The 221,980-nt window shown below is 65.6% G+C and carries 217 protein-coding genes and 1 pseudogene (1 of these 218 cut by a window edge); 103 read left to right on the forward strand and 115 right to left on the reverse strand.

Annotation, left to right across the window (positions count from 1 at the left end):
• The 9 genes from AC1RLU_RS00005 to AC1RLU_RS00045 form a co-directional block, all read right to left on the reverse strand.
• A partial coding sequence (locus AC1RLU_RS00005) for a sugar phosphate isomerase/epimerase and 4-hydroxyphenylpyruvate domain-containing protein (RefSeq protein WP_492793369.1) occupies positions 1-1,286 on the reverse strand: 1,286 nt, incomplete at its 3' end.
• Positions 1,287-1,347: 61 nt separating this feature from the next.
• Positions 1,348-2,334 carry an aldo/keto reductase gene (locus AC1RLU_RS00010; RefSeq protein WP_492793370.1) on the reverse strand — a complete coding sequence of 329 codons (987 nt, stop codon included), beginning with the start codon at positions 2,332-2,334 and terminating at the stop codon, positions 1,348-1,350.
• Positions 2,335-2,350: 16 nt separating this feature from the next.
• A complete protein-coding gene (locus AC1RLU_RS00015) occupies positions 2,351-3,892 on the reverse strand; it encodes an acyl CoA:acetate/3-ketoacid CoA transferase (protein WP_492793371.1) in 1,542 nt (513 codons plus the stop codon).
• Positions 3,892-4,359, reverse strand: coding sequence for a MaoC family dehydratase (locus AC1RLU_RS00020; RefSeq protein WP_492793372.1), 468 nt, complete (start codon positions 4,357-4,359; stop codon positions 3,892-3,894). The genes AC1RLU_RS00015 and AC1RLU_RS00020 overlap by 1 nt, the downstream gene beginning before the upstream one ends.
• 54 nt (positions 4,360-4,413) lie before the next feature.
• Positions 4,414-5,184 (reverse strand): amino acid ABC transporter ATP-binding protein, encoded by a 771-nt coding sequence (locus AC1RLU_RS00025; protein WP_162766152.1) that lies wholly within the window; start codon positions 5,182-5,184, stop codon positions 4,414-4,416.
• 51 nt (positions 5,185-5,235) lie between these two features.
• A complete protein-coding gene (locus AC1RLU_RS00030; RefSeq protein ID WP_492793373.1) occupies positions 5,236-6,081 on the reverse strand; it encodes a transporter substrate-binding domain-containing protein in 846 nt (281 codons plus the stop codon).
• 36 nt (positions 6,082-6,117) lie between these two features.
• Positions 6,118-6,768, reverse strand: coding sequence for an amino acid ABC transporter permease (locus tag AC1RLU_RS00035; protein ID WP_061971527.1), 651 nt, complete (start codon positions 6,766-6,768; stop codon positions 6,118-6,120).
• Between the two features lie 7 nt (positions 6,769-6,775).
• The gene (locus AC1RLU_RS00040; protein ID WP_061971528.1) at positions 6,776-7,444 is read right to left on the reverse strand and encodes an amino acid ABC transporter permease; all 669 of its coding nucleotides are present in this window, start codon (positions 7,442-7,444) and stop codon (positions 6,776-6,778) included.
• A gap of 42 nt (positions 7,445-7,486) precedes the next feature.
• Positions 7,487-8,242, reverse strand: coding sequence for a shikimate dehydrogenase family protein (locus tag AC1RLU_RS00045; protein ID WP_492794298.1), 756 nt, complete (start codon positions 8,240-8,242; stop codon positions 7,487-7,489).
• Between the two features lie 191 nt (positions 8,243-8,433).
• Between AC1RLU_RS00045 and AC1RLU_RS00050 the strand changes: the two genes are divergently transcribed.
• Positions 8,434-9,207 carry an IclR family transcriptional regulator gene (locus AC1RLU_RS00050; RefSeq protein ID WP_061971531.1) on the forward strand — a complete coding sequence of 258 codons (774 nt, stop codon included), beginning with the start codon at positions 8,434-8,436 and terminating at the stop codon, positions 9,205-9,207.
• A gap of 28 nt (positions 9,208-9,235) precedes the next feature.
• A complete protein-coding gene (locus tag AC1RLU_RS00055; protein ID WP_492793374.1) occupies positions 9,236-9,982 on the forward strand; it encodes an IclR family transcriptional regulator in 747 nt (248 codons plus the stop codon).
• Between the two features lie 55 nt (positions 9,983-10,037).
• Here the strand turns inward: AC1RLU_RS00055 and AC1RLU_RS00060 are convergent, their stop codons facing one another.
• From AC1RLU_RS00060 to pcaD, 6 genes are all read right to left on the reverse strand, one after another.
• Positions 10,038-10,205, reverse strand: coding sequence for a CoA-transferase (locus AC1RLU_RS00060; protein ID WP_492793375.1), 168 nt, complete (start codon positions 10,203-10,205; stop codon positions 10,038-10,040).
• 41 nt (positions 10,206-10,246) lie between these two features.
• Complete coding sequence (gene pcaF, locus AC1RLU_RS00065; protein WP_142113752.1) at positions 10,247-11,455, reverse strand: 3-oxoadipyl-CoA thiolase; 1,209 nt, start codon at positions 11,453-11,455, stop codon at positions 10,247-10,249.
• A 56-nt stretch (positions 11,456-11,511) separates the two neighbouring features.
• Entirely contained in the window at positions 11,512-12,138 is a 627-nt protein-coding gene (pcaG, locus tag AC1RLU_RS00070) for a protocatechuate 3,4-dioxygenase subunit alpha (RefSeq protein WP_142113750.1), read from the reverse strand.
• The gene (gene pcaH / locus AC1RLU_RS00075) at positions 12,138-12,881 is read right to left on the reverse strand and encodes a protocatechuate 3,4-dioxygenase subunit beta (RefSeq protein ID WP_142113748.1); all 744 of its coding nucleotides are present in this window, start codon (positions 12,879-12,881) and stop codon (positions 12,138-12,140) included. The genes pcaG and pcaH overlap by 1 nt, the downstream gene beginning before the upstream one ends.
• Positions 12,882-13,012: 131 nt before the next feature.
• Positions 13,013-13,405: a 4-carboxymuconolactone decarboxylase gene (gene pcaC, locus AC1RLU_RS00080; protein ID WP_142113746.1), complete on the reverse strand. Its 393-nt coding sequence runs from the start codon at positions 13,403-13,405 to the stop codon at positions 13,013-13,015.
• A complete protein-coding gene (pcaD, locus tag AC1RLU_RS00085; protein ID WP_492793376.1) occupies positions 13,398-14,192 on the reverse strand; it encodes a 3-oxoadipate enol-lactonase in 795 nt (264 codons plus the stop codon). Before pcaD ends, pcaC begins: the two co-directional genes overlap by 8 nt.
• 98 nt (positions 14,193-14,290) lie before the next feature.
• On the opposite strand from pcaD, the gene pcaQ reads away from it, so the two are divergent.
• On the forward strand, positions 14,291-15,322 hold the full coding sequence (gene pcaQ / locus AC1RLU_RS00090) for a pca operon transcription factor PcaQ (protein WP_492793377.1): 1,032 nt from the start codon (positions 14,291-14,293) through the stop codon (positions 15,320-15,322).
• A 50-nt stretch (positions 15,323-15,372) separates the two neighbouring features.
• Here the strand turns inward: pcaQ and AC1RLU_RS00095 are convergent, their stop codons facing one another.
• The 5 genes from AC1RLU_RS00095 to AC1RLU_RS00115 all read right to left on the reverse strand — a co-directional run bounded on the left by AC1RLU_RS00095 (position 15,373) and on the right by AC1RLU_RS00115 (position 20,694).
• Positions 15,373-16,137, reverse strand: a complete 765-nt coding sequence (locus AC1RLU_RS00095) for an SDR family NAD(P)-dependent oxidoreductase (protein WP_492793378.1) — start codon at positions 16,135-16,137, stop codon at positions 15,373-15,375.
• 10 nt (positions 16,138-16,147) lie between these two features.
• Positions 16,148-17,236: an ABC transporter permease gene (locus AC1RLU_RS00100; RefSeq protein WP_492793379.1), complete on the reverse strand. Its 1,089-nt coding sequence runs from the start codon at positions 17,234-17,236 to the stop codon at positions 16,148-16,150.
• Positions 17,233-18,039: an ABC transporter ATP-binding protein gene (locus tag AC1RLU_RS00105; RefSeq protein ID WP_082617615.1), complete on the reverse strand. Its 807-nt coding sequence runs from the start codon at positions 18,037-18,039 to the stop codon at positions 17,233-17,235. The genes AC1RLU_RS00100 and AC1RLU_RS00105 overlap by 4 nt, the downstream gene beginning before the upstream one ends.
• Before the next feature lie 76 nt (positions 18,040-18,115).
• On the reverse strand, positions 18,116-19,123 hold the full coding sequence (locus AC1RLU_RS00110) for an ABC transporter substrate-binding protein (RefSeq protein WP_170843358.1): 1,008 nt from the start codon (positions 19,121-19,123) through the stop codon (positions 18,116-18,118).
• A gap of 143 nt (positions 19,124-19,266) precedes the next feature.
• Positions 19,267-20,694 (reverse strand): FAD-dependent oxidoreductase, encoded by a 1,428-nt coding sequence (locus AC1RLU_RS00115; protein ID WP_492793380.1) that lies wholly within the window; start codon positions 20,692-20,694, stop codon positions 19,267-19,269.
• Positions 20,695-20,855: 161 nt separating this feature from the next.
• On the opposite strand from AC1RLU_RS00115, the gene AC1RLU_RS00120 reads away from it, so the two are divergent.
• The gene (locus AC1RLU_RS00120) at positions 20,856-21,824 is read left to right on the forward strand and encodes a LysR family transcriptional regulator (protein ID WP_492793381.1); all 969 of its coding nucleotides are present in this window, start codon (positions 20,856-20,858) and stop codon (positions 21,822-21,824) included.
• Here AC1RLU_RS00120 and AC1RLU_RS00125 read toward each other — a convergent pair.
• From AC1RLU_RS00125 to AC1RLU_RS00150, 6 genes are all read right to left on the reverse strand, one after another.
• The gene (locus tag AC1RLU_RS00125; RefSeq protein ID WP_492793382.1) at positions 21,764-22,462 is read right to left on the reverse strand and encodes a hypothetical protein; all 699 of its coding nucleotides are present in this window, start codon (positions 22,460-22,462) and stop codon (positions 21,764-21,766) included. The genes AC1RLU_RS00120 and AC1RLU_RS00125 overlap by 61 nt on opposite strands.
• A 2-nt stretch (positions 22,463-22,464) precedes the next feature.
• Entirely contained in the window at positions 22,465-23,493 is a 1,029-nt protein-coding gene (locus AC1RLU_RS00130) for a Gfo/Idh/MocA family protein (protein WP_492793383.1), read from the reverse strand.
• Between the two features lie 46 nt (positions 23,494-23,539).
• Positions 23,540-24,229, reverse strand: coding sequence for a hypothetical protein (locus tag AC1RLU_RS00135; RefSeq protein ID WP_492793384.1), 690 nt, complete (start codon positions 24,227-24,229; stop codon positions 23,540-23,542).
• A gap of 26 nt (positions 24,230-24,255) precedes the next feature.
• Complete coding sequence (locus tag AC1RLU_RS00140) at positions 24,256-25,134, reverse strand: intradiol ring-cleavage dioxygenase (RefSeq protein ID WP_142113734.1); 879 nt, start codon at positions 25,132-25,134, stop codon at positions 24,256-24,258.
• Positions 25,135-25,216: 82 nt separating this feature from the next.
• Entirely contained in the window at positions 25,217-26,284 is a 1,068-nt protein-coding gene (locus tag AC1RLU_RS00145) for a maleylacetate reductase (protein ID WP_492793385.1), read from the reverse strand.
• 16 nt (positions 26,285-26,300) lie between these two features.
• A complete protein-coding gene (locus AC1RLU_RS00150; RefSeq protein ID WP_492793386.1) occupies positions 26,301-26,924 on the reverse strand; it encodes a nuclear transport factor 2 family protein in 624 nt (207 codons plus the stop codon).
• Positions 26,925-27,102: 178 nt separating this feature from the next.
• Between AC1RLU_RS00150 and AC1RLU_RS00155 the strand changes: the two genes are divergently transcribed.
• A complete protein-coding gene (locus AC1RLU_RS00155) occupies positions 27,103-27,873 on the forward strand; it encodes an IclR family transcriptional regulator (RefSeq protein ID WP_091856702.1) in 771 nt (256 codons plus the stop codon).
• Between the two features lie 26 nt (positions 27,874-27,899).
• On the opposite strand, the gene AC1RLU_RS00160 is transcribed toward AC1RLU_RS00155, so the two are convergent.
• Entirely contained in the window at positions 27,900-28,700 is an 801-nt protein-coding gene (locus tag AC1RLU_RS00160; protein ID WP_492793387.1) for a shikimate dehydrogenase family protein, read from the reverse strand.
• Positions 28,701-28,813: 113 nt separating this feature from the next.
• Between AC1RLU_RS00160 and AC1RLU_RS00165 the strand changes: the two genes are divergently transcribed.
• A complete protein-coding gene (locus AC1RLU_RS00165) occupies positions 28,814-29,614 on the forward strand; it encodes a sugar phosphate isomerase/epimerase family protein (protein ID WP_492793388.1) in 801 nt (266 codons plus the stop codon).
• Positions 29,615-29,675: 61 nt separating this feature from the next.
• Here AC1RLU_RS00165 and AC1RLU_RS00170 read toward each other — a convergent pair whose 3' ends face one another.
• The 6 genes from AC1RLU_RS00170 to AC1RLU_RS00195 all read right to left on the reverse strand — a co-directional run bounded on the left by AC1RLU_RS00170 (position 29,676) and on the right by AC1RLU_RS00195 (position 36,572).
• Positions 29,676-30,539, reverse strand: coding sequence for a sugar phosphate isomerase/epimerase family protein (locus AC1RLU_RS00170; RefSeq protein ID WP_492793389.1), 864 nt, complete (start codon positions 30,537-30,539; stop codon positions 29,676-29,678).
• A 75-nt stretch (positions 30,540-30,614) separates the two neighbouring features.
• On the reverse strand, positions 30,615-31,679 hold the full coding sequence (locus AC1RLU_RS00175; protein ID WP_492793390.1) for an ABC transporter substrate-binding protein: 1,065 nt from the start codon (positions 31,677-31,679) through the stop codon (positions 30,615-30,617).
• Between the two features lie 53 nt (positions 31,680-31,732).
• The gene (locus AC1RLU_RS00180) at positions 31,733-32,449 is read right to left on the reverse strand and encodes a hypothetical protein (RefSeq protein ID WP_492793391.1); all 717 of its coding nucleotides are present in this window, start codon (positions 32,447-32,449) and stop codon (positions 31,733-31,735) included.
• Between the two features lie 31 nt (positions 32,450-32,480).
• A complete protein-coding gene (locus AC1RLU_RS00185) occupies positions 32,481-33,551 on the reverse strand; it encodes an ABC transporter ATP-binding protein (protein ID WP_492793392.1) in 1,071 nt (356 codons plus the stop codon).
• Positions 33,552-33,567: 16 nt separating this feature from the next.
• A complete protein-coding gene (locus AC1RLU_RS00190) occupies positions 33,568-35,181 on the reverse strand; it encodes an ABC transporter permease (RefSeq protein WP_492793393.1) in 1,614 nt (537 codons plus the stop codon).
• A 125-nt stretch (positions 35,182-35,306) separates the two neighbouring features.
• Positions 35,307-36,572: a Gfo/Idh/MocA family protein gene (locus AC1RLU_RS00195; RefSeq protein ID WP_139163507.1), complete on the reverse strand. Its 1,266-nt coding sequence runs from the start codon at positions 36,570-36,572 to the stop codon at positions 35,307-35,309.
• A 144-nt stretch (positions 36,573-36,716) separates the two neighbouring features.
• Between AC1RLU_RS00195 and AC1RLU_RS00200 the strand changes: the two genes are divergently transcribed.
• Complete coding sequence (locus tag AC1RLU_RS00200; protein ID WP_492793394.1) at positions 36,717-37,469, forward strand: hypothetical protein; 753 nt, start codon at positions 36,717-36,719, stop codon at positions 37,467-37,469.
• 61 nt (positions 37,470-37,530) lie between these two features.
• On the opposite strand, the gene AC1RLU_RS00205 is transcribed toward AC1RLU_RS00200, so the two are convergent.
• From AC1RLU_RS00205 to AC1RLU_RS00225, 5 genes are read right to left on the reverse strand one after another with little or no spacing between them, the layout of a single operon-like run.
• Positions 37,531-38,265, reverse strand: coding sequence for an SDR family NAD(P)-dependent oxidoreductase (locus AC1RLU_RS00205; RefSeq protein ID WP_492793395.1), 735 nt, complete (start codon positions 38,263-38,265; stop codon positions 37,531-37,533).
• Entirely contained in the window at positions 38,262-39,989 is a 1,728-nt protein-coding gene (locus tag AC1RLU_RS00210) for an FAD-dependent oxidoreductase (RefSeq protein WP_492793396.1), read from the reverse strand. The genes AC1RLU_RS00205 and AC1RLU_RS00210 overlap by 4 nt, the downstream gene beginning before the upstream one ends.
• A 40-nt stretch (positions 39,990-40,029) precedes the next feature.
• Positions 40,030-40,860 (reverse strand): sugar phosphate isomerase/epimerase family protein, encoded by an 831-nt coding sequence (locus tag AC1RLU_RS00215; protein ID WP_492793397.1) that lies wholly within the window; start codon positions 40,858-40,860, stop codon positions 40,030-40,032.
• The gene (locus tag AC1RLU_RS00220; RefSeq protein ID WP_492793398.1) at positions 40,857-41,762 is read right to left on the reverse strand and encodes an NAD-dependent epimerase/dehydratase family protein; all 906 of its coding nucleotides are present in this window, start codon (positions 41,760-41,762) and stop codon (positions 40,857-40,859) included. The genes AC1RLU_RS00215 and AC1RLU_RS00220 overlap by 4 nt, the downstream gene beginning before the upstream one ends.
• Before the next feature lie 12 nt (positions 41,763-41,774).
• Positions 41,775-42,389, reverse strand: coding sequence for an NIPSNAP family protein (locus tag AC1RLU_RS00225; protein WP_091856713.1), 615 nt, complete (start codon positions 42,387-42,389; stop codon positions 41,775-41,777).
• A gap of 234 nt (positions 42,390-42,623) precedes the next feature.
• Here AC1RLU_RS00225 and AC1RLU_RS00230 point away from each other — a divergent pair, with 234 nt between their 5' ends.
• From AC1RLU_RS00230 to AC1RLU_RS00245, 4 genes are read left to right on the forward strand one after another with little or no spacing between them, the layout of a single operon-like run.
• Complete coding sequence (locus tag AC1RLU_RS00230) at positions 42,624-44,312, forward strand: FAD-dependent oxidoreductase (protein ID WP_492793399.1); 1,689 nt, start codon at positions 42,624-42,626, stop codon at positions 44,310-44,312.
• 45 nt (positions 44,313-44,357) lie between these two features.
• The gene (locus AC1RLU_RS00235; RefSeq protein WP_492793400.1) at positions 44,358-45,143 is read left to right on the forward strand and encodes an enoyl-CoA hydratase-related protein; all 786 of its coding nucleotides are present in this window, start codon (positions 44,358-44,360) and stop codon (positions 45,141-45,143) included.
• A gap of 15 nt (positions 45,144-45,158) precedes the next feature.
• Positions 45,159-45,959: a shikimate dehydrogenase family protein gene (locus tag AC1RLU_RS00240; RefSeq protein WP_492793401.1), complete on the forward strand. Its 801-nt coding sequence runs from the start codon at positions 45,159-45,161 to the stop codon at positions 45,957-45,959.
• A gap of 23 nt (positions 45,960-45,982) precedes the next feature.
• Positions 45,983-46,819 (forward strand): shikimate dehydrogenase, encoded by an 837-nt coding sequence (locus AC1RLU_RS00245; protein ID WP_492793402.1) that lies wholly within the window; start codon positions 45,983-45,985, stop codon positions 46,817-46,819.
• Between the two features lie 42 nt (positions 46,820-46,861).
• Here AC1RLU_RS00245 and AC1RLU_RS00250 read toward each other — a convergent pair whose 3' ends face one another.
• Positions 46,862-47,704, reverse strand: coding sequence for an IclR family transcriptional regulator (locus tag AC1RLU_RS00250; protein ID WP_142113701.1), 843 nt, complete (start codon positions 47,702-47,704; stop codon positions 46,862-46,864).
• Between the two features lie 259 nt (positions 47,705-47,963).
• Between AC1RLU_RS00250 and AC1RLU_RS00255 the strand changes: the two genes are divergently transcribed.
• From AC1RLU_RS00255 to AC1RLU_RS00300, 10 genes are all read left to right on the forward strand, one after another.
• The gene (locus AC1RLU_RS00255) at positions 47,964-49,238 is read left to right on the forward strand and encodes an ABC transporter substrate-binding protein (RefSeq protein WP_091856717.1); all 1,275 of its coding nucleotides are present in this window, start codon (positions 47,964-47,966) and stop codon (positions 49,236-49,238) included.
• A gap of 172 nt (positions 49,239-49,410) precedes the next feature.
• Positions 49,411-50,280: a branched-chain amino acid ABC transporter permease gene (locus tag AC1RLU_RS00260; protein WP_061970388.1), complete on the forward strand. Its 870-nt coding sequence runs from the start codon at positions 49,411-49,413 to the stop codon at positions 50,278-50,280.
• Entirely contained in the window at positions 50,277-52,796 is a 2,520-nt protein-coding gene (locus AC1RLU_RS00265; RefSeq protein WP_091856719.1) for a branched-chain amino acid ABC transporter ATP-binding protein/permease, read from the forward strand. The genes AC1RLU_RS00260 and AC1RLU_RS00265 overlap by 4 nt, the downstream gene beginning before the upstream one ends.
• Positions 52,797-52,803: 7 nt before the next feature.
• Positions 52,804-53,631: a shikimate dehydrogenase family protein gene (locus tag AC1RLU_RS00270; protein ID WP_492793403.1), complete on the forward strand. Its 828-nt coding sequence runs from the start codon at positions 52,804-52,806 to the stop codon at positions 53,629-53,631.
• 43 nt (positions 53,632-53,674) lie between these two features.
• On the forward strand, positions 53,675-54,286 hold the full coding sequence (locus tag AC1RLU_RS00275; protein WP_492793404.1) for an EthD family reductase: 612 nt from the start codon (positions 53,675-53,677) through the stop codon (positions 54,284-54,286).
• Positions 54,287-54,335: 49 nt separating this feature from the next.
• Positions 54,336-55,124, forward strand: coding sequence for an SDR family NAD(P)-dependent oxidoreductase (locus tag AC1RLU_RS00280; RefSeq protein WP_061970394.1), 789 nt, complete (start codon positions 54,336-54,338; stop codon positions 55,122-55,124).
• 133 nt (positions 55,125-55,257) lie between these two features.
• Complete coding sequence (locus AC1RLU_RS00285; protein WP_492793405.1) at positions 55,258-56,325, forward strand: Gfo/Idh/MocA family protein; 1,068 nt, start codon at positions 55,258-55,260, stop codon at positions 56,323-56,325.
• Positions 56,326-56,357: 32 nt separating this feature from the next.
• Entirely contained in the window at positions 56,358-57,866 is a 1,509-nt protein-coding gene (locus AC1RLU_RS00290) for an acyl CoA:acetate/3-ketoacid CoA transferase (RefSeq protein WP_492793406.1), read from the forward strand.
• A 30-nt stretch (positions 57,867-57,896) separates the two neighbouring features.
• A complete protein-coding gene (locus AC1RLU_RS00295) occupies positions 57,897-59,153 on the forward strand; it encodes a CaiB/BaiF CoA transferase family protein (RefSeq protein ID WP_492793407.1) in 1,257 nt (418 codons plus the stop codon).
• The gene (locus tag AC1RLU_RS00300; protein ID WP_061970399.1) at positions 59,150-59,587 is read left to right on the forward strand and encodes a MaoC family dehydratase; all 438 of its coding nucleotides are present in this window, start codon (positions 59,150-59,152) and stop codon (positions 59,585-59,587) included. Before AC1RLU_RS00295 ends, AC1RLU_RS00300 begins: the two co-directional genes overlap by 4 nt.
• Before the next feature lie 41 nt (positions 59,588-59,628).
• Here AC1RLU_RS00300 and AC1RLU_RS00305 read toward each other — a convergent pair whose 3' ends face one another.
• Genes AC1RLU_RS00305 through AC1RLU_RS00325 form a run of 5 tightly spaced genes read right to left on the reverse strand, consistent with a single transcriptional unit; the run spans position 59,629 to position 64,011 of the window.
• Entirely contained in the window at positions 59,629-60,597 is a 969-nt protein-coding gene (locus tag AC1RLU_RS00305) for an NAD-dependent epimerase/dehydratase family protein (protein WP_492793408.1), read from the reverse strand.
• Entirely contained in the window at positions 60,594-61,517 is a 924-nt protein-coding gene (locus tag AC1RLU_RS00310; RefSeq protein WP_492793409.1) for a DMT family transporter, read from the reverse strand. Before AC1RLU_RS00310 ends, AC1RLU_RS00305 begins: the two co-directional genes overlap by 4 nt.
• Positions 61,514-62,464 carry an NAD(P)-dependent oxidoreductase gene (locus AC1RLU_RS00315; protein ID WP_492793410.1) on the reverse strand — a complete coding sequence of 317 codons (951 nt, stop codon included), beginning with the start codon at positions 62,462-62,464 and terminating at the stop codon, positions 61,514-61,516. Before AC1RLU_RS00315 ends, AC1RLU_RS00310 begins: the two co-directional genes overlap by 4 nt.
• Positions 62,436-63,224 (reverse strand): SDR family oxidoreductase, encoded by a 789-nt coding sequence (locus AC1RLU_RS00320; RefSeq protein ID WP_492793411.1) that lies wholly within the window; start codon positions 63,222-63,224, stop codon positions 62,436-62,438. The genes AC1RLU_RS00315 and AC1RLU_RS00320 overlap by 29 nt, the downstream gene beginning before the upstream one ends.
• Positions 63,225-63,234: 10 nt before the next feature.
• Positions 63,235-64,011 (reverse strand): 2-keto-4-pentenoate hydratase, encoded by a 777-nt coding sequence (locus tag AC1RLU_RS00325; protein WP_492793412.1) that lies wholly within the window; start codon positions 64,009-64,011, stop codon positions 63,235-63,237.
• Between the two features lie 355 nt (positions 64,012-64,366).
• On the opposite strand from AC1RLU_RS00325, the gene cuyA reads away from it, so the two are divergent.
• A complete protein-coding gene (cuyA, locus tag AC1RLU_RS00330) occupies positions 64,367-65,371 on the forward strand; it encodes a D-cysteate sulfo-lyase (protein ID WP_492793413.1) in 1,005 nt (334 codons plus the stop codon).
• Positions 65,364-66,080 carry a cysteate racemase gene (gene cuyB, locus AC1RLU_RS00335; protein ID WP_492793414.1) on the forward strand — a complete coding sequence of 239 codons (717 nt, stop codon included), beginning with the start codon at positions 65,364-65,366 and terminating at the stop codon, positions 66,078-66,080. Before cuyA ends, cuyB begins: the two co-directional genes overlap by 8 nt.
• A 13-nt stretch (positions 66,081-66,093) precedes the next feature.
• Here the strand turns inward: cuyB and AC1RLU_RS00340 are convergent, their stop codons facing one another.
• Entirely contained in the window at positions 66,094-67,008 is a 915-nt protein-coding gene (locus tag AC1RLU_RS00340) for a LysR family transcriptional regulator (protein ID WP_492793415.1), read from the reverse strand.
• Positions 67,009-67,391: 383 nt separating this feature from the next.
• Between AC1RLU_RS00340 and AC1RLU_RS00345 the strand changes: the two genes are divergently transcribed.
• The 16 genes from AC1RLU_RS00345 to ureG all read left to right on the forward strand — a co-directional run bounded on the left by AC1RLU_RS00345 (position 67,392) and on the right by ureG (position 81,286).
• A complete protein-coding gene (locus AC1RLU_RS00345) occupies positions 67,392-67,895 on the forward strand; it encodes a hypothetical protein (RefSeq protein ID WP_492793416.1) in 504 nt (167 codons plus the stop codon).
• Between the two features lie 20 nt (positions 67,896-67,915).
• On the forward strand, positions 67,916-68,548 hold the full coding sequence (locus tag AC1RLU_RS00350) for a L,D-transpeptidase (RefSeq protein ID WP_492794299.1): 633 nt from the start codon (positions 67,916-67,918) through the stop codon (positions 68,546-68,548).
• A 41-nt stretch (positions 68,549-68,589) separates the two neighbouring features.
• On the forward strand, positions 68,590-69,615 hold the full coding sequence (locus tag AC1RLU_RS00355) for an amino acid ABC transporter substrate-binding protein (RefSeq protein ID WP_492793417.1): 1,026 nt from the start codon (positions 68,590-68,592) through the stop codon (positions 69,613-69,615).
• Positions 69,616-70,088: 473 nt separating this feature from the next.
• On the forward strand, positions 70,089-71,390 hold the full coding sequence (urtA, locus tag AC1RLU_RS00360; RefSeq protein WP_061970413.1) for an urea ABC transporter substrate-binding protein: 1,302 nt from the start codon (positions 70,089-70,091) through the stop codon (positions 71,388-71,390).
• Positions 71,391-71,498: 108 nt separating this feature from the next.
• Positions 71,499-73,100 carry an urea ABC transporter permease subunit UrtB gene (urtB, locus tag AC1RLU_RS00365; protein ID WP_492793418.1) on the forward strand — a complete coding sequence of 534 codons (1,602 nt, stop codon included), beginning with the start codon at positions 71,499-71,501 and terminating at the stop codon, positions 73,098-73,100.
• Complete coding sequence (gene urtC / locus AC1RLU_RS00370) at positions 73,097-74,236, forward strand: urea ABC transporter permease subunit UrtC (protein WP_492793419.1); 1,140 nt, start codon at positions 73,097-73,099, stop codon at positions 74,234-74,236. The genes urtB and urtC overlap by 4 nt, the downstream gene beginning before the upstream one ends.
• 5 nt (positions 74,237-74,241) lie before the next feature.
• Positions 74,242-75,006, forward strand: coding sequence for an urea ABC transporter ATP-binding protein UrtD (gene urtD, locus AC1RLU_RS00375; protein ID WP_492793420.1), 765 nt, complete (start codon positions 74,242-74,244; stop codon positions 75,004-75,006).
• A 2-nt stretch (positions 75,007-75,008) separates the two neighbouring features.
• Positions 75,009-75,704 carry an urea ABC transporter ATP-binding subunit UrtE gene (gene urtE, locus AC1RLU_RS00380; RefSeq protein ID WP_061970421.1) on the forward strand — a complete coding sequence of 232 codons (696 nt, stop codon included), beginning with the start codon at positions 75,009-75,011 and terminating at the stop codon, positions 75,702-75,704.
• Positions 75,705-75,751: 47 nt separating this feature from the next.
• Complete coding sequence (locus tag AC1RLU_RS00385) at positions 75,752-76,588, forward strand: urease accessory protein UreD (protein WP_492793421.1); 837 nt, start codon at positions 75,752-75,754, stop codon at positions 76,586-76,588.
• A 9-nt stretch (positions 76,589-76,597) separates the two neighbouring features.
• The gene (locus tag AC1RLU_RS00390) at positions 76,598-76,900 is read left to right on the forward strand and encodes an urease subunit gamma (protein WP_047579581.1); all 303 of its coding nucleotides are present in this window, start codon (positions 76,598-76,600) and stop codon (positions 76,898-76,900) included.
• Between the two features lie 21 nt (positions 76,901-76,921).
• The gene (locus AC1RLU_RS00395) at positions 76,922-77,503 is read left to right on the forward strand and encodes a HupE/UreJ family protein (protein WP_492793422.1); all 582 of its coding nucleotides are present in this window, start codon (positions 76,922-76,924) and stop codon (positions 77,501-77,503) included.
• Positions 77,504-77,507: 4 nt separating this feature from the next.
• Positions 77,508-77,813, forward strand: a complete 306-nt coding sequence (locus AC1RLU_RS00400) for an urease subunit beta (RefSeq protein ID WP_492793423.1) — start codon at positions 77,508-77,510, stop codon at positions 77,811-77,813.
• Positions 77,813-79,525: an urease subunit alpha gene (gene ureC / locus AC1RLU_RS00405; protein ID WP_492793424.1), complete on the forward strand. Its 1,713-nt coding sequence runs from the start codon at positions 77,813-77,815 to the stop codon at positions 79,523-79,525. Before AC1RLU_RS00400 ends, ureC begins: the two co-directional genes overlap by 1 nt.
• A 9-nt stretch (positions 79,526-79,534) precedes the next feature.
• Positions 79,535-80,002: an urease accessory protein UreE gene (locus tag AC1RLU_RS00410; RefSeq protein WP_492793425.1), complete on the forward strand. Its 468-nt coding sequence runs from the start codon at positions 79,535-79,537 to the stop codon at positions 80,000-80,002.
• Positions 79,953-80,657, forward strand: coding sequence for an urease accessory protein UreF (locus AC1RLU_RS00415; protein ID WP_492793426.1), 705 nt, complete (start codon positions 79,953-79,955; stop codon positions 80,655-80,657). Before AC1RLU_RS00410 ends, AC1RLU_RS00415 begins: the two co-directional genes overlap by 50 nt.
• Entirely contained in the window at positions 80,654-81,286 is a 633-nt protein-coding gene (ureG, locus tag AC1RLU_RS00420) for an urease accessory protein UreG (protein ID WP_492793427.1), read from the forward strand. The genes AC1RLU_RS00415 and ureG overlap by 4 nt, the downstream gene beginning before the upstream one ends.
• A gap of 18 nt (positions 81,287-81,304) precedes the next feature.
• Here ureG and trhA read toward each other — a convergent pair whose 3' ends face one another.
• Positions 81,305-81,973 carry a PAQR family membrane homeostasis protein TrhA gene (gene trhA, locus AC1RLU_RS00425; protein ID WP_061970434.1) on the reverse strand — a complete coding sequence of 223 codons (669 nt, stop codon included), beginning with the start codon at positions 81,971-81,973 and terminating at the stop codon, positions 81,305-81,307.
• Positions 81,974-82,276: 303 nt separating this feature from the next.
• Between trhA and AC1RLU_RS00430 the strand changes: the two genes are divergently transcribed.
• The 4 genes from AC1RLU_RS00430 (at position 82,277) to lhpH (ending at position 87,184) form a co-directional block, all read left to right on the forward strand.
• Entirely contained in the window at positions 82,277-83,776 is a 1,500-nt protein-coding gene (locus AC1RLU_RS00430; protein WP_492793428.1) for a M81 family metallopeptidase, read from the forward strand.
• Positions 83,777-83,799: 23 nt separating this feature from the next.
• Positions 83,800-84,960, forward strand: coding sequence for a M20 aminoacylase family protein (locus AC1RLU_RS00435; RefSeq protein WP_492793429.1), 1,161 nt, complete (start codon positions 83,800-83,802; stop codon positions 84,958-84,960).
• A gap of 11 nt (positions 84,961-84,971) precedes the next feature.
• A complete protein-coding gene (locus AC1RLU_RS00440; RefSeq protein ID WP_492793430.1) occupies positions 84,972-86,108 on the forward strand; it encodes a M20/M25/M40 family metallo-hydrolase in 1,137 nt (378 codons plus the stop codon).
• Between the two features lie 68 nt (positions 86,109-86,176).
• Positions 86,177-87,184: a trans-3-hydroxy-L-proline dehydratase gene (gene lhpH / locus AC1RLU_RS00445; protein ID WP_492793431.1), complete on the forward strand. Its 1,008-nt coding sequence runs from the start codon at positions 86,177-86,179 to the stop codon at positions 87,182-87,184.
• 71 nt (positions 87,185-87,255) lie between these two features.
• On the opposite strand, the gene AC1RLU_RS00450 is transcribed toward lhpH, so the two are convergent.
• Positions 87,256-88,146 carry a LysR family transcriptional regulator gene (locus tag AC1RLU_RS00450; RefSeq protein WP_061970442.1) on the reverse strand — a complete coding sequence of 297 codons (891 nt, stop codon included), beginning with the start codon at positions 88,144-88,146 and terminating at the stop codon, positions 87,256-87,258.
• A 127-nt stretch (positions 88,147-88,273) separates the two neighbouring features.
• Between AC1RLU_RS00450 and AC1RLU_RS00455 the strand changes: the two genes are divergently transcribed.
• The 5 genes from AC1RLU_RS00455 to AC1RLU_RS00475 all read left to right on the forward strand — a co-directional run bounded on the left by AC1RLU_RS00455 (position 88,274) and on the right by AC1RLU_RS00475 (position 93,169).
• A complete protein-coding gene (locus tag AC1RLU_RS00455; RefSeq protein WP_492793432.1) occupies positions 88,274-89,275 on the forward strand; it encodes a hydroxyacid dehydrogenase in 1,002 nt (333 codons plus the stop codon).
• 47 nt (positions 89,276-89,322) lie between these two features.
• The gene (locus AC1RLU_RS00460; protein WP_492793433.1) at positions 89,323-90,291 is read left to right on the forward strand and encodes a Bug family tripartite tricarboxylate transporter substrate binding protein; all 969 of its coding nucleotides are present in this window, start codon (positions 89,323-89,325) and stop codon (positions 90,289-90,291) included.
• Between the two features lie 127 nt (positions 90,292-90,418).
• On the forward strand, positions 90,419-90,874 hold the full coding sequence (locus AC1RLU_RS00465) for a tripartite tricarboxylate transporter TctB family protein (protein ID WP_492793434.1): 456 nt from the start codon (positions 90,419-90,421) through the stop codon (positions 90,872-90,874).
• A 2-nt stretch (positions 90,875-90,876) separates the two neighbouring features.
• Complete coding sequence (locus AC1RLU_RS00470; RefSeq protein WP_492793435.1) at positions 90,877-92,394, forward strand: tripartite tricarboxylate transporter permease; 1,518 nt, start codon at positions 90,877-90,879, stop codon at positions 92,392-92,394.
• A gap of 100 nt (positions 92,395-92,494) precedes the next feature.
• Complete coding sequence (locus AC1RLU_RS00475) at positions 92,495-93,169, forward strand: RraA family protein (protein ID WP_492793436.1); 675 nt, start codon at positions 92,495-92,497, stop codon at positions 93,167-93,169.
• 22 nt (positions 93,170-93,191) lie between these two features.
• Here the strand turns inward: AC1RLU_RS00475 and AC1RLU_RS00480 are convergent, their stop codons facing one another.
• Genes AC1RLU_RS00480 through AC1RLU_RS00490 form a run of 3 tightly spaced genes read right to left on the reverse strand, consistent with a single transcriptional unit; the run spans position 93,192 to position 96,931 of the window.
• A complete protein-coding gene (locus AC1RLU_RS00480) occupies positions 93,192-94,412 on the reverse strand; it encodes a c-type cytochrome (protein ID WP_492793437.1) in 1,221 nt (406 codons plus the stop codon).
• Positions 94,409-96,172 (reverse strand): GMC family oxidoreductase, encoded by a 1,764-nt coding sequence (locus tag AC1RLU_RS00485; protein ID WP_492793438.1) that lies wholly within the window; start codon positions 96,170-96,172, stop codon positions 94,409-94,411. The genes AC1RLU_RS00480 and AC1RLU_RS00485 overlap by 4 nt, the downstream gene beginning before the upstream one ends.
• A gap of 3 nt (positions 96,173-96,175) precedes the next feature.
• Positions 96,176-96,931 carry a gluconate 2-dehydrogenase subunit 3 family protein gene (locus AC1RLU_RS00490; RefSeq protein ID WP_492793439.1) on the reverse strand — a complete coding sequence of 252 codons (756 nt, stop codon included), beginning with the start codon at positions 96,929-96,931 and terminating at the stop codon, positions 96,176-96,178.
• Between the two features lie 319 nt (positions 96,932-97,250).
• Here AC1RLU_RS00490 and AC1RLU_RS00495 point away from each other — a divergent pair, with 319 nt between their 5' ends.
• Positions 97,251-97,553 (forward strand): hypothetical protein, encoded by a 303-nt coding sequence (locus tag AC1RLU_RS00495; protein ID WP_492793440.1) that lies wholly within the window; start codon positions 97,251-97,253, stop codon positions 97,551-97,553.
• Positions 97,554-97,602: 49 nt separating this feature from the next.
• Here AC1RLU_RS00495 and AC1RLU_RS00500 read toward each other — a convergent pair whose 3' ends face one another.
• From AC1RLU_RS00500 to AC1RLU_RS00540, 9 genes are all read right to left on the reverse strand, one after another.
• The gene (locus tag AC1RLU_RS00500; RefSeq protein WP_492793441.1) at positions 97,603-99,087 is read right to left on the reverse strand and encodes a mannitol dehydrogenase family protein; all 1,485 of its coding nucleotides are present in this window, start codon (positions 99,085-99,087) and stop codon (positions 97,603-97,605) included.
• Positions 99,088-99,090: 3 nt separating this feature from the next.
• Positions 99,091-99,831, reverse strand: coding sequence for a glycerophosphodiester phosphodiesterase family protein (locus tag AC1RLU_RS00505; RefSeq protein ID WP_492793442.1), 741 nt, complete (start codon positions 99,829-99,831; stop codon positions 99,091-99,093).
• Between the two features lie 40 nt (positions 99,832-99,871).
• Complete coding sequence (gene ugpE / locus AC1RLU_RS00510) at positions 99,872-100,762, reverse strand: sn-glycerol-3-phosphate ABC transporter permease UgpE (protein ID WP_492793443.1); 891 nt, start codon at positions 100,760-100,762, stop codon at positions 99,872-99,874.
• 4 nt (positions 100,763-100,766) lie between these two features.
• On the reverse strand, positions 100,767-101,771 hold the full coding sequence (locus AC1RLU_RS00515; RefSeq protein WP_061970461.1) for an ABC transporter permease subunit: 1,005 nt from the start codon (positions 101,769-101,771) through the stop codon (positions 100,767-100,769).
• Positions 101,755-103,068 carry an extracellular solute-binding protein gene (locus AC1RLU_RS00520; RefSeq protein ID WP_492793444.1) on the reverse strand — a complete coding sequence of 438 codons (1,314 nt, stop codon included), beginning with the start codon at positions 103,066-103,068 and terminating at the stop codon, positions 101,755-101,757. The genes AC1RLU_RS00515 and AC1RLU_RS00520 overlap by 17 nt, the downstream gene beginning before the upstream one ends.
• A 159-nt stretch (positions 103,069-103,227) precedes the next feature.
• Entirely contained in the window at positions 103,228-104,175 is a 948-nt protein-coding gene (locus AC1RLU_RS00525; protein ID WP_492793445.1) for a sugar-binding transcriptional regulator, read from the reverse strand.
• 8 nt (positions 104,176-104,183) lie between these two features.
• A complete protein-coding gene (locus tag AC1RLU_RS00530; protein WP_492793446.1) occupies positions 104,184-104,861 on the reverse strand; it encodes an HAD family hydrolase in 678 nt (225 codons plus the stop codon).
• Positions 104,862-104,934: 73 nt separating this feature from the next.
• Positions 104,935-106,395: a xylulokinase gene (gene xylB, locus AC1RLU_RS00535; protein ID WP_492793447.1), complete on the reverse strand. Its 1,461-nt coding sequence runs from the start codon at positions 106,393-106,395 to the stop codon at positions 104,935-104,937.
• A gap of 22 nt (positions 106,396-106,417) precedes the next feature.
• Positions 106,418-107,458 (reverse strand): zinc-dependent alcohol dehydrogenase, encoded by a 1,041-nt coding sequence (locus AC1RLU_RS00540; protein ID WP_492793448.1) that lies wholly within the window; start codon positions 107,456-107,458, stop codon positions 106,418-106,420.
• Between the two features lie 194 nt (positions 107,459-107,652).
• Between AC1RLU_RS00540 and AC1RLU_RS00545 the strand changes: the two genes are divergently transcribed.
• Positions 107,653-108,603 carry a sugar-binding transcriptional regulator gene (locus tag AC1RLU_RS00545; RefSeq protein WP_492793449.1) on the forward strand — a complete coding sequence of 317 codons (951 nt, stop codon included), beginning with the start codon at positions 107,653-107,655 and terminating at the stop codon, positions 108,601-108,603.
• Positions 108,604-108,613: 10 nt separating this feature from the next.
• Here the strand turns inward: AC1RLU_RS00545 and AC1RLU_RS00550 are convergent, their stop codons facing one another.
• The 15 genes from AC1RLU_RS00550 to AC1RLU_RS00620 all read right to left on the reverse strand — a co-directional run bounded on the left by AC1RLU_RS00550 (position 108,614) and on the right by AC1RLU_RS00620 (position 125,269).
• On the reverse strand, positions 108,614-109,405 hold the full coding sequence (locus AC1RLU_RS00550) for an inositol monophosphatase family protein (RefSeq protein ID WP_492793450.1): 792 nt from the start codon (positions 109,403-109,405) through the stop codon (positions 108,614-108,616).
• Positions 109,402-110,244: a phosphodiesterase gene (locus AC1RLU_RS00555; protein WP_492793451.1), complete on the reverse strand. Its 843-nt coding sequence runs from the start codon at positions 110,242-110,244 to the stop codon at positions 109,402-109,404. The genes AC1RLU_RS00550 and AC1RLU_RS00555 overlap by 4 nt, the downstream gene beginning before the upstream one ends.
• Before the next feature lie 216 nt (positions 110,245-110,460).
• Positions 110,461-111,729, reverse strand: coding sequence for an ABC transporter substrate-binding protein (locus AC1RLU_RS00560; RefSeq protein WP_091856764.1), 1,269 nt, complete (start codon positions 111,727-111,729; stop codon positions 110,461-110,463).
• A gap of 90 nt (positions 111,730-111,819) precedes the next feature.
• Positions 111,820-112,695: a carbohydrate ABC transporter permease gene (locus AC1RLU_RS00565; RefSeq protein ID WP_492793452.1), complete on the reverse strand. Its 876-nt coding sequence runs from the start codon at positions 112,693-112,695 to the stop codon at positions 111,820-111,822.
• Positions 112,695-113,618, reverse strand: coding sequence for a carbohydrate ABC transporter permease (locus AC1RLU_RS00570; protein ID WP_492793453.1), 924 nt, complete (start codon positions 113,616-113,618; stop codon positions 112,695-112,697). The genes AC1RLU_RS00565 and AC1RLU_RS00570 overlap by 1 nt, the downstream gene beginning before the upstream one ends.
• Positions 113,615-114,808: an ABC transporter ATP-binding protein gene (locus AC1RLU_RS00575; protein ID WP_492793454.1), complete on the reverse strand. Its 1,194-nt coding sequence runs from the start codon at positions 114,806-114,808 to the stop codon at positions 113,615-113,617. The genes AC1RLU_RS00570 and AC1RLU_RS00575 overlap by 4 nt, the downstream gene beginning before the upstream one ends.
• 95 nt (positions 114,809-114,903) lie before the next feature.
• Positions 114,904-115,725, reverse strand: a complete 822-nt coding sequence (locus AC1RLU_RS00580) for a metallophosphoesterase family protein (RefSeq protein WP_142113601.1) — start codon at positions 115,723-115,725, stop codon at positions 114,904-114,906.
• Between the two features lie 154 nt (positions 115,726-115,879).
• On the reverse strand, positions 115,880-116,608 hold the full coding sequence (locus tag AC1RLU_RS00585) for an SDR family oxidoreductase (protein ID WP_091856769.1): 729 nt from the start codon (positions 116,606-116,608) through the stop codon (positions 115,880-115,882).
• Positions 116,605-118,260, reverse strand: a complete 1,656-nt coding sequence (locus tag AC1RLU_RS00590; RefSeq protein WP_492793455.1) for an FGGY-family carbohydrate kinase — start codon at positions 118,258-118,260, stop codon at positions 116,605-116,607. Before AC1RLU_RS00590 ends, AC1RLU_RS00585 begins: the two co-directional genes overlap by 4 nt.
• Before the next feature lies 1 nt (position 118,261).
• A complete protein-coding gene (locus tag AC1RLU_RS00595) occupies positions 118,262-119,701 on the reverse strand; it encodes an FAD-dependent oxidoreductase (RefSeq protein WP_492793456.1) in 1,440 nt (479 codons plus the stop codon).
• A gap of 74 nt (positions 119,702-119,775) precedes the next feature.
• Positions 119,776-121,071 (reverse strand): ABC transporter substrate-binding protein, encoded by a 1,296-nt coding sequence (locus tag AC1RLU_RS00600; RefSeq protein WP_492793457.1) that lies wholly within the window; start codon positions 121,069-121,071, stop codon positions 119,776-119,778.
• Between the two features lie 24 nt (positions 121,072-121,095).
• Complete coding sequence (locus AC1RLU_RS00605; protein WP_061970489.1) at positions 121,096-121,929, reverse strand: carbohydrate ABC transporter permease; 834 nt, start codon at positions 121,927-121,929, stop codon at positions 121,096-121,098.
• On the reverse strand, positions 121,919-122,794 hold the full coding sequence (locus tag AC1RLU_RS00610; RefSeq protein WP_492793458.1) for a carbohydrate ABC transporter permease: 876 nt from the start codon (positions 122,792-122,794) through the stop codon (positions 121,919-121,921). Before AC1RLU_RS00610 ends, AC1RLU_RS00605 begins: the two co-directional genes overlap by 11 nt.
• Before the next feature lie 79 nt (positions 122,795-122,873).
• Positions 122,874-123,968, reverse strand: a complete 1,095-nt coding sequence (locus AC1RLU_RS00615; protein ID WP_492793459.1) for a LacI family DNA-binding transcriptional regulator — start codon at positions 123,966-123,968, stop codon at positions 122,874-122,876.
• A gap of 116 nt (positions 123,969-124,084) precedes the next feature.
• A complete protein-coding gene (locus tag AC1RLU_RS00620; protein WP_492793460.1) occupies positions 124,085-125,269 on the reverse strand; it encodes a hypothetical protein in 1,185 nt (394 codons plus the stop codon).
• A gap of 340 nt (positions 125,270-125,609) precedes the next feature.
• Here AC1RLU_RS00620 and AC1RLU_RS00625 point away from each other — a divergent pair, with 340 nt between their 5' ends.
• Positions 125,610-126,788: a tetratricopeptide repeat protein gene (locus tag AC1RLU_RS00625; RefSeq protein ID WP_492793461.1), complete on the forward strand. Its 1,179-nt coding sequence runs from the start codon at positions 125,610-125,612 to the stop codon at positions 126,786-126,788.
• A gap of 36 nt (positions 126,789-126,824) precedes the next feature.
• Here the strand turns inward: AC1RLU_RS00625 and AC1RLU_RS00630 are convergent, their stop codons facing one another.
• A complete protein-coding gene (locus AC1RLU_RS00630) occupies positions 126,825-128,018 on the reverse strand; it encodes an amidohydrolase family protein (RefSeq protein ID WP_492793462.1) in 1,194 nt (397 codons plus the stop codon).
• 163 nt (positions 128,019-128,181) lie between these two features.
• Complete coding sequence (locus AC1RLU_RS00635) at positions 128,182-129,072, reverse strand: MurR/RpiR family transcriptional regulator (protein WP_061970496.1); 891 nt, start codon at positions 129,070-129,072, stop codon at positions 128,182-128,184.
• 239 nt (positions 129,073-129,311) lie between these two features.
• Here AC1RLU_RS00635 and AC1RLU_RS00640 point away from each other — a divergent pair, with 239 nt between their 5' ends.
• The 9 genes from AC1RLU_RS00640 to AC1RLU_RS00680 all read left to right on the forward strand — a co-directional run bounded on the left by AC1RLU_RS00640 (position 129,312) and on the right by AC1RLU_RS00680 (position 139,015).
• The gene (locus tag AC1RLU_RS00640; RefSeq protein ID WP_492793463.1) at positions 129,312-130,637 is read left to right on the forward strand and encodes an aspartate aminotransferase family protein; all 1,326 of its coding nucleotides are present in this window, start codon (positions 129,312-129,314) and stop codon (positions 130,635-130,637) included.
• 8 nt (positions 130,638-130,645) lie between these two features.
• Positions 130,646-132,028, forward strand: a complete 1,383-nt coding sequence (locus AC1RLU_RS00645) for a M81 family metallopeptidase (protein WP_492793464.1) — start codon at positions 130,646-130,648, stop codon at positions 132,026-132,028.
• 43 nt (positions 132,029-132,071) lie between these two features.
• Positions 132,072-133,652 carry an ABC transporter substrate-binding protein gene (locus AC1RLU_RS00650; protein WP_492793465.1) on the forward strand — a complete coding sequence of 527 codons (1,581 nt, stop codon included), beginning with the start codon at positions 132,072-132,074 and terminating at the stop codon, positions 133,650-133,652.
• A gap of 64 nt (positions 133,653-133,716) precedes the next feature.
• Positions 133,717-134,661 carry an ABC transporter permease gene (locus AC1RLU_RS00655; protein ID WP_492793466.1) on the forward strand — a complete coding sequence of 315 codons (945 nt, stop codon included), beginning with the start codon at positions 133,717-133,719 and terminating at the stop codon, positions 134,659-134,661.
• A complete protein-coding gene (locus AC1RLU_RS00660) occupies positions 134,658-135,530 on the forward strand; it encodes an ABC transporter permease (RefSeq protein ID WP_492793467.1) in 873 nt (290 codons plus the stop codon). Before AC1RLU_RS00655 ends, AC1RLU_RS00660 begins: the two co-directional genes overlap by 4 nt.
• Complete coding sequence (locus AC1RLU_RS00665) at positions 135,530-137,203, forward strand: ABC transporter ATP-binding protein (protein WP_492793468.1); 1,674 nt, start codon at positions 135,530-135,532, stop codon at positions 137,201-137,203. The genes AC1RLU_RS00660 and AC1RLU_RS00665 overlap by 1 nt, the downstream gene beginning before the upstream one ends.
• Positions 137,200-138,063 (forward strand): carbon-nitrogen hydrolase family protein, encoded by an 864-nt coding sequence (locus AC1RLU_RS00670; RefSeq protein ID WP_492793469.1) that lies wholly within the window; start codon positions 137,200-137,202, stop codon positions 138,061-138,063. Before AC1RLU_RS00665 ends, AC1RLU_RS00670 begins: the two co-directional genes overlap by 4 nt.
• A 17-nt stretch (positions 138,064-138,080) precedes the next feature.
• Entirely contained in the window at positions 138,081-138,626 is a 546-nt protein-coding gene (locus tag AC1RLU_RS00675) for a carboxymuconolactone decarboxylase family protein (RefSeq protein ID WP_061970507.1), read from the forward strand.
• An 86-nt stretch (positions 138,627-138,712) separates the two neighbouring features.
• Positions 138,713-139,015: an alkylphosphonate utilization protein gene (locus tag AC1RLU_RS00680; protein WP_061970508.1), complete on the forward strand. Its 303-nt coding sequence runs from the start codon at positions 138,713-138,715 to the stop codon at positions 139,013-139,015.
• A gap of 16 nt (positions 139,016-139,031) precedes the next feature.
• On the opposite strand, the gene AC1RLU_RS00685 is transcribed toward AC1RLU_RS00680, so the two are convergent.
• Positions 139,032-139,436, reverse strand: a complete 405-nt coding sequence (locus AC1RLU_RS00685) for an AtzH-like domain-containing protein (protein WP_492793470.1) — start codon at positions 139,434-139,436, stop codon at positions 139,032-139,034.
• Positions 139,433-140,611, reverse strand: a complete 1,179-nt coding sequence (locus AC1RLU_RS00690; RefSeq protein ID WP_492793471.1) for an amidase — start codon at positions 140,609-140,611, stop codon at positions 139,433-139,435. Before AC1RLU_RS00690 ends, AC1RLU_RS00685 begins: the two co-directional genes overlap by 4 nt.
• A gap of 212 nt (positions 140,612-140,823) precedes the next feature.
• On the opposite strand from AC1RLU_RS00690, the gene AC1RLU_RS00695 reads away from it, so the two are divergent.
• On the forward strand, positions 140,824-141,522 hold the full coding sequence (locus AC1RLU_RS00695; protein WP_492793472.1) for an RNA polymerase sigma factor: 699 nt from the start codon (positions 140,824-140,826) through the stop codon (positions 141,520-141,522).
• A gap of 32 nt (positions 141,523-141,554) precedes the next feature.
• Here the strand turns inward: AC1RLU_RS00695 and AC1RLU_RS00700 are convergent, their stop codons facing one another.
• Positions 141,555-142,115, reverse strand: a complete 561-nt coding sequence (locus AC1RLU_RS00700; RefSeq protein WP_492793473.1) for a phosphatase domain-containing protein — start codon at positions 142,113-142,115, stop codon at positions 141,555-141,557.
• 266 nt (positions 142,116-142,381) lie between these two features.
• Here AC1RLU_RS00700 and pip point away from each other — a divergent pair, with 266 nt between their 5' ends.
• The 10 genes and pseudogenes from pip (at position 142,382) to AC1RLU_RS00750 (ending at position 153,079) form a co-directional block, all read left to right on the forward strand.
• A complete protein-coding gene (gene pip / locus AC1RLU_RS00705; RefSeq protein ID WP_492793474.1) occupies positions 142,382-143,359 on the forward strand; it encodes a prolyl aminopeptidase in 978 nt (325 codons plus the stop codon).
• 10 nt (positions 143,360-143,369) lie between these two features.
• On the forward strand, positions 143,370-145,184 hold the full coding sequence (locus AC1RLU_RS00710; RefSeq protein ID WP_492793475.1) for a S9 family peptidase: 1,815 nt from the start codon (positions 143,370-143,372) through the stop codon (positions 145,182-145,184).
• A gap of 29 nt (positions 145,185-145,213) precedes the next feature.
• Positions 145,214-146,641 (forward strand): M20 family metallopeptidase, encoded by a 1,428-nt coding sequence (locus AC1RLU_RS00715; RefSeq protein WP_492793476.1) that lies wholly within the window; start codon positions 145,214-145,216, stop codon positions 146,639-146,641.
• Between the two features lie 84 nt (positions 146,642-146,725).
• Positions 146,726-148,360 carry an ABC transporter substrate-binding protein gene (locus AC1RLU_RS00720; RefSeq protein ID WP_492793477.1) on the forward strand — a complete coding sequence of 545 codons (1,635 nt, stop codon included), beginning with the start codon at positions 146,726-146,728 and terminating at the stop codon, positions 148,358-148,360.
• A 10-nt stretch (positions 148,361-148,370) separates the two neighbouring features.
• The gene (locus tag AC1RLU_RS00725; protein WP_492793478.1) at positions 148,371-149,441 is read left to right on the forward strand and encodes an ABC transporter permease; all 1,071 of its coding nucleotides are present in this window, start codon (positions 148,371-148,373) and stop codon (positions 149,439-149,441) included.
• Between the two features lie 9 nt (positions 149,442-149,450).
• Positions 149,451-150,377, forward strand: coding sequence for an ABC transporter permease (locus AC1RLU_RS00730; protein WP_492793479.1), 927 nt, complete (start codon positions 149,451-149,453; stop codon positions 150,375-150,377).
• A gap of 70 nt (positions 150,378-150,447) precedes the next feature.
• Positions 150,448-150,906: pseudogene (locus AC1RLU_RS00735) on the forward strand (ATP-binding cassette domain-containing protein); the annotation flags it as partial.
• A gap of 162 nt (positions 150,907-151,068) precedes the next feature.
• Positions 151,069-151,236, forward strand: a complete 168-nt coding sequence (locus tag AC1RLU_RS00740) for an ABC transporter ATP-binding protein (protein WP_492794300.1) — start codon at positions 151,069-151,071, stop codon at positions 151,234-151,236.
• Complete coding sequence (locus AC1RLU_RS00745; RefSeq protein WP_492793480.1) at positions 151,233-152,027, forward strand: ABC transporter ATP-binding protein; 795 nt, start codon at positions 151,233-151,235, stop codon at positions 152,025-152,027. The genes AC1RLU_RS00740 and AC1RLU_RS00745 overlap by 4 nt, the downstream gene beginning before the upstream one ends.
• A gap of 23 nt (positions 152,028-152,050) precedes the next feature.
• A complete protein-coding gene (locus tag AC1RLU_RS00750; protein ID WP_492793481.1) occupies positions 152,051-153,079 on the forward strand; it encodes a serine hydrolase domain-containing protein in 1,029 nt (342 codons plus the stop codon).
• Positions 153,080-153,120: 41 nt separating this feature from the next.
• On the opposite strand, the gene AC1RLU_RS00755 is transcribed toward AC1RLU_RS00750, so the two are convergent.
• Both AC1RLU_RS00755 and argH read right to left on the reverse strand, forming a co-directional pair.
• Entirely contained in the window at positions 153,121-156,129 is a 3,009-nt protein-coding gene (locus AC1RLU_RS00755; RefSeq protein WP_492793482.1) for an aminotransferase class III-fold pyridoxal phosphate-dependent enzyme, read from the reverse strand.
• Between the two features lie 256 nt (positions 156,130-156,385).
• The gene (argH, locus tag AC1RLU_RS00760; protein ID WP_492793483.1) at positions 156,386-157,804 is read right to left on the reverse strand and encodes an argininosuccinate lyase; all 1,419 of its coding nucleotides are present in this window, start codon (positions 157,802-157,804) and stop codon (positions 156,386-156,388) included.
• A gap of 152 nt (positions 157,805-157,956) precedes the next feature.
• On the opposite strand from argH, the gene AC1RLU_RS00765 reads away from it, so the two are divergent.
• Genes AC1RLU_RS00765 through AC1RLU_RS00775 form a run of 3 tightly spaced genes read left to right on the forward strand, consistent with a single transcriptional unit; the run spans position 157,957 to position 160,658 of the window.
• Entirely contained in the window at positions 157,957-159,072 is a 1,116-nt protein-coding gene (locus AC1RLU_RS00765; RefSeq protein ID WP_492793484.1) for an aminotransferase class I/II-fold pyridoxal phosphate-dependent enzyme, read from the forward strand.
• Between the two features lie 10 nt (positions 159,073-159,082).
• A complete protein-coding gene (locus AC1RLU_RS00770) occupies positions 159,083-159,700 on the forward strand; it encodes a helix-turn-helix transcriptional regulator (RefSeq protein ID WP_492793485.1) in 618 nt (205 codons plus the stop codon).
• Positions 159,693-160,658 carry an ornithine cyclodeaminase family protein gene (locus tag AC1RLU_RS00775; RefSeq protein ID WP_492793486.1) on the forward strand — a complete coding sequence of 322 codons (966 nt, stop codon included), beginning with the start codon at positions 159,693-159,695 and terminating at the stop codon, positions 160,656-160,658. Before AC1RLU_RS00770 ends, AC1RLU_RS00775 begins: the two co-directional genes overlap by 8 nt.
• A gap of 21 nt (positions 160,659-160,679) precedes the next feature.
• Here the strand turns inward: AC1RLU_RS00775 and AC1RLU_RS00780 are convergent, their stop codons facing one another.
• Positions 160,680-161,789 carry an aminotransferase class I/II-fold pyridoxal phosphate-dependent enzyme gene (locus AC1RLU_RS00780; RefSeq protein ID WP_492793487.1) on the reverse strand — a complete coding sequence of 370 codons (1,110 nt, stop codon included), beginning with the start codon at positions 161,787-161,789 and terminating at the stop codon, positions 160,680-160,682.
• 278 nt (positions 161,790-162,067) lie between these two features.
• On the opposite strand from AC1RLU_RS00780, the gene AC1RLU_RS00785 reads away from it, so the two are divergent.
• Positions 162,068-162,346 (forward strand): hypothetical protein, encoded by a 279-nt coding sequence (locus AC1RLU_RS00785; RefSeq protein WP_139163509.1) that lies wholly within the window; start codon positions 162,068-162,070, stop codon positions 162,344-162,346.
• A 92-nt stretch (positions 162,347-162,438) separates the two neighbouring features.
• Here AC1RLU_RS00785 and AC1RLU_RS00790 read toward each other — a convergent pair whose 3' ends face one another.
• Positions 162,439-163,860, reverse strand: a complete 1,422-nt coding sequence (locus AC1RLU_RS00790) for an amidohydrolase (RefSeq protein WP_492793488.1) — start codon at positions 163,858-163,860, stop codon at positions 162,439-162,441.
• Positions 163,861-164,203: 343 nt separating this feature from the next.
• Between AC1RLU_RS00790 and AC1RLU_RS00795 the strand changes: the two genes are divergently transcribed.
• Both AC1RLU_RS00795 and AC1RLU_RS00800 read left to right on the forward strand, forming a co-directional pair.
• Positions 164,204-164,896 (forward strand): invasion associated locus B family protein, encoded by a 693-nt coding sequence (locus tag AC1RLU_RS00795; RefSeq protein ID WP_091856800.1) that lies wholly within the window; start codon positions 164,204-164,206, stop codon positions 164,894-164,896.
• Positions 164,897-165,056: 160 nt separating this feature from the next.
• Positions 165,057-167,456 (forward strand): thiamine pyrophosphate-binding protein, encoded by a 2,400-nt coding sequence (locus AC1RLU_RS00800; protein ID WP_492793489.1) that lies wholly within the window; start codon positions 165,057-165,059, stop codon positions 167,454-167,456.
• A 187-nt stretch (positions 167,457-167,643) separates the two neighbouring features.
• Here AC1RLU_RS00800 and AC1RLU_RS00805 read toward each other — a convergent pair whose 3' ends face one another.
• Positions 167,644-167,949 (reverse strand): hypothetical protein, encoded by a 306-nt coding sequence (locus AC1RLU_RS00805; RefSeq protein ID WP_061970542.1) that lies wholly within the window; start codon positions 167,947-167,949, stop codon positions 167,644-167,646.
• A gap of 89 nt (positions 167,950-168,038) precedes the next feature.
• Complete coding sequence (locus AC1RLU_RS00810) at positions 168,039-169,127, reverse strand: hypothetical protein (RefSeq protein WP_492793490.1); 1,089 nt, start codon at positions 169,125-169,127, stop codon at positions 168,039-168,041.
• Positions 169,128-169,606: 479 nt separating this feature from the next.
• Here AC1RLU_RS00810 and AC1RLU_RS00815 point away from each other — a divergent pair, with 479 nt between their 5' ends.
• Together AC1RLU_RS00815 and AC1RLU_RS00820 are read left to right on the forward strand one after the other, a co-directional pair.
• On the forward strand, positions 169,607-170,641 hold the full coding sequence (locus tag AC1RLU_RS00815; RefSeq protein WP_061970545.1) for an aspartate-semialdehyde dehydrogenase: 1,035 nt from the start codon (positions 169,607-169,609) through the stop codon (positions 170,639-170,641).
• Positions 170,642-170,820: 179 nt separating this feature from the next.
• The gene (locus AC1RLU_RS00820; protein ID WP_061970546.1) at positions 170,821-171,720 is read left to right on the forward strand and encodes a DMT family transporter; all 900 of its coding nucleotides are present in this window, start codon (positions 170,821-170,823) and stop codon (positions 171,718-171,720) included.
• A gap of 4 nt (positions 171,721-171,724) precedes the next feature.
• On the opposite strand, the gene AC1RLU_RS00825 is transcribed toward AC1RLU_RS00820, so the two are convergent.
• Positions 171,725-172,393: a TetR/AcrR family transcriptional regulator gene (locus AC1RLU_RS00825; protein WP_492793491.1), complete on the reverse strand. Its 669-nt coding sequence runs from the start codon at positions 172,391-172,393 to the stop codon at positions 171,725-171,727.
• Between the two features lie 144 nt (positions 172,394-172,537).
• Between AC1RLU_RS00825 and AC1RLU_RS00830 the strand changes: the two genes are divergently transcribed.
• From AC1RLU_RS00830 to bfr, 5 genes are all read left to right on the forward strand, one after another.
• Positions 172,538-173,737 (forward strand): HlyD family secretion protein, encoded by a 1,200-nt coding sequence (locus tag AC1RLU_RS00830; protein WP_492793492.1) that lies wholly within the window; start codon positions 172,538-172,540, stop codon positions 173,735-173,737.
• 202 nt (positions 173,738-173,939) lie between these two features.
• Positions 173,940-175,529, forward strand: coding sequence for a DHA2 family efflux MFS transporter permease subunit (locus tag AC1RLU_RS00835; protein ID WP_492793493.1), 1,590 nt, complete (start codon positions 173,940-173,942; stop codon positions 175,527-175,529).
• Positions 175,530-175,758: 229 nt separating this feature from the next.
• Positions 175,759-176,292: an iron response transcriptional regulator IrrA gene (gene irrA / locus AC1RLU_RS00840; protein ID WP_091856807.1), complete on the forward strand. Its 534-nt coding sequence runs from the start codon at positions 175,759-175,761 to the stop codon at positions 176,290-176,292.
• Positions 176,289-176,576, forward strand: coding sequence for a (2Fe-2S)-binding protein (locus tag AC1RLU_RS00845; RefSeq protein WP_061970554.1), 288 nt, complete (start codon positions 176,289-176,291; stop codon positions 176,574-176,576). Before irrA ends, AC1RLU_RS00845 begins: the two co-directional genes overlap by 4 nt.
• Before the next feature lie 118 nt (positions 176,577-176,694).
• The gene (bfr, locus tag AC1RLU_RS00850) at positions 176,695-177,189 is read left to right on the forward strand and encodes a bacterioferritin (RefSeq protein WP_492793494.1); all 495 of its coding nucleotides are present in this window, start codon (positions 176,695-176,697) and stop codon (positions 177,187-177,189) included.
• 112 nt (positions 177,190-177,301) lie between these two features.
• Here bfr and AC1RLU_RS00855 read toward each other — a convergent pair whose 3' ends face one another.
• Positions 177,302-177,973, reverse strand: coding sequence for a cold-shock protein (locus AC1RLU_RS00855; RefSeq protein ID WP_061970559.1), 672 nt, complete (start codon positions 177,971-177,973; stop codon positions 177,302-177,304).
• A 327-nt stretch (positions 177,974-178,300) separates the two neighbouring features.
• Here AC1RLU_RS00855 and AC1RLU_RS00860 point away from each other — a divergent pair, with 327 nt between their 5' ends.
• Entirely contained in the window at positions 178,301-178,915 is a 615-nt protein-coding gene (locus AC1RLU_RS00860; protein WP_091856808.1) for a GNAT family N-acetyltransferase, read from the forward strand.
• Positions 178,916-179,059: 144 nt separating this feature from the next.
• On the opposite strand, the gene AC1RLU_RS00865 is transcribed toward AC1RLU_RS00860, so the two are convergent.
• The 6 genes from AC1RLU_RS00865 to tsaD all read right to left on the reverse strand — a co-directional run bounded on the left by AC1RLU_RS00865 (position 179,060) and on the right by tsaD (position 184,993).
• Positions 179,060-179,779 (reverse strand): AprI/Inh family metalloprotease inhibitor, encoded by a 720-nt coding sequence (locus AC1RLU_RS00865; protein ID WP_492793495.1) that lies wholly within the window; start codon positions 179,777-179,779, stop codon positions 179,060-179,062.
• Positions 179,780-179,999: 220 nt separating this feature from the next.
• Positions 180,000-181,952 (reverse strand): acetate--CoA ligase, encoded by a 1,953-nt coding sequence (gene acs, locus AC1RLU_RS00870; protein WP_061970564.1) that lies wholly within the window; start codon positions 181,950-181,952, stop codon positions 180,000-180,002.
• Positions 181,953-182,200: 248 nt separating this feature from the next.
• Positions 182,201-182,608, reverse strand: coding sequence for an EVE domain-containing protein (locus AC1RLU_RS00875; protein WP_061970566.1), 408 nt, complete (start codon positions 182,606-182,608; stop codon positions 182,201-182,203).
• Positions 182,608-182,934: a hypothetical protein gene (locus AC1RLU_RS00880; protein WP_061970568.1), complete on the reverse strand. Its 327-nt coding sequence runs from the start codon at positions 182,932-182,934 to the stop codon at positions 182,608-182,610. Before AC1RLU_RS00880 ends, AC1RLU_RS00875 begins: the two co-directional genes overlap by 1 nt.
• Before the next feature lie 11 nt (positions 182,935-182,945).
• On the reverse strand, positions 182,946-183,941 hold the full coding sequence (locus tag AC1RLU_RS00885; protein ID WP_492793496.1) for an NAD(P)H-dependent glycerol-3-phosphate dehydrogenase: 996 nt from the start codon (positions 183,939-183,941) through the stop codon (positions 182,946-182,948).
• Entirely contained in the window at positions 183,938-184,993 is a 1,056-nt protein-coding gene (gene tsaD / locus AC1RLU_RS00890; protein ID WP_061970571.1) for a tRNA (adenosine(37)-N6)-threonylcarbamoyltransferase complex transferase subunit TsaD, read from the reverse strand. Before tsaD ends, AC1RLU_RS00885 begins: the two co-directional genes overlap by 4 nt.
• 271 nt (positions 184,994-185,264) lie before the next feature.
• Here tsaD and AC1RLU_RS00895 point away from each other — a divergent pair, with 271 nt between their 5' ends.
• From AC1RLU_RS00895 to rpoH, 4 genes are all read left to right on the forward strand, one after another.
• Complete coding sequence (locus tag AC1RLU_RS00895; protein WP_492793497.1) at positions 185,265-187,118, forward strand: uroporphyrinogen-III synthase; 1,854 nt, start codon at positions 185,265-185,267, stop codon at positions 187,116-187,118.
• A gap of 18 nt (positions 187,119-187,136) precedes the next feature.
• Entirely contained in the window at positions 187,137-188,828 is a 1,692-nt protein-coding gene (locus AC1RLU_RS00900; protein ID WP_492793498.1) for a heme biosynthesis protein HemY, read from the forward strand.
• 46 nt (positions 188,829-188,874) lie between these two features.
• Positions 188,875-189,903, forward strand: a complete 1,029-nt coding sequence (locus AC1RLU_RS00905) for an RluA family pseudouridine synthase (RefSeq protein WP_492793499.1) — start codon at positions 188,875-188,877, stop codon at positions 189,901-189,903.
• Positions 189,904-190,121: 218 nt separating this feature from the next.
• Positions 190,122-191,018 carry an RNA polymerase sigma factor RpoH gene (gene rpoH, locus AC1RLU_RS00910; protein ID WP_061970578.1) on the forward strand — a complete coding sequence of 299 codons (897 nt, stop codon included), beginning with the start codon at positions 190,122-190,124 and terminating at the stop codon, positions 191,016-191,018.
• A gap of 53 nt (positions 191,019-191,071) precedes the next feature.
• Here the strand turns inward: rpoH and AC1RLU_RS00915 are convergent, their stop codons facing one another.
• On the reverse strand, positions 191,072-192,112 hold the full coding sequence (locus AC1RLU_RS00915; RefSeq protein WP_492793500.1) for a DUF2125 domain-containing protein: 1,041 nt from the start codon (positions 192,110-192,112) through the stop codon (positions 191,072-191,074).
• A gap of 224 nt (positions 192,113-192,336) precedes the next feature.
• On the opposite strand from AC1RLU_RS00915, the gene AC1RLU_RS00920 reads away from it, so the two are divergent.
• Positions 192,337-192,906 carry a gamma-glutamylcyclotransferase gene (locus tag AC1RLU_RS00920; protein WP_061970581.1) on the forward strand — a complete coding sequence of 190 codons (570 nt, stop codon included), beginning with the start codon at positions 192,337-192,339 and terminating at the stop codon, positions 192,904-192,906.
• A gap of 27 nt (positions 192,907-192,933) precedes the next feature.
• Here the strand turns inward: AC1RLU_RS00920 and AC1RLU_RS00925 are convergent, their stop codons facing one another.
• The 5 genes from AC1RLU_RS00925 to ftsE form a co-directional block, all read right to left on the reverse strand.
• Entirely contained in the window at positions 192,934-193,332 is a 399-nt protein-coding gene (locus AC1RLU_RS00925) for a hypothetical protein (RefSeq protein WP_091856816.1), read from the reverse strand.
• A 106-nt stretch (positions 193,333-193,438) separates the two neighbouring features.
• Positions 193,439-194,200, reverse strand: coding sequence for a lysophospholipid acyltransferase family protein (locus AC1RLU_RS00930; protein WP_142113503.1), 762 nt, complete (start codon positions 194,198-194,200; stop codon positions 193,439-193,441).
• Positions 194,201-194,257: 57 nt separating this feature from the next.
• Positions 194,258-194,995, reverse strand: coding sequence for a YdcF family protein (locus tag AC1RLU_RS00935; RefSeq protein WP_082617646.1), 738 nt, complete (start codon positions 194,993-194,995; stop codon positions 194,258-194,260).
• Between the two features lie 169 nt (positions 194,996-195,164).
• The gene (locus AC1RLU_RS00940) at positions 195,165-196,127 is read right to left on the reverse strand and encodes a cell division protein FtsX (RefSeq protein ID WP_492793501.1); all 963 of its coding nucleotides are present in this window, start codon (positions 196,125-196,127) and stop codon (positions 195,165-195,167) included.
• Entirely contained in the window at positions 196,114-196,737 is a 624-nt protein-coding gene (gene ftsE, locus AC1RLU_RS00945) for a cell division ATP-binding protein FtsE (protein WP_082617647.1), read from the reverse strand. Before ftsE ends, AC1RLU_RS00940 begins: the two co-directional genes overlap by 14 nt.
• Positions 196,738-196,970: 233 nt before the next feature.
• Between ftsE and AC1RLU_RS00950 the strand changes: the two genes are divergently transcribed.
• The 3 genes from AC1RLU_RS00950 to AC1RLU_RS00960 all read left to right on the forward strand — a co-directional run bounded on the left by AC1RLU_RS00950 (position 196,971) and on the right by AC1RLU_RS00960 (position 198,847).
• Positions 196,971-197,771 carry a zinc-ribbon domain-containing protein gene (locus AC1RLU_RS00950; protein ID WP_492793502.1) on the forward strand — a complete coding sequence of 267 codons (801 nt, stop codon included), beginning with the start codon at positions 196,971-196,973 and terminating at the stop codon, positions 197,769-197,771.
• Between the two features lie 134 nt (positions 197,772-197,905).
• The gene (hpt, locus tag AC1RLU_RS00955) at positions 197,906-198,463 is read left to right on the forward strand and encodes a hypoxanthine phosphoribosyltransferase (protein ID WP_061970588.1); all 558 of its coding nucleotides are present in this window, start codon (positions 197,906-197,908) and stop codon (positions 198,461-198,463) included.
• A gap of 9 nt (positions 198,464-198,472) precedes the next feature.
• On the forward strand, positions 198,473-198,847 hold the full coding sequence (locus tag AC1RLU_RS00960; RefSeq protein ID WP_142113496.1) for a response regulator: 375 nt from the start codon (positions 198,473-198,475) through the stop codon (positions 198,845-198,847).
• Positions 198,848-198,856: 9 nt separating this feature from the next.
• On the opposite strand, the gene AC1RLU_RS00965 is transcribed toward AC1RLU_RS00960, so the two are convergent.
• The 3 genes from AC1RLU_RS00965 to AC1RLU_RS00975 all read right to left on the reverse strand — a co-directional run bounded on the left by AC1RLU_RS00965 (position 198,857) and on the right by AC1RLU_RS00975 (position 200,714).
• Entirely contained in the window at positions 198,857-199,366 is a 510-nt protein-coding gene (locus AC1RLU_RS00965) for a TspO/MBR family protein (protein WP_492793503.1), read from the reverse strand.
• Between the two features lie 158 nt (positions 199,367-199,524).
• A complete protein-coding gene (locus AC1RLU_RS00970; protein ID WP_492793504.1) occupies positions 199,525-200,115 on the reverse strand; it encodes a glycoside hydrolase family 19 protein in 591 nt (196 codons plus the stop codon).
• A 77-nt stretch (positions 200,116-200,192) separates the two neighbouring features.
• Positions 200,193-200,714 carry a cysteine dioxygenase gene (locus AC1RLU_RS00975; protein WP_091856820.1) on the reverse strand — a complete coding sequence of 174 codons (522 nt, stop codon included), beginning with the start codon at positions 200,712-200,714 and terminating at the stop codon, positions 200,193-200,195.
• A gap of 177 nt (positions 200,715-200,891) precedes the next feature.
• On the opposite strand from AC1RLU_RS00975, the gene AC1RLU_RS00980 reads away from it, so the two are divergent.
• On the forward strand, positions 200,892-201,368 hold the full coding sequence (locus AC1RLU_RS00980; RefSeq protein ID WP_492793505.1) for an Lrp/AsnC family transcriptional regulator: 477 nt from the start codon (positions 200,892-200,894) through the stop codon (positions 201,366-201,368).
• A 135-nt stretch (positions 201,369-201,503) separates the two neighbouring features.
• Here AC1RLU_RS00980 and AC1RLU_RS00985 read toward each other — a convergent pair whose 3' ends face one another.
• The gene (locus AC1RLU_RS00985) at positions 201,504-203,123 is read right to left on the reverse strand and encodes a peptide chain release factor 3 (protein WP_492793506.1); all 1,620 of its coding nucleotides are present in this window, start codon (positions 203,121-203,123) and stop codon (positions 201,504-201,506) included.
• 195 nt (positions 203,124-203,318) lie between these two features.
• On the opposite strand from AC1RLU_RS00985, the gene AC1RLU_RS00990 reads away from it, so the two are divergent.
• Positions 203,319-204,680: an APC family permease gene (locus AC1RLU_RS00990; protein ID WP_492793507.1), complete on the forward strand. Its 1,362-nt coding sequence runs from the start codon at positions 203,319-203,321 to the stop codon at positions 204,678-204,680.
• 24 nt (positions 204,681-204,704) lie between these two features.
• Positions 204,705-205,553, forward strand: a complete 849-nt coding sequence (locus AC1RLU_RS00995) for a class I SAM-dependent methyltransferase (RefSeq protein WP_492793508.1) — start codon at positions 204,705-204,707, stop codon at positions 205,551-205,553.
• Positions 205,554-205,577: 24 nt separating this feature from the next.
• On the opposite strand, the gene AC1RLU_RS01000 is transcribed toward AC1RLU_RS00995, so the two are convergent.
• The 3 genes from AC1RLU_RS01000 to AC1RLU_RS01010 all read right to left on the reverse strand — a co-directional run bounded on the left by AC1RLU_RS01000 (position 205,578) and on the right by AC1RLU_RS01010 (position 208,220).
• Positions 205,578-206,339, reverse strand: coding sequence for an ABC transporter permease (locus AC1RLU_RS01000; RefSeq protein WP_492794302.1), 762 nt, complete (start codon positions 206,337-206,339; stop codon positions 205,578-205,580).
• An 8-nt stretch (positions 206,340-206,347) separates the two neighbouring features.
• Positions 206,348-207,286 (reverse strand): ABC transporter ATP-binding protein, encoded by a 939-nt coding sequence (locus AC1RLU_RS01005; RefSeq protein ID WP_492793509.1) that lies wholly within the window; start codon positions 207,284-207,286, stop codon positions 206,348-206,350.
• Between the two features lie 298 nt (positions 207,287-207,584).
• Positions 207,585-208,220, reverse strand: coding sequence for a hypothetical protein (locus AC1RLU_RS01010; RefSeq protein WP_492793510.1), 636 nt, complete (start codon positions 208,218-208,220; stop codon positions 207,585-207,587).
• A gap of 207 nt (positions 208,221-208,427) precedes the next feature.
• Here AC1RLU_RS01010 and AC1RLU_RS01015 point away from each other — a divergent pair, with 207 nt between their 5' ends.
• Genes AC1RLU_RS01015 through AC1RLU_RS01030 form a run of 4 tightly spaced genes read left to right on the forward strand, consistent with a single transcriptional unit; the run spans position 208,428 to position 211,381 of the window.
• Complete coding sequence (locus AC1RLU_RS01015) at positions 208,428-208,796, forward strand: DMT family transporter (RefSeq protein WP_492794303.1); 369 nt, start codon at positions 208,428-208,430, stop codon at positions 208,794-208,796.
• An 8-nt stretch (positions 208,797-208,804) separates the two neighbouring features.
• The gene (locus tag AC1RLU_RS01020) at positions 208,805-208,927 is read left to right on the forward strand and encodes a hypothetical protein (RefSeq protein ID WP_492793511.1); all 123 of its coding nucleotides are present in this window, start codon (positions 208,805-208,807) and stop codon (positions 208,925-208,927) included.
• A gap of 4 nt (positions 208,928-208,931) precedes the next feature.
• Entirely contained in the window at positions 208,932-209,936 is a 1,005-nt protein-coding gene (locus AC1RLU_RS01025; protein ID WP_492793512.1) for an NAD-dependent epimerase/dehydratase family protein, read from the forward strand.
• Positions 209,933-211,381: an aspartate aminotransferase family protein gene (locus tag AC1RLU_RS01030; RefSeq protein WP_492793513.1), complete on the forward strand. Its 1,449-nt coding sequence runs from the start codon at positions 209,933-209,935 to the stop codon at positions 211,379-211,381. The genes AC1RLU_RS01025 and AC1RLU_RS01030 overlap by 4 nt, the downstream gene beginning before the upstream one ends.
• An 87-nt stretch (positions 211,382-211,468) precedes the next feature.
• Here AC1RLU_RS01030 and AC1RLU_RS01035 read toward each other — a convergent pair whose 3' ends face one another.
• The 6 genes from AC1RLU_RS01035 to AC1RLU_RS01060 form a co-directional block, all read right to left on the reverse strand.
• Positions 211,469-211,768, reverse strand: coding sequence for a hypothetical protein (locus tag AC1RLU_RS01035; protein WP_061970601.1), 300 nt, complete (start codon positions 211,766-211,768; stop codon positions 211,469-211,471).
• A 126-nt stretch (positions 211,769-211,894) separates the two neighbouring features.
• Positions 211,895-212,509 (reverse strand): TlpA family protein disulfide reductase, encoded by a 615-nt coding sequence (locus AC1RLU_RS01040; RefSeq protein ID WP_492793514.1) that lies wholly within the window; start codon positions 212,507-212,509, stop codon positions 211,895-211,897.
• 92 nt (positions 212,510-212,601) lie between these two features.
• A complete protein-coding gene (locus tag AC1RLU_RS01045; protein ID WP_492793515.1) occupies positions 212,602-213,912 on the reverse strand; it encodes an FAD-binding oxidoreductase in 1,311 nt (436 codons plus the stop codon).
• Entirely contained in the window at positions 213,909-214,799 is an 891-nt protein-coding gene (locus AC1RLU_RS01050; RefSeq protein WP_061970606.1) for a UbiA family prenyltransferase, read from the reverse strand. Before AC1RLU_RS01050 ends, AC1RLU_RS01045 begins: the two co-directional genes overlap by 4 nt.
• 219 nt (positions 214,800-215,018) lie before the next feature.
• On the reverse strand, positions 215,019-215,903 hold the full coding sequence (locus tag AC1RLU_RS01055; RefSeq protein ID WP_492793516.1) for a tellurite resistance TerB family protein: 885 nt from the start codon (positions 215,901-215,903) through the stop codon (positions 215,019-215,021).
• A 92-nt stretch (positions 215,904-215,995) separates the two neighbouring features.
• Complete coding sequence (locus AC1RLU_RS01060) at positions 215,996-216,466, reverse strand: Lrp/AsnC family transcriptional regulator (protein WP_492793517.1); 471 nt, start codon at positions 216,464-216,466, stop codon at positions 215,996-215,998.
• Between the two features lie 132 nt (positions 216,467-216,598).
• On the opposite strand from AC1RLU_RS01060, the gene hppD reads away from it, so the two are divergent.
• The gene (gene hppD, locus AC1RLU_RS01065; protein ID WP_492793518.1) at positions 216,599-217,732 is read left to right on the forward strand and encodes a 4-hydroxyphenylpyruvate dioxygenase; all 1,134 of its coding nucleotides are present in this window, start codon (positions 216,599-216,601) and stop codon (positions 217,730-217,732) included.
• A gap of 39 nt (positions 217,733-217,771) precedes the next feature.
• Here the strand turns inward: hppD and AC1RLU_RS01070 are convergent, their stop codons facing one another.
• From AC1RLU_RS01070 to AC1RLU_RS01080, 3 genes are all read right to left on the reverse strand, one after another.
• A complete protein-coding gene (locus tag AC1RLU_RS01070; RefSeq protein ID WP_492793519.1) occupies positions 217,772-218,566 on the reverse strand; it encodes an AprI/Inh family metalloprotease inhibitor in 795 nt (264 codons plus the stop codon).
• Positions 218,551-219,525 (reverse strand): 2-hydroxyacid dehydrogenase, encoded by a 975-nt coding sequence (locus tag AC1RLU_RS01075; RefSeq protein ID WP_113586569.1) that lies wholly within the window; start codon positions 219,523-219,525, stop codon positions 218,551-218,553. Before AC1RLU_RS01075 ends, AC1RLU_RS01070 begins: the two co-directional genes overlap by 16 nt.
• 146 nt (positions 219,526-219,671) lie before the next feature.
• Positions 219,672-220,448: a FadR/GntR family transcriptional regulator gene (locus tag AC1RLU_RS01080; RefSeq protein WP_061970616.1), complete on the reverse strand. Its 777-nt coding sequence runs from the start codon at positions 220,446-220,448 to the stop codon at positions 219,672-219,674.
• Between the two features lie 238 nt (positions 220,449-220,686).
• Between AC1RLU_RS01080 and AC1RLU_RS01085 the strand changes: the two genes are divergently transcribed.
• Positions 220,687-221,739, forward strand: coding sequence for an ABC transporter ATP-binding protein (locus AC1RLU_RS01085; RefSeq protein WP_061970618.1), 1,053 nt, complete (start codon positions 220,687-220,689; stop codon positions 221,737-221,739).
• 228 nt (positions 221,740-221,967) lie between these two features.
• On the forward strand, positions 221,968-221,980 hold the start of the coding sequence (locus AC1RLU_RS01090; RefSeq protein ID WP_492793520.1) for an ABC transporter substrate-binding protein. Its footprint extends 1,292 nt past the window's final position; the window shows 13 of its 1,305 coding nt (coding positions 1-13); the start codon lies at positions 221,968-221,970; its stop codon lies off the right edge, out of view.

Below are 221,980 nucleotides of genomic sequence, written 5' to 3' on the forward strand. Positions count from 1 at the left end.
TCCGAGGCCTCGCCCGTCGCTTCGAAATCGACCTCGGCCCAGCGTCCGAGCGCCGAGGCCTGGTCGAGGAAATAGACGAGGCTGCCGCCGAGGCCGCGCACGGCGGGGATGTCGAGCTCGTCCGGCCCGATCGCACCGGCATGGGGCACGTCGAGCAGGGCCTTGGCGCGGGCGATCGCGGCCTGCGCATCCGGCACGCGCAGGGCCAGCGCACAGACCGAGGTACCGTGCGTGATCTGGTAGCTATGGGCGAAGCCGTCGGCCTCGCTGTTCAGGACGATGCGGATATCGCCCTGGCGCCAGAGATCGACATCCTTGGAGCGGTGCGCACCTGAACGCGCGAATCCGAGCGCGCGCAGCAGCTTCTCGAAACCGGGCCGCTCGGCTTCCGACACCGTGAACTCGATGAACTCGACCGCCTCGACCGGGGCGGGCGGCGGCATCGGCACCGCGCCGGGCACCGGCGTGGCCGTCTGCCGCGCGGTCTCGTCGAGCAGCCAGATCAGCGAGCGATGGCCGTCGAGCGCGACGGAACGCGCGGAACCGGCGCGGAAGCGATCGTTGAAGATCTCCAGCGAGAGCACGCCGTCATAGCCGGTCGCGGTCAGCGCCCGCATGAAGCCGGAGAGATCGAGATCGCCCTGGCCGGGCAGGCAGCGCCAGTGTCGGCTCCAGGAGAGCGGGTCCATCTGCAGCAGCGGCGCATCGGCCATCTGCACCATCTCGATCTTGTCGCGCGGGATCGTGCCGATCGCCGCAAGATCGAGGCCGCGCGCCAGGATGTGGAAGGAATCGAGGATGATCCCGACCTCCGGCCGGTTGGCGCGGCGCACGATCTCCCAGGCGTCGCGATAGTCGAAGACATGCCGCCCCCAGGCCAGCGCCTCGTAGCCGACGCGAAGGCCGCGCCGGCCCGCGCGCTCACCGAGCTCGGCGAAATCGGCGGCGAGCCGGTCGATACCCGGAAGCGCCTCCGGCGAGACGCTGGAGCAGACGAAGAGCAGGTCCGTTCCCAGTTCGTGCAAGAGGTCGAACTTGCGCTCGGCCCGGTCGAAGACGCGTTGGCGGCGCCCCTCCGGCATGCCCTCGAAATCGCGGAAGGGCTGGCAGGTCACGATGGTCAGGCCGAGATCGGCGCAGATGCGCCGGACCTCGGTCGGAGAGCCGGGGAAGGCGATCAGGTCGTTCTCGAAAATCTCCACCGCCGTGAAACCAGCGGCGGCGATGGCCTCCAGCTTCTCCTGAAGCGTGCCCGAAACGCAGACGGTGGCGATCGACGGTAACATGGTTGTCCTTCCCGAACTGGCACATCGTTGCCCGCAGCAGTTCCGGGCAGGGCTATCGCTTTCACACGAAGGCGGAGACCTGATGCGGCGCGTAAGGCTCCTCCAGTGAGGCGATTTCATCATCTGGAAGTTTGAGCTGAAGCGCTGCGAGGGCATCATCGAGCTGCGCCATCTTGGTCGCACCGACCAGAGGTGCAGACACACCCTCCTTCTGCAGCAGCCAGGCGAGAGCCACCTGAGCGCGTGGTGCGCCAAGACGCTCTGCGACTTCCCCAACGCGTTGGACTACCAAACGGTCGCCATCCTTGGCCTTGTCGTAGAAGCCCTTACCCACTTCGTCCGTCGCGGCGCGCGCGGTTGCCGGCTCGTCCTGCCAGGGACGCGTCAGACGGCCTCGCGCCAAGGGGGACCAAGGCACGACACCAACTCCCTCGGACCGGCATAGCGGCAGCATCTCACGCTCCTCCTCGCGGTAGAGAAGGTTGAGATGGTTCTGCATGGAGACGAAAGGCGCCCAGCCATGCTGGCGCTGGAGGCCGAGCGCCTTCATGAATTGCCAAGCGTGCATGGAAGACGCTCCTAGATAACGGGCCTTGCCGGCCCGAACCACGTCGCTCAGTGCCTCAAGCGTCTCCTCGATGGGCGTTTCATAGTCCCAGCGGTGAATTTGATAGAGATCGATGTAGTCGGTACCCAGACGCCTAAGGCTGGCATCGATCTCTGCGAAGATCGCCTTTCGCGATAGGCCATGACCGTTCGCGTCGGGACGCATAGGGCCATAGACCTTGGTGGCGATTACCACGGCTTCTCGTGTGGTGAAGTCGCGGATGGCGCGGCCGAGAACCTCCTCGCTAGCGCCATCGGAGTAGACATTCGCGGTGTCGAAGAAGTTGATGCCGGCTTCCAGTGCCTTGCGAATGAAGGGGCGCCCTTCATCCTCGTTCATCACCCAACTATGGTTGCCGCGCGTCGGATCTCCATAGCTCATGCAGCCTAGCGCGATACGCGAGACCTTCAAGCCGGTCCTGCCTAGATTCCGATATTCCATACTATCCTCGCGCGGCTCAGAGGCCGGATAATTCCGAGAAAATTGCGCTATCCATGACCTGAGGATCGCGCGGGATGAGGGGCATGAAATCCATCCGTTCGAGGATGTCGCGGCGGATGTCGACGCCAGGCGCGACTTCGCTCAAAACGAGGCCCTCATTCTCCAGATTGAACACTGCCCGCTCGGTTACGAACACCGCCTTATGGCCGCGCTTGAGCGCCTGCTTGCCTGAATATGTAATCTGCTCGACCTTGCTGACGAGCTTTCGCACCGAGCCGTGCTGCGCAATTGCGAGCTTGCCGCCGCCGACCTCCAATCTGCTGCCCTTGGTGTCGAAGGTGCCGCAGAACACGACCTTCTTGGCATTCTGAGCGATGTCCATGAAGCCGCCGGGCCCGACAGTCAGCCCGCCGAGCTTCGAGACGTTGACGTCGCCGGCCTCATCCAACTCGCCAAAGCCGAGGAATGCGGTGTCGAGACCGCCGCCGGCGTAGAAATCGAACTGGGACGGCCCGTCGATCATGGCCGAGGCGCTGCGGGCAAAGCCGAAGAGCAGGCCAACCAGCAGCGCGCCGCCATAAGTCCCGTGCTCGATGGTCTGGTAATAGCGCCCGACTTCGCCGCGCTCGGCGACCATCTTGGCAACACCCTCGCCGATGCCAACGCCGAAATTGATCACGTCGCCTTCGGTCAGCTCTTGATAGGCGCGGCGCGCGATCAGAGAGCGGATGTTGAGCGGCTCGGGCGGATCGAGCGGCGTCGGGCCGCGGCGCTCGCCGGAGATGAGCGGGTCGTAAGGCAGGTCGTAGCTCATGCGCTGGTCGGGATCGACCACGACGGCATCGACGATGGCTCCGGGGACTCGGACCGAGCGCGCCGGAAGCGAATTTACATCGACCGCCGTACGAACCTGCGCGATGACGATGCCGCCGGAATTATGGGCCGCGAGAGCCGCGGCATAGACATCCACATTCGCCGCTTCCTGATCCAGACTGATATTGCCGGCTGCGTCGCCGAAGGAACCGCGGATGATCGCGACGTTGATCGGGAAGGATTTGTACCAAAGCAGTTCCTGTCCGCCGAGGTTGACGACTTCGACCAGGTCCTCTTTCGCAGAGGCATTCATCTTTCCGCCCTGGTGGCGCGGGTCGACAAAGGTGCCAAGACCGACATGGGTGAACAGGCCCGGCCGCTGCCCGCCGATCTCGCGATACAGCTGCATCACGCAGCCGCTCGGCAGGACATAGGCCTCTATCTTCTCGTCGCGCGCCATCTCCTGCATCTTCGGCGACCAGACCCAATGGCCGCCGATGACGCGCTTCACCAGCCCCTCATGGGCGAAGTGGTTCATGCCCTCGGTCTTCTTGTCGCCGATCCCGAGTGCGTGCAGCACGGTGAGGTTGCGCGGGTAGCCGGTCGAGAGGAAACGGCGCGAGACGGCGCGGAAAGTATGCGTCGCCTCCATCAGGCCGCCACCGCCCCCGATCAACGCGACGGTATCGCTGTCCTTGATCAGCGCGACGGCCTGGTCGGCCGTCATGAACTTGTCGCGGGCCATCAGATGGCCTCCGCCGGCGCTGCGTCCGGCTTGCGTGGCACCATCAGCCGGTGCTCGCCTTCCTGAACCACCTCGCCATGCTGGTTGAGGAGCTCGATGGCGATGGTCAGGATGCCCATATCGCTGCGGCTCCTGGGGATACGCATATCCGCGATCCTGAACTTGACCTGCAATGTGTCGCCGATCCGGATCGGCCGCTTGAAGTTCCAAGTCCAGCCGAGGGCGATGCCGTCATGGAAGAAGCCTGACTGCACCTTCATGCCATCGGTCAGGGACAGCCCCATCAACCCGTGCGCGATGCGGCCCCCGAAAACTGTCGATTGGGCATAAATCTCGTCCATATGGATCGGGGAGAAGTCACCGGCGACGCCGGCGTAAGCCAGAACATGCCCTTCGGTTACGGTGACGCGCGGAGTCAGCCGCTCGTCGCCAATCTGAATTTCTTCGTAGAATTTGCCCGGAAGCATGATGGCTTGATCCTTTGGATTTCATTCCGAGGCGGGTGCTTTGCCGCCACCTGCTCAGTGCAGGAGCTGCCCGAGGAAGGCCTGGGTGCGCGGGTTTTGCGGGTTGGCGAAGAAGGGCTCCGGCTTGCCGATCTCGATGATCTCGCCGCGGTCCATGAAGATCACGCGATCCGCGACCTTCCGGGCAAAGCCCATTTCGTGTGTCACACACAGCATGGTCATGCCCTCGTCGGCGAGGCTGACCATCGTGTCGAGCACCTCCTTGACCATTTCGGGGTCCAAGGCTGACGTCGGCTCGTCGAAGAGCATGAGCTTCGGCGTCATGCACAAGGCCCGCGCGATGGCCACACGCTGTTGCTGACCGCCGGATAGCTGGGCTGGGTATTTCTCGGCCTGATCACCAATGCGAACGCGCGTGAGAAAGCGCATCGCGAGCTCCTGGGCGTCCTTCTTCGACGTCCCACGAACCTTCATCGGCGCCAGCATGCAGTTCTCTTTCACCGTGAGGTGCGGAAAGAGATTGAACTGCTGAAAGACCATGCCGACCTCGGCGCGGACGGCGTCGATGTTCTTCTGCCCCGCACCAAGGTCGTAACCATCGACGACGAGCCGGCCTTCCTGGTAGCGCTCAAGGCTATTGATGCAGCGGATCAGCGTCGACTTTCCCGACCCGGAAGGCCCGCAGATCACGATGCGCTCGCCGCGCGCGACCGTCAGCGCGATGTCCTTCAGGACTTGGAATGTGCCGAACCACTTCTGAACCCCGCTGATGTCTACGATGGGGGACTGAGTGGAATTATCCACGCGGAGTTGCTGGTCTGACATGTGTGTGCTCATGGGAAAGAGGCGGGCGGCGCAACGCCGCCCGCGCGCCAGTTACTGCACCACCGAAATCGGTAGGGCGGCCTCGCCCTCACCAGTCGTGGGCATCTGAGCGAGCTCGCCGCCGATCCACTTCTTGTAGAGGGCTGGCAATTCGCCGCTCGCGAGCTTCCGGGCAACGAAATCGCTGAGGTAACCGGCCCATTCCCGCGACGCCGGTCGCACTGCGAAGGCGTTGTAGGCGCGGGCAACGACGAATTTCTGCTCAAACTTTCCTGGTCCGGCGACCTGAGCGATATTCGGCACCTGCGTCGCGGCGCCGCCAATCATGTCGACCTGTCCCGCAATAAGCGCCTGGACGGTTGCAGCATCGTCGTCGAAGCGCTGGATGGTCGCGCCGGCCGGCGCCGCCTTCGTGATGGCGATGTCCTGTGGCGTGCCGCGTGGAACGCCGACACGCACGCCCTTCAGGTCGTTCCATCCCTTGATGTCGGCACCAACCTTGCCAATGTAGATTGTGTCGTTGGTGGTGTAGGGCCGCGCGAACAGCACGACCTTCTGGCGGTCGGCGAAGATGCCCATCACAGCGGCCAGAACGTCGACCTGGCCAGTGAGCAGCGCCGCGACGCGATTGCTCGATGTAACCGGAGTGACTTCGGCCTTCACGCCGAGGTCCTTGGCCAGCATCTCACCAAGCTCGATGTCGAAGCCGGTGAGCTTGCCGGAGGCATCGCTGAAGCCCCACGGGACCTGGGAGACCTGCGATCCGATCTTAAGCACGCCCTCTTTTTTGATCGAGTCGACCGTCTGTGCGGCCGCTGCGCCAGCGACAGCAGAAGTTGCGAGGACGAACATGGCCGAAGCCACTGCGGTGCGACGGAATGATTCAACCCACTTCATAGGCATGTTCCTCCAGTTGGTCTTTTGGTGTGGTCTTCAGGATTTCACGGCGAAGCGCTTCTCGAGGCGCATGCTCAGGCGTGAAAGCGGGAAGCAGAGAAGGAAGTAGACGATTGCGGCGCAGCCGTAGGCGAGCAGCGGTTTGTAGGTCGCGCTGGCGATGATCTGAGCAGCGCGCGAGAGCTCGACGAAGCCGATAATCGCCGCGAGTGAGGTGCCCTTGATTAGCTGCACCATGAAGCCGACCGTCGGCGCCACTGAGATCCGCATGGCTTGCGGCAGGACGACGTTGCGCATGCGAGAGACGTAGCTCAGGCCTAGCGCATAGGCGGCTTCGCTTTGTCCGCGCGGCACGGCTTGGATGCTGCCACGCCAGACCTCGCCGAGGAATGCACTGGCATGCAAGGTGAAGCCGATGGTCACCGCGACCCAGGGGTTCACCTTGTACCCGAGAACCGGCAATCCGTAGAACACCAGGAACAGCTGCATGAGCAGCGGCGTGCCTTGAAAGAAATCGATGTAGAAGCCGGCGCAGCGGCGCAGCCAAGCGCGCTCCGAAGTGCGCATCAATGCGATCGCCAGCCCGACTACTCCGCCCCCCGCGAAGGCGATAAGCGATAGGAGAATTGTCGACTGAACGCCCGACAGGATGGCGAGTGCTTCCGACAGACCGAATTCTCTGATCATGCCGTCCTCACTTCACGGGATAAGAGAAATAGAGACGGTCGATCAGCTTGAACAACGTTGCGAAGGCGAACGACATCGTGAGGTAGAGGATCGTTGCAACGATGTAGATTTCGAAGCTTCGGAACGTCATCGTGTCGATCGACTGGGCGATCGAAGTGAGCTCCTCGGCAGAGATCGACGAGACAATGCTGGTCGTGAGGAGCGTCAGGACAAACTGGCCGGATAATGCTGGGAAAATGATCCGCAGGGCCGGCTTCAAGATGATGTGACGGAAGATTTGCAGTGGCTTCAGGCCGAGGGCGGTGCCGGCCTCATACTGTCCGCGCGCAATAGCATCGATTCCACCACGAATAACCTCCGCCGAAAACGCTCCGCAATTGAGGCTCAGCGCCAAGATGGCTGCGCTCCAGGGCTGAAAGCTGATGCCGAGAGCCGGCAGGCCAAAAAAGATGAAGAAGACCTGCACCAGGAACGGCGTGTTCCGGATGATCTCGACATAGGTGCTGGCCGCGATCCGAGCCGCTGCGAAGCGGCTTTGCTTGGCGAGTGCCGTCAGGATTCCGATCACGAGCCCCGCCGAGATCGAGATGGCCGACAGCAGGACTGTCAGCCAGCAACCTCGCAGCAATTGCTCCCAGTACGGAAGTAGGACTGAAAAATCGAACTGATACGTCAAGGTTTCCTCCAGGCGCCCTGGTCTTCTGCCAAGGTCGTTGGTTCAGGGGATCCGGAAAAACTCCCGGTAAAGAGGGATCTGCTCGCTCAGCATGGGAAGCCCCGGGTGCGTGGCGAAACCCTGCGCAGCGGCCTCACGGAGAAGGCGCGTTTCGGCCGGCTTCATGATGATGTCGGCGACGAGGCATTCGGAACGCAGATCATTCAGCTCGAAAGGCAGTGGATCATTGCCGCCCAAACCGAGCGGCGTTGCGTTCACCACCACATCGCTTGCTGCATCGGGAACATCCGCGACCTGAGCAAGTCCGGGCCACCTCTCGCCGAGGCGGCTCGCGAGCGTTTCCGCACTTGCGCGGTCTATATCGACGATCGTGATGCTCGCGGCCTGCGCCCGAAGGATGGCGGCCGCGATCGAGACACCCGCCCCGCCGGCGCCAACAACCGTGAAACGCTTGCCCGCAATCGAGCGGTCGGCCCGCTCCAGCCCGCGTACGAAGCCCTCGCCGTCGAAGTTATCCCCGAACCACGTGCCGTCAGCCTCGCGCCGCATGGCGTTGACCGACCCTGCCAGCCGAGCGGTGCCGCTCAACATGTCCGCCTGATCGTGGACGCTGCGCTTATGAGGGACGGTGACGAGGAGCCCGTCGAGGTTGTCGATCTGTTTCAGCCCATTGACGACTGCCGCCAACGACCGTGCTGATACCTCCACAGGGATCAGCACTGCGTCCACGCCCCGCTCAACAAAGAGCTGGTTCATCATCGCCGGCGCCATGACTTGGGCAACAGGGTCGCCAAGCACAGCGAAAAGCCGCGTTCTGCCGCTGATCGCCCTTGCCGTGGAAGGTTCGCTGGTCGGGAGAAGGGCATCTGCCAAGCATGAGGTCCGTCAAGAAAATGGAATTCGTTCCATAAATCTCATAATTCCACATTCGTCAAGAACGGTGACACTCCGTTCCAAATCGAATAGTGTCCAATTGGAACGGAGGCTCCATGGATCGGGCGATTGCGATCATCGACTTGTTATCGCGCCACGCTGGCGGACTGCCGCTCATGGCTGTGGCCGACACTTTGGCCATCCCTCGAAGTGCCACGCACCGCCTTCTCGCGGACCTCAAAGACGAAGGTTACGTCCGCCAAGAGTTCGATGGCGGGGCCTACCGCCTAACCGCAAAGATCGTGGCCCTTGGCTTCAGTCATCTGGCGTCCACCGGTATTACCACCAGGATCCAGCCGCTCCTCGACGGACTCGCTGACAAGACCGGCGAACTGGTTACGCTGGCCGTCATCCATGACCGAAAACTCATCCGCGTCGCGAAGGCGCAGGGCGCGAGGCGTGGGCTTCTGTACAACCCCGACGAAGGAGCCGAGGTCTATCTGGCCGCAACCTCGAACGGCCATGCCTGGCTTTCATGCCTTGACGAGGACGAGGTGTTGCAGCTCGCTGCCAAGCAGGGATTGAAGCGTGAGGGGTATGGACCGAACGCGCCACGATCCATGCGAGACCTGTTGATCTTTGTCGATGCCGCGCGTGAACTCGGCTATGCGAAAATCTTCGAAACCTACGAGCCGGGAACTTCCGCGATTGCCGTCGCCATCTTCGACGAAGCGACGCAACGCCCTATCGGCACAATCAGTGTCGCCGGGCCCGTCATACGCATGACGAGCGAAGCAATGGATCAGATCCTGCCCTCCCTGCGCGGCGCAGCCAGCGCCATCGCCAAGGCCGGCACAGGACTACCCATTTTCTCCGAACCGGCGCATTGACATGTCTAGCCGTATCCGAGCCTTAGGAATGCTCGAAACATTGGCGCAATGTCCCGCCGGCTTGGCATTGCGAGACCTCGCCCACAGATTAAAAATACCGGCGGCAGCTGCTGAACGAGCCGTTCAGGGCCTGGTCGATGGTGGCTTCCTCTTTCGCTCGGCGGACGGCACCGTGAATTTGAGCGTGAAGCTCGCTGCTCTCGGCTTGGCCTATCTCGGCACCAGCGGCATAACCGACCTTGTTCAGCCGATTCTCGATGATCTCGCCAAACGAACAGGAGAATTGGTGCGGCTGGCCGTCGTCGAAAGTGATCATTTGACCTGGGTAGCCAAATCTCAAAGTACGCAAAGCGGCCTGTTCTATGTACCACACACCGAGCCGGAAGTTTATCTTGCGGCCACAGCCAATGGTCAGGCCTGGTTAGCGAACCTCAGCGACGAGCAAGTGAAAATTGTCGTCGAGAAACAGGGGCTGCATCGATCTGGACTCGGTCCCAACGCTCCGGCCACCATCGAGCAGCTGCTTACGCAGATCGAGCGGACGCGCCAGCTCGGATATGCGTGCGTGACGGAGGCCTACGAAATAGGCACATCTGCAATGGCTACCGCGATCCGCAAGCGCGGTGTGGGAACCCCTGTCGGCACGATCAGTGTAGCAGGTCCGACCATTCGAATGACGCCTGCTCGCATGACAGAAATTGCGCCCTGGCTACTTGCCAGCGCTGACGAACTCGGCGCAGCAGCTGCTTCATCCCCCTTGTTCAGCCTTACCTGATACCGACTGGGATGGCGCTTGACGTCCGCTCGCATTCGGACGCGCTAGCTCGCTCTTAAATTCTCAACATCACGGTGATGTTCTTCACGTCGGAATCGCGGATCTGCGGGATCAGGCTCTCGGGGTTGCCCGACAGGCCGAAGCCCCCGGACATGATCGTCATGCCATCGAAAAGCAGCCCTTCGAGCGCCGCGCCCGGGCCGTCATAGATCTTATGCGTCATTGTAGCGGAACCCAGGTCGGATTCGGACTCGAAACGATTACTCAGGCGCGCTCCAGCGCGACTGCGATACCCTGGCCGACGCCGATGCACATGGTGGCGAGCGCGCGCCTCTTGCCGGTCAGGGACAGTTCGAGCGCGGCCGTGCCGGTGATGCGGGCGCCGGACATGCCGAGCGGGTGGCCAAGCGCGATCGCACCGCCATTCGGGTTCACATGCGCGCCGTCCTCGGCGATGCCAAGCTCGCGCAGCACCGCGATGCCCTGCGAGGCGAAGGCCTCGTTCAGCTCGACGAAGTCGAAATCCGTGGGCTTCAGGCCAAGCCGCTCGCAGAGCTTGCGCGTGGCGGGGATCGGGCCGAGCCCCATGACGCGCGGCGCGATGCCGCCGGTCGCTCCGCCAAGGATGCGCGCGATCGGCGTCAGCCCGTATTTAGCGGCGGCCTTCTCCGAGGCGATGATCAGCGCCGCAGCGCCGTCATTGACGCCCGACGCGTTGCCGGCCGTGACGGTGCCGCCTTCCTTGCGAAATGGGGTGCCAAGCTTGGCGAGCTTCTCCAGCGTGGTATCGCCGCGCGGGTGCTCGTCGATCTCGACGCGGATCGGATCGCCCTTGCGCTGCGGGATCAGCACCGGGACGATCTCCTTGTCGAGACGGCCGTTCTGCTGCGCCGCGACGGCCTTCAGTTGCGAGCGGAGCGCGAAGGCGTCCTGGTCGGCGCGGCTGACATGGCAGTCGGCGGCGACGTTCTCGCCGGTTTCCGGCATGGAATCGATGCCGTACTGCGCCTTCATCAGCGGGTTGACGAAGCGCCAGCCGATGGTGGTGTCGTGGATCTCGGCATGGCGCGAGAAGGCGCTGTCGGCCTTGGGCATGACGAAGGGCGCGCGCGACATGCTCTCGACGCCGCCGGCGATCATCAGCTCGGCCTCGCCCGCCTTGATCGCCCGCGCGGCTGCGATGACCGCGTCCATCCCGGAGCCGCAGAGCCGGTTGATCGTCGTGCCCGGCACTTCCTTGGGCAGGCCGGCAAGCAGCAGAGACATGCGTGCGACATTGCGGTTGTCCTCGCCCGCCTGATTGGCGCAGCCGAAGATCACATCGTCGACGGCGCCGAAATCGACTTGCGGATGACGCTCGACCAGCGCCTTCAGCGGCACCGCGCCGAGATCGTCCGCCCGCACGGCGGCAAGCGAGCCGCCGAACCGGCCGATCGGGGTACGGACATAGGCGCAGATGAAGGCTTCGGTCATGTCGTCGTTGCTCTGCTTGCTGTCTGCTCGGGTCGGGAAGGCGGCCGAGGCCGCTCTCAGATGTCGAAGAAGACGGTCTCGTTCTCGCCCTGCAGACGGATGTCGAAGGTGTAGACCGGCATGCCGTCCTCGTCGCCGCGCGTTGCGATCAGTGTCTGCACGCGCACGCGATGCTCGATGCGGGCGAGAAGCGGATCAGCCGCGTTGGCCTTGTCCTCGTCGCCGAAATAGAGCCGCGTATGCAGGCCGAGATTGATGCCGCGCGCCACGATCCAGAAGGTGATGTGCGGTGCCATCGGCCGGCCGTCGAAATAGGGCACGATGCCGGGCTTGATCGTCTCAAAGCGGTAGACACCGGTCGTGCCGTCGACGGGTTGGCGGAACCAGCCGGGGAAGTGCGGATCGGCTTCGCCACGGTGCTCGCCCTGGCCGGGATAGAGCCCCTGCGCATCGGCCTGCCAGATCTCGATCAGCGCGTCCTTGATGGGCATGCCCGAGCCGTCGAAGATGCGGCCGGTGACGAGGACGCGCTCGCCCTTCGCCTCCGGCGAGAGCGGCTGCGAGCCGAGATCGTGCGGATAGACGCCCTCGATGCCGGAGAAGTTCGGCGTGGCGCCGATATGGATGTAGGGGCCGGCCGTCTGCGACGGGCTTTCCCTGAGGCGGCGGAGCGATTGGACCATCAGTTGCCCTCCATCCGGTTCTCGAACAGGGTCGAGCGACGGCCGCGCAGGACGATGTCGAATTTGTAGGCCATCGTGTCCATCGGCAGTGTCGCCTCGCGGTCGAGCGCCGCGACCAGCTGCTCCACCGCCTCGCGGCTCGGGATGCCCAAGACGATCGGGCATTGCCAGATCATCGGGTCGCCCTCGAAATACATCTGGGTGATCAGGCGCTGCGCGAAGGCGTGGCCGAAGATCGAGAAATGGATATGCGCCGGGCGCCAGTCATTGACGCCGTTCGGCCAGGGATAGGGGCCGGGCTTGATTGTGCGGAACCAGTAGCGGCCCTCGTCATCGGTGATGGTGCGCCCGCAGCCGCCGAAATTCGGATCGATGGCGGCGAGGTAGCTTTCCTTCTTATGGCGATAACGGCCGCCGGCATTGGCCTGCCAGAACTCGACCAGCGCGCCGCGTACGGGGCGCGCATCCTCGTCCAGCACCTGGCCGTGTACGATGATGCGCGGGCCGATCGGTTCGCCTGTTTTAGCATAGTTCAGGATCAGATCGTTATCGAGTTGCCCCAACATGTTGTGGCCGAAGACCGGGCCCGTCATTTCCGAGATCGTATTGCCGAGAGACAGCAAGGCCTTCTGCGGCGATCGCAGCACCGAGGTCTTATAGGTCGGCGTAAAGGCCGGCGGATGCCAGCTGCGGTCCCTCTGATAAAAGGAGCCGCCCTGATGTGTCGAATTTTCGTTGCGCATCTCGGCGCTTCCTCCCTCGAAGCTGCTGTTGCGGTATTCAATCTCTGGCGGCGAATTCGATCCGCTCTCCTTGATCCTGCTCAATTCGCGCCGCGATAGGGTTCAATGGCGGGCAAGGACACGACACATCATCATGCAGATTCGTCATGGATTTCGGCGAGCGCCGCACGGGCGATTTTGAAGGCATGATTGGCTGCCGGCACGCCTGCATAAATGGCCACATGCAGTAGCGCCTCTTTGATATCTTCGGCGCTCGCGCCGGTATGACGCGTAGCCCTCACGTGCATCGCGACCTCGTCGTGATGTCCAAGCGCGGCCAGCAGCGCGATGGTCAACATCGAGCGCTCGCGTTTGCTGATCGTCTCACGTGACCAAACGCTTCCCCAGGCGCTTTCGGTGATCAGTGTCTGAAAGTCCGCCGTAAACGCATCAGTGGCCGCCACTGCAGCATCGACATACCCCTCACCCAGAACCGATCGTCGGGTCCTCATGCCTGCGGCGAATTTGGTTTGCGCATCAGCCATGGCCGTGTTCCTTGAGGTGCCCAGATACAAGCTTCGACAGCAGCTCCGGCTGCTCAATCGGCGGAATATGACCGCACTTCTCGATGAGTTCGAAGCGCGCTCGTGGAATTTTCAGTGCCATCGCCTCAACGAGTTCCGGTGGCGTGGCGAGGTCGCTGTCTCCAACCACGACCAGCGTCGGGACGGATATCCCGGCAACGTGACTGCTCAGATCGGCAGTCCGCAGGGCGTTGCAAGTAGAGATATATCCGGCCGCCGATTGCAGGACGAAGGCGTTTCGCCACCCCGAAACCTGATCGGGCTGCGCGGCGCGAAAGCATGGTGTGAACCACCTCTCCATGACGGGGGCGGCAATCGCCTCGAGGCCACCGCGCTCGATTGCGTGGATGCGCTCGCCCCAACTGTCGGGCGTTCCCACTTTTGGAGCGGTGTCCGCCAAGACGAGCGCCGACAGGCGCTGCGGTGAGCGAGAACCCAGGACCTGTCCGATCATGCCGCCGATCGAAAGCCCGACCAGTGCGAACCGCTCGACATCAAGATGGTCGATCAGGGCAAGGAGATCGTCCGCCAAATCACTGATCGAATAGAAGCCGGCGTCAGTTTCCGAAAGCCCATGCCCACGTTTGTCGTAGGCAATCACACGCCAGTGAGCTGAAAGCGCGGCGGAGACTTCATCCCAGATCCTCAGATCTGTCCCGAGCGAATTGACCATCACCACGCACGGCGCGCTGCGAGGACCGTAATCGCGCCAGTGTACCAGCCGGCCCTTGATGCGTGCGAAAGCCATATCGGAACGCCCATGTCGACGATGACCTTATATGCTACGCTTTTTTTCTTATGTTAAATGGCTTTTTCTAGTCATTAAATAACCCAGAGGTTATCCTAATGAGTCTGAGCAGATCGCTTCAGCTCGACGGACGCATTAAGTTACGCCACCTGTCCTGCTTCATCGAAGTTGCCCGGCAGAGAAGCGCCGTGAAGGCAGCGTCCGCGATCGGCTTGAGCCAGCCAGCCGTTTCGAAAACGATTCACGAGCTGGAGGATTTCCTGGGCACCGTCCTGTTCGAGCCGAAACGGCGGTCGATGGTGCTCACGCCGATCGGCGAGATGTTCTTGCGTTACGCGACGTCGAGCCTCGTCGCGCTGAAGCAGGGCATCAGAACCGTCGCTCAAGATGCCGGTGGCGAGCATGCCACCTTTACGGTCGGTGCACTGCCGACGGCATCAGCACGGATTTTGCCGGCGGCATTGGCGAATCTGTCGCGACATCTCCCGAATATCCGGCTCCGCGTCGTCACCGGGTCGAACGATGTCCTGCTCTCGCAACTGCGTCTCGGCGACATCGATCTCGTGGTCGGGCGAATGGCTTCGCCTGAGGCGATGCACGGACTCGCGTTCGAATACCTCTATTCGGAACGCATCGCGCTGGCAGTGCGACCTGCGCACCCTTTGCTGGCACATGGGCAGCAGGACATAGCGGATGTTGGGCGTTACCAGTTGCTCGTCCCCCCACCGGGCTCCGTCATACACCCGATCGTCGAGCGCTATTTCATCGCCCGTTCGATCCACCCTTCGCAGGGCGAGATCGAGACGGTCTCCGACGCATTTGCCCGCAACTATCTGCTTAGAACGGATGCTATCTGGGTCATTTCCGAAGGCGTCGTGGCGGAGGATGTAGCGAGCGGTGCGCTGGCGCTACTGCCGATCGACACCAATGACACGAACGGCCCGGTCGGCCTGACGACCCGCACCGATACAGACCTGTCCTTTCCGGCTCAGCCGGTCATGGCAGCGGTGCGGGACGTCGTCGCGGAGCGGGCCAGGGCCGCCTCTGCGCATTCCGTCGACGCCTCACGGGTCCGACAGAACAAGCGCGACGACTTTCCGAAGCCTGCCAGGAATCGGGGAGGGCCGTAAGGCTCGTTTACCAAGGCGATGCCCCCGGCCCGAACTTGAACGGCCGCTCGTCAAACGGCTTCGTCAAACGCGGTCGGCTGTGGCGCCAACTGCGTCCCGCCACAGACATGGATGATGTCGCCCGTGACGAAGCTTGCCCGCGGCGACGCCAGGAAGGCGATCGCGCCGGCGACATCCTCCGCCGTACCGAGCCGCCCCAGCGGTGACATCTTGCGAAAGGATCTAGCGAGCCCCGCGTTTTCCGCGACGATCTTCTCGTTGAAGGGCGTATTGAGGAAGCTCGGGGCGACAGCGTTGACCCGGATGTTGTCCGGGCCGAGTTGCACGGCGAGCACGCGTGTCAGCCCGATTAGCCCCGATTTACTGGAGGTATACGCGACACCCGTACCGGCGAGGTAAACGCGCGAAGCAACATTGACGATGCTTCCGCCGCCACTGCGCTTCATCAACGGGTGAGCGGCCTGGGCGAGAAGCATCGGCACCGTCAGGTTGAGCGCGAGCACGGCATTCCACACTGAAAGGTCAATTTCGCCGATGCGTGGAGCTCCGGTCATGCCGGCGTTGTTGACGACGCAATCAAGCCGACCGAACCGTTCCGCCAAGCGGTCGATCAGGCGATTGACGGCGCCGTTCTCCAGCAGGTCGACCGGCTCAGCGGCAGCTTCGCCGCCCGCGTCGACGATCTCGTTGCATATGCCCTGCACCCGATCGATGGCCCGATCGGCCAGCACGACGTGAAAACCATCGGCGGCCAGCATCCGCGCCGCCGCGGCCCCGACGGCGCCAGCGCCGCCGGTTACAAGCGCAACTTGCATCGCCTGATCCTTACTTTTGCCAGGGCATCAGCCGGCGCTGCAGCCATTGCAGCGCATAGGTCAGCAGCACCCCTAGAACCATGACGACAACGAGCCCGGCATACATTTTCTCGGGATTGAGCACCTCCCAGTAGTAGAAGGTCATGTATCCCACGCCCTGTTTGGCACGCACGAACTCGACCGAGATGATCACAATCATCGCAGTGCCGAGCGCTATACGAAGTCCTGAAAAGATCACAGGCATCGCGCCGGGCAGAATGACGTGGCGCAGCATCGACCAGCCCTTGGCGCCGTAGTTCTTGCCGGCCATCAAATAGACGCTGTCTATGCCGCGCACCGCCGCCATCGTGTTGATCGCCATCAGGATAAAGACCGAAAGCCCGACTACAAGAATCTTCGGCGCCTCGCCGAAGGGGTCGGCGAACATCAGCATCACAATCGGAAAGATCGCGATCTTCGGCAGCACGTAGATGGCCGAAAGTGTCGTGTCGAGCATCAGGCGTACGGTCTGGTTCAGACCCATTACTACGCCGACCAGTACGCCCGGGATGGCTCCAAGCACGAAGCCGAGCAGGACGCGCCCCACCGTCGCGAGGACGTGGCTTTCTGCGGCGAGCTTCCAAACGCCAGCCCAGCCGTCCTGGCTAAAGGCCTCCGGCATCAGCCAGGGCCGTCCGAGAAGTGTCGTTCCCGAAAAGCGGTCGTAGCGAGTGCTGAGATCCCAAAGCGCGACGCCGATCTTGCTCGGCGGCGGAAACCAGTTCGGGTTTATGAAACCGCTATCGGCCGCAAGCTCCCAGAGCATGAGGACGACGAGCGGGAAACCCAACGCCAGAGTACGCTCGTAGGCGCCTTTGTGCTTGACCGGGACCAACCGACCTATGCGCTCGCACAGCAGGACGAGCAGGACAAAGCTTGACCCGATCGCAGGCCAGGCGAAGTCGCCCCAGAGCCCGGCGGCCGCCAGCGCCAGGTTCAATGCGACTATCGCTCCGGCAAGCAAGAGGATGGCGCGTCTTTCGCCGCGGGCTATCGGAGAACGTGGCATAGCCGCGGCACTGCCGGCCGCAGCCGCGTTGTCGGCGGATACAACGGTCATGGCTGCGCCTCCATGGCGCGCGTCACCTCGGCACTGAGCTTCTCCCAAATCTGCGCCCGGTATTCGGCAAAACGGGGTGAGTTGGTCATCGCGATCGTGCGCGGGCGCGGCAGCTCTATCTTGAAGGTGGCGAGATGCCGGCCGGGCTGGGCGCTCATTAGGATAACGCGGTCACCGAGCAGCACCGCCTCGTCGAGGCTGTGCGTGATGTAGAGCACGGTCTTGCGCGTCTCCTCCCAGATCCGCAGCAATTCCTCCTGGATGACGACGCGCGTCTGGGCGTCCAGCGCACCGAGCGGTTCGTCCATCAGCAGAACCTCCGGGTCGTTGGCGAGTGCCCGGATGATGCTGACACGCTGCTTCATGCCGCCCGAGATCTGATGTGGGTAATAGTCGGCGAATTTGCCGAGGCCGACCCGGTCGAGCCAGTAGCGCGCCCGGTCGAGCCGTTCTTTGCGACCGACGCCGCGCATTTGCAGCCCGAAGGCGACATTCTCGATCAGCGTCTTCCAGGGAAAGATCGCATATTCCTGGAAGACGACACTATTCAATGGCCGGCCCGGCTCGCGTCCGGGCTGGATGTCGATCGAACCCAGCGAGATCGATTCCAGTCCCGCAACCATACGCAGGAAGGTCGACTTGCCGCAGCCCGAAGGGCCGACGATGCAGACGAACTCGCCATCGGCCACTTCGAGGGAGAAATCCTCGAGCGCGACCATGGTGCCGTCCGCGGTCGGATAATGCTTGCTGACGTGGCGCGCTCCAATCTTCGGCGCAGTTGCAGCCTGCATGGAGACGCTCATCGGCCGACCTCCGGGCTCGTTGGTGTGTTGCATCGATCTGTCGAGGCCCGCGAAGGCATGACGGCCGCCATGCCTCTCACTTCGAGGCGGCCGCCTTGCCGAGGGTCTCGACGGCCTTCATGACGAAGCGCCCGTCGACGACCTTCGCCATGTCGAGGGGCTTGTCGTATTCGGTGCGGCCGTTCTCGCGATGCACGCGCTCAATGTCGGCGAGGCCAGTGGTCGGGATCGCCATATTGGGATCGAAGATCACCGAGCCGCCGGTCTTGATCGCCTCGGGCGTGGAGGCTGTGTATTTCAGATAGCCGTCCATATTGGGCTGAGCGAGGAAATCGGCGCCCTGCATGAGACGGGCTGCTTCCGTCATCGCCAGAACGAAGCGCTCCGCCGCTTCGGGCCGCTCCTTGATGAACTTGCCCGAGGCGACGAAGGCGACCGTCATCAGGCCGGGCGTGATGTCCTGCATCAACAGTTTGCCGGTGCCGGCTTTCAGGATCTGGTCGGAGTAGGGCGAGGAGGTCAGCACGGCGTCGACCGATTTCGCCTCCATCGCCGCCGGCATGTCAGCATTGCCGACGTTCAGCAGTTGCGCATCACGCAGGCTGAGCTTGGCGCTCTCAAGCGCCTTGCTGACGAAGTACTCGCCGCCGCTACCCGGCCCACCGGCCGCCGCGATCCGCTTGCCCTTGAGGTCGGCGACCGACTTCACCGCTCCCGAATCCAGCAGGTCCTTGCGGACGATCAGCTTGGTCGGGCCATCCGTCATCGGGTCAAGCGCTCCTGGCGCGATCACCCGGATGTCGAGCCCGCGATTCCAGGCCGACCAGAGCGACGCCACGATCGAGATGCCGCCAACGTCGACCGATCCCTTGTCGAGGAAGGCGATCGCCTCAGTGCCGGACTTGACGCTATCCAGCTTGACGTCGAGCCCATATTTCTTGAATAGCCCACGCGCCTCGGCGACATAGGCTGTGGCGAATTTCATGATCGGCACATAGGCGACACGCACGGCCTGGGGCGGATCGAGCGGCTTCGGCGCTGGCGCCTGTGCCAAAGCCGGAGCGCCGGCGAGACCAAAAATCATGGCAGCGCACATTCTGCGCCAGAGAGCTTCGAACATTCTATTCCTCCCTACGGAGCGGCCTGCTGCCGCCTTTCATGTTGCTTGGCAGGCTTCTTCGACCTGCTCGTTCTCGTCAACTTTGGCTAAGTCGCTTCCCGTGCGGGTCAGCCTTCGACCAACTCGGGAACCGTATTGAGATAGGCCCCTTGCGCCAATAAGCCTGCCCTTAGCTCCGCGATCGGTACCACGGCCGGCGCAACACCCTGGTCGGCGGCTATCGCTCCTGCAACACCTGCCGCATGGCCGGTCAACCAGCATTGCGGGATCTCGCGCATGAAGGAATGGCTCGTGGCGTCGCAGGACAGATGACGGCCAGGCGCCAACAGCCCGTCGATCTCGTGTGGCACGATCGACCCGTAAGGAACGGAGATATTCTCGAACTTCGGCGCGAGAGACGGCGAAACGCCGATCTCGTCGGGCGCCATGCTGCCATCCCAATTCTCTCGGGTGAGTTTGCCAAGCCCCTTCAGGCGTCGGCCATGTCTGACGCCGAGCTGGGGCGCCGACAGCATGATGAAGGCGTTTGAAAAACCAGGAGCATGAGCGCGATAGAAGGCGAGATGTTCCAGCATGAGCTTGTGGCTCCTGATCTCGACCTCGGACAGATCCTCGACTTTCAGTGCGGAGTAACCTGCGAGTCGAGGCCCCATGAATACCGCGATGTCGTCCCGCCACGATACGGAAGGCTTGTCGAAGAAGCGCATCGTCTCGCGCCCGCGCGCCATGAACTGTGAGTACTGCTCCGGCGTCTCAGCCCGGAAGCGCAAGAACGCCTTCATGTCGGCGCCGCCGAACAGCCAGGATGTGTTCATGCAGCCGTGGATGTCGCGGCTATCGACCTCCGTGTCGAAGCCAGAGCCGGCGCCCGCGTAAAGGTCGCCGTCGCCGGTCGCGTCGATCGTCACCCGGGCGAGAATGGCGCGCCGTCCCTCCTTGCTCTCGAAAGAGCAGCCCGCAACCCGTCGCCCTTCCATCAACGGACTGGCTCCCCAGGCGTGGAAGATCGGGTGAACGCCGGCCTCCAGAACCATTGCGAGCGATTCCGCCTTGAGCCACTCCGGATCGAGGGTGGGCGCATGGGTGACAGTATTGTTGAACGCCGCGTTGCGAAGCCCCCAATAGGCAACGCGCTCCGGATCGTGTGATCCCCATTCAAGCGGCTCAGGACCGGCAATCTTGTCGCGGGTCAAGCGCGAAAGGAGCTCTTCGGCGATGCCCCGGATGACATGGCGACCTTGCCAATCGCTCATGCGATCGATCCAGATAACCAATCCGCCTGTCGATAGCCCACCGAGATGGTTGTAGCGCTCTAGTAGCACGACATCGGCGCCGCGCCGGGCGGCGGCGATGGCGGCCGCCGTTCCGGCAGGGCCGCCGCCAACCACCAGAACGTCGCATTCGGTATGGACCGGAAGCTCCCGCGCTGGCTCGGTGATCGTCTTGCCCGACGACCTACGGCGCTCGAACTTTTCGGTCTCGAAGGTCTCGGAACGGAAGAACAGCCGCCCTCCCTCGCCGTCCATCGATCCCATGACGTGTTCCCCTGGAGTCGTGGCCAGTCGGTGCACCGCTTGGGATGCGACGAAAGGCCGGGAGCATCGATTTACGAGCAGATTGGCGCGCCGATCCTTGCTGTTCAAATGAATTTAAAAGCCCTATTCATGAACAAGATTGCTCAATCGAGGCTGATGCGATGGATGTTTCCGGGCTCGAAGCCTTCATCCAGATCGCCGAATTTGGAAGCTTTCGTCGTGCAGCCGAAGCAATGCGGCTGTCGCAAACTGCCTTGAGCCACCGCATTCGCAAGCTTGAGGAGGATGTCGGCGTCACGCTGTTTCAGCGCACTACACGCTCTCTCTCTCTGACGAGAGCGGGACAAGAGTTCTTCCCTGAGGCACGAGACACGCTGTTTCGACTGAGCACTCTATACGAGAACCTGAAACGCCAGGGCCGACAGGCGCAGCAAAAGGTTTCGGTTGGTTGTCTCGGCTCGCTCGGCGAGCATTTCCTGCCCGGGGTTCTGAGAGAATTCCGGCAGCGCTATCCGCAGGTCTCGATCACCGTTTTTGACGAGCCCGCGGCGGCTTTGCGCGAGCGTGTCTCCTCTGGCGAGGCACAGTTCGCCTTGACCATTCTAGGCGCGCAGCTCTGGACTCAGAAATCCCGCGCGCTGTTCGAGGAGGACTTCGTCGCCGCTGTGCCGATCGGGCACCCGCTCGCGGAGCGCGTGGAACTGAACTGGGCTGATCTCGTCGGCTATCCGCTGGCCCGCGTCGCCACAACGACAAGCCACGGGTTCATGCTTAGCGAAAGCCTCGGCACTTTCGGGGAGCGGTTGGATTGGGCCTATGAGGTGCAGCGCGTCAACATGGCGGTCTGTTTCGTTGCAAACGGCATCGCCGTCACGGTGCTGCCTCGCCTGGCGATCGCATCAGCGCCCGGCATTCGTATTTTGCCGATCACGGCTCCGCAAATTCGACGCACTGTCGGCATCATCGCGCGCGACGGCGTTTCCCTCCCAAGACCAGCCCTGAATCTGCAGCGCATGCTGCTGCACGCGATCTCCCGACACTCCAAAGGAGCCAGCAACGATCCGCCTGCTCAGACCTCCGGCCGGGATGCGGGGACGACCACAGTCAACTCATCCCTGTCGAGCGAATAGGCGAGATCATAACCTGTCCACGCCGCGCGAACCGGGGCAAGGCCCTCCGCGTCGAGCGCAGGATCGATCATACCGGCAATTTCATCGAGCCGGCTTCTATCATGGCATTCGATCATGATCGCGCCGCTGTCGGCATAGGCCGCACCGCCTGCCGATGGCACCGTAAATGGCACCGGGGCGACCGACGGATCCTTCTTCAGGACATGGATCGCTGTCGCCGCAGTCTCACGAAGCACGCGCCCGGCAAGCTCTTGCCAGGCACCTGCAGGGACCGAGGCCGCATCGAAGGTTGTTGCCATCAAGGCACTTCCGATGCCTCCGCCCTGACTTGACACTGCAAGATGGCCGACGCGAAAGAAACCGCGGAAGGACGGCCGCATGCTTTGCGACCATGGCGTTGGGTTTTCCAGCAGAGCCCGATACGACGCGCTGCTGAGCACCGCGTTGCTTTCCAGTTCGTAGAGCGTCAAGAATTCTGGAAGTGGCCCATTGCCGCGGTGATAGCGCCGTGCGCGCATCATGCCGGGCACGGCCAGCCGTTCTGGAACATGCTCGCGCGTGTGCCATAGGTTGTATTCGTCCCGCCGGTGTGGATCGACGCCGTTCCACAGCGAGAGCAGTCCTTGCCCCTTCAGCATTGCTACTCCGAGAGTTCTACCCACGCGCCGGTTTGCGCGCTCGCGCGAATGGCGTCGAGCGAGTCCAGGATGTCGAGCGATTCCGCCTCGGTGGCTCCCGTCCATTGCAATGGGCCATTGCTCAAGCTTGCGGCAAAGGACTCCGCCTCGCGCAAGAAGCCATTGCCGTCCGGCACATCCAGCGGTTCGAATGCCGCACCGAAAGCGATGCCGCGCTTAACCTGCAGGATCGCCGGCCCGCTGGCTGGCGGATGGTTCAGGAAGTTTGTCTCGATCACGCCCCCGTCCCCGCCAATCAAGGCATGGCGGTGGTAGCCCGTCTCGAAGGAACAGGACAACTGGGCGAGCAATCCGCTCGGGAAGGCAATATTTGCGATTGTGGTGAGGTCGACACCGTTTGCCGCAAAGCTTGCCGCCGCTTGAACCCGTGCTGGTCTCTCGCCGGCTACGATGCGTATCAGGCTCATGGCGTAACTGCCCGCATCGAGCAAGGCGCCGCCGCCCAGCGAAGGACTAAGCCGGATATTGGCGGGATCGACCGAGGTTATGCCGAAGGACGATCGGATCAATTTGACCTTGCCGATTGCACCGGCGGCGATCATCTCGCGCAACTTTGCCGTCTGGACCTGAGCGAGATAGGGATAAGCCTCGACGAGCGGAACGTTGTTGGCCCTGGCCGCGGCAAACATGCGGCGGCCTTCTTTGCCGGTGACTGCTAAAGGCTTCTCGCACAGTATCGGTTTTCCGCTTTCGGCCGCTCGAATGGCCCACTCGGCATGCAGGCTGTTGGGAAGCGGGATATAGACCGCATCGATTTCTCGATCTGCGAGCAGGGCTTCGTAGGAACCATGAAAGCGCGGGACGCCCGTCTCCCGGGCGAAAGCCTCCGCCTTTGCGGGATCACGGCTCGCGACCGCCGCAACGGTGAGCATTTTTGAAGGCGTCACCCCCGCGATGAAATTGCGCGCGATGTTGGCCGCGCCCAGTATTCCAATCTGAAGAGGCCGATTTCTCATGTTGAGCCTATCCATTCGAGAGCCTCTCACACGGAGATGAGGGGCCCAGCCATCGCCGGCTTTAGCCCTGGTTCATGGAATCCAGAGCAAACGCGAGATCATAGACTGCGACATCGTCCGGTGCGGGCCGGAGCTGGTGTCTAGCCAAGGCGGCGGAGATTTGCGGCAGCGCGGCCTCCAGTTCCAAGCGGCCGATTCCGTCGACGAGTATCGCTGCGTCGAACAAACCGTCCTGCGTCGTCCCTCTCAGCGCTGTCTCCCTCGTTTTGGCGCCAGTGCTCTCCGGGCGCGCCAAGCCGATGTGAACGCTGCTGATCCCGTCGAGACCGAGGATCTGCTCGGCGACAGGACGTGCCGCGCGGCGGAAGCCGTCCTCGCCGATCGAATCGAAGCTGATCCGGTAAGTCGCCATCGCGCCCCCAAGACCTTCTCCAAGAGAGACAAGCACCTCGCAACCACAGCGGATGAAATGAAAGAAGGCCGGCTGGATTTGCTGTGACCACGGCGTCGGGTTGTTGAGCCGCTCGAGATAGGCAGGTGATCCGAAAACATCGAGATTCGGCCCCTCGTATAGCGTCCAATAGCGATGCCTGTCCCGTTTCCAGTCCACCCCGCGCCGTCCACGCATGAAGCCCGGAATGCTAAGGCGCTCGGGCATGTGCTCGCGGGTATGCCAGCGATTGTACTCAACTTCGGACTCTGCACGGATATCGTGCCAGATGGCGACGAAGGCATTACCTTTGATGGGCATCGCGGACGGCCTCCCTGCCGCTTTCTTCAGGCGGCCGAAGCGGAGAGCCGCTTCAAACGAAAATCGTAGCGCAGGCTGTGAAATTCGCGGCCCATAATGCGCCCGTCCGGGGCCTCTCCCGGGAAATGCCGCACGAATTCCTGGATCAGTGAATCCTTGACGCCGAATACGACGTCAGAGTCGAGATACTCGTCTCCCGCCACGAAGACATGTGTCACAAGAGTGTCGTGGCCTTCCGCGTGAATCATGAAATGAACATGCGCCGGCCGATAGGGATGGCGGCCCTGCGCATCGAGCATCTGTCCGACTGGGCCATCATGCGGGATCGGATAGGCGGCTGGTTTGATGGTCCAGAAGTGAAACCTGCCTTGCTCATCGGTGAACAGGCGCGCGCGCATCGAAAGCCCGCCCAATTCCTCCATCTGCTGCACGTCGTAATAGCCATCCTCATCGGAGTGCCAGACATCGACTGCCGCGCCGGCTAGCGGTGCGCCGTCGGTAGACGAGACCGTTCCGGAAACGAACAGAGGCTGGCCCTTCATTCCGTCCGAAATATCCGACCCCAGGGGAAACACCGCTGGATCCTGCACATAGAATGGCCCCAGCACTGTCGTGTCGGTCGCACCAGCGGTGCCACGGTGATTAATGGCGTCCACCAGCATCGAAACGCCGAGCGTATCTGACAGCAGGATGAACTCCTGACGCTTGTCGTCGCACATGTGCCCGGTTCGGGTGAGAAAGCCGATTGCCGCCTCCCACTCACCCATGCTGGGCTCGACCTCTTTCACGAAGGCATGGAGATGTCGCACCAGTGCCTGGCTGATCTGTTGCGTGCGGCCGTCCGAGGCGTTGGCCACACGATCGAGCACTGCCTTTGTGATCGAATTCTCGTCGAAGTTTCGCACGATCTCCTCCCTTGCGATGCGGGCAGAGGCGGCCCATCCCATGCAACGGGACGACCTACCAAGCGGCGCGGATCAGTCTTCTCTAAAAATCAGCTCGAGGCGCTTCTCCAGCGTAGGCGCGGCGGATCAGCTCATAAACCGCATCGCGCTCTACGGGGCGCGGGTTCCAGTATGGATTGGCGGTAGCAAGATCCGCGGCGCGCGATATGCCGGTCTCCGGCATTCCAATCTCCGCCAAGGATCGCTTCAATTTCAAGCGCTCCAACAACGCGGACAGCCCCGACAGAGCATCCTTCGAGCCGAGGGCGGAGGCGATGCACGCCATAGCACGCGGCGCCGCCTGCGCGTTGTAGGACAGTGCATGAGGTAGAACGATGGTATGGGTTTCGGCATGAGGCAGATCGAAACTGCCTCCTAGCGTGTGGCACAGCTTGTGGTGCAGCGCCATTCCCGCGGCGCCCAGACATAGGCCGCAAAGCCAAGCGCCATAAAGTGCATCCGCCCGCGCCGGGCCGTTTCGCGGTTCATCGACAATACGGGGCAGTGCTGCGGCGAGGGCTCGAATTCCCTCCTGAGCGATCAGTTCGATGACGGGATTGCCGTCTCGCGCGTAAAGCGCCTCTGAGGCATGGGCGATAGCATTAATGCCGGAAACGGACGATATCGACGGTGGCAGGCTCAGCGTCAGATCAACATCGTAGATCACCGTTCCAGGCAGGACTTTCGCGGTGGTCTGTGTTCGCTTCAGGCCGCCCTCCGTCTCGCCAAGGATCGGCGTCATTTCCGATCCCGCATAGGTGGTCGGCAACACGATCTGGGGCAATCCCGTGCGCAGCGCGATCGCCTTCCCGAGTCCTGTGGTCGAGCCGCCGCCGACCGCGACAACGCCGTCAGCCTTCGAGGCGGCGACCACGGCGAGTGCTTCCTCGGTGACCGCGACAGGCGTGTGCATAGCGGCACCCGAAAAGAGACCGGTGGCCCGGCTCCCGAGAATCTCCGCGATACTGCGCCCGACGGCCTCCTGACCGGCCGTTGACAGTACGAGCAGCCGCTCCAGACCTAGGCGTTCCGCCTCATCCGGCAAACGCTGTCTCGTGCCGCTCCCAAATAGGATTCTGGCCGGCGCCGCATTGTAGACGAACTCGCGCATTGGGCCTCCCGCATTCTCATTCAGGCGGGCGCAGAGCCATTTCGAGCGGCTTGCCTTCGAGCCAGGCCTGCCCACGCCGGTAGAGATCTTCGACGAGCCGCCCGGTCAGGCCGGGCATGTCCGGCTTGACCTTGAAACCCAGACCGGACTGCAGATAGGCGAGGTGGCGATAGCCGATTGGGAAACTTTCGAGTCGCTGCCTATCGAGCGCTGGAGCCTGAGAGGGATCTACGGGGTCGATCCGATCCTTCTCGTAGATCGGCTGCCGCAGCACCACGCCCCATCGCCCCTGGCGTTTCTCCAAAAAATCGTAGAATCGTCCGGTACAAACGACATCGCAGATCACTCCATCCACGCTGGCGCGCTGGTTGATCGTCATTTTCGTCTGTGCAATCGCGCGGTTTTCCGCGATGTCGATTCCCATTCCGCCGAGGAAGTGAAGGATGCTCACACCCTTCTCGAAACCCTCGCGGCTGACCTTTATGAACTCGTCCGCCGTTCCCTGAAACCAGGTTGCCATCATCCGTCCGTCGTCGTGCCAAACGGTGCGGAATCGCTCCCAATCCCCGGCGTCACGCCAAACAGCCCAGTTCTCCACCAACTCACGGATAAGCAGGCGTTCCTTCCAGTCGTCGCTCATTCTGAACTCCGTCGACGAGAAATTAGTTTTTATATGAGAACTTGTTCATGAGACTGTGTCAACCTAGAGCTTCTCGAATGCCGCGACACCGGGCATAGTGAAGATGGCGAAGAGCATGTCTAAGTTGTCGGCCAGAGAGACGGGTCGTCGCAGGCGACCGAAGAAACGGGATTAATTTATGCCACCTGCCGAGCTCGGCTCTGTAAAGTCCGCGATGCGGGTCCTCGACCTCTTCGAATATCTCCGCCGGTGGAATGCCGCGCAGACCCATACTCAAATTGCGGCTCAACTCGGGATCCCTAAAAGTAGCCTCACGCAGCTGCTCAAAACTTTGGTTAACCGCGGCTATCTCGAGTATGACCCGATCGGAAAGGGGTATTTCCTCGGGCCGGCCGTGGTTGCCTTGGGCCAACGGAGTGCCGAGACACGCGACTTGGTCGAGGTCGCTGAAAACGTGCTCGCGGAAATCGCTAGAACGACGAGCGAGACTTGCGCCCTGAATGTTCTCAAAGGAGACCATTCCGAAGTCATGGCGACGGCGAATGGCACCCATCGGTTGCATTATTCAATGCGTGTCGGCGACATGGCGCCGCTCTATGCGACATCGGGAGGAAAGGCTCTGCTTGCCTACCTGCCCGACGAGATGCGCCAGGATTATCTCTCTCGGGTGCATTTCGAGGCGATTACGCCTCGGACTATCGGAAGCGTGGCGGCGCTTGATAACGAGATTGCGGAGATCAGACGCGGCGGCGTTGCCTTCGTCACCGAGGAATTCACGCCGGGGATCGCGGGGATGGCGCTGCCGATCCTTAGCCGCTCAGGGTTTCCGCTTGCGGCCATCAACATCGCACTCCCGGTAGCGAGGTACGATGCGGAATTGAAGCAGCGCTGCCTCACAGCCTTGGAAATGGCCGTCAAGCTGATCAGACAACGTGCCGGAGTGGATTGAGCCTTACCCCTCCCGCAGTGAATTGTTCAGATCGCCTTGCCTTCGAGAAAGTCGAGCATCAATTCTCGCTGCGCCAGGAACATTCCGACGCCAGTCTGCGTGCGACAACCCACGCTTCGCGCGATTTCCAGCAAGGGAGATACCTCCGGCGCTGTGATCACGTCGCCGACGAAAACACCGGATTTCAGCTTGTCGACCTCGACTGGCAGCGGATCGCCCGCCTTCATTCCCATCGGCGTCGCGTTGGCGACGATGTCGAACCCTGATGGATCCATCGAGCCCGCGCGAACCTTCCCGGGATGGACCTTGAGCAGCTTGGCGATCAGTCCATCGCGCCGAGCCATGTCGCTATCGTGAATAGCCAGCTCAGCGACGCCTGAATCAAGCATTTGCAAGGCGATGGCGCTGCCTGCTCCGCCGGCGCCGATAAGCAGCGCACGCTTCCCTTCCGGCTGGCAGCCCGTCTGCATCATGGCGCGGACAAAACCAAGCCCGTCGCTCATGTCTCCGTACCAGCCTCCGTCTGGATGTCGTCTGACGATATTCGTCGATTCAAGGAAATCCGCGCGCTCTGAAACGACTCTGCAATGCCGCCGGGCAGCGAATTTATGCGGGACGGTTGCGATGATGCCATCGACGTTACGAATGGGCCCCAACGCATCGATGAAACGGTCGACGTCCTCCGGAAGAACGTGAATGGGGATTACGACGGCATTCCGGCCGCGTTCGGCGAAACCGCGCGTCATGCCGCCAGGTGCCTTCACCTGGGCGATAGGATGACCGATGATCACGAACACCCTTGTCTCGCCGCTGAGCATGTCCAGCATGACGACCTCCTGTTCCGGGTCACAGCAATTGATCGCATCTATGAACTGATTTATAGGTAAGAACAATAGAGGCGACGCAGTCAGGCGCCCTCATCGATTCTGGGAGCGCCACCATGCTGTCCCTTGCACATCTCACATTCATGCATGCAGGTCCGCTGGAGCTGATCTCGCTCGCCGAAGCAGGCGGTTTCGATGCAGTGGGGCTTCGTCTGATCGACCCCGCACCCGAGGGAAGCTTCTTCCCGGTCGTCACGGATGCCGGCCTGCGCCGTGAGGTCAAAACATCCTTGCAGACGAGCGGGCTCACGCTGCTGGATGTCGAGGCCGTCTGGCTTTGGCCACAGACACAACCACAGCTCCTGCGGCCGGTACTCGAAACCGGAGCGGAGTTAGGGGCTCGCAATCTGCTGGTCGCCGGCAATGATCCGGACAGGAACAGGATGACGGACCGGCTGGCTGAATGCTGCTCGATGGCGCGCGAGTACGGCATGGGCGTCGGGTTCGAGTTCATTCCTTATACGGCGCTGAATTCGCTGCTGTATGCGAGTTCGATCCTGAAAGATGCCGGGCAGGACAATGCTGGCCTTCTCGTCGACGCTCTGCATCTCAATCGCTCCGGAGGGGACGCTTCCGATCTTGCCGCTATCGACCCTGAGCTCGTTGCCTATGGTCATCTCTGCGATGCACTCGCAGCGTCTCCGGGCGAAGACGGCTTGCGCACCGAGGCGCGTGAAGCCAGGCTCTATCCCGGTGACGGTGGCCTTTCGCTTTCGGCCTTCCTGAGCGCTTTGCCCCCAGGAAGGCCGATCGCGCTGGAAGCTCCGAGTCGGGCCTATGGTGACAACGACCTTGAGAAGGCACGGCGCGCCGGTGCTGCGTGCAGGGCCTTACTCGCAAGCGTCGCACGTTCCTGACCTCGAAAGATCGCAAGCGCGCTGAGTGACCAGCATCGTTATGGCACGGCGAACGCTTGCATCAACCGGCTGCGGCATTGCCTGCCGCTCGCCGGGCGGCGAAGCGAACGATGTGTTCGGCGGCGCTGACCACCTTTTCCTTCAGGGTCAGGGCCGCCTCGCTGGCCACGGGGGTTTCGATTACCATCTGTGGCCCGTTCGGCAGCACATCGAGTAGGGCATCCAATGGGATGACGCCGTTACCCAAATGCAGGCGTCCTCCCCGCGCCTCGGTGGGAAGATCTTCAAGCCGTGGCACCTGCGGACCAGCGTCGCACAGCTGAATATAGGCGATGCGCGATGCCGGGACCGCGGCGATCTGCTCGGGAGTTCCTCCGGTGCGATGGAAATGCAGCGCGTCGAAAATGATGCCGGCGTTGCCGACACCGGCCGCGTCGATCAGTGCTAGCGCAGCGCCGAGGTCGGGGATGTCACGATAGCGCATGAACTCGACCCCGACATGCAGCCCGAAACGCTTGGCCCGTTCGCAAAGCTGCGAGAACAAGTCGATCCGCTCGGCCTCGGACAGAAAAGTGTCGTTGCCGACGACCTCCGTTCCGATCGACGAGATATGCGTGGCTCCGAGCTCGGCGCCTGTTTCGAGCGCCGGGATGAAGCTCGCCGCATTGACGTCGGGCCGTAACACGAAGGCCTCGACATCAAACACCTTAACGCCGGTCGCTTTCGAGGCGGCCTTGACGGCCCGGATCGTCTCGGGCCGTCCGATGATTTCATGGCTCAGCGGCTTGTTCATCGCCGTGCGCAGCACGAGCCCGGCTGCGCCGAACCCGCTTTCGCCTGCTGCCTCGATGAGTGCGACCGGATCGCCACCTCCCACCGTGAGGTTGGCGATGGAGAAATCATGCAGGTTCAGTGCGTGAGCCATGGGTGTCGTCCGAGTTGAACAGAGAAGGCGATCCCCGCCACGTCGGCTGTCCAGCCGCGCGGCGGGGGCGATGCGTCAGCGAATGTTGAAGCCCGTGCTGGCGGACCACCATTTGAGGATCGCATCGCGGTCCTTGAGCGCCTGGACGAGGTCGAGCTTGAGCTGCTTCGCCTCCTCCAGCGACGGTAGCCCATCCGGTGATGCGAGATCCTTGCGAACCGAGTAGGCCTTCGCCTGGAGCAGGTCGGTCTGGGCCTGCTTGCCGAGCGCATGCTCGACGAACAACTTCGCCGCGTTGGGATGCGGAGCCATCTTGCTGACCGCGACCGCATTGAACTGCGCGACCGCGCCAGACTCGGGAATCTTCACTGCGACCGGAACGCCCTGACCGAGCAATCCGGCAGTGGCGTTCGAATTTGTGAAAAAGTCGATCGGGCGCTCCCCGGTCTGCAGCTTCGTGGTCAGCACACCCATCGATGCGACGAGCTCAGTGTTGATCTTGCGCAGCCCCTTGAGGATAGCCCCGCCCTTGTCCTGGCCGTAGTGCTGGTAGAGCGCGGCGATGACAGCGAAGGTCGCCGAAGACGAGGCCGGGTTCGTGGTTGCAACGAGACCGTCCCATGCAGCGGGTGGCTCGATATAATCCGTCCAATCTCTGGGCGTCGGATTCTTGCCGATCTGGTCTTTGTGCCAGGCGAAGAGGCAAAGCTGCCCGTTGCCGCGGAAATAATTGCCGGTAGCGGGGATCGCTGAGCTGAGCAGGCTGGCCTTGTCGCCGAAATTGATCGGGCCAAGCATGCCGGCGCCGTCCGCGGTGATGATCGTGTCTTCGGCCTGCCAGAACACATCCATGACCGGCCGCTCGGCCTTGTTTTCCGAGATAAAACGGTTGAGGATCTGCCAGGCGTCGCCCGTCGCCGTGGTGACCTTGATCTTCGGATATGCGGCGTTGAAGCTCTTCACCATGATCTGCACGGTGAAGAGATCGCCATAGATGACCAGCTGCCCTTCCTTTTCCGCGGCTTCGACGAGGGCAGCATCGGAGGTCTGCGCCACCGCCCCTCGGCCTGCGAGAGCCAACGCCGCAGATGACATCGCTGCCGTGCGAAGCAAGGTCCGGCGATCGATCTTGTAGCTCATCTCATTCCTCCCTTTGGTTTCTGACGGCCGATTGGTTCGTTGCCGTTGCGGCGTCAGGGTTGCTGCGGATCGACCTCATGGTCGCGGCGGTGATGACGCAAACCGGGCATCTCGGCGTAATCGAGTGCGTAGCTAAAGCCGTAGTGCCCCGCCGAGCGGATCGTCCCGGCTTGGCTGAGGATTTCGGTTATCGACGCGAATTCGCCCGCCACCCGCCAGCGCGAGAACCCTTCGACAACAGCAATGCCGAGCCGCTCGTCACCGGGCGGGCAGGAGGGTGGCACCCCGCCCGCGCGGATCGGCACTCCCCAATCGACCGCGCCGATATGGGCAGCCGTGACCGAAGGAAGGCATGTCAATCGATCGGCGATTTGTGCGGGCGCGCCGTCTTCGGCACGCAAATCGAGCAGGAAGGTCGCTACGGCACTGCCGGTTCCGGCCCCGGCGCTGCCAAGAACGCGGCAATGATGGGCGATGCGGTCGCGATAATGCGGGCGGATGGCCTTGAAGAACTCTGTCTCGAAGACCTTGCGCTCGGCCGAACCCGGGCCGGTGAGGCGATCCAGATCCCGCATGCCGTAGAATGCGAAGTTCGGCGGCAGGATGCCTTGTCCCTCGCCATAGCGTCTCGCCCAGAGAATGCCGCCTTCACCGAGATAGGCGAGATGCTCCGCAAGGTGGTCACGCGCATGCATCAGCTCGAAAGCCGCGGCCACGTCGGGAGCGATGCCAGCCCACATGGCGAAGAAGCCGTTTCCCGCCTTCAGCATGGCCTCGTATCCTCGAACGGACGCACGGAGATCATGCAGCCTCCGCGATCAGGTGCAGGAATTCGGGCTCGACGGTGAGGCTCAACCCTTCGCCGGTGCCGAAGCTGCGCATGCCCAGGGTCATCACAGTGAGCCGGCCGATCGGTGTTTGGACGAGCAGTTCTCGCCGGTCGCCGATGAAGGTTGTTTCCTCCACACGCCCCGTTAGCCCTTCCGCATCAACCGGGCCGATGCGCCACGCCTCCGGCCGGACCATTGCCAGAGCGCGCCCTCCGCCATCCATTCCAGACACTTGGCCGCTCGCAAGGACGTGTCCGCCGTCGGCGACGACCTCGAGCCCGCCCGCGGCCGGGCGGGCGGTGACGGGAAGCAGATTGGCCTTGCCCAGGAAGTCGGCGACATATCGGACTTGTGGCCGGAAATAGAGTTCCTCCGGAGCGCCGCGCTGTACGATCTTGCCCTTGTCGAACAGAATGATCTCGTCGGCGAGCGACATGGCCTCTTCCTGATCGTGGGTCACAAAGAGGATCGTCGCGCCGAGCCTTCTTTGCAGTTGCCTGATCTCATGCCGCATCTCGACGCGCAGCTTGGCGTCGAGGTTCGAGAGCGGCTCATCCATCAGGATCAACCGCGGGTCGGCCACGAGGCAGCGCGCGATGGAAACGCGCTGCTGCTGTCCGCCGGAGAGCTGCGTCGCGCCTCGGTCGATCTGCTGACCCAGTCCGACCGAGGTCAATGTGGCGCGGGCTCGCTCCGCCACCTCGGCCGCCGGACGCTTCTTCGCCCGCAGCGGCAATGCGACGTTCTCCAGGACCGTCATATGCGGCCAGATCGCATAGGACTGAAAAACCATGCCCAGATCGCGCCGCTCCGGTGGCAGGTCGATACCGCGGGCGGAGGCGAAGACGGTCTGGCCGCCTATCGAGATCTGTCCCGAGGTCGGCTGCTCAAGTCCGGCGATACAGCGCAGGGTGGTCGTCTTGCCGCAGCCGCTGGCTCCGAGGAGCACCGAGATCGCGCCTTCGCGGAACTCGATCGACAGATCGTCGATCGCTCGCACGGAGCCGAAATGCTTTGACAGGCTTGAGACGACGACGCTCATCCGAATGGATCCGATCTCATGGCACCACCATGGCTTTGCGGCGGTTGATCAGGCCCACGGCCGCCATTACCCCCACTCCCATCACGAGTTGCAGCAGCGAAAGCGCCGCGACCTGCGAAAATTGCCCGATCGACCAGGTGTCGAAGGAGAGAATCGAGAGTGTGCGTGTTTCCGCCGTGTAGAGCGGCAGAACGATCGAAAGCTCGGAAACGAAGATGCTGTAGACCATCACCCAACTGGCCACGATGCTCGGCAGGATGAGCGGCAGCGTGATCCTGCGCAGCGTGCCCGCCCAGCTCAGGCCGCAGATGCGCGCGCTCTCCTCCAGTTCGGGATGGACTTGGATCAGGCTGCTCGAAATCGAACGTACCGAGTAGCTGGCATAGCGCCCGATCAGCGCCACGATGATGATCCAGATCGTTCCGTAGAGTCCCCCCGGTATCCAGAGCCAGAAGAAGAAGACCCCGAGCGCGAATGCGAGACTGGGAACCGACATCGGCAGCAGGACCACGTCTTCGATCAGCTGCTTGCCCAGCATGCGCGAGCGGGTCGTCACCCACGCGATCAGGATTCCGAGGACCGTCGTTGCCGTCGCCGCGACCACAGTGATGATCAGCGAGTTGGCGAGAGTGGTGCGAACGTCGACGGTCTCGACCAGAAACTGCATATGCTTCCAGGTGAAGATCCCGGACCATGCGTAGGTCGAGAAGGCCGCGGCCGTGATCAGTGCCACAGGTGCCAGCACCGTCAGAACGAGATAGAGCCAGATCACCGCCGCGACCGCGATGCGCAAGCTGCCGAGCATCACGAGCCGAGACTTGAACCCCTTGCCGCTGAGCGTGACGTAGGACCGGCCGCGCAGCATGCGGCGCTGAATCGCGTTAGCACAGACGGAGAGCAGCATCAGGTAGATCGCCAGAACAGCAACGATGCCAGCGTCCGGCGGATATTGTTGCAGTTCGAGATAGATGCGCGAGGTGACGAGATAGATCTCGCGGGCCATGCCGAGCAGGACCGGCGTCCCGAAGAGTCCGATGCCCACGACGAAGGCGAGGACCGCGCCCGACAGGATCGCCGGCGCGACGACGGGCAAGGTTATCACCAGCATGGTGCGCAGGCGGCTCAAGCCGGCAACCTGGCCCGCCTCCTCAAGGGTCGGATCCATATTCCGGAGCGCGCCGGCGACGATCATCATCACGTAAGGGGCGATGTAGATGCCCATCACCCAGATGATTCCGAGATAGGAATAGACGTTGAAAGGCTGACCGAGGTCGAGCCAGCGGAAGGACAGATTCAGGAGACCGATGCGCGGTGCGCCGATGAGGATCCAGGCGAAAGCGCCGATGAAAGGCGGGATGAAAATCGGCATCGCCGCCGCCTTTTCGAGGAATTGACGGCCCGGCACATCCGTGCGCACCAGGCACCAGGCCAGCAGCGTGCCGATGACGGCCGCGAGCAGCATCGAACCGATCGAGACAACGAGCGTGTTGCCCATCGCGACCCAATAGCTCGCATCGCCCAGCACCTTCTGAAAGGACTCCAGGCTGGCGGATGATCGTCCGCCCTCTACCGCGACGAAACCTCGCAAGATGAGCGCGAGCAAGGGCAGCACGACCAGGACGGCCAGCACCGCCAGTAGAAGCGCAAGCCAGCCAAGCCTCTGCGCCAGCCGAGGTGACCAGGAGCGATGAGGCGGCTCGGCCGCGACAAGGAGTGCGCTCTGAGAGATGGCTTCGTTTCCTGTACGGGGGTCAGTCAGGCCGAGCGCCTGAGTGCCGCGATTTCATCCTGGTAAGGCGATGCGCTGCCGTTCAAAATTTCGTCCATCGTCACGGCCCGGCCCAGCCTGCCGGACTCCACTGGCGCATAGGCCAAGGCGACATCCGCCATTGCTTCGGCACCCGTGACCTCGGGCGCCGTGCCCTGCCGGATGCAATCGGCGAGCTCGTGAAGTTGAAGTGCCAGCAGCTTTTGGTCGACGTCGTTGAATCCGAAGTCGTAGCGCCAGGGCCGCGCATCGCCGAACAGCGTCGCGGCAACGGGGTTCAATCGGTAGCTCGGAGCAAAATCGAGGATGCGCTCGTCCGTGATGGACAGGCCGCCGTCGAGGTGCAGCACTACCGGTCTGCCATTGCGGTCACCTGGGGCGGCAATCGAGCCTTTGGCTCCGTAGATCACGCGTTCGTCGCGCGGCAGACCATGGCCGGCGCGGTCCAGCACCCACTGGCAAATGGCGCCGGATGCGAAGCGGATCTGCGCATAGATGGCGTCCTCGCCGGTCGCCTTCGTAATGGCCGGAAGCTGTGAACGGGCGCCCCACCAGCTGTCCCGCTGGGCTGCTGCAGCATCCACCTGCGGCTGTGGCCGCCGCAAAGGCTCATGCAGCCTGCTTTCGCCGTAAACGCTGACAATCTCGCCGAGGTAGAACCGAATGATGTCGGCGTTGTGCACGCCGGAATCGACGATGACCGTCCCGGTATGCTTGAAGTGGCGCCATGGCGCCGTCACGATGAGGTCGGTACCGCCGATCGACTCCTCTCGCATCAGGCGAGGGGCGCCAATTGCACCGTCATCGATCAGGGCTTTGACCAGCCGGTTCATCGGGTCCCGGCGGAAGTTTTCCGCGACCGACACAATCCGACCTGCCGTCCGGCCAGCCTCAATGATTTCGCGACACTCGGCGACGGTCAGGCCAAGTGGTTTCTCGCAGAGGACATGCAAGCCGGCTCCCAAGCAGGCACGTGAAACCGACAGATGAGAGCCCGCGTCGGTTGTGATGTCGGCTGCCTCCAGCCCGGGCACCGAGGCGACCATCTCCGCCACGCTGGTGAAGGCAGGCGGGCGAGAGCCCGTCAGCGAGCCGGCTTCGTCGGCCAGGGCATTTGCAAGGCTGGCGTCGAGATCGCAAACAGCAGCAAGCTCGATATTGCCGTGACCGCTGTCCCGGAGCTTTGCATAGCCGTGGAGATGGCGGCGCCCCATCCCGCTGCAGCCCACCGCAGCATACTTCACTCGCTGCATCACGAACCTCCCGGGCGGCTCCTTGGCCGATGGGAGAAACGTGAACACATCCTTGAACCGATTTCAATATGAAAACTGGTATGGTATTCCGGTTTTGTGTTTTATCGCGACCCGGGTCGCACGAGACCGAGAAAGCGCTCCGCCATGCCTTCAGCTTCCGCGACCACGGCCCTGCTTGGCATCTGGCACGATGTCGAGGACAGCTATGTCGAGGAATATCTGCGTTGGCACAGCTTCGAGCATCTGCCGGAACGCCTTGCTTTGCCGGGCTTTGTCTCAGCTGAGCGTCACGAACTGATCGAGGGGCCTGGACAGCGCTTCTGTTGCTTCCTGGACGTCAAGGATCGCGAAGCTTTCCGGTCGCCGGACTACCAAGCCCGCCTCGACTCGCCAACCGAATGGACACGCCGCTTGATGCCGCGCTACTCGCGCATTCACCGTGCCCTGTGCGAGAAGCGATGGGAAATGGGAACTGGCCTGTCAGGCGTTAGTGCGTGCATCCGCATTGCAAGCAACGGCGACGAAACACTAAGGACCCAGCTCCATACAATCTGTTCTGGCTTACTGGAACAGCAGGCGATTGCGCGGGCGCGGCTTGGCGAGATTGATCAAGTACTGACGAATATCGAAAGCGAGGAAAAGCGTCTTCGCCGTAACGAGGACGCTGGCGGCTACGACCTTGTCCTGCTCGTGGAAGGGCTGTCAGTCCCAGCCATGCGCAGCGCAGTGCATAGCCTTGCGGCCGTGCCACTGGCACAAAAACTTCGCCATGAGGCGTCGATCTACAGCCTATCCTTTTCGCTACGCAGCGCTGGTCAATTTGCGCCATGGCCCGCATCTAATAGCAGGCCATTCGACAGCGAATGGTTTTGTCACCAAGGCCGGCTAACCTACTAACGTTCCTCGCCGCCCGGCCTTCAGGCGCGGATCGGTTTCGCATTAGCGTTTGCGTCGCCAGTTAATATGTAGCGCGGCCACCGGACACATCGAAAGTGAAGCCCGTCGTAAAGCTGCATTCGCGGCTGGCCGCGAATGCAGCTGTCGCAGCGATCTCCTCGACCGTGAGAAAGCGGTTCATCGGAATCTTCGCTCTGGCTGCCGCGGTGAACTCGGGAGTCTGCTGCTTCAGAAGGTCCGTCTCGGCGATGACCGGAGCGATGCAATTCGCAAGCACACCGCTTTCAACCAGTTCGCGGGCCAGCGACTTGGTGAAGCCGATGACCCCGGCCTTTGCCGCCGAGTAGGCGCTCAGCCCCGCTCCCCCTTCTTTGCCGGCGATCGAGGCGATGTTGACGATGCGGCCATAGCGTCGCTCAATCATATGCGGAACAGCTGCCCTGCAGCAGAAGAAGACCGAGTTCAGATCCACTGCCAGCACCTTGTGCCAGGCGTCGACGGGGTAGTTCCAACTCTTCTCGATCGGCCCATTGATGCCGGCGTTGTTGACGAGAATATCGACTTGGCCGAGTTTCTCCAACGACGCTGAGAACGCTGCCTCGATCGATGGCAGATCCGAAACGTCGGCCTCCCGAAGATCGGCTGGCTCGAAGCCCGCCGTATGTCGGTCGAAGCTACTCCAGTCCAGATCCCAGAGTGCTACGCGCGCTCCCTCGGCTGCCAGCCGCTTGGCGACTCCGAGCCCGATTCCGCGCGCCGCACCGGTGACGATCGCCGTCTGCCCTTCGAACCTCACGATCGAGCCCTCGCTTTTTCGCTCTTGAATTTTTGCGCGGCATCGCGCCCGACGACATAACCGAACGTCATGGCTGGCCCAAGATTGATGCCGCCGGCGGGATAAGTACCCCCCATTATGCTCGCCATATCGGCACCGACGGCGAATAGCCCGGGAATCGTGCGGCCTTCTGCGTCGAGGACATTCGCTCGCGCGTCAGTCTTCAATCCGGCGAATGTCCCGAGACTGCCCGGCACGATCCTGACGGCGTAGAAAGGACCCCGCTCGATCGGCGCTACGGAAGGATTGGGTTTGACGGTCGCGTCGCCACCCATCCGATTATACGGAGTCTCACCGCGGTGAAACTGCGGATCGCGGCCGTGCGCGGCCGTCTTGTTGTAGCGCGCCACCGTTTCAGCCAGTCCGTCCCGGTCGATGCCGCAGTTATGTGCGAGTTCGGAAAGCGTCTTCCCGCGCTTGAGGTAGCCGCTGGCGATGTAGGGAGCGAGCGGCAGCGGCGCAGGCTTTGCGAAGCCAAGGCCGTAGCGGCGCTGAAAGCGGTGGTCGCAAATGAGCCAAGAGATCGGCTCCGCACCCGCCGGAATGGCCTTCAACAGCGCATCCACATAGTCGTAATAGCTGTCTGCCTCATTGACGAACCGACGGCCATCGGCCGTGACGGCGATCAGACCCGGCTTCGCCCGCTCCGCCAAGTGGGGAAAATGACCGAATGAGCCGTCCTTACGCGGCACGAGCGAAACCGGTGCCCAGGCGCAAGGCGCGGCGAGCCGAGCATCAACCAGCGCGCCAACGCTTTCGCCGAGCCGTAAGCCGTCGCCCGTATTGGTGGACGGCGCTGCCGACCAATGCGCGCGACCTTCGGGATTGTGAGGCACGAGCTGTTTCAATCGCTCATAGTCATGCGGGAAGCCTCCGCAGGCCAGAACAACCCCCGCCCGTGCCCAAATGCGGATTTCCTGGCCACCCTGTTCGACGGCAGCGCCTGTCACGACGCCGTCCCGGCTCAGCAAGCGACGGGCCGGCGCCTGCGTCCGCAGGTCCACGCCGAGATCATCGGCCGACTTGAGGAGCCGCGCCGCCAGCGCGTTGCCGTTGACGAGCTGTGCCCCCCGGCCCTGAAGCGCAAGATCCAGAGCATGCCGGCCGATGCGCCGAGCGACGTGAGCGAAAGACTTCCACGAGCGAGCTGCATTGAGGAAGTGCGCGAAATCGGCACCTGAGGCGATGCCCATACCAAGCAGCGAGATCTCCGGCAGCGGTGGCCGCAATTTGCCGGCCAGCGGCCCGAGCTCCCGTCCATCGTAAGGAGCGGCGCAGACTGAGCGCCCGCCCTGTGCAGCACCCGGAGTGTTGCCGTGCATGTCCGGGATCTTGTTGCCATCGATGAACTGGACGGCGGTGTGTTGGCGGAAAAAGGCGACCATCTCGGGCGCCGCAGCGAGGAAGGCGCCGATGCGGGCCTCCTCGTAGTGGTTGCCAAGCTCGTGGCGCAGATAGGTCCGAATGGTTTGCTGATCCTCCGCGATTCCGGCCTCTTGGGCGAGTGGGTTGCGCGGCACCCACATCCAGCCGCCGGACCAGGCAGTGGTGCCACCGAAGACCGGCTCTTTCTCGACCACGATAACCTCAAGCCCGTGCCAGGCTGCGGCGACGGCAGCCGAAAGGCCACCGGCCCCGGAGCCGATGACCAAAAGGTCGCAAGCCTCCTCGGAAAGAACGCTCATATCCATCTGATCTCGAACCTGATGATGGCGAAGCGATGCTTCAGGCGGGAGCGCTGACCGCGACTGCTTGAAGCATCGCCTCGGTCCTTTCCCGCAGCATCCGCGCGCGCGCCACGGCGGGCATCGTTTTCGCGAGCTCTGCCATGGGGATCTCAACGCTGATCGGCAGATCAGGGGGAATAGCCTTTAGCATCCCAGTCAGATCAAGGCCGCCGTCGCCAGGGGGCAGCCGCGCCTGCCGCGCCTGGTAGATCATCGTTTCGGCGTCCTTCGGGCGCTCCGCCGGCAAGTCGCAGATCTGAAAATAGCAATGCAGGTGCTTCGGCATCGCCGCCACATCCGCAGCCGTTTCACCGGCGCGGTCAACATGGATCGCATCGACGATGATGTAGCCGTTTGCCGGATTCGTCGCCTCGACGATGCGCCGAGCGGATGCCAGCGTTTTGACCCCGGTCCATGGCATGAACTCCAAACCCATGCCGATCCCGAAGGGGGCCCCGAGCTCGCAGATCTCGGCGAAGCGGTCGGTCATGAACGGCTCGTCCTCGACATCGCCGGCGACCAGCACGAATTTGCCGCCCAGCTTCGCGCCTGTCTCGATCACTGGCAGGAAATCGGTCAGGAGCGTGTCGCGGTTGATACGGAGGATCTCGAAATCGAACAGGCTGACGCCGGTCTCGGCGATCCGCCGCTGCGTCTCGCGAAACATCGCTGTGTCGCCAATCATCGGGAACTGCGCCTCCTTGCCCGGCGATGCAGGGGACAGGCGCAGGCTGGCATGGCTGTAACCAGCTTCGGCGGCGGCGCTGATCACGTCCGGTGGATCGAGCTCGATGACGGTCAGGTGGGCAAGCGAAATCGGGCGATTCATGCCTTGATGTCCTGGTTGCGGTAATAGGCGAGGGTGGCGGCGATCCCCTCCGCGAGCCTGGTTTCGGGGAGGCCGGGCAGAAGCGAGGCGATGTCGTCTGGCGCAAGCTCGGGTGCGATGGGCATCGGTTGCCCTCGCGAACCGATCTTGGCTCCGGGTACCTGCCGCGTGATTTCGGCGATAACCTCGTCGACGGTCACGGTCCTGCCCGCAAGGGTGAAGACGTGGGCGCCCGACGAGGTGCTCATGAGCGCAGCCTCGAAGGCCGCCGCCACATCGTCGACGTAGACGAGTCCGGACGGGCCGACATAGTCGATCTCGTAAGGCAGGCCTTGCACCGCTGCCCGACAGGCCAAGGTAGGCCCTGCACTCGCACCGGCCTCGCCGCGGCCCGGCCCATAGACGATGTAGGGCCGGAAGCCGACGCTCGGCATGCTGTGATCCGCCCAGTACGCCCTGGCGCTGCCCTCGCAGGCGAGTTTGAACGCACCGTAATGGGTTGTTGGAAAGGGAATACTGCCGCTGTCAGGACCGAAGACGCCGGCCGAGCTCGCATAAACGACACGTGCCATGCGCTGGCGCAAAGCCGCCTCGAAGACGTTAAGCGTGCCGATCAGGTTGATCTCGGCACCTCGAACTGGGTCGGCCCGGCAGGCCGGCGTCAGGATGCCGGCCATCGCAATCGCGCGGTCACATCCCTCGGCAGCGGAATGCACGAGAGGGCCATCGCGCACGTCGCCGACCCGCCATTCCACGCGGGCAGCGAGATCTCCCAGAATGTTCCGCACGGCGCCGCTGTCAGAGGCAATATCGAGAACCCGTACCTCCGCGCCCCGCGCCAGAAGTCGACGGATCAGCCATGCGGCTATGAAGCCGGTGCCGCCGGTCATGAACACGCGCATGACGCCGCGCCCTCAGCTCAATGGGGAAAAGGCGGTCGGCAGATAGATGGCCGAGCTCAGGCTGGTCAGATGCGCCGGGCCGCCCTTCGGCGGCCAAATGCCTCGCTCGACGGATTCGGCCCGCTTGGCCATGCGCTCGTCGAGCGAAGCGAACGGCCAGATATGGAGGAAGCGCGGCAGCGAGCCATCGATGGCATACATGGCCCCGAGCAGAGGCGACACCTTTGCGCGCTCCGGCACCGCATCTCTCCAGAGATCCATCGTCGGCTTGAGGCCCGATGCCTTCACGCCGTATACGCGGATTTCATAGACGGGGCCGTGCTTGCCGGGCTCGATCGGCGGAACGAAGTCGAACGGCATATAGGTCGTTGTCTCGAACTCGCGAAAATGCTCGGCCGCCCCGAAGAGGCTGCCATCCACGAGAGCCCGCGAGCGGTCCTCCGCTAGCGCAGCGTCTTCGTCGTAGGACTGGAGGATCAAAATCTGATTCAGTACGCCGATCTCGGCGGTGAAGCAGCCTAGCAGCCTTCCCGAAAGACTCTTGCCGGTGAGCGACGCCTCGATTCCAGCGAGAACCTTCGGCAGGCCTCCAACTTCCGGCGTGATCCTGGTGACGGCGTAGCGCATCGGCTTCCTCCCAATCCATGGCGACAGGACATAGCCGGATCGCGCCAACAATGAAAGTTCATTCTGGAATTCTATTTCAGATTTGAATATACGACTGGCAAGACCCTGGTTCGCAGGGCGGGAGTCGGCGGGCGGTTCCGGCCGCCTCGACGCTAATTTGCGCTTGGCCGAAAGGGACCAGGCGCCGCCAAGGAGAGGAAGTCAGTCGTGGCCAGATCATCTGGATCAATCGCGTTGGCGAAAGGGGAAACCGAAAAGCTCTACGACCTGATCGTGATTGGCGGCGGCGGAGCTGGGCTGTCAGCTGCGCTGTTCGGAGTCCTTCGTGGCGCACGCGTACTGTTGCTCGAAAGCACCGAGTATGTCGGTGGGACCACGGCCTTTTCAGGCGGTACGATCTGGATCCCTAACACGCTCCACGCCGCTGCGGTCGGCGCCCAAGACAGTGTCGAACAGGCCGAAATCTTTCTCCATAACGCGCTCGGGAACTATGCGTCCGGCGATGCGATCCGCGCGTTCCTGACTGCCGGCCCCCGTGCTGTCGAAGTGCTCGACCGCGAGACGGACGTGAAGCTGCGGCCTCATCCCTTGCATCCGGATTATCTGTCCGAACTACCGGGCGCGACGATGAAAGGCCGGGCCCTGGAGCCAATCCCCTTTGACGGCCGGCTGCTCGGCGACAATCTTGATTTGGTTCGCCCGCCGATTCCGGAGTTCACCATCCTTGGTGGGCTGATGGTCGACCGCGTGGATATCGGCCATCTGCTCAGCATGAAGAAATCCTGGGCGTCGTTGCGGTATTCGGCCTCTCTGGTCGCCCGCTACGCTCGCGATAGGCTTGGCCACAAACGTGGCGTCAGGCTCACTATGGGCAACGCTTTGATCGGGCGGCTCCTGCACTCCTTCCTAAAGCGAGGCGGCACGGTCTGGACGCAAGCGCGCGTTGATCAGCTGATCGAAGAAAAGGGGAAGATTGCAGGCGTCAGCCTGACCCGAAACGGCAAGCGTGAGAACATTCGCGCTGCCCAAGGCGTCATCCTCGCCTCAGGCGGCTTCAACCGGAACCCGACGCTGCGCAAGGAACTCGTGCCCGATGTCGAGATTCACACACCTGGCGCGCCCGGTCATAAGGGCGCGGCAATCGAACTTGCACTGGGCGTAGGCGCTCGCATTGGCGATCGCAATATGGAGAACGTGTTTTGGGCGCCGGTATCGATCCGAAAGCGGTCCGACGGCAGCACCGCGGTATTCCCGCATTTCGTCTTCGACCGAGCCAAGCCTGGAACGCTGATCGTCAATAAGGCCGGCCGGCGCTTTTTCAACGAAAGCACCTCCTATCATCTCACCGGCAAGGCTATGATCGAGGCGAACCGCACCGACCCCTGCATTCCGGCTTACCTCATTGCGGATCATCAAGCGATCAAGACCTACGGCCTTGGGATGGTCCGCCCCGGCGGTAGCGGCATGTCCTTCCTTATAAAGGACGGATATCTGCTGAAGGGCGAAACGCTGGGCGAACTGGCACAGCGGCTCGGCATCGACGCGACCCAGTTGCAGAAGACGGTCGAGACCTTCAATGGCCATGCCGCCGCCGGTTTGGATCCGGATTTCGGCCGTGGCACGACCGCGTACGAGCGCAACCTGGGTGACCCGAAGAACGGCCCCAACCCGACCATGCGGCCACTGCAAAACGGGCCGTTTTACGCCGTGAAGCTCTATCCCGGTGACATCGGAGCCAGCGCGGGGCTGGTTACGGATGCCCATGCCCGCGTGCTTGGCAAGAGTGGGCCGATCGGCGGCCTTTACGCCGTGGGCAACGACCAGAATTCGATCATGGCCGGCACCTATCCGGCGCCCGGGATCACGCTCGGTCCAGCAATCGCATTCGCATACATCGCGGTCGAGGACGCGCTCGCCGCCTGATCGATTTGCGCGCCTCGCGCTCCTACCAGCTGCCTCGGAGTCGCTATGTCAGAGCTGAAATTCACCAAGGTCTCGGCCGAAAACGGCATCCTGACCGTCACGATCAATCGCCCCCATGTGCTGAATGCGCTGAGCAACGACGCACACCATGAGCTGGCCGGCATCTTCGACCGCTTCGCCTCAGATCCCGCACTGCGGGTCGCGATCCTGACCGCCGCCGGCGAACGTGCCTTCTGCGTCGGGAGCGACCTCAAGGCCAAGGCGGAAGCTGGTACATCCGTCGAAGCCTCGCCGGCCACCGGTTTCGCCGGTCTCTGCATGCGCTTCGACCTCAACAAGCCTGTGATCGCCGCCGTCAACGGTCAAGCTTTCGGCGGCGGTGTCGAGATTGTGCTCGCATGCGATCTCGCGATAGCGGCTGAGCACGCGGTCTTCAGCCTGCCCGAGCCGCTAGTCGGTCTGGCTGCGCTGGGTGGCGGCGGCCTGCAGCGCCTTGCCCGGCAGGTGCCGCTGAAACAGGCTATGCGCCTCATCCTCACCGGGGAGCGTATTAGCGCCCAGCGTGCCGCAGAAATCGGCCTTATCAACGAGGTGGTGCCGGCGACCGAGCTGATGACGAAGGCCCAGGAGCTCGCGCGGCAGATCGTTCGCTGCGCGCCTCTTGCGATCGAAGCCTCCAAGGCCGTCGCGCTCTCGAGCCTCTCCTCCTCGCTGGAGCGCAGTATCCTCGACCAGCACCCGACCGCTGTCCGGCTATGGGCTAGCCAGGATGCGATCGAGGGGCCGAGGGCCTTCGCCGAAAAGCGACAGCCGGTCTGGCAGGGTCGCTGAAGCGAGGATCGACCGATGCTCGAAAATTTCAGTGGCGCGACGCGCGTCTACTACATTATCGGCCACCCCATCGCCCAGGTGAAATCTCCGTACGGCATGACCCGCCTGTTCGAGGAGAACGGCAAGGACGCCATTATGGTGCCGGTCGACATCCTGCCGGATGACGTACCGGAATTTGTGACGCTGGCCAGCCGCCTCCTCAATTGCGACGGCATCTGCATCACCGTGCCGCACAAGTTTGCCGTGGTTCCGCATTGCCGCACGATGTCCAAGACCACCAAGGTGCTTGGCTCAGCGAATGTAATGCGCCGCAATGCAGATCATTCGTGGCATGGCGACATGTTCGACGGGCCCGGCCATGTCGGGGCGATGCGGAAGAACGGGGCCAGGTTGGAGGGACAGCGTTCCTTGCTGATCGGAGCCGGTGGGGCCGGAAGTGCCATTGGCCTGGCGCTGCTTGACGCCGGGGTCCGCGAACTCGCTGTCCACGACACCGACGCGCGGCGACGGGATGCGCTGATTGCCAAGCTCGACGGCGCACACAGGGGCAAAGTGATAGCCGGTTCGTCCAACCCCGCCGGATTCGATACCGTCTCCAACGCATCGCCTGCCGGAATGAAGCCAGGCGACGGATTGCCGTTCGACATCGGCGGCCTGAAGGCCGCGACCTTCGTCAGCGATGTGGTGACGAAGCCGGCCGTAACGCCCTTGATAGAGGCGGCGCGCCGGATCGGCTGCCAGACCTCGACCGGCATCGAGATGTTCGAAGCCGAGACCTCGCTCATGCTCGACTTCTGGCTCGAAACCGCTGCCTGACGGCGCCACACAGGACACCGAGTATGACGACAAAATTGACGGGTGCCGGCCGTCTCGCCGGCGTGATCGGCTGGCCTGTCACACATTCGCGGTCGCCGCTTTTGCACGGTTACTGGCTCGAGCGCTACGGCATCGACGGAGCCTATGTCCCGCTCGCCGCCGAGCGGGATTTCGAGGGCGTGGTGCGCGGCTTGAGGGCAGCGGGATTTCGTGGCGCGAACGTCACAAAGCCCTGGAAGGAGGCGGCTTTCGCCCTCTGCGACGTTGTCGAAACCTCAGCGCGCCGGATCGGCGCCATCAACACCCTGGCCTTCGACGAGCGCGGCATCGTCGGCAGCAATACGGACGGCTTCGGCTTCCTGGCAGGCCTCGGCGAAGCCGGCATCGCCGTGAGCGGCCAGCGCGCGCTCGTTCTCGGGGCGGGCGGGGGCTCGCGTGCCGTTTGCCACGCCCTCGATGAGGCTGGTGCTCATGTAACCGTTACAAACAGAAGTCGCCGGCGCGCCGAGCAGGTCGCCGAGAATTTGCCGGGAATTGCTGTCATCGACTGGGAGCGGCGCAGTGAGGTCATTGGCGACTGCGATCTCCTTGTGAACACGACCTCGCTCGGCATGGCGGGCTCTGAGCCACTCGATATTGACCTGTCGAGAGGGAGGGCCACGCTATGCGTCTCCGACATCGTTTATGTGCCGCTAGAAACACCCCTGCTGCGCCAGGCCAGGCAAAGCGGCTACAAGACCGTCGACGGGGTCGCAATGCTCCTCCACCAGGCCCGCCCCGGTTTCAAGGCCTGGTTTGGAGTTGACCCCATCGTCGACGACACGCTTCGTTCGCTCGTTCTCGCCACCCTCGGCCGCTGACGCGGCCCGGCTTCTCGCTCGCGATGTTCCAGAGCTGCAGGCTCAGGCGAAGATGTTAGGACGCGGCTCGCCCGGCTTATCGGCTGGCGGTCGAGGCGGCGGGCTGAGCTGACCCAATTCCTTCGTTGCTTCAAGCAACAACGGGCCGATCTGCTGCATGCGTTCTTCCGTCAAGCGAATGAACGGCCCTGCAACACTGATCGTCCCTGTGACTCGGCCATCCAAGGAGGATCGTATCGGAGCGGCCACCGCATTCATCCATTGCGAGAAGGTCTGCTGAGTCACGACGTAACCGAGCAACCGCGCTTCGCGAAGCCGCCTTCGGATGGCTTGGGCTGTTTGCGGAGCGTTGGGCCCGTATTCTTCCTTGGACCCATAGCCCTGCTTCTCGACCAGGGCGATCGCGTCCTCATCGGACATCGTTGAAAGCCAGGCCAATCCAGACGACGAGCATGAGAGCTTCGCCTCCTGTCCAGCCTCCGGATCGTAACGAAGACCGGCCGTGGCTCCTTGCGCCTTGGAGACGAAGATAAGCCGATCTTCATCAAGGATCGCGACACGAACCAGCTCGCCGCACTCCCGAGCGAGCCGGTCCAGCACAGGTTGCATCAAATCAGTGATGCCGTGAGCCTGGAGATAGCGCAGTCCCAGCGACGCAATCTTGGCCGTGAGTACATAGGAGCCGAACTCTCTGTCCTGCCGAACATAGCCTTCGTCAACCAGGCTCGCCAGAAGACGATGCGTTGCGCTGCGCGGGATTCTGATGGCGTCCGCCAGCTCATAAAACGGCATGCCACCAGGATGGCCAGCCAGAATCTCGATGATCCGCAAAGTGCGCTTCAGAATGCCATCCGGCCCGGCGTCCTTTTCCTTCGTCCTGGGCATCATTTTCTCCGAGGGGCCAAGAGGTCTCATCATAGCTTAGGCCCGGCCCAATTCACAGGCAGCTGGACCGTCATCCACCGCGATCGCATTCAACGGAGCATCCTAACGCCTTGTGAAGAAGCGAATTTGCTCCATAGAAAACGACAACATAAAATCGGTATCGTAAACTGGACTTTCGTTCCAGTTTACGATACCGCTTAACGCAAGCGCTGCACAAGACGGTGCCGAAAAAGGAATGCCAACAATCGGAGGAGACCGAATGACCCCAGAAAATCAAAAAGGCGGGAAGAAGAGCGGAACGTCGCGCCGATCGCTCCTGGCCGGAGCGGGCGGCCTTGCCGCGACGCAGTTTGCCGCGAGCAATTTCGGCATGCCCTATATCGGCAATGCGGCGGCGGCTGAGCCGATCAAAATCGGCATGCTTTGGGCCAAAACGGGCGCCATCGTCGACCAGGCGACCTATCTCGCCCAGGGCGGCTTCTTCGCCGCCGAACAGCGCAACAACCAGCTCCTCGGACGCCCCATCGAGATCGTCTGGCTGGACGAGCCCAACCCGCAGGGCGCGCAGCTCAATGCACAGCGCCTGATCGACGAGCACAAGGTCTGCGCCCTGATCGGCGGCGCCCAGAGCTCGCTCGCGCTGGCGATCTCGGCCGTCGCGAAGAAGTCCAAGATCCCTTATGTCGCAGCCAATGCCGCGGCCCTCGATCTCACCGGCAAGCTCTGCAACAAATATACCTTCCGCCTGCAGCCGCCCGTCGACGTCCACACGCGCGTCCTCGCTCCCTATTGCGAGAAACTCGGCAAGAAGTGGTACACGATCACGGGCGCCTTCGCCTTCGGCCAGGACATCAAGGCGAGCTTCACCGACTACATCACCAAAGCCGGCGGCTCGGTCGTCGGCTCGGATGAGGTGCCCGTCAGCACCGCCGACTACAGCTCCTTCATTCTCAAGATCCGTGCGGCAAAGCCGGATGTCGTCATCGGCGGCCTCTCGGCGAGCGACCTGACGACCTTCCTGAAGCAGTGGAGCGAACTCGGCATGAAGGGCAAGATTCCCTTCGCCGAGATCTCGATCGGCAATACCGATATCTGGGGCGTCGGCCCGGAAGCCGCGACCGGCATCTACACCATGGTTTGGGTTTACAATAACCCGGGCAATACGGCCGAAGACAAGGCCTTCGTCGACGCCTACATGAAGAAGTTCAACGAACCTCCGGCTGACAAGGCCTGGATGGGATGGTTCGGCATGCGGTCGCTGCTGGAGTCGATCGAACTCGCGAAGTCGACGGAGCCGGCCGCCATCGTTAAGGCGCTCGAGACATGGCGCGTCAAGGAAGGCGACCTCGACGTCGGCTATCGTGACTTCGATCACCAGATGAAGCGCCGGACCGTGATCTGCAAGGTCAAGGACAAGATCCCGAACAAATGGGATTATGTCGACGTGCTGGAAAATGCGCCCAAAACCGCCGCCGAGATCGACGAGGCTTTCGGTTCAGCTGCAAGCAGCGCTTGCAAGATGGACAGCATCTAATACCTCGGGCCGAGCCCTGGATCTGCTTCGAAGGTCCGGCTCCATCGAAGAACGCTGCGGCAGACCAAAGTCTCCGCAGCGCTCCCATCCGACACGTCAATTCCGCGCCGCATGAATGCGGCGCCTTCCCCGCGCGGCAGGCAACCTGTGCCGGCGCGGGAGGGACCATGCCATGCTCGACATGATCATCTCCCAGGCGGCGAACGGTCTCGTCCTGGGCTTTCTCTACGTTCTGATCGCGATCGGGCTGTCGATCATCTTCGGCATGCTCGGCATCGTGAATTTCGCCCATGGCTCGTTCTTCGCCATCGGCGCCTATCTGGCGCTGGTGCTGGCCCGGGACTTCGGCTGGCCGGCTGCGCTCCTGTCTCCGATCATCGTCGGAGCCATCGGCATGATCGTCGAGATGACGCTCATCCGACACCTCTACGGCAAGGAACCGTTGCTCGGCCTGATCCTGACCTTTGCCCTCGCGCTTCTGGCCGAGGCGATCCTCAGGCTCATATTTGGGGGCGCGCCGGTTCCGTTCAATCCGCCGAGCATCTTCGCCGGCTTCATCGAATACGGTCCGATCCTGATCACGAAATACCGTATGACGGTCCTGGTGGTTACTGTCCTGGCTCTCGTCAGCTTCTGGGCGTTCCTGCGCTTCACGCCCTTCGGCCGCATCATCCGGGCGGGCTCGCGTGATGCCGAGATGGTCGGACTGCTCGGAATCAATCTGCCGATCCTGCTCTCCGGCGTCTTCGGCATCGGTTGCTTGCTGGCCGGGCTCGCCGGCATGCTTGCCGGCCCCCTCTGGACCGTCATTCCCAGCATGGCATCGGGCGCGATCATGCCCGCCTTCGTCATCGTTACGATCGGCGGCCTCGGATCGTACTCCGGAGCGATCATCGCCGGCCTCCTCGTCGGCATTACCACCGCCATGAGCATCCAGTTCGCCCCGGCCTGGTCCGGCGCCGCGATGTACGTGCTGATGGCTGCCATCCTGCTCATCCGTCCGCGCGGCCTGTTCGGCGAGCGCTGGGAGAGGTTCGAATGAGAAGCCGTTCCATCCTGACCAATCCGATCCTCTGGATCGCGGTCGTTTTCGCAGCGCTCACCTTGGCCTGGGTCGGCCAGGGCGCCCCGGTAAACTTGATCACTCAGATCGCGATCTACACGCTCTACGGAGCGGGCGTGAACCTCCTTGTCGGATACACAGGACTGGTTCCGTTCGGCGCTTCGGTGTTCTTCGGCTGCGCGAGCTACTTCGCAGCGTTGCTTCTGCTCGGCCCGGTCAAGCAAGACCTCCTCGCGCTCGTCCTGTCCGTGGTGATCTCAATGGCGATGGCCGTCGTGCTCGGAGCACTCATCCTGCGCCGACGCGGACTGTATTTCTCGCTGTTGACGCTCGCATGTTCCCAGATCGCGTTCGAAATCGCCTACAAGTGGACGGCCGTCACGGGAGGCGAGAACGGACTCCAGGGCGTGCCGCGCCCGAGCTTTCATACGGAAATGCAGTTCCACCTGTTCGCCCTGGCCTCGGTGCTGCTGTGCCTGTGGTTGCTGTGGCGGCTGGTCCATGCGCCATTCGGCAGAGCACTGCAGGCCATCCGCGACAACGAGCAACGGGCAAGCAGCCTGGGTTACAACACCTATCTGGTGAAGCTCGGCGGCTTCGTGCTCATGGCCGGCCTCGTCGCCTTTGCAGGCTCGCTGCTGACGCTGATGCTGCAGGGCGTCTACGCCAACAATCTCGGCTGGCAACGCGCCGGCGACTCGCTGCTGATGACCGTCCTCGGGGGCGTGCACCACTTCCTCGGACCGCTCTGGGGCGCAATCGCCTTCATCATCCTGGAGAACCGGCTTTCGGCGATCACTGAAAACTGGTGGCTGATCTTCGCACCGATCATCATCGTCTTCGCGCTGTTCTCGCCCGAAGGGATGCAGGGGCTGGCGCAACGCCTGCTCCGGAACGAGCGCTGGACGCTCACACGCAACACCATCCCGCCGCGACCGCAGGTGATCAAGCCCTATGAAAGCGCGGGGCAGGCGATGGATCCGGACAAGCCCATCCTGGAGACCCGCAAACTCAGCAAGAGTTTCGGCAGCCTGGTGACCGCCAAGGAGATCGATCTCCAGGTACGGCCGTTCGTGCTGCATTCGATCATCGGCCCCAATGGCGCTGGCAAGACCACGTTCTACAACATGCTGACCGGCGTCCTGCCGCCGAGCGGGGGCACGATCCTGTTCGAAGGCAAGGAGATCACCAAGCTGCCAATGTATGCCCGTGCCCGGCTCGGCATAAGTCGCTCCTTCCAGATTCTCTCGATCTTTCCGAACCTTTCGGTCTTCGAGAACGTCCGCATCGCGGTGCAGGCGCAGAGGCACGGTGCTCTCGGCTTCTTCCGGGATGCCCATGACATCGAAGCGCTGAATGAGCGCACTTGGTCGATCCTCGATGCGGTTGGACTCGCGGACCGGGCGGCCGACCCGTGTATGAATCTGCCGCACGGCGCCAAGCGATTGCTCGAAATCGCAGTGACGCTCGCGATCGACTCCAAACTGCTGCTTTTAGACGAGCCACTCGCCGGCTTGGCCGAGGCGGATCGGCAGATCGTCGCGGAGTTGATCCGCAGCCTGGCGAAGAAGCACGCAGTGCTTTTGATCGAGCACGACATTGATCGCGTCCTGGCGATATCGGACCGCATTTCCGTCCTTCATCAGGGCAGAATGATAGCGGACGGCAAGCCGGCCGACGTGGCTCACAACCCCGAGGTGATCGCCGCCTATCTCGGCGCCGCCAAGGGCGATTCCAAGGCGCCCCCGGCGGTCGAACGCATCGCACACGCTTCTGCCAAGCCGCTGCTGGAGGCGAAGGGGCTGGCCGTCGGCTATGGCGGCAGCACGGTTTTGAACGGCGTCGATGTCACCGTGCATGTCGGCGAGGCGGTCGCTCTGCTTGGCCGCAATGGCGTTGGAAAGACGACCTTGCTACGGGCCCTTACGGGCACGCTGCCGTTGAATGCCGGAACGGTCGACTTCGCGGACGCCGATATAGGCTCCCGCAAGCCTTATGAGATCAATCGGCTGGGCATTGCGCTGGTGCCCGAAGGCCGCCGCCTCTTTCCGAATTTGACGGTGGTCGAGAATCTTCAGATTGCCCAGCGCGCAGGAGGGCTCAGCATCGAGGAGTGCTTCGACCTCTTTCCGCGTCTGCGAGCCCGTCAGAAGGCAAAAGCCGAGAATCTATCGGGCGGCGAGCGCCAGATGGTCGCGATCGCCCGTGCCCTTGTCGTCCCCAGCAAGTTGATCCTGCTGGACGAACCCTTCGAAGGCCTCGCGCCGGCGGTGGTCGAGGAGGTGATGGCAGCGCTGGTCAAGCTGCGGGGCAAGGTCGCGATGATCATCGTCGAACACCATGCGGAGACCGTTCTGCCAATCGTCGACAGAGCCCTCGTGCTGGTCAATGGCCGCATCGCGTTTTCGGGCGACGCTGGCGACCTTGAGAAGGATCATGCCTTGCAAGCAAAGCTGCTGGGCGTGGTCCAGGCAGACGAAATCGCGGCGGCCTGAGCGAACGATGACCAGTCCTTCTTTAACAGCGAACCTCAACGGCGCAACGCGGCTCCACCTGATCATTGGCGACCCAATCGCTCAGGTGAAGTCGCCTTCGGGCATGACACCCAAATTCGTTGAGGCAGGCAGAAACGACATCGTCGTGCCGGTCCGCGTGACCAGTGCGGATCTGGCCGCGTTCCTGGCGGGCGTCAGCCTGGCCCAGAACGTCGACAGCATCATCATCACCGTGCCCCACAAGTTCGCTTGCTTCGACCACTGCGAAACTGTTTCGGATCGCGCCCGGCTACTGGGCGCGGTTCAGCACATGCGGCGGACCGCTTCCGGTCGTTGGCATGGGGAAAACTTCGACGGAATGAGCTTCGTCGCGGCGGCCAAGTTCCGGGGGGCGGCCTTCCAGGGCGCGCGAGCGCTGCTCGTTGGCGCCGGCGGCGCAGGCTCGGCGATCGCCCTCGCAATGGTGGAGGCTGGTGTCACGGAACTCGCCATCCACGATACCGACGAGCAACGCTTGGCCAAATTGCTCGACAAGATCGCAGGCGCAACGGCCACGCCTGTCCGGCGAGGTTCACCGGATCCGTCCGGCTTCGATATCATCGTCAACGCCACGCCTTTGGGCATGCGAGCCGAGGATCCGTTGCCCGTTGATGTCGGACGCCTCAAGCCCGAGAGCTTTGTCGGATGTGTCGTCACAGCGCCTGCCATCTCACCCCTCATCGAGGCGGCGCGAAAAGCGGGCTGCCGCACCTCGACCGGCCTCGATATGACCGAAGCCGCCCAGAAGCTCGGGCTTAACTTCGTTCTTTCCAGCCCATCCTCACAAAATGACTGACGGACGCGCACCACCCGGTTCTGGGAATGCCGTGGAGCACGCCATGTTCAAACGCATGTCGATTCTGGAAAAGCGGTCGGGGGACGATCAGGCCTTTTTCTCCCGGTATTGGGAGGAACGGCACGGGCCACTTGTAGCCCGCCTGCCTTTCATTCGCGCTTACGTCCAAAACCATGTGGAACAGCAGTACGAGCCTAGTTCATTTCGCGTGGGCGGCATTGTCGAACTCCAGTTCGATGACGCGAGCGCGATGGACGAAGCGTTTTCGGCCGAAGGATCCAAGGCCGTCATCGCGGATGAGGCGAATTTCCTCGGCAACGCGGCGGGCTACATCATTGGCGATTCAACTGTCCGCATGGCAGGCGAATTGGGCAAGCTCGTCGTTCTCTTAAGCCACGACGACCGTCGGGCCGGGACGAAAGAATTCGAGACGGCCGTCCGTCAACTGCCCGGTTTCGTGCAGTTCATTCGAGATGACGTCGCATCGACGATCACGCGGCCGGGTTCAGCACAACCAGGCCAGCGGGTCGACAGCTTCTTCCATATTTACTTCGACGGCACCGCAGACGCTGACCGGGCCGGACCAAAGGTCGCCAGGATGGCCGACACATTCAAGCTCGGTGTCTTCCGAATGCGCACCACTCGTATCGTCTAGCGCCGTCGGATCAAGCTGGCAGCCCAGGCATGAGACAAGGAGCCCTCCCATGAAAGCGCTTGTAGTCGGCGCGAGCCGCGGTATCGGCGCCGCCATAGCCTTGCGCCTCGCCAAGGACGGCATCGCCAGATCCGGCTTTGCTCAAATCGTGATCACGGCGCGCGCGCCGTCGCCGGCGCTAACGGAGGTGGCGTCTGGCATCACCAGACTTGGTGCCCAGCCGCATATCGTCACTGGCGATATCGGCGACGCCACCGTTCCCGCTCGCATCGGTGCCGAGGCAATCGAAGCCTGTGGCGGCCTCGACCTGGTCGTGGCCAATGCCGGCATCACATCACCTGGCCCGCTTGCGACCCTGTCGATCGAAAGCTGGGAGCGGCTGTTCGCCGTCAACACCCGCGGCCCCTGGCTTCTCGCGCAATCGGTTTACGAGGCTTTGCGCGCCACGAAGGGTAGCTTCGTCGCCGTCGCGTCTATGTCGGGCATGTTTCCCCACCCGGGGTCGGGTTCCTACTCCTCGACCAAGGCGGCGCTGATCATGATGTGCCAGCAGCTCGCCCAGGAGTGGGGCCCGGACGGCGTCCGGGTCAACGCGGTCTGCCCTGGGATGATCCGGACTCCCATGACCGAGTCTATCTATGCCGACCCCGCCATTGCGGCACGGCGCGACGAGATCGTGCCGCTTAAGCGCGTGGGACAGCCCGATGACATCGCGCGGGTCGTCTCCTTCCTCGGCAGCGATGACGCACGCTACGTCACCGGTGAGGCGATCCGGGCCGATGGTGGTTTCTCCTCCTCTATCCTTTCCTACGTGCCGGGGCTTGCGAAGTCCCGCTAGCCACCATCGGTCAGTCTGAACGACGGACAGGAAGTGCCCCGCAGTTCACCAGGGGCAGGGCGGATATGCAGGATCGTTCTTAGACTGGAATATTATTCCAATATAATGTTCTACAAAACTTGGGAGGAACATCATGGCGCGCGCAAGGATTGGGATCATCGGGCTCGGGGTGATCGGCAAATCCCATCTTTCCGTATTGCAGGAGACGGAAAACGCCGACGTCGTCGCTATCTCCGACCCTACGCAAGCAGCCCGCGACCACGCCGCCGGTCGCAACGTAAAGGCCTATGACGATTATCGCACGATGATCGAAACGGAGCGCCTCGATGGCGTCGTCGTAGCGACGCCGAACGACCAGCATGTACCTGTCGCGCTCGATTGCATCTCTCGCGACATCGCGGTCCTGGTCGAGAAGCCGATCGCGGAAAGCGTTGAGGCCGCGCGCCGGCTCTGCGAGGCGGCAGAGGCCAAGAACATCCCGATCCTGGTCGGCCACCATCGCCGACACAATCCCGCTGTCAGGGCAGTGCGCAAAGCCATTGCAGATGGAGTTATCGGCAAGCCCGCCATCGCGACCGTGATCTATACGCAGCTCAAGCCGGACAGCTACTTCACCCTTGGCTGGCGGCGCGACAAGGCCAGCGGCGGACCGATCCTTATCAACCTTATTCACGAGATCGACCTGATCCGCTTTGTCTTCGGCGAAATCGAGAGCCTGCAGGCATCAACCTCCTCGGCGGTCCGTGGCTTCCCGGTAGAGGACACAGCTGGTGTCCTGCTGCGTTTCCGCAACGGCGCGCTCGGCACGATCAGCCTCTCCGACACGGCTGCCTCGCCCTTCAGCTGGGATCTGACTTCCGGCGAATTCGATCAGATGGCCGGCACCACCGACAAGCTGAAGCGTCAGCAAGTCTCCTCGCACATTTTTGCGGGCTCGGAAGGTTCGCTCACTTTGCCGGATGTCCGACACTTCAGCTATCGCGGCGATACCGAGCCGGGGTGGTTGAGCGAATTGAGTGAGGACAGGCTCGCCCTGACCCCCGAAAGCGCCTATCGCCGGCAGGCCCGACATTTCGCGGCCGTTGCCCTGAGGGAGGAGGAACCCGTTATCAACGGCCGCGATGGCCTTCGCACGCTGGAGGCCACGCTCGCGGTCAAGGCGGCCTCTGAAAGCGGTGGCACCGTCCGGCTTTCGGCCTGACGGTGGGACGGACCATGCCGTTGAACAAGTTCATGAGCGCGGATGATGCCGTCGCGCTTATCCGCGACGGCGACACCGTCGGCCTGGTGGGCGGCGGCGGCGGATTGATGGAGGCGTCTTGCCTGTTCTCCGCGGTCGAAAAGCGCTTTCTCGAAACCGGCCATCCGCGCAACCTGACTGCCGTGCACTCGCTCGGGATCGGCGACAAGAAGACGCGAGGCATGAATTGCTTCGCCCACCAGGGCATGGTCCGCAAGGTGATCGGCGGCCACTGGCCCTGGTCGCCGCGCATGCAGCAGATGGCACGCGACAACGAGATCGAAGCCTACGTTCTGCCCGGCGGCGTCGTCATGCAACTCTATCGCGAGATCGCGGCCAAGCGACCGGGCCTGCTGACGCATGTCGGACTCGGCACCTTCGTCGACCCGCGACGCGAAGGCGGCCGGATGAACGAAGCCGCACATGAGGAATTGGTCGAGCACATCACGATCGAAGGACGCGACTATCTTCGCTACAAACCCTTTCCGGTGAATGTGGCGATTATCCGCGGCTCCTATGCCGACGCCCACGGCAATGTCAGCCTCGATCAGGAGGCCGCCAATGTGGACATCTACGCCGTGGCGCTCGCAGCCCATAATTGTGGCGGCAAGGTCATCGTGCAGGTCCGTACCGCGGTCGATGTCGGCACTCTGCCCGCCCGCTCTGTGCGCATCCCCGGGGCGATCGTCGATGCCGTCGTCGTCGATCCCGAGCAGCGCATGGGCTACGACACTGTCTACGATCCGCTGATGTCGGGGGAGCGCCGCGGTCCCGCCCTGGCACATCCCCCGCAGCCGATGACGGCCCGTCAAGTGATTGCCCGCCGCGCCGCGCAGGAGCTCACCGATGGCGCGGTGCTGAATTACGGATTTGGTATCCCGGACGCCGTGGCCCGGCTCGTCGAACTGCGTGGCGACGGCGAACGCTACTATCAGACAATCGAGCATGGCACCTATGGTGGCGAGCTTTTGGTCGGGACGCTCTTCGGCTTTGCCCGCAACGCCTCGGCGATGATCGACGGCCCCTCCCAATTCGACTTCTATTCAGGCGGCGGCCTCGATCTCGCGTTCCTTGGCTTCGGCGAGCTCGACCGCGAGGGAAACGTCAACGTCTCCAAGCTGGGGGGCGTGCCAGTCGGTCCAGGCGGCTTCATCGACATCGCCCAGAACGCCCGAAAGGTCGTCTTCTGCGGAACCTTCGACACCAAAGGCACGGAGATCGAGATCGGTGCCGGCCGGCTCGCAATTCGGCGTCAAGGCGAGGTGCTGAAGCTGGTGCCATCCGTCGAGCAGATCACCTTCTCGGGCGAGCAGTCGCGTGCCTCCGGGCAGGAGGTGATCTACGTCACCGAGCGCGCCGTCTTCCGGCTTGGCGAGGCCGGGCTCGTCCTGACCGACATCGCGCCGGGCGTCGATATCCGCAGCGACATCCTCGAGCGCATCGCCTTCACGCCGGTGATTCCGAGCGATCCGAAGCCCTATTCGGCCGATTGCTTCGGTTAACGCCCGCTCGACGAAACTACGGAGAACAGCATGTCATCCGCAGCCCCTCTCGCTGGCATCAAGGTGGTCGACTACAGCCATTTCCTCGCCGGTCCGTATCTCTCGCGCTGCTTGGCGGGTATGGGTGCCGAGGTCGTCAAGGTCGAGCGTCCAACCGTCGGTGATGCTGGGCGACATCATCCTTATTTCGTCGGCGACGAGAGCGGCTTCTTCTTGCAGCAGAACATGGGCAAGCGCGGCATCTGCGTCGACGTCAAGAAGCCGGCGGGGATGGAGTTCGTCCGCGAGCTGGTCTCCACGGCTGATGTCTTCGTCGAAAACTATCGGCCCGGCGCACTCGCTCGGCTCGGCCTAGGATATGACGATCTTGCCCGGCTTAACCCCAGACTGGTTTACTGTTCGCTCTCTGCCTATGGCCATACCGGTCCGAAATCCGCCAAGGCCGGCTTTGGATTGATTGCCGAGGCAATGTCAGGTGCCATGGCGCAACTCGGCGTGCCCGGCGAACCGCCACCATTGCTGCGGATCCCGATCGCCGACATGTATGCCGGCATCCATGGTGCGGCCGCGGTCTGTGCAGCTCTGCTCGGGCGCGCGACCTCTGGCAAGGGCCAGCATATCGATCTCGCACTCTACGACTGCATGGTCTCGATGCACGACTATGCGATCCAGTGCTTCACCTTGAGCAACGGCGCCATCCTCCCGCAGCAAGTCGGATATGACCTGCCGGATTCAACCGTCTACGGCGTCTTTCCCGCCCCGGACGGATATCTCGTCATCGCCGCGCAAGTTGACGATGCCTGGCGCCGCCTTGCCGGCCTGGTCGGCGGAAGTGAATTGGCGAGCGACATGCGTTTCCACACGGCAGCAGGCCGCAATGCCAATCGCGAGGAGGCTCTGCGTCGCGTGCGGGATTGGACCGCGACGCAATCCTCCGTTGCGGCCTGCATTGCCGCATTGGAAGCTGTCGACGTGCCCTGCGCGCCGGTCCAGCGCATCGACGAGGTGCTTGCCGATCCTCAGCTCGTCGCACGCGGCATGATGATCGAACAACAGCATCCTACCCTTGGCCCAATCAGATTGCCCAACTTGCCGTTCCATTTTTCGAACTACCAGCCCGAGCCCATGCGGATCGCGCCTGGCCTCGGCGAACACAACGCCGAGATCGCTGCCAGTCTCGGATATTCACCGGAGGAGATCGCGAACCTGGCGCGCGATGGCGTGCTGTATCAGGCCCCCGTCCACTCGTCCGAACCCACAAAAACTGCACAGGGAGCAGCAACATGAGTCAGTTTCACGTAAGCCTCGGCCAGAAGGCACAGTTTGCGAAGACGGTGTCGGAGAGCGATGTCTATCTGTTCGCCGGCATTACTGGGGACCTCGCACCCAATCACGTCAACAAGGCTTACATGGAAAAGTCGAGCTACGGCCGCCTACAGGCCCATGGCGCACTCATCATAGGCTACATGTCAGCAGCCTCGAGCATAGTGACTGCGACCGCGCGCGACGGCGACGAGACGCCAGTGTCGCTAGGCTACGACCGGATCAGGATCGTGGGCCCAGTCTTCTTCGGGGACACGGTTACCGTCGATTACGAGATCGATACGATCGACGCCGAGCGCAGGCGAGCGACCGGCGCGATCCGGGTCACGAACCAGGATGGCGAACTGGTCGCGGTCGCAACCCATATTCTGAAGTGGGTTCCCAATACGAAGCATTGACGAAAACGGGCGCGCGTCGGCGCGCCCTTCCTTGTCCGCCTTTAGAGGCCTGCCCCATCGAGGCGCCCCGGTTCGGCCAGCAGCCAGGTAGCGTAGGCCCCGATCCCCTGTTCCAGATCGAATCGCGTGCGGAAGCCGGTGTCGGCGATGAAGTGCCGACCATCCATCGGCCCGCGAATAGGCGTGAACGTATTCCACGGCATCGCGCCCGGGCCGATCGCGATCACCGCTTTGGGAACCGCGGTCCTGACGGCATCTGCTATCTCGAAAGTTGTGTAATTCCGGGGCGGGGCGAGGTGGTAGGTGGAGCGGTTGAGCTGCGGCGCATCGACGGCTGCGATCAGCCCCGCAACAACGTCATCGATGTAGGTGAAGCCTGCCGAGAAGTTCCCGCCGCTGGCGTCGTCGCGCGGGACGCCACGGATGGCATCTATCAATATCGGAGGGATCGGGCCGCGGGCGAAAGTGTAGTTCACGACTGGAGGCCCATAAATCCAGGAGATGCGGACTGTCGCCGCATCGACGCCGAATTGGGCTCGGAAAGCCCGGACCATCATCTCGCCGCAAGCCTTCGTCGTGCCGTAAAGACCGTCGGCATCCGGAGGTTGATCTTCGGTGATTGGCAGGCTGGGGTCGACATCCTTGAAGACGCTTCCGGTGCTGCCATAGATCATTCGGCGCCACTCTTGGCGTCGGGCAACGTCAAGAAGATTCACGACGGCGCCGACATTGGTTTGGAAGGCCGCCACAGGATCGGGCCGGCAATACATTTCGTTGGCCATGGCGGCGAGGTGGATGCAAGAATCCACGCCATTGTCTCGACAAAGGCGCTCGACTGAACCCAGATCCGTCAGGTCGCACGTGACCCAAGTCACATTGGCGCCGAGCGCCTCCGCATCTGCAGCACGGAACGTCCGGTTATATTGCGCGATGATCGGCCGCTCGCGCGCCAGACTGCGCACGATTTCGTAGCCGACATGCCCCATCGCACCCGTAACCAGCAATGTCATCGCCGCCTGCCTCCTCTTCTTGGTGAAACTGCTGCCGCCGGTCCGCGTCCGGCGAGCTTGAGGGAAACCAGCCCGCCAGCGACGATGAGCCCCGCTCCAAACAGGCTGAACAAATCCGGCACCTCGTCGAATACGGCGAAGCCGATCAGCGTGGCGGTCAAAAGTTGCGCGTAAGAATAGGGGGCGATACGCGAGGCACCCGCCCGAAGATAGGCGGCGATCATGCAGGCCTGGCCGACGGCCTGGCATAGCCCGGACATGGCCAGGAACAACCATTGCCGCGAGGTCGGGGCCTGCCAGACAAAGGGGAGCGCCAGGGTCGACAGCAGCAACGCTACGAGCATGGTATAGACAACCAGCGAACGCGGCGGAGCCTGCTGCGCCACGACGCGCGTCAAAACCTGGGCGATGGCAGTGAAAATCCCGCCCAGAGCCGGGAGAAGCAGCACCCACGAAAAACTGCCGTCGAAGGGACGCGTGATCGTCACCACCCCAAGCAAGCCGAGCGCGACGGCAAACCAGCCCCAACGATTGACCGTCTCTCCCAACACCGTACGCCCGAGGGCCATGCTGATAAGCGGCGCCACGAACAAGACCGTCGTCAACTGTGCCAAAGGCACATAGGCCATCGATATGATGATGCAGACGCCTCCCAGAAATGGAAAAAGCGAACGAAGCAGCACGAGGCGCACCGGCACATCCAGCAAAAGCGACCGCCAATGCCGCGGGCGCACGAGGGTCAGCATCACGACCGCGAACGCCACGCTGCGTCCCCAGAGCGCCATACCCGCATTGCTTTCGGCGACGACCAGCTTCGAGGCAGCATCCCCGACGGCAAAGAGACTGAAGGCAGCAACAGCGAGACCGAGCGCGGCAACACCGGTTTCCGCCCGGAGAGGATGGCCCGGCGCTTGGTTCACCGGGTACGTTCCACCTCGACCCCTGCCGAGCGCTCCAGATCGCGAACCAACTCCGTCTGGTCAGCTTGGGCCGAAACGCCGTTCGCGATCGCGCGCTCGAACATCGCCGTCACCGCCCGAGTCATCGCTACGGGTACGCCAAGCCGATCGGCTTCGGCGATTGCCGCCCGCATATCTTTCAGAATGACCGCCATGGGCGAACCGAAATCAAAACGCCGCGTCAGAACGTTCTGTGGGATGACGGTGAGTGAAGCATCGTTCTTGCCGGTGCCGTTGTTGATCACGTCCAGCATCGCCTCCGGATCGAGCCCTGCCTTGGAACCGAAGACGAGCGCCTCGGCGGCGATCGCGAAGTTGACCGCCGACATGACGTTGTTGACGAGCTTCATCACCTGGGCACGCCCCGCCAATTCGCCAAAGTGCACGATCCGGCCGGCGTAGCAGCGCAGCACCGGCTCGACCGCGGCGATGGCATCCTCCGGCCCCGACAGCATCACTGTCAGCGTACCGGCAGCGGCGCGAACGCGGCCGCCCGTCATCGGAGCGTCCACGAGCGCAATCCCCCGTGCAGCGAGGCCGGTTTGCATTCTTGCAACCAACTCCGGGCCTGTCGTGCTCGTGATGACGCAGATGCGCGCCGCGCCACCGGCGACAATGCCGTCTGCCCCTAGGACCACCGTGTCATGAGCCGGCAGGCTGGCGAGACAAACGAAGACGATCTGTGCGCCGTCGGCGACTTCGCGGGCGGAGCGTGCCAGCCGAGCGCTGCCGGCGAAGACCCGCAGGGCCGACTCGCTGATATCGTACACGACGAGCTCGTATCCGGCATCGACGAGGCGTCGCGCCATGGGCGACCCGATCGCCCCCAGGCCAATGAAACCGATTGTCGGTCGCGATCCGTCCATGATCGGGGCGCGCTCAGTACAGGCCAGGCGTCGCGCCGCCATCGACGGCGATCGCCACGCCCTGAACGTGGCGCGCGTCCTCACCGCAGAGGAACAAGGCCAGTGCGGCGATGTCCTCGGGGCGCCCCAGCCGCTGCAAGCCCTCCCGGGCGACCAACTCTTCGCGAATCTCCGCAGGACTTTTCCCTGCCACCCTGGCACGCTGCTCAAAGAGCTGTTCGACCCTCTCCGTCTCGGTCATGCCCGGATAGATTGCGTTGACGTTTACGCCCGCGCGCTTGCCCAGCCCCGACAACCCCTTGGTGAAGTTCGCCATCGCCGCGTTGACTGAGCCGCCTATCAGGAAGCCGGGATCAGGGGTCCGCGCCGCGCCGCCGATAATGTTGAGGACATGCCCGCGACGCTCGGAGAGGGACGGCCAGAATAACCGGCACAGCCTGACACAGGCGAAAAACTTGAGATCGAAACCATCCTGCCAGTCATTGTCGGGGAGAGTGAGGAAATCTCCCGCCTTCGTCGCACCCGCAGAGTTGACGAGAATGTCGCAGCCGCCAAATCGCGACATGACGCCCTCGAAAACGGCCTTGCACCCCGCTTCCGAGCGCAAATCCACCGCCACCGTCGCCGGCCGCCGGCCATGGCTGTCCGCGATGGCCGCCGCTGCCGTCGCGAGCGTCTTGTCGGAGGACGCGGCGAGGACCAGCTCGGCCCCGGCAGCGGCAAAAGCCTGCCCGATTCCGAAGCCGATGCCCCGGCTTCCGCCAGATATGACGACCACCTTTCCGCTGAAACGCGACATCATGCTACCCTCCTTAGACAAGCGTCACACGAAGCTGACAAATGCCCCCGAAGCGCGCGTCAAAAGGCTGCCCGCGCCGAAGCCGAAGTGGCACGCAGAGCGAACCGGTTGATAGATAATCGCCCGCCGAGAGCGCGACCCCACGCTGCAGAAGGCTGTCGATCATCTCGGCCAGCACCGTGACGACATCCCCGCGCTGGGAGCCGCGATAAAGCTCGACGGGCTCCCCGGGCATACCGGCCTCAATCGATAGGCCGTTGAGATCCAGTTTCTGCCAGTCGGCGACATCCTCTCCGAATACGAAAGCGCCTCCGCTGCCGTTGTCGGCTATCGCCAGCAAGGTCTTGGCATTGGTGCTTCTGATGTCGAGCCGACTGCCGGCGATTTCGATCCCCGGGACGAGATTGACAGCAGAGACGACCTCATCCCGCGAATAAGGCGTGCTGCGCGCAGGCAGGGCGTGTTTAAGGCGGAAGGCATATTCTAGCTCGGCGTTGTATCCGGCATAGAGCGCATGGGGCAGTTCAGCCGCGCCGACGAAAATGCGGTCCCGCATGATCCGGCCCGGGATCGGTCCATCGTGACCCTCGGCTATCTGAACCGCGCGCAGGGCCGCGCCGATCTTCCAGCCGCCGACACCCGTGCCTAGGAGCTCAGCCATCCTGTCTTGGACCCAATAGGCCTCATTGCGGCTTTGCGGACGATTGAGGCCCGTCGGCTCGTCAATTCGGGTTCCAGCCTCCCAAGCCTGCGCCAACGAACTGGCCAAGCGCTCAAGTTCAGCCCGCATCGTGCCTGCTCCAAAACAAGAGCCAACCCAGTTTTATGACTGGATCTTATAACCGGAATATTATTCCAATATTTATGGCGGTCGTAAGGGCGGTGATGGGCAGCGGGGGTTGCGCTCAGCGCTTGTCTCAAGACCGATGTGGGGGATCGTGCGAGGTAGCCCTGGGCTCGCACGAATGGAGGTCGGTACTGCAAATGAGCCGGCCGCTCGCGCCCCTAGCCTCAATGGGTGATCGAGGCGCCGAATTTCTCATGCAAAATTTGCATATAGTTCTTTCCTGATCCCTGCCTTTGCATTGGACGGCCGAACTCTGCTGGCGCTAGAAATACCCGAGAACAACAAGGTGGTCCTCTCGATGAATCTTGCCCGCTTTCCCCGCGTCTCGCTCGCCCATTTGCCCACTCCCCTGGAGCGTCTCGACAACCTGACGCGGGTGCTCAACGGCCCGGAGATCTGGATCAAGCGCGACGATTGCACGGGCCTCTCGACCGGCGGCAACAAAACCCGCAAGCTCGAATACCTGATGGCTGCGGCGCAGGCCGAGGGGGCCGATACGGTCATCACGCAGGGGGCGACCCAGTCCAACCATGCGCGCCAGACGGCGGCTGCGGCGGCCAGACTCGGCATGGCCTGTCATGTGTTGCTGGAGGACCGTACCGGCAAGACGGATTTCGATTACACGCAGAACGCCAACGTGCTGCTCGACGTTCTCCACGGTGCCGTCATCGAGCGCTGCGGGCCGAATCCGGACATGAACGGCGAGCTGGCGAAGCTCGGCGAAAAGCTCACCGCCTCCGGCCGCAAGGTCTATGCCATCCCCGGCGGAGGCTCCAATCCGACCGGCGCGCTCGGTTACGTCAACGCGGCGCTGGAACTGGTGATGCAAGCCAACACGGCCAGCCTCAAGATCAATCACCTCGTCCATGCGACGGGGAGCGCCGGCACGCAGGCCGGCCTGGTCACCGGGCTCGCCGGCGTCCACAGCGACATCAAGCTGCTCGGCATCGGCGTGCGAGCGCCGAAGGACAAGCAGGAGGACAATGTCTTCAAGTTGGCCCGCGCCACGGCGCAGCTTCTCGGCATGCCCGATGCCGTCAAGCGCGAGCATGTCGTGGCGAATTGCGACTATGTCGGCGAAGGATACGGCCTCCCGGCGCCGAGCACGATCGAGGCGATCCGTATGCTGGCCGAGCTCGAAGGCATCCTGCTCGACCCGGTCTATTCCGGTAAAGGCATGGCCGGATTGATCGATCTTGTCCGGAACGGGCGGTTCCGCAAGGGCGAGACGATCGTCTTCCTTCATACCGGCGGCCAGATCGGACTCACCGCCTATCCACGGGAATTCCTGACCAATGGCTGAGCCGCTCGGGCCGGAGTCACGGCCCGTCGTGGGCATTCTCGGCGGGATGGGACCCGAAGCGACGGTGGACCTGATGCGCCGCGTGATCGCGGCGACACCCGCCCAGGACGACGCCGACCATATCCGCATGCTCGTCGACAACAATCCGGCGGTGCCCTCGCGCATCGCCGCGCTGATCGAGGGAACGGGGCCGAGCCCGCTTCCGGAGCTGGTTCGCATGGCCAGGGGCCTGGCCGCCGGCGGCGCGACGATGCTCGCGATGCCGTGCAACACCGCGCATTACTACGCTGGCGGCATTGTCGAAGCCGTGCCGCTGCCGTTCCTCAACATGATCGCACTGACGGTGGAGCGTATCGCTGCGATGGTCCCGGCTGGTACGCAGGTGGGTCTGCTTGCCTCGACCGCCGTCTTCAAGATCGGCCTCTACGAGCAGGCCTTCGCCGATCTCGGCCTGCCGATCCTCGCGCCCGAGCGTCAGGACGACGTCATGGCGCTGATACGCGCCGTCAAGACCGGCGACACCGGGGCTGCCCGGCGCGGCGCGCTCGCCGCCATCGCGGAGCGGCTCGTGCAGGGCGGTGCGGGGATCATCCTCGTCGCCTGTACGGAACTGTCGATCATGGCGGATGCCATCGCCGGAACGGTGCCCGTGCTCGATGCGCTGGACGTGCTTGCCGAGGAAATCGTCGCCCAGGCGAAGGGGCGATAGCCGCGACGTTCGTCTATCGCTCCGCGCCTCGCCGGTCGATCAGCGCCTGCAGGTCGACGGAGCGTAAGTGGTCCAGCACGTTCGGGGTTAGCGCGTGCGAATCCTGAGGACAGGCATAGATCGCCACGCCCATCGGGTGAATCAGCGTCGTTTCGTCGATCTGGACGATCCGTCGCCTTTCCAGGTCGTCGAGCACGAGGCTGCGCGGCAGCCAGGCGAAGCCGAGCCCTGCCAGCAGCATCTCGCGCAGCGCGCTGCTGAGCGAATTCACGCAGATCGTCTCGCAGCGATAGCGCTGGATCAGCCGCGGCATGACCTCCTGCCAGATGACCTCGCCGAAGAAGCTGCGCTGGGGATAGGTCAGGAGCGGCATGGCCTGCCCCTCGTCCGGCGCCAGGGCGGCCGGGCCGACCAGAATCATGTCGTCCTGCGCGCTTGCGACGCGCATGGCGGTCGTCGAGCCGATTGGCTCGATCGACGGGCTGAGCTCGTAGCAGATCATTAGGTCGACCTCGCCGCGGATCGCCATTTCGACGCATTCGGCCCTATTGGCGCAATTCAGGTGATAGGCCGGCTGATAGCCCTGCTGCCGCAGGATCTCGACGAAACGCGGAAAGATCGAGAATGCCAGCGAATGCTGGATCGCGACCGTCAGGCGTGAACTCCGCGTCTGCTCGCCGCGCAACTGGCTGCGCAGCTCATAGAGCTGGTTGAGGGTGCGCTGGAAATCGCCGTAGTTTTCCGTCGCGACGGAGGTGAAGCGGTGTGGCCTCACGCTTCTGTCGATCAGGGTGACGCCGAGCCAATCCTCGAGCGACTGGATGCGTCGCGAGAATGCCGACTGGCTGATGTTGCGGCGCTCGGCGGCGGCGGTGAAGCTGCCGAGCTCGCGCAGCGCCAGGAAATCCTCCAACCATCCCAGCTCCATCGCCAAGCTCCTGCATGCGTTTTGCGCATTGTATACGCCGTTCTTCGAATTTGGTCCGGCGCTATTTTCCCCGCCGGTATCAGCGCGATGAAGACGGGAATTCAACGCGCATGCCTCGGCTCGTCCGGGTTGCGCGTGATCGGCGCCGCAATGCCGATGACGTCCGGCCTTGCTCAGGCACCCTTGCCTGCCGCCAGCGGTAGCCGGCAATCTCCGCCACGCTGACCGGATGGGTCGCATTTGCACTTGTGCTGCCTGGACATCCTATGCCCTCTTCATGCGCACGCCCGATCGTATCGTGAGCCCGGGATCAATCGCGCGGAGTCCGATCTCCCACCGCTCCGCGACCCGTATCGACCACGCCAGCCTGGCAAGGAGAGACGATGACACCGAGAGCCGGCACCCCTCGCAACATGAAGCGCTTTCCCCTCGCCGCATTGGCTTGCGGTCTCCTGCCTCTGGTCCTCGCGGGTTGTGGCGGTGGCGCGAGCATGTCGTCGTCAGACGCGCCGGCGGCGCCGGCGCCTGCCCCGGCCGGGGTCTCGCGCGACGCCCTGGTCGGGCGCTGGGGCATCGCGTCCTTCCACACGGAGAAGGACCGCAAGCGGACCGAGGCGGAAGCGCGGGCGCAATGCAAGCAGCCCTACACGATCACGAAAGGCCCCGGCGACGGCGTGATGATGCATGTCGCCGACGATCCGAAGCCCTATGAGCTTCGCTTGAAGGCCGGCTCCGGCGGCAGGACCTATCTCGGCTTCGAGGCCCCGGCCGGTGACCCGCAGGATCGCGAACTGCTCTCGGTGAAGCCGAAGGAACTGGTGATGCGCTTCGTCGATCCCGACGCGCATGCGCGCTACGGCACCTTCATCTACAGCCGGTGCGGTTGAGCGGAGGCGATGAGATGAGCATCACCATCCACACCGCGCTGCGCGGCCTGCTCGTGTCCGGCTTCGGACTGGCGTCGCTTCTCGCCCTGTCGGGCGCCACGTTGGCGCAGCCGCGTCCGCCGGCGGCGATCCAGGAGACGATGGATATCGGCGACGAACCGGGCCGTGTCTCGACCGAGGAAGCCACCATCACCGACGGGCCCTATGCCCGCCAGATGGTGCTGTTCCGCTCGAGCGAGGCGCCGGGCACTGTCGTGATCCATTCGGCGGAGCGCTTCCTCTATGTGGTGCAGGGCAACGGCCGCGCCCTGCGCTACGGCATCGGGGTCGGGCGCGAGGGCTTCACCTGGTCCGGCCAGGTCAAGGTCAGCCGCAAGGCCGAGTGGCCGGACTGGCGCCCACCGCCGGAAATGCTGCAGCGCCAGCCCTATCTGCCGCGTTTCATGGCCGGCGGACCCGGCAATCCGATGGGCGCGCGCGCGCTCTATCTCGGCTCGACGGTCTTCCGCATCCACGGCACCAACCAGCCGGAGACGATCGGCCAGGCGATCTCGTCCGGCTGTTTCCGCCTGGCCAACGGCGACATCGCCGATCTCTACGACCGCGTCCCGGTCGGGACCAAGGTCGTCATCCGCCACAAGGCGACGCTGTGACCGACACCGCATCCTCCGAATTGCAGAAGGAACGGACAGACATGTCTAAGACGTCTTGGATTCGCCGCAGCGGTCTCAGCCTCGCTGTCCTCGCAGGCTTCGTCCTGCCAGCCGCAGCCGGTACGCTCGACACGGTGAAGCAGCGCGGTGCGCTGCAATGCGGCGTCAGCGAGGGGGTGACCGGCTTCTCGGAGAAGGATGCCCAAGGCAACTGGCGCGGCTTCGATGTCGACTTTTGCCGTGCCGTTGCGGCCGTCGTGCTTGGCGACGCGGACAAGGTCGCCTTCACGCCGCTGTCGGCGAGCCAGCGTTTCGAGGCGCTGAAGGGCGGCAAGGTCGATCTGCTGGCGCGCAACTCGAGCTGGACGCTCGGTCGCGAGGCCGAACTTGGCCTGGCCTTCGCCGGCATCACCTATCACGACGGCCAGGGCTTCCTGGCGAAGCGCGCGCTCAAGGTCGATACGGCGCTCTCGCTCGACAAGGCGAAGATCTGCGTCGAGGCGGGCACCACGACGCAGCTCAACCTCTCCGATTTCTTCAAGGCCAATTCCATGACCTATGAGGAGAAGGTCTATCCGAGCGGCGCGGAAGCCTTCGCCGCCTTCGAGGGCGGACAGTGCGACGTGCTGACCCGCGACCAGTCGGCCCTGCATGGCGAGCGGCTCAGGCTCGCCAAGCCGGCCGAGGCGATCGTGCTGCCGGACGTGATCTCGAAAGAGCCGCTCGGGCCGGTCGTGCGCAGCGACGACTTCCCCTGGTTCACGCTGGTGAAATGGGTGAATTTCGCGCTGGTCAATGCCGAGGAACTCGGGATTTCCAGTGCAAATCTCGACGAGGCCCTGAAATCCACGAAGCCGGACGTGCGGCGCTTCACCGGAGCGGAAGGCGGCTTCGGCAAGGCGCTTGGCCTCGATGCGGACTGGGCGATCCGCGCCGTCAAGGCGGGCGGAAACTATGCCGAGATCTACGAACGCAACCTCGGCACCGGCTCGAAGCTCGGCATCCCGCGCGGCCTCAACCAGCTCTGGAGCATGGGCGGCGTCCTCTACGCACCGCCGTTGCGATAGGACGCAGGCGCCGCGGCCATCGGGAAACCTTCCTGTCTCGCAGGCTGCGGCGCCATGCGCACGCAGGCTGCGGGCAAGCCGCCGTTGTTCCTGCGAAGTTTTACGATCGCCTCTCCGGGCCCGGTGCCGCTCTTCTCCATCCCCACATCCTCGACACAGGCCCGTGCCTGCACAGCCGACGGGATGACGATGACGACAGCCCGCGTGGCTTCGTCTCGCCGAGGCTTCTGCTCAAATTGACATCAATGCAATTCAATCAACCGAGTTTGCTCAATAAATAAGCAGATCTCGGCCATTCAGTGCGGCTTGCGCAGCGCCTCAAGCTCTCGACGGCCCACCGCTCTGGCAAAAGGGCTGCCGTACCGGCGCGAACCGGCTTCGCAGCAGGTTGGCACATCACTTGCGAGGCTTCGGTTCACGGGCCGTGCGGCCCGTCGGCGTCGAGGGGGCGCCGCCAGCAATCCTTCGGGGAGATGGCCGTGAACAGCAACCGTCGCGAATTCCTCGGCACCGCTCTGGCCGGTGCCGCTTTCCTCGGATCGTCCTACCTGCCGGCGGCGGCGCAGCAGGACACCATCAAAGTCGGCATCCTTCATTCGCTCTCGGGCACGATGGCGATCTCCGAGACGACGCTGAAGGACGTCATGCTCATGCTCATCGAGGAGCAGAACAAGAAGGGCGGCCTGCTCGGCAAGAAGCTCGAGGCCGTCGTCGTCGATCCCGCCTCGAACTGGCCGCTCTTCGCCGAGAAGGCACGCGAACTCATCACCAAGGACAAGGTCGCGGCCACCTTCGGCTGCTGGACCTCCGTCTCGCGCAAGTCGGTGCTGCCGGTCTTCAAGGAGCTCAACAACATCCTGTTCTATCCTGTCCAGTACGAGGGCGAGGAGAGCGAGCGCAACGTGTTCTACACCGGCGCCGCGCCGAACCAGCAGGCGATCCCGGCCGTCGATTATCTCGCCAAGGAGGAGAAGGTCGAGCGCTGGGTGCTGGCCGGCACCGACTATGTCTATCCGCGCACGACCAACAAGATCCTCGAGGCGTATCTGAAGTCCAAGGGCGTGAAGGCCGAGGACATCATGATCAACTACACGCCCTTCGGCCATTCCGACTGGCAGACCATCGTTTCCGACATCAAGAAGTTCGGCTCCGCCGGCAAGAAGACCGCCGTGGTCTCGACCATCAACGGCGATGCCAACGTGCCGTTCTACAAGGAGCTCGGCAACCAGGGCATCAAGGCGACCGACATTCCGGTCGTGGCCTTCTCGGTCGGCGAGGAGGAGCTCGCCGGCATCGACACCAAGCCGCTCGTCGGCCATCTCGCCGCCTGGAACTACTTCCAGTCGATCAAGACGCCCGAGAACGAGGCCTTCATCAAGCAGTGGCAGGCCTTCACCAAGAACCCGAAGCGCGTCACCAACGACCCGATGGAAGCCCATGTCGTCGGTTTCGCCATGTGGGTGAAGGCGGTCGAGAAGGCCGGGACCACCGATCCGGACAAGGTCATCGATGCGCTGCCCGGCATCGAGGCGCCGAACCTCACCGGCGGCATCTCGAAGATGCTGCCGAACCACCACATCACCAAGCCGGTCTTCATCGGCGAGATCAAGGATGACGGCCAGTTCGACGTGGTCTGGAAGACCGCGGGTCTCGTCCCCGGCGACGCCTGGTCGAAGGAGCTCGACGGTTCCAAGGACCTGATCGGCGACTGGGTCGAGAAGAAGTGCGGCAACTTCAACGTCAAGACCGGCAAATGCGGCGGCGGCGGCGCGTGAGGTCATGAGGGGGAAGGGCGGCACGGGAAAGATCCCGGCCGCCCTCCATTCGCCGCGCTGCGGCATGGCTTTTCCAGGCAATCACCAGCCGCAATGCGAACCGGATCGATGCCGATCTTGCACCGCCTGAAGCATGGGCTCGTTATCCTGGTCGCGCTGGTCGCGGCCTCGGTCGCGTCCTTCGCGCAGACCGCTGATGAAGCCTTCACACGGTTGGCGGCCGACAGCTATTCGGATACCTCCCGCGCCATCGAGCTTCTCGTTTCGACGGCCCATCCGAATGCGGCGCTGATCGTCGAGGCGCTCAGTGATGGACGGCTGCTCTCCGGGCCCGGCGGCGTGGCGGTGAAGACCTCTTCCGGCGCTTTCGTCGACGCCCGCACGGGCCAGCCGCTGGCCGTCGCACCCGAGGGCCTGAAGGCGGTGCGCCTCAACAATGCTGTGCGCCGCGCGGTGCAGGCCGCGCTCGGTGGTCTCGGTCTGCTCAATCCCGATCCGGCGAAGCGTACGGCCGCGGCCGAGGCCGTATTCAAGTCGCGCGATGCCGGCCTGCTGCCGATCGTCGAAACCGCGATCGGCAAGGAAACCGATCCGCGCGCGCTCGCCGCCTTGCGGCAGGCCCAGGCCGCGATCCTGATCGCCAAGCCGGATGCCCAACCGCTCGATCGGCTTGCCGCCATCGAGGTATTGCATGAGCGCGGGGATCAGGGCGCTCTGGCGACGCTGCGCGCCTTGCCGGGTGACGCGACGCCGGCCCTCAAGGAAGCGCAGGCCAAGGCGATCACCGCGATCGAAGGCCGATTGAAGCTCTGGGCCGTCGCGCAGAACCTCTGGTACGGGCTCTCGCTCGGCTCGGTGCTGCTGCTCGCCGCCATCGGGCTCGCGATCACCTTCGGCGTCATGGGGGTCATCAACATGGCCCATGGCGAGATGGTCATGCTCGGCGCCTACACCACCTTCGTGGTGCAGGAGCTGATCCGTAACCATGCCCCCTGGTTGTTCGAATGGTCGCTCGCGATCGCCTTGCCGGCCGCCTTCATCGTCGCCGCGCTAGTGGGCATCGCCATCGAGCGCGGCGTCATCCGCTTCCTTTACGGGCGCCCGCTGGAGACGCTGCTCGCCACCTGGGGCATCAGCCTGATCCTGCAGCAGGCGGTCCGCACCGCCTTCGGCCCGACCAATCGCGAGGTCGGCGCACCGTCCTTCATGTCGGGCGCCTTCGAGCTCGGCGGTCTGGCGATCACCTATAACCGACTCTGGATCATCGTCTTTGCCGCGCTGGTCTTCGCCGCGCTGCTCGCCATCCTGAAGCTCACGCCGATGGGTCTGCAGATGCGGGCCGTCACGCAGAACCGGCGCATGGCCTCCGCCATGGGCATCCGCACCGGCCGCATCGATGCGCTGACCTTCGGGCTGGGCTCGGGCGTCGCGGGATTGGCCGGCGTCGCGCTGTCGCAGATCGACAATGTCAGCCCCAATCTCGGCCAGAGCTACATCATCGACTCGTTCATGGTTGTGGTCTTCGGCGGCGTCGGCAATTTGTGGGGCACGCTGGTCGGTGCGATGACGCTCGGCGTCGCCAACAAGCTGCTCGAGCCCTATGCCGGCGCAGTGCTCGGCAAGATCGCGCTGCTGGTCTGCATCATCCTCTTCATCCAGAAGCGCCCGCGCGGCCTGTTCGCGCTCAAGGGCCGGGCGGTGGAGGCATGATCACGCGCTTCCTCCTCCAGAACATGGACAAGCGCGGCGGCATCTTCCTCGCGATCCTGCTGGGCCTAGCCGTGCTGGTGCCGCTCTCGAACCTGCTCCTGCCGGCATCCTCTCCCTTCCATGTCTCGTCCTCGACCATGTCGCTCTGGGGCAAATATCTCTGCTACGCGCTGCTCGCGGTCTCGCTCGATCTGGTCTGGGGCTATTGCGGCATTCTGAGCCTCGGCCACGGCGCCTTCTTCGCGCTCGGTGGCTACGCCATGGGCCTCTACCTAATGCGCCAGATCGGCTCGCGCGGCGTCTACGGCAACCCGATCCTGCCGGATTTCATGGTCTTCCTGAACTGGCAGGAATTGCCCTGGTACTGGTGGGGCTTCTCCTCCTTCCCCTTTGCCATGCTGATGGTGCTGTTGGTGCCCGGCCTGCTTGCCTTCGTCTTCGGCTGGTTCGCCTTTCGCTCGCGCGTCACCGGCGTCTATCTCTCGATCATCACGCAGGCCCTGACCTATGCGCTGCTGCTCGCCTTCTTCCGTAACGACATGGGCTTCGGCGGCAATAACGGCCTGACGGATTTCAAGGACATTCTCGGCTTCAACATCCAGGCGCAGACGACGCGCGCCGCTCTGTTTTCCATGACCTGCGTCATGCTGGCGGCCGGCTTCCTGATCGCGCGCGGCATCGTCGTCTCGAAGCTCGGCAAGGTCGTCATCGCCATTCGCGACGCGGAGTCGCGCACGCGCTTCCTCGGCTACCGGGTCGATCGCTTCAAGCTCTTCGTCTTCACCGTCTCGGCCTGCATGGCGGGCGTGGCCGGCGCGCTCTACGTGCCGCAGGTCGGCATCATCAATCCCAGCGAGTTCGCCCCGGCCAATTCGATCGAGACCGTGATCTGGGTCGCGGTCGGCGGGCGCGGCACGCTGGTCGGCGCGGCGCTCGGCGCCGTCGTGGTCAACTGGGCCAAGACGCTGTTCACCTCCGGCTTCATGGCGCCGTACTGGCTCTTCGTGCTCGGCGGCCTCTTCGTCGTCGTCACGCTCTTCCTGCCCAGGGGGATTCTCGGCACGGCCGAGGCGCTTTGGGCACGCCGCCGCAAGCCGGACGGCACTCCGGCCGCCGAGCCGGCCCCGGCGGAGTAGCGGTCATGAACGCTCCCGTGCCCGGTGCCCTGACCTCCTCGCTGCTCTATCTCGACGGCGTCAGCGTCTCCTTCGACGGCTTCAAGGCGATCCGCGGCCTGTCGCTGACCATCGAGCCCGGCGAGATGCGCGCCATCATCGGCCCCAATGGCGCCGGCAAGACCACGATGATGGACATCATCACCGGCAAGACGAAACCGGATGTCGGCACTATCATGTTCGGCGGCTCGGTCGACCTGACGAAGCTCGACGAAGCCGCCATCGCCAATCTTGGCATCGGCCGCAAGTTCCAGAAGCCGACCGTCTTCGACAGCCACACGATCGAGGACAACATCCTGCTGGCGCTGAAATCGAAGCGCACGGTCGGCAAGACGTTGTTCTGGAAGACGGAAAGCCCGCAGCAGAAGCGCATCGACGACATCCTCGGCATCATCCGCCTCGCCGACAGGCGGGACCGGCTCGCAGGCTCGCTCTCACATGGCCAGAAGCAGTGGCTGGAGATCGGCATGCTGCTGGCGCAGGACCCGAAGCTCCTGCTGGTCGACGAGCCCGCCGCCGGCATGACCGATGGCGAGACCGCGCAGACGGCGGTGCTGCTCAAGGAGATCGCGCGGGATCATTCGGTGATCGTGGTCGAGCACGACATGGGCTTCATCCGCGAGCTCGGCGTGAAGGTCACGGTGCTGCACGAGGGCTCGGTGCTGGCCGAAGGCCCGCTTGACCATGTCAGCGCCAATGAGCGCGTCGTCGAAGTCTATCTGGGGCGGTGAGCATGCTCGATGTCGACGCCATCAACCTCCACTACGGCGCGGCCCAGGCGCTGCGCCGCGTCTCCATCACCGCCGAGACCGGCAAGGTCACCTGCGTGATGGGCCGCAACGGCGTCGGCAAGACCTCGCTGATGCGCGCCATCGTCGGGCACCAGCCGATTTCCGGCGGCCATATCAGCCTCGACGGAGAAGACATCTCGGTTCTGCGCAGCGAGGATCGCGCGCGGGCCGGCATCGCTTATGTGCCGCAGGGGCGGGAGATCTTCCCGCTGCTGACGGTGAAGGAGAATCTGGAGACCGGCTTCGCGCCGCTGAAGCGCCGCGAGCGCTACGTCCCGGATGAACTCTTCGACCTGTTCCCCGTGCTGAAGACCATGCTGGGCCGGCGCGGCGGAGACCTCTCGGGTGGCCAGCAGCAACAGCTCGCGATTGCGCGGGCGCTGGTCACCCGGCCCAGGCTCCTGGTGCTGGACGAGCCGACCGAGGGCATCCAGCCCTCGATCATCAAGGATATCGGCCGCGCCATCGACTACCTGCGTCAGAAAGGCGGCATGGCGATCGTGCTGGTCGAGCAGTATTTCGACTTCGCCCGCGATCTCGCCGACACGATGTTCGTAATGGACCGCGGCGAGGTCGTGCTGTCCGGCCCGATGAGCGAGCTTGACGGCGCGCAGGTTCAGAGACTGATTCAGGTCTAGATGGAGCATGTCCCGCATGCCGTGTTCCATGGGAAACGGGCCTGAAGATGCTGGCGGTTGAGGATTTCCAGAGCGCCGCACCGATGCGGATGCAGCGCGCGCAAGGGCAGGCTAGCGTCAGCTTCCGGTCGCGCGATGGCCAGACCTGCCTCGATCGACTCTTTCAGGAGGGCTGCGCCAAGCTGCGCTTCCCACGCCCGCTCGGCAGCGACGATCCGCAAGCCATCCTCATCAACACGGCTGGCGGTTTGACCGGTGGCGACAGTTTCGCCATCGACGCGAATCTGGCTCCGCACACCAATGCCTGCGTCACCACCCAGGCCTGCGAGCGCATTTATCGCTCGACCGGCGCCGATGCCGTTGTGACCAACCGCCTGCGCCTCGCGGCCGGGGCGCGGCTTGCCTGGCTACCACAGGAGACCATCCTGTTCGATGGCGGGCGCCTGTCCCGCTCCCTCGACGTCGATCTCGCTGGTGATGCCCAGCTGGTCGCCGTCGAAGCTGTGCTGTTCGGCCGACGGGCGATGGGCGAGACGCTGCGCAGCGGCCATCTGCACGATCGCTGGCGGGTGAGGCGCGACGGCCGCCTGATCTTCGCCGATGATCTGCGCGTCGAGGGCGATATCGCGAGCCGGCTCGCTCCTCAGCCTGCCATGGCCGGTTGCAGCGCGATGGCGACGGTGCTTTTCGTCGGAGCCACACCCGAGCGCTACCTGGATCAGGCCCGCGCGATCATCGGGCAAGGCAGCGGCGCCAGCGCCTGGCACGGCAAGTTTCTGGCGCGGCTCGTCGAGGAGACCGGGCTCGCACTGCGGCGGCGGCTGGAGCCGCTGCTCACGCTTCTCATGGGTGGCCGGCCGCTGCCCAAGGTCTGGCAACTTTAGGGTGACCGCATGAACCTGACACCGCGCGAGAAGGACAAGCTCCTGATCTCCATGGCGGCCATGGTCGCCCGGCGCCGGCTCGAACGTGGCGTGAAGCTCAACCATCCCGAAGCGATTGCGCTGATCAGCGATTTCGTCGTCGAGGGCGCACGCGATGGCCGCAGCGTCGCCGATCTGATGGAGGCCGGCGCCCATGTCGTCAGCCGTGCGCAGGTGATGGAAGGCGTCGCCGAGATGATCCACGATGTGCAGGTCGAAGCCACCTTCCCGGACGGCACCAAGCTCGTCACCGTCCACGAACCGATCCGCTGAGCGCACAAGCCGGAGGCTGCCATGAAGAGATTGTCGATCGCCCTGATCCTGAGCGTCGGTGCCGCGAGCCCGGCCTTTGCCCATCTCAACCCTGCCGAGCACGGCTCCTTCGCCGCCGGCTTTTCGCATCCGTTCTTCGGTACGGACCATATCCTGGCGATGGTCGGCGTCGGCCTCTGGGCCTTCCTTGTCGGCGGCCGGGCCGTCTGGATGATTCCCAGCGCCTTCGTCGTCACGATGATGCTCGGCTTTGCAGCAGCACTCGCCGGCATCGGCCTGCCTTTCGTCGAGCCGACCATCGCGGCCTCCGTCGTGGTGCTCGGCCTGCTGGCGCTGGTCGCGTTGCAGGTTCCGGTCGCGGTCGGCATGGCCGTGGTCGGCTTCTTCGCGCTGTTCCACGGCTATGCCCATGGCGGCGAACTCGGCGAGGCGACGAGCCTGTCCTTCATGATCGGCTTCGCACTGGCGACAGCGCTGCTGCACGCGGTCGGCCTCGGCATTGGCCTTGCCGGCAACGTGCTCTCGCATCGCGGCCGGATCGCCGCGCGCATCGCTGGTGGTTTGACGGCGCTCGGCGGGCTCTGGCTGGTCGCGGGAGCTTGATAGGATGATCCCCGGAGAGGTCTTTCCCGCCGAAGGCGATATCGTCCTCAACGCGGGGGCAGAGCAGGTCACGCTGCTCGTCGCCAATACCGGCGATCGGCCGATCCAGGTCGGCTCGCACTACCACTTCTTCGAGACCAACGAGGCGCTGGATTTCGACCGTGCTGCTGCGCGCGGCATGCGGCTCGATATCGCTGCTGGCACGGCGGTGCGCTTCGAGCCCGGCCAGCAGCGCGAAATCCGCCTCGTGCCATTCGGGGGCTCGCGCGCCGTCTACGGCTTCCAGCAGAAGGTGATGGGGACACTCTGATGCCCGCCAAGCTCTCCCACGCGGCTTACGCGCAGATGTACGGGCCCACGGTCGGCGACCGGGTCCGCCTCGCCGATACCGACCTGATCATCGAGGTCGAGAAGGATTTCACCGTCTATGGCGAAGAGGTGAAGTTCGGCGGCGGCAAGGTCATCCGCGACGGCATGGGCCAGAGCCAGGCGAGCCGCGCCGAGGGCGCGGTCGATACCGTCATCACCAATGCCCTGATCGTCGATCACTGGGGGATCGTGAAGGCCGATGTCGGCCTGAGGGACGGGTTGATCGTCGCCATCGGCAAGGCGGGCAACCCGGATACGCAAGCTGGCGTCACGATCGTCATCGGCCCCGGCACCGAGGCGATCGCCGGCGAGGGCAAGATCCTCACCGCCGGCGGCGTCGACGCCCATATCCATTTCATCTGCCCGCAGCAGATCGACGAGGCGCTGATGGCCGGCGTCACCACCATGCTCGGCGGCGGCACCGGCCCGGCGCATGGCACGCTGGCGACGACCTGCACGCCCGGCCCCTGGCATCTCGGCCGGATGATCCAGTCCTTCGACGCGGTGCCGATCAATCTCGGGCTTTCCGGCAAGGGCAATGCCTCGAAGCCGGCCGCGCTGATCGAGATGATCGAGGGCGGCGCCTGCGCGCTCAAGCTCCATGAGGACTGGGGCACGACGCCGGCGGCGATCGATAACTGCCTCAGCGTCGCCGACGACCACGACGTTCAGGTCATGATCCACACCGACACGCTGAACGAGAGCGGCTTCGTCGAGGACACGGTCGCCGCCTTCAAGGGCCGCACCATCCACGCCTTCCACACGGAAGGGGCCGGCGGCGGCCATGCGCCCGATATCATCAAGGTCTGTGGCCTCGCGAACGTCATCCCGTCCTCGACCAACCCGACGCGGCCCTACACGCAGAACACCATCGCCGAACACCTGGACATGCTGATGGTCTGCCATCACCTGTCGCCCTCGATCCCCGAGGACATCGCCTTCGCCGAGAGCCGCATCCGCAAGGAGACCATCGCGGCCGAGGATATCCTGCACGATATCGGCGCCTTCTCGATCATCTCCTCGGACAGCCAGGCCATGGGCCGTGTCGGCGAGGTGCTGATCCGGACCTGGCAGACCGCGCACAAGATGAAGGTCCAGCGCGGGCGCCTGCCCGGAGAGACCGGCGACAACGACAATCTGCGAGTCCGCCGCTACATCGCGAAATACACGATCAACCCGGCCATCGCGCAGGGCCTGTCGAGGCATGTCGGCTCGGTCGAGGTGGGCAAGCGTGCCGATCTCGTGCTCTGGAATCCGGCCTTCTTCGGGGTGAAGCCGGAGATGGTGCTGGTCGGCGGCATGATCGCGGCCGCACCGATGGGCGATCCCAACGCCTCGATCCCGACCCCGCAGCCGATGCATTACCGCCCGATGTTCGGGGCGATGGGGAGGGCGCCCGCCATGTCCTCGGTGACCTTCGTCAGCCAGGCGGCGATCGCATGCGGGCTGACGGAGAAGCTCGGCGTCGCCAAGGGCATGGTCGCGGTCGAGAACACGCGCGGCGGCATCTCCAAGGCTTCGATGATCCTGAACGATGCCACGCCGCATATGGAGGTCGATCCCGAGACCTACGAGGTTCGCGCCGATGGCGAGCTCCTGACCTGCGAACCCGCGACCGTGCTGCCGATGGCACAGCGCTATTTCCTGTTCTGAGGCCAAGCCATGCTCCGTGCCATCTCCCATAGCCACGGCGGCAGTGGCGAGCCCGCCGGCACGATCCGGCTCGACCATGCCGCGCGCCATCTCCGCCGCAAGCTCGTCACCACGGATCAGGGCGACGAAGTCATGGTTGACCTGCCCGAGCCGGTGCTCTTCGCCGATGGCGATCGGCTGGTGCTGGAGGACGGCCGTAAGATCGCAATCGTCGCGGCAGAGGAGGAACTCTACGAGGTGCTTCCCGGCTCCGCTTGCCCCTTACGGCATCTCGCCTGGCATCTCGGCAACCGCCACCTGCCGGCGCAGATCGACGAAACCCGCATCCTGATCCAGCGTGACCACGTCATCCGCGCCATGCTGGAAGGGCTCGGTGCCTCCGTCCGCGCGGTCGTCGCGCGCTTCCAGCCGGTGCACGGCGCCTATCATGCCCACGGACATGATCACGGGCACAGCCATCACCATCACCATGGCTGAGGCTGCCTCGCTCGCCCGCCTGATGACATGGCTCTCCCCGGCCTTTCCGGTTGGGTCTTTCGCTTATAGCCACGGGCTGGAGCGAGCGATCCATGATGGGCTGATCCGAGATCGGCAAAGCCTGCGTGAATGGCTGGAGGCGCTGCTGGGGCAGGGCTCCGCCTGGAATGACGCCGTTCTGCTGGCCGAAACCTGGCGCCAGACCAGAGCCGGTGAAGATATCGCCGAGGTCGCAGAACTGGCCGAAGCGATGTCCGGTTCGCGCGAGCGCCACATGGAAACCACGCTGCAAGGCGATGCCTTCGTCGATGCGATGGCGGCCTGGAGCGGCGAGCCGCCGGCAGGCGGGGAGGGGCCGATCGCCTATCCGGTGGCCGTCGGCTCAGCCGCAGCGCGCCACGGCATCGCGCTTGCCGATGCGTTGACTGCCTATCTCCACGCCTTCGCGTCGAACCTCGTCCAGGCCTGTGTACGACTGGTGCCGCTCGGCCAGCGCGACGGGGTCGCGACGCTTGCTGCACTGGAGCCGGTCGTCTTGCGGACTGCCCAGCGCGCCGCCGCTTCGACGCTCGACGATCTCGGCTCCTGCACCATCTGCGCCGATATCCTCTCGATGAACCATGAAACGCAGTATTCGAGGGTCTTTCGCTCGTGAACTCCCCCAATGGCCCGCTCCGTGTCGGCATCGGCGGCCCTGTCGGCGTCGGCAAGACCACGCTCACCGAAAAACTCTGCAAGGCGATGCGGGACCGCTATTCGGTCGCCGTCGTCACCAACGACATCTTCACCAAGGAGGACGAGTTGATCCTCAACCGGCTGCAGGCGCTGCCGGAAGAGCGCATCATCGGCGTCGAGACCGGCGGTTGCCCGCATACCGCGATCCGCGAGGACGCCTCGATCAACCTCGCCGCCATCGCCGAGATGCGCCGCCGTTTCCCCGATCTCGATGTGGTGTTCATCGAATCCGGCGGCGATAATCTCGCAGCGACCTTCTCGCCCGATCTCGCCGACATCACGCTCTATGTCATCGATGTCGCCGGCGGCGAGAAGATCCCGCGCAAGGGCGGGCCGGGCATCACCCGCTCGGATCTGCTGATCATCAACAAGATCGATCTCGCGCCTTATGTCGGGGCCAATCTCGACGTGATGCGCTCCGACACCGAAAAGCAGCGGGCCGGCCGGCCCTTCGTCTTCAGCGACCTGAACCGCCTCACGGGGGTGGACGAGATCGTCGCCTTCATCGAGAGGAATGGCGGCCTCGTCGCTGAACGAGGGGGCATTTGAGCGCGGGGCGGCTGCAGCTCATGCCGTTGGTGCGATCGCATAGGCCCGAAACACGGCCCCATAGAAACAGCCGGACGCTACGAGAACGAAGCCGTGCCAGATCGCATTCTGGAACGGCAGGCTTTCCCAGACGTGGAAAATGACACCGATCGAGTAGAGCAGGCCGCCTGCGACGATCAACCATAAGGTGGTCGCGGGCAGGAGGCTGACGCTCTCCCAGATCAGGAGACCGCTCCACCCGATCAGGAGATAAAGCGCGATCGACAGGCGGTCGAACCGACCCGGCAGAGCCACCTTGATGACGACGCCGGCCGCCGCCGCGAGCCACACGACGACGAGGAGGGTCTGGGCGAAAATGCTCCCGCTCAGCTTCATCAGGAACGGGGTGTAGGTGCCGGCGATGAGAACGTAGATCGCCGAATGGTCGAAGCGCCTGATGAACCATTTGCGGGGCGAGATCGGCCACATGTTGTAGGTCGCCGAGACGATCAGGACCGCGAGGAGGGCCGCGCCATAGATCGAAACGGGAATCAGATCGAACAGCGGAGCGCGGTTGGCGACCTGAACGATCAAGGCTGCGACGGCTCCCAGCCCGAGGGCAATGCCGAGGACATGGATCACACCGTCAGCCCAAAGCTCGGCGCGCCTGAAGACGAAGCGTCCTACGACGGGAACGTTCACGGCAATTCCTCACGCGCTGGCAGCTCAAGTTGGTTTGGCACGTAACGGGAACCTGTGTCATCTCAATGTCGCCGCCTGTGCTGCATCGTCACAGGCCTGCCGGCTCATCGGATGTGTCTTTGCGGTTCCCGGAAGCGCGGGTGATGCATTGCGGCCCCTGTTGCGCATGCCTTGCGATGCTCGGAAGGTCTCCCGGGCACCGACCGGCATGATCCAGCCCCGCCATTTCGCCATGGCCGGGCCGGCGCTTTTGCGCCTTGGAGAGCGCAGCTGCCTGTGATTACCTCGGCTGCAGCCAAGGGGGAACGGATGCCGCGTCGCATTGCATTTGGTGGATTTCTCCACGAAACCAACACCTTCGCACCCAGCGTGGCCGGGATGGAGGCGTTCCAGCAAGGCGGTGGCTGGCCGCCGCTGGCGCGCGGCGAAGCGATCTTCGCAGCCGTGAAGGACGTCAATGTCAGCGCCGCCGGTTTCGTCGACAGCGCCCGTGGGCGGGATTGGGAGCTTGTGCCGACGCTCTGGTGTGCAGCCAGCCCCTCCGCCCATGTCACGACCGAGGCCTTCGAGGCGCTCGCCGGCGAGCTGGTCGAGCGCATTGCCGCAGCTTTGCCGCTGGACGGGGTCTATCTCGACCTCCACGGCGCCATGGTCGCGCAGAATCACGATGACGGTGAGGGCGAATTGCTGCGGCGGGTGCGCGCTGCGATCGGGCCCGAGGTTCCGCTTGTCGTCAGCCTCGACCTGCACGGCAATGTCACGCCGCTGATGATGGCGATGGCCGATGCGCTCGTCGCCTTCCGCACCTATCCGCATGTCGACATGGCGCTGACCGGTAGCCGCTCGGCCGAGGTGCTGGCGCAACTGATCGAGACGGGCGCCCGCCCGGCCAAGGCCTTCCGCCAGGTGCCCTATCTCATCCCCATCGCCTGGCAGGCGACGGCGATGGAGCCCTGCCGCACCATCTATGCCGAACTCGCGGCGCTCGAAGGCCCGGCCGTGCCCACGCTCTCCTTCCTGCCCGGCTTCCCGGCAGCCGATTTCCCGGATTGCGGCGCGACCGTCCTCGCCTATGGCGCGACGCAGGCCGATGCCGACCGGGCGGCCGATGCGGTCCTTGCCCGCGTGATGGCCAGTGAAGCCGCGTTCAAGGGCCGGGTCTTCTCGCCGGAGGACGGCGTGGCGGAGGCGATGCGTCTGGCCGAAACCGCGACGAAGCCCGTCGTCATCTCCGACACGCAGGACAATCCCGGTGCCGGCGGCGATTCCGACACGATGGGCATGGCCCATGCCCTGGTGCGGGGCGGCGCGACACGCGCCGCGATCGGCGTCATCGTCGATCCCGCTGCGGCTGCGGCCGCCCATGCCGCGGGCGAAGGCGCGACGATCTCGCTGTCGCTCGGAGCAAAGTCGGGTATCCCGGGCGACCGCCCGCTCGCGGGAGACTTTCTGGTCGAGACGCTGTCGGACGGCCGTTTCGTCGCGCCCGGCCCGTTCTACGGGGGATCGCGGATGAATCTCGGGCCGAGCGCCTGCCTGCGCGTCGGTGACGTCCGGATCGTCGTCGGCTCGCGCAAGGCGCAGATGGCCGATCAGGCGATGTACCGTCAGGTCGGCATCGAGCCGACCGAGCAGGCGATACTGGTCAACAAGAGTTCGGTGCATTTCCGCGCCGATTTCGAGCCGATCGCCGCCACGATCCTCGTCTGCGCCGCGCCGGGGCCGATGCCCGTCGACCCCGCCGCCTTGCCATGGCGCCGGTTGCGGCCCGGCCTGCGGACCTCGCCCCTCGGCCAGCCCTTCGCCTGAACAATCCGATATCTGGAGCCGTCATGCCCGCCCTGCCTGAGATACTGTCCTTCACGGACGAACTCGTCGCCATCCGCCGCGACCTCCATGCCCATCCCGAGATCGGCTTCGAGGAGGTCCGGACCTCCGACATCGTGGCGGAAAAGCTCACGAGCTGGGGCATCGAGGTCCATCGCGGCATCGGCAAGACCGGGCTGGTCGGCATCCTCAACGGCACCGGCGGAACGGGGCGGCGCATCGGCCTGCGCGCAGATATGGACGCGCTGCCGATCCAGGAGATCACCAATCTGCCGTGGCGCTCCACCGTCGCCGGCAAGATGCATGCCTGCGGCCATGACGGCCACACCACCATGCTGCTCGGCGCGGCCCGCTACCTCTCCGAGAACCGCGGCTTCAAGGGTACGGCTGTGTTCGTCTTCCAGCCGGCCGAGGAAGGGCTCGGCGGGGCGCGCAGCATGATCGCCGAGAAGCTGTTCGAGCGCTTCCCCTGCGACGAGATCTATGGGTTGCACAATTCGCCCGATCTCGAGCCCGGCCAGATCTCGATCTTCCCGGGACCTGCCATGGCCGGTGCCGATTTCTTCGACATCAGGATCACCGGCCGCGGCAGCCATGGCGCCATGCCGCATATGGGGCGCGACCCGATCGTCGTGGCGATGAGCCTCGCCAACGCGCTGCAGACCATCGTCAGCCGCAACGCCGATCCGCGCGAGGCCGCCGTGCTCTCGATCACGCAGATCCATGCCGGCTCGGCCTATAACGTCATCCCCGAGGAGGCGGTGCTCGCCGGCACGATCCGCACCTTCTCGCCGGAGATCGGCGCGCTCGTGCGCGACCGCATGCGCGAGATCGCGGCCGGCACGGCGGCGAGCTTCGGCGTCACCATCGACGTCGACATCCGCAACATCTTCAACGTGCTGGTCAATCACGAGGCCCAGACCGACGCCGTTCTCGCTGTCGCCGCCGAGATCGTCGGCAACGAGGGCGTGCTGACCGATGGCAAGCCATTGATGGGCAGCGAGGATTTCGCCGACATGCTGCGCGTCGTGCCTGGCGCCTATGCCTGGGTCGGCCATGCCGGCACCGTGCCGGTGCACAATCCTTCCTATGTGCTCGACGACGGCATTCTGCCGGTCGGCGCCAGCCTGCTGGCCCGGCTCGTCGAAACGCGCGCAGCCGCCTGAGGATCGATCGGATGGATATCGCCGCGCTGCCGCTCGACACCGAGGCGCTGCTCGGGGGCCTGCGCCCGTGGATCGAGTGCGAGAGCCCGACTTTCGACCCCGCTGCCGTCAACCGGATGATGGACCTCGCCGCCGCCGACACCGCAACGGCCGGCGCTAGCATCACCCGCATCCCCGGACCCAAGGGGCTAGGCGACTGCGTGCGCGCCACCTTCCCGCATCCGCGCCAGGGCGAGCCCGGCATTCTGGTGATGTCGCATCTCGACACGGTGCATCCGGTCGGGACGCTGGCGAAGCTGCCTTTCCGCCGCGAGGGCTCGCGCTGCTACGGGCCGGGCATTCTCGACATGAAGGGCGGCGCCTATGCCGGCCTGCAGGCCATCGTCGCCTTGACAAAAGCCGGCGTTGCGACGCCGCTGCCGATCACGGTGCTCTACACCTCCGACGAGGAGATCGGCAGCCCCGGCACGCGCGAATTGATCATGGAGGAGGCGCGCCGCCACCGCTACGTGCTGGTGCCGGAGCCCGGTCAGCCGGGCGACGGCGTCGTCACCGGGCGCTATGCCATCGCCCGCTTCAATCTCGCGGCTAAAGGCCGGCCGAGCCATGCGGGTTCGCGGCTGAAGGACGGCCGCTCCGCCATCAGCCTGATGGCGCGGCAGCTGCTCGCCATCGAAGAGATGACCGGCGAGGACTGCACCTTCTCGGTCGGCGTGATCCAGGGCGGCCAGTGGGTCAACTGCGTCCCGACATCCTGCCGGGCCGAGGCGCTCAGCATGGCCAAGCGCCAGCAGGATCTCGACCGCGGCGTCGAGCGCATGCTCGCCTTGTCGCAGTGCGAGGCCGACGGCACGGGCTTCACGGTCGGGCGCGGCGTCACCCGCCCGGTCTGGGAGCCCGACGAGGGCACGATGGCGCTCTACCGGGAGGCACGTAGTATCGCCGCGGAGCTTGGCTGGGAGCTCGGCCATGCCTCGGCCGGCGGCGGCTCCGACGCCAATTTCACCGGCGCGGCCGGAGTTCCTTCGCTCGATGGGCTTGGTCTGCTCGGTGCCGGCTATCACACGCTGGAAGAGCATATCGAGGTGGACAGTCTGGCGCGGCGCACCCGCCTGATCGCCGGGCTGCTCGCGCGCCTGTCGGATTGAGGCGCGGGGCCGCAGCCGCGGCCCCTGCCGGACACAGCACCACGGCCAGCACAGCTCGAAGGGGAACGATGCAAGCCGACCGCGTCATCCAGACCATCGAGACCCATACCGGCGGCGAGCCGTTCCGGATCGTGACGAGCGGGCTGCCGCGGCTGCCCGGCAAGACGATCGTGCAGCGGCGCGACTGGGTGAAGAACAACATCGACGATGTCAGGCAGGCGCTGATCTTCGAGCCGCGCGGCCATGCCGACATGTATGCCGGCTACCTGACCGAGCCGGTCTCGCCCGATGCCGATTTCGGCGTCATCTTCGTGCATAACGAAGGTTACAGCGACCATTGCGGGCATGGCGTCATCGCGCTCGCGACCGCGGCCGTCGAACTCGGCTGGGTCCAGCGCACCGAGCCGGAAACGCGGGTGGGGATCGACGCGCCCTGCGGCTTCATCGAGGCCTTCGTCGCCTGGGACGGCAGGCGCGCCGCCAGCGTGCGCTTCGTGAACGTGCCGTCCTATCTGCTCTATCCCGACGTCAGCGTAGAGACGCCGACCTACGGCCGGGTCACCGGCGACATCGCCTTCGGCGGCGCCTTCTATTTCTACACCGATGGCCGCCCCTTCGGCCTGACGATCCGCCGGGAGAAGGCCGAGGCCCTGATCCGCTTCGGCGCCGAGGTGAAGGCAGCCGCCAATGCAGCATTCCCGGTGGTTCATCCGGAGATACCCGAGCTGAACCATATCTACGGCACGATCATCGATGGCGATCCGCTCGACCCCGGTGCGACACAGGCGAATTGCTGCATCTTCGCTGACCGGCAGCTGGATCGCTCGCCGACCGGTTCCGGCACGGCCGGGCGGGCCGCGCTGCTCCATGCCAAGGGGTTGCTCAAGCCCGGCCACCTTCTGGTCAACGAATCCATCGTCGGCTCGATCATGACGGCGCGGGTCCTGAAGGAGACCAGATTGGGAGAGATCGACGCCGTCATCCCGGAAGTCTTCGGCAGTGCGCATCTCTGCGGTCAGGCGAGCTGGATCATCGATCGCGACGATCCGCTGCGGCACGGCTTCCTGCTGCGGTAGCGGGATCGCTAGAGCATTTTCGAGCGAAGTGGACGCCGGTTCGCGTGAAGAAAATGCGATAAAATAAAACGCTAGAGCGGCCCGAGATCGCGGACGATCAGGTTGTAGAGCGCCTGGGCGGCGGGAGTCAGCGTTTCGCCGCGCCGGCGGATCAGCGAGACCGGCCGGTCGACGATCGGGTCGACCAGCGGAATCTGGGCGAGGTCAGGGCGCAGGTTCTCGACGAGGGAAGCGACCAGAATGGCGATCCCCAGTCCTTCCGAGGCCAGCCCGATCGCGCTCGAGAAATACTCGACCACGAATTTGGTTTTCACCTCGATCCCGGAGCGCGACAGTTGCGCTTCCATCAGCAGGCGGTTGCCGCTGCTGCCGCCCAGCGTGATCAGATCCTGGCCGGCGAGGTCGGCCCAGGCGATGGTTTCGCGTCCGGCCAGCGGATGATCGTTGCGGCAATAGACGACGAAGGGATCGCGGACCAGGATCTCGTTGTGCAAGTCCTGCTGGTTCGGCGGCTGGACATGCAGGCCGAACTCGGCCTGGCGCCGGCGCACCGCCTCGATGACCAGCGTGCTGGTCCGGTCGAGGATCTCGACGCGGTTGTTCGGGTGCCGCGTGGCATAGCTTCTCAGGATGCGCGGCAGGCGCCCGTACATCAGCGACGGCACCGAGGCGATCGTGATGTCGCCGGTCGAGAAGCGCGACATCGTCTTCAGCCGCTCGAACGAGCGGTCGACGGCGTCGAGCATACGCTGGGCTTCCGGCAGGAATTCGCGGCCGATGCTGGTCAGCGCGACGGTTCGTGTCGTGCGGTCGATCAGTTTGAGCCCGACATGGGCCTCGAGCCGCTGGATGCGCCGCGTCAGGCCGGTTTGCGTGACGTGCAGCTTCTCGGCCGCCTTGTTGAAGCTGCCGAGCTCGGCGATCTGGATGAAGGCCTCGATGCCGTCGATCGGATGTTTCATGACAAAAGGTCATTGATATATGTCATTATTTCAGCATATGAGCATAGCCACCTTGGTCAATAGTGTTCCCGAAAGGCGCCCAACCGCTGCGAAGCGGGATGCGAGGCAGCCGTGAGGAAACGCAGAGATGACCGATACCAGTGCCCGCACCCGCGGCAGGCGCGTGCTCGTCACGCATGACCGTTTGGCTGAGAACGCCATCCAGCTTCTCAACGCGCATGACGTCGACGTCTTCTTCTCGCCGGCCTATGCGCCGAGCGAGCAGGTGGCCCAACGTGCAGCTGAATTGCAGGTCGATGCGCTGATCGTCCGCCAGGGCCGTGTCGACGAGGCGATCATTGCAGCCTCGCCGCGCTTGCGCGTCATCGCCAAGCACGGCGTCGGCGTCGACAATATCGACCTGCAGGCGGCCGCTTCACGCGATATCCCGGTCATCCGCGCGATGGGCTCGAATTCGCGCGCCGTCGCCGAGCACACCATCGCACTGGCCCTGACCCTGCTGAAGGACATCCCGCGCCTCGACACGGCCGTGAAGGCCGGAACCTGGCCGAAGCCGAGCTTCATCGGGCGCGATATCATCGGCACCGTGATCGGGCTTGTCGGCTTCGGCTCGATTGGCCAGCATGTTGCCCGGATGGCGCAGGGCCTCGGCATGACCGTCCTGCTGCACGACCCCCATGCCTGCGCGGCGATCGCGCAGTTCGGGGCGGATTGCGAACGCGATCTCGACAGCCTCGTTGCGGAAGCCGACATCGTCAGCCTGCATTGCCCGCTGACCAACGCCACGCGCGATCTGCTCGACGCGCGCCGCTTCGGCCTGATGAAGCCGACCTCGCTGGTGGTCAACACGGCCCGCGGCGCCCTCATCAATGAGGCGGCGCTTGTCGCCGCGCTGCTGGAAGGCCGGATCGCCGGGGCGGGTCTCGACAGTTTCGCGGTCGAGCCGCCGGCCGCGGACAGCCCGCTCTGGGCGCTGCCCAACCTGATCGCCACCCCGCATATCGCCGGCGTGACCGCGGGATCGGCCAAGACGATGGCCGAGATCGCCGCCCGGCATGTCATCGCCGTGCTCGATGGAGAAGAGCCGGATGCGGCCAGCCTCGCGAGGTTGACCGAACTCGCTGCCTGAAGATCCGGACCAGATACCGGACGACCATAACAAACGGGAGGAAGACCATGAAGATTGTCTACAAGGCGCTCGCCGCGCTCGCTCTGTCGGCGCTCGCGACGACGGCATCGGCACAGCAATATCCGGAGAAGCCGATCCGCCTCGTCATTCCGTTTCCGCCGGGCGGCGGCACCGACGTCGTCGCACGCGTCATCGCCCAGAAGCTCGGCGAAAGCACGGGCTGGACTATGGTGGCTGAGAACAAGCCGGGCAGCGGTGGCAGCGTCGGCCTGAGCCTCGCCGGCAAGGCTGCGCCGGACGGCTACACCATCGTCCTCGCGCAGAACGCCAATCTCGTGATCAACCCGATCCTCGGCAAGGCCAATTACGACCCGATCAAGGATTTCGCGCCGATCGGCCTCGTCGCCTCGGCGCCGCAGGTGCTGGTCGTCGCCAAGGATTCGCCCTTGAAGACGGTCGAAGATCTCATTGCCGCGGCCAAGGCCAAGGACGGCAAGCTCACCTTCGCCTCGCCCGGCGTCGGGACAAGCTCGCATCTGGCCGGCGAACTCCTGCAGCAGCTTGCCGGCGTCAAGTTCCGCCACGTTCCCTACAAGGGCGCGGCCCAGGCGCTGCCGGACCTGCTCGGCGGGCGCGTCGAGATCTACATCTCGTCGGTGCCCTCCGCGATGGTGCAGATCAAGGAAGGCACGCTGCGCCCGATCGCGGTGTTTGCCACCAAGCGCGATGCCGACCTGCCGGATGTCCCGACTTTCGAGGAGAAGGGCCTGAAGAACTCCGAAGCTGTGACCTGGTGGGGTCTGGCGGCGCCCGCGGGCGTGCCGGCGCCGATCGTCGCGCGCATCAATACCGAGCTCAACAAGGTGCTGAAGCAGCCCGACACCCAGGCCAAGCTGCGCTCGGCCGGCGCCGAGGCGCTCGGCGGGAGCAGCGATGAGTTCGGCGCGCTGATCAAGTCCGACGTGCCGAAATGGACTGCGGTCATCAAGGCGGCCGATGTGAAGGTCGCTAACTGAGCCGATACGCAGGCCGAGGCCGCCACCGCAAGGCGGCGGTTTCCCGGCACGTCGCACCATCCATCCCAGAAAGTCTTAGTCCCGGCGGCGCCAAGCCGTGCCGCCCGGCATCCTGCGGATATCGGCCATGAGAACCAGCATCTTCAAGAACCAGGACGCCCTCGCCGGCCTGCTGTTCATGGGACTAGGCGCGCTCGGCTTCGCGATTGCGCTCGGCTACACGTTCGGGACCACGATCGACATGGGGCCGGGCTATTTCCCGCGCGTCCTCAGCCTCGTCCTGATCGGCTTCGGCATCGTCATCTTCGTCAGGGGGCTGCGTCATTGCATGCCCGTCGAGGGCGGATGGGGCTGGCTGCCGCTTGCCCTGTTGAGCGCCTCGCTCCTGCTCTTCGGCTTCCTGCTCGAGCGGGTGGGGCTGGTGCCGGCGCTTGCTGCGCTGTTCTTCGTCTCGGCCCGTGCCGGCCATGAATTCAAGACGCGGGAGGTGCTCGTCCTGACGGCGGTGATGTCGGTCTTCGCCGCCATCGTCTTCGTCTGGGGACTGAAGCTGCCCTACGCCCTCTTCGCGTGGAATTTCTGATCATGGAGATCATCGATCACTTCGTGCTCGGCTTCGGCGTCGCCCTGTCGCTGCAGAACCTGGCCTATTGCTTCCTCGGCGTGCTGCTCGGCACCCTGATCGGCGTGCTGCCGGGCGTGGGCCCGCTGGTGACGATCTCGATGCTGCTGCCGATCACCTTCGGCCTGCCGCCGGTCTCGGCCGTCATCATGCTCTCGGGCATCTATTACGGCGCGCAATATGGCGGCTCGACCACGGCGATCCTGGTCAATCTGCCGGGCGAGACCTCGTCCGCCGTGACCTGCCTCGACGGCTACCAGATGGCGCGCCGCGGCCGGGCCGGCGCGGCGCTTGCGATCGCAGCGCTCTCCTCCTTCGTCGCCGGCTGCATCGGCACGCTGCTGATCGTCGCGCTCGGCGTGCCGCTGGCGAGCTGGGCGCTGCGCTTCGGCGCCGAGGACTATTTCGCCCTGATGGTGCTCGGCCTCGTCGCGGCTTCCGTGCTGAGCCATGGCGACATGGTCAAGGCGCTCGCCATGGTCGTGGTCGGGCTGCTGATCGGCCTCGTCGGCACCGATGTGAACTCGGGCGTTGAGCGTTACACCTTCGGCCTGCCCGAGCTCGCCGACGGCATCGGCTTCACCGTGCTCGCGGTCGGCATCTTCGCGATCTCCGAGGTCGTCATCAACCTGGAGCAGAAGGAGGCGCGCGAGGTCTTCACCAGGAATGTCGGCGGCCTGATGCCGCGCTGGGAGGACCTGAAGGCCTCGTTCCTGCCGACCTTGCGCGGCACTGCGATCGGCTCCTTCTTCGGCATCCTGCCGGGCACCGGCCCGTCGATCTCGTCCTTCTCCGCCTATATGCTCGAGAAGAAGCTGGCGAAGGACCCGTCCCGCTTCGGCCAGGGCGCGATCGAGGGCGTCGCTGCGCCGGAAGCCGCCAACAACGCGGCCGCACAGACCGCCTTCATCCCGACATTGACGCTCGGCATTCCCGGCAGCGCGACCATGGCGCTGATCCTCGGCGCGCTGATCATGAACGGCGTCCAGCCCGGTCCCACCGTGATGGCGCGCAATCCCGAATTGTTCTGGGGCGTCATCGCCAGCATGTTCATCGGCAACGCCCTCCTCGTCGCGCTGAACCTGCCCTTGGTCGGCCTCTGGGTCCGCCTGCTCAGCATTCCCTATCGCTGGCTGTTTCCGGCGATCGTGATGTTCTGCGCGCTCGGCAATTACAGCCTCAACAACAGCGCGATCGACGTCTATCTCTGCGCGGCGATCGGCGTGCTCGGCTATGTGCTGGCGAAGCTGAAATGCCCTCCCGCGCCGCTGGTGCTGGGCTATGTGCTCGGCCCGATGATGGAAGAGAACATCCGCCGGGCGCTGCTGCTCTCGGAAGGCGATCTCTCGATCTTCGTGAAGAGCCCGATCAGCCTGACCTTCCTTTCGCTCTCGCTGCTGCTGCTCGTCAGCATGGCCCTGCCCGCCATCCGCCGCGGCAAGGCGCGCGTCGATCAGGAAGAGGAAGCCAGCGCGACCTGAGCACGCCGGCGCAACCGCCCGTTTCGCAGCACCTCATTCTCCCAGCCGCTGCGCCGTCCGGTTCGCCGGACCGGCAAGCTGCAATCACCAAGGACGTCCCATGATCGGATTTCGCATCCTCAAGCGCCGCCGCCAGGTCGAGGCCGAACTCGTCGCGCGCTTCCGTACGGTCCCGGTCGCCAATGTCAGCGATTCGATGTCGCGGATGATGGCCGGCGGCGCCTCGCTGCGCCCGCTCCATCGCGGTGGCGTGATGGCCGGACCGGCGCTTACCGTGAAGACGCGGCCGGGCGACAACCTGATGATCCACAAGGCGCTCGACCTCGCCACTCCCGGCGACGTCGTTGTCGTCGATGGCGGTGGCGATCTCACCAATGCGCTGATCGGCGAATTGATGATCGCCCATGCCCGCAAGCGCGGCATCGCCGGGATCGTGCTTCACGGCGCGGTGCGCGACTCCGCCTGGATCCGTGAGAACGACCTGCCGATCTATGCCGCCGGCATCAGCCATCGCGGCCCCTACAAGGACGGCCCCGGTGAGATCAACGTGCCGATCGCGATCGAGGGCATGGTGATCGAGCCGGGCGATCTCGTCATCGGCGACGATGACGGCATCCTCTGCGTGCCCTTCGACCAGGCGGAGACGATCTATGCCGCCGCCCACAAGAAGCACGCGATGGAAGAAAAGAAGATGCAGGCGATCGAGCAGGGCAAGGACGATCGCAGCTGGATCGACGCCACGCTGGCGCGGCTGGGCTGCGCGATCGAGGCCTGATCGCTGCGGAGGTCGGCGAACCCTATCGCTTCAGCGCCGCCCGCAGATCCTTGACCTGTCCCGATGTCACCGGCGGCGCGGCGTTGCCCCAGCTGTTGCGGACATAGGTCAGCACGTTCGCGACATCGGCATCGCCGAGATTCCAGCCGAAGGACGGCATGGCAGGCGTCGTCGGCCGGGCCGTGGTGGCGACGGCCTGGCTGCCCTGCAGCACGACGCGGATGAGCGAGGTCGGGTCGGTGCTGTTGATCACCGGAGCCTTGGCGAGGGTCGCGAAGAGCGAGGCCTGGCCCGCGCCGGTCGAGTTGTGGCAGGCCGAGCAGCGGTCGAGATAGATCGCCTTGCCGGCGGCCATTGCCGGATCGGTTGCCGCAAGCGGTTGCGGGGCGGGCGTGCCGTCGCTCTTGATGTCCTTGAGATAGGCCGCGACCGCCTGGAGATCGGCATCGGCCCATTTGCTGGTCGACTGGGTGATTGCTTCCGCCATCGGCCCCGAGGCGATGTCGAAGCGGTTCGCGCCGGTCTTCAGATAGGAGACGATGTCGTCAGTCGACCAGCTGCCGAGGCCCTTATGCGGATCACCGGTCAGGTTGGGGGCGTACCAACTCTGGAGACTGCCGCCCCTCAGGAATTCGCCTGATTTGTCGGCGCCTGTCAGGCTCTTCGGCGTATGGCAGGTGCCGCAATGGCCGGCGCCGTTGACGAGATAAGCGCCGCGGTTCCAGGCTGCCGACTTCGCGGGATCAGGCTGGAACTCCTTCGGCGAGAAGTTGAGCCAGTTCCAGCCGATCACCGAAGCGCGGATGCTGAACGGGAAGGGGAGCTGGTTCGAGACGACGTGGTTCGTCACCGGCTCGACCTTCTGGAAATAGGCCCAGAGATCGGCGATGTCGGTGTCCTTCATCGTCGCGTAGGCGGGATAGGGCATCGCCGGGTAAAGCCGCTTGCCGCCCTTGCCGATGCCCGTCTTCAGCGCATTGCGGAAATCAGCATAGCTCCAGCTGCCGATACCGGTCTCGGGATCGGGCGTGATGTTCGGAGGTACCAGTGCGCCGAAGGGGGTTTGCAGCGGCAGGCCGCCGGCGAAGGGCTTGCCGCCCGGTCTGGTGTGGCAGGCGGAGCAATCGGCCAGGACAGCCTGATAGCGGCCGGCCTCGATGCGGTCGAACAGGTCGGAGGCGAAGCCCTTCGCCCCGAAGACGGTGGCGGCCGCGAGGCCGGCGATGAGCGCTGCCTTCTTCATGCTTCCACCAGCTTGCCGGGGTTCTTCAGGTAATGATTGCGGATCGCATCCGCGGCCCAGTAGGCGAGCGCGCCGACCGGGCCTGTCGGGTTCTTGCCGGCATTCTGCGGGAAGGCGGAGGCGCCGATAACGAAGACGTTCGGCACGTCCCAGGCCTGCAGGTGGCGGTTGACGGCGCTGGTCTTCGGGTCCGTGCCCATGATCGCGCCGCCGGTGTTGTGGGTGCTCTGGTAGGGGACGGAGTTCCAGCCCTTGCGCTGCTTGCCGACCACCGCCTGCTTGCCGCCGAGCGCGTCGGCGATCTCCTTCATGCGGTCGCTGACCCAGTTCGACATGCGGATGTCGTTGTCCGGGAAATCGAAGGTCACACGCAGCAGCGGCCGGCCGAAGCGGTCCTTGTAGGTCGGGTCGAGGTCGAGATAGTTGCCGCGTGTCGCGTAGGAGGAGCCCTGCGACGAGAAGATCAGCGTGTTGTTGTAGTACTGCTTCGTCGCCTTCTTCCAGGCGGAGCCCCAGCGCGGCGTGCCGGGCGGCACCGGCCGGTACTGGATCGGGCGGCCATTGGTCGGGATGCAGTTGATGCCGGCGCCGCCGACGAAGTCCAGCGGGCCGTGGTCGAAGGCATCGCCATTATAATCGTCCAGCGACTGGCCAAGCGCACCGGCCGCGATGAACGGGTTCATGTGCTTGCCTTCGAAGAAGACCTGTGTGCTGGCATTGGTCTGGTAGCAGTAGTTGCGCCCGACCACGCCTTCGCCGCTCGCCGGGTCATAAGGCTTGCCGATGCCGGAGAGCAGCATCAGCCGGACATTGAACAGGCCGTAGGCGTTGAGCAGGACGAGATCGGCCGGCTGCTCGAAGGTTTCGCCGTTGACGTCGATATAGGTGACGCCGGTCGCGGTCTTGCCATCGGCCGCGAGGTTGATCTTCAGCACCTCGCATTCGGTGCGCGCCTCGAAATTCGATTTGCGCATCAGCACCGGCAGCACGGTCGTATGCGCGCTCGACTTCGAATAATTGGCGCAGCCGAAGCGCTCGCAGAAGCCGCAAGCCGTGCACTGGCCCATCGCGATGCCCAGCGGGTTGACATAGGCGCCGGAGAGATTGGCCGAGGGCGTCGGGAAGGGGTGCAGTCCCTTGGAGCGCGCTGCTTCCGCGAACAGGGTCGGCGCATAGGTCATCTGCATCGGCGGCAGCGGATAGTCGCGCTTGCGCGGTCCCTCGAACGGGTTGCCGCCCTGCTGGATCGCGCCGTTGAGGTTCCCGGCCTTGCCGGAGATGCCGCAGAGATATTCGAAACGGTCGAAGGCGCTCTCCATCTCGTCATAGGAGACGCCCCAGTCCTGGATCTGGAGCTCGGAAAGCCGGTCCGCCCCGTAGCGCTCGGTCAGATGGGTCTTCAGCGCGAAATCGCTTGGGAAGAAGCGCCAGGTATGGCCGTTCCAGTGCGTGCCCGCGCCGCCGACCCCGGTTCCGGGCAGGAAGGAGCCGTAGTCCCGCATCGGCAGCGCCGTCTGCGAGACGTCATTGCGCATCGTCATGGCTTCCTGCGCCGGCTGCAGGAACAGGTCCTTGCGCACAGCGTAGCGCAGTTCGTCGGGGGCATAGGCGACGTTGAAATCGGTCGCCGTGTCGCGCCAGGGGCCGCGCTCGATCGCGACGACGTCGAGACCGGCATCGGTTAGTTCATGGGCCAGGATCGAGCCGGTCCAGCCGAGCCCGACGATGACGACATCCTTGCGGGGGAGTTTCCGGGCCATGTCTCAGTTCCCGCTTGCCTTGTCGCCGGTCTTCCATTCCGGCCGTCCCGCGATCGACAGGGGTGGCAGGGGGAAGGGCTTGTTATGGGCCGTGATGTAGTCGCGGTAATCGTAGCGGGCGCCGGGGAAGCCGATGAACTTCCAGCCGGCCATGTCCTTGTTGCCGCCATAGATCGGGTCGGCGAAGAAGCCTTCCATCGTGTTCTGCAGCACGAGGTTGAAGAAGCCGGCGGCCGGTTTGTAGTCGACCTTGCCGGCTTCGAAATCCTTCAAGGCCTGATCCTGCTCGGCGGCGGCGAGGTCGAAGAAGCTCTTGCCGGAGAACTGCGCCTGCGCGTGCTTGTTCAGCGCCGCGAGGCCGGCCCGGTAGCGCGCGACCGGCGTCTCGGCCCCCTGATAGCCTTGCGTCGGCAAACCGGCGGCGAAGGGGCCTTGCATATAGAGCCGGTCCGATGAGCCGTAGCTGCCGGCGAGCTGGCGGTCGATGAAGCTGGCGCAGCCGGCATCCTTGCCGCCGATGCTGAGCTCATCGGCCGGGATCAGCCGGTCGACGATCGCCTCGACGGTGCGGGCTTCATCCGGCGTCAGCGCATACCAGCGCCCACCGGGCAAGGGCTCGGGTGGCAGGGCGGCGAAGGGCTTCCAGGGCAGGGTGCCGGAATGCTTGGCGGCGCGGGCGCCGGGAACCGATGCGATCAGGAAGAGCAGGCCGGTGGAGGAGAGGAAGCGGCGGCGACTGAAAGACGAGGTGCGCGGCATCGGGCAGCCTTTTCGATCGGCGTGAGCCAGGAGGTGCCGGCTCCGCTATCGGCAAGCTCTGCCTCGGATCGGGCGGGATCAATCGGAAACCCCGCGCAGCCGCCATGCTCTACGAACATGGAACAATTCCAATGTGGCTCTCCGCAGTCGATACGGAACCGGCAAGCCCTGAGGGGATGCGAGTGCTTGCCCCTCAGTCGAGAGACGTTCTGCATTGACTTCCGCGCGCTGTTCGCGCCAAATTTTCGCGAGCCGGCAACCCCGCCCGGGCGGTTGGCACTCTCAGTTTCCGCGCCGCGCGCGGACGATCGGCTTCAACGTGAAACCGACAGTCGAGGCGTACACGGTTGCGATGCCGTGGTACGAGCGGGAGGATTTCTCCCGGCTCTGGGAACTCGCTCACGACCGCGATCAGATGCCCTCGGATTATGAGACCTGGCATCAAAATGCGGTGGCGGTGATGAATGCCTGGCTCGCACGAGGGCGAGCGCTGGAAATCGTCACGATCAAGCCGGCTGAATTTCTTGCCTGGCTCCAGGAAAGCGGCCTACCGAACACTGCCGAAACGCGCCGGAAGTATGTGGAGCTTCGCGCGGGCATTCACTGCCACGACGTCGCGTAGGGCAGGCGAGCCGTTGGCCCGCCCTGGCCCGGCCCGTGCGGCCGCTCTCTCAGGAGCGGCGCGCGGCGAGGTAATGTTCGAGGCTCGCGCGGGTTCCTGACCGCCAGAGACGCTGCAGCGCCATCCTGAAGCTATCGCGGAAGCGCTGGTTCGTCCCGAGATCGCCGTAGACATCCTGCATTGCAAGCCAGGCTTCGGGCATTTGCCGGGCCTGCTGCGCCTGTGTCGTCAGCCGCGACCAGTTCGGGTCGTTCGGCGCGATTGCTTGCCCGCTTTCGGTTTCGCCATGGCAGTAGCGGCACCATAGCGCGCTGACGAGCGCGAGGCCGTCGATGGAGCGACCGCTCTGCAAGGCATCGCGCAACGTCGGCAGGATGAATTTCGGCTGGCGGTTGGAGCCATCGAGGCAAAGCCGGCGGATGGTGTCGCCGATCTTCGGATTGGCGAACCGACGCTCGATCGTGCGCTTGTAATCGGCGAGATCGGTATCCGGCACCGGGGGAACGACGGGGATGATCTCGTCGTCGAGAAGCGCCGAGAGAAAGCGGGCGATCTGTCCGTCCTGCATCGCCTCATGGACGAAATGGATGTCGAGCAGGCCGGCAGGATAGGCGATCGCCGCGTGTCCGCCGTTGAGGATGCGGATCTTCATCAGTTCGAAGGGCGCGACATCGGCGACGAACTGGACGCCGATCTCTTCGAGGCGCGGGCGGCCGGCCGGGAAATGATCCTCCAGCACCCATTGCCGGAAGTCCTCGCAGAAGACGGGCCTGGCGTCGTCGAGGCCGAAATCGTCGCGCAGCGCCTGGCGTTCGCGATCGGACGTTGCCGGCGTGATGCGGTCGACCATGCCGTTCGGAAAGGCGGCGCTCTCACGGATCCACCGCGCTTCAGTGGGATCGATGAGATCGACGAGCCCGGCGACGGCATCTGCCGTGACATGGCCGTTGCCCGGCAGGTTGTCGCAGGACATCACGGTGAAGGGCGGCAGGCCGGCGGCGCGGCGCCTCAGCAACCCGGCGGCGATCAGGCCGAAAGCGGTCTTCGGGTGCGCGAGGCGATCGGCTGCATCGGCGAGGATATCGGGATGGCCGGGATCGAAGGCCTGCGTCGCCGGATCAATGTAATAGCCGCCTTCGGTGACGGTCAGCGAGACGATCCGCGTGCGGGGATCGACGAGTCTTTCGAGAACCGCCGCGCTGTCGCCCGGCGCGACGAAATCGATCATCGCGCCCGTGACGCGCGCCTGCGAGCGTTCTGCCTCCTGCGTCACCACCGTGGTCAGGAAATCCTGCGCGGCGAGATCGCGTCCCATTTCGGCGTCGCTCTCACGCACGCCGGTGCCGACGATGGCCCAGTCGCGATCCAGCCCGCGCTCGAACAATTCGTCGAGATAGGCGGCCTGATGGGCGCGATGGAAGTTGCCGACGCCGATATGGACGATGCCTGGGCTCAGCTCGTCCCGCCGATAGCCGGGAACGCCGACTGACGGCCCGAGCTGTCCAAGCGTGGCGCGGGACAGGCGCACTGCCATGGCTCAGGCCTGCCTTGTCTTGCGCAGCATCAAGGCGAGGTCCGGGCGGTCGCTGGTGATCTGCGAGATCGGCTGGCCCAGCCAGAAATCGAGCTCGCGCACGGTATTGGGCACCCAGGCGCCGAGCTTGTCGCGCCCAACGATGCCGACGGCACGATCGACGCAGAGCCGTAGCAGCGATTGCTCGACGGCGATGATGCAGCCGAGATCGACGAAGCGCTGCAAGGTTCGGTCGACGCCGCCGAAGGCCTCGCAGGAGCGGCGGTCGACCGAGGCGAGCCGGCGCATATGCGGGGCCTTGGCCCGGATCTCCTCGATCACCTCCGGCACAAAGCAGGTCAGCACGACACGGGAGGCCATCTTGCGGGCTTCGACCAGCGCGATCACCTTGTCGAGCAGGCCGGGATAGGGATTGCCATAGGCGTCCATCTTCATCTCGATCTCGAGTTCGATCCCGGTCGGGCCGAAGATGTCGAGCACCTCCGGCAAGGTCGGGATCGTCTCGCCGAGCGTGTCGTCGAGCTTCACCTTGGCGAGCGCGGCGCGCGAGAGATGCGCGACCGGGCCCTTGTGGTCGGTGGTGCGGTCGAGCAGCGGATCGTGGATCACCATGATCTCGCCGTCGCTGGACAGGTGCACATCGAGCTCGACCGCGTCGACGCTTAAGCCGCAGGTGTTGCGGAAGCCGCTCAGGCTGTTCTCCGCCCAGATGTTGCGCGCGCCGCGATGACCGATGATCCGCATGTCGATGAGCCCTGTTGCCTGTTGGCGGGTTATTCGCCGGCTATTTGCCGCTGTCCACCAGCCCCTTCACGAACCAGCGCTGGAGGACGAGGATGACGAGGGTCGGCGGCAGCATCGTCAGGAAGGCCGCGTTCATCAGGAGATGCCAGGTCGGCAGCGAGTCGCTCTGCGGCATCAGTTTCTTCAGGCCGATCACGGCATTGGCCATGGCGGGCTCGGTGGTCAGCAGGAGCGGCCAGAGATACTGGTTCCAGCCCATCAGGAAGAGGATGATCGCCAGCGCCACGATGTTGGAGCGCGAGAGCGGCAGCAGGATCAGGCGGAAGAACTGCCAGGGCGTGGCGCCGTCGATGCGGGCGGCCTCGCAGAGCTCGTCGGGGATGGTGAGGAAGAACTGACGGAACAGGAAGGTCGCGGTCGCCGAGGCGATCAGCGGCAGGATCAGGCCCGAATAGGTGTTGACCAGGTTCCAGTCGAGACCGACCAGAGCCTCGATGCCGAGCCAGGAGCCGAGGATGTTGAGCGGCAGCGCGACATTCGCCGCCGACTCGTAGGTCGGCACGATGCGCACCTCGATCGGCAGCATCAGCGACATGAAGATCAGCCAGAAGGCCGTCATCCGGAAGGGGAAGCGGAAATAGGTGACGGCGAAGGCCGCGATCACCGAGACCGCCAGCTTCCCGATTGTGATGCCCGAGGCGATGATGAAGGAGTTGAGCAGGAGCCGGCCGAAATTGGCGCTGCTGAGAACGGTCTGCATATTCGTGAAGAACTGGTCGCCGGGCAGCCAGGACATCGGCACCTGCATGATCTCGGCCTGTGAGAGCGAGCCGGTGACGAAGACGAAATAGATCGGCAGGCAGACGAGCGCCGCGCCCACCAGCAGGATGAGGTGACAGACGGCGTCGATGACAGGGGTACGTTCGTTCATCGCTCTAGACGCTGTAGTTCACGCGGCGCTCCACGAAGCGGAACTGCGCGAAGGTCAGGAACAGCGCGAGCGCCATCAGCACCACGGATTGCGCGGCTGATGAGCCGAGGTCGAGCGTGACGAAGCCATCCTGATAGACCTTGTAGACGAGGATCGAGGTGGCGCCGGCGGGGCCGCCCCGCGTGGTCGCATCGATGATGGCGAAGGTCTCGAACAGCCCGTAGACGAAGTTGATCACGATCAGGAAGAACAGCGTCGGCGTGATCATCGGCAGCGAGATGCGCAGGAAGCGCTGGACCGGCCCGGCGCCGTCGAGATAGGCGGATTCGAGGATCGACTGCGGCACCGACATCAGCGCGGCGACGAGGAAGATGTAGTTGTAGCAGATGTGCTTCCACGAGGCCGCCATCACGACCAGCGCGAGCGCGTGCCAGGAATTGCGGTTCGGGTCCCAGTCCAGCCCCAGCCCCTGCAGCATCTGCGCGACAGGGCCGACGCGTGGATTGAACAGGAAGGCGAGCATAATGCCGGCGATCGCCGGCGCGATGGCATAGGGCAGCAGCAGCACGGTGCGGTAGGCACCGCGCCCGCGCAGGATGTGGTTCGAGGCGAAGGCGAGCAGCAGCGCGACCGACAGCGTCAGCACGTTCTGCGCGAGGGTGAAGATCAGCGTCACCTGCGCCGAGGACCAGTAGACGCCGCTGCGAAACAGCCGCTCGAAATTCTGGAAGCCGACCCATTGCGTGGTGGCGCCGAACGGGTCCGTGAGCTGGAAAGCCTGGATCAGCGCCCTGATCGAGGGGATGAAGAAGAACAGCAGCAGGATGAAGAGCTGCGGCGCGAGCAGCCAGAAGGGCAGGCGCCATTCCTTGAAATGGGCGCGCTTCAGTCCGCTTTCGGCCTGACCATCGCCGGCCCCCTTCAGGAGCAGGCGCCGGAACGGCCAGCGGAGACGAGAGCCTCCGCCAGCCGTTCCGGGAAGGGTAGCCGTATTATTTCTTGCCGGCATTGAGCTGCTCGTAGCGGCGCAGCACCTCGTTGCCGCGCGAGACCGCATCGTCGAGCGCCTGCTGCACCGGCTTCTTGCCGAGGAAGGCGGCCGAGACCTCCTCCATGATCCCGACATTGATCTGGTTGCTGTTGCCGATGCGGAAGCCGAGCGAATTGTCGCTGGGCGTGCCGCGCATCAACTGCACCACGGCGATCTCGCGGGTCGGGTTCTTCTGGTAGTAGCCCTGCGCCTTGGCCGCTTCATAGGCCGCGGTGGTGACCGGGACATAGCCCGTCGCCTGGTGCCACCAGACCTGCGTGTCGGTCTTGGCGAGGAAGTCGTAGAAGGCGGCGACCGCCTTGTACTTCTCCGGCGTGTGGCCCTTCAGGGTCCAGAGCGCGGCGCCGCCGATGACGCTGTTCCGGGGGGTGACGCCCTGTTCATAAGGCAATTCGGCGGCGCTCCAGTCGAATTTCGCGGCGGCGACGACGGCGGCATGCGAGGCGGTCGAGGCGATGATCGTCGAGCATTCGCCGGAGGTGAAGAGCTGGATCGGGATGATGCCCTGGCCGGCGAGCTGCATCACATTGGACGAGACCAGCCGTTTCATGCGCTCGACCTGGCCGACGAGCTTGCCCTTGTTGAAGACGAAGCTGGTGTCGAGACCGTCCATGCCGTTGCGCTTGGTCGCGTACGGGATGTCGTTCACCGCGCTGTAGTTTTCGAGGAAGCTCCACTCGTAGTCGCCCGGCAGCACCATCGCGCATTTCGAGACGCCCTTGGCCTTGATCGCGTCGAGCTGCGGCTCGAGCTCCTGCCAGGTCGCGCCGGGCTTGTCGAAGCCGGCGGCTTTGAAGTGGTCGCGGTTGTAGAACAGGATCGGCGTCGAGGAGTTGAACGGCATCGCCTGCAGCTTGCCGCCGATCGTGTAGTAGCTGACCACCGGAGCGATGAATTTGGAGGCGTCGACCGGGCGTCCCTGCTGTTCCATCAGCTCGGCGGTCGGGACGATGGCGCCGGAATTGACCATCGTCAGGAAGGAACGCTCGTTCGACTGCACGATCTCGGGCTGGCGCTTGGCGCGATAGGCCGCGATCGTGCCGTTCAGGACCTCGTCGTAATTGCCCTTGGCGATCGCCTTGACGACGTAATCCTTCTGCGAGTCGTTGAACTTCTTGACGAGATCGTCGACGCGCTCGCCGAGCGCGCCGCTCATCGCGTGCCAGAACTCGATTTCCGTCGCCGCCTGCGCGGAGCTGAGCCCCGCCAGCAGCAGAGCGCCCGCGCCCGCCAAGGCACCATAGAAAGGTCGCATGTCAAAGCCTCCCTCATCCGTCTTCTTCGAGCATATGCTCTTTGTTGAAGCATATGCTCGCACACTGGCTTGTTATGTCAACCGTTGGTGACGGGCGGATGACAGCCGTGCGCGATCGCTCGCGGGCGAGCGGATGGAGGTGCAGGTTGATGGGGGGAGTCAGTCTGCGAGAAGGGCGCGGGCAGTGTCCTCGTCCGTGACGAGGCCGTTGACGATCTTGCCCGCCAGTGCGGCGCGCAATGGTGCGACCTTGGCGGGACCCTGGCCGATGCAGATGCGCAGGCGGGCGCTGCCGGGCTCCGGCGGCACGCTGGTGACGCGCAGATTGGTGCCGCGCTCGAGGAAGCGGCCTTCGGCGTCGAAGACCCAGCCTGTGACCTCGCCGACCGCGCCGTGGCGGACCATGTCGAGCAATTCGCTGCGTGTCATGAAGCCGTCCCGGTACAGGACGGCGTCCTCGCCGATCTGGCTGATGCCCATCATCCAGAGATCGGCTTCGCCGGCGATGGCGCGGATGCGCCGGATCGACTCGATCTCGATGAGCTGGGCGCGCTCCTCGGGGCTCGAGACGTAGAGCGGCAGCGGCATCGGGAAATGTTGCGCCTTGGTGATTTCGGCGAGCTTCACCAGCGTGTCAAAAGGGCTGGCCGAGCCGTCGGGGGAGATAGTGCCGACCAGCGAAACCAGCCGGTGCAGCGGGCAGGACATCGGCGGCACGCGCTCGATGCTGGCGCGCATCGAGCGGCCGGTGCCGAGCGCCATGACCAGCGATTTGCGCGAGCGCAGCCAGCGCTCGATCAGCACGCCGCCGAGCGCGGCGATGCCGGCTGCGCCGGTTTCCGCCGAGCCGTCCGAAGGGGCGACATCGCAATGCAGCAGCTCGAAACGGTCGCGCAGCCGGGCGGCGAGGTCCATGCAGGTGCTGATCGGGTGGTTCATCCGGAAGCTGATCAGCCCCTCGCTGCGACAGAGCGAGACAAGGCGCTGCGCCGCCGGGCGCGAGATGTTCAGGATCTGCGCGATATCGTCCTGGGTGCGGCCGGCGATATAATAGAGCCAGCCGGCGCGGGCGGCGTCTTCGAGGCGGGTGCTGTCGTTGTCGGCCATCGGACCCGTCAGGTGGCGGCCGGCGCGAGCGCGAGCTCCCGCCAGGATTCGAAGAGGCGGTCGGCCCCGGCGGCGAGAAGTGCCTGCCGCTGGTCCAGTACGGCAAAATGGCTCCCGGCAGCGAGGCCATAGGCCGTCATGCCCGCGGCCTTCGCGGCCATGACGCCGCTGACGCTGTCCTCGACCACCAGGCAGCGCTCCGGCGCGACGCCGCGCTCACCCGCCGCCAACAGGAAGAGGTCGGGCGCCGGCTTGCCGCGCTTGACGCGCGTCGTGCTGAAGATCCGTCCTTCGAAGAGGTCCCAGAGGCCGGTCTGGCGCAGGCAGATCTCGATGCGCTCCTCGTCGCTGGACGAGGCCACGCAATAATCGCTGCCGAAGGTCGCGACGGCGTCCCGGACGCCCTCCACCGGTTGGAGATCGCTTTTGAACGAAGCGAAGAGCTGAGCCCGCCAGTCCCGCGTGAAATCTGTCGAAGCCGGGCGGCCGGTCATTCTCTCGTAATCCTCGACGACTGCGCTGGCCGGCCGCCCGAGATAGCGGCGCATGACCGTCTCCAGATCATAGCCGGGATCGAAAGGCGAGAGAATATCGACCAGCGTCCGGCAGCTGATGGTTTCGCTGTCGACGAGCACGCCGTCGCAATCGAGGATGACGAGGTCGAAAGGGGAGGGCGGCTGAGGCATCGGGCAACAATCGATTTGAACGGATGCTCACATGAAGAGCATTCGCCCGATTGTCTGTCAAACCCGTTTCCGATCAGCGCAACGTGCGACTGACCTCCGCAGCACGACGCCAGGCCGCGTAGCGCTCCGCATAGGCCGCTGCCCTGGCAGGATGCGGCATGAAGGTATCGGCTTCGCCTGCTGGCGGCGTGCAGACCGTCTCGGGCTGCTCGCCGGTGCAGGCCAGACGGGCGAGGCGCGCGGCCCCGAAGGCGGCGCCGGCCTCGGCCTGGCGACAGCGCTTGAGCGGCAGGGTCAACGCGTCGGCGAGGATCGACAGCCAGATATCCGAGCGCGCGCCGCCGCCGATCGCCAGGGCCTCCTCGATCGGCGAGGTCCCAGCCTCCAAGGCCTCCTTGCCATCCCTGAAGGCGAAGGCGACGCCTTCCAGCACCGCCTGGGTCATGGTCCGCCGATCGGCCTCGTGGCCAAGGCCGGCGAAGATGCCACGCATCTGCGGATCGTTATGAGGCGTGCGCTCCCCCGAAAGGTAGGGCGTGAAGAGCACCGGCGAGGCCTGCTCCGCCTGCGGGCCGAGTTCGTTCAGCAGTGCAGCCTCCGATTGCCCGCAGACCGAAGCCCACCAGCTCAGGCTGGCGGCGGCGGAGAGATGGACCGACATCTGGTGCCAGCGATCCGGCAAGGCGTGGCAGAAGGCATGGACGGCGCTGCCCGCGCGCGGCTCGAAGCCGGCGGTCGTGCGCCAGAACACCCCGGAGGTGCCCAGCGACAGGAAGCTTGATCCCGTTGCCACGGCGCCCAGCCCGATCGCCCCGGCGGCATTGTCGCCAGCGCCGCCAGCGAAGAGGGGCGGAGCGTCGAAACCGAGATCGCGGCTGAGGTCGGGGCGCATGCGGCCGGCCGGTTGCGAGCCCTCAACGAGCGCAGGCATGTGGCTGCGGTCGAGCCCGGTCGCGGCCAGCATCCGGTCGGACCAGTCGCGGCGGCCGGTGTCGAGCCAGAGCGTACCGGAGGCGTCGGACATCTCCTCGATCGCCTCGCCGGTCAATGTCAGCCGCAGATAGGCCTTCGGCAGCAGTACCTTGCGGGTACGGCGGAAGATGTCCGGCTCGTGCTTGCGTACCCAGAGCAGCTTGGGCGCGGTGAAGCCGGGCATGGCGATATTGCCGGTGATCGCGCGGGACTCGGGCTCGATCGCCTCGATCTCCGCGCACTCGGCTTCGGCACGGCCGTCATTCCAGAGGATGCAGGGGCGCAGCGGTTCATCGCGCTCGCTCTGCAGCACCGCGCCATGCATCTGCCCGGAGAGGCCGATGCCGGCGCAGCGACGGAAGGCATCGGGCGTGGCATCCCTCAGGCTGCGCAGGACGTCCAGCGTGGCGGCGATCCAGTCGGCGGGTGCCTGCTCCGACCAGAGCGGGAAGGGGCGGCTGACAACGAGGTCTCGCGCCGCCGTGGCGAGCACGCGCTGCCGGTCATCGACCAGAACGGCCTTGACCGAGGACGTCCCGAGATCGATGCCGATGAAGCTCACATCGGGGCCCTGTAGTGAGGGTTCAGCGACGATCTTCGGGCAAGCCGCCCGGATAGATCATGCTCTTGACCATACCAGCTTCATTGGCGGCGTGGCGCTGGAAGGCGGCCGGCCCCTCGGCAAGCGGGAAGCGGTGGCTGACCACGGCCTCGACATCGACCTTGCCCAGCGCCACCAACTCGATCGCGCGCGGATAGACATGGCCCATCCGGCGCGAGAACTTGATGTTCAGCCCGCGCCTGCGGGCTTCGGCGGCCGGGATCACGTAGCTGTCGCCATCGGGAATGCCGACCAGCACGACGCGGCCGCCGATGCGGGCGGCGCGGATCGCGTCGCGGAAGCCTTCTGGGGCGTTGGTCGCCTCGATCACCAGCGGCAGGCCTTCGCCCTTCGTCCATTCGGCGATGTCGGCAACGCTGGCGCCGGCCTTGCTCGCGCCAAGCTTGAGCGCCAGCTCGCGGCGATGCGGCTGCGGATCACAGGCGAGGATCTCGCCGACGCCGGCAGTCCGCAGCACCTGCAGGATCAGCAATCCGATCGGGCCGCAGCCGATCAGCGCCACGCGTTCGAGCAGGCGCGGCCTGGCGAGGTCCACCGCATGGATCGCGACGCCGAGCGGCTCGAGCATGACGGCATCGCTCGGCGAGAAAGTCTCGGGCACCGCGACGATCTGCGATGTCGGGACCCAGATCCGCTCCGTCATCGCCCCGTCATGCGGGGGGGCGCCGATGAAGACGACCTCGGGACAGAGGTTGGGATGGCCATTTCGGCAATGCTCGCAATGGCCACAGGCCTGGTTGGGATCGACGGCGACGAGGGCACCGCGCGTGAGGCCGAGCTCCGGCAGATCCTCGGTCAGCCAGCCGCTGAACTCGTGGCCGGGTACGAAGGGCGTGGCGATCACGGCCGAGCCGATGCCGCCATCCTTGTAGTAATGCAGGTCGCTGCCGCACAGGCCGACCGCGGCGACATCGAGCAGGGTCTCACCCGGAACCCCCTCGCGGAGATTGAACGGGGCGACGCGCGCATCGCCAGCGGCGTGGAGGAAGACGGCATGGGACATGGAGGTCGGCGCTCGTTTCGCTGAATGCCTTCGACAAATGTATTTTGTGATTTACATTGGTTTGCGTCAAGCGCGAAACCGCATGGGCTCTGCGCGTTGTGGGAGAGCCCGAAAGCGATGTAAGCCAGCTTGAGCCCTCGCCGAATGCCGCCGCGCTTGCCGCCGGCGCAAGCCCACCGCATCAGGATACCGCCATGCCGGAGGAACCGCAGACGCAAGTTCGAGCCGCCTGGCTCTATTACATGGAAGGTTTGACCCAGGCGGAGATCGCGGAACGGCTGAAGATGACGCGCCTGCGCGTCAACCGGCTCCTGGTCGAGGCGCGCAGCAGCGGGCTGGTCAACATCACCATCAATTCGCGGCTGGAAAGCTGCATCCGGCTCGAGCGCGCGCTGATGGCAGAATTCGGTCTGAAGGACGCGATCGTCGTGCCGAGCCCCGCCGATCCCGGCCAGATCGCGACCCAGATAGGCAAGGCGGCCGGCGAGTTCGTCTCGCGGGTCATCGAGGAGAAGCCCACCGGCGTTTTCGGCGTCGGTTGGGGCGGCACGTTGAGAGAGACCATCCGCCATATCCGCGCGGGGCAGTACCGCGATCTCGCAGTGACCTCGATGATGGGCGGGCTGACCTATGGCATCGAGATCAACACCTTCGAGATCGCGAGCCGTTTCGCCCGGCTCTGGCAGGCCGAGTGCCATTATCTGGCGGCGCCGATCTATGCCGGCACGCCGCAGTCGCGCGACACGATCCTGGCGCAGGACGTGTTCGAGGCGGCCTTCGCCCGGATCAGGGCGACCGATGTCGCGATCCTCAGCGCGGGCGATCTGAGCGAGCGTTCGCTACTGGTGCGCTATGGGCTGCCGGGCGATGTCGGCGCCGCGGAACTGGCGGAAGCCGGCGCGGTCGGCGATATGCTCGGCCAATTCATCGATCGCAGCGGTCAGGCGATCGATCATCCGCTCAATCGCCGCGCCATCGCCTTGCCTCTCGACGCCCTGCGCCGGATACCGACCGTGATCCTTGCCTCCGGCGGGACCAACAAGGCGGAGGTCATCGCGGCCACGCTGCGGGGCAAGCTCGCCTCGGTGCTGATCACGGACGAAGACGCGGCGGCGGCCGTGCTGGAGCACGCGGCGTCCGCCTGAGGGGCGCGCCTCAGGCGCTGCGGATCGCCTGCAGCAATTCGTCGTGAATCAGGCCGTTGGTGACGACCTTCTCCAGATCCTCGTCCCGCGAATCCCGGCCGTCGACGGTCGTCACCTTGCCACCCGCCGCCCGCACCAATGGCATCGCCGCGGCATGCGAGACGATGTCGGCCTTGAGGCCGATGAAGGCGTCGAGCCGCCCGGCTGCCACCAGCGACATCTCCAGCCCGCCGGAGACGATGACGCGCACGCCCCGGCACAGGCCGGCAAGGCGGCGGATGACATCGCTCGTCCGGTTCGCGTCCTCGGTGCTGTAATGCGAGGTCAGGCAGATGGAGACGACGGCGTCGCTCAGGCGACGGGTGGCCGAAACACGCGCCGGCTGGTCGTTGACCTCGGCGATGCCGCCCTCGACGAAGCGTGCGGAAAGCCCGGCGAGCGGCGCATGGGTCAGGCCGAGCACGGTGCGGCCCTGCTCCTGATAGGCCATGGTGACGGAGAACCAGGGCAGGCCGGATGCATAGTTCACCGTGCCGTCGAGCGGGTCGATGATCCAGCGCGGCGCCTGCTCCGAGCCGGAAAATCCGGCCTCCTCCGAGAGGATCGCGGCCTCCGGCGTCAGGGCGCGCAGGCCGTCGATGACGAGGCGCTCGGAGGCGAGATCGGCCGCCGTGACCACGTCGTTCAATTCCTTGCGGGTGACGCCGAGCTCGGCGCCCTGCATCTGCACGAGCACCTCGCTGGCCCGACGGGCAAGGGCGCCGGCCTGGTCGAGCAGGGCGAAAAGGCGTGGTTCGGTCATCTGGCAGGCACCGTTTGCGGCTTTCCGGGATAGGCGGGATCGAGCACGAAATCCCGGCGCGGTCCATAGTCGCCGATCGGCTGGAGATGGCTGATCAGACCGAGGCCGGGCTTCCAGACATGGAGCGCCAGCGCTGGGGGTTCCATCACGAATTTGTTCTCGGTGCCGGGCCTCAGGTCGAGCGCGACCTGATGCGCGGTGCCCGGCACGACATAGCCGATCGTACCCGCGAAGCGGAGCTGGATCGGCCGGTGGTAATGGCCGCAGAGCACGCGCTCGATCTCGGGATGATCAGCAATCAGGCCGGCGAAGCCCGGCGAGACCTTGCAGGGCATGATGTCCATGCCGTCGACGCCGACCGGGAAGGGCGGATGGTGCATGAAGATCACCGTCGGCTTGCCCTGTCCTTCCGCGAGGCGCTCGGCCAGCCAGGCCTCGCGAGCGGCGCAGATCTCGCCGCCATCCTCGCCCGCGACGACGGTGTCGAGCCCGATCAGCCGGACGGGGAAATCGTCGATCACATAATGCAGGAAGCCGGTTTGCGGCAGGTAAGGGTGATCGGAGCGCAGCTCACTCGCAAAGGCCTCGCGGCGGTCGTGATTGCCGGGGATGACATAGACCGGTATCGGCAGGCGCTGCAGCGCCCCGCGGACAATGCCGTATTCCTCCGGCAGGCCGCAATCGGAGAGGTCTCCGGTGACCAGCACGCAATCGGGCTGCGGCTCCAGCTTCAGGATCTCGTCGACGGCGCGTTCGATCGCCGGGTTGGTCTCGACGATGCCATAGGCCGGGTTGCCATGGGGGCGGGCATGGAAGTCGCTGAGCTGGGCGATGATCATCGGGGAGACCTGCGGGCGAGGGAGGCAATCCGGAAACTCAGCCCTCGTCCTGAGGAGCAAGCGCAGCTTGCGTCTCGAAGGATGCTCCAGATGGTTCCGGAGCTTCCTGGACCATCCTTCGAGACGCCGCTGACGCGGCTCCTCAGGATGAGGGCTCGATAGCTGCCGCCCGGCGCTAAACACCGGGCGGGAGGCGGTTTTGGCTGTTCGATCAGCTTACTTCATCAAGGCTTCGGTCTCGGAGACGATGCGCTCGATGCCGGCCTTGGGCTGGATCTCGCCGCGCATCACGCCGGCGACGACCTCGCGCTGCTGGCGCCAGATGCGCACCGAATTGCCGCCCGGATAACCTTCCCACGGCGCGGCGCGGGAAACCTGGCCGTTGATGGTGCGGAAATTGGCGTTCGCCTTGTAGAACGGGCCGAGGAAGGCGTCCTCGCCGGCGCGCAGGTTGGTCGGCATGTAGCCGGCGGTTTCGACGACGATCTTCTGGGCTTCCGGCCCGGTCACGAACTTGATGAACTCCCAGGCAGCCTTCTGCTTGGCCGGGTCCTTGGCCGTGATCAGGGCGGCATTGCCGCCGGTCGGCAGCTTGCCCTTGGCCTTGTCGTCGACCGGGAACAGCGCCGTCTTCAGCGTGAAGCGGTCACCGATCAGGTCGGTGACCTGGCGCAGCCGGGCGGGCGTGTCGAAGAAGATGCCGATCTTGCCGGCGATGAACTGCTGGCGCGACTGGTCCCAGTCGATCAGCGGCATGCCGCCATCGGTGACGAAGCTGCGCAGCAGCGACAGCGTCTTCTCGCCGACCGCGCCGCCGAAGGCGACCTTCTTGCCGTCGGCCGACAGCATGGAATGGCCGGCCTGCAGGATCACGCCGCGCCAGAGCCAGTCATCCGGCCAGTCATGGATGTTGTAGGCCATGCCGGCGGTGTCGCCGCTGTGGATCTTCTTGGCGAGCGCGACGGTGTCGGCCCAGTTGTCCGGCATCTTGTCGGGATCGCCACCGGCCTTCTTCACCAGCTCGGCATTGAAATACATCAGCGGCGTCGAGGCGTTGAAGGCGAGGCCGACCTGCTTGCCGCCGACCTGGGCGAGCGAGAGCAGCGCATCGGAATAGTTCGCTTTGCGCCAGGCTTCCGGCTCGGCCTTGAGCAGGGGGCCGAGATCGACGACCTGCTTGCGCTTGTCGAGGCTCTCGACCAGCTCGGTCAGCAGATGGAAGCCGGAATAGTAGACATCCGGCAACTGGTTGGTCACGGACGAACGGAGCATCGCCTGGTGGCCTTCGTCATAGCTCGCGGCCGGCGCCCGGAAATTGATCTTGATGTCCGGGTGCTTCTTCATGAATTCCGCGGCAATCGGCTCGTGGAACTTGGCGAAGGCCGGGAAGGCGTAGAGCACGTCGAGCGTGACCTGTGCCTTCGCGGCCGTCGAGGCAATGAGGGTCAATGCCGCCGCGGCAAGGGCTTTGCCGAGAGGTTTCATGCGTGATCTCCTTGGCATGGACAGCGGGGCTGTCGGGTTGCAGTTGCTTCAGGCCTGAACTCTTGGCGGGGTGGGCGGCGCTGCGGCCGGCTACTTCACCCCGGTCATGGTGATGCCGTCGATGAACCGGCGACGGGCTACGAGGAAGGCGATGACGAGCGGCGCGGTCAGGATCGTCGCGGCGGCCGTCAGCGCGCCGTAATTCGATCCGGTCTCGGCATCGGCGAAGAACATCATCCCGAGCGGCGGCGGCGCGAGCTTGGCGTCGGAGATGACGATCAGCGGCCAGTAGAGGTCGTTCCAGTGCGCCACGGCCGAGAATACCGAGAAGGCGGCGATCGCCGGCCAGGCGCTCGGCGTGACGATGCGCCAGACGATCTCGAACTCGCTCATGCCGTCGAGCCGGGCGGCGTTGATGATGTCGTCGGGAAAGCTGCGGAAGAACTGGCGGAACAGGAAGATGGCGAAGACCGAGAGGAAGAACGGCACCATCATCGAGAAATAGGTGTTGAGCAGTCCGAGCTGGGCGAGCGCGATATAGAGCGGCATCGCCGGCACCTGCACGGGAATGCACAGGCCGAGCAGCACCAGCACGAAGAGCGCGTTGCGGCCGGGAAAGTCGAGCTTCGCCAGCGCATAGGCGCAAGGGATCGCGACGAGGAGCTGCACGATCAGGATGCCGCCGCAGAGGATGACGCCGTTCAGCGCGAAGCGCAGCAGCGGCGCCTTCTCCATGGCGAAGCCGTAATTCTGCAGGCCGTAGAACTGCTTCGGCCAGAGCGAGATCTCGGCGCTGAAGATTTCAGCCGGCGGCTTGATCGAGGTCACCAGCATCCAGACGAAGGGCGCCAGCATGAAGATCGCACCGGCGATCAGAACGCCATGGATCAGCACCAGCGTGAGGAAACGGCGCAGCACCGAATGGACGGGCGTGACCGAAGCAGTGGAGAGCGCGAGATCGGTCATCAGTAGTGCACCTTCTTGTCGAGGGCGAAGGTCTGCACGGCCGAGAAGACGAGGATGAAGGCGAGGAAGATGAAGGTCAGCGCCGCGGCATAGCCGGTGTGGAAATACTGAAAGCCTTCGAGATAGATGTTGTAGAGCAGCACCTCGGTGGAGCCGACCGGCCCGCCGCGCGTCATCACCGCCACCGTGTCGAAGATCTTGAAGGCGGTGATCATCGTGGTGACCAGGACGAACATCGTCGTCGGCCCGAGCAGCGGCCAGGTGATGGTCAGGAAGCGGTCGATCCCGCTGGAGCAGCCGTCGATATCGGCGGCTTCGTAAAGATCGCGCGGGATCGCGGTCAGCCCGGCGAGAAACAGGATCATGTTGAAGCCGATGAGCTGCCAGATGCCGATCACCGCGAGCGTCGCCAGAGCGGTCGAAGGCTCGCTGAGGAAGGCGACCGGTGCGAATCCCAGCCATTTCAGCAGGCCGTTGACCGGGCCGAGCGAGGGATGGAGCAGGAATTGCCAGACCGTCGCCATGGCGATCAGCGTCGAGGTCACCGGCAGGAAATAGACGACCTCGTAGAAGGAGCGCGTGCGCTTGCGCCGATGCACCAGCACGGCGATCAACAAGGCGCCGAACACGCCGCCGGGCACGACGATGGCCACGTAGAGCAGCGTGTTGACGAGCGAGCGCCGGATGATCGGATCGGCCACCGCCTTCTGGAAATTCGTCAGCCCGACCCAGTCCATGTCGACGCCGCCGAACTCGTAATTGGTCAGGCTGAGCCAGAGCAACACGGCGAGCGGGATCAGGATCGTCAGCAGCAGCAGGATGAAGGCCGGCAGGGCGAAGCCGAGCCCGGTGACGCGCTCGATCCAGAGCCTGCGGCGCGCGGCGGGGGCAAAATCGGCTTGGGATGCGAGGGCGAGGGTCATGCGCCCGCCCTCAATGGCACCACGGAGCCGGTCGCCGTGCCCGGGCCGCGCGGCTCGAGGCGCTCGCCATCGGCGGCGAAGATATGGGCGGCGGCCTCGTCGAAGCCGAGTGTGACCTCGGCCGCCTCGTTCACGCCGGCGGCCGCGGCCGGCGTGGCGCGCATGGTCACGCCGGTGGAGTCGCGTCCTGCGAGGTCGAAATGCAGGATGTATTCGGAGCCGAGATTCTCCTTGCGCCGCAGGCGGGCGGAGAACCAGGCACGACCACTGCCGCCGGGCTCGCCCTGGACCAGCGAGAGGGCCTCGGAGCGGATGCCGAGCGTAACGGCCTGTCCCGACGCAAGCGGAACGGCGAGCGCCAGCGGCCGGCCGAAGAGTTCGAGGCGCCCGCCATTCGTGACCGTCGCGGGCAGTAGGTTGATCGCCGGGCTGCCGATGAACTGCGCGACCTTGAGCGAGGCCGGCTTCTCATAGAGCTGGGAGGGCGTGCCGAGTTGCAGGACGGAGCCGGAATCCATCATCGCGACGCGGTCCGACATCGTCATCGCCTCGACCTGGTCGTGCGTGACATAGATGAAGGTCGCGCCGAGGCGCTTGTGCAGCTCGGCCAGTTCCGTACGCATATGGACACGCAATTTGGCGTCGAGATTGGAGAGCGGCTCGTCCATCAGGAAGACGTCGGGATTGCGTACCATGGCGCGCCCGAGCGCGACGCGCTGGCGCTGGCCGCCCGAGAGCTGGGCCGGCTTGCGCTGAAGCAGATGATCGAGCTGGAGCTGCGCCGCGACCGCCGCGACATCGGTCTCGATGCCGCGCATCACGCTGCGGCGCTGGGCGGAGAGTTGCCGCAGCAGCGGCAGGCGCTGCCAGAGCTTGAGCCGCGACATCGTCAGCGGCAGGGCGATGTTCGCGCCGACGCTCATATGCGGATAGAGCGCATAGGACTGGAACACCATGGCGACGCGTCGCTCATGCGGGCGCAGATGGTCGACGCGATTGCCGCCGATCGCGACGCTGCCGGCATCGTGATGCTCAAGCCCGGCGATGATCCGGATCAGGGTCGATTTCCCGCAGCCGGACGGGCCGACCAGGGTCAGGAACTCGCCATCGGCGATGTCGAGATCGATGCCGCCGAGAACCTTCGTCGGTCCGAAGGACTTGGCGATCGAGGAGAGTGCGACCTTGGCCATGGCGTTCGCCTTTCTTTCGGCCCTCCGGGCTCGTCGTTGGGCGTGTCTTGGTTGGGCGTATCTTGCCCGGCGCCCGCAGGCGGCCGGGAGAGGTCTCAGGCAGCGTGCGGCGGGTAGACCTCGTGGATCACGTCGTCGATCCAGAGCGTCTTCAGCGCGGATATTTCGTGGATTTTGGCCGTGAAATCCCGTCCGTCGAAGGTGTAGGAGACGGCGCCGAGCGTGGTCGTGCCGGCCATGCCGGGCTGCAATTCGGGGCCCACGACGAAGCCGGAAGAGGGGCCCCAGATGTAGCGCGTGCCGGCGAGCGTGAAGTCATGGGCGCGGTGCAGGTGCCCGCTGGCGACGAAGGCGACCGCGTGACGGCTGATGAGATCGAGCAGATGTGCGCGCGGCCGCGGCGGGACGCTCCAATAGCCCATGTCGCCCTCGTCGGGCGCCTCGACGAAAAGCGGGCGGTGCAGGAACCAGCCGAGGCGACGGCCCTGCGCTTCGGCGATCTGCCGGTCGAGCCAGGCGAGCTGGCGGGCCTCCTCGGCCTCGTCGCTACCGAAGAGCATCGAATTGAGGCCGATCAATCGCCAGTCTTCGAGATCGCGGACCCAGAAATCCGCGCCGATATGCTCCCGCCAGCGGGCAAGGCGGGCGTCGTTCACCGGCTGGTGCGGGTGATAGGCCTCGCCGACATCGTGATTGCCGGGGATGCTGAGCACCGGCACGCCAAGGGCATCGAGCAGGGTGCGGCAGTGGCGCATGTCCTCGTCGACATCCGCACCATCGACGGTGACGTCACCGGTATGGATGACGAGGTCCGGGGCGCTGGCAGCAAGCCACGCCGTCAGCGGAGCCCAGTTATCGGCGAAATGCCGCTTGTTCGGGCTCAGATGGGTGTCGGAAATCTGCACGATACGCTGCATGTCCCCTCCGGAATTCGCCACTTCATCGGGCGACCGTCTGTCCCCTGCGTGAGCGGGGGCAGTGGCTTTGCCTTGGATCATACAAATGAATGTTTGATGACACAATTGTATTTTTAGTGCTCGCCGCCTCCGTGGCGATGAAAAACATTGCCGGCTAGAGATCTGTGCTTTGCGGGAGGATCACGAGGTCGCGGATCGTGACGTTGCGCGGCCGGGTCAGCATGAAATGCACGGCCTCCGCCACCTCCTCCGCTTCGATCAGGCCGCCGCGGGCGCGCTCGGCGTCGAGCTTCTCCTGTGGCCAGTCGGCGATCAGGGCGGTCACCACCGGTCCGGGCAGGACGGCGCCGACGCGCAACCCATGCGGGATGACCTGACGGCGCAACGTATGGACGAAGGCCTGCACGGCGTGTTTCGAGGCGGTGTAGATGGGCTCCCAGACCACGGGAACGACACCGGCCACGGAACTGGTGACGAGGATGTCGCCGGTCTTGCGCGCGATCATGTGCGGCAGCACGGCGTGGATGCTGCGGAAGACCGCGTTGACGTTGAGGTTCAGCATGCGGTCCCAGGCATCGGGATCGCCCTCGCTGACCGGGCCGCCGACATAGGAGCCGGCATTGGCATGGAAAATGTCCAGCGGGCCCGCCTTGTCGAGAATTCCAGGCAGCATGCCGGCAACGGAAGCAGGATCGGTCAGGTCGATGACGAGCGGGATGGCATTGGAGCCGAGAGGCTTGCAGGCCTGCGCGAGCGCTTCGCCATCACGGTCGACCAGCGCGACGCGGGCGCCGGCGGCGAGCAGGCGCTTCGCGCAGGCGAGGCCGATCCCCGAGGCGGCTCCAGTGATCGCAGCGGTCTTTCCGGTCAGGTCCTGAGTCACGTCGGGGTCTCCGATAGAGCTTGATTCTGCGCCGGCCGCATGAGTTCGCGGGCTGTGCGAGCCGCGGCCTGCAGCGTTTCGAAAGCAGCGAGGCGGTGCGCATGCAGGTTGGCGATTTCGCCGTCGGCTGGTGTGAAGATCGCGGCGCTGGGCGCCATGCCGGCCATGGCTTCGTCAAGGTCCGGGAAGGCTTTCGCGGCTGTCGCCGCTAGCATGGCGGAGCCGAGCAGGACGGGGTCGACATCATCGGGGGCCAGCAGAGGCAGCCCGGAACAATCCGCCAGCAATTGCCGGATCAGAGGATGGCGCCCGGCGCCGCCACTGAGCACGATCGCTTCGATGATTGCCCCCTTGGTGCGGCTGGCCTCGATGATCTGGCGCAGGCCGTAGCCGATGCCGGTGAGGCCGGCGACGTACAGCGTGACGAGATTGTCGAGGTCGCGTTCCATGCCGAGTCCGGCAATCACGGCACGCGCCTGCGGATTGGCATGGGGCGAGCGATTGCCGAGAAAGTCGGGCACGACAATGAGATTGCCTGCGAGGAGGGCCACTTCCGATGGTGTGGTGGCATGGCCGGCGGCGCGTGCGGCGAGCCAGTCAGGCAGGGAGAGCCCCTCCGCTTCGGCAAGGCGCTGCGCCTCGGGCGTCGCCGGATGGAAGCCGATGAGTTGCTCGATGGCGGCGCCTGCGCCGGATTGCCCACCCTCGCTCAGCCAGAGGCCGGGCGCCATGGCGGAGAAGTAGGGCCCCCAGATGCCGGGGATGAAGATCGGCTCGCGGCTGCTCGCCATGGTGCAGGCCGAAGTGCCGAAGACATAGGCCATGCGCGTCAGCGCCGAGCCGTGCGGCGAGCGCACGCCGACCGAGCCGACACCGCCGGCATGGGCGTCGATCAGCCCGGCCGCAACAGCGGTGCCGGGCTTCAGACCGAGTTCGGTGGCGGCCTGCTCGGTGAGACCGTTGCCGAGTGGAGTACCGCCCGGAACGATCTCGGTGCCGATGCGGGCGAAACCGTCATCGGCGAGGTCGTCGAGCCCGATTTGCCGGAAATAGCTCGCATCCCAGCGGCCTTCATGGGCGAGATAGGTCCATTTGCAGGTGACCGTGCAGGTCGAGCGCGCCAGCGAGCCGGTCGCGCGCCAGGTCAGGAAGTCCGGCAGGTCGAAGAACTGCCAGGCTGCGTCATAGGTCGTCGGAAGGTTCTCCCGAAGCCAGAGCAGCTTCGGCGTCTCCATCTCCGGCGAGATCGTGCCGCCGACATAGGCGAGGACCGGATGCCTGGTCGCGTTGATGCGCTCCGTCTGGTCGAGTGCGCGGTGGTCCATCCACACGATGATGTCGCGTGTGGCATCGCCATGGGGGCCGACGGGGAGGGGCTTACCACCCGGCCCGAGCGCGACGAGCGAGCAGGTCGCGTCGAAGCCGATGCCTGCGATATCGCCCGGCGCGAGCCCGGCTTGCGCCATCGCCTCGCGCACGCTGGCACAAATCGCCTGCCAGATATCAGCGCTCGACTGCTCGGCGATATCCGGCCCGTCGCGATAGAGCGCGATGTCGCGCTTCGCCGTCGCGAGCATCCGCCCGGTACCGTCGAAGATGCCGGCCCGGGCGCTGCCGGTGCCGACATCGATGCCGATGAAATGCCGGGGCATCTCAGGCGGCGGCGCGGTTCGGCGGCCCGGCGCGGGTCCCGTCGGGGTTGCGCAGATAGACGCCGCGCTCGAGCTGCTGGCGGCGCAGTTCCCCGACATCGATATCGGCCGGCGGCCGGTTGCCGCGCACCGAGATCTTGGCGGCGCGGCCGGCGGCCTCGCCCATCGCCATGCAGGTCGCCATGACGCGGATCGCGCCCATCGCCTCATGGGTCGCGGAGATGCTGCGGCCGGCCACCAGCAGGTTGCCGATCTTCTGCGGCACCAGCGAGCGATAGGGGATGTCGTAGCAGTCGCCGCACCAGATCAGCGTGCAGCCATCGTCGGCCGGGCGGTGGATGTCGATCGGATAGCTCGCCACTGCGATGGCGTCGTCGAAATGCGTGCAGGCGAGCACGTCCTCCTGCGTCATCACGTATTGGCCGCGGATGCGGCGCGTCTCGCGGATGCCAAGGAAGGGGGCGGTCTTGGTGAAATAGGCCTTCTCGAAGCCCGGCACATAGCCGATGAGATAGGCGACGATGTCGTCGATCTGGGCGCGGCCCTCGATCTCGCCCTTGGTCAGGCTGCGGGCGTCGGTGCCATCAGTGCCCTTGACGCGGGTCATGTTGATCCAGACCTCGCCCTTCTTCAGCCCGGTGATGATGATCGTGCGCTCGTTCGGGATCTGCAGCCCGCGCTCGGCCTTGGCCTTGGCCATGAGTTCGCGCATGCCGACGACGATGAACTGGTGGTTCTGGCCGAAATACTCGGCTGGGATGAAGTCGGTGAGATAGGTGCGCGCTGCCGGCGGGGCGTTGGCGATCGAGAGCCGGAGCGCATCGGTATCGACGCCGGCAAGGCAGAACATCAGCGTCGGCGGCTGCATGCCGCCCTGCTCGTTGCCCTTCTCGGTCGGCACGCCCGCGCTGTAGGCGACGTCGGCATCGCCACTGCAATCGATCACGACCTTGGCGAGGATCGCGGTGCGGCCACTCTTGCTCTCGGTGATGACGCCGCGGATCGTGTCGTTCTCGACCAGCGCCCCGGCGAAGAAGGTGTAGAACAGCACGTCGACGCCGGCTTCCGTCAGCATCTCCAGCGCGACCGTCTTCACCGCCTCGGGCTCGACCAGCGTGATGCCCATGTGGAGGGGGCAGGGCCGGTGCTCGCTCGCGCCCTGGCGTTCCCGGCGCAGCCGCTCGATGAATTTCTGCGGCAGGCCGTCGATGATCTGGTTGCCCTTCTGGCCGAGGAAGCCGAGCACCGGCAGGCCGATCGTCATGTTGCCGCCGACGAAGCTGCGGCTCTCGATCAGCCCGACGCGCAGGCCATCTTCCGCTGCGGCGAGCGCAGCCGTGAGACCGGAGGGGCCGCCGCCGACGACGAGCACGTCATATTCGGCGGAGACGGGGATGGAGCGGGCCGGCTCCTCGATGAAGCGGGTCGCGGCGGTCGACATGATGAAAATCCTTCAGGGTGCAACGAAAGGGCGAGCGCCTGCGGAGCGGAGCGCCCCGCAGGCGGAAAGGGCGATCAGGCCGGCATCATCGGCTTGACGCGCTCGATGATGGCGGAGACCGCGTCCTTGACCGGCTTGCGGCCAAGCACGGCGAGCTGGACCTCCTCCAGGAAGGTCGCCTGCGCGCGCGCGGCCTCAGGGAAGGGCGGGAAGGCGCCGCGCGCCGTCGCCAGCACCTTGGCCTCGACGGCAGCGAGCGCATTGCCGGCCTTCAGCTTTTCGTCGGCATAGGTCGAGACCCGCACAGGGCCGTTGCCGTTGAGCGCCATGCCCAGCGTCACGCGCTTGCTGGAAACCTCCCTGATGAAGCTCCAGGCCAGCGCCTTGTCCTTGGCGTTCTTCGGGATCGACATCGCCCAGGCCTCGACGACTGAGGCCATCGGCATCTTGCCCTCGATCGCCTTGGAGCCGGGGAAGGGGACGGCCTTGATCTTGCCGGGGAACTTGCTCTGCTCGGCATTGTTGAGCTGCGCGCCGCGGGCGAAGGGCAGCACGGTGAAGGCGGCGCGGCCCTGCTGCAGCCAGGTCACCTGGTCGTCATTCTTGGTCGTGGCATAGCTGCGCGGCAGGCTGCCGGCCTCGAACATGCCACGCAGCGCGCCAAGTCCCTGCTCCAGCGCCTCGCGGTTCGGCACCAGCTTGAGATCGGGGCTGATGAAGTCGCCGCCATAGGCGCGGGCGAACATCACCGGGAAGACCGCGAGATCGCTCGCCAGCACCATGCCGGTGACCGGCGTGCCGGCCTTGGAGGTGAAGGTGGTCTTCTTCGCCTGCTCGATCAATTCCTCCAGCGTCGCCGGCGGGGCGGAGATGCCCGCCTCCTCCAGCAGCGCCTCGTTGTAGAACAGGCCTTGGGTCGCATGTCGGACGGGGATGCCGATCAGCTTGCCGTCGACCGTCATGCCCTGGACGAGGCCGGGCGCGATATCGCCGAAATCTTCGATCGCGTCCTTGTCCTGATAGGGGCCGAGCGGCTCGAAGAGGGCGGCGATCTGCGAGGTCGGCCGGTTATCGATGAGATAGCCGACGCCGTACTCGGTCTCCTTAAGGCTGGCCTCGCGGAAAAGCCTGTCCTGTAAAGGATTGGAGTCGAAGGTGGTGAAGGCGACCTCGGCATCGTTGGCCTTGCGCCAGCCCGCCATCAGGTCGCCGTCACCGCTGCCGAGCACGGTCTGGTGGACCTTGTGGCTGAGCACGTTCAGCGTCTTGCCGGCGGCGAAGACCGGGGCGACTGCGAGCGTGGCGGCGACGCCGGCCGAACCGGCGACGAAGGCACGGCGGGTGAGCTTGGTTTCAGGCTTGTTCGACATGTTTTCCTCCCTCTTTTTGGTTGGCTACCCCTTCGTCGAACCGGCGGTGAGGCCGGCCACGAGGTAGCGGTTCATGAAGACGACGAAGAGAAGGACGGGCACGAGCTGCACCGTCGCGGCGGCGAACAGGATCCCCCAGTCGACGCCGTCGATGGAGCCGATCATCTCTGAGATCACGAGCGGGGCGGTCTTGGCCTTCGTCGCGGTGAAGATGAAGGCGAAGAGGAACTCGTTCCACGAGAAGACGATGACGAAGACCGCGACCGCGAGCACGCCGGGCATCGCCAGCGGCGCGATGACCTTGCGCAGGATGGTCATGCGGCTCGCACCATCCATCGCGGCGGCTTCGTCGAGCTCGCGCGGGATCTGGTCCATGAAGGTGCGCATCAGCACAGTGCCGAGCGAGACGAAGAAGGTCGCGTAGAGCAGGATCAGCACGAGATGGGTGTCGCTGAGCCCGAGCCAGTTCACGATCGGGAAAAGCGGCAGCGTCACCACGATCGGCGGGATCAGGCGCACGATGATCAGCCCGAGCAGGCTCGCACCGAGCCAGCGTCCGGAATTGCGCGAATAGACATAACCGGCGCAGGCGCTGGCGACGATGGCGAGCAGCGTCGCGCCGACGGTGATCAGCAGGCTGTTGAGCAACCCCTCGAAGAACACGCCCCAGGAGCGCCAGAGCTCGGCGTAGTGCTTGAAGGTCGGGGTGAACAGCCATTTCGGCGGCACCGCGAAGATGTCCTGGCCGGGCTTCAGCGAGGACATCGCGATGAACAGGATCGGGAACAGCGACCAGAACAGGATCGCCGCGACGGCGATCGCCTTGCCCAGTCCGATCAGGAGCCGCTCAGTGCGCATGGGCGACGCCTCCGCGCTTGAGCAGGACAACATAGGCGCCGGCGAGCAGCAGCGAGGCCAGCACCATGATCCAGGCGGTCGCCGCGGCCGGGCCGAAGGCGTTGAAGCTGAAGGCCTCCTGATAGAGATAGATCGCCACCACTTCGGTCGAGCGGGCCGGCCCGCCCTTGGTCAGGAGCCAGGCCTCGGAGAACAGGCGGAAGGCGAAGATGTAGCGGAAGAGCAGGGCGATCAGCATCGCCGGGGCGAGCAGCGGCAACGTCACCTGCCGAAAGGCCTGCCAGCGTGTTGCGCCGTCGATCCGGGAGGCTTCGTAGAGTTCGGCGGGAATGGCGAGGCGCGCCGCATAGACGATGACGAAGGTGAAGGGCAGGTGCAGCCAAATCGTCAAAAGGCCGATCAGCGCCATCGCGTGCGAGGGCTCGAAGGACCAGTCGAGCGTCGGCAGGTGGAGCGCCCGCAAGGCCAGCGTGATCGGCCCGGCATCGGGATCGAACAGGAAACGCCACATCACCACCGCCGTGACCTCGCTGACCGCATAGGGCGCGAGCACGGCGACGAGCAGGAAGCGCCGGAACGGCAGGCCGCTGGCGAAAAGCAGGGCCATGCCGAGGCCGACGGCGAGCTCCAGATGCACGGCGACGACGACAAGGACGACGGTGTTCCAGAGCGCGCTGTGGAAGGCCGGATCAGTCAGGACGCGCCAGTAGTTCTGCAGGCCGACGAAGCTCGGCGCCTGGCCGAAGCTCGACGTGTTCAGGCTCAGCCAGACGACATAGAGCGACGGCAGCACGATCACGCTCAGGATGAGCAGATGCACCGGCGCAAGCAGCGGCAATAGTCGTGCCGTTCGTTGAAGCTGCACTTTTTCCTCCAGGACTTCTTCTGCTCCGGGCTCTGTCGGCCCGGTGGCCCGGACGCTCGGCGCCCGTAGGCTGTCTTCGTCAGTGCACTGCCTTGGGTGAGGCGGCCGCTCCTTCCAGGTTCGGATGCGGATCGGGATCGTGGCTGTTGCCGCGCTCTGGCCCGGCGGCGAGATCGCGCACGGAATCGCGGGCCTGCAGACCGGCCTGCAGCACGGAATGCGTGGGCGGCGCCTGGTCTCCGGCCATGCGGGCCCGCAGGCGGTTCCAGGCGGCTTCCGCGATCCCGGCGATCGGCTGGCGGATCGCGGTCAGGCCGGTCTTGCGGGCGCTCATCCAGGGGTAGTCGTCGAAGCCGACGACCGAGACGGGGTCGGGAATGTCGATCCGCATCCGGGCCAGCGCCGAGAGCGTGCTCAGCGTCGTGACGTTGGTCAGTGCGATGACGGCGCTCGGCTGCTTGTGCCGTTCGAGCCAGTGCAGGAAGGTTGCGGCGCCGCGATCGGCGTTCGAGCCGAGTTCGATCACCGTCGGCTCCCGGCCCAGCATGGTCCGGATGAGATCGCAGGCGCCGCGGACGCGCTCGCGGATCGGCGAGATGGCGAGGCTGGAGGCGGCGACCAGGATATCGCGGTGGCCCTTGGCAAGGAGGTGCCGGGCTGCGATCTCGCCGGCCTCGCGATTGTCGATCGCCACGGTGTCGACGACCGAGCCCTCGGGCGGCACGCGGTCGGCGAAGACGATCGGCAGACGGCCGATTTCGTGGCGCAGCGCCCCGGGAATCGCATCGGAGCAGGGCACCGCGATCAGTCCGGATGGGCGCCAGGCGAGCAAGGTGCGCAGCCGCGACTGCTCCAGCCCGAGATCGTCGCGGGAGCTGGCGACGAGGATGTCGTAGCCGTCCTTCTGTGCGAGCACTTCGAGCTGCGAGACCAGAGAGGTGAAGAAGACGTCGTCGAGATCGGGCACGAGGACGCCGACGACACGGGCCTGGCCCGAGCGCAGTTGCGAGGCCGCCCGGTCGACCTGATAGGCCAGCTCCTCGGCGGCCTTGAGCACGCGCGCCCGCAAATCGGCATTCACCGGCTTGTTGCCGCTGAACACGTTCGAAACCGTCGCGATCGACACGCCCGCGCGGGCGGCGACATCCCGGATCGTGACGCGCGGATTGCCCATCAAGAAGCCTGTTAAACGTTTTACAGAAAAACGTTTAACAGGGTCGCCGCGCCGATACAAGCGGGTTGGAGGCGTCGGCGATTTCGGGCAGGTCGCCGTGGCTTCCCTGATGCCGCTCAGGGAATGACACTGAGCATCATCATGGTCTGGAACATCATGTTGCCAATCTGGCCGTGGATGTCGCCGCGCATGCTATTGACGTTGCGCCAGGCGCTCGGCCCGAGCTGCAGCCAGCCGATGCGCGAGCCGCGCGGCGGCGACTGGGTCACCATCCAGTTGACCGCGCCCGGCAGGTTCGGGGCGTTCTTGTGGGCGCTGATCATGAAGGCGCTGTCGAAGTCGATCTGCTCGCGGATGATCCCGGTGCCGCCCAGCTTTTCGGCGAAGCGGAACATATGGTTGACGCCGGAGCTGTAGCTGGCGACGCCGACCTGCTGGATGGAGCTGCGGGCGTCGGGAACGCCGAAGGACATCTGGACGGCCGTCATGATGTCGTTGAGCGTCTCGACGCCGCGATCGGCGAAGAGGTTGGTGGTCGAGCTGTTGGCGCGCGAACCGTGAGTCATGAAGGGCACGAGCAGCGTCATCTGCTTCATGGCGGCCATCTGCAGGCCCTGCCCCGGCACATAGCGCTTCACCGTCGGCCAGCGCCCGCCGAAATTGGGATAGGCCGCGTCGTCGGAGGCGCCGATCGTGTCGGGATGGAAGAAGATATAGGCGCGGGAGAAATCGACCGTTCCGGCGGGCACGCAGGCGCCCACCCAGAAGACGGCGCCATTCTTCTCGATTTTGAACAGGAATTCGGAGATCGTCCCCGATGCCGCGCCTTCGGAGAGCGCCGCGCCCTTCGCTACGGGCATGAACAGGAATGGCAGGACGCTGGAGGGGACGACCGCCGGAATCGAGAAGGAGCCCGGTGTTCCCGGCTGGGTTTGCCGAAACCGCAGGACGTTCAGGTCGGTGAAGCTCGTATCGACCGGCTTCGGTGGCGCGGGTCCGGCGCCGCTCGCGAGGGCATCGAGCTTACGCAGGCTGGCGCCGCCCGGATCAACCACGCCATCCGCGACCCGGAGCTCGCCGCGCTCGACCCAGAACGCCTGGAACGCGGCGATGGCGGCGGCAAGCTCGGCATTGCAGCGTTTGAAGCCGCCGGCGGAAGGGGGCGCGGATACGCCCCGCATACCCGCATTGCCGGGCTCTATGGCCCAGAGCAGCTTGATGATCCTGCTCTGATCGACGGGAGCATTCTGCACCTGGGCGGTGCCGTTGCGAATGCCCACAGGCCCGGACAAAGTCGTCATCGCAACTCTCCGCCATCGCTGTCATGGATCGGATAGGCGTTATCGAAGGCCGCTGCGTCATCGACTTGGATGAGGCGCGGCGCGCATTCTAGCCAGTCGCCATAGGCATCGTCGGCATCCTTCCGAAGCGTAAAGCCGGGGATCGGTTTTGTCTTGCCTTCGTTTCGCGTTCGCGGGCCTTGCCGGGGGTACCGGGGATCATTCCGGGTGCAGCAAGCTGACCAGGTACGGGCCTGCGACACGCGCCGGCTCGCGGCGGGTGGGCTTGCATCGCTGCCGCCATTCATGTCCTTCGCAGGCTTCGCTCCGGCGTTGCACCCCCGATCGACAGGAAGATTCGATGAACGTCCCGTCCGCCAACCCGCCCTTGGTCGCCGCCGCCGATACCGGCGACATGGCCGCCGTCGAGCGCCTCCTCGGCGAGGGGGCCAGGGTGGACGCCAGGGACGCGACCGGCCGGACGGCGCTGATGGCGGCGACCCAGAAGAACGACCTGCCTCTGGCGCGGCGCCTGATCGCGGCCGGCAGCGACGTCAATGCCCGCGACATCACCATGCTCTCGCCCTATCTCTGCGCCGGGGCGAACGGCTTCAACGAGATCCTGAAGCTGACCATCGCCTCGGGCGCCGATCCGCATAGCGTCAATCGCTTCGGCGGCACGCCGCTGCTGCCGTCGAGCGAGAAGGGCTTTCTGCGCACGGTCCGGGTCTGCCTGACCGCCGGCATCCCGGTGGACCGCGCCAATGATCTCGGCTGGTCGGCGCTGCTGGAAACCGTGATCCTCGGCGATGGCGGCCGGCTCTATGGCGACGTGGTCGAAGCGCTGGTCGGGGCGGGCGCCGACCCGCATCTCAGGGATCGCGACGGCAAGTCCTCGCTGGAGCATGCGCAGGCCCTCGGTCAGGAGCGCGTGCTGGCGATCTTCAGGGGCGAGGGCGCCGCGGCCGGCCCGGGCGCGGCCATGATCCGGCAGGCGAAACAGGTCGAGAAGGCGGAGCACTACGAGGAGGCGCTGGCCATCATCGAAGCCGCGCTGGCGCAGCATCCTGCCGATGCCGATCTCACCTATTACAAGGGCTATTATCTCCATGAGCTCGGGCGCCACGAAGAGGCGATCCGCACCTTCGAGAGGGTGCTGGCCTCAAGCCCTGACGAGGTCGAGTTCCATTTCTACATCGCCTATGCCTATCGGGCGATGAGGCAGCCGCAAGCCGCGCTGGCGGCCTTCGATGCGGGCGTGGCGAAGAAGCCCGAAGCCCCGTTCCTGCGCTATCACAAGTCGAATTATCTGCGGGAGCTTGGTCGCCACGAGGCTGCCGTCGCCGTGATGGACGAGCTGCTCGCGCGCGATCCCGGCCGCTACGATTTCGCCTTTCACAAGGGCAACAGCCTGCGCTCGCTCGGCCGGCACGAGGAGGCGATCGCGGCGATCGAGATCGCGATCGCCTCCGATCCCGGCAATCCGCTTTATCGCCGGCACAAGGCGCAGTCGCTCAAGCTGCTCGGGCGCGAGGCTTGAAGCCCCACGCCGCCGCTTGTGACCCGGATCGATTCGTCAGGCGATCGGCCGGGTCAGCTCGCCGTGGCGGGCGACGATCCTGCCGCGCTTGACGACCGTGCGGTCGGCCGGGCGCTCGACGATCGCTTCGCAGATGGTCTCGCCGGGCAGGATCACGAAATCGGCGGCGCAGCCGACCTCAAGACCGTAGTTCTCGATGCCCATCACCTTGGCGCCCTGATAGGTGCAGACGTCGAGCGCCAGCTCCATCTCCTCGTCACGGCGGAAATTGTTGCGCAGGCCGACCAGCGTCGCGCGCTCCAGCATGTCGCCCATGCCATAGGGGTTCCAGCTGTCGCGTACGCCGTCTGAGCCGCCGGCGATGACGATTCCGGCCTTGAGGCAGGCCATGACCGCGGGGGCCGGTGAACTCGCGGGCGCGGTGGTGACCAGCGCGATGCGCTCCTTCGCGAGATCGTCGATCAGCCGGCGGACATGGTCGATATCGGGCATGCCCAGGCAGAAGGCATGGCTGATCGCAACCTTGCCCTGCATGCCCATTGCGCGCACCCGCTCGAGGATCAGGTCCATCGAGAAGGCGCCCATCTCGCCGCGCTCGTGCAGATGGATGTCGAGCGGGCGGCCGTATTTCTCGGCGAGGCCGAAGATCGCGTCGAGATGGCCCTTCGGATCGCGGTCGACCGCGCAGGGATCGAGACCGCCGACGATTTCGGCGCCGAGCGCCATCGCCCGGTCGACCAGTTCGAGCGTACCGGGCCGGATCAGCAGGCCGGACTGCGCGAAGGCGACGATCTCGACGTCGATCACATCCTTGAGCCGCTCGCGCATGGCCATGACGCCCTCGATGCCGGCGATGCCGGTCTCGGTGTCGATGTCGACATGGCTGCGGATATGGGTGGTGCCCAGCTTGACCATCTGCGCGACGAGCCGGCCGGACTGGCGGTCGGCGTCGATGCCGAATTCGCGGCGGTTGCGGCGCTCGGTCTCGATCTTGTCGATCAGGGCGGGGCCGGCGGTATGCTTGTGCCAGCCCATGCCCCAGAAGCTCTTGTCGAGATGGGTATGCGCCTCGACCAGACCGGGAATCATCAGGCGGCCGCCGGCATCGAAACTCGCGTCGCCCCCGGTCGCGCCGGCGCCGATCGCCGCGATGCGACCATCACGGACCAGCACATCGGTCGCAGCACCGCCGGCCGGGCGCACATTCCGGATCAAGAGGGTATCAGGCACGAGGCGTCTCCTTCTTCCAGGCCGGCGCATGCCGGCTTCTCAACGTCAATGGCGGCTCCAGCCTGCCGGATCATAGGGCCTGCATGCCGCAGCCGTCGGGATAAATGTGCCGCGCCGGTGTCACCCGGCGGGAGCGGCCCTGAAGCGGGCGGCGACAGGACGTTCAGATGCGGCGGCGCGGGATCGCCGTCGCATAGGTGTTGAGCGAGAGCAGGTGACGGTCGGCGCGCTGGAGCGCGGCGAGCGCCGCCGTGCGGTCCTTGTTGGCGAGCAGGCCGCAGAGCACCTCGGAGATCGCGAGCGCCGGCGCCAGCGTATGGAAGAAGCTCTGGCTCTCGGTCGAGCAGAGAATCGCCAGATCGGCGATGCCGACCAGCGGCGAAACCTCGCTATCGGTGATCGCGATGACGCCGAGGCCCTTCTCCCGCGCGAGCTGCGCCAGTTCGAGGCTGTGCAGAGCATAAGGGTTGATCGAGATGGCGAGCAGAACGTCCTCCGCCCCGGCCCGGATCAGCCCGTCGCCGACCGTATCGGCCGGGCCGTCGAGATGGACAGTCTTCTCGCCGAGCAGCGTCATCACGTAATGGAAATGCCAGGCCACCGAATGGCATGAACGCAGGCCGAGCACGTAGATCCGGCGGGCCTGTGCGAGGCGATCGGCGGCAGTGGCGAGGCGCTCCAGCGAGGCAGGCTCCGTCAGGCGCGCGATCTGGGCGGCGAGGCCCTGCAGCATGCGGCGCGACAATTGCGCGGCCGCCATGTCCTGCTCGCTGTCGTCGTTCTGCATCGCGCGCGCCGCGAAGCCGTCGACGCGGAAGCGGATCGCCTCGGCATGATGGGCGCGGATATCGTCATAGCCGGCAAGCCCGAGGAACTTGGCGAGCCGCGTCATCGTCGAGGGCTGCACGCCGGCATTGCGCGCGAGTTCGCGCATCGAGACCAGCGCCACCTCCTGCGGGTGTTCGATGATGTAGCGCGCCGCCTGCCGCAATTGCGGGGACATGCCCTCGAAGAGGCTGACGATGCGCTCGCGCAAGGGATCGGCCTGCAACATTTGAATCGCGCCCTTCTTTGTCCGATCGCGACCATTCCCGCGCGGCGGACGGATTTCAAACGGTTTCTCGGCTTTCCCTCAGGGTTGAGGGCGTTGCAACAGCGCGTTCCGCTGAAACAGTTTAAGACTCAATCGTATCTTATTTGTATCATATAAAACAAATGTTGCATTCCTTCATTGAGCATGTCATGAGGCTGCGCGCCGCGGCGCTCTGTCCGCGCCAGTCCGGGAATGCCGAGATGACCAGGATTCTCCATCGCTCGATCGGCGGCCGCCTGCCGCAAGCCGCTGCGGGGCAGGGCATCTTCATCACCGACAACGATGGTCGCAGCTATATCGACGGCTCGGGTGGCGCAGCCGTTTCCTGCCTCGGCCACGGCCATCCCGAGGTCATGGCCGCGATGCGCGCGCAGATGGACCGGATCGCCTACGCGCACACCTCCTTCTTCACCACCGATGTCGCCGAGGAGCTGGCCGAGCGGCTGGTCGCGCTGGCGCCGGAGGGGCTCGACTACGTCTATCTCGTCTCCGGCGGCTCGGAGGCCGTCGAGGCCGCGATGAAGATGGCGCGGCAGTATTTCGTCGAGATTGGCCAGCCGCAGCGCCGCCATTTCATCGCGCGCCGGCAGAGCTATCACGGCAACACGCTGGGAGCGCTGGCGGCCGGTGGCAATGCCTGGCGGCGGGCGCAGTTCCAGCCGATCCTGCCCGAGACCCACCATGTCTCGCCCTGTTACGCCTATCGCGACCAGAGAGACGGCGAGTCGCCGGAAGCCTATGCCGCCCGGTTGGCAGACGAGCTCGAGGCCAAGATCCTGGAGCTCGGCGCGGACGAGGTCATCGCCTTCATCGCCGAGCCAGTGGTCGGCGCGACGCTCGGCGCCGTCGGCCCGGTCGCGGATTACTTCACCCACATTCGCAGCATCTGCGACAAATACGGCGTGCTGCTGATCCTCGACGAGGTGATGTGCGGCATGGGCCGCACCGGCACGATGTTCGCCTGTGAGCAGGAGGGCATCTCGCCCGACCTCGTCACCATCGCCAAGGGGCTCGGCGGCGGCTACCAGCCGATCGGCGCGGTGCTGCTGTCGGACAAGATCTACCGCGCCTTCGCCGAGGGCTCCGGCCTGTTCCAGCATGGCCACACCTATATCTGCCATCCGATGGCTGCGGCGGCGGCGCTCAAGGTTGTCGAATTGATCTCGCAGCCGGAGATGCTGGCGAATGTCCGCCTGATGGGCGAGCGCCTCCAGGCCGGGCTCGATGCGCGGCTCGGCCAGCATGCCCATGTCGGCGATATCCGTGGGCGCGGCCTGTTCCGCGGCATCGAGATCGTCGCCGACAAGGAGACGAAGACGCCTTTCGACCCGGCGCTGAAGATGCATGCCCGGATCAAGAAGGAGGCGATGGCGCGGGGCCTGCTCTGCTACCCGATGGGCGGCACCATCGACGGCCGGATCGGCGACCATGTCCTGCTGGCGCCGCCCTACATCATCCGTCCGGAAGAGATCGACCAGATCGTCGAGCGCATCGGCGGCGCGATCGACGCGGCGGTCAGGAGCTGACGGTCGCCATGGCAGCACGCATCGCCTTCGCCGGCTTCAATCTCGAATCGGTCACGGCCGTTCCGCAGATCGTGGAGCTGGCGGAGTTCGAGCGCGTCTGCGTGCGCGGGGCGAAGCTGACGGAGCGGTTCCGCGGCACCAATACGGTGCCCGGCGGCTGCCTGAAGATCTGCGAGGCCGAGGGCGCGGAGTTCGTGCCGCTGTTCCACACGCTGCTCGGTGCGCTCGGCCCGACGGCGGACGCGGCAGTCGCGCATTACACCAGCGAGATCATCTCCGGGCTCGCCCGCAGCGAGCCGCTCGACGGCGTCATCCTGTTCCTGCACGGCGCCTGCTGGGCGGCGGGTTACGCCGATGTCGAGCGTCATGTCATCGATACCGTGCGCGCAGCTTTCCCGGCGCTGCCGATCGCGGTCGCACTCGACTATCACGGCAATATCGATCGCGAGACCTTGCGCGGTGCCGAGATCGCCGTCGCCTATCGCCACTCCCCGCATATCGACATGGGCGAGACCGGCGAGCGCGCGGCGCGTGCGTTGCTCAGGCTATTGCGCGAGGGGCGCCGGCCCGGCCTCGCGGTGGCGCGGCCCGATGTCGTCATTCCCTCGGTCATGGCCGGTTTCTCCTATGCCGACAGCGCCAACACGGGCATGTCGGTGATCTGCCTCGACTGGGACGGGCAGGACGCGGCAGAAGCCAAGGCACAGGCCTTTTCGGACCGGTTGCGCGCGGCGCGGAAAGCCATCGCCAACGCGATTCCGATCCTGAGCGTCGAAGAGGCGCTGGCCGATGTCCCGCGGAAGCCGGCGACGGGCCGGCCGATCGTGTTGCTCGAGCATGCCGACCGGATGAACGACTCGACCCATCTGCTGCGGGCGCTGCTCAAGCGGGATGTCGGGCGGGTCAACGTGCCGTTCCTGCTCGATCCCGAGACGGCCGCTCAGGCCCACGCGGCAGGCGAGGGCGCCGATATCACGGTCGCGCTTGCCGGCAAGACCGCGCCGGAGACCGGCGGGCCGGTCGAGGCCGTGGCGCGGGTGATCTGGTCGGGGCCGAAATCCTTCAACGTCTCCGGGCGCTACCAGCGCGGCAGCTTCGTCGATCTCGGACTGACGGCGCTCATCCAGATCGGCGCGATCCGGGTCTCCGTGGTCTCGCATTTCGCCTTCGCGGTCGATGGCGATCCGTTCTTCATCTTCGGCGAGAAGCCGGAGGATTACGACGTCATCCTGCTGCGCTCGAAGACGCATTTTCGCGACTATTACGAGCCCATGGCGGACCGGATTCTCGTGGTCGACACGCCCGATCTCGGCCCCGCCGATGTGCGGCTTATCCCGTACCGCCAGCTCGATACGGCCAGGGCCTATCCGTGGAGCGAGGCTCCCGCCTGACGACACCCACCAACCCAAGCAACCAAAAAACGAGGGGATAACAATGACGTTTCGATTCAAGACTTTGGGCGCCGCCGCGCTGCTCGCGGGCTCCCTCTCTGCCATGCCGGCCTTGGCCGAGACGACGCTCAATGTCGTCATGCAGGCGCCGCTCAGGACGCTCGACCCGATCCTGAGCACCGCCCAGATCGTGCGCACCCATGGCTTCATGGTGTTCGACACGCTGCTCGGCATGGACGCCAAATACAATCCGCAGCCGCAGATGGCCGACTACGCCGTCTCGGCCGACAAGCTGACCTATACGCTGACGCTGCGCGACGGTCTCAAATGGCATGACGGCACGCCGGTCACGGCCGCCGATTGTGTGGCCTCGCTGAAGCGCTGGGGTGCCAATGACGGCGCCGGCCGCACCATGATGACCTATGTCGCCTCGATCGACGCGACCTCCGACAAGGTGCTGGTCATCAAGCTGGCCAAGCCCTTCGGGCAGGTGCTGGATCTGCTGGCCAAGCCTTCGCCGGTCCCGCCCTTCATGATGCCGAAGCGCCTCGCCGAGACGCCGGCCGGCCAGCAGGTGACCGAGATGATCGGCTCTGGCCCGTTCAAGTTCGTCGCCGCCCAGTATCGCCCCGGCGATCAGGCAGTCTACGTCAAGAACACCGACTACAAGCCGCGCTCCGAGCCGATGAGCTGGACCGCCGGCGGCAAGGTCGTGAATGTCGACAAGATCGTCTGGAAGGCGATGCCGGACATGCAGACCTCGATCAACGCGCTGCAGTCCGGCGACGTCGATCTGATCGAGCAGGTGACGATCGACCTGCTGCCGCTGCTCAAGGCCAATGACGAGATCAAGACCGGCGCCACGACCACCCTCGGCAACCAGGTCACCGGCCGCTTCAACCATCGCCTGCCGCCCTTCGACAATCCGAAGATCCGCCAGGCGGCGATGTACGCGCTCGATCAGGAGCAGCTGATGCAGACCGCGATCGGCGACGGCCAGTATTACAAGCTCTGCGCCTCGGTCTATGGCTGCGGCGTGCCGCTCGCCTCCGACGCCGGCGCGGAATACCTCAAGGGCACCGCCAAGGAGCGCATGGCCAAGGCCAAGGAGCTGCTGAAGGCTTCGGGCTATGACGGCACGCCGGTACTGATGATGCAGCCGACGGATCTGACCATTCTCTCCACCCAGCCGATCGTCGCGGCCGAACGCCTGCGCGAAGCAGGCTTCAAGGTCGATGTCGCCACGATGGATTGGGCGACGCAGCAGTCGCGCAAGAACGGCTGGCAGCCGGTAGCGCAGGGCGGCTGGAACATGCTGTTCACCTATTGGGGCGTTTCCGGGATCTGGAACCCGACCGTGCACGCGCTGCTCGACGGCTCGGGCTCGGATACCGCCTGGTCGGGCTGGCCACGCAATGCCCGCGTCGAGGAGCTGCGCACCGCCTTCCTCACCGCGCCGACGCTCGATGAGCAGAAGAAGATCGCCCGGGAGATCCAGCAGATCGCCTATGACGAGGGCTTCTACTTCAACGCCGGCGAATTCGAGTCCGTTGCCGCCTGGCGTGCCAATCTGAAGAACGTCCAGCCCGGCCCGCTCACCCTGTTCTGGGGCGTGAGCAAGTAATCCTGACGCATCGGGCGGCGGCCCTGCCGTCGCCCATCCTTGTTTTCGGCGCCCGGAGCACCGCATGGCTTCCTATTTCCTGCGCAGGCTGCTGATGGCGATCCCCGTCATGTTCTTCGTGGCGCTGTTCGTCTTCCTGCTGCTGCGCCTGACGCCCGGCGACCCGGCGCAGGCCATCGCCGGCGACCAGGCGACGGCGGCGCAGCTTGCCGCCATTCGCGAGAATCTCGGCCTCGACAAGCCGCTCGCCGGTCAGTTCGCCGCATGGCTCGGCGGCATGGCGGGCGGCGATTTCGGCCATTCGCTGATCTCGCAGCGCCCGGTGCTGGAGATGATCGGCCAGCGCATCGGCCCCACGTTGGCGCTCGCGGTGATGGCGATGATCTTCACCGTCGTGATCTCGCTGCCACTCGGCGTGCTCGCCGCCTGGCGCCATGGCGGGATGGTCGACCGCTTCGTCATGGCGCTGTCGGTGGTCGGATTCTCCGTCCCGATCTTCGTGATCGGCTATGTGCTGATCGCGGTCTTCGCCGTCGATCTGAAATGGTTTCCGGTGCAGGGCTACAAGCCGTTGGCCGATGGTTTCTGGCCCTTCCTCCACCGCATCCTGCTGCCGGGGCTGGCGCTCTCCTCCTTCTATGTCGCGCTGGTCTCGCGCATGACGCGCGCCTCGATGCTCGAGGTGCTGCGCGAGGATTATGTCCGCACGGCGCGGGCCAAGGGGCTGGGCGAGCGCATCGTCCTGTTCCGCCACGCGCTGCGCAACGCCGCGATCCCGATCCTCACCGTCGTCGGCACCGGCTTCGCCATGATGGTCTCGGGCGTGGTCGTGACCGAAACGGTCTTCAACATTCCCGGCCTCGGCCGGCTGGTGGTCGACGGCGTGCTCTCCCGCGACTATCCGCTGATCCAGGCGATCATCCTGCTCACCGCCGGGACCTATGTGCTGATCAACCTGCTGATCGACCTCTCCTATGCCCTGACCGACCCGAGGATCCGCTATCAATGAGCGCCCCGTCGAACCCCGCGCAGGGCGCGCTGCCGCGCCGCCGCCTGCTCGACAATCCCCCTCATTGGACGACGGTGCTCGCCGTCATCGTCCTCGTCGCTGTGATCGTGATGGCGGTGTTCGCGCCGCTGCTGGCGAATTTCGAGCCGACCAAGCTCAACGCCGCGATGCGGCTGAAGCCGGCCTCCGACACCTATTGGCTGGGCACGGATTCCTTCGGCCGCGACCTCTATTCGCGCGTGGTCTATGGCGCGCGGGTCTCGCTGCTGGTCGGCGCGGGCGTCGCCATCGGCGCGATCGTGATCGGACTGCCGCTGGGTTTGATCGCCGGCTGGTATCGCAGCATCGACGGCGTGCTGATGCGGATGATGGATGGCTTGATGGCCATTCCCGGCATCCTGCTCGCCATCGCCATCGTCGCGCTGGTCCGCGGCGGGCTCGTCACCGTCATCTTCGCGATCATGATCCCGGCGATCCCGCAGGTGGTCCGCCTCGTCCGGGCCCGCGTCATCGCGGCGCGCGAGGAGACCTATGTCGACGCGGCGATGCTGCTCGGCACGCCTCCGGCCAAGCTGATCTGGAAGCATCTCCTGCCGACGACGATCGCGCCGCTGATCGTGCAGGGCACCTATATGTACGCTTCCGCCATCCTGACGGAGGCGGCGCTGTCCTTCCTCGGCGTCGGCATCGGCACGGAGATTCCGAGCTGGGGCAACATCATGGCCGAGGGCCGGCTTTATTTCGCGATCAACCACTGGCTGGTGTTCTGGCCGGCGATCGTGCTGTCGGCCTGCATCCTGTCGATCAACCTGCTCGGCGACGCGCTGCGCGACCGGCTCGATCCGAAGATGCAGGGGAGGAGCGCGTGATGCAGATGGCCGCTTCGACCCAGCCGGTCCTCTCGATCCGTGACCTCAAGGTCGCGACGCGTGGGCGTGAGCCCTCCGAGATCCTGAGAGGCATCAGCTTCGACATCCATCCGGGCGAGACGCTCTGCCTCGTCGGCGAATCCGGCTCGGGCAAATCGGTGACCTCGCTGGTCGCGATGGATTTGCTGCCGCGCGACGAATTGCAGGTGACGGGCGGCACGGCGCTGCTCAACGGCGAGAACGTCCTCGCCGCGACGCCCGCCCGCACCAAGGCGCTGCGCGGCGCCGAGATGGCGATGATCTTCCAGGAGCCGATGACGGCGCTGAACCCGGTGCTGAGCATCGGACTGCAGATGGACGAGGTCTACTGGGCGCACACGAAGATGCGACCAAAGGAGCGTCGCGAGGCCGCAATCGCTGCCTTCGAGGCGGTGCATCTGCCCGATCCCCAGCGGATCTATGACAGCTACCCGCACCAGCTCTCCGGCGGCCAACGCCAGCGCGTGATGATCGCGATGGCGCTGGCGCTCCAGCCGAAGCTGCTGATCGCCGACGAGCCGACGACCGCGCTCGACGTCACCACGCAGAAGCAGATCCTCAGTCTGATCCGCGAATTGCAGGACAAGCAGAACACCGCCGTCCTGTTCATCACCCACGACATGGGCGTGGTCGTCGACATCGCCGACCGGGTCTGCGTGATGCGCCGCGGCGAGATCGTCGAGACCGGCCCGGTCGAGCAGGTGCTGAGCCAGCCGCGCGAAGAGTACACGCGTGATCTTCTACAGGCCGTGCCGTCGCTGGTTCCGCGCGCGCCGCGCCCCGCGGCCAAGGAGGCGGAGGCCGTCGTCGAGATCCGCAATCTCGAGAAGACCTTCAGCTTCGGTTCGCTGTTCGGGAAGCTAATGGGGCGCGACATCCGCACCGTGCGCGCCGTCAACGACGTCAGCTTCCGGTTGGCGCGTGGGCGTACGCTCGGCATCGTCGGCGAAAGCGGCTCGGGCAAGTCGACGGTGGCGCGTTGCCTGATGCGGCTGGAACATCCGACCGGCGGCGAGATCCGCGTCAACGGACAAGACATCGCCAACCTGCAAGGCCAGCAGGCCTTGGCCCCGGCGCGGCGGCGCGTGCAGATGGTGTTCCAGGACCCCAACCGCTCGCTCAATCCGCGCCTGCGCATCGGCGAGAGCCTGATCGAAGGGCCGCTCAATCTCGGCGAGGCGCGCGCGACCGCCCTGAAGCGTGCAAGCGAGCTGATCGAGGTCGTCGGCCTGCCGCGCACCAGTCTCGAACGTTTCCCGCACCAGTTCTCCGGCGGCCAGCGCCAGCGCATCGCGATCGCGCGCGCCCTGATGATGGAGCCCGAGGTCATCGTCGCGGACGAGGCCGTCTCGGCGCTCGATGTCTCGGTGCAGGCGCAGGTGCTGGCGCTGCTGGCCGAGATCCAGGAGCGGCGCAATCTCGCGGTGCTGTTCATCACCCATGACCTGCGCGTCGCCGCCCAGATCTGCGATGAGGTGATGGTGATGCAGCGCGGCCGCGTCGTCGAAGACGGGCCGGCCTCCGAGGTGCTGGCCAGGCCACGCCATGAGTATACACGTGCCTTGATCAACGCGGCGCCAGGGCGGGATTGGGATTTCGCCACCGGGCGCCGCATCGCCGGAGCCGACGCATGATTTCCGCCAGCCTCGTTCAACTCGACATCCAGCCCCTGGCGCCGGCCGAGAATTTCCGGCGCATTCACGATTTCGTCGCAGCCGAAGCTGCGCGGGGCGCGCAGCTCATCCTGTTCCCGGAATTGGCGAACACCGGCTATGTCGAGCCGCTGGTACCCGGTGGGCCGATGGTCAGCGATGTGCCGCATTTCGGCGCGGCGCTCTACGAGGCCTGCGCGGCGCCGGATGGCGAGGAGGTCAAGGCGCTCGTCGCGCTTGCGGCACGGCATCGTGTGCATCTGGTGATCGGGCTTGGCCTGCGCGATGCGCGCCGCGCCGGGGTGATGCGCAACGCCTCGCTGCTGATCGGCCCGGAAGGCGTTCTGGGCGATTACACCAAGGTCCATCAGTGGCAGAACGAGAAGCTGTTCTTCACCGGCGGCGACAGCATCGACACTTACCCGGTCTTCGGGACGCGGCTCGGCATGCAGATCTGCTATGATAGCCGCTTCCCCGAGATCACCCGCATCCTCGCCTTGCACGGCGCCAGCATCGTGACCTGCATCTGGGCTTCCTTCGGGGCCGAGGACGCACCTGTGGCCGACGAGGCGCTCTTCATCCACCGCGCCTACACGCGGGCCATCGAGAACGGCGTGTTCTTCCTCAGCTGCAACCGCAGCGGCAGCCGCGGCGGGCAGCGCTTCTTCGGCCGCTCCTGCGCGGTGGCGCCGGATGGCCGCGTGCTCGGCGCGCTCGATCATGATCGCGAGGACGTGCTGCGGGTCGAGATCGACCTGGCCGAGGTCGCGCGCTATCGCAGCTTCACGGGCATCTGGGCCGACCGGGCGCCTGCTCTCTACGCCAAATATCTCACGCCCTGATCCTCACGAGACCTCCGATGACGATTTCTCCCTGCCCGCCGATCAGCGATGCCGACTGGCCCGAAGCGATCGCCGAGATGAAGACCGGCTTTGCCGGCGCGCTCAATGTCTACCGGACGATGGCGCATCACCCGGCCCTGCTGAAGGCCTGGGGCCCCTTGCGGCAGCACATCGTCAAGGACAGCGCGCTCGGGCCGGTGCGCTCGGAAGTCGTGATCCTGCGCGCGGCGCACCGCATGGGCTCGCCTTATGAATGGGCGCATCATGTCAGCCGGGCGCGGGTGCTGGGAATGAGCGATGCCCGCATCGCTGCTTTGCGCGGGAGCCCTGAAGGCGAGGACGGGCTGATCGTCCGGGCGGTCGATGCGCTCTTCGACGACAGGCGCCTGTCGCTCTCCCTCGAAGCCGAGCTTGCCGCGGCGGTCGGGCGCGAGGCGGTGTTCGACCTGATCGCGACGGTCGGCTTCTATTCGGTGCTCGGCTATATGCTGATGACCTACGAGACGCCGATCGATGAGGCGATTGCGGCCGAGATGACCGAGAAGCCGCTGGGCACTGTCTAGCCGCCGATTTGGAGAAGTCGCCGGGCATCGTGTAACCCCGCCTGACCGGGCCGATGGCGAGTGCCCGGACGCAAGACGGGAAAGACATGTCCGACGACGATTACATCTATGACGAAGCGACCGGGGAATGGCGCCCGGCCTCGGAAGTGAAGCAGGCGGCCGCTGCTGCCGCCGCTCCGGTGGTGCGCGATGCCGCCGGCAATGTGCTGGCCGACGGCGATTCCGTCGTTCTGGTCAAGGACCTCAAGGTGAAGGGCGCCAACCAGACCCTGAAGCAGGGCACGGTGATCCGTTCGATCCGCCTGACGGAGAATGTCGAGGAAATCGACTGCCGCCACGACACGATCAAGGGCCTCGTGCTGCGGACGGAGTTCGTCCGCAAGCGTTGAGTTTTTGGGCCCGCGCCTACCAGAGGCGCGGGCCCTCCATCGTCGACACATGGGCTGAGACCACCTTCCAGCCCAGGTCGGGAAAGCGCACCCAGCTCTGGCTCTGTCGGCCGATGACGTCGCGCCCGCGCACCTTGAACTCGAGGTTCACGGTGGCGATGTCGCGGCCCAGCGTCAGGATCTCCAGCCGAATCCGTTTCTCCTTGATGCCCGGCCCCGGCGGACGGGCGACGCGATGGCCGTGGATCTCCTGGAAGCCATAGCCGTTCTCATGCAGCGCGTAGCGGATCGTGTAGGGGCTGTTCCAGAAGGCGGCGTCCAGCACGTCGACATTCTTGTCAATCAGCGCCTGCTCATAGGCCTCGAACCGGGCGCTGATCTCGGCCACGACTTCAGGGATGTTCGGGGTCAGGTCGGTCATGATGATGCGGCCTCCATGGCCTGTGCGACGGCGATGAGGCTGGCATCCGTGCCGCGCCCGCCGATGATGGACAAGCCGACCGGCGCGCCGTCGACAAGGGCGCCGGGCAGGTTGACTTGCGGATGACCTGCCAGGCCGCCGTGTGCGCAAAGGCTGGTAATGCGGTCGCGCATCGGCCTGAGAACCGGTATCGGCAGGCCGCGCAAGGGCGCAGGGAAGGGCGTCGTCGGCAGGCACAGGATCGTGCCCGGCGGCAGCAGGTAGCGCAGCCTTGCGCGGGCTTCTTCGCGCATCAGCGCGGCCCAGTTCTGCTCGGCGACCGGAACCTGCGAGCCTGCGATCAGGCCGGCGGCGACGCTGAAGGCCATGCGCGGATTGTCGCGCTCGATCCAGGGGCGGAAGGTCTGCCAGGCTTCGACCGGCTGCAGGCTGCGCTGCGCCCGCGCCCAGACGGACAGGCCCTGCGGCGCCATGATCTCGTCGCGCGGCGCGGTGCCGAGCACGCGAGCGAGCCGCGCGACCATCGGTTGCAGTGCGGCTGCGACTTCGAGGTCGGCGAAGCCGAAGGCGTCGACGGCGACCAGCAATTTGGTCGGTAGCGGGCCGGGCGCCTCGCCGAGCAGCACCGTGCCGATGCGGGCGAAGGTCGTGGCGTCGCGGGTGAACCAGCCGGCTGTGTCCGAGCTCGGCGCCTGCGGCATCAGCCCGGTCAGGTCGAGCCGGCCATGGGTCGGTCGGATGCTGTAGAGCCCGCAGAAGCTGCCGGGCACGCGCATCGAACCGCCGGTATCGGTGCCCAATGCGGTGTCGCAGAGCCCGGCGGCGACGGCTGCGCCCGAGCCGGAGGAGGAGCCGCCCGGCACGCGGTCAGGCGCGGCCGTGTTCAGCGGCGTGCCGTCGAAGGCGTTCTCGCCGAGGATGCCGAGCGAGACCTCGTCGGTGATGGTCTTGCCGACGAGGTCGGCGCCGGCATCGAGCAGGGTCTGCACCGCCCAGGCATGGCGCTCCGGGACGGAATTGGCTTTGGCCCAGTCATGGTTGCCACCGCCGGTCGGCGTGCCCGCGACGTCGAACAGGTCCTTGACGGCGAAGGCCAGTCCGGCGAGCGGCCCGCCTTCCCGGCCGGGGATGCGGATGCGCGGGCCGGGCACGAAGGCGTTGACGCGATCCTCCATCACGGCCTCGGCGATCGTGTTTCGCCCAGGGAGATCGGTCGGGTCGGCATCGGCACGGCTTTTTATCCTTCGTGATGGTCGGCCTATCGTTCGGGTGGCAGCCTAAGCAGGTTTGCCGCCGCTGCAAACGACAGCGTGCCGGCTTGCCACGCTATCGATCATCGGGAACCTTTTACGGTCTGCGCCATCCGATGCGGCGAGGAGGACAGATCATGCCATCCATTCCGACGGTCGCGCGCGATGCCGGTTCCGCCTCGGCTGATGATCTCGATCTCGCCCGTCGTGCGAGCACGGGCGATCCGCAGGCCTTCCGCACGATCATGACGACGCATAACCAGGCGCTCTATCGCATCGCGCGGGCGGTGATCCGCAATGACAGCGAGGCCGAGGATGTGGTGCAGGAGGCCTATGTCCGGGCCTTCAGCCGTCTCGACAGCTTCCGCGGCGAGGCGACGCTTTCGACCTGGCTGTCGCGCATCACCCTCAACGAGGCGCTGGGCCGCCTGCGCCGGAAGAAGCGGGCGGACAAGGCATTGCGCGCCGAGGACCCGGGCGTTCCCGCGCAGATCATCCCCTTTCCCGGCAGCAGCAGCGGCGACGATCCGGAGCGAATGATGGCGCAGCGGCAGATCCTTCAACTGGTCGAGCGCGCGACCGACAACCTTCCCGGCGTCTATCGCGGCGTGTTCATGGCGCGAGTGATCGAGGGGCGCAGCGTCGAGGAAACCGCGGAACTCCTCGATATCCGGGCGGAGACGGTCAAGACCCGGCTGCACCGGGCGCGGCTTTTGGTGCGCAAGGAGCTGGAACAGCAGATCGGCCCGGTGCTGCTCGATGCCTTCCCCTTCGCGGGCCGGCGCTGCGAACGCCTGACCGCTGCCGTGATGAAGCGGCTCGGCATCGCGGGCTGATCGGCCGGGGCGGTTCGGCCACATTTTCCAACTCAGAGCGTGTTTGAGGTCGTGGCAGGCCGAAACGCGCCGTGTCCCTGCGCGATCAGGAAATCGGCCTGGGCTTCGGTCTCGACCGAGGCCGCATCATGCTCGCGGCGGATCAGCGAAATGGCGTCTGCCGCACTTGCCCCGTTTTCGACGAGCAGCAGCGCGGCGATGGTGCCGGTGCGGCCGAGGCCGGCGCGGCAATGGATCGCCCAGCTCTCGCCTTCGCGCAGGCGGCGCGGCAGGTCGAGCTCGCGCCAGCCTGCCATGAAGGCCGCATCCGGCACGCCGTAATCGGGGATGGCGAGATGAGCCCATTCCAGCCCGGCTGCCCGGACAGCGGCGGCGAAGCCGACGATGCCACCCGGAAACTCCTGTGCTTCGACGAGGCTGAGCAGGCCGGTTGCGCCCAATCCCGCCAGACGCGACAGATCCTCCGCCAGGGCGGTCTGCGATATGGCGTCATCCGACGTCTCCTGCCGCCGTCCGGGGCAGGGGCCGAGCAGGAGCGCGCCGGCGAAGCCGGGGAGGTCGAGACGGGAAACGGAAGGCGCCGGGCTGTGCAAGCAATCCTCCAAATGGCGGAAGGGCCGGGTACTCTACCTGTCGCATCGTCTTTGCACGAGCCGATGGACAGCGTGCGGCTTGTCGCGATGGGATGCGAAACGCCGGGAAGAATCGGGGCGGCGTTCAGCGGAGCCGAACAGGGGCCGGTCTATTCCGCGACATCATAAACAATGCGCTTCGAATGCATTGGCCAGCGGCTGTTCGCGCGTGCCATCCTTGCCGGATCAGGGGAGCGTTGCGGCGCTCCGGTTCGACGGAGCCCGACGTGCCAGACGATTACAGCACCCTCTACGAGGCGGTTGAGCCCTATCGGTCCTTGCGCCTGCCGGTCGGTGACGGACATGAACTCCATGTCGATCTCAGCGGCAATCCCGATGGCATCCCCGTGGTGTTCCTGCATGGCGGACCCGGCGGCGGCACCAAGCCGGCGCAGCGCAAGACCTTCGACCCGTCCGCCTTCCGGATCGTGACCTTCGACCAGCGCGGGGCGGGGCGCTCCAGCCCTCTGGCGGAGCTCGCGGGCAATACCACGCAGGCGCTGATCGCCGATCTCGAACGGATCCGGGAGCATCTCGGCATTGAGCGCTGGCTGGTGACCGGCGGTTCCTGGGGCAGCTGCCTCGGCCTCGCCTATGGCCAGGCCCATCCCGAGCGTTGCCTCGGCTTCCGCCTGCACGGCATCTTCATGGCCGAGCGCGCCGAAATCGACTGGTGGTTCCACGGCTCGCGCACGATCTTCCCTGACCATTGGGAGACCTTCGCCAATTTCGTGCCGGAGGCGGAGCGCGGCGACTTGCTCGGCGCCTATTACCGCCGGTTGACCGGTCCCGATCGCGAGCAGCAGCTGGCGGCTGCGGTCGCCTTGCGCACCTTCTCCGGGAAGACGCAGACCTTCCTGCCCGATGCCGGGCATGTCGCGGCCCTGACCGAGCCGGATGCCGCGCTCGCGCTCGCCCGCATCTTCACGCATTACTGCGTCAACGGTGCCTTCCTCCAGCCGGGGCAGTTGCTGCGCGACGTCTCGCGCATCCGGCATCTGCCGGCCGAGATCGTGCAGGGCCGCTACGACATCGTCACGCCGATGTGCACGGCCTGGCGCCTGAAGACGGCCTGGCCCGAGGCCCGCTTCACCATCGTCACTGAAGCCAACCACGCGGCGACGCCGAGCGCGCCGGCCCTGTCGCTGGCGCTGCGCGATGCGACCGATCGCCTGCGCGATTCGATGCTGGCCCTCGCGGCCTGAAGGAACGACCATGTACGAAGCCGCCAGCCAGATCCGCCTGGGCATCGAGCCCTATCTCGAAATCCGCAGCGCCAAGAGCCCGGCAGTTGCGCCGGATGGCGAGCTTCTCGCCTATCTCAGCGATGAGAGCGGCACGCACCAGATCTGGCTTCGGCCGCTCGCCGGCGGGGCGCCCTGGCGTCTGACCGACATGCCGGAGCCGGTCGGCGCGATCGCCTTCAACCCGAAGAGCCGCGACCTGCTCTTCACGATGGATTGCGGCGGCGACGAGCGCCATCAGCTCTGGCTTGTGCCGGGTGCTTCGGGCGTGCCGCAGCCGCTGACCGACGATCCGACCGTGGTGCATGTCTGGGGCTGCTGGGCGCCGGACGGGCAGCGCATCGCCTTCGCCTCGAACGCGCGCGACCGCGAGCATATGGACATCTACGTGATGGACATGGCGACGCGGGCGGCGCGGCGCGTGTTCGAGGGCAGCGGCTATCGCGAGGCGGTCGCGTTCTTCCCGGATGGACGCTCTCTCCTGGTCACTGATGCCACCCATGCGATGAACGACCAGGATCTGTTCCGGCTCGATCTCGAAAGCGGTGCGCGCGAGGCCTTGCTGCCGCATGAGGGCCGCGCCCGCTATGCCGCCAACCGGATGAAGAAGGACGGCAGCGGCTTCTTCACGATCACCGACCAGGGGCGCGAGTTTCTCAGCGTCGCCTTCCGCTCGGCGACTGACGGCACGCTGGACTGGATCGTCGATCGCGACGGGCAGGATGTCGAGGCGGTGGCGCTGGCGCCGGACCAGAACCGCCTCGCCTATGTCGCGAATGATCGCGGCTGGAACCGCATCTTCGTGCGCGAGATCGCCGGTGGGGCCGAGTTCGAGGTCGAAGGTTTTCCGGCCGGCTCGGTCGGCTCCGTCGCCTGGCTGCCGGATGGTTCGGGGCTCGTCTTCCCGCTTGATGGGTCGACCTCGTCGCCGGATATCTGGCGCTTCGATATCGCCTCGAAGCAGGTCAAGCGCCTGACCGATGCCTCGAAGGCGGGGCTCGATCAGGCCACCTTTGTCGAGCCGACGGTTGCGAGCACCAAGAGCTTCGACGGGCTCGAAGTGCCGTTCTTCGTCTACCGGCCGCGCGGCAAGGCGCCGGAGGGCGGCTATCCGGCGGTGGTCGTCGTCCATGGCGGGCCGGAGGCGCAGTGGACCCCGATCTTCCGGGCCGACCTGCAGTTCTTCCTGAGCCAGGGCATCATGGTGATCGCGCCGAATGTGCGCGGCTCGACCGGCTATGGCCGCAGCTACCACCATCTCGACGACAAGCATCTACGCATGGACAGCGTCGCCGACCTCAAGGCGGTCCGGCTGTGGCTGCGCGAACAATCCGACGTGAACGATGACCGCGTCGCCGTCTATGGCCGCTCCTATGGCGGCTTCATGGTGCTGGCGGCGCTGACCGAGCAGCCCGAACTCTGGAAGGTCGGGATCGAGTTCTACGGCATCGCCAATTTCCTGACGCTGCTGGAGACGACCGGGCCGTGGCGGCGCTATCTGCGCGCCGTCGAATATGGCGATCCGGTCGCGGACCGCGAGAACCTGATCCGCTTCTCGCCGATCCACAAAATCGACCAGATCCGGGTGCCCCTCTTCATGGCGCAAGGGTTCGATGACCCCCGCGTGCCGCCGGGCGAGAGCGAGATGGTCTATTCGGTGCTGCGCGGGCTCGGCCGCCCGGTCGAGTATGTGCGCATCCCGCATGAGGGCCATGGCTTCGCCCGGATCGAAAACCGGCGCACCGTCTTCGGCGGCGTGGCCCGTTTCCTGCGAGAGCATCTTTGAGCGCCCCGGCATCTGAAAGGACGCAAACCATGCAGAACTCCGAGATCATCTGGGAGCTGGTCGATGCCAAGCGGCAGCCTTTCGAAGCGCTGAGCGACCGCGTCTGGGGCATGCCCGAGATCGCCTATACCGAGTACTGCTCGGTCGGCGAGCATATCGCGATGCTCAAGGAGCAGGGCTTCCGCATCACCGAGAACGTCGCGGGCATCCCGACCGCCGTGATGGGCGAGGCGGGCGAGGGCGGCCCGGTCATCGCCATCCTCGGCGAATACGACGCGCTGCCCGGCCTGAGCCAGGAGGCCAATATCGCCGAGCCGAAGCCGGTCGAGGCCGGCGGCCACGGCCATGGCTGCGGCCACAACATGCTGGGTTCGGCGGCACTGCTGGCGGCGACCGCGGTGAAAGACTGGCTGGCCAAAACCGGCCGGCCCGGGCGCGTGCGTTATTTCGGCTGCCCGGCGGAAGAGGGCGGCGCGGCCAAGGCCTTCATGGTGCGGGCCGGCGCCTTCGACGATGTCGATGTCGCGATATCCTGGCACCCGGCCTCGATGACCAAGGTCGACGATGCCTTGTCGCTCGCCAATACCCGGATGGATTTCCAGTTCACCGGTCGCGCCTCGCATGCGGCGGCCGCGCCCCATCTCGGCCGCTCGGCGCTCGATGCGGTGGAGCTCATGAATGTCGGCGTCAACTACATGCGCGAACATGCGCCGTCCGACGCGCGCATCCACTATGCCTATCTCGATGCCGGCGGCATCGCGCCGAACGTCGTCCAGGCCTCGGCCAAGGTGCGCTACGCCATCCGGGCGCGCGACCTCGCCGGGATGCTGGAGCTCAACGAGCGCGTGAAGAAGATCGCCGAGGGCGCCGCTTTGATGACCGAGACCACGGTCTCGATCTCGATCATGAGCGCGGTCTCCAACATGCTCGGCAACACGCCGTTGGAAGATGCGATGTTCAAGAACATCGACCGCCTCGGCCCCGTGCCTTTCGATGCCGCCGACAAGGCCTATGCGGCCAAGATCCAGGCGACGCTCGGCCCGGCGGATATCCTCAACGACTATCGCAAGACCGGCATCGCGCCGCGCGAGAACACGCCGCTCTGCGATTTCGTCGTGCCGCAGGGCACGCGCGGCGTGCCGATGATCGGCTCGACCGATGTCGCCGATGTCAGCTGGAAGGTGCCGACCATCCAGGCTAGGGTCGCGACCCATGCGATCGGCACACCTGGTCATTCCTGGCAGATCACGGCACAGGGCAAGGCGCCGGCCGCCCACAAGGGCATGGTCCATGCCGCCAAGATCATGGCGGCGACGGCGATCGACGTGATCAGCGACGAGACGCTGCTGGCGCGGGCCAAGAAGGACCATCAGGAACGGGTGACGCAGACGCCTTATGTCTGCCCGATCCCGGCGGAGGTGAAGCCGCCGATCAAGCCGCGGCCGGTGGCCGCCTGAGCCGGAAGCGCGTGGGCGGCACCAATGCTGCTTCCGCCGACGACGCGTCCAATCGAACAACAACCAAAGAGCGGGATCGAGATCATGGCCGACCGAAACGACGAGACCGGAACGAGGCGCCGCCTTGCCGGGCGCAAGCTCCTCTCGGCTGCTGCGGCCGCCGCCCTCTGCGCCGGCGCGGGAGCGGCCGTCGCCGCGACGCCGAAGAACGCGCTCGTGATGGCCTGGAACGTCGACGCGATCAGCACCTTCGATCCCGCCCAGGTCGGCGAGGTCGTCACCAACGAGATCCTGCAGAACACCTGCGATACGCTGGTCGATTTCGACCCGGCCGACGAGCGCAAGGTCGTGCCGGGCTTCGCCGAGCGCTGGGATGTCTCGCCGGACCGCAAGGAGATCACCTTCCACCTGCGCAAGGGGGCGAAGTTCCCCTCCGGCAATCCGGTCACGGCCGAGGATGTCGCCTGGTCGATGCACCGCGTCGTCAAGCTCAACTTCGGCAATGCCGCGACGCTGACCGAGTACGGCTTCACCAAGGACAATGTCGAGCAGACCATCGTCGCGGGTAACGACACGCTCACGCTCAAGCTGGACAAGCCCTATCCGACGACGCTGGTGCTGCAGGCGATTGCTGCCAACCGGGTCTCCATGGTGATGGACAAGAAGACCCTGATGGCGAACCAGCAGGGCACTGATCTCGGCAACAAGTACCTGGCGACGCGCACGGCCTGCGTCGGTCCCTACAAGCTGACACGCTGGAATGCCGGCGAATCGATCGTGCTGGAGGCGAACGAGGGGTATTGGGGCACGGCGCCCGGTCTCAAGCGTATCCTGATCCGCCATGTCGCCGAGCCCGGCACCCAGCGCCTGCTGCTCAGCCAAGGCGATGTCGACGTGGCGCGCGACCTGACGCCGGAAGACCTGAAGGACCTCGAAGGCTCCAAGGACGTCTCGATCATCAAGGTCCTCAGGCCGCAATTGTTCTACTGGGGCTTCAACGTCGCGGACGGTCCATTCTCCAAGGAGAAGGTGCGCCTCGCGATGCGCTACCTGATCGACTATGAGGGCCTCGGCAAGACGGTGATGACCTATCTCGGCGTGCCGCGTGCGAGCTTCGCCCAGCTCGGCGCGGTCGGCGCCCTCGACGAGAAGGAGGGGCAGCCCTTCAAGCTCGATCTCGACAAGGCCAAGCAATTGCTGACCGAGGCCGGCTATCCCGATGGCTTCGAGGCGAGCGTGCTCTTCGGCACGCTGCCGCATGCGAACCCGATCGCCCAGAGCGTCCAGCAGAACGCAGCCAAGGTCGGCGTCAAGCTCTCGCTCGAGCGCATGGCCAATGCCCAGCTCTTCAGCAAGGTGCGCGGGCGCGAGTACCAGTCGGCGATGCTGGCCTGGCAGACCGGCGTGCCGGACGCGCATGGCAATGCCTCGCGCCTCGTCTTCAACCCCGACAACCGGCTCGAAGCGAAGCAGACCCAGTATCCGAGCTGGCGTTCCGCCTATCAGGACCTTGAACTCAACAAGCAGATCGACGCGGCCCTGCTCGAGCCCGATCCGGCCAAGCGCGATGCGCTCTATGCGACGATCCAGAAAGAGGTGATGGCGAAGGGGCCGATGGCCTTCATGTTCCAGATGAACAGCGTCGCCGGCGTGCGCAAGGACCTGAAGTCGTGGACCTGGAACGGCTTCCGGACCTATTACGAGCGTACGGCCAAGTAAGGCCATCGCGATGTCCCGGACCGCCGCTGCGGCGCCCGGCCCGAGCTCCGATCCAGGACGGACCATTCTTCCGTCCTGGCTCAAGGCCTCCGGCCGAACGCTCGTCTCCTTCGCCGTCACCCTGCTCGGGCTGGCGGCGCTGACCTTCTTCATCGGTCGCCTGCTGCCGCTCGATCCCGTCGTCGCCGTACTCGGCGACAACGTGACCCAGGAAGCCTATCAGGCGATGTACAAGCAGCTCGGTCTCGACCAGCCGCTCTATGTCCAGTTCGGCCGCTATATCTGGGGCGTGCTGCATCTCGATTTCGGGATGGCGCTGACCACCGGCAAGCCGGTGATGGCGGATATCGCCCGCGTCTTCCCGGCGACGATCGAGCTCGCCAGCGTCGCGATCGTGATCGGTACCAGCTTCGGCATTCCGCTCGGCGTGCTCTCGGCGATGTATCGCGGCTCCTGGCTCGACCAGATCGTCCGGGTGGTCGGGCTGATCGGCTATTCCGCGCCGAATTTCTGGCTAGGCCTGATGGGGCTGGTGCTGTTCTACGCGACGCTGGGCTGGGTCGGCGGGCCGGGCCGCATCGACTTCACCTATGAGTTCGACCTCGAACCGGTCACCGGCTTCCTGCTGATCGACAGCCTGCTTGCCGGCAACTGGGAGATGTTCGGCAATGCCGTGTCGCACATCGTCCTGCCGGCCTCGATCCTGGCCTTCAGCTCGCTCGCCTATATCAGCCGCATGACCCGCAGCTTCATGATGGAGCAGCTCAGTCAGGAATATGTGGTGACGGCGCGCGTGAAGGGCCTGTCCTGGGCACGCACGGTCTGGGGCCATGCTTTCCGCAACATCGCCGTGCAGGTGGTGACGGTGGTGGCGCTGTCCTACGCCTTCCTGCTCGAAGGCGCAGTGCTGACCGAGACGGTCTTCGCCTGGCCCGGCTTCGGCCGCTACCTGACCAATGCGCTGCTCGCCGGCGACATGAACGCCGTGGTTGGCTGCACGCTGCTCGTCGGCGTGATCTTCGTCACGCTCAACCTGTTGTGCGACCTGCTTTACCGGGTCTTCGACCCGCGGACCCGCTGAGGCATGGCCATGGCACCACAACCCATCGAGCAAGCCAACGGGCCGGGCCTCAAGGCCTGGCTCGCCGCCCCCATCCCGTCCTCGCCCTTCCAGGCGCGGATGCAGCAATTGTCGCTGAAATGGTGGCGACTCAGGGCGAACCCCGCCGCCCTGTTCGGTCTCGCCATCATCGTGCTGATCGCGTTCACGGCGCTGTTCGCACCCTTGATCGCGACGCACGACATCTACGCGCAGGACCTGACGATGCGCTTGCAGCGCCCGTCCGCCGCGCATTGGTTCGGCACTGACGAGCTTGGCCGCGACATCTTCAGCCGGCTGGTCTTCGGCGCGCGGATCACGCTCTACATCGCCCTGCTGACGGCGGTGATCGCGGCGCCGCTCGGGCTGATCGTCGGCACGACCTCCGGCTATCTCGGCGGCTGGGTCGACGTCGTGCTGATGCGCATCGTCGACATCTTCCTGGCCTTCCCGAGCCTGGTTCTGGCGCTCGCCTTCGTCGCGGCGCTGGGGCCGGGTATCGATCATGCGATCATCGCGATCGCGCTCGCCGCCTGGCCGCCGATCGCGCGGCTGGCGCGAGCCGAGACGCTGTCGATCCGCAAGTCCGACTATATCGCGGCGGTGCGATTGCAAGGCGCATCGTCGCTGCGGATCATCCTCGGCCATGTCGTGCCGATGTGCATCCCCTCCGTCGTGGTGCGCATCACCCTCAACATGGCGTCGATCATCCTGACCGCGGCGGGGCTCGGCTTCCTCGGCCTTGGCGCGCAGCCGCCGAGCCCGGAATGGGGCGCGATGCTGGCTTCGGGGCGCGAGTTCATCCTGACCAATGGCTGGATCGCCGGCATTCCCGGCCTCGCCATCCTCGTCACCAGCCTGGCCTTCAACCTGTTCGGCGACGGCCTGCGCGACATCCTGGATCCGCGCCATGGATAAGCCGCTGCTCGAGGTCGAGGACCTCTCCGTCACCTTCAAGGGCGCGCATCGCTCGGTGCAGGCGGTGCGCGGCATCTCCTTCAGCGTCGGCCGAGAGAAGGTCGGCATCGTCGGGGAATCCGGCTCCGGCAAGTCGCTGACCGGGCGCACGATCCTGAAGCTGACGCCGAAGGCCGCGACGATCTCCGCCAAGAAGCTGTCCTTCGACGGGATCGACCTGCTCGCCGCCAGCGAGCGCCAGATGCGGACGATCCGCGGCAACCGCATCTCGATGATCCTGCAGGACCCGAAATTCTCGCTCAATCCGCTGATGCGGGTTGGCGAGCAGATCACGGAAGCCTACCGGCTGCACCACAAGGTCGGCGGCAAGGAGGCCGAGGCTCGCGCGCTCGCGATGCTCGAGGCCGTGAAGATCCGCGACCCCGCGCGCGTCTTCAAGCTCTATCCGCACGAGGTTTCGGGCGGCATGGGCCAGCGCATCATGATCGCGATGATGCTGATCCCGGAGCCCGACCTGATCATCGCGGACGAGCCGACCTCGGCGCTCGACGTCACCATCCGGCGGCAGGTGCTGAGCATCCTCGACGAGCTGGTGACGCGGCGTGGCGCCGGGCTGATCTTCATCAGCCACGACCTCAATCTCGTGGCGGATTTCTGCGACCGCGTGCTGGTGATGTATGCCGGCCGGATCATGGAGGACATCCCGGCGCGCGAATTGCGCAATGCCCGGCATCCCTATACCCGCGCGCTGCTCGACAGCCTGCCGCGGCTCGACCGGCAAGCCGATATGCTGCAGGTGCCGAGCCGCGATCCGGCCTGGCTCGACGGGCCGACCTTGCAGAGCGGGAGCCGGGTATGAACGCGACTGATCAGACCCTGGCGGCGAACCGCCCGGCGGCCCTCACCGTCGATCATCTCTCCGTCGTCTTCGGCCGCGGTGCCTCGACGCTGAAGGCGGTGGACGACGTCTCGTTCACGCTGGGCCATGGCGAGGCCTTCGGGCTGATCGGCGAATCCGGCTGTGGCAAGTCGACGGTGCTGCGCGCGCTCGCCGGCTTGAACAGCGAATATGGCGGCAGGGTCGCCTTCCATGATCGCGAGGTGCCGCACAAGCGCGACAAGGCCTTCTTCCGGCGCGTGCAGATGGTGTTCCAGGACCCCTATGCCTCACTGCATCCGCGCAAGATGGTGCAGAACGTGCTGGCTGAACCGCTGAAGATCCACGGCTTCGACCGGCCGCAGGAGCGCATCGACGAGATCCTGACCGCCGTCGGCCTCGGGCCGTCCTTCCGCTACCGCTTCCCGCATGAGCTCTCGGGTGGGCAGCGCCAGCGCGTCGCGATCGCGCGTGCGCTGATCATCGAGCCCGAACTGCTGCTGCTGGACGAGCCGACCTCGGCGCTCGACGTCTCCGTGCAGGCGGAAATCCTCAATCTGCTGAAGCAGCTCCGCCGCGACCGCGACCTGACCTATCTGATGGTCAGCCACGATCTCGCTGTCGTGACGCATCTCTGCGAGCGCGTCGCGATGATGAGCGAGGGCCGCATCCTCGAAGAGATGAGCGCCGAGGATGTCAGGGCCGGCCGGGCGCATCAGCCGTATACGCGCGAATTCCTCGAAGCGAGCGTCGGTTATCGCCCGATCGCGTGAGCGACCGGGCTACGGAGGATCAGATGATGGATGAGGCAGTGATGACGGGCGAAGCCTTGCGTGCAGAGCGTTGGCCGGTGAATGGCTGGGAGAGCGTCGCGCCGGAGACGGCGGGCTGGTCGCGCGAAGGGCTCGACCGCGTCTGGCGCTTTGCCGACACCATTTCGACGGCGACAGTGATGATCGTGCAGGGCGGGCGCGTGGTGGCGAGCCGCGGCGATCTCGCCCATCGCTACCAGTGCCATTCCGTGCGCAAGAGCTTCCTCAGCGCGCTGATCGGCATCCATGAGGAAGCCGGCCGCATCGACATGTCGCGCACGCTCGCCGATCTCGGCATCGACGACAAGGAAGGCCTCAGCGACCTCGAGAAGTCGGCAACGATCTATGATCTGCTGACGGCGCGTTCCGGCATCTTCCACCCGGCCGGCTACGAATCCCCCTGGATGAAGTCGATCAAGCCGCCGCGCCATTCGCAGCCGCCCGGCACCTTCTGGCTGTACAACAACTGGGATTTCAACGCGCTCGGCACGATCTTCACGGCGCTGACCGGAGCCGGCATCCATGACGATTTCCTGGCGCGGATCGGCCGCCCGCTCGGCATGGAGGATTTCCGCCTCGATGGCGAGCGGCGCGACGGCTGGCTGGAGCCGGACGATTGCTCCGTTCATCCCGCCTATCCGTTCCGGATGTCGACGCGCGATCTCGCCCGCTTCGGCCTGATGTTCCTGCGGCAGGGCCGTTGGCAGGGCGCGCAGATCATTCCGGCCAACTGGGTCGCGACCAGCGTGCTGCCGCTCTCCGATGCCGGGCCGCGCGGCGGCTATGGCTATATGTGGTGGACCGAGCGCTCCGGCGCGGGCTTTCCGGGCGTCGTGCTGCCCGCGGGCAGCTACAGCGCGCAGGGCGTCGGCGGGCAGAACTGCCTTGTCATTCCGTCGCTGGACCTCGTCATCGTCCACCGCGTCAACACTGACATCAAAGGCATGGAGGTGAGCCGCTTCGCCTTCGGCCGCCTGCTGCGCCTGATCCTCGAAGCGCGCCGAGCCGGCTGAGGGCACGTCGCGCTGTCGCAGGAACTCGAGGCGGTGGCAGGTTATCGCGCGGCCTCGACCTCGCGCAGGCAGATCCTGAGCCTGTCGAGGATCATCTCGACATCGTCGGCGCCGACTGTCAGCGGCGGGCGGATCTTGAGAATGTTGTCGGCGGGTCCCTCGCGCCCGACCAGGATGCGCATCTCGCGCAGGCGGTTCATGACATGGGCGGCCGCATCGGTCGCGGGCTCCAGCGTTTCGCGATCAGTGACCAGCTCCAGCCCGAGGAAGAGTCCGATGCCGCGCACATCGCCGACGCAAGGATAGTCATCCATCAGCGCGCGCATGCCGGCGAGCAGCTTGTCGCCCATCGCCTTGGCATTGGCCGAAAGCCCTTCCTCCTCGACGATGTCGAGCACTTCCGAGGCGATACGGCAGGACAGGTTCGAGCCGCCGAAGGTCGAGAAATACTCCGGCCCCTCGGCAAAGCGCTCGGCGATGGCGCGGGTGGTGATGAGCGCGCCGATCGGGTGGCCGTTGCCGAGCGGCTTGCCGAGCACGACGATGTCCGGCCGCACGCCCTGCTGCTCGAAGCCGAAATAATAGTCGCCGAGACGGCCGAGACCGGTCTGCACCTCGTCGGCGATGCAGATGCCGCCGGCTGCGCGGATACGCTCATAGACCGCAGCGAGATAGCCGGGCGGCGGGATGATCTGGCCGCCGACGCTCGGGAAGGTCTCGGCGATGAAGCCGGCGACCTTGCCGCCGCGTTCCGCGATGGCCGCAAGCGCCCCATCGACCTGCTGCGCGTAGTGCAGCGCCCGGTCGGCATCGTCGCGCCGGAAGCGGCCGCGATAATCATCGGCAACGTCGATAAGCTGCACCCAGGGCTTGCGCCCGCCCATGTTCGGCTTGTTGAACTTGTAGGCGGAGATGTCGATCGCGCCGGTGGTGTTGCCGTGATAGCCGTGATCGGGCGTGACAATGTCGTAGCCGCCGCTGGCCGCGCGGGCGAGGCGCAGTGCCAGTTCGTTGGCTTCCGAGCCGGAATTGACGAAGAAGCAGACCTCCAGCTCTTTCGGCAGTTTCGCTGTCAGCCGCTCGGCCAGCGCCATCGGGGCCGGGTGCAGGTAGCGCGTGTTGGAGTTCATCCGCGCGAGCTGGTCCATCGCCACCTTGCGGATGCGCGGATGGGCGTGTCCGACATGCGGCACATTGTTATAGGCGTCGAGATAAGGCCTTCCCATCGCGTCGAAGAGATGGTGGCGCCAGCCGCGCAGGAAGGTGACCGGCTTCTTGTAGCTGAGCTTGAGATTGGCGCCGAAGCGGGCCTTGCGCTCGGTCAGAAGGGCGGCCTCGTCGATCGCCTGATAGGCGACGACATTGTCGGGCAGGTTGAGCAAGGCGGCGGGGTTCGGGCAGATCGACTGCCAGAGCGCCCAGTCGTCGGGATCGGCGACGCCCGGCCAGTCATGTCCCATGCCGTCCAGCGTCAGCGCGAGCTGGAAATGCAGATGCGGTTCCCAGCCGCCATTCTCCTCGGCCGGGCCGAGCCTGGCGAAAGCTTCGCCGGCTGCGATCTCCTGGCCTAGCCTCAGTTTCGCTGCGCCGTCGGCGGCGAGGTGGCCGTAAAGCGTGTGGAAGACGTCGCCCGCGGGCGTGCGGTGCTCGAGAATGACGACGCCGCCATAGTCGAGATGGCCCCTGCGGTTTTCCGCCAGCGCGACCTTGCCGGCGAGAGGCGCGCGGACCGGTTCGCCGGCCGGTGCGAAGACATCGATGGCCATATGGATGGTGCGGCGGTTCGAGGCGAGCCAGTGACCCTTGCGGAACGCCTTGTCGGTATAGACCAGCCGCGGCTCGCCATACTGGCCGAGCCACCATTCCTGGGTGACGCCGAGCCCGGTGCCGAGATTGCGGGCCTCGTCGGCGCGCAGTTCGAACGGGTTTGCGGGGATCGTGGCTTCGGCGATGCCGAGCGAGCCGACCGGCAGGCCGTCGAGCGCGCGGCCGAGCACAGGCGCGAAGCTGCCGCGCTGTGCGGCGATCCAGCTCGCGATGCGGCCGGCGGCATCGGTGACGGGCAGGCCGCAGGCATTGCGCAGGCGCGCGCCCATCAACTCGCCGTCGATGGCGGGGTTTTCGAGAAGGCGCCAGGCCGGAGCCTGCGAGATCGTGACATAGGGGTCGTTCGGGCGGCCCTTGGCTTCGATCGTCGAGTTCACGACGCTGACGGCGAGGCGCATCCGCACGAGCGGCCAGATCAGGCCGACCTCCTCGGCACTCAGCGGTGAGACGCCGTGATAGCCCGCGACCAAGGCTGCAAGCGCGGCTTCGGGCGTCTCGTGGTCGAGGATGGCATAGGCCGCGGCGATGGCGATCTCGCAGACGCGCGGGCCATCGGTCATGTCGCCGAAATCGATCAGGCCGCTGATCCGGGCGGGTTCGCCGAGGCGCGGCGCGACGAGGATGTTGAAGTCGTTGAGGTCGTTATGGATGGTCTGGCGCGGTAGCTTGTCGAGAGCGGGCTTGAGGGCTTCGAAGGCTGCGACGATGCCGGCCGCGAGCGTGCGGCGCGATCCTTCCAGCACGTCGAGATGGGGCTTGATCCAGCCGGCCTCGGTCAGGTCCCATTTTGCGGCATCCGGCGCCGCCGTGACCTTGAAATCGCGTAGCGCGAGGTCGAGCCGCGCGGTCAGTGCGCCGAGTTCGGCGAGGATGGCAGGCGGCTGCGGCCCGGCTTCGCCCATCGGAATGCCCTTGAAGGCGCGCTGGACCCAGACCATCCGCTGCTGGCCCTGGGCGTCCGCCACCTTCTGCCAGAAGCGGTTGCCTTCAGCGGGGAGCAGGCGCGGCAGCGGCAATGTCGGATCGGCGGCGAGCGCGTGACTGATCGCGGCGCATTGCTGGTCGACGAGGGCGGGCTCGCCCTGCGGGCGCATCGCCTTGACGATGACGTCGCCTTCGCTGGTCCGGCCGCGGAAGTTGAGGTCGTATTCGCCGCCGAGCTGGCGCAGCCCGCCATCGATGCCGAACTGCTCGGCCACCCCATGCAACCAGACGTGTTCCATCATCTCTCCCCCGTGGCCGGATCGAATCGACCGGCGCCGTCATCCATAGCCAGAAAGGCGGCCGGTTTGACCCCGCAAAGTTTGCGGGACGGCCGCTGCCGGGTTGCGTGCGGCGAGGGCGCTTGTCATTCCGGGGCGTGCCGAAGGCGCGAACCCGGAACCCACGACCGGGTGAGACATCCTGTGCTCGGCTCCTAGCCGCTCGCCCGGTCGTGGGTTCCGGGTTCTTCGCTACGCGAAGCCCCGGAATGACAATTCAGCCCTGGACCGGCTTGCCGGACAGCCAGCGCTGCTTCGCCCGCCCGATCGCCTCGCGCACCGTGTCGGGCGCGGTGCCGCCATAGCTCCGGCGGCTGCGGACGGAGTGCTCCGGCGCCAGCACCGCGAAGACCGCTTCATTGATGCGGGGATCGACCGAGCGCATGGCGTCGAGATCGAGCGCCTGCAAGGTGCAGCCCTTCGCCTCAGCCAATGCGACGATGCGGGCGGTGATGTGATGGGCGTCGCGGAAGGGGATGCCGGCCTCGCGCACCAGCCAGTCGGCGAGATCGGTCGCAGTCGGGAAGCCGCGATCGAGGAAGGCGCGCATGCCCTCGGGGCGCACGGTGAGGTCGCGGACCATGCCGGTGGTGGCGGCGACGCAGAGCTCGACCGTCTCCAGCGCGTCGAACATCGGCTCCTTGTCCTCCTGCATGTCCTTCATGAAAGTCATCGGCAGGCCCTTGACCATCACCAGCATGGCGGTGAGCGAGCCGACGACGCGGCCGGTCTTGCCGCGCACCAGCTCGGCCGCGTCCGGGTTGCGCTTTTGCGGCATGATCGAGGAGCCGGTGGTGAAGGCATCCGACAGCGCGATGAAGCGGAAGCCGTCGCTGCACCAGAGCGTGATCTCTTCGTTGAAGCGCGAGAGATGCACGGCCAGCATCGAGCAGCAGAACAGAAGTTCGCAGATATGGTCCCGCGCGCCGACCGAATCCATCGAGTTCTCGGTCGGCCGGGCGAAGCCGAGCTCCGCCGCGGTGAACTGCCGGTCGATCGGGAAGGCGGTGCCGGCGAGCGCAGCGGCGCCGAGCGGGGAGACATTGGTGCGCTCGCGGGCGCCGGCCAGCCGCTCGCGGTCGCGGCCGAACATCTCGACATAGGCCATCAGATGGTGGCCGAAGGTCACGGGCTGGGCGACCTGCATATGGGTGAAGCCCGGCATGATCGTCTCGGCATGCTCGCTCGCGCGCTCGATCAGCGCCTGCTGCAATTCACGGATGGTGCCGTCGAGAGCATCGATTGCGTCACGCATCCAGAGGCGGACATCGGTGACGGCCTGGTCGTTGCGGCTGCGGGCGGTGTGGAGGCGTCCGGCCGGTTCGCCGATGATCTCCTTGAGGCGCGATTCCACGTTCATGTGGATGTCCTCGAGGTCGATGCTGAATTGCAGCTCGCCGCGGTCGATCTCGCCGCGGATCTGGTCGAGCCCGGCCTGGATGCGCTCGTTGTCGGCGCCAGCGATGATGCCCTGGCGGGCGAGCATCGCGGCATGGGTCTTGGACGCTGCGATATCCTGCCGGTAAAGACGGTAGTCGAAGCCGATCGAGGGATTGATCTTGCGCATCACGTCGGCCGGAGCCGTCGTGAAGCGGCCGCCCCACATCTTGTTGGCACCGGGGTTCTGGTCGGACATGATGGGCTCTCCGGGAGCGGCTGCGACGTGGTCGTCAAAAGGGATAGCAATCGAGATTTGGACTGTAAATTCCAAAATCGACCTTGACGTCTAAATCATGCCCATCATACTCGCGGGAGATGCGGCGGATCGGCCGGCGCGGGATGGGCAGCATGAAGATCGAAGAATTCACACTGGAGCGGATCCAGTCGCTCTACGAGAACACTGTCGAGTTCAATCTCTCCGATAGCGGCGTCCATCCCTATTCACTGAACGAATTGCTGAGCGCGGAGCAGCGCGCCAAGCTGATGGAGGTCGAGCTCGGCTATGGCTGGACCAATGGTGCGGTCGAACTGCGCGAGGACATTGCCAAGCTCTATCGCAACCGCGCCTCGAACGAGGTGATCGTCACCAACGGCTCGGCCGAGGCCAATTTCCTGATGGTGATGTCGCTGATCGAGCCGGGCGACGAGATCGTCGTCTTCGTGCCGAACTACCTGCAGATCTGGGGCTGGGCGCGGGCGATCGGCGCGACCGTCAAGGAAGTGAAGCTGCGCGAGGAATTGGGCTGGACGCCCGATCTCGACGAGGTCCGCCAGGCGATCACGCCGCGCACCAAGCTGATGACGATCTGCAATCCGAACAACCCGACTGGCAGCCTGCTCTCGCGCGAGACGATGGACGCGCTGGTCGAGATCGCTCGGAAGCAGGGCTGCTATCTCCATGCCGACGAGGTCTACAAGGGCGCCGAACTCGAAACCGACGAGCCGCCCAGCTTCGCCGACCTCTACGAGAAGGCGATCATCACCAGCGGGCTCTCCAAGGCGATGGCGCTGCCCGGCCTGCGCATCGGCTGGCTGGTCGGGCCGGCCAAGGACATCTACACGGCCTGGCAGAACAAGGACTACACCTCGATCACGACGAGCGCGCTGAGCGAGCATATCGCCCGCATCGTCATCCAGCCGGCGAAGCGCGCCGAGATCCTGCAGCGCAGCAAGACCATCCTGCGGGAGAACCTCGCGCTGCTCTCGAACTGGGTGAAGGCGAATGACGAGTTCTTCTCCTTCGTGCCGCCCAAGGCTGGCGGCATGGCCTTCATCAAGTACAGCCATTCGATGAACTCGACCGAGCTCGTGCACCGCTTGCGCGAGGAGCGCGGGATCATGCTGCTGCCGGGCGATGTCTACGGGATGGACGGCTATATCCGCATCGGCATCGGCGCGCCCGGCGACCATCTCTCGGCAGGGCTGGAGCGCTTGAGCGACTATCTCAAGTCGCAGCCGCGCTAGAGGCTTGCGCATGACGCCGGAACTTGCCCCCTATCTGCCGGTCTGCGATGCGGTGGCGCTGCTGTTCCGGCCGCATGCCGAGGTCGTGCTGCACGATTTGGGGTCGCAGAGCGTCGTGCATATCGCCGGGAATTTCTCGCAGCGCGTGCTGGGCGAGCCGTCCCTGCTCGACGAGATCGGCTTCGATCCCAACGAGACGATCATCGGACCCTATGAGAAGGTGAACTGGGACGGGCGGCGGCTGAAATCGATCAGCATCGTGCTCTCAGTCGGGGCCAAGGCCATCGGCGTGCTCTGCATCAATGTCGATGTCTCGCAGTTCCATGCGCTGATGCAGACATTGTCCGCATTGGCGACGGTGCCGGCCGGCGTCGAGAAGCCGCAGGCCTTGTTCAAGGAAGACTGGCACGAGCGGATCAACGAGTTCGTGCAGCAATGGACACAGAGCCGCGGGCTCGCGGTGACCAGCCTCAGCCGGGCCGAGAAGCGCGAGCTGGTGGCGGACCTCGCCGCCAACGGCGCCTTCGGCGGGCGCAATGCCGCGGCTTACATCTCGCGCATCCTCGGGCTCGCACGGGCGACCGTCTACAACTACCTCAACCAGGCCAACGAGACTCCGGATGCTTGACCTGTCGCGTGCCGAGATCGAGGCGGCCGTCGATCTCGACCGGGCCTTCATCGCGCTGGAAGAGGGGTTCAAGGCCGCTGCTGCGGGCCAGGTGCAGATGCCGCCGGTCGGCTATCTCGGCTTCCCCGCGCATAATGGCGATTGCCATATCAAGTTCGGCCATATCGCCGGCGATGCCATCTTCGTCGTGAAGATCGCGACAGGATTCTACGACAACCCGGCCAAGGGACTGCCGACGACGAGCGGCATGATGATCGCGCTCTCGGCCGAGACCGGTGCGGTCGTCGCGATCCTGCGCGACGAGGGCTGGCTGACCGATCTCAGGACGGCGCTGGCCGGCGCCATTGCGACGCGAGCCGGGATGCGCGCCGATGCGCGCCGGATCGGGATCGTCGGCGCCGGCACCCAGGCGCGGTTCCAGATCCGGGCCGCCGCGCATCTGCTGCGCGAGCGCGAGCCGATTTTTGCGGTCTGGGCGCGCTCGCCGGAGAAGCTGGAAGCGTTGCAGCGCGATCTCGAAGGGGAGGGGATTGCTATCGAACCTGTGGCGGAGCTGGAAGGGCTCTGCGCGCGGTCCGATGCGCTGATCACGGTGACGCCGGCCGCTACTCCGATCATCCGCGACGACTGGATCAAGCCGGGCACACATATCACCGCGCTCGGGGCCGATGCGCCGGGCAAGCAGGAACTGGATACGGCTCTGGTCGCGCTTGCCGATACCCGGATCGCGGATTCGCTGGAGCAGAGCCTCGACCATGGCGAATTCGCCGCCGCGGCGGCGGTCGGGCTGATCGACGCCGGCGATTGCGTCGAGCTTGGGGCGGTGCTGGCTGGGGATGTGGCAGCGCGCCGTTCAAGCGACGACATCACCATCGCCGACCTCACCGGGATCGCGGTGCAGGACATCGCGATCGCGTGTGTGGTGCTGGACGGGATCGGGCGCGAGGGCGACGCGTAGCGCCGCCCTTCGGGGCGCGCTTCAGCCCTTGTGCCGCACCAGGAACCGATCCATCCGCGCCAGCCCGTCGCGCAGCACCTCGGTCGGCACGCCGATGCCGATGCGGATGTGGTTCTCGATGCCGAACCAGCTTCCGGCGACGACGAAGACGCTCTCCTCCTCGCGCAGCTTCTGCGAGAAGGCCTCGGAGGACATGTCGAGCGGATAGCGCAGGAAGGCCATGCCGCCGGCCTGCGGGCGCCGCCACGACCAGTCGTTATGCTGCGCCATCCATTGCGCCACGAGATCGGCATTGCTGCGCAGCAAATCGCGACCACGCGCGAGCAGGCGGCCGCGCGTCTCCGGGCGCATCACCTCTTCGGCGAGGATCTGGCTGAGGATGCCGCTGCCGATCGTGGTGTAGTCCTGCCGCTCGGCTGCCGACGCCACGACTTCTTCAGGCGCGACGATCCAGCCGAGGCGCAGGCCGGGGCAGGCGAAGGATTTCGACAGGCTGGAGGTGACGACGACCTTGGGATAGCTGCCCCAGAGCGTCTCGGTCTCGGCACCGCCGATCTCGCCGCCGCGATAGATCTCGTCGACCATCAGCCAGGCGTCGTTGCGCTTGGCTGCTTCGATCAGGGCGGTGCGGCTTGCGGCCGAAAGCACGCTGCCGGTGGGATTGGCCGGGTTGGTCACGGCGATCGCCTTGGCGCCAGCCGCGACCTTGGCGAGGTGGGCGGGATCGATCTGCCAGTCGGTATCGCCGGAGAGTTCGAGCCTCCGGATGTCGAAGCCGAGCGCGCGGCCAAGCCCGTCGATCTGCATGAAGTTCGGCAGGGCGAAGACCAGGGAGTCGCCGGGCTCGAACAACGCCATCAGGGCGATCATCGTCGCCTCTGAGGAGCCGTTGGTGACGAGCACGTTCTCCGCGGTCGCACCGGGATACCAGGAGGCGATGTTGGCGCGCAGGTCCGGCCGGCCATCGGTCCAGCCATAGCCGAGGGGCTGCTTCAGCAGGTCGCGCGCGGCCTCTTCGCCCAGGATGTCCTCGATCGACCAGGGATGGACGCCGCTTTCGGTCAGGTTGATCTCGACGTCGTTCTCGAAGAGCGTCTGGTTCCGCTCCATCTGGAAAATGTCGAACTTCACGCGCGCCTCCCGCCTTGGGGCCTATCGACTGCCGCCAGAGCGGCTGGGCTTTCACGGCATCTGTGAAGGCGGGCGAGAGGCAGGTCAAGGTAAATTTAGACAATCTGTCCAATTTGGACTGATTGTTTACGCGACCGAAGGAGCCGGCTCCGTAGCGCACTCGCCACGAGGACATTCCAAAGCGAAGAGGGCGGCCAACCCGACTCCGGATCTTAGCCCTGCCTTGCCGGGAACCGCTGCCGTCCTATATCCGTTGCCCAGCCATGTTTGAATCGCCCATGCCTAGCTCGAATTTCCGCTTTCCCGGTGTCCTGAACTCCCAGGAATTGCTCGTCGCAGAAGCCGTCCAGGCCAGGGCCTGGGCCGCGATCGGGCATGACAGCAGGCTCGATGCCGAGCTGGAAAGCGAAGCCCGCGACCGGCTCGGTCGGATCATCCTGCGATTGATGTCGAACGCATCCGACTCGGTTTCGGATCTCACCTCGGCCGCCGTCACCGAATTCAAGGCGACGCGCCCGACGATCCGCGTTGAGCTATCCGGGCCGCAGGGCGGCTAGCGCGCGTAGATTTTCACGGAAACAAGCCGTCATCCCGGATCTCAGCTTCGCTGCATCCGGGATGACGCGCGTGTTACCTCTACTCCGCCCGCTTAATGCGCGGCCATGTCGAGCGGGGGCTCGACATCATCCGTGATCGGGTTGGCGAAAGGGTTCTTCGCGCGGAAGGCTGCGAACTCGTCCTTCGCTGCCTGGAGCAGCGCAGGGTCGTTCAGCACGTCCGAGGCGACGCCGGCCATCGCCTTGGCGGCGAGCGCCAGGCCTTTATGCGCAGCCGGTGCCAGGCCCTGCGCGACGAGTTGCCAGGAATGGCCGGGCGTGCCGATCGCGTAGCAGGCGGTGCGGCACTGCACCGTCGGGACGACCCAGCTCACCGTGCCGACGTCGGTCGAGCCGACGGAGGTGTCGTTGCCGGCGCCGAGCGGATAGATCTCGTCGCTCAGCGCCTCGCCGTCCTTCGGCTTCAGGTCGAAGCGGCCATAGGCGGCGGCGATGTCCTGCGGGCTCAGCGTCTTCTGGAATTTGGCAGCGAAGGCATGGTCGGCGGCGTCGAAGCCGGGGCCGCCCAGCGCCAGCAGATTGGCCTGCATCGTCTCTTCCAGCGGGCGGTTGCCGACGAGATTGGCATCGCCCGAGAGCTGCTTGATCGCGACGGTGGTCTCGCTCATCAGGGCGGCGCCCTCGGCGATCTTCTTCACGCGGGCGACGAGCTCCCACATTTCGGCGAGCGTCGCGGCGCGGATGAGCTGGCGCGTCGTCGCCGTGGCTTGCACGACATTGGGCGCGATGCCGCCGGCATTGATCACAGCGTAGTGCACACGCGCCGTCGAGGGCATGTGCTCGCGCATGTAGTTCACGCCGATATGCATCAGTTCGACCGCATCGAGCGCCGAGCGGCCGAGATGGGGGGCGGCGGCGGCATGCGAGGCGCGGCCCGAGAAGGTGAACTCGATCTCGACGCAGGCGAGCGAGAAGGCGCGGTTGACGCCGTTGAACGAGGCCGGGTGCCAGCAGAGCGCGATATCGACATCGTCGAAGGCGCCGGCGCGCACCATGAAGCCTTTGGCCGAGCCGCCTTCCTCCGCCGGGCAGCCATAGTAGCGCACGCGGCCCTTGAGGCCGTTGGCGGCGAGATAATCCTTCACCGCGGCGGCGGCGAGCAGGGAGGCCGAGCCCAGCATGTTGTGACCGCAGCCATGGCCATTGCCGCCGGTCTCGACCGGGGTCTCGGTCGCGTTGCCGGCCTCCTGGCTCAGGCCCGGCAAGGCATCGAACTCGCCCATGATCGCGATGACCGGGCCGCCTTCGCCGGCTTCGCCGACGACCGCGGTCGGCAGGCCTGCGACGCCGGTCGTCACGCGGAAGCCTTCGCTTTCCAGCATGGCGCCGTGCTCGGCGGCCGAGCGGACCTCCTGATAGTTCAGCTCCGGCATGTGCCAGATCCGGTCGGAGAGCCCGAAATAAGCCGGAGCCTTGTCGTCGATCCGACGCCAGACATCCTTGCTGTTGCTCATGGGAAGGCTCCTTCTGCGCGGGCTGTCCGGCCCGATTCCGTGGCAGTTTCTGGCATGGTGCGCGGAGGGCTCACAAGCGGCCTGGCGGCGGGGTTCACCTGCGTTGGGGGCAGGGGCGTGCGGATGCCGGGGGCCCGAGGAGCCGGCACGGGCGGACGAAGCCGGTTGTCCCGAAAAGATTGTGCAAGGGCGAATACTTGCAGATTGAAATCATTCAATTGTGATCCTTCTTTCAAATTTGAAGCTCTGGTCCGCTTATTCGCCGGTTAGTTCGTTTTCGTGCTTTCTCTCGGAAGAGGTTTCTGCGATAGGGCGAGCGACATCTTCATATGACAGTGCTGACATGAAACATCATTCACTCAGGATCGCCTCGGTCGCTGCGGTTCTCGCGGTCGGTTCCTTCGCCTCGTCTGCCCTGTGGGCGCAGGAAGAACCGGCGGAGCGGCCAGCCGCTGCTGCCCCGCAAAGGCCTGCGCCGCGTCCGGCCTCCAAGCCGGCCCCCAAGCCCGCCGCGAAGCCGGCCCAACCTGTCGCGCAAGCTCCGGCCGCCCCGAGCGTCAGCCAGCCGGCCGCTGGCGCAGCGACGCTGCCCAACGGCGCGAGCGCGATCAACGAGACCTATGGCGACTGGACCGTCGATTGCCGGATCGCCAACGGGCAGAGGCTCTGCGTGCTCCTGCAATCGCAGGGCAACAGTCAGACCGGCCAGCGCGTCTTCGCCATCGAATTGCGCGCGCCAAAGGACGGTCGCGCCGAGGGCACGATCCTGTTCCCGTTCGGGATGAAGCTGGAGAACGGCGCGGTGCTGCGGCTCGACGACAAGGATCTCGGCCAGGGCCTGCGTTTCTCGACCTGCCTGGCGCAGGGCTGCCTGCTGCCGATCTCGTTCCCGACCGTCGCGACCGACGCGATGAAGGCCGGCAAGGCGCTGACGGTCGCGGCGCTGAACCTCTCGAACAATGAGCCGGTCTCGTTCAATGTCTCGCTGGGCGGCTTCGGCGCGGCACTGGATCGCATCGCGCAGATCGACAAGTAGCCGGCAATCGGACCGGGCGCATGATTGGTGATTTCCGGCGCCTTGCTACGGCGCTGTAGCGGAAATCACCAAATCTGCCCGTGAAGACACAGAAATTTGGCTCGTTCTGCCAGTGCTTCCGTGCATGATCGGTTGCACTGGGGAGTTCGAGCCGAAATCCATGACAACAGATCCGCGCCTGCCGTTTCTCGCCGAGCTGGAGAAGAAGATCCTCTGGCTGGCCTCGTGGACGATCCATAACGCCAATCACATCCGCCAGAACGAAGACGGGATGAAGGTGGGCGGGCACCAGGCCTCCTCGGCCTCGCTCGCGACCATCATGACGGCGCTCTACATGGCCGCATTGAAGCCGCAGGACCGGGTCGCGGTGAAGCCGCATGCCTCGCCGATCTTCCACGCCATCAACTACCTGATGGGCCTGCAGACGCGTGAGAAGCTCGAGAATTTCCGCGGCTACAAGGGCGCGCAGAGCTATCCCTCGCGCACCAAGGATATCGACGACGTCGATTTCTCGACCGGCTCGGTGGGCTTGGGCGTTGCGCAGACACTGTTCTCCTCGCTGACGCAGGATTACGTGAAGGCGCATGGCTGGGCGAAGGACCGCCCCGAAGGCCGCATGGTCTCGCTGATCGGCGATGCCGAACTCGACGAGGGCAATATCTTCGAGGCCCTGATGGAGGGCTGGAAGCACGGCCTGCGCAACACCTGGTGGATCATCGACTATAACCGCCAGTCGCTCGACGCGGTGATCCGCGAGGGGCTCTACGACCGTTTCGAGACGATGTTCCGCAATTTCGGCTGGGACGTTGTCACACTGAAATACGGCTCGCTGCAGCAGGCGGCCTTCAAGGAAAAGGGCGGCGAGCGGCTGAAGGCCTGGATCGATTCCTGCCCGAACCAGCTCTATTCGGCCCTGACCTTCCAGGGCGGCGCGGCCTGGCGCAAGCGCCTGATGGACGATCTCGGCGATCAGGGGCCGGTGACCACGCTGATCGAGAAGCGCTCCGACGCCGAGCTCTCGAAGCTGATGTGCAATCTCGGCGGTCACGACCTGCCGTCGATCCTCGAAGCCTTCGAGGCGATCGACCATGACCGGCCGGTCTGCTTCCTCGCCTATACCGTCAAGGGTTTCGGGCTGCCGATCGCCGGGCACAAGGACAACCATGCCGGGCTGATGACCAAGGAGCAGCTCGACGGCTTCCGCAAGGCGAACGGCGTCCGCCCCGGCCATGAATGGGATCTGTTCGAGGGACTTGATCTGCCCGAGGGGGAGGTCCGCGCCTTCCTCGACAAAGTGCCGTTCTTCTCGCAGGGGCGGCGGCGTTTTTCGGCCCCCAAGCTGCCGGTGCCGGCGAAGCTGGAGGCCGGTATCCAGCCGTCGATGTCCACCCAGATGGGCTTCGGCAAGGTGCTGGACGACCTCGCCAAGACCGGCGGGCCGCTCGCCGATCGCATCGTCACGACGGCGCCGGACGTCACCGTCTCGACCAATCTCGGGCCCTGGGTGAATCGGCGCGGGCTTTTCGCCAAGGCGTCGATGGCTGACACCTTCAAGGACGAGCGCATTCCCTCGATGCAGAAATGGGAGTTCTCGCCGAAGGGCCAGCATGTCGAACTGGGTATCGCCGAGATGAACCTGTTCATCAATCTCTCGGCGCTCGGCCTGTCGCATTCGATCTTCGGCGAGCGCCTGATCCCGATCGGAACGCTCTACGATCCCTTCATCTCGCGTGGGCTCGATGCGTTGAACTATGCCTGCTACCAGGATGCGCGCTTCATGGTGGTGGCGACGCCGTCGGGCGTGACGCTGGCGCCGGAGGGCGGCGCGCATCAGTCGATCGCGACGCCATTGATCGGCATGAGCCAGGACGGCTTATGCGCCTTCGAGCCGGCCTTCGTCGACGAGCTTGCTGTGATGATGCGCTGGTCCTTCGACTACATGCAGCGCGACGGCGAGGGGGACCCCGACGAGCGCACCTGGCTGCGCGACGAGACCGGCGGTTCGGTCTATCTGCGTCTCTCGACCCGGCAGGTCGAGCAGCCGAGCCGGGCGATGACGCCGGAGCTGGAGCGCGCCATCATCGACGGCGCCTATTGGCTGAGGAAGCCGGGGCCGAACGCTTCCGTCGTGATCGCCTATACCGGCGCCGTCGCGCCGGAGGCGATCGAGGCGGTCGGGCTGCTCTCCGAGGACCGGCGCGATGTCGGCCTGCTCGCCATCACCTCGGCGGACCGGCTCAATGCCGGCTGGCAGGCGGCGGAGCGGGCGCGCCAGCGCGGCAATCACGCGGCGACGAGCCATGTCGAGCGGCTGCTCGGCGATCTCCAGCGCGATTGCGGCATCGTCTCGGTGCTGGATGGGCATCCGGCGACGCTGGCCTGGCTCGGCAGCGTCCATGGCCACAAGCAGAAGGCGCTCGGCGTCGAGCATTTCGGCCAGACCGGGACGGTCGCGGATCTCTGCCGGCATTTCGGCATCGACGCGAACGCGATCGTTCATGCGGCCAATGCGGCGGCGCCCGGCCGGCCGGTGCGCTATCTCAAGGTGTTGCCGGAGTAGGGCGACGGAAGCGCGCCTCAATGAAGGGTGTCATCCCGTGCGCGCTGCGGCACGATAGTGCTGCTGCGCAGACACGGGACCGCGCGACGAGAAGGCGCCTTTTCCGGGAGAGGGTCCCGTGTCTGCGCCGCAGCGTTTCACGCTGCAGCGCGCACGGGATGACAGGCGCCCTTAAAGATCGCGCTTATCAGAAACGCGGCGTCGCGAATGTATTCGCGAACGGGTTCGAGCCCGCGCCGACGCGGCCGGGCAGGGTGCCCTCGCCGTAGAGGTCGCCGGTGTTCACATAGATCGGCGAGGCCGACATGTGCTGGCTGGCATAGCGATTCATCGAGCCGACCGGCACCACGTTGCCCGCGTCGAGATAGCTGCGCTTCTGCACGGTGACGCGCAGCGGGCCGCGGCGGTTCTGCGCTTCGGCGATGCTCGCCATCACGGTAGAGGCCGTGACAGCGACGGCGAGGAGGGCGGCAACGCGCTTGAACGACATCATGACGGCAATCTCCGGGAGTGGGCTGATCCACTCGATGTAAGCATCGCAAATCCGGCGCAAAGACTAGCACCGCGTCGTTAACAACTTTGTTAGCGGGAACGCCGGGGCTTTTTGGCGCGACGCGGGCGCGGTTCAGCCGCGGGCTTTGCCGTTTCTCCGGTCGCGGTCTTCATCCGCAAGGCCGGCAGCGTGCCGTTCGGATCGAGCCAGGAAAGCTTTCGCCCCGTCGCCGACAGCCGCTGGGGAGCGCAACCCGCCTGGCGCTGAAGCTCGCTGCGGGCGAAGGCCGCGCGCAGTTCGGGCTCGGCGCCGGCATTGGCGAGGTCGAGGCGGTCGATCAGGCAGGCGAGCTGGCGGCGGTCGCTGGGCCTTGAACCGGCGCACCACCAGCCGTTCATCGTGAAGGGAGCCTCGGATCCGACGGTTCGGAAGGCGAGGCAGGTGCGGCTCTCGGTGCCGTCGCCGAGAACGACATCTGCGGTTTCGAGCGCGCCAAAGCGGGTCTCGATCGTGGCAGGCGCACTGCTGCGCTCGACGGCGAGGCTGCGGAGCGCCGCGGCGTGAACGAGCGCGATCGTGAAGGAGCCGGAGCTGGCGGCGATGCCGTCTCCCGTCTTCAGGCGCAGCGAGAGATGCGATCCGGTCCCGGCGAAGCTGCCGAAGCTCAGCAGGTCCTCGCGCTGGCTGCCGTCGTGGCTGCGGCGCGCTTCGATCGCGGGCGGCTCTCGCCCGAGTTCAGGGGCTTCGAGATTGAAGATCGCGATCGGGCGGGAGATCGCGAGCCAGTCGGCTTCCGTTGCTGCGTGCAGCGGTTTGCTACCGAGAGCTGCATTCCGGGTCGTGGCGGCTGCCACCGGCGAGGTCAGGCTGGCGAGCTGGGGAGGGCCCTCGCCGTTTGCCGAGAGGCCTGTGACGAGCGCGGCCGTCAGGCTGATGCCGCCGAGTGCCGCCGCGATGCGCCAGGCGAGAGCGCCCGGCAGGCCGAAGCCGCGGCGCGGCGCGAGGCGGCTGCCCATGCGGCAGACGGCACGGAAACCGGCTTCGATGCGATCGGCAGACGTGATGAGAAGCGGGACGAGGTCGATCTTCTCGACCCGCGCCCATGCAGCGCGAGACAGCGCGCCGGCGCGGGACAACCCCGGCCGGAGCTGCCGCAGCAGGGGCTGAAGCCGTGACATCAATTCGTCCGAACGCAAATGCAACCGGTTACTCCCGCAGGGCGCTATGGCCACGCAATCCTCAGTCTGGCGGGGCAGGCTGGACGCCGAGAGTCGCCGTCGGGTTACCGAGAACGGGCGATCGGCCGGCAGCGTGAACAAGAGGTCAACGGGCAGGGTTAACGGGCGGAGCGGAGCTCCCCGCACGGGGGAGATTGACTTTTCGTCGCCGCGGGTGTTCTGACAGGGCGCGGTGCAAGGTTGCGCCGCCTTGCGAAGTTTTCAGCCCTTCGGGATTGGCTCTGTGACTGTCCGTCCGACGACGACGAAACTCACGACCAAAACGACGACCGGGAAAACCGGTCCGTCGCGCTGACGCTTCGCCTCGGTTCCGGGTCCATCTCCCCCCGGCGGGGAGAGATCGCCGAACCCGCCCGAAACCGGCGCGGGGCGGCCCCCAAAGGGAGACCCGAACCGTCTTATCCGCAAAGGATCACATCATGAGCTTCAAGGTCGCAGTGGTCGGCGCAACCGGCAATGTAGGCCGCGAGATGCTGGACATTCTCGCCGAGCGTGCCTTCCCCGTCGGTGAGGTCGTGGCGCTTGCCTCCTCGCGCTCGGTCGGCACCGAGGTTTCGTTCGGCGACAGGACGCTGAAGTGTCGGGCGCTGGAGCATTACGACTTCTCCGACACCGATATCTGCCTGATGTCGGCGGGCGGCGATGTCTCGAAGGCCTGGTCGCCGAAGATCGGCGCGCAGGGCGCCGTCGTCATCGACAATTCCTCGGCCTTCCGCATGCACCCGGATGTGCCGCTGATCGTGCCGGAGGTGAACGCCGCCGCCGCCGCCGGCTTCACCAAGATGAACATCATCGCCAACCCGAACTGCTCGACCGCGCAGCTCGTCGTCGCGCTGAAGCCGCTGCACGACAAGTTCGGCATCAAGCGCGTCGTCGTCTCGACCTATCAGTCGGTTTCCGGCGCCGGCAAGGAGGGCATGGACGAGCTTTTCAACCAGACCCGCGCCGTGTTCTCGGCCGGCGAGGTCACCACCAAGAAGTTCCCGAAGCGCATCTCCTTCAACCTCATCCCGCATATCGACGTCTTCATGGAGGACGGCTTCACCAAGGAAGAGTGGAAGATGGTGGTCGAGACCAAGAAGATCCTCGACAAGAAGATCAAGCTGACCGCGACCTGCGTGCGCGTGCCGGTCTTCATCGGCCATTCCGAGAGCGTCAACATCGAGTGCGAGAAGCCTATCACCGCCGACGAGGCGCGCGAGGTGCTGCGTACCGCTCCGGGCATCCTGGTGATCGATAAGCACGAGCCGGGCGGCTACATCACTCCGCATGAGGCGGCCGGCGAGGATGCGACCTATATCTCGCGCATCCGCGAGGACGCGACCGTCGAGAACGGCCTCGCCTTCTGGTGCGTCTCCGACAACCTGCGCAAGGGCGCCGCGCTGAACGCGGTGCAGATCGCCGAGGTTCTGGTCAACCGCAAGCTGATCCAGCCTCGCAAGCAGGCTGCCTGAAAACAGAAGCGCTGCCCGACCCTGTCCGTAACCCGGGCAGGGTCACCGGCTATGTCCACGCGCATGGGCGGGCGACCGTCTTTGCGTGGTGGCTATGCAAGGCAAACAGGGTAAGGCTTGGGCAACCCTGCGTGCGAACCCAGCCCTTGCCCAACGCCCCCCTTCCAGAACCGCCGGTCATGCCTCCGCAGGAAGGCAAGCCGCTGCGCATCGACAATTCCGCGCGCGGCATCGCGCTTGTGCTGCTCTCGTCGATTTTCATGTGCAGCGGCGACATCGCCTCCAAATATCTCGCGATCAGCTTGCCCGCGCTCCAGATCACCTGGATGCGCTATGGCACCTTTGCCGCGATCATGCTCGTCACCGTCTGCTTCACCGGCGGCTTCCGCCGGATGAGCACACGCCGGCCCGGCCTGCAGGTGCTGCGGGCTCTGGGTGTGACGATCTCCTCGATCCTGTTCGTGGCAGGGCTGCACGACCTGCCGATGGCGGACGCGACCGCCACCTCCTTTGTCTCGCCACTCTTCGTGACGGCGCTGTCGATTCCCATCCTGGGTGAAATCGTCGGCTGGCGACGCTGGCTCGCCACGATCGTCGGGCTGGTCGGCGTGATCGTCGTGGTGCGTCCCGGCGGTGACGGCTTTCACGGCGCCTCGTTCTTCGTTCTCGGCTCGTCGTTCTTCTGGGCGTTTTCGCTGATCGTGACCCGGATGATGAGCCGCACCGAGACGCCGGTGGTGACGCTGGCCTATTCCGCCACGATCGGCTTCATCCTGCTGTCGTTGGCTGTGCCGTTCAGCTGGCAGGCGCTCGATCTCAACGCGATCCTGATCGGCGTCTTCGTCGGCGGCATCTCGACGATCGGGCATATCTTCCTGATCCAGGCCTTCCGCTATGCGGATGCTTCGCTGCTGGCACCCTTCGCCTATTCGCAACTGCTCTGGGCTTCGATCTTCGGCTATCTGGTTTTCGCAGCGATCCCGGATCTCTGGACCTATGTCGGCGCTGCGATCATCGCGGCGTCGGGGCTCTATACCGCCCATCGCGAGCGCATCCGCGCCAGGCAGGTCGCGGGCTGAGGCGTCAGCCTCGCTGCTTTGCGCCGTAGCGCGCCATGAACATCGCGATCGCCTCGCCGACGACGCTGCGGATCTCGTCCTCGCTCGGGGGCGTGCGGACGGCATTGAACAGGCGCGGGCGGGTCAGGGTCGACTGGCAGAGATCGATGAACTGCACGGCGGCGAGATTGGTGTCCTCGATCGCGAGCCTGCCCTCGGCCACCATCCGGTCGAGATAGGTCGCGATCAGCTTGGCGCCCTGCATCGGACCGTTCTCGTAGAAGCCGCGACCGAGATCGGGCATCCGCTCGGCGACGCCGATGACGACGCGATGGGCGCTGACCGCGAATTCACAATTGATCATGCGCACGAGACACTGGCCGAAATTACCGAGCGCCCGGACCGGATCGGAATCCTCGGCGAGGGCTTCGAAGGCGCCGCGCTTCTGCGCTTCGCGCTCGCGCTCGATCAACGCGACGAAGAGATGCTCCTTGTCCTCGAAATAGACATAGAGCGTGCTTTTCGAGACGTTCGCGGCGGCGGCGATGTCGCTCATGCTGGCCGCGTCGAAGCCGCGGGCGATGAAGACCTGGTGAGCCCCGTCGAGAATCTGCCGCCGCTTGTCAGGGTCGGCGCCGGCGACGCGGTGATTGCGCGCGACGGTCTTAACGATGGCTTCGGAGGTCTTGGTCATCATTCCCAGGCGGAAGGGGCGCTCCGCGCATGCTTCAAAAAAGAATCGAACCGATTGGTTCGATTTGACTTGATATGCATCATAGCCCGCGCTATTTCAAGCGCAATCGAACCGGTTGGTTCGAATTGACATGCAGGACGCCCAATGTCTGCTGAAACCGCTACCGAACACCGCCGCGACCGGCTGAAGCTGGTCGACCCCACAGCTGAGACCGCCCAGCCGGCCGAGCCCGCCACCGCCCGCGACGCACAGGCGAAGAGCACGCCGGCCGAACCCGCCGACGGCAAGGCAAAATCCGGAAAGAACCCGTTGAAGCGCGGCGCATTGCTTGTCGTGGCAGCGGCCGTCGTGGGAGCCGGGCTCTGGTACGGCATCGACTGGTGGCGTAATGGCCGCTTCATCGTCTCGACCGATGACGCCTATGTCGGTGCGGAGATGGCGACGGTCTCGGCCAAGCTTTCCGCCAATATCGCCTCCGTCTCTGTGCAGCAGAACCAGGAGGTCAAGGCCGGGCAGCCGCTCGTCGCGCTCGATGAGGGCGACTGGCGGATCGCGCTCGACAGTGCGCGCGCCAAGACCGCAACCGCGCAGGCGACGCTGGCGCGCATCGACAGCCAGGTCGAAGCGGCGCGCGCCGCCCAGACGCAGGCGCAGGCGCAGCAGAATTCGGCCGAGGCGGCGGTGACGCGCACGGCCGCCGATTTCGAACGCGCCAGCAGTCTCGCCGCCAAGTCCTACGGCTCGCAGGCGACGCTCGATGCCGCGACGGCGGGTCGTGATCAAGCCGTCGCCGCGCTTGCGAGCGCCAAGGCCGGTGTCCTGCAGGCGCAGGCGAACATCAAGGTTCTGGAAGCGCAGCGCATCGAGGCCGCCCGCCAGATCGACGAGTTGAAGGTCGCCGAGCAGAAGGCCGAGCGCGATCTTTCCTTCATGAAGATCGCCGCGCCGATCGACGGCGTCGTCGCCAATACCAATGTCCAGATCGGCGATCTCGTCGGGGCCGGCAAGCGCCTGATGTCGATCGTCCCGCTCGACCAGGTCTATGTCGACGCCAATTTCAAGGAGACCCAGGTCGGGCCGCTGAAGACCGGCGACAGGGCGAGCATCACCGTCGATGCGCTGCCGGGGCAGGTCTTCCACGGCACGGTCAGCGGCATCGCCGGTGGCACGGGCTCGGTCTTCACGCTGCTGCCGCCCGACAACGCGACCGGTAACTTCACCAAGATCGTGCAGCGCGTGCCGGTGCGCATCGCGCTCGACAAGGACTCGACCGCGAAGCATGTGCTGCGGCCCGGCATGTCGGTCGTGGTCTCGATCGACCCGCGGCTGGCCGCCCAGCGCTGATGCGGGGGCATTGATAAAGCGGGTCATCCCGCACGCGCTGCGGCACGAAGTGCTGCTGCGCAGATGCGGGACCGCAGGACGAGATGTAACCGGCTCCCGCCGCTGCGAGGGCGCCCTTTTCTGATGACGGTCCCGTGTCTGCGCAGCGGCATTCCATGCCGCAGCGCGCACGGGATGACACCCCCATGAAAGGCAGGCCGTCATGGCCACTGCGACCCTGAATCCGGGCGCCGGCGCCAAGCCCGCCGAAGACGCCATTCCGCTCCGCCGGATCTTCGCCTTCATGGCGATGGTCTTCGGCATGTTCATGGCGATCCTCGACATCCAGATCGTCTCGGCCTCGCTGGCGGAGATCCAGGCCGGCCTGTCCGCCTCGTCCGACGAGGTCGCCTGGGTCCAGACCGCCTATCTGATCGCCGAGGTGATCATGATCCCGCTCTCCGGCTATCTCAGCCGGGCGCTGTCGACGCGGGTGTTCTTCTCGATCGCGGCGGCGGGTTTCACCATCGCCAGCGTGCTCTGCGCCCAGGCCACCTCGATCAACGAGATGATCCTGTGGCGGGCGGTGCAGGGCTTCATCGGCGGCGGCATGATTCCCGGCGTCTTCGCAGCCGCCTTCACCATCTTCCCGCCGTCGAAGCGGCCGATCATCTCGCCGCTGATCGGGCTCGTCGCGACCTTGGCGCCGACGATCGGCCCGACGGTCGGCGGCTATCTCAGCCATGCCTTCTCCTGGCATTGGCTCTTCCTGGTCAATGTCGTGCCCGGCATCGGGGTTACGATCGCGGCCTGGACGCTGATCGATTTCGACAAGCCCGATCACAGCCTGATCAAGCGCTTCGACTGGCTGGGGCTCGCCGCCATGGCCGCCTTTCTCGGCAGCCTCGAATACGTGTTGGAGGAGGGGACGCGGCTCGATTGGTTCCAGAGCCACGAGATCGTGTTCTTCACGGCCGTCATGGTCATAGGCGCGGTGCTGTTCTTCTGGCGGGCGCTGACGCGGGACGATCCGCTGGTCGATCTCTACGCCTTTCGGAACCGCAACTTCGCGTTCGGCTCGCTGTTCTCCTTCACCATGGGCATCGGCCTCTACGGGCTGACCTATCTCTACCCGGTCTATCTCGGACGCATCCGCGGCTATGATGCGCTGATGATCGGCGAGACGATGTTCGTCACCGGCCTCGCCATGTTCTTCACGGCGCCGATCGCCGGGCGGCTTTCCGCCAAGCTCGACCCGCGCATCATGATGATGATCGGCTTCGGCGGCTTCGCGGTCGGCACCTGGTGGGCGTCCTTCATCACGTCGGACTGGGATTTCTACGAGCTCCTGGTGCCGCAGATCCTGCGCGGCTGCTCGTTGATGCTGTGCATGGTGCCGATCAACAACGTCGCGCTGGGCTCGCTGCCCCCGCAGCAGCTCAAGAATGCATCCGGCCTCTACAATCTCACCCGGAACCTCGGCGGCGCGGTCGGGCTCGCGGTCATCAACACCATGCTGAATACCCGCACCGACCTGCACATCACCCGGTTGCACGAAATGGTGGTCGCCGGGCGCGGGGTGGCGGAGGAAGCGATCGCCAATACCGCGCAGCGCTTCATCGACTATGGCGACGCCGCGCAGACCATGGCGCTGGCCCTGATCAACCAGCGCGTCCACAAGCAGGCGCTGGTCATGGCCTTCGGCGACGTCTTTCTCGGGCTGACCGCGATCTTCGGGAGCCTCGTCCTGATGTCGCTGTTCCTGAGCAAGCCGCCGAAGCCTGCTGCGGGCGCCGGAGGCGGCGGGCACTAGACCGGCCCTGCGATCCGCTGCGGCTTTCGCCGGAGCTGCCTTTGCCCTCATGCGCTCACCGCGCATCAGGCCCGGGGCGATCACGGCGATGTGCTGTGGGCGCTGCCCGATGTCGCAGGCGTGCTGATTGACATTCGGCCGATGCTTTGCCAAATATGATAGTAATATCAGTAGTTTAGACGATTTCTAAACTGCATGGCCGGCGACCGGCGTAGTGGAAGGCGTTACGATGAGCGTTCTGGCGAGCAAGGATCACGATCACAGGCCTGTGGTGGCCGATCATATCCCGTGGCCGCAGAAAAACCCGACGAGCTGCCCGATCAGCGCCGTGAAGGCGCGGCTGCGGACGGCGGGCCTGAGGCCGACGCGCCAGCGCATGGCGTTGGGCTGGCTGCTCTTCGCCAAGGGCGACCGGCATGTCAGCGCCGAGATGCTCTATGAGGAAGCGCTGCGGGCGCGCGAGCCGCTTTCGCTCGCGACCGTCTACAACACGCTGCGCCAGTTCTCGGAAGCCGGCCTGCTGCGCCAGGTCTCGGTCTCCGGTCCGAAGACCTTCTTCGACACCAACGTGTCCGAGCACCATCATTTCTACAACGAGGACGACGAGACCGTCACCGATATCCCGGGCTCGATGATCCAGGTCGCCGGCCTGCCGGACGCGCCGGAAGGCATGGTGATCTCCTCTGTCGAGGTCATCGTCCGCCTGCGCAGTGCCGATGGCGAGGAGATCGAGACCAAGCGGGTGGTGGGCCACCACGCGTGATCGTCTGCTCCTGCAACGTTCTGTCCTGCGGCCAGATCAAGGGGACCGTCGCTGCTGACGGCAGCGGCCCCCGGACGGCCGGCGAGGTCTATGATTGCCTGGGCTGCAGCCCGGATTGCGGCCGTTGCGCGCGCGAGGTTCGGGCTATCCTGGCCGAGGCTCGCGCCGTTTGCGCGACGCAATGCGGCAGCTGCGCCAGCCGTGAGATCGAATGCGCGGTCCATGTCTCGGTCGGGCACATGTTCGACGGGATCGAACTCGCCCAGGAGAGCGTCGCGGCCTGAGGCCAGCGGCGCGCACGGGCTTCGATCAAAAGCGCCGAGATCGCTTTTTGCCTCTTCCCTTCTGCATGGGCCGTGTCTACATTAGGATCATTCTAATGTGGATCGCGGAGTGCACGCCATGAAGGGCGACAAGAAGGTCATCGAGTATCTCAACAAGGGGCTGCGCTCGGAGCTCACCGCCATCAACCAGTACTGGCTGCATTACCGCATGCTGGACAACTGGGGCCTGAAGGAGATGGCCAAGACCTGGAAGAAGGAATCGATCGAAGAGATGGTCCATGCCGACCGCTTCGTCGACCGCATCCTGTTCCTCGAAGGCTTTCCGAACCTGCAGACGCTCGACCAGCTGCGTATCGGCGAGACCGTCACGGAAGTGATCGAGTGCGACCTCAAGGCGGAGCTCGAAGCGCGTGCGCTCTATCAGGAAGCGGCGAAATACTGCCGCGAGGTCGGCGATTTCCCGTCCGAGGACCTGTTCAAGGCCCTGATGAAGGACGAGGAAGGCCATATCGACTTCCTGGAGACCCAGCTCGACCTGATCTCGCGCGTCGGTATCGAGCTCTACACCCAGAAGCATATCGGTGGCCTGGAAGGCGACGATCACGATCATTGAGTCGTGCCGGGGCGCGCCACCTCGGTGGCGCGCTTCATACGATTCGGCCGGCGCCAAAAGAAAAGACCCGCCATAGGCGGGCCTTTGATGTTTCAGCGAAGCTGCGCTTTCGTCAGATGAAGCTGACGTCGGCGGCTTCCGGACCCTTGCGGCCGGTGCGGATCGAGAAGCGCACGCGCTGCCCGTCCATCGGCGGCTGCAAGCCGCTGCGGCCGAGCGAGGACACGTGCAGGAACACGTCCGGGCCGCCCTTGTCCGGCGCGATGAAGCCGAAGCCGCGATCCGAGTTGAAGAACTTCACGGCGCCATCATAGGGGCCTTCGACCGGGCCGCTGTCGCGATCCTGGAAGCCGCCGCCACGCGGGCCGCGATCGCCGCCGCCGAAGCCGCCGCGATCGTTATAGCCGCCGCGGTCGCCACCGTAGCCGCCGCGATCCCGGTCGCCATAGCCGCCACCGCCGAAATCATCGCGCGGAGGACGGGGCGAGAAGGCGCGGGGAGCCGGCGCGGTCTGCGTCGCCGTGGAGGCGTCGATCTCATGGATCGCGACGACCTGAAGGCCGCGGCGACCTTCACCGAGATCGGCGACGATGGTGGCGCCGGGCAGCAGGTCTTGCTGGTCCAGCGGGCCGATGGCCGAGACATGCAGGAAGACATCGCCCGAACCATCGGAGGGCGATGCGAAACCGAACCCCTTCTCGGGGTCGAACCACTTGACCTTGGCTTCGATGTTTTCGTGCGTGACGAAGGGCTGGGCAGCGGGAGGCTTGCGACGATCGAACATGGATCTTCAAATATGAGTGACCGGGAGCACGCAACTTAGCTCATGCCGGGCGCGCCGTCATCGGGGTCACCGCGAAATTATTGCACGTCGTATGACGGGGTTACAGCGGTTTTCCACTCCCGTCCCCAAGGTCGGTAATCGGCTCTCGTTATGCTTCTGTTGCATGTGTCGGCCCATTTCTGGCCAGATTCTTCGGGCAAGCCGGCGAAAATGCCGCAGGTAGCGCTCTTGCCATCGGGGGCTGCCGGTACGATGTGACATGCGAGTTAGGGAAGACACGCCTCCTGGTCGGTAAGCGCGACACATGCGCTGCTCAGGAGATGACAATTGGTTCGTTCGCGACAATCCGGCAGGAAGGCCGGCGATGGCGTGATCCGGCGGTTATGGCCGACGGAGCGCGATCTTTTCAGAGAGCATCTGCTCAGGCTCGACCCCGTCACGCGCCAGCAACGCTTCGGCACGGCTGTGAATGACGCGTTCCTCGAGAACTATGCCAGGACGACCTTCGGCGTCGGCGGCCTGGTCTATGCCTATGTCGTCGAGGGTGTGGTGCGCGGCGCGGCCGAGTTGCGCGGTCTCGACGAGATCATTGCGCTGACCGGTGAGGCTGCCTTCAGCGTCGAGACGCCGTGGCGGCGTCGCGGCGTCGGTGGGCAGTTGTTCGGGCGGCTGATCACGGCGGCGCGCAATCGCGGGGTCCGGACGCTCTACCTGACCTGCCTGCCGGAAAATCTGGCGATGCGCCGGCTTGCGGCGAAGTTCGAGGCCGATCTCGTCGGCGGCTATGCCGATGTCGAGGGCGTGATCGCGACCGGAGCACCGACGCCCTTCACGATCCTCGACGAGGCGCTCGACAATGCGAAGGGCTTCGCGACGATGGCGCTGTCGATCCAGAAGAGCTTCTGGCCGAGCACATTGCTCGCGCGGACCTTCGGTGTGTGAGGGACAGATCTGCGGCGGGGGCGACGATCCAACGATCGTCGTGCTCGCCCTCGTAGCGAGCATCCACGTCTTGAACAGCGACCTTCATCGATGAAGGCGCGGATGGTCGGGACAAGCCCGACCATGACGTGATCGATTTGGTGATTACCGGTTCAGCGACAGCGAGGCGCCGGATTTGGTGACGGCGCCGTCGAGCGCGCCGGAGCCGGAGCTGCGCAGCCGGGCCGCGACCGCGCCGCCCTGCTGGTAGAGATAGACCTCGCCATCCCGGAAATCCCAGGCCGAGATCTTCTGAAGATCCTTGTTGGCGCAGCCGGACGAGGAGGCGCGATAGAGATCGAGCGTCGGCGTGCTCGACAATTGCACGCGGCAGGAGCCGCCCGTCGCCTCGCGGGCCGTCCAGCCGCCGACCATGCTGTTGCGGCTGGCAGATGGGCGCGGCGTCGCTGCCGGGCTCTGGCCGAGGCCGGCGACCTGATTGTCGCTGCCGCGCAGGCCCGGATCCTGCGTCGGCTGGCCGGTCGGGGGCAGGGGCTGGCCTTGCGGCGCGCCGCCGGCATTGGGGTCGAAGAACGGGTCCTGGGGCGCAGGCAAGGCTCCGCCACCCTGCGGACCGCCTGCAACGGGGTAGCCGCCTGGCTGGGGCGTCGCGGGATAGCCACCCGGCGGCGGCAGCGGCTCCGACGTGATCGGAGCAGAGCTCACCGGCGGAGCCGAGGGCAGCACGGGCTGGCTATAGGAGGGCGGATTCATCACCGGCCCGGTGAAGCGCTGTGAGCCGGCGCAAGCCGTCAGCGCCAGCAAGGGGAGCAGGGCGGCCGCGCGGGTCAGGGTGGCGGTCGATGCGATCTTGATCGTCGTCATGCGGCGCGGGTTCCGATCTCGGTCAGCCGAACGTTGCGTCATTATCAGGAAACGCGATGAACGCGGCATGAGCATGGTCTAGCGCAGGCCTGCCACATTGCGAACCCTTGATGTCGACCCGGGTTCCTGCGCGCCAGGCCGGAACTTTACGAAAATGGCCCGCCCCGGGAGGTGCAGGCCATTTTCAGTGTGGTGCCGGGAGAACATCGGCTCGCGCGAATCAGCCCGCCTTGCGCTTGTTCTGGCGGTTCTCGACGAGATCGTCGACGACGGCGGGGTCGGCCAGCGTCGAGGTATCGCCGAGCGCGCCGTACTCGTCCTCGGCGATCTTGCGCAGGATGCGGCGCATGATCTTGCCGGAGCGGGTCTTGGGCAGGCCGGGCGCGAACTGGATCAGGTCGGGCGAGGCGATCGGGCCGATCTCCTTGCGGACATAGGCGACGAGGTCCTTGCGCAACGTGTCGGTCGGCGCCTCGCCCGCCATCAGCGTGACATAGGCGTAGATGCCCTGGCCCTTGATGTCGTGGGGATAGCCGACGACCGCGGCCTCCGAGACCGACGGATGCGCAACCAGCGCCGATTCGACCTCGGCCGTGCCCATGCGGTGGCCGGAGACGTTGATGACGTCGTCGACGCGGCCGGTGATCCAGTAATAGCCGTCGGCATCGCGCCGGCAGCCGTCGCCGGTGAAGTACTTGTTCGGGTAGGTCGCGAAATAGGTTTCCTCGAAGCGCTTGTGGTCGCCATAGACCGTGCGCATCTGGCCGGGCCAGCTCTCGGCGATGACGAGATTGCCCTCGCAGGCGCCTTCCAGCACCTTGCCCTCGGGGTCGACGATCTCCGGCTTGATGCCGAAGAACGGCCGCGTCGCCGAGCCTGGCTTGAGCTGGGTGGCGCCAGGCAGCGGCGAGATCAGGATGCCGCCGGTCTCGGTCTGCCACCAGGTATCGACGATCGGGCAGCGGCGCTCGCCGACGACGCGGTGATACCACTCCCAGGCTTCCGGATTGATCGGCTCGCCGACCGAGCCGAGCAGGCGCAGCGATTTGCGCTTGGTCTTCTTCACCGGCTCCTCGCCGGCGCCCATCAGCGAGCGGATCGCGGTCGGCGCCGTGTAGAAGGTGTTGACCTTGTGCTTGTCGATGACCTCCCAGAAGCGCGAGATCGTCGGATAGGTCGGGATGCCCTCGAACATCAGCGTGGTCGCGCCGTTGGCGAGCGGCCCATAGAGGATGTAGCTGTGGCCGGTGACCCAGCCGACATCGGCCGTGCACCAGTAGATGTCGCCGTCATGGTAGTCGAAGACGTATTGGTGGGTGATCGCGGTGTAGACGAGATAGCCGGCGGTGGTGTGCAGCACGCCCTTCGGCTTGCCGGTCGAGCCCGAGGTGTAGAGCAGGAAGAGCGGGTCCTCCGCCTTCATCTCGACCGCCGGGCAGTGACCGGAGACCTTGGCGGCCTCGTCATGGTACCAGCGGTCGCGGCCTTCCTTCATCGTGATGTTGCCGCCGGTGCGCTTGACGACGATGACGGTCTCGATGCCGCCCTTCACCTTGTCGTCGGCGGTGTCGACGTTCTTCTTGAGCGGGACGGCGCGGCCCCCGCGCAGGCCTTCATCGGCGGTGATCACGATCTTCGAATCGGAATCCTCGATGCGGCTCGCCAGCGAATCCGGGGAGAAGCCGCCGAACACCACCGAATGGACGGCACCGATGCGGGCGCAGGCCAGCATCGCATAGGCCGCCTCGGGGATCATCGGCAGGTAGATGGTGACGCGGTCGCCCTTCTTGACGCCGTTGGCCTTGAGGACGTTCGCGAACTTGCAGACCTCGGTGTAGAGCTGGCCGTAGGTGATCTTCTTCGACTCGCTCGGATCGTCGCCTTCCCAGATGATCGCCGTCTGCTTGGCCCGGGTCGCAAGATGCCGGTCGATGCAGTTATGGGCGACGTTGGTGGTGCCGTCCTCATACCATTTGATCGAGACCTTGCCCGGCTTGTAGCTAGCGTTCCTGACCTTGGTATAGGGCTTGAACCAGTCGATGCGCTGGCCCTGCTCGCCCCAGAACTTGTCGGGGTCCTTGATCGAGGCCGCGTACATCTTCTTGTACTTGGCGTCGGTCGCCCAGGCCTTCTTCGACCAGGAGGTCGGGACGTCGTAGATGATCTCGGACATTCGGGCGTCTCCCCAGACTTGGGCGGTCTGTGTTGCGCTGGTCCGCCTCATGGTCAGGCGCGGCGGACGTCGCTTCTTCGATTTCGACGCATCATAGGATGCGAACGCGCCGCGGCAAGCCATTGTGCATCGCACTTTCGTGGCAGGGGCAGGCCGCGAATGCATGAAAGCGGGCCGAAAAGCCTTCCAACCGTCTTATCCGATGGTCGAATCGACTTTTGGACCCGCTTTTTGCCGCTGATTATTATTCAGAGCCCGCCCATCTTGCAGACGATGTCCCATTCCGCGTCCGTCACCGGCTGGACCGAGAGGCGGAAGGAGGTGACCAGCGCCATCTTGGCGAGCTTCGGCTCGGCCTTGACCGCCACGAGCGTCACCGGCTTCGGCAGCGGCTTCACCGCCTTGAAGTCGACCAGGACCCAGGGCTCGCCGGGAATCCAGTTATAGGCTTCCTTGATGACCTCGACGATGCCGACGACCTCGAGCCCCTCGTTGGAATGGTAGAAGAAGACCTGGTCGCCCTGCTTCATCGCCATCAGGTTGAGCTTGGCGGTGTGGTTCTTCACCCCGTCCCAATGCGTGCCCTTGGCGCCGGCCTTGACCTGGTCGTCCCAGGACCAGACGGATGGTTCGGATTTGATCAGCCAGTGAGCCATCAGGCTTCGTCCTCCTTGAGCGGCACCGGCGGCTGCGAGGCCGCCTCGCCCTGTTCATTCCAGAACCGCACCATCTCGCGGGTCAGCGCGGCGTAATCCTTGGGGTCGAGCTCAACGCGGACCTCGCCCTCGCCGAAGGGCAGGATCAGCACGAAGCGGTGCGTGCCTTCGGCCTTGCGTCGACGGTGCTGGATCACCGGGCCCGCGATCCGGCCGGCCAGCGGCACGGGCTCGCTCTCGGCGACGAGCTCGGAACCTGTCGTCTTCTTGACCTCGGCGATGCCGCGCGCGACGCGCTTCGTCAGGTCGGACCAGTCTCCCGCCATGCTTTCCTCCGTCATTCCGCCCGGATCGGTCGCGCCAGCAACGCAGCGACCGCATCGCGCACGCCGACATCGCCGGCGATGATCGCGGCCACGGCCGCGGCGATCGGGGTCTCGACCTGTTTCGCCCGCGCCATCTCGACCAGCGCCGGGGCGGTGAAGGCGCCCTCGGCCAATTTACCGCCGGCCGCTTCCATCGGGCTCTTGCCCTGGCCCAGCGCCAATCCATAAGAAAAATTGCGCGATTGCGGCGAGGCACAGCTCAGCACGACATCGCCGAGACCGGACAGGCCCATCAGCGTTTCCGGATCGCCGCCATAGGCCTCGCCGAAGCGGCGCAGTTCGGCAAAGCCGCGCGCCACCAGCGCGGCGCGGGCGCTCTCGCCATAGCCCAGTCCGATCGCGATGCCGGCCGCGATCGCGAGGACGTTCTTGGCCGCGCCGCCGATCTCGACGCCGCGTATGTCGGCGGAATGGTAGATGCGGAAGGCCGGCGAGCTCAGCGCCTCGGCCAGCCCCTGCGCCAGATCGGGATCACCAGCCGCGAGCGTCACCGCGGTCGGCAATCCGTGTCCGATATCGGCGGCAAAGCTCGGGCCGGAGAGGATTGCGGCGGTGGCGCCGGGCCAGGCATCCTCGATGATTTCGGTCGCGAACCGGCCGCTCGCCTGCTCGATGCCCTTGGCGGCGGAGATCACCGGCACGCGCGGCGGCAGGGCTTCCGCCAGATGCTCGCAGGCCGACCGCAAGGCCTGCGTCGGCACCGCGACGATCAGGGCGTCGCAATCGGCAAGGGCTGCGAGCAGGTCGGTCGCGTGGATGCTCTCGGGCAGGTCGATCCCGGGGAGGCGTGGCGCCTGCCGTGTTCGCTCGATGGCCTCGATGGTCTCGCCATCGCGGGCCCAGAGCCGGACATCGTGACCGGCGCGGGCGGCGGCGAGCGCCAGCGCGGTGCCGTAGGCGCCGGCGCCGACCACGCCGATGCTGCGATAGCGAGCGCGAGGGCTCATGCGGCGGTCGACGGGGTGGCCGAGAGTTCGTCCAGCGGCCAGCGCGGACGGGCGACCGCGGCCATGTCGTCGACGAGGCCGAGCCTGAGACGTTCGAGTCCGGCCCAGGCGATCATCGCGCCGTTGTCGCCGCAGAGCGCCAAGGGGGGGGCGACCATCGGCAGGCCGGCTTCGGTCGCAAGGCGATTGAGCCCGCTGCGGATCGCCTGGTTGGCGGCGACGCCGCCGGCGACGACCAGCGTCGAGGGCGTGATGCCGGCTTCGCGGCAGGCGCGCAGGCCGGCGCGGGTGCGGTCGACCATCACGTCGACGACGGCCGCCTGGAAGGAAGCGCAGAGATCGGCCACGTCGTTGTCGGAGAGCGGCGCGATCCGCTCGGCGACGAGCCGCACGGCCGTCTTGAGGCCGGAGAGCGAGAAATCCGGGCTCGGCCGACCCTGCATCGGGCGCGGGAAATCGAAGCGCTCGGGATCGCCCTTGGCGGCCTCGCGCTCGACCGAGGGACCGCCGGGATAGGGCAGGGCGAGCATCTTGGCGATCTTGTCGAAGGCCTCGCCGACGGCGTCGTCGATCGTGCCGCCGAGCTTGAGATAATCACCGACGCCGCGCACGGCCAGCAACTGGGTATGCCCGCCGGAAACCAGCAGCAGCAGATAGGGGAAGGCGAGATCGTCGGTGAGGCGGGCCGTCAGCGCATGCGCTTCGAGATGGTTGATCGCGATGAAGGGTTTGCCGGTCGCGAGCGCGATCGCCTTGCCAGCGGTCAAGCCTACCATGACGCCACCGACGAGGCCGGGGCCGGCGGCCGCGGCGACGGCGTCGATCTCATCCGGCTTCAATTCGGCATTGGCGAAGGCGCGTGCGATGATGCGGTCGATCGCCTCGACATGGGCGCGCGCCGCGATTTCCGGCACCACGCCGCCATAGGCCGCATGTGCGGCGATCTGGCTCAGCACCTCGTTCGACAGGATCTTGCTTTCGCCGGAACGCTCGACGGAGACGATCGCGGCTGCCGTTTCGTCGCAGGTCGTCTCTATCCCCAGTACACGCATGATCGGTCGACTTGTCTCGCGGAATGAGGGATCAGGATCCAGAAGTGCCGTCCGGCGGTTCCGTGCCGGCAATTCCTTCGTATAGTGCGCGAGGGGGCGCAAGGCCAAGAGGCCCGTCACAAGAGGCGGTTCTGCGGTCAGGGCGACGAGACGAGGAAAAGGAGACGGCATGGGCAGGATCATTGTTCCGCCTCAATGCGGCATGATCGCAAATTGCTGCACGGTTCGCGGATCGTCCTGCGGGCGCCGCCGGTTTTGTCAGGAGCTGTGAATGCGCGTCTTCGTCTTTCGTCCCCGCCCCGATGCCGAACGGACCGCCCGCGCTATCGCCGAGCACGGCTTCGAGCCGGTCGTCGCGCCGCTCTTCGAGGTCGTTCGCCTGTCGGACGCCGCGCCCGAGGGGGCGTTCGACGCGATCGTGCTGACCAGCGGCAATGGCGTGCCGGCGCTGGCGGATGGATCGATCGCCTGGCGGGACCTGCCGGTCTTCACCGTTGGAAGCCGCACGGCTGCGAAGGTGCGCGAGGCCGGGCTGGACGATACCCGTAGCGCCGATGGCGACCGCAACGACCTGATCGAGCTGATTCTGCGGACGCTGCCGGTGCCGGCAAAGCTCCTGATGATCGTCGGTCGCGACCGCAAGGAGGACGTGCCCGACCGTCTGCGCGAGGCCGGCTACGAGGTGACGCTCTGGACCGCCTATGCGGCCGAGCCCGTCTCCGTCCTGCCTGAGGATATGCAAGCCGCGCTGCGGCATGGCGGCGGAGGCGCGGCCCTGCATTATTCGGCGCGCGGCGCGCGGACCTTCATTGCGCTGGCCCAGGCGGCCGGCGTTGCCGACGAGGCGCTCGAACTCACCCATGTCACGCTGTCGGCCGATGTCGCTTCGCCCCTGATCTCGGCCGGTGCCAGTACGGTGCTGGTCGCGGAGCATCCGGAGGAAGCCGGGATGCTGGCGGCGCTGGAGCAGGTCTCGGCGCGCGAGCATTTGATCGATGCTGCCCGGCCGGAGCCGCGCGGCAGCCTGCAGCGCACGCCGCCGACCGTCGATCTCAAGGTGGTCTCGTCGTCGGACGAACCGACCGAGGCGGCGGAGCCCGCGAAGCCGTCGCCGGAAGCGGTGGCGCCGACCGAAGCGCTGCCGCAGGAATTCGCGCCGCCACCGGTCGAGCCGGCGCGTGCGCCTGCCGAACGCGAGGCGCCGGCCCGCACGCCCTGGCTCGCTGTGATCGCGGCCGGACTCGTCGGTGGCGTGATCGGCGGAGCACTCGTCAGTTATGCGCTGAGCAAGCCCGCTCCTTCCGGTAACGTCGAGGCTATCGCTGAATTGCGGAGCCGGCTGGAAGCCACGCAGGCGAGCGCGGCGGCAGCCGACCGCAAGGCGGCCTCTGCGACGGAAGCGGCGGCCAAGGCCGGTTCCGAACTCCAGGCAGTGACGGCGAAGCTCGCTTCGCTCGGCAATGTACAGGCCCCGGATACCAGCGCTTTCACCGCTCAGGCCCAGAGGGCCGAAGCGGCGGCTGCGGCCGTCGGCCAGCGCCTCGACGAGATCGCGGGGCGGCTCGGCAGCGTCGAGACGCAGGCCAAGGCGGCATCGGGCGCCAGTCCGGAGGCGATGGCGGCGGCGCGGATCGTGCTGGCTGAACGGGTGCAGCGTGCGCTCGCCGGCGGGCGCCCCTTCGCCGGCGATATCGCGGCGTTGACAAAAAGCGGCGTGGCGCAGGCGGACGTCGCTGCCCTGGCGGCTGTTTCTTCAGGCGGCGCGCCGACGCGCGATGCGCTGCAGGCGGGCTTCCGCAAGCATGGCGCGATGTTCCAGCGCGAGGTGATGCCGGCCTCCGACAGCTGGACCGACAAGCTGCTCGCCCTGGCGAGCCGCGTCGTCACGGTCCGCCCGGTCGGCGACAGCGGCTCGACCGATCCCGCGACGCTGCCGCTCCGGATCGAAGGCGCCATCGCCGCCGGCGATATCGTCAAGGCTTCGGCGCTGTGGGGCCAGTTGCCGGAGCCGGCGCGCCGTGCCAGTGCGGAATTCGGCGCCGATCTGCAGAAGCGTGCCGCAGCGGATGCGGCGATCGCCAAAATCGCGCAGGATGCGGTCGCGGCGCTCGGCGCGGCCGGTTGACGGAGGGTTGAGGAGTCCATGGTTCGCGTTCTCGTCTACCTCGCCGTCTTCGCCTGTCTTGCCTTCGGCGCCGTCTGGCTCGCCGACCGGCCGGGCGAGGTTTCCGTCCTCTGGCAGGGCTACCGGATCGAGACCAGTGTCGCGCTGGCGGCGATCGGCGTCGTCGCGCTCGCCTTTCTCGTCCTGCTGGTCTGGGCGATCTTTCGCTTCGTCTTCGGTTTGCCTTCGGCCTTCAGTCTCTCTTCGCGGTCGCGGCGCCGAGCGCGCGGCTTCGAGGCTGTGTCGCGCGGCATGGTCGCGATCGGCGCGGGCGATCCGATCGCCGCCGGGCGCTATACCGGCGAGGCGCGCCGATTCGTTCCGGGCGAGCCGCTGACCCTGCTGCTGGAGGCGCAGACCGCCCAGTTGAGCGGCGACCGGGCGCAGGCCGAGGCCGCTTTCAAGGCGATGCTGGAGAAATCCGAAACGCGCGTGCTGGGCCTGCGCGGACTCTTCGTCGAGGCGAAGCGGCGCGGTGACGTCACCGCCGCGCGCGCCTTCGCCGATGATGCGGTGCGCCGCTCGCCCTCGCTGGCCTGGGCCAATGACGCGCTGCTGGATTTTCACACGCAGGCCGGCGACTGGCAGGCCGCCCGCACCGCGGTCGAGCGCCGCGCTGCGCTGAGGCTCGCCGACAAGGCAGAGGCCCGTCGCCAGCGGGCCGTGCTGCTGGCGGCCGAGGCCTTGCAGGCGCGTGAGCACGAGCCCGAGAAGGCGCTCGCCGCGGCGCTCGAAGCGGTGAAGCTGTCACCGGCCTTGACGCCGGCCGCTGCCCTGGCCGGGCGGATGCTCGCCGAGCGCGGCGATGTCCGCAAGGCCTCGAAGCTGCTGGAGGCGGCCTGGAAGGATGCGCCGCATCCCGACATCGCTGCCGCCTATCTCGATGCGCGGCCGGGCGACAGCGCGCTCGACCGCCTTGCCCGGGCGACGACACTGACGAAGCTGCGTCCCTCCGATCCGGAAAGCGTGCTGGCACTGACCGGCGCCGCGATCCAGGCGCGCGAGTTCCAGAAAGCGCGCGAGACGCTGAAGCCCTTGCTGGCTGGAGGTGCCTCGGTGCGCGCCTGCCTGCTGATGGCCGAGCTGGAAGATGCCGAGCATGGTGCGGCCGGCCGCGTGCGCGAATGGCTGGCGCGGGCGACACGGGCGCCGCGCGATGCCGCCTGGGTCGCGGACGGACTGGTCTCCGACCACTGGATGCCGGTCTCGCCGATCACCGGCCGGCTCGACGCCTTTGTCTGGACGGTCCCGCCGGCGACGCTCGGCAACAAGGCGCAAGCCGTGGATGACGTGCTGGCCGATCTCGACGATTCGACCAAGCTGATCGAGGTCAAGGCCGAGAGCGTCACGACGATCGAGCCTGCGGCCGTTGCGCCGCCGCCTCCGCCTGTGCCGAAGGAAGAGCCCAAGCCGGAGCCGGTCGTGGCCGCCGCGCCGCCGGTTCCGAAGGAGGAGCCGAAGCCGGTCGTCGAGCCGAAGCCGTTGGAAGCGGTTGTGGAACCTGTGAAGCCCGTGGAAGCCAAACCGGCCGAGGCCAAGCCAGCCGCTGCACGCGAGACAACGCCGCCCAAGCCGGTGATCTTCCCGGTCTCGCACGCGCCCGACGACCCGGGACCAGAGGAGGAGCCGCCGCCGGAGCCGAAGAAGAGCGGCTTCAGGCTGTTCGGCTGAGCGGAAAAGGCGTGCGGCCGGCGGCCATGCGCCTTATAGCGGCGCGATGACATCCGTTCTCGACCCAAATGCCACTGTGACCCTGACGGTCGGCCCCGAGCAGGCCGGCCAGCGGCTGGACAAGGCACTCACCCTGCTCGCCGGCGAGATTTCGCGCGCCCGATTGCAGCAGGTCATCAAGGAAGGCGGGGTCAGCCTCAACGGTGCCGTCTTCAGCGACGGCAGCCGCAAGGTGGTCGAAGGCGACACGATCGCCCTGGTCATGCCGGCGGCGAAGCCGGCCGATCCGATCGGGCAGGATATCCCGCTCGATGTCGTCTACGAGGACGAGCACCTGATCGTGATCGACAAGCCGGCGGGGCTCGTCGTTCACCCGGCCGGCGGGCATGAGGACGGCACGCTGGTCAACGCGTTGATCGCCCATTGTGGCGAGAGCCTCTCCGGCATTGGTGGCGTCAGGCGGCCGGGCATCGTGCACCGGCTCGACAAGGACACCAGCGGCCTGCTCGTCGTCGCCAAGAACGACCGGGCGCATCACAAGCTCGCCAAGCAGTTCGCCGATCATGGCCGCACCGGGCCGCTCCAGCGCGCCTATCTCGCCATCGCCTGGGGCGTGCCGCGCCTGCGCGAAGGAACGATCGACGCGCCGATCGAACGCTCGACCCGCAACCGCGAGAAGATGACCGTGGTGAAGGAGGGGCGTGGGCGCGAGGCGATCACCCATATCGAACTGCTCGAACGCTACCCGCCGTTGCTGAAGGGCCTAGACGAGACCGAACCGCTGGCGAGCCTGATCGAATGCCGTCTGGAAACCGGGCGCACGCATCAGATCCGCGTGCATATGAGCCATATCGGCCATCCCCTGCTGGGCGACCAGCTCTACGGCTCGGGCTTCGCCACCAAGGCGGTCCGCTTGCCGGCGGATGCGCAGGCGGCGCTGGCCGCGCTCGGCCGGCAGGCGCTGCATGCGGCGATCCTCGGTTTCGAGCATCCCGCCAGCGGCGAAGAGATGCTGTTCGAATCCGAGCCGCCCGAGGATTTTGCGAATCTGCAAGCGGCACTCGCGAGGCTGTGAGCGAATCCGGCGGTTTTGCCACCTTTCCGCCAGAGTGAGTTCGCATATACTGGCGCTGTTCGGATGCGGATGGCCAAGGGGGCGCCGCAAGCGAGCGTTCCGACCGAACCGATGACAGGTTCCCGCGTTGGATCGTATTGCCGAATCCGAAGCCTGCGCGAAGGTTGATCGCGCGGAGGGCCTGCCGCCAAGCGGGGGCCTCGATGAGGAGAACGAGCATGGCGAGTGCTTCGCTGCCCGTCCTGTCCGCCGAAGGCGGACTGTCACGTTATCTCGATGAAATCCGCAAGTTCCCGATGCTGGAACCGAGCCAGGAATACATGCTGGCCAAACGCTGGCGCGAGCATGGCGACCGCGATGCGGCGCACCAGCTCGTGACTTCGCACCTGCGCCTCGTCGCCAAGATCGCCATGGGCTATCGCGGCTACGGCCTGCCGATCGGCGAGGTCGTGTCGGAAGGCAATGTCGGCTTGATGCAGGCGGTGAAGCGCTTCGAGCCCGAGAAGGGCTTTCGGCTGGCCACCTATGCGATGTGGTGGATCAAGGCCTCGATCCAGGAATACATCCTGCGCTCGTGGTCGCTGGTGAAGATGGGCACGACCGCCAACCAGAAAAAGCTGTTCTTCAACCTGCGCAAGGCCAAGAGCAAGATCTCGGCGCTGGGCGAGGGCGACCTGCGCCCCGACCAGGTCAAGCAGATCGCGACCAAGCTCGGCGTCAACGAGCAGGACGTGGTCGACATGAACCGCCGCCTCGGCGGCGACGCGTCGCTCAACACGCCGCTGCGCGAGGATGGCGAGGGCGAGTGGCAGGACTGGCTCGTCGACGATTCGGAAAGCCAGGAGCGCCGCCTCGCCGATTCCGAGGAGGCTGACAACCGCCACTCGGCTTTGCGCGAGGCGCTTGAGGTGCTCAATCCGCGCGAGCGGCGCATCTTCGAGGCGCGCCGCCTGGCCGAGGACCCGATCACCCTGGAGCAGCTCTCCGAGGAGTTCGGCGTGTCGCGCGAGCGCGTGCGCCAGATCGAGGTCCGCGCCTTCGAGAAGGTGCAGGAGGCCGTGAAGAAGGCGATCACCCGCATCGAGGCGCCGCGCGCGGCCCTGCCGGCGGCCTGACCGGTTTCGCTAGCGAGAGTTTGAAGGGGCGCCGGGAGGCGCCCCTTTTTTTGTCAGTACAGCGGCGGTAGCGGCTGGAGCGGCAGGCGGAACGGGCCGATGAAGACCCGGCCTTCGCGCAGCGAGACCGGAGGCAGGGTGGTCAGGCCCGGTGCCGTGGCAGTGTTGCCGCCGCGCCCGCCGAGGAAGCCACCGAGGCCGCCCAGAAGGTTGCCGATGCGAAAGCCGCCGATCTGCTCGATGCCGGCCGCCGCCAACTGGAGGTCGCCGGCGACGCGGTGCAACGGATCGAGCAGCAATTGCCCGCTGCCGTCGACGCGGGCCTTGCCCTTGGTCGAGACCAGGCGGGTCAAATCGAACGTCCCGTTGGCGGCGCGCCAGCTCTCGAGCGCATCGGGGTTGAAGCCCTTGCGGAAGCTCTCGGCCTGGGTGAGCGTCGCCTGCAGGTCGATCTCGCCGGCTTCCGTGTTGCCGAGCAGGGCATCGATCGGCGGCAGGATCGTGCCCTTGGCGTTGATGGCGATGTCGACGGCCTGATCGGTTGCGGGCCGGGCCGGGTTGCGGCGCAGATGCGCTTCGAGCGTGGCGGCGCCCCAGTTCTCGGCAGTGAGGCCGGGCGTCGTCAGCACGCCGCGGGGCTCGCTGGCAACGAGCGCGAAGCGCTCCGGGCTGCGCCAGGCGAAGCTGGCATCGAGGCTCTTCCAGGTCAGGTCGAGCACGCGGCCTTCCGGCAGGAGCGCCTTCGCCGGGCTCGACACTTCGAGGATCACGAGGCCGGGCGAATAGATCTGGCCGACTGCGACGGTCGGCCCGGTCTCGACGCGCACCGCATCGCCCCAGCGGGTCGAGGTCAGGGTCAGCGCGTTGCAGCGCAATTCGATGCGGAAGGGGAAGCCGCCGATGCTGCGGTCGGCACAGGTCCAGGTGCGGCCGCGCTCGGCCTCGCGCGCCAGCGCGACGTCGATTTCGGTCGCGATGCGGCCACGCGCATAGAACCAGAAGGCGGACCAGGCGGCGGCGAGGACGACAAGCAGCATGAAAGGCCCGTAGAGCCAGAAGCGGCTGCGGCGGCGCGTCGGGAGGGGATCGGTCATGCGGCAGGCATTCCTTGCGCGGAGGCGGGCGGATCGCTAGATCGCCCGGACGGCTTTGCCGGGCGGTCTATCACGTTGGCGTGGCACCGGATTTGCTCGAAAAGCGGATGACGCTCTTCGGCCCGATGGTTTAGCTCGCCGGACGGGAAGGCGCCAGAGCAAGCGACCCGACCGAAACGGCAAGCTCAGCAAGCAGGCCGACGCGGCCAAATTATGGGACGAGGATGACGACCGAATTCGGCGCGACCGATCTCTGGGTCTTCGGTTACGGCTCGCTGATCTGGCGGCCGGGCTTCGCTTTCGAGGAGAGCGTGCAGGCCCGCCTCCACGGCTATCACCGCTCGCTTTGCGTGTTCTCGCATGTGCATCGCGGCACGCCGGAGCGGCCGGGGCTGGTGCTGGGGCTCGATCGCGGCGGGGTCTGCCGCGGTCTCGCCTTCCGCGTCGCGGCCGGGCAGGCGCAGGAGACCGTGGACTATCTCCGGGCGCGCGAGCAGGCGACGGCGGTCTATCTCGAGCGCCACGTCCAGCTCAAACTGGAGGATGGCCGGCAGGTGCGCGGGATCGTCTATGTCGCCGACCGCAAGCACCTGCAATATGCCGGCAAGCTGCCGCCGGCGCAGTTGCTCAAGCTCGTTCGGGAGGGCAGGGGCCAGTCCGGCGAGAACCCCGACTACGTGCTGCAGACGCACGAGCATCTGCGCAAGATGGGCATTTTCGATCCGGTCCTGGCCGGATTGGCCCAGCAATTGGCGCCAGGCCTCGGCGCGCCGCATCCGCCGCTGGCGGGTTGATCGTGCCTGCGGCACAGCCCTGAATCTTCAGCCTTCCGGGTTCGCTTCCGGCATCAGGTCGAGCAGGGCGGCACGGCGGCTCATCCCGTCCTCGGCGAGCAGGTGGACATGGATCTCGCAGGCGCCGGCGGCCATGATCGAACGCTGCCAGCGGCCGAGCGCGGCTTCGATGCCGAAGGGGCCGGAGTCGCGGGCGGCGATGACACGCCGATCGCTGGAGACCGCGAGCAGGACCGCATCGGTGAAGCCCAGCGCATGCGTGTCGTCGACGGCGAAGACCGAGGCGACATAGCGGCGGCCAGAGCGGCCGCGCCAGGCGGTGAAGCGTCGTTCGCTCAGCGCAGCGGTGCTGCGCAGGGGCATTTCGCGGGCGGCGGGCGCCTCGTCGAACAGATCGGGTGTGTCGCGATAGGCGAGAGCGGCCATGTCCGTTCCTCCTGTGATAGGAACAAAATGGGAACGACATGGGGATAAGTCAAGCGCTGCCGAAAGCGAAACTGCGTTTCGCCCTGCGGGATGCTGTCAGGGAGTGTCAGGAGTTGGCGAGCGGGTCCATCCCGCGCGCCGCAAGCTCGGCGCGGCCTTGCGCGAGGAGCCGGTCGCTCGCCGTCTCGACGCGTTCCTGCAGGGTGCGCTGGAAGGTCGCCTTGTCGAGCCCCGGCTCGATCGGCGGCAGGATCTCGATGCGGACGGTGCCGGGGCGGCGCAGGAACTTGCGGCGGGGCCAGTAGAGACCGGTGTTCAGAGCGACCGGCACGCAGGGCACGCCGAGCTCGCCATAGAGATGGGCGACGCCGAATTTGTAGTCCGGCGGGGCACCGGGCGCCCGGCGGGTGCCTTCCGGAAAGATCAGCAGCTGGCGGCCGTTCTGGCCGAGTTCGATCTTGGCGCGGCGCGTGACGTCTGACAGGGCGCGGGCCCGCGCTCCGCGGTTGACCGGGATCATCCGCATCTTCGTCAGGGCCCAGCCGAAGACCGGGATCCAGGTCAATTCGCGCTTGAGGATGAAGACCGGATTGCGGAAGACCGTGACCAGCGCGAAGGTCTCCAGGAAGGACTGGTGCTTGGCGCCGACCATCAGGCCGCCCTGCGGAACGTTCTCGATGCCGGTGATCTCGCAGCGCGTGCCGGCGACGACGCGCATCAGCCACAGCGCCGAGTGGGCCCAGCCGATCGCAACCGCCAGAATCGCGCGCTTCGGCAGAAGCAGGGCAGGCAGGACACCAAAGATCAGCCAGAGGGTGAGATTGGCATAGAACAGGATGTTGAAGGCGAGGGAGCGCAGGACGAGCATGCTGCGCAATGAGCCCGAGACGCGCTTCCGGTCAAGCTCCGGCTTATCGGTTCGGCCTCAACCTTCGTGGCGATGCTGCTCCAGAAGGCGGGAGCGCTTCTCGGCGGCGGGGCCGAGCGTATCCGCGGGCTTCGGCGAAACCGGCTTGCGGCCGCCGATGATCACCGAGAGACGCGAGGTCTCCGGATCGCTTTCGACGAGGCTGCGCAGGCGCGCGACGAGGTATTTCGCATATTCCGGCGCGAGCATCCTGACGACCGACCAGCGGTTCCACCAGCCGGAGGTGTCGACATGTTCGGTCACGACCGGGTGGGCAACCAGCTGGACGCCCGGCATCGCATGAGCGAATTCGACGAGGGTGCGCGGCATGTGATAATTCGAGGTCACCACGAGCAGCGAGCGGAAGCCGTGGCGGCGGACCCAGCGCCGGGCCTCGATGGCGTTGCCGATGGTATTGCGGGCGCGATAGTCGAGATCGACGCAGCAGGAGAGCAGGTCGCGCGAGGCGGGATTCAGCTTGGCGAGTTCCTCACGGCCGGTTTTCTCGTTGACGCCGCTGATCAACAGGCGTTCCCCGCGCTCGGCGCCGAGCAGGCCGATGGCATCGCCGATGCGCTGGGCGCCCCCGGTGACGACGACGATCGCATCGGTGCGCGGTGTGCTTGCCGGCTCGCGCGCATCGATCATCGCGGCGAAGCGGATATAGCCGATACCCAAGAGCAGGGCGCCGGCGCAAGCGATGGCAGCCGCCGTCAACCCGAGAACGCGGCGGAGCGAGGTCGATCGCGCGGGCATGTCCCTCCGGGGCGCGGAATCGGAAGGCGCCATCGCGAGATGGTCGTTTGTGCTGCCGATCATGGCCATGACGTCGCCGTCCTAGCGCGCCAATCGGGCATAACAGCGGCAGGCCCCTGTCCGGTCTTGCCGCATGCGTTAAGACCTGGTTGCCGCCACCTGAGGATGCTCATGCCAGCATCCTCAGGTGGCGGCGCACGGTGAAGCGCGAGACCAGCCCGGCGATCACCGCGACGACCAGGGCGACGAGGATGACCGCTCCGTAGCCGGTCCAGCCGATCTCGAAGGCGCCGAACAGGGCCTGCAACTGCTCCGCTTCCGGCGTGGCACTCCAGCGCGAGGCGATGAAGCCGAGCACGCCGATCGTGACGATGGCGGCGAGGCCGCCGAAGAGCCCGCCCCTGAGGCCAAGCCGGATGAAGCGGCTCTGGAATTCCCGCGCGATGAAATCATCATTGGCCCCGACGAAATGCAGGACCTCGACGCTGTCGCGGCTGCCGGCCATGGCGCCGCGCGTGGCGAAGGCGACGGCCAGCGCCGCCGCCGTCAGGACGAGCAGGACGATCGCGAAGCCGGTGGCGATGATGGTTCCGGCCATGGCGGAGAGGCGCCTGACCCAGAGCCGGTGGTCGTCCAGCGTCGCGGTCGGTACCTCGCGACGCAGCTCCGCGCCGAAGCCGCCGAGATCGGAGGCGGCGTCGGCCTTCAGCTTCAGCACGATGAGACGCGGGACCGGCAACTCGACGAGATCGAGCCCGGTGCCGAGCCAGGGTTCGAGCAGCTTGTCCGATTCGGCCTTCGGCACGGCGCGGACGCTTTCGACCTCCTTCAGCCCGCTCGCCAGCATGACGGCGCGCGCCACGTCGTCGTCGATCTTGCGGTGCGAATCGGGGCGGACCTGGATGGTCATCTCGTTGGAGATGGCGCCGCGCCACTGGTCGGAAGCGCGCGCGGCGAGGACGGCGGCGCCGGCGCTCAGCGCGGCCAGGAAGGTGAGGATGGCGATCACGGCCATCAGCGCGCGGCCGGCGACATTGTCGATCGGGACGAGTGGCTGGTCCCGCCGGAGATTGGCAGGCAGGCCGCGCGGTCGCCGTCCGGACTCCCGGTCGCTGGCTTCAGGCGTCGACATGGAGATGTCCATCGGCCAGCACGAGGCGCGGCGCGTCGTAGATCTCCATCAGGTTGAGATCGTGGGTCGCGATGATGACGGCGGTGCCCAGCGACTGGAGCTCCATGAACAGCCGCAGCAGGCGCCGGCCGAGACCGGGATCGACATTGCCGGTCGGCTCGTCGGCGAGCAGGAGTTCGGGCCGGCTGATCAGGGCGCGCGCGATGGCGGCGCGCTGCTTCTCGCCGCCTGAGAGAACAGGCGGGACGGCATGCATGCGCTCGCCGAGGCCGACCCAGCGCAGCAACTCGACGACCTCGGCGCGATAGCTCGCTTCCTCCTTGCCGAGGACGCGCAGCGGCAGCGCGACGTTCTCGTAGACGGTCAGGTGGTCGAGCAGGCGGAAATCCTGGAAGACCACGCCCATGCGGCGGCGGAAGGCGGTGAGCGTGTCCGGATCGAGCCGCGAGACGTCCTGGCCGAACAGGTTGACCAGCCCGCGCGTCGGCTTCAGCGCCATCAGGATGAGGCGCATCAGTGTCGTCTTGCCGGCGCCGGAGGGGCCGGTCAGATACTGGAACGAGCGCGGCTCGATGCTGAAGTTGATGTCCTTCAGCACCTCCGGGCCCATGCCGTAACGCAGGCCGACATTCTCGAACCGAACCAAACGGTCTTCCTCGCTGAACCTGTCTTTTGCGAATCCGCATCCGATCCTACACCGCAAGCCGTCGCGCGCGGAAAGGCCGTGATGCGGACAGATTGCCCCAGAGATTCTTCACGGGGCGTTAACCATGAATCCCGCCAACTGAATTGCGCGCAACGGCTGCCCTCATGCGGCGCCCTTGAAGGAGTAGGCTCGCACCCATGCTGATCGTCTGCCCATCCTGCGCGAGCCAGTATGAACTCGACGCGGCCAAACTGGGGCCGGAAGGGCGCAAGGTGCGCTGCGCCGGCTGCAGGACCTCGTGGCATGTCGAGCCCGGTGCCTTCCCGGAGCCTCCCAGCGAGGCCGAGACCCAGGCTCTGCTCGCCGAGGAGCTGGAGCGTGCCGCCGCGATCGATGCCGAAATCACGGCCCTCGCCGCCGAGGCTGGCGGGGAGGACGGCTCGGAGCATCCCTCTTCCGTAGAGGAGTTGCCGGTCGCAGCACCGATGCGGCGGGTCAGGTCCTCCGGCAAGCCGCGCAGGATATCGGGCCCTTTCCTGCGCCGCGGGGGAGCCGGGCTGCCGGCTGCCGCGGCGCTCGCGGGGCTGGCCCTGCTCGGTACCGTGGTCTGGCAGCGCCAGGCCGCGGTCCGCGTCGCGCCGCAGCTTGCGGGCCTGTTCGAGACGATCGGGATGCCCGTCAATGTCCGGGGCCTCAGCCTCAGCTCCATCGAAAGCGGCCTCGTCGAGGACGGGCAGAACCGCTTTCTCGTGGTCGAAGGCGATGTCACCAATATCACCAGGAGCAAGACGGCGGTGCCGCTGATCGAGGTTGCGGTCAAGGATGCCGGCGGCGCGACGCTCTACACCTGGACGACCGAACCGCCACGCGCGAATCTGGAGCCGGCCGAACTCATCCGCTTCCGGGCGCGGCTGGCCTCGCCGCCTGAGCAGGGACAGTCGGTCAGGGTGCGCTTCACCTCGGCTGCAACTATGGCCAATCTCGCCAGCAAGCCCTGAGGCTGCTAGGACAGGGCCTGTCGACCGGGCCGGCCCAGCAGCCGGAGGTGTCCACACATCATCGCCTCATCAGGCCTTCGGCGCATCGGCGTCATGCGAGGCCGGTTGCGGCCGGATATCGAAATGGAGTCATCATGCCGGAACGGCGTATCAGGGTTCTCTACGACGAAGCGGCGATCGCGCGGCGCAACGAGGAAATGGCCGAGGCCATCGCAGCCAGCGCGCCGAAGGACCTGCTCGTCGTCGCCGTCCTGAAAGGCAGCTTCATGTTCGCCGCCGACCTGATCCGGGCGATGCACCGCGTCGGGCTCTCGCCCCAGGTCGAGTTCATCCATCTGTCGAGCTATCTCTCGGGAACCGTTTCCTCCGGCCAGGTCGAGATCCTGCGCGACGTCCAGAGCGAAGTGCGCGACCGCGACGTCTTGCTGGTCGACGACATCCTCGAATCCGGCCGGACGCTGGCCTTCGCCAAGGATCTGCTGGCGGCGCGCGGCGCCGCGAAGGTGTCGACCGCGGTGCTGCTGGAGAAGCCGCACAAGCGGGCGGTCAACATCCAGGCGGATTATGTCGGCTTCGAATGCCCGGATTATTTCGTGGTCGGCTATGGCATGGACGTCGCCCATTCCTACCGGCAGCTGCCCTTCGTCGGCGTGGTCGAGACCGAGGACCAGGCCGGGTTTCCGGGGATCTGAGGAGTATTCATGTCGCGTATTCTGGTCGTCGATGACGAGGAGCCGCTGCGCATGCTTGTCGCACGCGGCCTTGGTCTCGATGGACATAGCTGCCTGACGGCGTCGGACGGAGCCGAGGCGCTCGATATCCTTGTTGCCGAGCAGGGCCGTTTCGACCTGCTCCTGACCGATATCCGCATGCCCCTGATGGACGGCATCGCCCTGGCGCTCGCGGCCAAGCAGCAGTTCCCGGAGCTGACGATCATGCTGATGACCGGCTATGCCGAGCAGCGCGAGCGCGCGAAAAGCCTGGAATCGATCGTCGCCGAGGTGATGGCCAAGCCCTTCACCATTGCCGAATTGCGCGCGACCGTGCTGAAGGTGATCGAGCGCTCGATCGGCTGAGTTCAGTCTCTAGCGGTTGAGCCACCAGATCGAGGCGTTGAGCAGCGTCGCGAAAGCGACCCAGGCCAGATAGGGCCAGAGCAGGTTGGAGGCCAAGCGGTCGAGCGGGCGGAAGGCTGCGATCGCCGCCACGATCAGGACGAGCAACGGAAGGATGACGGCCAAGCCGGCCACCGGGCTGTTGGCGCCGAAGAAGGCGAAGGACCAGCCGATATTGAACAGAAGCTGCAGGTGATAGACCAGCAGCGCGCGCCGGCGCCCGGGCGTGCCGACCGGCAGGCGCAGGATGCGGAATACGGCCAGCGCCATCAGCGCATAGAGCGCTGTCCAGACCGGCGCGAAAATCCAGTTCGGCGGGTTGAAAGGCGGTTTGACGAGGCCGGCATACCAGGTCGGGATTTGCGGCACGGTCGCGGCGCTGCCGGCGATCGACGCCGCCATCACCGGGAGGATCGCGATGGCGAGCGCCGCCCAGAGCGGCGGGCGATGATCGGTCGAGGTCTGGGGCAGCGTCGTCATGATTTGATGATGGGGCTCTGCCGGACGCCTCGCAAGGCGGTGTGCCTGCTTCAGACATGCGGTCTGCACCAGCGGACATTCCCGCTTCTCATGGAACTTTTCCGGGGCAGGGCGTGACGAGCGTCGGCTCGCTCATTCTGGCTGCGGAGATGACGCTCTCACAGCCAAATCTCTTTCGCCTTTGCGAGGTAGCGCGCGCGCTCCGCCAGTCCGTTGCGCCCGCCATTGATCAGCTTCGTCACGCGCTCGCTATCGTCGGCATCGGCGGCCGCGTTGATGGCGCGCTCGGTCCAATAGGCGAAGGCGACGCGCAGCGAAGTCTCGGGCTCCTTCGCCCGCTCGGGCTCGGCCTCCAGGTCGATGCCGAGCAACTGACCGAGGCGGCGGTAATTCGCCCGGCCGGTGAGCTGGAAGATGCCGCGGCCGTGGTAGCGGATGCCGTCGCCGGCCTGCGTGTTGCCGAGGTCGCGTCGGCCTTCGTAGCGGATGAAATAGGCCAGCCCGCCATATTCCTCGAGCGTGCGGAAGCCGTCGGTTTCGTGCGCTGCCTGCGCCAGAAAATGGCAGATGCGCAATCGCGTCGTAAGCGCGTGGTCAGCGGCCAGGTCATCGAAGCGCTCGGCAATGCCGGCAACGATCGCCGTATTGGCGGGAGGCGCGAGGCGCAGCAGGCGTTCGCGGGTGACGGCCAGGCTTGGCTCGGCCGTGTGGTTCAGACCGACCCAGGTTCCGATCGCGCGCATCGACATGAAAATGCCCTCCCGATGAGGAGGGCATCATCGCCGCTGTCACGAAGCCGGGGATAAGATTGCCCGGCGCGAAAAGCTCAGCCGCTGACGGCGGTGTATTCGGTCTCGATCGAGGAGGCGTGGACCTCGTGGTCGAAGCCGTAGATATGGATCGAGATCGCCTCACCCGGCCCGAAATTGCGCATTCGGTGGATGTTCGGGCCCGAGGGCAGCATGCAGGCGACATAGCCCGGTTGGCGCTCCTGCTCCTCGGTCTGGACGGCGCGGTTGGTGTCGATGGCGCGATACCAGGTCTCGGTGACCGTGCCGGAGACGACGCCGAAGCAGCAGGAGCAATGGTGGTCGTGGATCGAGGTCGCCGAGCCTTCGCCCCAGACGATCGCCCAGACGCTGACGGCGTCGTTGCCCGCGAGCAGGTTGCGGCTGTAGCAGCCGGGCTTGCGCTCCAGCGGCAGGCGCTGGACCAGGTCGGGCATGGCGACGAGCTCCTGCAGCACCTCGCGGGCGGCGCTCAGGTAGTCGCGCGTCAGCGTGCCGGCATCGGTCCGCAGATTGCGCAACACGGCACCGCGCCGCTCTTCACTGAGAAAACCCTGCATGCCATTCCCTTTCGATCAGTTTGGGAATGATACGGGACAGGCGGGGGCAGAGGTTTGCGGAGATGGAGAATATTTATCCCCGATTGGAAAATAATGCCCAGTATGGAATTATATGTGGAAATTTCTCTCGGCTTCACTTCCTCGGAAGGAAGTTGATTCCGGATTCTCCGAGGTATCATGGCCAAGCTCGACGCGTTCGATCTGCGCATCCTGGCGCGATTGCAGGAGGATGCGAGCTTGCCGCTGGCTGAACTCGCGGAGGTGGTGGGGCTCTCATCCTCGCCCTGCTGGCGGCGGGTGCAGAAGCTGGAGGAGGGCGGCTATATCAAGCGCCGCGTCGCCCTGCTCGACCGCGACAAGCTCAAGGCCGGCGTCACCGTCTTCATCGCGGTCCGAACGGCCAGGCATTCGATGGAATGGCTGGAGCGCTTCCATGCGGCGGTGCAGGACTTGCCGGAGATCGTCGATTTCTACCGGATGAGCGGCGAGATCGACTACCTGCTCAAGGCCTGCGTCTCGGATATCGCGGCCTATGACGCGCTCTACAAGAAGCTGATCTCGCGCATCGATCTCAGCGACGTGACCTCGATGTTCGCGATGGAGGAGTTGAAATCGACCTCGGCGATCCCGCTGGGATTCGTGGGGGAGGGGTGAGGCGGCTGTCACAGCGGCCGCATCTGCTCGGTCATGGTCGGGCTTGTCCCGACCATCCATGTCTTCATTGGCGAGGGCTGCGTTCAAGACGTGGATGCTCGCCACGAGGGCGAGCATGACGCCCGAGTGGTGGCCTCAGGCCTTCGTGACCTTCTGGTAGTCCTTCACGTCCGAGAAGGTGATGTCGGGCGCGCGCTCGGCATCGTATTTCAGCGTGAACTGGCTGGACGCCATGAAGACCGGGTCGCCGTCGAGATCGTCGGCCATCGAGGAGGGCTTGAGGCCGACGAATTTCTCCAGTGCCGCCTTGTCGTCCGCGGAGACCCAGCGCGCGATCGAGAACTGGCAGGGCTCGAAATCGACCGGCAGCGAGTACTCCGCGTCCATGCGCTCCTTGAGCACGTCGAGCTGGAGGGCGCCGACGACGCCGACGATGGCGGGGGCACCGTCATGCGGCAGGAAGAGCTGGACGACTCCTTCCTCGGCCATCTGCTGCAGAGCCTCGCGCAGCTTCTTGGCCTTCATCGCGTCCTTGAGCTTGACGCGACGCAGGATTTCCGGGGCGAAGCTGGGCACGCCCTTGAAGACGATATCCTCGCCCTCGGTCAGCGTGTCGCCGATGCGCAAGGTGCCATGGTTCGGCAGGCCGACGATGTCGCCGGCGAAGGCTTCCTCGGCGATCGAGCGGTCGCGGGCGAAGAAGAATTGCGGCGCGTTGAGCGGCATCGGCTTGCCGGTGCGGACGAGCTTGGCCTTCATGCCGCGGGAGAGCTTGCCCGAGCAGATGCGCATGAAGGCGATGCGGTCGCGGTGGTTCGGGTCCATGTTCGCCTGGATCTTGAAGACGAAGCCGGTCATCTTCGGCTCGTCCGCCTCGATCAGGCGCTTGTCGGAAGGTTGCGCGCGCGGGCTCGGGGCATAGCGGCCCAGCGCATCGATCAGGTCGCGCACGCCATAGTCGCGCAAGGCCGCGCCGAAATAGAGCGGCGTGAGGTGTCCTTCGCGGAAGGACTGGAGGTCGAAAGGCTTCAGGCCCTCGGCCGCGAGGAAGACCTCCTCGCGCCATGTCTCGGCGGCGCCATGCGGCAGCAACTCGTCGAAGAGCGGATCGTCCCAGCCGGAGACCTGGCGGTCCTCGGCGCGCTCGTCGCCCTTCTGATTGCGGCGGAAGGTATTGGCCTTGAGATCGTAGGTGCCGGTGAATTCGCGGCCGCGACCGACCGGCCAGGTCATCGGCGCGACGTCGAGCGCCAGCGTCGTCTCGATCTCGTTGATGAGGTCGAACGGATCGCGCGTCTCGCGATCGACCTTGTTGATGAAGGTGACGATCGGGATGTCGCGCAGCCGGCAGACCTCGAACAGCTTCTTGGTGCGGTCCTCGATACCCTTGGCGGCATCGATCACCATGACCGCGGCGTCGACGGCGGTCAGCGTGCGGTAGGTGTCTTCCGAGAAGTCCTCGTGGCCGGGCGTGTCGAGCAGGTTGAAGACGTGCCCGCCATATTCGAAGGTCATCACCGAGGTGACGACCGAGATGCCGCGCTGGCGTTCGATTTTCATCCAGTCCGAGGAGGTCTGGCGGCGGCCCTGCTTGGCGCGCACTTCACCGGCGAGCTGAATGGCGCCGCCGAAATAGAGCAGCTTCTCGGTCAGCGTCGTCTTGCCCGCGTCCGGGTGCGAGATGATGGCGAAGGTGCGCCGGCGCGCATGCGGCGCCTCGGCCGCCGGGGCCTGAAGGGTCGAAAGATCGGTCATGGCCGGTGTGAAGACAGGATGAGACCGGGGAAGTCAATCATTCTCGGCTTCCGCGACGGATAACCCGCTCGATCACGCCGTGCTCACAGCTCCGTGAGCAATACCGACCGGTTTGTGAGCGGAACAACCGCCATTCCCGCCGCATTCTCCGATCCAACTTCCGTCGTACGACTCTCACCAAACGAGGGGGACTGAATGCCCGCAGCCGCAAAGGCCGAGCCGCAACCGACCTTGTCCGTTTTCGATGCTGTGACGATCATGGTCGGCATCGTCGTCGGGATCGGGATCTTCAAGACGCCGGCGATCGTCGCGGCCAATGTCGGGAGCGAGGCCGCCTTCATCGGCATCTGGATTGCGGGCGGCATCGTCACGCTGATCGGTGCGCTCTGCTATGCCGAGCTTGCGGCTGCTCATCCCCATGCCGGCGGCGAATATCATTTCCTGACCCGCGCCTATGGCCGGTCGGTCGCGATGCTGTTCGGCTGGGCGCGCGGGACCGTGATCCAGACCGGCGCGATCGCAGCCGTCGCCTTCGTGCTGGGGGACTACGCGGCTCAGATCGCGCCGATCGGGCCGATGGGGCCGGCGATCTATGCGGCGCTCTCGATCGTTGCGCTGACCGCGCTCAACGTGATCGGCACGACCCAGAGCAAGACGATGCAGATCGTCATGACCTTCGTCGAGGTCGGCGCCTTGGTGGCGATCATCCTACTCGGCCTCTTCGCAGGCGGAGATGTGCCAGCGCAGACGGCAACGCCAGCGCCGGCATCGGCCGCGATCGGGCTCGCCATGGTCTTCGTGCTGCTGACCTACGGCGGCTGGTCGGAGGCGGCCTATCTGTCGGGCGAATTGAAGGACCCTGCCCGCAACATGGTCAAGGTCCTGACGATCGGCACGCTGATCCTGATCGCCATCTACGTGCTGGCCAATCTCGCGCTGCTCACGATCCTCGGCCTCGACGGATTGCGCGATTCGGAGGTCGTCGCCGCCGACATGATGCGACGGGTGGCGGGCGAGCCCGGCGCGCTGATCGTCAGCCTCGCGATCGTCGTCGCGGCGCTCTCGACTCTCAACGCCACGATCTTCACCGGAGCGCGCGTCTATTTCGCGATGGCGCGGGACCTCACCCTGCTGCCGCGCGTCGGGGAATGGGACGAGCGCGGGCGAGCCCCGGCCAATGGCCTCCTGCTGCAAGGCGCCGTCGCGCTGCTGCTTGTCGGGCTTGGCGCAGCGAGCCGCGACGGCTTCCAGGCCATGGTCGATTACAGCGCGCCGGTGTTCTGGGCCTTCCTGCTGCTGGTCGGCATGGCGTTGCCGATCCTGCGCTGGCGCGAGCCCGGCCGGGCGCTGCCCTTCCGCGTGCCGTTCTATCCGCTGACGCCGATCCTGTTCTGCCTGGCTTGCGCCTACATGCTGCATGCCAGCCTCGCCTATACCGGCAAGGGCGCGCTCGTTGGCCTCGCCGTGGTGCTGGCCGGGCTGCCGCTGCTGCTGTTCCGCCGACGGGAGCCCGAGGCTGACTTGCCGGCCTCCGCCGCACCCGCCCCGCTCAAGTGACGACCGTCCGACAGGAGAGACATGATGAAGATCGTTCGCATCCTCGCCGCCGCTTGCGCCATCGGCCTGCTCGCGCCGCTGGCCGTCCAGGCTCAGCCCGTCCAGGCGACGAAGGACCCGAGCTCCGTCCCGGATTACGTTCCGCGCTCCGGCCAGCCCGGCAAGGACGTCGTCTGGGTGCCGACGCAGCAGATCCTGATCGACCGCATGTTCGAGATGGCCGGGCTGACGAAGGACGACTACCTCGTCGATCTCGGCTCGGGCGACGGGCGCACCGTCATCTCGGCGGCCAAGCGCGGGGTGCGCGCGCTCGGCATCGAGTACAATCCGGATCTCGTGACGCTCTCGAAGCGTACGGCGGAAGCCGAGGGCGTGACCGAGAGAGCGCGCTTCGTCGAGGGCGACATCTTCGAGACCAATTTCTCCGACGCGACGGTGCTGACGCTGTTCCTCCTGCCGGAGCTCAATCTCAAGCTGCGGCCGACGATCCTCGACATGAAGCCGGGGACGCGCGTCGTCTCCAACACCTTCATGATGGATGACTGGGAGCCGGACGAGACCGCGGTCGTCGCCGAGAACTGCTCGAGCTATTGCCGTGCCTATCACTGGGTCGTCCCGGCCAAGGTCGCTGGCACCTGGCGCCTCGGCGATGGCGAGCTCAAGCTGGCGCAGAGCTTCCAGAAGCTGTCGGGAAACCTGACGGTGGCGGGCAAGGCGCAGCCGATCTCGGATGCGCGGATGAAGGGTGGCGAGATCAGCTTCAGGGCCGGCGGGCGCAGCTATACCGGGCGCGTCGACAACGACCGCATGACCGGCAGCAGCGAAGCGGCCGGCGCGAAGCTGGACTGGCAGGCGACGCGATCCAGCAGCTGACGGATCGCGAGGCGGGACTGCCGGCTAGTTCTTCAGCCGGTAGCCCGTCTTGAAGATCCAGCCGACGGTGGCGATGCAGGCGGCGAGGAAGATAAGTGTCATGCCCAGGCTGACGCCGAGGCTGACATCGGCGAGCCCGTAGAAGCTCCAGCGGAAGCCGCTGATCAGGTAGACCACCGGGTTGAACAGCGTCACCGTCTGCCAGAAGGGCGGCAGCATCGAGATCGAGTAGAAGGAGCCGCCGAGGAAGGCGAGCGGCGTCACGATCAAGAGCGGGATGACCTGCAGTTTCTCGAAGCCGTCGGCCCAGATGCCGATGATGAAGCCGAACAGGCTGAAGGTCGTCGCCGTCAGCACGAGGAAGAGCAGCATCATCGCGGGATGCTCGATCCGGAGCGGCACGAAGAAGGCGGCGGTCAGCAGGATGATCAGCCCGAGCAGGATCGATTTTGTCGCGGCGGCGCCGACATAGGCGATCACCGCCTCCCACCAGGCGACGGGGGCCGAAAGCAGTTCGTAGATCGTACCGGTGAATTTCGGGAAATAGATCGCGAAGGAGGCGTTGGCGATGCTCTGCGTCAGGAGCGAGAGCATGATCAGGCCGGGCACGATGAAGGCGCCGTAAGGCACGCCCTCGACCGATTGCATGCGCGAGCCGATCGCGCCGCCGAAGACGATGAAATAGAGCGAGGTCGAGAGCACCGGCGAGACGATGCTCTGGAGCGGCGTGCGCCAGGTGCGGTTCATCTCGAAGCGGTAGATCGCGGCGATGGCGTGCAGGTTCAGGCCGGTCATCAGCGGCGCTCCTTGACCAGGCTCACGAAGATGTCCTCGAGCGAGCTCTGGCTGGTACTGAGGTCGCGGAAGCGGATGCCAGCTTCGGCCAAACCCTGAAGAAGGGTGGTGATGCCGGTGCGCTCGGCTTGGGTATCATAGGTGTAGACGATCTCGTCGCCTGCGGCCGAGAGCTTGAGATCGAAGCTCGCCAGAGGCTCGGGGATCGCCGTGATTGGCTGCTGGAGCTGGAGGGAGAGCTGCTTCTTGCCGAGCTTGCGCATCAGCTCGGCCTTCTCCTCGACCAGGATGATCTCGCCCTTGGAGATGACGCCGACGCGGTCGGCCATCTCCTCGGCCTCTTCGATATAATGCGTGGTCAGGATGATGGTGACGCCCTCGTCGCGGAGGCGCCGTACCATCCGCCACATGTCCTGCCGGAGCTCGACATCGACGCCGGCGGTCGGCTCGTCCAAGAAGAGGATGCGCGGCTCGTGCGAGAGCGCCTTGGCGATCATGACGCGCCGCTTCATGCCGCCCGAGAGCATGCGGATCTGGCTGTCCTTCTTCTCCCAGAGCGAGAGATCCTTGAGGATGCGCTCGATCAGGGCAGGATCGCGCGGCTTGCCGAAGAGGCCGCGGCTGAAATTCACCGTCGACCACACCGTCTCGAAGGCGTCGGTGGTCAGTTCCTGCGGCACGAGGCCGATGGCCGAACGGGCGGACCGGTAGTCGCTGACGATGTCGTTGCCATCGGCCGTGACCGTACCGGTGCTCGGCCGGACCAGGCCGCAGATGATGCTGATCAGCGTCGTCTTGCCGGCGCCGTTGGGGCCGAGCAGGGCGAAGATCTCGCCACGCCTGATGGCGAGATCGATCGATTTCAGCGCGCTGAAGCCGGAATCGTAGGTTTTCGAGAGGCCGGAGACCGAGATGATCGGCGAGGACGTGTCTGACATGGGCGGCATATAGGGGAGCCGTTGCGTGGTTACGATGGCAGGGTCATGCGGGGAAAGCATGATCGCCTGTCAGTTCATGGCGGGAAGCACCGCGAAACGAAAAGGCCGGGCGCATGGCCCGGCCTTCTCCACGCGACGCAACCGCACGCTACTTCATGAAGAACCACAACAGGATGATGATCGGGATCGGAACGCCTACAAGCCACAGGACGATGGAACGCATTTTCTCAGCCCCCGTTTGGAACGATGATGCTGCGGCAACGCTCTTCCGAGGGGGAAAGTTCCTGCCGGCCTGGCGTCAGGCTTCGCCAAAAGCTTCGGCGCTCGGGTGCCATTCTGGGCGGTAGCCGTGCTGCATGGCGGCGAGCGTGGCAGGCGGGGTGAGCACGGTGACGAGGCCGGTCGGCCGCTCGCGCTGGTCGACATAACCGCTGGGGGACCAGAGCAGCGCGGACGTGCCGCGCAGGGCCAGAAAACCCGCTCTGTCGCCGGAGAGCAGCATCGCGCCGTCAGGCAATCGTTCTGCCGGCAGGCGGTGCGTGCGCTTCGTCCGGCCGTCGCGGCGATCGACATCGAGGATGCGGTCGATCTCGGGGAAGAGCGGGGTCTCTGGAAGGCCGAGGCCCTGCACCAGCGCCGCGCGATAGGCGAGCGCGTCCTGGCGCCGGCATTCCATGCAGGGGCGGTGCCCGGCCGCGAGCGCCGTCACCTCGTCGCAGAAGAACAGTTCGGTATAGCCGCGGCCCCAGACCTTGCGCTTGCGCCCCTTGAACGAGAGGACGCAGCAGAGCCATTGCCGCGTCGCTTGGATGCGGCTGGGCACCTCATGCGCCGTGGGGTCGTGAAAGCGGCCGCCGCGGTTGCCGTAGAAGGTGCCGCGGGCCGGATCGGCGAAGAGCGAGCCATCGGGCCTGACGCGATTGGGAAGGGGCATGATCGGCATCCGCTGAGTGGATCGCGTGCGAGCCTAGCCTGCCGCCGGTCCATTGCTGGCAGGAAGGAACATCTGCATTTTTCAGCGATCTCGGCAGGAACCGCTTAACGCTACGATCAAGTCGATCCCTGGCCCTAAGGTATTTGAAGTGTTTTCGGCCGCATTCCGGTGGGCGACAAAAGCCATGCGGAGCCGGCAAGCGCCACCATGAACGCCTATCTTCCCCTGATCCTGTTCACGGTGCTGACCAACGCCGCCGCGCAACTGATGCTGAAGCGCGGCATGACCGGTGTCGGCTCGCTGAACGTTGCCGGCGATGGGCTGGTCGCGACGGTTTTCCGTGTCGTGTTCAATCCGTTCGTCTTCGCGGGTCTGTGTACCTTTGTCATCAGCATGGCCTCGCACCTGATTGTGCTGTCCAAGGTGCAGATCAGCTACGCCTATCCATTCCTGAGCCTCGCCTATGTCGTGGTCGCGGCCTACGCCTATTTCGTCTTCCACGAAGACCTGAGCGCGATGCGTATCGCCGGCATCGGCTTCATCGTGCTGGGCACCATCTTCATTGCACAAAGCTGAGGGAGATCATGGACCTGATCGTACGCCTGTTCCTGCGCCTCGGCGCCCTGTTCGAGCCACCGGCCGTCCCGCAGCCGATCCCGGTACCGGTGCGCAATCGCGATCCGCGCCTGCCCGTCGACCGGAGGTGACGCGATGAAGCACATCATCATCGGCGGCGACGGCTTCGTCGGCTCGCATCTGGCGGCCGATCTCTCCGCCATGGGCGAGGAGGTTCTTGTCGCCGACATCCACCAGAGCGGGCATGCGCATTATGCCAAGGTGCCGTTCCTGAAGATCGACGTGACCAAGGCCGAGAGCGTGGACGCAATCCCGCTCGCACCCGACAACCTCGTCTATAATCTCTCGGCCAAGATGCTCTCGCCGATCGTGACGCGGGCGGAGCGGCACGACTTCTTCTGGCCGGTGAACTACCACGGCACGCAGAACATTCTGAGCTGGATGGAGAAGAACGGCGCCAACCGGCTGGTCCATTTCACCACCGACATGATCTACGGCCATTCGGTGAGCGTGCCGCAGGACGAGACCCATCCCGCGCATCCGCTTGGCGAATACGGCGAGAGCAAGCTCGCGACCGAGCGCCTCGCCGACGAATACCGCGCCAAGGGCTTCCGCATCCCGATCTTCCGACCGCGCCTGATCATCGGGCCGGGCCGGCTCGGCATCCTCGTCAAGCTGTTCAAGCTGATCGACATGAACCTGCCGGTGCCGATGATCGGCTCGGGCAAGAACCCCTATCAGTTCATCTCGGTCTTCGACTGCGCCAGCGCCTGCGTCGCGGCCTGGAAGGCGGGCTTCCCGAACGAGGCCTATAATCTCGGCTCCGACGATCCGCCGCCGGTGCGCAAGCTGCTCGGCGACCTGATCAAGCATGCCGGCTCGAAATCGATCCTGCTGCCGACGCCGGCCTCGCTGGTGAAGCTCACGCTCGATACGCTGGACGCGATCAACCTGCCGATCATGGACCCCGAGCAATACAAGATCGCTGACGAGATCTGCATCCTCGATACGTCGAAGGCCAAGCGCGAGCTCGGCTGGGCGCCGCAACATCGCGACGAGGACATGCTGCTCGCCGCCTATACCGAATACCGCAAGGCCAAGGATGGCCTGAAACAGGCCGAGAGGAGCCTCGCCGCATGAGCATGCCCGCTTTCAAGAACGAGGACATAGCCGTGACGAACGCCCGGCCGCAGCTCATCAGCGTGGAGGCCGCCAAGCAGCTCGACGCCGCGCAGGTGAAGGAGCTCTTCGCCAACCATATCAATCCCGGCCAGCTCCATTTCCTGAAGCTGCTCGGCTTCGACAAGATCCTCGTCGATCGTGCCGAGGGCATGCATTACATCACCAGGGACGGCCGCAAGATCCTCGATTTCTTCGGCGGCTTCTGCTCGGTCGCCTTCGGGCACAACCATCCGCGCATCGTCGCTGCCAGGCAGAAATTCCAGGACGAGAACCGCCATGAGATCTGCATGGCCTTCATGTCGCAATATGCCTCGGCGCTGGCGAAGAACCTCGCCACCATCGCTCCGGGCGATCTCGACATGGTCTTCCTCGGCTCGACCGGCTCGGAGGCGATGGAGGCGGCGCTGAAGGTCGCCGAGCAGGCGCAGGGGCCGGAGAAGTCCAAGATCCTGCACGCGGCGAACTCGTTCCACGGCAAGACCAAGGGCGTGCTCTCGGTCACGGATTCGACGCTCTACCAGTCGCAGTTCAAGCTGGTCGAGAACCGGGTCAAGGTGCCGTTCGGCGACATCGCCGCCGTCCGGCAGGCGCTGGAGAGCGATCCCTCGATCGGCATCGTCGTGATGGAGACGATCCAGGGCGGCGGCGGCATCGTCGAGGCGCCCGAGGGGTTCTGGCGCGAACTGCGCGCGCTCTGCGATAAGCATGGCGTGCTCTGGGTCGCCGACGAGGTGCAGTGCGGGCTCGGCCGCACCGGCCAGTTCTTCGCCTTCGAGCGTGACGGCGTGGTGCCGGACGTGACCGCGCTCGCCAAGGCGCTCGGCGGTTCCAAGGCTGCGATGGGCGCGATGATCGCGCGTCGCGAAATCTACATGAAGGCCTATGGCAAGCCGAAGAGCGCGCTGATCCATGCGCAGGCGACCTTCGGGGGCATGGGCGAGGCCTGCGTCTCGTCGATCGAGGCCCTCAACGTCCTCTATGACGAGGACCTGATGGGCAATGCCCAGCGCCAGGGCGACTACCTGATCGAGAAGCTGAACGGCCTGCGCGCCAAGTATCCGAGCCTGCTCAAGGAAATCCGCGGGCGCGGCCTGATGATCGGCGTCGAGTTCCAGGACATCAGCGAGACCATGCCCTTCGGGCTGAAGCACATGGTGGCGCTGCTCGACGACAAGCTGAAGGGCTCGCTTTGCGGCTTCGTCGGAGCGCTCCTGCTGAAGGAGCACGACGTGCTCGTCGCCTTCACCGAGTACAATCGCAACGTCATCCGGCTGGAGCCGCCATTGATTGTCACGCGCGAGCAGTGCGACGAGTTTCTCGCGGCTTTCGAGGCTGTCCTGTCGGGCGGCGTCACCGGCATCGTCACCGGCTACCTGCGCAAGGTCGCGGTCGGCAAGGGCTGACCGGTTCGATCAGCAACAACAAAAAGAGGCCGGCGTAAGCCGGCCTTTTGAGTCTTGGGTCTCGAAACAGGGGTCTTCCAGGAAAGCTCAGTAGTAGCCGCAGACCCGGCGGTAGCCGATGACGTTGCCCCAGCGGTCGAAGCGCTCGACCATGTCGCAGGAGCGGACGGGAGCGGCGTAGTAGCCGTAGCCATAGGAAGGGCGGGTGGCGCCGGCGATGATGGCCCCCGCAGCGAGCGCGCCGACCACACCAGCTCCGACACCCCAGCCGCGGTGGCCGTAGCCATAGCCCCAGCGCGGGCGGGCTTCGGCGCCGGACGCGATCATGGTGGTGGCCAGGGTCAGGGCCGCGAGGGTCGCGGTCACGGTCTTGCGGAACGTCGTCATGCTCGTCTCCCGATTGCTGCGAGGGCGAAGGTCTCGCTCTCCATGCTCATTGGTCGCAGGGGGCGGCGGGCAGGTTCAAAGGCGATGAGAAGTTTTTTCGGGGGCGTTTCAGGCCGTCCGGTGCGATCAGCTCGCTGCCTGCCCGTAGAAGCGCAGCAGCTCGAGCCCTTCCGGACTGGTCCAGTCCGCTTCGCCAACGAGGTAGCCGACGCTGCGTGCCTCGCGATCGAGCAGATAGGTCATCGGCATGCCATAGAGCGGGAAGGGGGTCGGCTTTGCCGATTTCGGACCGGAGGCCACTATTCCCTCGGCATCGATGAAGGTCGTGAGGTCGGCGAGGCCGAGCCGGTCGAGATAGGTCCTGACGGTCGCGGCCGACTTGTCGAGCGAGACGGGTAGGACGACGAAGGGTTCGCGGGCGGCTCTCGCCTGGAGCCGGCGCAGGATCGGCAATTCGCGCCGGCAGGGCGGGCACCAGCTCGCCCAGAAATTGAGGAGGACAGCCTTGCCGCGATAGGTGGAAAGCGGCCGGGTCTTGCCGGAGAGGTCGGTGAGAACAAGGGAACCTGCCTCTTCCGGCGGATCGATCTGCACGAATTGCGAGCTCGGCCCGGCAAAGCGCGGAGGCTGCCGGGCCGCGGCCGATGTCGCGGCCAAGGGGGAGAGCAGGGTGAGGGCGAGAGCTTCGCGGCGCGTCGGCGAATGGGCGGTGTTCCGGCACGGTGCCGGCTGATCGTTCACGGACGTAGTCATACGCCGCAGCTAGCAGCCGGCCGCCTGTCGGGGAACCGTCGCGGTGCTGACCTCACCGGGCTGTGATGTCGCAGTCCGCTCTACTGCGCCGTGACCCGCCGCCAGAAATCGGAGGAGAAGCCGGGGTCGATATGCGCAGCGAAGTCGCGCCAGCGCGGGAAGGATGCCGCGAAGGTCGCGGGCGACATGCGCGCGTCCTTGTATGGGTTGACCCGCCCGCCGGCGGCGATCGCGAGGCCGTCGAGCCGAGACAGCAGCCGCTCGGTCCGCTCGCCGCGATTGGGGAAATCCAGCGTCAGCGTGGCACCCGGCATGGGGAAGGACATCAGGCCGGGCGAGGGCTTGTCGCCGAAGAGCTTCAGCACCGTCAGGAAGGAAGCCTCGCCCGCGGCGAGCGTCTGTCGCAGCATCTCGGCGACAGTGTCGGGGGCCTTGTCGAGCGGGACGGCGCATTGGAATTGCCGCAGGCCCTTCGGACCATAGGCGCGGTTCCAGTCGCGGACGCGGTCGAGCGGATAGAAGAACGGGCGATAAGGCACCCGCCGGGTGAGGCCGTCGCTTGGCTGACTGCTGCGATAGAGCCAGTTGAACGCGCTCAGCGTCATGCGGTTGATCAGCGGGAAAGGCGGCTTCAGCGGAAACGACAGGGAGCGCGCCGGACGCGGCGCCGGGATGCCGGAAGCGGGGGCATGGTTGGCCCGGAAGAAGACGCCGCGGCCGAGATCACGCCCGCCGGCGAGCGAGTCGATCCAGGCGACGGTGTAGTCATGCTTGGCATCGGATGCGGCGGCGATCTCGAAGAAGCGATCGAGATTGCCGAAGGGCAAGACCTCCTGCGCCATCTCGGCCGAGGCGATCGGCATGAGCTGGAGCGTCACCTGCGTCACCAGGCCGGTGAGGCCGAAGCCGCCGATGGTTGCGGTGAAGAGCTCGCTGTTGAGGTCGGGCGCGCAGATTAGGCGCTGCCCGTCCGAGCGCACCAGCTCGAAGGCCCGGACATGGCAGCCGAAGGTGCCGGCGCTATGGTGGTTCTTGCCGTGCACGTCGTTGGCGAGCGCCCCGCCGATGGTGACGAAGGCGGTGCCGGGCGTGACCGGCGGAAACCAGCCGGCCGGCACGGTGATATCGAGCAGCCGGTCGAGCAGGAGGCCGGCGCCGCATGTGATGAGCCCGGTCTCGCGGTCGAAGGCAAGAATCTCGTCGAGATCGCGCGCATCGACCAGTGTGCCGCCGTCGTTCAGGCAGGAATCGCCGTAGGAGCGTCCATTGCCATAGGCGAGGGCGGGGCGGTGGCGGGCGGGGGCGTCGAGCCAGACACGGGCATCGACGATCGTGCTGCCATGGGCTTTGAGCCCGCCCCAGGAGCGATAGTCCGAGAGCGGGGCGCTCACGGCAGGAAGGTCGCGGCGACCATGATCAGGGCCACCACGAGCCCCATGAGCTGGCTGCGCCAGTCGCGGATCATGAAGACCAGCGGATCGTCCGGCATCTGGCCGCGACGGGCCAGGAACCAGATCCGCGCCATCTGGTAGAGGATGATCGGGCAGATCAGCCAGATCAGCTTGGGCTGGCTGTAGAGCTGCTTGACGTTGGCGCTGTCGACATAGAGCGCCATGATCAGGGCGCAGGTGCAGCCCGAGGCCATGCCGAGCTGCGACAGCGCCTCGATATCCTCGGCGTGATAGCCGCGCCCCGCCTTCTTCAGCCCGGACTGGTCCTGGGTCAGGCGCAGTTCGGCATAGCGCTTCACCAGCGCCAGGCTGAGGAACAGGAACATCGCGAAGGCCAGCAGCCAGGAGGATATCGGGATGGCGGCGGCGGCATTGCCGGCGAGGATGCGCAGCGTGTGCATGGCGGCGAGCCCGAGGACATCGACAAGGAGCTTGCGCTTGAGGAAGAGCAGGTAGGCGAGCGCCAGGAACAGATAGGTCAGCAGCGCGAGGAGGAAGTTCTTCGGCTGCGGCACCAGCAGAGCCGTCGAAAAGGCAGCTGCGAGCAGCACCGGCACGGCGGCATAGGCCTGCGCCGCCGTGATCTCGCCCGCCGCGAGCGGGCGCTTGCATTTGGTCGGGTGGCGCCGGTCCGCCTCGACATCCTTGATGTCGTTGAGGAGATAGACCGCGGAGGCGATCAGGCTGAAGGCGACGAAGGCGATCAGGCCGAGCCAGAGCGCGTGCGGATCGAAGGCGTCGTGGTTGAGCAGGATCGGGACGAAGACCAGGCCGTTCTTGAGCCAGTGATGCGGCCGCATCGCCCTGATCATCGCGGTCACAGACATGGTTCGGCCCGTCTCCCCCAAGACATGGGTCGGCCTCCGCATCGCGGAACCCGACTGCCGGCTCAGCCGGCGCGGGCGTTATCGGCGGGAAACTCCTAAGCGCAGGTGCATATGGCGTCGAAACGGGCAGTGATTTCAACGCCATGCTTAACATCGGGCTTCCGCGGTCCGCGAAAGCCGGAGACGGCCGGCGCCGTGCTCGGGCGCCGGCCGAAGCGGTCAGACCTTGGCGGCGCTGGCGGCGGCGTCGATATTGGCGACGAGCTCGGCATCGAGGCCGAGCGAGCCGGCGAGGCCCGCCAGGAAGTCCTTCTCGGCGGCATTGTCCGGATTGATGGCGATACGGGCCGCCGTATAGATCTGTGCGGCGAGCTCGGGGCTCTCGGCCGCCTCGACCAGCGCGTCGATCGAAGCCGGCTTCGCCATCTCCTGCGCCAGCCACTCATGCGCCTCCCGTTCGAGGCCGGCCTCCTTCAGGCCGCCGAGGATGGCGCTCTGCTCTTCCGCATCGATATGGCCGTCGGCGGCTGCGGCTGCGATCATCGCGCGGATGAAGACCAGAGCGGTCGCTTCGGTCGCGGCCTGCGGCTCGAAGCCGGTTCCGGCGGGGGCGGGCAGCACCTCCTGCTGGGCTGCGTTGAGCAGCGGCTTGCCGGCTTGATAGTTCTGGTAGGCCTTGTAGGCGAGGCCGCCGATCAGGGCGAGGCCGCCGAGCTTGGCCGCCGAGCCTGCGACCGAGCGGCCGGTGCTGGTGCCGAAGACGAGGGCGCCGAGCCCGCCGAGCACCGCGGTTGCCAGCGCCGGATTATTGCTGAACACGCCCTTGGCCTGCTCGATGAGCTGATCCGGCGTCCGGCCGCCGGTGACCCGGCCGAGCGCATCGCCGGCGCCCTGCTGCACGCCGGTCTGGCGCGCTGCGTCGCCGAGGCCTTGCGTCGCCTGGGTCAGAATCTGGCCAGCCAACCCGCCGAGGCCGCCGGAACCCTGGATCTGGCCGGCCAGCCCGCCGAGCATGCCGCCAAGGCCGCCCTGCTGTCCGGCCTGCGTGCCGGCCTGGCTGCCGGCGCTGATCAAGGCGTCGAGCAGGGATTTGGCATTGAACATCTGGTTTCTCCTGTTGGCGGCTGAGGCGCCGCGCAGTCGATCCGCCGCATGAAAACGGCGTGACCAAGGCGCCAGTTTGCACAGCAGCGCGCTCAAGTCATCGGCAGCGGCAGAACTCCCGGTTCCTTCAGCGTTTCCAGCGCGATCTCGGAGCGCACGCGGGCGACGCTTTCATGCGGCATCAGGATTTCGTTGACGAGCCGGGCGAGCGCCTTGAGGTCGCCGACCGCGACCTTCAGCAGGTAATCCGCCTCGCCGGTCAGGGCATGGGCCTCGAGGATCGCGGGCGTCAGCTTTACGAGACCCCGGAAGCGGCGGGCATTGTCGCGCGAATGCGTATCGAGCGCGACATGGATGAAGACGATCACGCCGAGGCCGACGGCGGAAGGTTCCAGCGCCGCCCGGTAGCCACGGATGACGCCCTCCTGCTCCAGCCGCTGCCGTCGACGCGACACCTGGCTCGCCGATAGCCCGACTGTCTCCGCCAGGGCGGCGTTGGTCAGGGAAGCATCATTCTGGAGAGCGTCCAGCAGGCGCCAGTCGAGTGCGTCAAGCGTGGCCATGTCGTGCGCCTTCAGTACCTCTTATGCGTGTATCATGCATCTAACTTTCCTGATGAGGCAATTTTGCACGGAATTTGCCTGATCTTTGCGCGATCATGGGGCATCCAGCAAGAGCCGACAGGAGGAATGCCCATGGGTCCGTTTCCGCACGATGCCGCCCCACCCGCGATCTCGGCCGCCAACCCGATGGGAACGGACGGATTCGAATTCGTCGAATACGCCCATCCCGAGCCGGAGAAGCTCGGCGCCCTGTTCGAGACGATGGGCTTCACGAAGGTTGCCCGCCACCGTTCGAAGCGGGTGACGCTCTACCGGCAGGGCGACGTGAATTTCGTCGTCAATGCCGAGCCCGATTCCTTCGCGCAGGCCTTCGCCGCCGCGCATGGCCCCTGCGCCTGCGCCATGGCCTTCCGCGTCGTCGATGCGAAGCATGCCTTCGAGCGGGCCGTGGCGCTCGGCGCCGAGCCCTATGAAAGCGCGATCGGACCGGGCGAGCTCGCGATCCCGGCCGTGCGCGGCATCGGCGGCTCGCTGCTCTATTTCGTCGATCGCTATGGCGAGAAGGGCTCGATCTGGGATGTCGATTTCGAATGGATCGGCGAGCGCGACCCGCATCCGGAGCAGGCTGGCCTGTATTATCTCGACCACCTCACCCATAACGTCATCCGCGGGCGCATGGACCATTGGGCCGGCTGGTACGGCAAGCTGTTCAATTTCCGCGAGATCCGCTTCTTCAATATCGAGGGCAAGCTGACCGGCCTGATCTCGCGGGCGCTGACCTCGCCCTGCGGCAAGATCCGCATACCGATCAACGAGTCGCTCGACGACAAGAGCCAGATCGAGGAATACCTGCGCCAGTACAAGGGCGAGGGCATCCAGCATGTCGCGATGGGCTCGCGCGACATCTATGCCAGCGTCGAGGCCCTGCGCGGCAATGGCCTGCCCTTCATGCCGTCGCCGCCCCCAACCTATTACGAGAAGGTCGATGCCCGCGTGCCGAACCATGGCGAGCCGGTCGATCGGCTCAAGGCCAACGGCATCCTGATCGACGGCGAGGGCGCGGTCGCACTCGGCGAGAAGCAGGGGCGGATGAGCAAGGTGTTGCTGCAGATCTTCTCGGCCACGGTGGTCGGACCGATCTTCTTCGAGTTCATCGAGCGCAAGGGCGATGACGGCTTCGGCGAGGGCAATTTCCGCGCGCTCTTCGAATCGATCGAGGAAGATCAGATCCGCAGGGGCGTGCTAAGTCCGGTGGCGGCGGAATAGCCAAGCGAACCGCATGGCCGGCTCAGCCGGTCGTGCGTGCTACGGCGCGAGCTTGCGCATCAGGAGCGGCGCCCCGACCGCCGGGTCCTTGCGCCATTGCCCGTTCTCGAAGACGAGATCGGTGCCGTGGCCGCGACGCGCGACGAGGGTCAACCGGCCGCCGGCATAGCGCCAGCCGACGGGATCGAAGATCGTCAGTCCGGTATCCGGGCACGCGCCCTCGAAGGCGGCGGGCTGGTGGCCATCGGCGGCTGCAGGCGACAGCACGAGGCGGCAGGCCTCGCGGTTCTGCTGGCGCATCAGGACATAGCGCCCCGGCAGGGTGTCGGGCGCTGGCGCCATTGCCGGATCGACGACGGTGATGCGTTGGGCTGCGGTCGCTGCCTGATTCTGCTGCGCCCGGGGTGCGATGCGGGGGTGGTTCTGCGATGTCAGCCGATAGGCCTTGCCATCGCTGCCCTTGCCGTCGAGCCCGGTCTCGGGCGTGCCCTTCTGGAAGCCGATGACCTCCTTGCCGTCGGTATCCAGGAACTGGGGTTGCCCGCCCGCCGCCAAGGTCCAGGAGGCGGCGGTGCCGAGGACCGGCAATGCGCGCCGGCACGTGGCGGGGAAACGCAACTGCCGCCGGTTGCCGGTGGCTTCCGCGCCGAGCGTGACCGTGCAGCTTCGGGACGCGCCCGCCTGTTCGAGGTCCCAGGCGCCGAGCCAGCGGCGGATCGTGTCGGGCGCCTTGTCGGCGCCGCGCGGCAGCGGCGCCGTCTGCGCGACCGCCGGCAGGGAGCCGGCGGCCAGGATCAGCAGAGGCAGCAGCCGGCGGATCAGGCCTTTTTCCATGGGGTCTCCGACACGGGCGATAGCGGGCCCTTGCCATCGAACCATGAAACCAGGTTGTCGACCAGAAGCTGGCCCATCGCCTCGCGGGTATGGACCGAGGCCGAGCCGACATGGGGCAGCAGCACGGCATGCTCGATCGCGATCAGCTCTGCCGGCACGCGCGGCTCGTCCTCGAACACGTCGAGGCCGGCGGAGAGGATGGTCTTGTCCTTGAGCGCCTTGATCAGCGCCTGCTCGTCGACGACGGTGCCGCGGCCGACATTGACTAGGATGCCGTTGGGACCAAGTGCCTTCAGCACCTCGGCATTGATGATGTGATGGGTCGAGGCGCCGCCCGGCGCGACCGAGATCAGCGTGTCGACATCGGCGGCCATGTCGACGAGCGAAGGATAGTAGCGATAGGACACGTCCGCCTGGCGCGAGCGGCCGTGATAGACGACCGGCAGGCCGAAGGCCTCGATGCGCTGCGCCACCGCCTTGCCGATGCGGCCGAGGCCGACGATGCCGACCTTGCGACCGCGCAGCGAGGTGGTGAGCGGATAATTGCCCTGCAGCCACTTGCCCTCGCGCAGGTAGCGGTCGACCTGCGGGAGCTGCCGGACCGTGGCGATCAGCAGGCCCAGCGCGAGATCGGCAACCTCGTCGGTCAGGACATCGGGCGTATTGGTGACGACGAGCCCACGCCGGCCGGCTTCGGCGGCGTCGACATGGTCATAGCCGACGCCGAAGCTCGAGATGACCTCGACCTTCGGAAGCGCGTCGAACAGCGCACCGTCGACCCGGTTGTGCCCGCCGCCGGCGGCAACGCCGCGCACGCGGTCCGCGACCTCGCGCAGCAGGGCGGCGCGGTCGGGCGCCTTCCACAATTCATGGACGGTGAAGCGTGCCTTGAGCTGGTCGGCGGCATAGGCCATCAGCGGGCCGGTCTGGACGATTTCGGGCTTGGTGGAGGCTGTCATTGTCTGGCTGTCCGTGAGATGTGGCGAAGGGCGTTGATTCGGCTTGTCTGAATCGATTAAAATGAAATTACGCGGCCTGCCGGAACGGCATAGCCCCGCTGCCGCATGAGCGCTATCCGATCACGTTCCGCCGGGAAAGCGGGCGCTCATTTAGTATGCTTTATTCTGGCGATTTTCCCAGCCTCCGTCGCGAAATGCGTGCCGAGCGAGGCCAGCGTGGTGTTGAGGCTGTCGATGACGAGGCCGGCCATGCGGGCCGAGGCAAGGTCGCCGTCGCGGTCGATGATGGCGAGCAGCACATGCTCATGGTCGGGCAATGATTCGATATAGGCCGCTTCGTCGCCGGTCTTGAGCAGCAACGACCATTGCAGGGTGGCGATGACCGCGCTCGACAGGCATTGCAATGCGGCGTTCTGGGCGGCGGAGAAGATCGCCTCGTGGAAGGCGAGATCGGCCCGGATCGTCGCTTCGGCATAGGGCGCGCCGTCGGCCATGCCGCGATAGGCGGCTTCGATCCGGGCAATGTCGGCGGAGGTCCGGCGCTGCGCGGCGAGGCGGGCGGCGCTCGGCTCGACGAAGCGGCGCAACTCGAAGAGATCGCGGATGAATTTCTCGTTGGGGTCGGCCTCGAACTGCCAGGACAGGACGTCCGGATCGAGCAGGTTCCAGCGCTCGCGCGGTGCCGCGCGGGTGCCGCTCTTCGGGCGGGCCTCGACCAGCCCCTTGGCGGTGAGGACCTTGACGGCTTCGCGATAGGCGGTGCGCGAGACCGATATCTCGGAGCGCAGGTCGTCTTCGTTCGGCAGGACCTCGCCCGCCCGGACGCGACCGGTGATGATCGCGACGGCAAGCTTCTGGGCGACCTGGCCGAAAAGCCGGTCCGGATTGAGCGTCGTCGGCCGCGAGAAGTCGCGTACCCGCATCGCTGGTGCCCCTCCCTCGGGCGCCTTCGGCCAGCCAAAATTTGCGGCATCCCGAAGGTTGTGGCGGCGCTTGACAGGGCCGCTTCTATCGTATGACTTTATCGCAGATTGGAACGGACACAATCGTCGGGATCAGGCGGTGTCCGCTTTCATCATTCGGTCACAAGAAACCGATTGTGGTCGCGGGCCGCTGCAAGGCGGGCGCGTGATCAGGGAACGGAAAACAGGGAAGGACGGCATGGCTTCAGTCCAGATTGCCGATGTGCGCAAGGCCTACGGGTCGACGCAGGTCATCCACGGCGTCGACATCGACATCGACGACGGCGAGTTCGTCATCCTGGTCGGCCCGTCCGGCTGCGGGAAGTCGACGCTGCTGCGGATGATCGCCGGGCTCGAGAACATCTCGGGCGGCGAGATCAAGATCGGCCCGCGCGTGGTGAACGACGTTCCGCCGAAGGAACGCGACATCGCCATGGTGTTCCAGAACTATGCGCTCTATCCGCATATGACGGTCGCCGACAACATGGCCTTCTCGATGAAGCTCCGGAAGGCGCCGAAGGCCGAGATCGACGACCGCGTCGGCAAGGCCGCGGGCATTCTTGGCCTCGACAAGCTGCTCGATCGCTATCCGCGCCAGCTCTCGGGCGGCCAGCGTCAGCGCGTCGCGATGGGCCGGGCGATCGTGCGCGATCCGCAAGTCTTCCTGTTCGACGAGCCGCTTTCCAATCTCGACGCCAAGCTGCGCGTGCAGATGCGCACCGAGATCAAGGAGCTGCACCAGCGCCTGAAGACCACCACGGTCTATGTCACGCACGACCAGATCGAGGCCATGACCATGGCCGACAAGATCGTCGTGATGCATGACGGCATCGTCGAGCAGATGGGCGCCCCGCTCGATCTCTATGACAATCCGGCCAACCTCTTCGTCGCCGCCTTCATCGGTTCGCCCTCGATGAACCTGCTCAAGGGCAAGATCGTCGGTAACGGCTTCGAGACCGAGGGCGGCACGGTCTGGCCGATCGGCAAGCATCCAGTGGGCTCAGACGGCCTTGCCGCGGTGCTGGGCATCCGCCCCGAGCATTTCCGTCTCGATCCGAACGGCCTGAAGGCTGAAGTCTCGGTCGTCGAGCCGATGGGCTCGGAGACGCAGGTGGTCGTCCACTGCGGCGGGCAGGACCTGACCTGCATCTTCCGCGAACGCATCTCGGCGAAGCCCGGCGAGACGATCGGCATCACGCCCGACACCAGCGTGACGCATCTGTTCGACGCCGCGACCGGCAAGCGCATCTAAGGGCACGCGCCGATCGGGTTGCGATGCGATCCGATCGAGCCATGCGTTCTTGATGCAGAGTATCCGAGGCGGCTTTCCGATCGGGTCGGTTCAATCTGATCGGACCCGGCTCCAAGAAATTCGCCGCCCGGAAGGCAGGGCGGCGGATGATCGCTGTCAACGCCCATCATCATGCAGGACGGGGGTCCCATGCAGGCCGCCGCCGCCCCAACGGAGGAGACGGTTTCCATGAGCATTTCAA

The sequence above is a fragment of the Allobosea sp. GW822-FHT05A11 genome (assembly GCF_058800455.1).

Bases quoted from the DNA above. Each gene is read 5' to 3' on its own strand.
- AC1RLU_RS00010 (WP_492793370.1), bottom strand. From the start codon at position 2,334: ATGGAATATCGGAATCTAGGCAGGACCGGCTTGAAGGTCTCGCGTATC.
- AC1RLU_RS00015 (WP_492793371.1), bottom strand. From the start codon at position 3,892: ATGGCCCGCGACAAGTTCATGACGGCCGACCAGGCCGTCGCGCTGATC.
- AC1RLU_RS00020 (WP_492793372.1), bottom strand. From the start codon at position 4,359: ATGCTTCCGGGCAAATTCTACGAAGAAATTCAGATTGGCGACGAGCGG.
- AC1RLU_RS00025 (WP_162766152.1), bottom strand. From the start codon at position 5,184: ATGTCAGACCAGCAACTCCGCGTGGATAATTCCACTCAGTCCCCCATC.
- AC1RLU_RS00030 (WP_492793373.1), bottom strand. From the start codon at position 6,081: ATGAAGTGGGTTGAATCATTCCGTCGCACCGCAGTGGCTTCGGCCATG.
- AC1RLU_RS00035 (WP_061971527.1), bottom strand. From the start codon at position 6,768: ATGATCAGAGAATTCGGTCTGTCGGAAGCACTCGCCATCCTGTCGGGC.
- AC1RLU_RS00050 (WP_061971531.1), top strand. From the start codon at position 8,434: ATGGATCGGGCGATTGCGATCATCGACTTGTTATCGCGCCACGCTGGC.
- AC1RLU_RS00055 (WP_492793374.1), top strand. From the start codon at position 9,236: ATGCTCGAAACATTGGCGCAATGTCCCGCCGGCTTGGCATTGCGAGAC.
- AC1RLU_RS00060 (WP_492793375.1), bottom strand. From the start codon at position 10,205: ATGACGCATAAGATCTATGACGGCCCGGGCGCGGCGCTCGAAGGGCTG.
- pcaF (WP_142113752.1), bottom strand. From the start codon at position 11,455: ATGACCGAAGCCTTCATCTGCGCCTATGTCCGTACCCCGATCGGCCGG.
- pcaG (WP_142113750.1), bottom strand. From the start codon at position 12,138: ATGGTCCAATCGCTCCGCCGCCTCAGGGAAAGCCCGTCGCAGACGGCC.
- pcaH (WP_142113748.1), bottom strand. From the start codon at position 12,881: ATGCGCAACGAAAATTCGACACATCAGGGCGGCTCCTTTTATCAGAGG.
- pcaC (WP_142113746.1), bottom strand. From the start codon at position 13,405: ATGGCTGATGCGCAAACCAAATTCGCCGCAGGCATGAGGACCCGACGA.
- pcaD (WP_492793376.1), bottom strand. From the start codon at position 14,192: ATGGCTTTCGCACGCATCAAGGGCCGGCTGGTACACTGGCGCGATTAC.
- pcaQ (WP_492793377.1), top strand. From the start codon at position 14,291: ATGAGTCTGAGCAGATCGCTTCAGCTCGACGGACGCATTAAGTTACGC.
- AC1RLU_RS00095 (WP_492793378.1), bottom strand. From the start codon at position 16,137: ATGCAAGTTGCGCTTGTAACCGGCGGCGCTGGCGCCGTCGGGGCCGCG.
- AC1RLU_RS00100 (WP_492793379.1), bottom strand. From the start codon at position 17,236: ATGACCGTTGTATCCGCCGACAACGCGGCTGCGGCCGGCAGTGCCGCG.
- AC1RLU_RS00105 (WP_082617615.1), bottom strand. From the start codon at position 18,039: ATGAGCGTCTCCATGCAGGCTGCAACTGCGCCGAAGATTGGAGCGCGC.
- AC1RLU_RS00110 (WP_170843358.1), bottom strand. From the start codon at position 19,123: ATGATTTTTGGTCTCGCCGGCGCTCCGGCTTTGGCACAGGCGCCAGCG.
- AC1RLU_RS00115 (WP_492793380.1), bottom strand. From the start codon at position 20,694: ATGGGATCGATGGACGGCGAGGGAGGGCGGCTGTTCTTCCGTTCCGAG.
- AC1RLU_RS00120 (WP_492793381.1), top strand. From the start codon at position 20,856: ATGGATGTTTCCGGGCTCGAAGCCTTCATCCAGATCGCCGAATTTGGA.
- AC1RLU_RS00125 (WP_492793382.1), bottom strand. From the start codon at position 22,462: ATGCTGAAGGGGCAAGGACTGCTCTCGCTGTGGAACGGCGTCGATCCA.
- AC1RLU_RS00130 (WP_492793383.1), bottom strand. From the start codon at position 23,493: ATGGATAGGCTCAACATGAGAAATCGGCCTCTTCAGATTGGAATACTG.
- AC1RLU_RS00135 (WP_492793384.1), bottom strand. From the start codon at position 24,229: ATGCCCATCAAAGGTAATGCCTTCGTCGCCATCTGGCACGATATCCGT.
- AC1RLU_RS00145 (WP_492793385.1), bottom strand. From the start codon at position 26,284: ATGCGCGAGTTCGTCTACAATGCGGCGCCGGCCAGAATCCTATTTGGG.
- AC1RLU_RS00150 (WP_492793386.1), bottom strand. From the start codon at position 26,924: ATGAGCGACGACTGGAAGGAACGCCTGCTTATCCGTGAGTTGGTGGAG.
- AC1RLU_RS00155 (WP_091856702.1), top strand. From the start codon at position 27,103: ATGCCACCTGCCGAGCTCGGCTCTGTAAAGTCCGCGATGCGGGTCCTC.
- AC1RLU_RS00160 (WP_492793387.1), bottom strand. From the start codon at position 28,700: ATGCTGGACATGCTCAGCGGCGAGACAAGGGTGTTCGTGATCATCGGT.
- AC1RLU_RS00165 (WP_492793388.1), top strand. From the start codon at position 28,814: ATGCTGTCCCTTGCACATCTCACATTCATGCATGCAGGTCCGCTGGAG.
- AC1RLU_RS00170 (WP_492793389.1), bottom strand. From the start codon at position 30,539: ATGGCTCACGCACTGAACCTGCATGATTTCTCCATCGCCAACCTCACG.
- AC1RLU_RS00175 (WP_492793390.1), bottom strand. From the start codon at position 31,679: ATGAGCTACAAGATCGATCGCCGGACCTTGCTTCGCACGGCAGCGATG.
- AC1RLU_RS00180 (WP_492793391.1), bottom strand. From the start codon at position 32,449: ATGCTGAAGGCGGGAAACGGCTTCTTCGCCATGTGGGCTGGCATCGCT.
- AC1RLU_RS00185 (WP_492793392.1), bottom strand. From the start codon at position 33,551: ATGAGCGTCGTCGTCTCAAGCCTGTCAAAGCATTTCGGCTCCGTGCGA.
- AC1RLU_RS00195 (WP_139163507.1), bottom strand. From the start codon at position 36,572: ATGCAGCGAGTGAAGTATGCTGCGGTGGGCTGCAGCGGGATGGGGCGC.
- AC1RLU_RS00200 (WP_492793394.1), top strand. From the start codon at position 36,717: ATGCCTTCAGCTTCCGCGACCACGGCCCTGCTTGGCATCTGGCACGAT.
- AC1RLU_RS00210 (WP_492793396.1), bottom strand. From the start codon at position 39,989: ATGAGCGTTCTTTCCGAGGAGGCTTGCGACCTTTTGGTCATCGGCTCC.
- AC1RLU_RS00215 (WP_492793397.1), bottom strand. From the start codon at position 40,860: ATGAATCGCCCGATTTCGCTTGCCCACCTGACCGTCATCGAGCTCGAT.
- AC1RLU_RS00220 (WP_492793398.1), bottom strand. From the start codon at position 41,762: ATGCGCGTGTTCATGACCGGCGGCACCGGCTTCATAGCCGCATGGCTG.
- AC1RLU_RS00225 (WP_091856713.1), bottom strand. From the start codon at position 42,389: ATGCGCTACGCCGTCACCAGGATCACGCCGGAAGTTGGAGGCCTGCCG.
- AC1RLU_RS00235 (WP_492793400.1), top strand. From the start codon at position 44,358: ATGTCAGAGCTGAAATTCACCAAGGTCTCGGCCGAAAACGGCATCCTG.
- AC1RLU_RS00240 (WP_492793401.1), top strand. From the start codon at position 45,159: ATGCTCGAAAATTTCAGTGGCGCGACGCGCGTCTACTACATTATCGGC.
- AC1RLU_RS00245 (WP_492793402.1), top strand. From the start codon at position 45,983: ATGACGACAAAATTGACGGGTGCCGGCCGTCTCGCCGGCGTGATCGGC.
- AC1RLU_RS00250 (WP_142113701.1), bottom strand. From the start codon at position 47,704: ATGCCCAGGACGAAGGAAAAGGACGCCGGGCCGGATGGCATTCTGAAG.
- AC1RLU_RS00255 (WP_091856717.1), top strand. From the start codon at position 47,964: ATGACCCCAGAAAATCAAAAAGGCGGGAAGAAGAGCGGAACGTCGCGC.
- AC1RLU_RS00260 (WP_061970388.1), top strand. From the start codon at position 49,411: ATGCTCGACATGATCATCTCCCAGGCGGCGAACGGTCTCGTCCTGGGC.
- AC1RLU_RS00265 (WP_091856719.1), top strand. From the start codon at position 50,277: ATGAGAAGCCGTTCCATCCTGACCAATCCGATCCTCTGGATCGCGGTC.
- AC1RLU_RS00270 (WP_492793403.1), top strand. From the start codon at position 52,804: ATGACCAGTCCTTCTTTAACAGCGAACCTCAACGGCGCAACGCGGCTC.
- AC1RLU_RS00275 (WP_492793404.1), top strand. From the start codon at position 53,675: ATGTTCAAACGCATGTCGATTCTGGAAAAGCGGTCGGGGGACGATCAG.
- AC1RLU_RS00280 (WP_061970394.1), top strand. From the start codon at position 54,336: ATGAAAGCGCTTGTAGTCGGCGCGAGCCGCGGTATCGGCGCCGCCATA.
- AC1RLU_RS00285 (WP_492793405.1), top strand. From the start codon at position 55,258: ATGGCGCGCGCAAGGATTGGGATCATCGGGCTCGGGGTGATCGGCAAA.
- AC1RLU_RS00290 (WP_492793406.1), top strand. From the start codon at position 56,358: ATGAGCGCGGATGATGCCGTCGCGCTTATCCGCGACGGCGACACCGTC.
- AC1RLU_RS00295 (WP_492793407.1), top strand. From the start codon at position 57,897: ATGTCATCCGCAGCCCCTCTCGCTGGCATCAAGGTGGTCGACTACAGC.
- AC1RLU_RS00300 (WP_061970399.1), top strand. From the start codon at position 59,150: ATGAGTCAGTTTCACGTAAGCCTCGGCCAGAAGGCACAGTTTGCGAAG.
- AC1RLU_RS00305 (WP_492793408.1), bottom strand. From the start codon at position 60,597: ATGACATTGCTGGTTACGGGTGCGATGGGGCATGTCGGCTACGAAATC.
- AC1RLU_RS00315 (WP_492793410.1), bottom strand. From the start codon at position 62,464: ATGGCGGCGCGACGCCTGGCCTGTACTGAGCGCGCCCCGATCATGGAC.
- AC1RLU_RS00320 (WP_492793411.1), bottom strand. From the start codon at position 63,224: ATGATGTCGCGTTTCAGCGGAAAGGTGGTCGTCATATCTGGCGGAAGC.
- AC1RLU_RS00325 (WP_492793412.1), bottom strand. From the start codon at position 64,011: ATGCGGGCTGAACTTGAGCGCTTGGCCAGTTCGTTGGCGCAGGCTTGG.
- cuyA (WP_492793413.1), top strand. From the start codon at position 64,367: ATGAATCTTGCCCGCTTTCCCCGCGTCTCGCTCGCCCATTTGCCCACT.
- cuyB (WP_492793414.1), top strand. From the start codon at position 65,364: ATGGCTGAGCCGCTCGGGCCGGAGTCACGGCCCGTCGTGGGCATTCTC.
- AC1RLU_RS00340 (WP_492793415.1), bottom strand. From the start codon at position 67,008: ATGGAGCTGGGATGGTTGGAGGATTTCCTGGCGCTGCGCGAGCTCGGC.
- AC1RLU_RS00345 (WP_492793416.1), top strand. From the start codon at position 67,392: ATGACACCGAGAGCCGGCACCCCTCGCAACATGAAGCGCTTTCCCCTC.
- AC1RLU_RS00355 (WP_492793417.1), top strand. From the start codon at position 68,590: ATGTCTAAGACGTCTTGGATTCGCCGCAGCGGTCTCAGCCTCGCTGTC.
- urtA (WP_061970413.1), top strand. From the start codon at position 70,089: ATGGCCGTGAACAGCAACCGTCGCGAATTCCTCGGCACCGCTCTGGCC.
- urtB (WP_492793418.1), top strand. From the start codon at position 71,499: ATGCCGATCTTGCACCGCCTGAAGCATGGGCTCGTTATCCTGGTCGCG.
- urtC (WP_492793419.1), top strand. From the start codon at position 73,097: ATGATCACGCGCTTCCTCCTCCAGAACATGGACAAGCGCGGCGGCATC.
- urtD (WP_492793420.1), top strand. From the start codon at position 74,242: ATGAACGCTCCCGTGCCCGGTGCCCTGACCTCCTCGCTGCTCTATCTC.
- urtE (WP_061970421.1), top strand. From the start codon at position 75,009: ATGCTCGATGTCGACGCCATCAACCTCCACTACGGCGCGGCCCAGGCG.
- AC1RLU_RS00385 (WP_492793421.1), top strand. From the start codon at position 75,752: ATGCTGGCGGTTGAGGATTTCCAGAGCGCCGCACCGATGCGGATGCAG.
- AC1RLU_RS00390 (WP_047579581.1), top strand. From the start codon at position 76,598: ATGAACCTGACACCGCGCGAGAAGGACAAGCTCCTGATCTCCATGGCG.
- AC1RLU_RS00395 (WP_492793422.1), top strand. From the start codon at position 76,922: ATGAAGAGATTGTCGATCGCCCTGATCCTGAGCGTCGGTGCCGCGAGC.
- AC1RLU_RS00400 (WP_492793423.1), top strand. From the start codon at position 77,508: ATGATCCCCGGAGAGGTCTTTCCCGCCGAAGGCGATATCGTCCTCAAC.
- ureC (WP_492793424.1), top strand. From the start codon at position 77,813: ATGCCCGCCAAGCTCTCCCACGCGGCTTACGCGCAGATGTACGGGCCC.
- AC1RLU_RS00410 (WP_492793425.1), top strand. From the start codon at position 79,535: ATGCTCCGTGCCATCTCCCATAGCCACGGCGGCAGTGGCGAGCCCGCC.
- AC1RLU_RS00415 (WP_492793426.1), top strand. From the start codon at position 79,953: ATGCCCACGGACATGATCACGGGCACAGCCATCACCATCACCATGGCT.
- AC1RLU_RS00430 (WP_492793428.1), top strand. From the start codon at position 82,277: ATGCCGCGTCGCATTGCATTTGGTGGATTTCTCCACGAAACCAACACC.
- AC1RLU_RS00435 (WP_492793429.1), top strand. From the start codon at position 83,800: ATGCCCGCCCTGCCTGAGATACTGTCCTTCACGGACGAACTCGTCGCC.
- AC1RLU_RS00440 (WP_492793430.1), top strand. From the start codon at position 84,972: ATGGATATCGCCGCGCTGCCGCTCGACACCGAGGCGCTGCTCGGGGGC.
- lhpH (WP_492793431.1), top strand. From the start codon at position 86,177: ATGCAAGCCGACCGCGTCATCCAGACCATCGAGACCCATACCGGCGGC.
- AC1RLU_RS00450 (WP_061970442.1), bottom strand. From the start codon at position 88,146: ATGAAACATCCGATCGACGGCATCGAGGCCTTCATCCAGATCGCCGAG.
- AC1RLU_RS00455 (WP_492793432.1), top strand. From the start codon at position 88,274: ATGACCGATACCAGTGCCCGCACCCGCGGCAGGCGCGTGCTCGTCACG.
- AC1RLU_RS00460 (WP_492793433.1), top strand. From the start codon at position 89,323: ATGAAGATTGTCTACAAGGCGCTCGCCGCGCTCGCTCTGTCGGCGCTC.
- AC1RLU_RS00465 (WP_492793434.1), top strand. From the start codon at position 90,419: ATGAGAACCAGCATCTTCAAGAACCAGGACGCCCTCGCCGGCCTGCTG.
- AC1RLU_RS00470 (WP_492793435.1), top strand. From the start codon at position 90,877: ATGGAGATCATCGATCACTTCGTGCTCGGCTTCGGCGTCGCCCTGTCG.
- AC1RLU_RS00475 (WP_492793436.1), top strand. From the start codon at position 92,495: ATGATCGGATTTCGCATCCTCAAGCGCCGCCGCCAGGTCGAGGCCGAA.
- AC1RLU_RS00480 (WP_492793437.1), bottom strand. From the start codon at position 94,412: ATGAAGAAGGCAGCGCTCATCGCCGGCCTCGCGGCCGCCACCGTCTTC.
- AC1RLU_RS00485 (WP_492793438.1), bottom strand. From the start codon at position 96,172: ATGGCCCGGAAACTCCCCCGCAAGGATGTCGTCATCGTCGGGCTCGGC.
- AC1RLU_RS00490 (WP_492793439.1), bottom strand. From the start codon at position 96,931: ATGCCGCGCACCTCGTCTTTCAGTCGCCGCCGCTTCCTCTCCTCCACC.
- AC1RLU_RS00500 (WP_492793441.1), bottom strand. From the start codon at position 99,087: ATGGCAGTGCGCCTGTCCCGCGCCACGCTTGGACAGCTCGGGCCGTCA.
- AC1RLU_RS00505 (WP_492793442.1), bottom strand. From the start codon at position 99,831: ATGCGGATCATCGGTCATCGCGGCGCGCGCAACATCTGGGCGGAGAAC.
- ugpE (WP_492793443.1), bottom strand. From the start codon at position 100,762: ATGAACGAACGTACCCCTGTCATCGACGCCGTCTGTCACCTCATCCTG.
- AC1RLU_RS00515 (WP_061970461.1), bottom strand. From the start codon at position 101,771: ATGCCGGCAAGAAATAATACGGCTACCCTTCCCGGAACGGCTGGCGGA.
- AC1RLU_RS00520 (WP_492793444.1), bottom strand. From the start codon at position 103,068: ATGCGACCTTTCTATGGTGCCTTGGCGGGCGCGGGCGCTCTGCTGCTG.
- AC1RLU_RS00525 (WP_492793445.1), bottom strand. From the start codon at position 104,175: ATGGCCGACAACGACAGCACCCGCCTCGAAGACGCCGCCCGCGCCGGC.
- AC1RLU_RS00530 (WP_492793446.1), bottom strand. From the start codon at position 104,861: ATGCCTCAGCCGCCCTCCCCTTTCGACCTCGTCATCCTCGATTGCGAC.
- AC1RLU_RS00540 (WP_492793448.1), bottom strand. From the start codon at position 107,458: ATGTCCCATGCCGTCTTCCTCCACGCCGCTGGCGATGCGCGCGTCGCC.
- AC1RLU_RS00545 (WP_492793449.1), top strand. From the start codon at position 107,653: ATGCCGGAGGAACCGCAGACGCAAGTTCGAGCCGCCTGGCTCTATTAC.
- AC1RLU_RS00550 (WP_492793450.1), bottom strand. From the start codon at position 109,405: ATGACCGAACCACGCCTTTTCGCCCTGCTCGACCAGGCCGGCGCCCTT.
- AC1RLU_RS00555 (WP_492793451.1), bottom strand. From the start codon at position 110,244: ATGATCATCGCCCAGCTCAGCGACTTCCATGCCCGCCCCCATGGCAAC.
- AC1RLU_RS00560 (WP_091856764.1), bottom strand. From the start codon at position 111,729: ATGAAACCTCTCGGCAAAGCCCTTGCCGCGGCGGCATTGACCCTCATT.
- AC1RLU_RS00565 (WP_492793452.1), bottom strand. From the start codon at position 112,695: ATGACCGATCTCGCGCTCTCCACTGCTTCGGTCACGCCCGTCCATTCG.
- AC1RLU_RS00570 (WP_492793453.1), bottom strand. From the start codon at position 113,618: ATGACCCTCGCCCTCGCATCCCAAGCCGATTTTGCCCCCGCCGCGCGC.
- AC1RLU_RS00575 (WP_492793454.1), bottom strand. From the start codon at position 114,808: ATGGCCAAGGTCGCACTCTCCTCGATCGCCAAGTCCTTCGGACCGACG.
- AC1RLU_RS00580 (WP_142113601.1), bottom strand. From the start codon at position 115,725: ATGCAGCGTATCGTGCAGATTTCCGACACCCATCTGAGCCCGAACAAG.
- AC1RLU_RS00590 (WP_492793455.1), bottom strand. From the start codon at position 118,260: ATGCCCCGGCATTTCATCGGCATCGATGTCGGCACCGGCAGCGCCCGG.
- AC1RLU_RS00595 (WP_492793456.1), bottom strand. From the start codon at position 119,701: ATGTCGACCGCCGCGACCCGCTTCATCGAGGAGCCGGCCCGCTCCATC.
- AC1RLU_RS00600 (WP_492793457.1), bottom strand. From the start codon at position 121,071: ATGTCGAACAAGCCTGAAACCAAGCTCACCCGCCGTGCCTTCGTCGCC.
- AC1RLU_RS00605 (WP_061970489.1), bottom strand. From the start codon at position 121,929: ATGCGCACTGAGCGGCTCCTGATCGGACTGGGCAAGGCGATCGCCGTC.
- AC1RLU_RS00615 (WP_492793459.1), bottom strand. From the start codon at position 123,968: ATGGGCAATCCGCGCGTCACGATCCGGGATGTCGCCGCCCGCGCGGGC.
- AC1RLU_RS00620 (WP_492793460.1), bottom strand. From the start codon at position 125,269: ATGACGACTTTGTCCGGGCCTGTGGGCATTCGCAACGGCACCGCCCAG.
- AC1RLU_RS00625 (WP_492793461.1), top strand. From the start codon at position 125,610: ATGAACGTCCCGTCCGCCAACCCGCCCTTGGTCGCCGCCGCCGATACC.
- AC1RLU_RS00635 (WP_061970496.1), bottom strand. From the start codon at position 129,072: ATGTTGCAGGCCGATCCCTTGCGCGAGCGCATCGTCAGCCTCTTCGAG.
- AC1RLU_RS00640 (WP_492793463.1), top strand. From the start codon at position 129,312: ATGACCAGGATTCTCCATCGCTCGATCGGCGGCCGCCTGCCGCAAGCC.
- AC1RLU_RS00645 (WP_492793464.1), top strand. From the start codon at position 130,646: ATGGCAGCACGCATCGCCTTCGCCGGCTTCAATCTCGAATCGGTCACG.
- AC1RLU_RS00650 (WP_492793465.1), top strand. From the start codon at position 132,072: ATGACGTTTCGATTCAAGACTTTGGGCGCCGCCGCGCTGCTCGCGGGC.
- AC1RLU_RS00655 (WP_492793466.1), top strand. From the start codon at position 133,717: ATGGCTTCCTATTTCCTGCGCAGGCTGCTGATGGCGATCCCCGTCATG.
- AC1RLU_RS00660 (WP_492793467.1), top strand. From the start codon at position 134,658: ATGAGCGCCCCGTCGAACCCCGCGCAGGGCGCGCTGCCGCGCCGCCGC.
- AC1RLU_RS00665 (WP_492793468.1), top strand. From the start codon at position 135,530: ATGCAGATGGCCGCTTCGACCCAGCCGGTCCTCTCGATCCGTGACCTC.
- AC1RLU_RS00670 (WP_492793469.1), top strand. From the start codon at position 137,200: ATGATTTCCGCCAGCCTCGTTCAACTCGACATCCAGCCCCTGGCGCCG.
- AC1RLU_RS00675 (WP_061970507.1), top strand. From the start codon at position 138,081: ATGACGATTTCTCCCTGCCCGCCGATCAGCGATGCCGACTGGCCCGAA.
- AC1RLU_RS00680 (WP_061970508.1), top strand. From the start codon at position 138,713: ATGTCCGACGACGATTACATCTATGACGAAGCGACCGGGGAATGGCGC.
- AC1RLU_RS00685 (WP_492793470.1), bottom strand. From the start codon at position 139,436: ATGACCGACCTGACCCCGAACATCCCTGAAGTCGTGGCCGAGATCAGC.
- AC1RLU_RS00690 (WP_492793471.1), bottom strand. From the start codon at position 140,611: ATGGAGGATCGCGTCAACGCCTTCGTGCCCGGCCCGCGCATCCGCATC.
- AC1RLU_RS00695 (WP_492793472.1), top strand. From the start codon at position 140,824: ATGCCATCCATTCCGACGGTCGCGCGCGATGCCGGTTCCGCCTCGGCT.
- AC1RLU_RS00710 (WP_492793475.1), top strand. From the start codon at position 143,370: ATGTACGAAGCCGCCAGCCAGATCCGCCTGGGCATCGAGCCCTATCTC.
- AC1RLU_RS00715 (WP_492793476.1), top strand. From the start codon at position 145,214: ATGCAGAACTCCGAGATCATCTGGGAGCTGGTCGATGCCAAGCGGCAG.
- AC1RLU_RS00720 (WP_492793477.1), top strand. From the start codon at position 146,726: ATGGCCGACCGAAACGACGAGACCGGAACGAGGCGCCGCCTTGCCGGG.
- AC1RLU_RS00725 (WP_492793478.1), top strand. From the start codon at position 148,371: ATGTCCCGGACCGCCGCTGCGGCGCCCGGCCCGAGCTCCGATCCAGGA.
- AC1RLU_RS00730 (WP_492793479.1), top strand. From the start codon at position 149,451: ATGGCACCACAACCCATCGAGCAAGCCAACGGGCCGGGCCTCAAGGCC.
- AC1RLU_RS00740 (WP_492794300.1), top strand. From the start codon at position 151,069: ATGGAGGACATCCCGGCGCGCGAATTGCGCAATGCCCGGCATCCCTAT.
- AC1RLU_RS00745 (WP_492793480.1), top strand. From the start codon at position 151,233: ATGAACGCGACTGATCAGACCCTGGCGGCGAACCGCCCGGCGGCCCTC.
- AC1RLU_RS00750 (WP_492793481.1), top strand. From the start codon at position 152,051: ATGATGGATGAGGCAGTGATGACGGGCGAAGCCTTGCGTGCAGAGCGT.
- AC1RLU_RS00755 (WP_492793482.1), bottom strand. From the start codon at position 156,129: ATGGAACACGTCTGGTTGCATGGGGTGGCCGAGCAGTTCGGCATCGAT.
- argH (WP_492793483.1), bottom strand. From the start codon at position 157,804: ATGTCCGACCAGAACCCCGGTGCCAACAAGATGTGGGGCGGCCGCTTC.
- AC1RLU_RS00765 (WP_492793484.1), top strand. From the start codon at position 157,957: ATGAAGATCGAAGAATTCACACTGGAGCGGATCCAGTCGCTCTACGAG.
- AC1RLU_RS00770 (WP_492793485.1), top strand. From the start codon at position 159,083: ATGACGCCGGAACTTGCCCCCTATCTGCCGGTCTGCGATGCGGTGGCG.
- AC1RLU_RS00775 (WP_492793486.1), top strand. From the start codon at position 159,693: ATGCTTGACCTGTCGCGTGCCGAGATCGAGGCGGCCGTCGATCTCGAC.
- AC1RLU_RS00785 (WP_139163509.1), top strand. From the start codon at position 162,068: ATGCCTAGCTCGAATTTCCGCTTTCCCGGTGTCCTGAACTCCCAGGAA.
- AC1RLU_RS00790 (WP_492793488.1), bottom strand. From the start codon at position 163,860: ATGAGCAACAGCAAGGATGTCTGGCGTCGGATCGACGACAAGGCTCCG.
- AC1RLU_RS00795 (WP_091856800.1), top strand. From the start codon at position 164,204: ATGAAACATCATTCACTCAGGATCGCCTCGGTCGCTGCGGTTCTCGCG.
- AC1RLU_RS00800 (WP_492793489.1), top strand. From the start codon at position 165,057: ATGACAACAGATCCGCGCCTGCCGTTTCTCGCCGAGCTGGAGAAGAAG.
- AC1RLU_RS00805 (WP_061970542.1), bottom strand. From the start codon at position 167,949: ATGATGTCGTTCAAGCGCGTTGCCGCCCTCCTCGCCGTCGCTGTCACG.
- AC1RLU_RS00810 (WP_492793490.1), bottom strand. From the start codon at position 169,127: ATGTCACGGCTTCAGCCCCTGCTGCGGCAGCTCCGGCCGGGGTTGTCC.
- AC1RLU_RS00815 (WP_061970545.1), top strand. From the start codon at position 169,607: ATGAGCTTCAAGGTCGCAGTGGTCGGCGCAACCGGCAATGTAGGCCGC.
- AC1RLU_RS00820 (WP_061970546.1), top strand. From the start codon at position 170,821: ATGCCTCCGCAGGAAGGCAAGCCGCTGCGCATCGACAATTCCGCGCGC.
- AC1RLU_RS00825 (WP_492793491.1), bottom strand. From the start codon at position 172,393: ATGACCAAGACCTCCGAAGCCATCGTTAAGACCGTCGCGCGCAATCAC.
- AC1RLU_RS00830 (WP_492793492.1), top strand. From the start codon at position 172,538: ATGTCTGCTGAAACCGCTACCGAACACCGCCGCGACCGGCTGAAGCTG.
- AC1RLU_RS00835 (WP_492793493.1), top strand. From the start codon at position 173,940: ATGGCCACTGCGACCCTGAATCCGGGCGCCGGCGCCAAGCCCGCCGAA.
- irrA (WP_091856807.1), top strand. From the start codon at position 175,759: ATGAGCGTTCTGGCGAGCAAGGATCACGATCACAGGCCTGTGGTGGCC.
- bfr (WP_492793494.1), top strand. From the start codon at position 176,695: ATGAAGGGCGACAAGAAGGTCATCGAGTATCTCAACAAGGGGCTGCGC.
- AC1RLU_RS00855 (WP_061970559.1), bottom strand. From the start codon at position 177,973: ATGTTCGATCGTCGCAAGCCTCCCGCTGCCCAGCCCTTCGTCACGCAC.
- AC1RLU_RS00865 (WP_492793495.1), bottom strand. From the start codon at position 179,779: ATGACGACGATCAAGATCGCATCGACCGCCACCCTGACCCGCGCGGCC.
- acs (WP_061970564.1), bottom strand. From the start codon at position 181,952: ATGTCCGAGATCATCTACGACGTCCCGACCTCCTGGTCGAAGAAGGCC.
- AC1RLU_RS00875 (WP_061970566.1), bottom strand. From the start codon at position 182,608: ATGGCTCACTGGCTGATCAAATCCGAACCATCCGTCTGGTCCTGGGAC.
- AC1RLU_RS00880 (WP_061970568.1), bottom strand. From the start codon at position 182,934: ATGGCGGGAGACTGGTCCGACCTGACGAAGCGCGTCGCGCGCGGCATC.
- AC1RLU_RS00885 (WP_492793496.1), bottom strand. From the start codon at position 183,941: ATGAGCCCTCGCGCTCGCTATCGCAGCATCGGCGTGGTCGGCGCCGGC.
- tsaD (WP_061970571.1), bottom strand. From the start codon at position 184,993: ATGCGTGTACTGGGGATAGAGACGACCTGCGACGAAACGGCAGCCGCG.
- AC1RLU_RS00895 (WP_492793497.1), top strand. From the start codon at position 185,265: ATGCGCGTCTTCGTCTTTCGTCCCCGCCCCGATGCCGAACGGACCGCC.
- AC1RLU_RS00900 (WP_492793498.1), top strand. From the start codon at position 187,137: ATGGTTCGCGTTCTCGTCTACCTCGCCGTCTTCGCCTGTCTTGCCTTC.
- AC1RLU_RS00905 (WP_492793499.1), top strand. From the start codon at position 188,875: ATGACATCCGTTCTCGACCCAAATGCCACTGTGACCCTGACGGTCGGC.
- rpoH (WP_061970578.1), top strand. From the start codon at position 190,122: ATGGCGAGTGCTTCGCTGCCCGTCCTGTCCGCCGAAGGCGGACTGTCA.
- AC1RLU_RS00915 (WP_492793500.1), bottom strand. From the start codon at position 192,112: ATGACCGATCCCCTCCCGACGCGCCGCCGCAGCCGCTTCTGGCTCTAC.
- AC1RLU_RS00920 (WP_061970581.1), top strand. From the start codon at position 192,337: ATGACGACCGAATTCGGCGCGACCGATCTCTGGGTCTTCGGTTACGGC.
- AC1RLU_RS00925 (WP_091856816.1), bottom strand. From the start codon at position 193,332: ATGGCCGCTCTCGCCTATCGCGACACACCCGATCTGTTCGACGAGGCG.
- AC1RLU_RS00930 (WP_142113503.1), bottom strand. From the start codon at position 194,200: ATGCTCGTCCTGCGCTCCCTCGCCTTCAACATCCTGTTCTATGCCAAT.
- AC1RLU_RS00935 (WP_082617646.1), bottom strand. From the start codon at position 194,995: ATGCCCGCGCGATCGACCTCGCTCCGCCGCGTTCTCGGGTTGACGGCG.
- AC1RLU_RS00940 (WP_492793501.1), bottom strand. From the start codon at position 196,127: ATGTCGACGCCTGAAGCCAGCGACCGGGAGTCCGGACGGCGACCGCGC.
- ftsE (WP_082617647.1), bottom strand. From the start codon at position 196,737: ATGGGCCCGGAGGTGCTGAAGGACATCAACTTCAGCATCGAGCCGCGC.
- AC1RLU_RS00950 (WP_492793502.1), top strand. From the start codon at position 196,971: ATGCTGATCGTCTGCCCATCCTGCGCGAGCCAGTATGAACTCGACGCG.
- hpt (WP_061970588.1), top strand. From the start codon at position 197,906: ATGCCGGAACGGCGTATCAGGGTTCTCTACGACGAAGCGGCGATCGCG.
- AC1RLU_RS00960 (WP_142113496.1), top strand. From the start codon at position 198,473: ATGTCGCGTATTCTGGTCGTCGATGACGAGGAGCCGCTGCGCATGCTT.
- AC1RLU_RS00965 (WP_492793503.1), bottom strand. From the start codon at position 199,366: ATGACGACGCTGCCCCAGACCTCGACCGATCATCGCCCGCCGCTCTGG.
- AC1RLU_RS00970 (WP_492793504.1), bottom strand. From the start codon at position 200,115: ATGTCGATGCGCGCGATCGGAACCTGGGTCGGTCTGAACCACACGGCC.
- AC1RLU_RS00975 (WP_091856820.1), bottom strand. From the start codon at position 200,714: ATGCAGGGTTTTCTCAGTGAAGAGCGGCGCGGTGCCGTGTTGCGCAAT.
- AC1RLU_RS00980 (WP_492793505.1), top strand. From the start codon at position 200,892: ATGGCCAAGCTCGACGCGTTCGATCTGCGCATCCTGGCGCGATTGCAG.
- AC1RLU_RS00985 (WP_492793506.1), bottom strand. From the start codon at position 203,123: ATGACCGATCTTTCGACCCTTCAGGCCCCGGCGGCCGAGGCGCCGCAT.
- AC1RLU_RS00990 (WP_492793507.1), top strand. From the start codon at position 203,319: ATGCCCGCAGCCGCAAAGGCCGAGCCGCAACCGACCTTGTCCGTTTTC.
- AC1RLU_RS00995 (WP_492793508.1), top strand. From the start codon at position 204,705: ATGAAGATCGTTCGCATCCTCGCCGCCGCTTGCGCCATCGGCCTGCTC.
- AC1RLU_RS01005 (WP_492793509.1), bottom strand. From the start codon at position 207,286: ATGTCAGACACGTCCTCGCCGATCATCTCGGTCTCCGGCCTCTCGAAA.
- AC1RLU_RS01010 (WP_492793510.1), bottom strand. From the start codon at position 208,220: ATGCCCCTTCCCAATCGCGTCAGGCCCGATGGCTCGCTCTTCGCCGAT.
- AC1RLU_RS01015 (WP_492794303.1), top strand. From the start codon at position 208,428: ATGAACGCCTATCTTCCCCTGATCCTGTTCACGGTGCTGACCAACGCC.
- AC1RLU_RS01020 (WP_492793511.1), top strand. From the start codon at position 208,805: ATGGACCTGATCGTACGCCTGTTCCTGCGCCTCGGCGCCCTGTTCGAG.
- AC1RLU_RS01025 (WP_492793512.1), top strand. From the start codon at position 208,932: ATGAAGCACATCATCATCGGCGGCGACGGCTTCGTCGGCTCGCATCTG.
- AC1RLU_RS01030 (WP_492793513.1), top strand. From the start codon at position 209,933: ATGAGCATGCCCGCTTTCAAGAACGAGGACATAGCCGTGACGAACGCC.
- AC1RLU_RS01035 (WP_061970601.1), bottom strand. From the start codon at position 211,768: ATGACGACGTTCCGCAAGACCGTGACCGCGACCCTCGCGGCCCTGACC.
- AC1RLU_RS01050 (WP_061970606.1), bottom strand. From the start codon at position 214,799: ATGTCTGTGACCGCGATGATCAGGGCGATGCGGCCGCATCACTGGCTC.
- AC1RLU_RS01055 (WP_492793516.1), bottom strand. From the start codon at position 215,903: ATGTTCAATGCCAAATCCCTGCTCGACGCCTTGATCAGCGCCGGCAGC.
- AC1RLU_RS01060 (WP_492793517.1), bottom strand. From the start codon at position 216,466: ATGGCCACGCTTGACGCACTCGACTGGCGCCTGCTGGACGCTCTCCAG.
- hppD (WP_492793518.1), top strand. From the start codon at position 216,599: ATGGGTCCGTTTCCGCACGATGCCGCCCCACCCGCGATCTCGGCCGCC.
- AC1RLU_RS01070 (WP_492793519.1), bottom strand. From the start codon at position 218,566: ATGGAAAAAGGCCTGATCCGCCGGCTGCTGCCTCTGCTGATCCTGGCC.
- AC1RLU_RS01075 (WP_113586569.1), bottom strand. From the start codon at position 219,525: ATGACAGCCTCCACCAAGCCCGAAATCGTCCAGACCGGCCCGCTGATG.
- AC1RLU_RS01080 (WP_061970616.1), bottom strand. From the start codon at position 220,448: ATGCGGGTACGCGACTTCTCGCGGCCGACGACGCTCAATCCGGACCGG.
- AC1RLU_RS01085 (WP_061970618.1), top strand. From the start codon at position 220,687: ATGGCTTCAGTCCAGATTGCCGATGTGCGCAAGGCCTACGGGTCGACG.